Source organism: Streptomyces ortus, from assembly GCF_026341275.1.
GTDB classification, from domain to species: Bacteria; Actinomycetota; Actinomycetes; order Streptomycetales; family Streptomycetaceae; genus Streptomyces; species Streptomyces ortus.
The window spans coordinates 359,819-590,504 of record NZ_JAIFZO010000001.1 but is presented as its reverse complement, the minus strand read 5'-3'; the positions used below and the strand labels follow the sequence as shown (position 1 = coordinate 590,504).

Genomic DNA, 230,686 nt, shown 5'->3' with positions numbered 1-230,686 from the left:
CCTGCGGCGGCGGACGCGCCCTTGCTTGCGTCTGCGGATGCCTCCTCGCCGGCGGATATGGGCGCTTCGGCGAGGGCGGGCTCGGTCTTTTCGGCGGGGGCCTCTTCGTCCTCGGTGGTGGACGGCGTGGCGATCGGCGTGTCCGCTGTGTCGGCGGGCGTCCCGGCCCCCGCGGCGGACGGGTTCGGCCCGTCGGCGGACGGGTTCGGCTGCTCAGCAGGTGGGTTCGGCTGCTCAGCGGGCGTCGTCGCCTTCTGCGGGGGCGTGCTGTCCGCCGGAGGCGCTGCCTCGGGCATCTCGGGTTCCTTCGGGGTTGTCCGGTCCAGGTCCGGCAATGGGTGAGAGTTCGTGGTGCTAGACAACCCGAAGGTCCTTCCGTGCGAAACCCTGTGGTGGCTGGGCGGACCAGGCTCGGGTGGTCGGACCGCCGTAACGTAACTGGTACGGCCCACCAGCGTGTTCAGTTCAGCGGGTCGGCGGTCCGCCCGGCAAAGATTCAGTCACCGGTCGGTCAAGGCCGGCAGGGCCCGCCACCGGGGAGCCCGCCCCGAAGCGGTCCCGCAGTTCCCGCTTGAGGATCTTCCCGCTCGCGTTCCGCGGCAGTTCGTCCACGAACACCACCCGCTTCGGCGCCTTGAAGTGCGCGAGCTTCTCGCGCGCGTGGGCGATCAGTTCGTCCTCCGTGACCTCGCCGCGGGGAACGACGACCGCGGTGACCGCCTCGATCCACCGCTCGTCGGGCAACCCGACCACCGCGGCCTCGGCCACCCCGGGATGGGTGTAGAGCGCGTCCTCGACCTGCCGTGAAGCGACCAGTACACCCCCGGAGTTGATGACGTCCTTCACCCGGTCGACGACGGTGAAGTACCCCTCGGCATCCCGCACCACGAGATCACCGGAGTGGAACCAGCCGTCCCGGAAGGCCTCGGCGCTCTCCTCGGGCTTGTCCCAGTAGCCCTCGCAGAGCTGCGGCGACCGGTAGACGACCTCACCCGAGGTGCCGTCGGGCACCTCCTTGCCGTCCTCGTCGACCACCCGCGCGTCCACGAACAGCACCGGGCGCCCGCAGGAGTCCAGCCGCTTCTTCCTGTGCTCGTGCGGCCCGAGCACCATGGCCAACGGGCCGATCTCGCTCTGGCCGAAGCAGTTGTAGAAGGCCAGCTTCGGCAGCCGCGCCCGCAGCCGTTCCAGTACGGGCACCGGCATGATCGACGCCCCGTAGTACGCCTTGCGCAGTCCGCTCAAGTCGCGCGTCGCGAAGTCGGGGCGGTTCGACAGGCCGATCCACACGGTGGGCGGCGCGAAGAGGCTGTCCGCCCGGCCGGCCTCGACGAGGTCGAACAGCAGGTCCCCGTCGGGCGCGTCGAGGATCGTGTTCGAGGCGCCGACCGCGAGGTACGGCAGCAGGAACACGTGCATCTGCGCCGAGTGGTAGAGCGGCAGCGAGTGCACGGGCAGATCCCCCGCGCTCAGGTCGAGGGCGGTGATCGCGCTCAGGTACTCGTGCACCAGCGCCCGATGGGTCAGCATCGCGCCCTTGGGCAGAGCCGTCGTGCCCGAGGTGTAGAGCAGTTGCACCAGGTCCTCGGTGCGCGGCTCCGGACCGTCGTACGGGGGCGTCGCCTCCAGCCGGGCGAGCAGCGAGTCCTCGGCGTCGCGCAGCGGCAGCGTACGGACGCCGTCGGGGAGCCGGTCCGCGAGGTCCGGGTCGGCGAGGATCAGGGTGCTGCCCGACTGGCCGACGATGTACGCGAGATCGTCGCCGGTGAGGTTCTGGTTCACCGGCACATGGATCAGTCCGGCGCGGGCGCAGGCCAGGAAGCCGATGAGGTACGCATCGGAGTTGTGAGCGTAGGCGCCGACGCGGTCCCCCGGGGCGAGTCCCGAGGAGCGCAGTACCCCGGCCGCCCGGGAGACCGCCTCGTCGAGTTCGGCGTAGGTCCAGGTGCGGTCGCGGTAGGTGACCGCGAGGCGGGCCGGGGTGCGCCGGGCGCTGCGCCGCAGCACCCCGTCGACCGTGCTGCCGTGTCCAGGCATCTGTCCAGGCGTCTGTCCGGGCGTCATGGGACTTGATCCTGGTTCCGTCCAGGTCGCGGGTCAAGCCGGGCGGCACGGACTCCGGAACGGTCGGCGGGGACGGTCCCGTACGGCGCGGGACCACAGCGCCGCCGAAGCCTCGCACCGGTCGTCCCCGCCACAGCCGCACACTGGTCGGCGGCGCCGAATCACACCGGTCGAGTCCGCCCCTCCCAGTACGGCTCCCGAAGCCGTCGTTTGTACAGCTTCCCGTTGGGGTCGCGGGGCATCGCCTCGATGAAGTCGACGCTCGCGGGCCGTTTGTACCCGGCCAGTTGCTGTGCGCAGTGTTCGAGGATCCGTGCGGCCAGCGCCTCGCCGGCTTCGAAGCCGGGAGCGGGTTCGACGACCGCCTTCACCGCCTCGCCCCAGTCGTCGTGCGGGATGCCGAAGACGGCCGCGTCGGCGACGGCGGGGTGGGTGAGCAGCGCGGCCTCGATCTCGGCGGGATAGATGTTGACCCCGCCCGAGATGATCATGTCGATCTTGCGGTCGCGCAGGAAGAGATACCCGTCCTCGTCGAGGTACCCCAGGTCGCCGACGGTGAAGAAGTCCCCGATGCGGTTCTTCCTCGTCTTGGACTCGTCCTTGTGGTAGGAGAATCCGCCGGTGCTCATCTTCATGTAGACGGTGCCGAGTTCGCCGGGCGGCAGCCTGTTCCCGTCGTCGTCGAAGACGGCGAGTTCGCTGATGGGCCACGCCTTGCCGACCGTGCCGGGCTTCTTCAGCCAGTCCTCGGCGGTGGCGAAGGCCCCGCCGCCCTCGCTGGCCGCGTAGTACTCCTCGACGCTGTGGCCCCACCACTCGATCATGGCCCGTTTCACATGGTCCGGGCAGGGGGCGGCGCCGTGGATGGCGTGCCGCATGGACGACACGTCGTACGCCTCCCTGGTCTGCTGCGGCAGGGCGAGCAGGCGGTGGAACTGGGTCGGCACCATATGGGTGTGGGTGCACCGCTGGGTGTCGATGAGCCGGAGCATCTCCTCGGGAGTCCACTTGTCCATCAGCACCAGCCGGTGCCCGATGTGCAGGGACGCGCCCGCGAACTGCAGGACCGCGGTGTGGTAGAGCGGCGAGCACACCAGATGCACGTTGTCGTCGAACGGCTTGATGCCGAAGATGCCGAGGAAGCCGCCGAGGTACGTCTCCTCGGGGAGCTTGCCGGGCAGCGGCCGGCGTATGCCGCGCGGACGGCCCGTGGTGCCGGAGGTGTAGTTCATGACCCAGCCGAGCGTCCGGTCCGCGGGCACGGTCCCGGGCTGCCCGTCGAGGAGGTCGCCGTACGGCCGGAAGCCCTCGATCGAACCGGCCGCACCGGCCGTATTGGCAGTACCGGCCGCACCGACCGCGTACCGCCGGTCCGCCGGCAGTTTCGCCTCGTCGGCGGCGTGGCGCGCGGCGTCGCCGAACCGCTCGTGCGCGATGAGCACCCTGGCCCCGGAGTCGGCGACGATCCAGGCGATCTCGGGGCCGACCAGATGATGGTTGACGGGCACGAGGTAGAAGCCGGCCTGCGAGGCGGCGAGGTGGGCGGTGAGGAACTCGACGCCGTTGGGCAGGACGACGGCGAAGGAGTCGCCGCGTTCGAGGCCGGCGGCGCGCAGTCCGTGGACCAGGCGGTTGGCCTCGGCGTGCAGCCGTCCGGCGGTCCACTCCTCGCCGTCGGTCGCGACGAGCACGATGCGTTCGGGGTCGGCGGTGGCCTGGGCCCAGAAGCCGTTGGGGGGCTGGCTCACTCGTGGCTCCTTCCGGCGATGCGGTCGAGTCGGTCCACGGCCTCCTCGAAGCCGCGGGTGAGGTCGTCGACGACCTCCTGGACGGTGCGTTCACTGTTCATGCGGCCGACGATCTGTCCCACGGGTGTGCCGAGCAGCGGTCCGACCTCGTGCTTCTGGATGCGGGAGAGCGCGTCGGCGACCAGCAGTCCCTGCAGGGGCATGGGGAGCGTGCCGGGTCCGTTCGGGTCGTCCCAGGCGTCGGTCCACTCGGTACGCAACTGCCGTGCGGGTTTCCCGGTCAGCGCGCGCGAGCGGACGGTGTCGCCGGACCCGGCGGCGAGGAGCTTCCGTGTCAGGGCGCGCGAGTGCATGTCGGCCTCCGTGGTGGTCAGCCAGAGGGAGCCGAGCCACACACCCTGGGCGCCGAGTGTGAGGGCGGCGGCCATCTGCTGTCCGCTGCCGATGCCGCCGGCGGCGAGCACGGGCAGGGGTGCGACGGCTTCGACGACCTCGGGGGTGAGCACCATGGAGGCGATCTCACCGGTGTGGCCGCCGCCCTCGTACCCCTGGGCGACGACGATGTCGATGCCCGCCTCGGCGTGCTTGCGCGCGTGCCGGGCGCTGCCCGCGAGGGCGGCGACCAGCACGCCCTTCTCGTGGGCGCGCTCGATGACGTCGGCGGGCGGTGAGCCGAGCGCGTTGGCCAGCAGCTTGATCGGATAGTCGAAGGCGACGTCGAGCTGGGTGCGGGCGACCTGTTCCATCCAGCCGGTGATGCGCCAGCCGGAGGCCTCGCCCTCGTCGAGTTCGGGCACCGCGTACGTGGCCAGGGTGTCGCGGACGTACTGGCGGTGTCCCTCGGGGATCATCGCCTCGACGTCGGCCTCGGTGACGCCCTCCACCTTCTTGGCGGGCATGACGACATCGAGCCCGTACGGCATGCCGTCGACGTGTGCCTCGATCCAGTCGAGGTCCCGTTTGAGCTCGTCGGGGTCGGTGTAGCGGACCGCGCCGAGCACGCCGAAGCCACCCGCCCGGCTGATGGCAGCGGCGACGGCGGGGAACGGCGTGAAGCCGAAGAGGGCGTGCTCGACTCCCAGTTTCTTGCTCAGCTCCGTCTGCATGGGCGCAGGATGCCGCAGTCCTGTGGACGAGGGAAGACCTTTCCTGATGACCCGTCAGTTTTTTGGAGCGCGGACGAGTCGGGTCGCCACCGTTGACACCACCCACTCCTGACACAAAAGTTTCACCCGGCACAGTGCGGGCGGAAAGATACTTTCAGGCGGGGCGACGGGAGGCTCTTCAATGGCGTCGATGCCATCGGCAGGGGACGGAGCGGGCGGCGGGCCGACCCGCCGCCAGGTGGGGCGCGGCCTGACCGCGCTGGGCGGCGCACTGATCCTGGCGCCCCTGCCCGCGGCGTCGGCGGCACCCGGCACAGCCGAGGAGGACGACGGAGCCCGCCGCAAGCACCCCACCCTGCGCCACGGCTCCGCCGAACGCGCCGGGCTGCTCCCCGCCCACCTGCGCCGACTCGTCACCGACGCCGAGGCGTTCCTCGGCCCCTCCCCCACGCACCCCTGGTACGCGGGTGCCGTGCTGCTCGCGGGCCGCGGCGGTACCGTCGCCCTGCACGAACCGATCGGCAAAGCCGTGCGCTACGCGGCGTACGACGAGAAGACCGACACCGGTGTGGAGTTCCCCGCGGAGCGGCAGATCGCGATGGCCGAGGACACGGTCTTCGACCTGGCCTCGGTGTCGAAGCTGTTCACGTCGATCCTCGCCGTGCAGCAGATCGAGCGCGGCGCCCTGGAGCTGGAGGGCAGGGTCGCCTCGTACCTTCCCGACTTCGGCGGTGCGGGCAAGCAGGACATCACGATCCGCCAACTGCTCACCCACACCTCGGGGTTCCGCGCCTGGATCCCGCTCTACAGCGCACCGACGTACGAGGAGAAGCTCCGGCTCATCTGGCAGGAGGCGCCTCTCAACCCGCCGGGCACCAAGTACCTCTACTCGGACCTCAACCTGATCTCGCTGCAACTGGTCCTGGAGAAGATCACCGGTCACGCCCTGGACATCCTGCTCCGCACCGAGATCACCGCGCCGCTCGGGATGCGCCGCACCCGTTACAACCCGCCGCCCTCCTGGCAGCCGGGGATCGCCGCCACCGAGGACGCCCGCAAGCCGTGGTCCGGGCTCGACCGCGGGCTCGTATGGGGCGAGGTGCACGACGAGAACGCGTACAGCCTGGGCGGTGTCGCGGGACACGCCGGTGTCTTCTCGACCGCGTGGGACCTCGCGATCCTCGGCCGGACGCTGCTCAACGGCGGGGTGTACGGCAGGGCGCGCATCCTGGAGCCGGAGTCGGTGGACCTGATGTTCACCGACTTCAACACCGCTTTTCCCGGCGATGAGCACGGTCTCGGCTTCGAGCTCTACCAGCACTGGTACATGGGCGCGCTGGCCACTCCGCGCACCGCGGGTCACACGGGCTTCACGGGCACCTCGCTCGTCCTCGATCCGACGACCGACTCGTTCCTCGTCCTCCTCGGCAATTCAGTTCATCCCGTGCGCAGTTGGCGCTCCGGTTCGGCTCCCCGGGTCGCCGCCGCGAACCACTTGGCGCGCGCCGTCGCGGTGCGGCCCGCCCGAGGTCGTACGGCCTGGTTCGCCGGCATGGCGACCGCGGCCTCCGCGACGCTGACGCTGCCCGCGCTGGACGTGGGCGCCGGCGGGCGGCTGCGGTGCGCGCTGTGGTGGGACACCGAACCGCAGGCCGACGCGCTGTTCCTGGAGTCCTCCGCGGACGGCGGGCAGACGTGGCGGGCGGTGCCGTTCACGACCGTCCGCGACGGGGAGGCTCCCGCCGGGCATCCGGCCGGCTCGGTGACCGGCTGGTCCGGCCGGGTGTGGCACCGGGTCGCCGCCGACCTTCCCGCCACCGCGCGGCTCGTCCTGCGGTGGCGGTACACGACGGATCGGCTGTACGTGGGACGGGGCGCGTACGTGGACGCGCTGCGGGTCGGTGACGCCGGGCGTGTCCTGTTCGACGAGGCCCGGCCGGCGGACTCGGCCCGGATCGAGGCCGTGGGATGGGCGGCGTCCTCGGACTGAGCGTCCTGCTGGTGCCCCGCCCCCTACGGGGCTTCCAGGAGCGCCATCGCCGCGTTGTGGCCCGGCACCCCGCTCACGCCTCCGCCCCGCACCGCGCCCGCGCCGCACAGGAGGATGTTGGCGTGGGCCGTCTCGACACCCCAGCGGCCGGTGTCCTCCTGGGTGTGGGGGAAGGCGAGGTCGCGGTGGAAGATGTTGCCGCCGGGGAGCCGGAGGTCACGTTCCAGGTCGAGGGGGGTCTTGGCCTCGATGCACAGGCGGCCGTCCCCGTCGGTCGCCAGACAGTCGACGAGCGGCTCGACGAGGTGTGCGTCCAGCTGCGCGAGGGTCGACTTCAGCAGTTCCCGCCGTACGCCGTCGTTGTCCTGGGCGAAGAGGCGGGCGGGAGTGTGCAGTCCGAAGAGGGTGAGCGTGTGACAGCCCTGCTGGACCAGGTCGGGGCCCAGGATCGTCGGGTCGGTCAGCGAGTGGCAGTAGATCTCGGAGGGCGGCGCCTCGGGCAGCGCACCGGCCGCGGCCTGCGCGTGCGCGGTCGCCAGTTGCTCGTACCCCTCGGCGATGTGGAAGGTCCCGGCGAAGGCCTCGCGCGGGTCGACGGAGGTGTCGCGCAGCCGGGGCAGCCGCTTCAGCAGCATGTTCACCTTGAGCTGGGCGCCCTCGGCGGGGGTGGGCGGCTCGTCGCCGGTCAGCCGCGCGAGTTCCTGCGGGGAGGCGTTGACGAGCACGTGCCGGGCGGCGACGGTTCCCTCGCCGTCCGCGGTCCGGTAGGTGACCTCGGCGGCGCGTCCGTCGGTCTCCACCCGGAGCGCCTCGTGGCCGGTGGCGAGGACCGCGCCGGCGTTCCGCGCGGCGGTGGCCAGCGCGTGGGTGAGGGCGCCCATGCCGCCGACCGGGACGTCCCAGGCTCCGGTGCCGCCGCCGATCACGTGGTAGAGGAAGCAGCGGTTCTGCCGCAGGGTGGGGTCGTGTGCGTCGGCGAAGGTGCCGATGAGGGCGTCGGTGAGGACCACTCCGCGGACGAGGTCGTCGGCGAAGGTGTCCTCGATGGCGATCCCGAGCGGTTCCTCGAAGAGGATGCGCCAGGCGTCCTCGTCGTCGATACGGCGGCGCAGTTCGTCGCGGGTGGGCAGCGGTTCGGTGAGGGTGGGGAAGACCTTCTTGGCGAGGCGGCCGGTCATGCCGTAGAAGCGCTGCCAGGCCTGGTACTCACCGGCCGAGCCGGTGAGCTTGGCGAACGCCTCCCGGGTGCGTCGCTCGCCGCCGCCGACGAGCAGTCCGGCGGGCCTGCCGCCGCGTTCGGTGGGGGTGTACGAGGACACGTTGCGGCCTCGGACGCGGAAGTCGAGGCCCAGATCCCGGACGATCTTGCGGGGCAGCAGACTGACCAGATAGGAGTAGCGCGACAGCCGGGCGTCGACCCCGGCGAACGGCCGCGTCGACACGGCGGCACCGCCGGTGTTCGCCAGTCGCTCCAGCACGAGCACGGACTTCCCCGCGCGGGCCAGGTAGGCGGCGGCGACCAGCCCGTTGTGCCCTCCGCCGACAATGACGACGTCGTGTTCCCGGTATCCCTCGTGAGCACCCATCCCCCTAGGTAACACACAAAGATCCACACCGACCACCCCCACACGCACCCGGCGGCCCCCCAAGTGGACCTGTCAAGAGCAACCACACCTGCCCAGCCCCGACCCACCAAGGGGCGCGGGGAACTGCGCACCCAACCACGCCCGACCCCCACCCACCAAACCCCGCTCAGCCCTCACCCCCCAAGGGGCGCGGGGAACTGCGCACCCCCGCCCCGGCGGACCCGCACATGAAGACATCCCCGGGGCCGAGGGGCGCAGCCCCCGTTCAAAAAGACAGCTCGGGGCATCGTCACGCCCCGGAACCCCGCTCCGCAGCCCCCCTCCGATACAACTCCGCCGCCTCCCCCACCCGCCCCAACTGCTCCAGACAGTGCGCCTCGTCCTGACGACTCGCCAGCGCGTCAGGATGGTCACCCCCGAGCACCCGCTCCCGCGCCGCCGCCACCTGCCGGTACTCCGCGAGCGCGTCCCCCCACCGGCCCAGCCAGCCGAGCCCGACGGCGACCTCCCGACGGCTCACCAGGGTGTCCGGGTGGTCGGGCCCGAGAACCCGCTCCCGGATCGCGCACACGTCACGGGACTCGGCGAGCGCCTCCTCCCACCGCCCAAGGCGTCCGAGGTTGACCCCGAGGCCGTGCCGGGCCCGCAGGGTCTCGGGATGGGCGGACCCGTGCACCCGGGTCCGGTCGTCGATCAGCCCCCGGTACAGCTCCAGGGCCTGCCCGCTGTACCCGAGCCGCCCGAGGCTGATGCCGACCTCGTAGCGGGCGGCGAGCGTGTCCGGGTGGTCGGGTCCGAGCGCCTGCGCCCGCGCCCCTGCGACCTCCCGGTAGGTGGCCAGCGCCTCGGTCCACCGCCCCAACTGCCCCAGCTCGTAAGCGACTTCGTATCGCGTGACCAGGGTGTCGGGATGGTTCGCGCCGAGCACCCGGGCCCGCGCCGCCGCCACCTCGCTCGCCATCCGGTACGAGTCCTCGAGCCGCCCGAGCCTGCTGAGGTTGAAGGCGAGGTTGTGGCGGCAGCGCAGGGTGTCCGGATGGTCGGGCCCCATCGCGCGCTCCCGCGTGGCGAGCACGCCCGTGTAGATCTGGTGCGCCTCGGAGTGACGGCCCAACTGGCCCAGTACGTAAGCCATTTCCTGGCGGGCGGTCAGCGTGTCCGGGTGCTCGGGGCCGAGCACGTGCTCCCTGGTGCGGGCCACAGACGTGTACTCGCGCAGCGCCTCGGCGGGCCGACCCGTGCGGCTGAGGGTGAAGCCGACCTCGTAGCGGCTGGCGAGGGTGTCGGGGTGGTCGGGCCCCAGGGCGTGCTCGCGTTCGGCGGCGACGGCGCGGTGCACCTCGCCGGCCTCCGTCCAGCGGCTCAGCCGCCCGAGGCTCAGCCCCGCGTTGTGGCGGCCGGTCAGTGCGGTGAGCAACTCCGGTGCCGGGGTGGGCCGTTCGTCGGGCACCAGGTCCGGCGCGCCGCGGGTGTCGGTACGGGCGATCCACTCGCCGGAGAGGCCCGCGGCGGTGTCCGGCGGAGTGGTGCGCAGTCCCGCGCCGGTCCCGGTCGCCTTGTGGCCGGTACTCATGCCGCGGGTCCAGGACGGCAGCCGCGCCTCACGGGAGACGAGCCGCTCGGCCACCTCGGCGCCTCCCGCCGGTTCGGGCCGCTTCCCCGCCTCGGGCCACTCCCGTACCTCGGGCCACTTCACCGCCTCGGGCCGCACGGGCGCCGACACCACGGTCGGCACGTACGCCGGTGTGGTGCGGCCGGCGCCGATCCGGCGTCCCAGTTCGCGGGCGTCGTGCGGTCGCCGTGCGGGCTCCTTGGCGAGCAGGTCGAGGATGACGCGGTCCAGGAACTCGGGGAGTTCGGCCCGGTGGCTGCGCGGCGGCGCGGGTGCCGTGTCGCGGTGTCCGACGAGGACCGCCCACGCGTCGTCGAGGTCGAACGGCGGCGCGCCGGTGGCGAGCTCGTACAGGACGCAGCCGAAGGAGTAGAGGTCGCTGCGCTGGTCGACCTCGGTGCCGCCGATCTGCTCGGGCGACATGTAGTGCGGGGTGCCCATCGCGATGCCGGTGCCGGTGAGGCGTGAGCTGAAGCCGATGTCGTGGCCGAGGCGGGCGATGCCGAAATCGCAGATCTTCACCGTGCCGTCGTCGAGCCGCATGATGTTGGCGGGCTTCAGGTCGCGGTGCACGATGCCCTGCCGGTGGGTGTACGCGAGGGCGGCGGCGACCTGTTCGGCGACGTCCACGATGTCGGCGACCGGTAGCGGGTGCTGCCGGTTGTCCTCCAGCAGCTGGCTCAGGTTGCGGCCGCCCAGCAACTCCATCACCAGGTACAGGACGCCGTCGGACTCGCCGAAGTCGTGGACGACGGTCACCCCGCGGTGCTGGAGGGCCGCGGCCACCCTGGCCTCACGCCGGAACCGCTCCCGCAGCACACGCGTGAACGCGTTCTCCTGCTGATGGCCCAGCGGCTTGAGGCACTTGACGGCGACCTGCCTGCCCAGCGACTCGTCCCGCGCCCGCCACACCTCTCCCATGCCGCCTCGACCGATCAGGTCGAGCAATCGGTACCGGCCCTGGATGAGCCTGGTCTCCCCCATCTGCCGTGATCGCCCCCGTCGTCCGGACCCGCCCTCCCCTGGCCCGCCCAGTATGACGAGCTATGGTCCTACTTTGTACGGTGCGGGGCGCGAGCCGGGGTCGAGCCGTGACATGGCGCGGCTAACGTGTTTGGGCGGCAGCCGCCGACGCAGACGTGCGGGAACACAGCGCGGCACGGTGCCGGTGAGACGCAGCCGCCGGGTCACCGCCCGGGGCGACCGTACGGATCTTCCGTACAACTCATGGGCGCGGGGCGGCAGTGAGGCGTACGCGGTCTGCGCCACCCGGCGCCACAGCAGGGCCCGCGCCGGGACCAGCAGCGGGTGGACGGGCGGTCTGCGCAGGAAGTCCTCGGCCTCCCGTGCCTCCGGTCCCGCGGTCAGTTCCGGTCGCGTCTTCTCGAAGTACGCGGCCAGTACCCGCTGGTCGGACGGTACGTGGGCGGGGTCGAGGCCCACCAGCCGGGCGCCGGCACGGTTCTCGTCGATGTACCGGTCCGCCTGCGCCTCCGTGAGCCGGAGGCCGGAGCGGCGCAGGACGTGCAGACACGAGTCGACCTCGGCGCAGTGGACCCACAGCAGCAGCGCGGGTTCGTCGACCCCGTATCGCTCTCCTGTGCCGGGGTGGGTCGCGGTGAGCTTCTTGTGGATCCCGCGCACCCGCGCACCGGCCTTCTCGGCCGCCTCCGTCGTCCCGTACGTGGTGACGCCGACGAAGTCGACCGTACGCAGCAGCCGACCCCAGCCGTCACTCCGCACGAAGGGGGGCGACTCCGTACGAAGGGGGCGGCACATGCCGCGTCCTGCCCGTTCCGAGTGGTAGGAGCGTGCGGCGGCGTGGCGGAACATGGCCACGTTCGGCACCCTCGACGAGATGTGCCGCGGCCAGATCCAGCCCTGTTTCCCGTACGGGCCGCCGGCCAAGGAGCCGCGCGCCGACTGGGCGCACAAGGCCCTGCACACGAGCGAGTGGGACAGCCCTTAGCGTCGTACCCTCGGCATCCCCAGGCCGATCCACGAGATGATCTCCCGCTGGATCTCGTTGTTGCCGCCGCCGAAGGTGAAGATGACGGCCGAGCGGTAGCCGCGCTCCAGATCGCCGTGGAGGACCGCGCCCGCCGAGCCCTCCTTGAGGACGCCCGCGACGGCGACGACCTCCATCAGCCAGGCGTACGCGTCACGGCGGGCCTCGGACCCGTAGACCTTGACCGCGGAGGCGTCCTGCGGGGTGAGGGTGCCTTCCTGGACGGCGTTCACCATCTGCCAGTTGAGGAGTTTCATCGCGTCGAGCCTGATGTGGGTCCGGGCGAGGGTACGGCGCACCCAGGGCAGGTCGACGACCCGGCGGCCGTCGGCGAGTTTGGTCTCCATGGCCCAGCGCTGTACGTCGTGCAGGGCACGGATGGCCATGGTGCCGTGGGCGGCGAGCGTGACGCGCTCGTGGTTGAGCTGGTTGGTGATCAGCCGCCAGCCCTTGTTCTCCTCACCGACGCGGCGGGAGGCCGGGACGCGGATGTTCTCGTAGTAGCTCGCGGTGGTGTCGTGCGAGGCGAGGGTGTTGATGAGCGTGCAGGAGTAGCCGGGGTCGGAGGTCGGTACGAGGAGCATCGTGATGCCCTTGTGCGGCGGGGCGTCGGGGTCGGTGCGGACGGCCAGCCAGACCCAGTCGGCCGTGTCGCCGTTCGTCGTCCAGATCTTCTGCCCGTCGACCGTGTAGTGGCCGCTCTCCTCGTCGCCCTCCCTGACCGCCCGCGTCTTCAGGGCGGCCAGGTCCGTGCCCGCGTCGGGCTCGCTGTAGCCGATCGCGAAGTCGATCTCGCCGGAGAGGATCTTCGGCAGGAAGTACGCCTTCTGCTCGTCCGTGCCGAACCTCATGATCGTCGGACCGACCGTGTTCAGCGCCATCAGCGGCAGCGGTACGCCGGCCTGGGCGGCCTCGTCGAAGAAGATGAACTGCTCCATCGGCGTCAGACCGCGTCCGCCGTACTCCTCGGGCCAGCCCACCCCCAGCCAGCCGTCCGAGCCCAGTCGGCGGATGGTGTCGCGGTAGAAGCGCTTCTGCGCGGCCGGTTCGTCGTACCGGGCGTGCACGTCGTCCGGTACGAGGCCGGCGAAATAGGCGCGCAGTTCGGTGCGCAACCGCTGCTGCTCCGGCGTGTATTCGAGATGCACGGCGCCTCCCTGGTTCCCCGACCCGCCCTGCCGCGGGCACCCGGACCTGACGGCGCACACCGTAGAACGTGTTCCAGAAATAGGGAATGCCGACGACAGGGCCGGGCGGTTGGCCCGGCCTGGTCACCGCAGTCGGCTGAGGAATTCCGTACAGGCACGGGCGCAGTCGCGGCAGGCCCGGGCACTCTCCTCGGACCCGAAGCCGGAGTCCGAGTGGGAGCCGGACCCATCACCGGAGTCGGCGCCGACGTCGAAGGCGTGGGCGGTTTCGAGGCAGATCGTGCGGCACCACTCGACCTGGGAACGCATCGCGTCCTCGGACTGCGTGACCTGTTCCGCCAGGAGACGGCACGTCGCGTCGCACACCTCCGCGCACAGGATGCCCTTGCGCCGGATCAGCTGTTGGTCCTCGGGGCCGTCCACGTCGGCGAGGCTCGCACGCAGGGCACACGCCCTCGCGCACTCGGTGCAGGCCTGCGCACAGGCGAAACGGTCCTCAAGGAAACGAACGAGTTCCTGAAGCTCGGTAACTGACACAGGGTCCGGGTAGCCGGACACCGCCGCGCCAAACCCGGCGGGCACGCGCGTGCCCAAGTTATTGACGTGGCCACGACCACACCCTACGTTCTGACCGGCCCACCGAACCTCGTTCGAAATATCGACGCCGCAATGAACGTGCGCACCGCGCGCACCGGCAGGCACGCACGCGCCCTCCAGGAGAGCCGCACATGATCACGCCAAACAGACCCCCCGGATCCATCGGACCCGCCCCCTCGCGCCGGAACCTGCTGCGCGCGATGGCCGCCCTGCCGCTCTCGGCCCTCGCCGTGGGCGCGCTGCCCGGTTCGGCCGCGGCGGCAGCGCCGCCCGGCGGCTCCGCCACCCGCTACACCATCGTGCCGTTCCTCAACAGCGACGACGGCACCGTGAACGTCTACCAGTCGGACGACGCGACGGACTTCCGGCTCCTCAAGGCCTCCGCGTACACACCGCCGGCGAACCGGATCCGGGACGCCAGCGTCTTCAAGCACACCGACGGCTACTACTACATCACCTACACCACCCACACCTGGCAGGACACCAGCACCACCATCGGCTTCGCCCGCAGCTCGGACCGGAGCAACTGGACGTTCCTGTACGACTACCCGGTCCCCCTCACCAACCTGTCTCGCGCGTGGGCGCCGGAGTGGTTCGTCGACAGCGACGGCAGTGTGAACATCCTGGTGTCCTGTTCGACCGCCAACGACGAGTGGATCTTCACTCCGTACCGACTGCGGGCGACCAACTCGGCGCTGACAGCTTGGAGTTCACCGGTCGCGCTGTCCGGCATCGGCCCCAACCACATCGACACGTTCGTGGTGCGGACCGGTTCGACCTACCACGCCTTCACGAAGAACGAGACGTCGAAGTACATCGAGTACGCCACGGCCGGCGCGCTCACCGGGCCGTACACCATCAGCCGGACCGGGAACTGGGCGGGCTGGGGCGGCACCCGTGAGGGCGCCGCGCTGATCCAGCTCGACAACGGCGCGTGGCGCATCTTCTTCGACGGGTACGGCGACGGCAGTTACTACTACAGCGACAGCTACGACGGCTTCACCACGTGGAGCGCGCCCCGGGCGCTGCCCGCCGTCTCCGGTACCGCGCGCCACTTCACCGTACTCAAGGAGACGGTCTCCGGCGGGGTGAGCCTGCCGACGGGGGTGGCCCGTTCGCTCCGGTCGGGCAACTACACCACCCGTTACTGGCAGGACCAGTCCGCCCTGCTCAACCTGCCCGTGGTGACCGCGAGCAGCACGGCCGCGGAGAAGCAGGCCTCCACGTTCACCGTCGTGGCGGGTCTCGCCGACGGGAACGGCCACTCCTTCCGCAACGCGGCGGGCAACTACCTGCGGCACTGGGACTTCCGGGGCCGTTTCGACGCGAACGACGGCTCGTCCACGTTCGCCGGGGACGCCACCTTCATCGCCCGTACGGGCAGCTCCAGCGGCTCGGTCCGGCTGGAGTCGTACAACTACCCCGGCCGCTACCTGCGCCACTACAACTACCAGCTGCGCGTGGACCCGTCGGACGGCACCGAACTCTTCCGGCAGGACAGTTCGTTCGCGGCCACGGCCGCCTGGGCCTGACAGCGGACAGCGCACCACGGCTCTCGGCGGACGCGCGTCCGGCGGCCGGGCGGACCTCCATGGGGGAAGAGAGGTCCGTCCGGCCGCCGGATGTCAGCGCGTTCATGGCTGGTGTCCGGTCCGGCGCTTGCGGGTGGGGCCGCCATCGCCGTCCGGGGCGGAGCTTCTTGGCGAGCGGTACTCGGTGGCGCGTCGTGCGTTCGTGGTGCCGGATACAGGTCACGCTGATGAACCGGAACGTATGCGGTAAGCGCTTTCTAGTCAACGCCTCCCGCAGTCCGCATCCGGCCAACTCCGGACGAGGCTTGAGCCCTGCCGCGCCCCGCACCCGTACCGCGACCCGCCGTCCGGCGAGTGCGATCGGCCGGTGTGTAATGGGAGGCCAGCGACCGAACCTCCGGGGGTGTCCATGGCCGCCGACCGGCCCAGACTGCTGTTCGTGACCGATCTGGCCTACCCCGCCAAGGGCCGCCGGTACGGCGACGAGGACATCTTCCTGACCTCTCGGCTCCGCGAGGACTTCGACCTCGCGCTGTGCCACCCCCTCGACGCGCCCGCGCTGCTGGACTCCCCCGGTTTCGACGCCGTCGTGGTCCGCAACAGCGGCCCCGTCCTGCACCACCAGGCCGCGTACGACGCCTTCCGCGACCGGGCCACGGCCCGCCGGGTACCGGTCTGCACCCAGCTGACGGGCAAGGGCGACCAGGCCGGGAAGCAGTACCTCGTCGATCTCACCGCTCTGGGCTTTCCCGTGATCCCGACCGTCGACCGGCCCGAGGATCTCGGGCTGCTCCCGCAGGCCGCTGAGTACGTGGTGAAGCCGAAGCTCGGCGCGGACTCGATGGGCCTGGAGTTCGTCCCCCGGGAGCGGCTGCGGAACCTGGCGTTCGACGACGTCCCGGCTCTCCTCGTCCAGCCGCGTATCGACTTCCGGTACGAGGTGTCGTTCTACTACGTCGACCACACCTTCCAGTACGCCCTGTACGCGCCCCGCCCCGACCGGCGCTGGCACCTCGAACGCTACGAACCCACGCCCGCCGACCTGGACTTCGCGGCCCGCTTCATCGACTGGAACGACATCGACCACGGCATCCAGCGCGTCGATGCCTGCCGCGCCCCGGACGGCGCGCTGCTGCTGGTCGAGCTGGAGGATCTCAACCCCTATCTGTCCCTGGACCTCCTCGACGACGCGACCCGTGACTCGTTCGTGGCGAACTTCAAGGCCTCGCTCCACCGCCTGCTCGGCCGGACCTGAACTCCGCGTTGTCCGCGGTTGTCCGCCGTCGCCCGCCGTCACCCGTCGCCACCGGCCGTCGCCCGTCATCACCGGCCGCCCTGCGCCGTCCTCCGCCGTGCGCGCACGGGTGCGTGCTCGTGACCTGGGGTGACACAGGGCGGCGCGGCCCGCTGTCCGCGACGCGAGGCCTGCCCCACGGCCCTTGACACGCCCGGAACAGGTCGCTTTACTCCATCCAACGCCAGCCGAGCACCTGGCGCGAGAGGGACGCCCAGCCGGTAGACGGTCCACGCACCGTGAGCCCGGACAAAGTCGCCAGGACGGCCGCACAGCGGCGGATTCCGAGGCGGGGACGTACCCCCCGGTCCCTGGAGCTCATCATGTTCCTCCCCCTCCCCCACCGGACGAGTTCGTTCGGCGACCACGCGAGCGTGGCCGGGTACCAGGAGCCCCCCTCCGCGCGGCCGCGACACCGTACGCGCTGATCGCCTCGGCGCCCGCCGGCCTCCGGGGCGCCGTCGATCCGGGCGCGTTGCGCATCGCGCGTCCTCGTCGCGCACTCCGCGTCGCGGGCAACCCGCGCCGCCGGTAACGCCAGTCCTGCCGGCACCGCCCCGCGGCGCCGCACGTCACCTCACCGACCCTCCGCACCGCCGGCCGGGTCGTGACGCCCCGCACCACCGTCCCGTAACCGCCTCACGCACGTACTCCTGGGGGCTCATATGGCCGCAGCATCCCGCCCGAGCGGCACGTCCGCACGACCGACCCGTCGCACCGTGCTGCGGCGGGGTGCGGCCCTGGCGGGAGGGGCCGCGTCGGCGGCAGCCGCGTCGGCGTGCGCGGGTCCCGGCAGCGGTGTCGACGCGGACGGCCGGGTCAGGATCGAGGTGTGGCACGGGCAGACGGACACCGGCCGGGCCGCCATCGAGGACCTGACGGCCGAGTTCAACCGGACGCATCCGCGCATCCGGGTCGACCTCGGCGGCGGTGTCCTCTCGGACGCGATGCTGCAGAAGATCACCGCCGCCCTCGCCTCCGGTTCGTTCCCCGACATCGCCTACATCTTCGGTTCCGACCTGGCGAGCGTCGCCCGCAGCCCCTCCGTGGTGGACCTGACGGACACCTTCCACTCAGGCCCCGTCCCGTGGAAGGACTTCTACGCGCCGGCCCGTGAGGCGGTCACCCTCAACGGCCAGGTGCGGGCCGCACCCGCGCTCATCGACTCACTGGCGGTGGTGTGCAACAAGAAACTCTTCCGTGACGCCGGTCTGCCCCTGCCCCGGCCCGGCTGGAGCTGGGACGACTTCACGAGGACGGCGGCCAAACTGACCGATCGTGCCCGCGGCGTCTTCGGCACGGGCTGGCCCGGCGTGGGCGACGAGGACACCGTGTGGCGGCTGTGGCCGATGATCTGGGACCTCGGAGGTGACGTCACCAGCGAGGACGGCCGGCGGATCGGCTTCGAGGACACCGGTCTGCGGGCCCTGCGGACGGTGGAGGCCCTGGTGAAGTCGCGCAGTGTCTACGTCGATGCCAAGACCGGCAGCGAACAGATGTACCGGGTCTTCCTCTCCGGCCGTATGGGCATGGCCGTCACCGGCCCGTGGCAACTCCCCGACATCCGGCAGGCGAAGGTCGACTACCACGTCGTACCGCTGCCCAGTTACAGCGGCCGACCGATCACCATCTCCGGGCCCGACACCTGGACCGTCTTCGACAACGGGTCCGCCCGCGTCGAGGCGGCCCGCACCTTCGTGACCTGGCTGTCGCGGCCCGCGCAGGACGTGCGGTGGGACATCAACGCCGGCAGCCTGCCGATGAGCCGCGGTACGCAGGCGCTGCCCCGGTGGCGGAAGCAGGAGGCCGACACCCCGGGATTGCGGGTGTTCACCAAGACGCTGGAATCGGCGCGGGTACGGCCGGTGCATCCGGCGTATCCGCAGATCTCGCAATCCCTCGGCCAGGCGATCACCGCCGTGCTCCTCGGCCGCAGCTCCCCCGCCGAGGCCCTGCGCGACTGCGTGGACGAAGCCAACGCCGCCCTGCTCATCCCGCGTTGAGAGGACCTGTCATGCCCCGCCTGCCCACCCCTGTGACGCTCCCCGACCGGGGCGAGAAGCGCCGTCCCCGCACGTGGGCACGGCCCCTCCTCGGCAAGGGCGGCACGGACCCCGACGCACCGCCCGGCCGTCACACGCCACGCCGGCGGCTGCGGCAGGAGACGGCGACCGCGTGGGCGTTCGTCGCGCCCTCCGTCCTCGTCATCCTCGGCCTGAGTGTCGTCCCCGTGGTCTGGTCACTCCTGCTGTCCTTCCAGGCCGACGACCTCGTGACCCCGAGCCGGTGGGTCGGCCTGGACAACTACCGGGCTCTCGCCCAGGACCCCCACTTCGACCAGGCGGTGCGCAACACCATCGTGTACACGGTCCTGTACGTGCCGCTGAGCATCGGCTTCGGCCTGCTGCTCGCGCTCGCCCTGAACCGGCGCATCCGGCTCGTCGGGCTCTACCGGACGCTCATCTTCGTGCCGTTCGTCATCTCGGCCGCCGCCCAGGGCGTGCTGTTCTCCTTCATCCTCGACCCGGAGTTCGGAGCGGCCAACGCCGTCCTGGACAAGATCGGGATCTCCCCGCAGGGCTTCCTCAACGACCCGGGCCAGGCGCTCGCCGCCCTCCTCGCGATCTCCCTGTGGAGCGGCACCGGCTTCTGCGTGGTGGTCCTGCTCGCGGCGCTGCAGGACGTCCCGCCCTCCCTGATCGAAGCGGCACGCCTCGACGGGGCCGGACGGCTGCGCCTGCTGCGCCATGTCGTCCTTCCCTCGCTCGGACCCGTCATGACCTTCCTCCTGCTCTGGCAGGCCATCACCTCCCTCCAGGTCTTCGACCTCGTCTACGTCACCACGAAGGGCGGCCCGCTGGGCTCCACGACGGTGATCGTCTACTTCATCTGGGAGCAGGCGTTCAAGAACTTCACGGCGGGCTACGGCGCGGCGGCGGCGTACGCCCTGGCGCTCGCCCTGCTGGTACTCGCCGGGCTGCCGCGGCTGACGCGCGGCCTGCGCGACCGGGCCCGCGCGGACCAGCACCTCGAAGGAGCCGCACGATGACGACCGCGTCCCCCTCTCCCGCCGCGTCACCCCCACCCACCGCGTCCACCGCACCCGCCGTGTACGCCGATGCCGCCGACCCCGTTTCCGCCGGACTCGCCGCCGGGCCCGCCGGTGGACCGGACCGGCGCCGGAGACTGCTGCCGTTCAGTCCCTGGCACCTCCTGCTCGCCCCCCTCTGTCTGGTCTTCGCGGTCCCGCTGGTCTGGCTGCTGCTCAGTTCCGTCATGAGCGACGCCGAGATCAACCGGTTCCCGCCCGCGCTGTGGCCGTCGGGGATCGACCTGGCGGGCTACCGGTACGTGATCGGCAACGCGATGTTCCCCCGGTGGTTCGCCAACTCGCTGATCGTGTCCCTGAGCGCGGTGGCCTCCAACCTGGTGCTGGGCTCCCTGGGCGGTTACGCCTTCGCCCGGATGCGGTTCGCCGGTTCGCGGATCCTGCTCGCCCTCATGCTGGCCACGATGGCGATCCCGTTCCAGCTGACGATGATCCCGACCTTCCTCGTCATGAAGCGGCTGGGACTCATCGACTCGCTGGGCGCGCTGATCGTTCCCTCGCTGGTCACGCCGTTCGCGGTGTTCCTGCTGCGCCAGTTCTTCCTGTCGCTGCCCAGGGAACTGGAGGAGGCGGCCTGGCTCGACGGCTGCTCACGGCTGGGCGTGCTCTGGCGGATCGTGCTGCCGCTGTCCCGGCCGGCGCTGAGCACGGTGGCCGTCCTGACCTTCCTCACCACGTGGAACGACCTGACCTGGCCGTTGATCGCCATCAACCACGACACCCAATACACCCTGCAGTTGGGCCTGACGACCTTCCAGGGGCAGCACCACACCAGGTGGTCGGCGGTCATGGCGGGCAACATGATCACCGTGCTGCCCGTGCTGCTGGCCTTCCTGTTCGCCCAGAAGACCTTCATCCAGTCGATCACGTCGAGCGGCCTCAAGGGCTAGAGCTCCCTGCTCGGCGCCGCCCGCCACGTCCACGCGGCCGTGGCCGCCCTTACCCGTAACGGAAAGAACCTCTGATGACTCTCAGTACCCCGAAGATCGTGTTCGTCGGCGCGGGCAGTGTCGTGTTCACCCAGGGCCTGCTGGCCGACCTGCTGGCCTTCCCCGAGCTGCGGGGCGCCCACATCGCGCTGCACGACATCGACACCGAGCGCCTCGCCACCGCCGAGGGAGCGGCCCGGCAGATCGCCGACCGGCTCACCGGGACCGGCACTTCCCACCCCCGGGTGACCGCTCACCTCGATCGCCGCGCCGCTCTCCAGGACGCCGACTTCGTCATCAACATCGTGCAGGTCGGCATGGGCGAAGCGACCAGGACCGACTTCGACGTCCCGCGGCGCCACGGCCTGCGGCAGACCATCGGCGACACCCTCGGCATCGGCGGTATCTTCCGCGCGCTGCGCACCTTCCCCGTGCTGAAGTCGCTCGCCGCCGACATCGCCGAGGTCTGCCCGGACGCCTGGCTGCTCAACTACACCAACCCGATGGCCATGAACGTCCAGTACCTGACCCGGGCCACCGGCCTGACCCGCGTGGTGGGACTGTGCCACTCGGTGTACTGGACCATCCACGACCTGGGCGAACTGCTCGGCGTGCCGTACGAGGAGATCACCTACCGTGCCGCCGGCGTCAACCACCAGGCGTGGGTGCTGCGCCTGGAGCACCGGGGCACCGACCTCTACCCGCTCCTCGACAAACTCATCGAGCAGGACCCGCAGTTGCGGCGCCGGGTCCGCGTCGACATGTACCGGCGCCTCGGCTTCTACCCGACCGAGACGAGCGAGCACTCCTCCGAGTACGTCCCCTGGTACCTGCACCACGACAGCGAGATCGAAAGGCTCCGGCTCCCGGTCGGCGCCTACCTCGGCATCGTCGAGGAGAACGTCGCGGCCTACGAGGAGACCCGCCGGGCCCTCGCCGCCGGTACGCCCCTCCCCGTCGAGGGCACCATGGAGTACGCCCCGCAGATCATCCACAGCATCGTGACCGGCACTCCGCGCACGGTCTACGGCAACGTCCCCAACCACGGTCTGATCGACAACCTCCCGGCCACCGGCACCGTCGAAGTGCCTTGCCTGGTCGACGCGTTGGGGGTCCAGCCGACGCGGGTCGGCCCGCTGCCCGCCCAGTTGGCCGCGCTCAACCGCAACTACCTGAGCATGAACGAACTGGTGGTGCGCGCCGCCATGGAGGACGACCCCCGGTCCGTACGCCAGGCCGCCATGGCCGATCCCGCCACCGCGGCAGCCCTGCCGGTCGAGCGCATCTGGGACCTGTGCGACGACATGGTACGAGCCCACGCGGACCTCCTCCAGCCGTCGCTGCGCACCACCCTGGGCCACTGAGGCCGGCCCGCGACCACCCGCCGCCCACCGGTATGTAGTGCGAGGGCACCAGGACATGGAGGTGCCTGGTCCGTTCGCACCAGGGAAGGACGGCGGCGGGGAACGATGCCCGGCAGGGGCGCCGGAGGGAACTGTGGGAGACGCGCGCATCGCACGCGTCTCCCCTTCCTCATGGTGTCTGGAGTGATCGACAGATGGCGACTTTTCTTTACCGGATCGGACGGTGGGCCTTCCGGCGCAGGCGGCTCGTGGGCGGTCTGTGGCTGGGAGCCCTGGTGCTGGCCGTGGCCGCCGCAGCCCTGGCACCGGCCGGGGCGGAGGAGGACCTCGCCATGCCCGGCACCGAGTCGCAGAAGGCGTTCGACCTGCTCGACGAGCGCTTCCCGGAGAGCAACTCCCAGGGCGCCGAGGCACGATTGGTGTTCCGGGCCCCGGCCGGGCAGCGGGTGACGGCGGGGAAGAACAGGGCGGCCGTCGAGGACACCGTCGGTTCACTGGACGGCAGCGATCAGGTCGCGTCGGCCTCCGACCCCTATGCGTCCGGCGCCGTCAGCGAGGACGGCACCATCGCCTACTCAACGGTCACCTACGCCGTGGCCGCCGTCGACCTGACCGGGCCGACGAAGAGCGCCCTCGAAAGCGCCGCGGGCCGGGGCCGGGACGCGGGGCTGACCGTCGAGATCGGCGGTTCCGCCCTGGACGCGGAGGAGGAGCCGGGCGGCACGACGGAGATCATCGGCGTGGCCGTGGCCGCGGTGGTCCTCGTCCTCGCCCTCGGGTCGCTGGTCGCGGCCGGGCTGTCGCTGCTGACCGCCCTCGTGGGCGTGGCCATCGCCTTCGGCCTGGTCTCGGCGCTGGCGGTGCCGCTGGGCCTGACGTCCACCGTGGCCATCCTGGCGCTGATGCTGGGTCTCGCGGTCGGCATCGACTACGCGCTCTTCATCACCTCCCGCTTCCGCGACGAGTGGGCCCGGGGCAGCGACCCGGAGGAGGCCGCCGGGCGGGCGGTGGGCACGGCCGGATCGGCCGTCGTCTTCGCCGGCGCGACCGTCTTCATCGCCCTGGTCGGACTGGGTGTCGTCGGCATCCCCGAACTGACGAAGATGGGGCTGGGCGGCGCGGGCGCCGTGGCCCTCGCCGTGCTCGTCGCGCTGACCCTGGTCCCCGCGCTGTTCGGTTTCTTCGGCCGCCGGGTGCTGTCCCGGGCCGTCCGCCGGGCCGTCCGGCCCGGCAAGGAGCAGGCTTCCCCCCTGCCCACCGCGGAGGGCCGGGCCGGGCTCGGTGCCCGCTGGGCGCGGTTCGTGCTGCGCCGGCCGGGTGCCGTGCTGCTGACCGCCGTACTCGGTCTCGGGGTGGTCGCCCTGCCGGCGCTGAGCCTGGAACTGGGGTTGCCCGGCGACGAGTCCAAGTCGGTGGAGACCACCCAGCGCCGCGCCTACGACCTGCTGTCGGAAGGCTTCGGCCCCGGTTTCAACGGCCCGTTGACCGTGGTCGTGGACACCTCGGACGCCAAGGACGCCCGGACCGCGACGGACCTCGTCGTCAAGACCGTACGGGGAGTCGACGGGGTCGCCTCGGTCGGGGATCCGGTGCGCAGCCGGACCGGGGACACGGCCGTCCTCACCGCCGTCCCGCGGACCGCGCCGGCCAGCGGCGAGACCAAGGAGCTGGTCCAGGCGATCCGGGGCGCGGTCTCCGGTGTCGAGGCCGGCACGGGTGCCACCGTCCTGGTGACCGGTACGACCGCGTTGAACATCGACATCTCCGAAGCCATGTCCGACGCCCTTCTCCCCTATCTGACCGTGGTCATCGGCCTGGCGGTCCTCCTCCTGACGGTTGTCTTCCGCTCGCTCCTGGTGCCGGTCAAGGCCGCGCTCGGCTTCCTGCTGTCGGTGGGGGCCGCCTTCGGCGTCCTCGTCGCCGTCTTCCAGTGGGGCTGGGCGGCGGACCTGCTCGGCATCGAGCAGACCGGGCCGGTCATGTCGCTGATGCCGATCCTGATCATCGGCATAGTGTTCGGCCTCGCGATGGACTACGAGGTCTTCCTCCTCACCCGGATGCGGGAGGCCTACGTGCATGGCGCGTCCCCCGGCGAGGCGGTCGTGAGCGGCTTCCGGCACAGCGGACGGGTGGTGGCCGCGGCGGCGATCATCATGATCAGTGTGTTCGGCGGTTTCGTCGGGATGAGCAGCCCGACCATCCAGACGATGGGCGTCGGTCTGGCCGCCGCCGTGGCCTTCGACGCCTTCGTGGTCCGGATGGCGCTGGCGCCCGCGGTCCTGGCGCTGCTCGGCCACCGTGCCTGGTGGCTGCCCCGTATCCTGAACCGCGTGCTGCCGAACGTGGACATCGAGGGTGAGGCACTGAGCGGGCACGCCCCGGCCTCGGGCCCGGGCGTGGTGACCGGACCGGGCGCTGCGGCGCCGCGGTTCCCCGTCGGCCGGCGCTGAACCGGCCATGGCGGACACAGGGCACGGCGGCCCGCGATCACGCCGCACGCGGTGGCGGGAGGCGGCGGTCACGGCGACGGCGTTCGTGCTCTGTCTGCTCGGCGGCGTGATCCAGGTCGACGACACGCTGTCGGCGCCGCCCCTGGCCGCCTGCTTCATCGCCGTGGTGTCCTGTGCCGTGCTGCCGCTGCGGCACCGGGCACCCCTGGCCGCGCTGGCGACCACGACCGCGGCCGGCGCCCTCGTACCACCCCTGGGTCTCCTGCTGAGCCCGCTCATCGCGGCCCCCGCCGTGATCACCGCCTACTCCTACTCGCTCGCCGCGCGCACCGAACGGCGCGCGGCGGGCGCGGTGTCGCTCGGGGCCGCGGTGCTGCTGGTCGCGTCCGTCCCCCTGAGCGGGGACCTGTCGTGGCAGGACGCGAGCCGGATAGGAGTGATGGCGGCGTTCCCGCTGATGGCCGGTGTGCTCGGTCACTCGGTGCGCAACCGGCGGGCCTATCTGGCAGCCGTGGAGGAGCGGGCCCGGCGGGCCGAGGAGAGCCGGGACCGGGAGGCGGGCCGGCGGGTGGCGGAGGAACGGGTGCGTATCGCCCGCGAGTTGCACGACCTCGTGGCCCATCAGATCACCCTGGCCAACGCGCAGGCCACGGTCGCCGCCCACCTCTTCGACACCCGCCCGGAGCAGACCCGCAGGAGCCTCGGGGAGCTGATCGAGACCACCGGCCACGCGCTCGACGAACTGCGCGCCACCGTCGGCCTGTTGCGGCAGTCCGGGGACGCGGCGGCGCCCGCCGAACCGGCACCCGGCTTGTCCCGGCTGTCCACGCTCGTCGAGTCCTTCCACCGCGCGGGGCTCGAGGTGTCGGTGCGGCAGGAGGGCACGGCCCGGCCGCTGCCGCCGGGAGTGGACCTCACCGCCTACCGCATCGTCCAGGAGGCCCTGACCAACGTGACCAAACACTCCGGTACCCGCAGCGCCCGGGTGCGCCTCGGCTGGCACCGCGACCGCCTGACCCTCACGGTCACCGACGACGGAGGGGGCACGCGCGCGCTGCCGAACGCGTCCACGGCCACGGACCGGCCGCCGCCCGGCTTCGGCCTGATCGGGATGCGGGAGCGGGCCACCGCCGTCGGAGGCCGTCTCTCCGCGGGCGGCCGGGCGGAGGGCGGCTTCCTGGTCTCCGCCGAACTGCCCCTCCCGCCCGCCAAGGAGACCGGGGACAACGGAGACGCACGGTGACGCTCAGGGTGCTTCTCGCCGATGATCAGGCCCTGCTGCGCGGTGCCTTCCGGCTGCTGCTCGACAGCGCCGACGACATCACCGTGGTCGGCGAGGCGGGCGACGGCAGGGAGGCGGTGCGCCTCACCCGCGAACTGCGCCCGGACGTGGTGGTCATGGACATCCGCATGCCCGAGGTGGACGGTCTCACGGCCACCTCGGAGATCTGCGCGGACCCGGAGCTGCGTACCAGCCGCATCCTGATCCTCACCACGTACGAGACCGACGAGTACGTCGCCCAGGCGCTGCGCGCGGGGGCCGGCGGCTTCATCGGCAAGGGCATCGGGGCCGAGGACCTGCTGGACGCCGTACGGACGATCGCGGAGGGCGAGACTCTGCTGTCGCCCGCCGCGACCCGTTCCCTGGTGGCCCGTTTCCTGGCCACGCCGGACGACGCCCTGCCGCGGCACGCCGAACAGCTCGCCGTACTCACCCCGCGCGAACGCGAGATGGTGGCACTGGTGGCTACCGGGCTGTCCAACCAGGAGATCGCCGAGCGGATGTTCCTCAGCCCTTTCACCGTACGCGCCCACGTGCAGCGGGCCATGACGAAGCTGGAGGCCCGCGACCGGGCCCAGCTCGTCGTCATCGCCTACCGGACGGGCCTGGCCCGGACCGCTCCCGACGGTATGCCGTAGGGAGCGGCCCGGAGGGCGTTCTGCCTGACAGTGTTAGGTAAATCTCCTCCTGCCAAAGAAGTGATTGTCTCACTAGCGTCGTTCTCGGCGACGAAGAGCGCGGCCCGCGCCCCCTCCGACGAGGCGTGGGGCCCGTGACGCATTGTGCCGAATCCGAATCCGACTGCGGCCCCGGTTCGGCCGACGCTCTCGCCTCCCACCGAGGAACTTCGAAGGAGACATCCCGTGTTCGAACGCATGGCCGAATTGGCGATCCGCCGGTCTCGGCTGGTCCTGGTCGTCGCCGCCCTGGCCGTGGCCCTCATGGGCGTCGTGGGCGCGGGCGCCTTCGACAAGCTGAAGGGTGGCGGCTTCGACGACCCCGACTCCGCGTCCACGCGGGCGGCGGCCGTCATCGACGAGAAGTTCGGCGGCGAGGTCAACCTCGTCCTCCTGGTCCGCTCCCCCGGCGGCCGTATCGACACCCCCGCCTCCAAGGAGAGCGGCCGGGCCCTGACGGCCGACCTCAAGAAGGACGAACGGCTCGGCAACGTCGTCTCGTACTGGGAGACGAACAGCCCCGACCTGCGCACCAAGGACGGCCGCGAGGCCATGGTGCTCGCCCATGTGCGGGGCGACCCCACCGAGCAGCGCGAGAACGCCAAAGAAATCGTCGACACCTTCAGCGGTCCGTACAAGGACACCCTGACCGTGCAGGCCGGAGGGAGCGCCGCCGTCGGCGCCGGCCTTTCCAAGCAGGTGGTCGACGACCTCATCCTCGCCGAGGCGATCGCTATCCCGCTGACCCTGCTGCTGCTCCTGTTCGTCTTCGGCAGCGTGGTCGCGGCCCTGCTGCCGCTGGTCATCGCGATCATCGCCATCATGGGCTCGTTCGCCCAGCTCTTCCTGCTCGGCAGTGTCACCGATGTCGCCGACACCGCGACCAACCTCACCACCGCTCTGGGCCTCGGACTGGGCATCGACTACGCCCTGCTGATGGTCAGCCGCTTCCGGGAGCAGCTCACCGCCGGGGCGAGCGTGGACGACGCCGTCCGGCGCACGGTGCACACGGCGGGCCGCACGGTCGCCTTCTCCGCCGCGACGGTGGCGGCGGCCCTGGCGGCACTGCTGGTGTTCCCGCAGTACTTCCTGCGCTCGTTCGGCTTCGCCGGAGTCGGTGTCGTCGCCATCGCCGCCCTCAGCACGCTGTTCGTGATGCCGGCCCTGCTGAAGGTGCTGGGGCACCGCGTCAACAGCGAGCGGCTGCCATGGGTCGGGACGCGGCGGTCCGACACCCGCACACCTCTGTGGGGACGGCTGGCCCGTACCGTGATGCGGCGGCCCGCCCTCACCGCGCTGCCCGTCCTCGCCGTCCTGCTGTTCGCGGCGAGCCCGCTGCTGAACATCACCTTCGGCACGCCGGACGAGCGCGTGCTCCCCGAGGACGCCGAGAGCCGCCAGGTCTCGCAGGTGCTGCGGGAACACTTCGGCGGCAGTGCGGACTCGGCTCTGAACATCGCCATCGACCAGCCCGTGGACAAGGGCCCGTTGGCCTCGTACGCGGGGCAACTGGCCGCGCTCAAAGGCGTGGTGAGGGTCGAGACCAGTGCGGGAACCTACAGCCGGGGGCAGTCCGCGGCGAGCGGCCCCGCCAACGCCGCCCTCGGCCGGCCCGACGCGCAGCGGATCAGTGTGGTGAGCAGCCTGACACCGAAGTCGGACGCCGCCGAGGACCTGGTCGGGCAGATACGCTCGGTCACCCCGCCCGCCGGAGCACATCCCCTGGTCGGAGGAACGGACGCCGTACTCGTCGACGCCAAGAAGTCAGTCGCCGACGGGCTTCCCCTCGCGGTGGCCCTGGTCGTCCTCACCACGTTCCTGCTGCTCTTCCTGTTCACGGGCAGCATCGTGCAGCCGGTGCGCGCGCTGGCCCTCAACATGATCAGCCTGGCGGCCACCCTCGGCGTGATGACCTGGATCTTCCAGGACGGCAACCTCTCCTCGCCGCTCGGGTTCACCGCGCAGCCGATGGAGGTGTCGATGACCGTGCTGATGTTCTGCATCGCCTTCGGCCTTTCCATGGACTACGAGGTCTTCGTCACCAGCCGCATCAAGGAACTCCACGACCAGGGCGCGGACAACGAGTCCGCCGTGGTCGACGGTCTCGGCCACACCGGACGCATCGTCAGCGCGGCGGCCTGTCTGCTCGCGGTGAGTTTCTTCGCCTTCGGCACGTCCCAGCTCAGCTTCATGCAGATGTTCGGCCTCGGCAGCGGACTCGCCGTCCTCCTCGACGCCATCGCCGTCCGCGGTGTCCTCGTACCCGCCGCGATGCGTCTGCTCGGCCGCTCGGCCTGGTACGCGCCCGGTTTCCTGCGCGCCTTCCACGCACGGTACGGCCTCAGCGAAGGCGGTCCCGCGCCGACGTCCGCGCCCGCCGGGCCCGCGGTGGAGGCTTCGCCGGACAAGAAGAGCTCGGCCGGGGTCTGACTCCCCCGGTCCTCGGTCCCGGGCGCCGCACGGCGCCCGGGACCTGTCACGTTCTGGCCGGTGACGTGGACGGCGATCACCAGGGCGACGGCCACGTCGGGCAGATGGCCGGACATCTCCTCGGGGTTGCGCGGGAGGACCGCATGACGGCCGTGCGGGTCGCGTCAGCAACGGAGTTGTAGGGTTCTGGCCATGACTTCGACCACCGGCGGCGGAGCCCCGGACGAACTCGTGTCGGTCCATTCCGCCCTGCTCGAAACGGCGAACCAGACCCAGGCCCGCGCGGCCGTGCGAGAACTGGTGGCGATCGTCGACGACGGCGCCGCGCTGAAGCTGGCCGCCCGCTTCGCACCGGTCGCGAACCTCGCCCTGACCACGCTGCTGCGCCTGTGGCCGACAGCCGGCGACCCGGACGGCTTTGCCGCGACCCTGCTGGCGCCGGCCTTCCGCCGTGAAGGCCGCACGGAGCTGACACTGAAGCGAGTGACCTCGCTGTCGGGCCTGCGGCACCTCACCATGCTGCGCACGCTGACGGTGGACCGCTGCAAGGAGATAACCGACCTCACGGATCTCGGCCCACTCACCGAACTGCGCCACCTCGACCTGAACGGCTGCGCGGGAATCGAGGACCTGACCCCCCTCAGCGGTCTCACCCAGCTCTCCTGGCTGAGCCTGCACCGCTGCCGGCCGGTGTCCGACGTCAAGCCCCTGCTGTCCCTCGGACAACTGCGGTATCTGGATCTGAGCATCACCCGGGTCAGGTCGGTGGCCGATTTCCCGGCGGCGTTCCCGCTGCTCGAACACCTGAACCTGCGCGGCTGCCGGTCCTTCAAGTCCCCGGCGCAGCTCTCCGGTCTGACCCGCCTCACCCACCTCGACCTCGGCTGGACGGCCGTCGCGGACCTGACCGGTCTGACGAACGTGCCCGCGCTCACCTCCCTGCGCCTCGAAAGCTGCAAGCAGCTTCGTGACCTGACCGGCCTCGCCGCGGCGACCGACCTCTCCGAGCTGGTCATCGAGGACTGCCCCCGGTTCCGGTCCTTCCGCGGTCTCGGCCAGCACCCCCGGCTGACGACCCTGGCGGTCAAGGGCTGCCCGGACCTGTTCGACCTGAACGGACTCTCCACGCTGGCGCACCTGACGGATGTGCGGATCGCGAACAGCGAACGGTTCGCCTCCGTCGTGGGAGTGGCATCCCTGCCCTCCCTGGAGAAGATCACCTTCGAGGACTGCCCCGCGCTGGCGGACGTCACGCCCCTGGCCGGTCTCGGCACCGCGTTCCGGCTTCACCTGGAGGGGCTGGACCTGATCCGGGACCTCTCCCCGTTCGCCTCCCTCCCCGGCCTGCGTCAACTCGGCCTGGACAGGTGCCTGGGGCTGTTGGAACTCACCGGCCTCGACTCCCGCAGTGCCCTGGAGGAGCTGTCCGTCAGCCGTACCGACAGCATGAGCAGCCCCGGTGACATGGGTGATCTGCCGACCTTGCGTGCACTGGAGTTCAGCGATCTTCCCTCGCTCAGCGACCTCGGCCGGCTCGGCGGACTGACCGCGCTGAGCAAGGTCGGCGTGCGCGAATGCGAAGCGCTGACGGACATCGGCGGGCTGGCCGGCACCCCGGTCACCGACCTGACATTCGTACGGACCACGAGCCTCGACTCGCTCGGCGTCCTGGAGAAGTGCCCCGACCTGCGGGTCATGAGCGTGGACCGCCTCCCGCGGCTGACCGACTTTCCCGCTCTCGGCTCCCTGACCCGGCTCCACCTCTCGCACCTGGAGTGGCGGGACCTGTCGCCACTGGCCGGTCTCACGTCGCTCCAGTCCCTGCGCATGGGCTACCTGGACGAGATCACGGACATCAGCACGCTGGTCGACCTGCCCGACCTCAGCGAACTCCTCTTCGGCGGCCACCACTCCCTCACCGAGATCGAACCCCTGCTGGAGATGAAGTCGTTGCGCCGGCTCAACAAGTCGCTCCAGATGAACGGGGACATCCTGCAGGGCCGCCGCCACCCCGTCCTGGCCGAACTCGCGGCCCGCGGGCTCGCGATCGACCGGCGCTGACCGCCCGCGACCCCCGCCGCGCTCAACCCCCTTCGCGCGGCGGGGCCGTTGAGGCGCGTACCACGAGTTCGGTGGCGAGTTCGATGTGGTGGGACTCGACCTTCTCGCCGTTGGCCAGTCGCAGGGCGGTACGCAGGGCGGCACCGCCCATCTCCCGTAGCGGCTGGCGCACGGTGGTCAGGGGCGGTGAGGCCATCTGCGCGAGGCTCGTGTCGTCGAAGCCGACCACGCTCAGGTCCTCGGGGACGCGCAGGCCCCGGGTGCGGGCCGTCTCGATGACACCGACGGCTATCTCGTCGTTGCCCGCGAAGACGGCCGTCGGCGGCTCCGGCAGGTCCAGCAGCGCCCTGGCACCGAGCAGCCCGGTCTCGTAGGTGAACTCTCCGGGCCGGACGTAGGCGTCGGGCACCTGCGCTCCTTCCGCCTCCAGGGCGGCGCGGTAGCCGTGCATCCGTGCCTGGGCGCAGACGGCCATGGCCGGTCCGCCGATGTAGGCGACACGGCGGTGGCCCAGGGAGAGCAGATGCCGGGTCGCGGCCAGACCGCCGGCGAAGTTGGTCGCCCCGACGCTGTTGACCCGGCTGTCCGGCAGGTGCAGGGGGTCCAGCACGACCAACGGCAGCCCGGACCGGGCGAGTTCGTTGAGATGCGCCGTGGTGTACACGCTGGTGATCGCGATGACCGCGCGGCGCCCGGCCGAGACCAGGTCCCGGGCCCAGTGCGGGGCACGGGACGCCTTGCTGATCACCACCGAGGCACCCGATTCGGCGGCCGAGTCGATGATGCCTTCCAGGGCGTCGGCCACGTACGTGGTGAGGCCGCCCTTGAACTGCACCTCGATGGTCGGGCTCTCGACGGCCTCGGTGTGGCGGAACACGGGCGCGAGGTAGTCGTGCTGATGCAGCAGTTCCTGCACCCGGGTGCGGGTGTGCGGCGCCACGTCCCCGCGACCGTTGACCACTTTGGACACGGTCGCGACGGAGACTCCGGCCGCCAGAGCGATGTCCGCCAAGGTGGTGCGCCTGGCGTTCGGTCGCATCGGTTCCTCCCAGCTGTACGTCCACCGGTGTGGTGAGTCCCCGGCCGGGCCGGCGACGCGGGTGGAACCGGTCAACCGTACGGCAACCCGAACCGGGCCCGTCCGGGGCCGCGCGACCCCGCTCACCACCGTCGTTCGTATCATCTTCGCCGTCAAGCAGCCGATTCCGAAATGGTTTCGGGATGCTCCAAGGATCTTGCGGGGTGTTTTCGGCCGCGTCCACGCAGCTGATCGCGCCGCAACAAGGGGTCTGCACACGTCTTGACACGGCATCAGCCCGAAACCTAATTTGCGTGCACAGAGTTCAGAGAAGACTGTTACGAAAACCTTTCACCATGACTCACGAGAAGCCGATGGCTCTCAGTGCGGAGAAAACATGGCGCTCTCCCGACGTACTCTTCTCGGTCTGGCCGCCGGCGTGCCGGCCTCCGCGGCGCTGGCGGGCTGCGGCTCGTCCGGCCCCGGCGACGGAGGCAAGGCCACGTACTGGTACCTGAACGGTCAACCGCAGGAAGGTGTCAGAGCCGGCGCGGTGGACGCGTTCAACAAGGCCCACCCCAAGGAGCAGATCAAGGACACCACGTTCCAGAACGACGCCTACAAGACGAAGATCAAGACAGCCATCGGTGCCGGGAAGGCGCCCACCATCATCTGGGGCTGGGGCGGCGGGACGCTGCGCACCTACGTGAAGGCGGGCCAGGTCGAGGACCTCACGCCGTGGTTCGACGAGCATCCCGAGGTCAAGAAGCGGCTGCTGCCGTCCTCGTTCGCCGCGGCGACCGTCGACGGAAAGATCTACGCGTTGCCGGGCGAGACCGTGCAGCCGATCATCCTCTACTACAACCGCAAGGTCTTCGACCAGGTCGGGGTGAAACCGCCGAAGTCCTGGGACGACATCATGGACCTGGTGCCCAAGTTCAAGGCCAAGGGCATAGCGCCGTTCTCCCTCGGCGGCCAGTCCCGGTGGACGAACATGATGTGGCTGGAGTTCCTGTTCGACCGCATCGGCGGTCCTGAGGTCTTCCAGGCCATCACCGAGGGCGAGAAGAACGCCTGGTCCAACCCGGACGCCATCACCGCGCTGACCAAGGTGCAGGAGCTGGTCAAGGCCGGCGGATTCATCAAGGGCTTCTCCTCGATCACCGCGGACTCCAACGCCGACCAGGCGCTGCTGTACACCGGCAGGGCCGCGATGATGCTGCACGGCGCCTGGTCGTACGGCATCCAGCAGGCCCGAGGCGGGGACTTCGTCTCCGACGGCGGGCTCGGCTACATGAACTTCCCGCCCGTCGAGGGCGGCAAGGGCGATCCGGGCAACACCGTCGGCAACCCGGCCCAGTACCTCTCCCTCTCCTCCAAGGCCGACAAGGACCAGAAGAAGATCGCCAAGGACTTCTTCGCCAAAGGCGTCCTGCAGGACGAGGAGGTGAAGAAGTGGATCGACAACGGATCGGTGCCGATTCGGCTGGGCACCGAGAAGCTGCTGGCGGCGGCCAAGAACGCTGACTTCCTGCAGTTCACCTACGACGTCGCCACCAAGGCCCAGACGTTCGGTCAGTCCTGGGACCAGGCGCTCAGTCCGACGGCCGCCGAGACCCTGCTGGACAACATCGTCAAGTTGTTCCAACTGTCCGTCTCACCCAAGCAGTTCGCCGCCAACCTCAACGCGGTCACCAGCACATGAGTTCACTCACCGATCAGCGGCGGCGTCGCACACCGCGCAGCATCCTGCCGTGGCTGGCGACGCCGGCGCTGGTGATCTACGTCGGCTTCGCCGTGATCCCGCTCGTCGGCGTCTTCGCGCTGAGTTTCACCACCTGGGACGGGATAGGCGCCATCCATGTGTCGGGACTGACGAGTTGGCGTGCGGTGCTCACCGACCCCGGGCTGCCGCACGCCCTGGGCGTGACGTTCATGGTGATGGTGGTGTCCTGGCTCGTGCAGACACCCGTGTGCATTCTGCTCGGCACGTTCATGGCGGGCCGCCAGCGCTACCGTGCCCTGCTGGGCGTGGTGTACTTCGTCCCGCTGATGCTCAGCTCCGCTGCGATCGCGCTCGCGTACAAGGCCCTGCTCGATCCCAACTTCGGACTCGGTGCCGGACTGAAGATCCAGGTGCTCAGCCAGGACTGGCTGGGGCGGCCCTGGCTCGCGTTCGGGGTCGTCGTCTTCGTCGTCTCCTGGCAGTTCATCCCGTTCCACTCCCTGATCTACCAGGGCGGTGTGCAGCAGATCCCGAAGTCCCTCTACGAGGCAGCGCAGTTGGACGGCGCCGGCCGGATCAGGCAGTTCTTCAGCATCACGCTGCCGCAGCTGAAGTACACCATCATCACCTCGTCCACCCTGATGGTGGTCGGGTCACTGACCTTCTTCGACCTCATCTTCGTCCTCACCGAGGGCGGTCCCGGGGACGCCACCCGGGTCCTCGCACTGGACATGTACAAACGGGGCTTCCAGGCCAGCCTGATGGGACCGGCCAGCGCCATCGCGGTCATCCTGGTCCTGGTCGGTCTGGCGCTGGCCCTGATGCTGCGCCGGCTCGGGGGCCGGGACGCCGGCGCGAGCCAACTCGAGGGGGCCTGACGTGACCACCACGCTGACCGGGTCGCGACGACCTCAGAAGACCGTCCAGCGCGAGCGGCCACGCCACCCCCGCCGGACGGCCCGCGGCCGCAACTGGGCGGGTGGGCTGGCCGGATGGCTCTGGCTCGGCGTCGTCGTCATCCCCCTGTACTGGACCCTCATCACCAGCTTCAAGGCCCAGAACCGCTACTACGCGAGCAACCCGCTGGTGCCCACGGGCGACCCGACTCTGGACAACTACCGGCTGGTCATCGAGGCCGACTTCCTGCGCTACCTCGTGAACAGTGTCGTGGTCACCGCCGGTGCCGTGGTGCCGGCGGTCCTGTTCTCCTTCATGGCCGCGTACGCGATCGTCCGCGGTTGGCGCATGCCGGTCATGCGGGCCATGAACGGGCTCTTCCTCATGGGCCTGGCCATCCCGCTGCAGGCGACGGTGATCCCGGTCTACCTGATCATCATCAAGCTGCAGCTGTACGACAGTCTGCTGGCGCTGATCCTTCCGTCGATCGCCTTCGCCATTCCGCTGTCCGTCCTGGTGCTCTCCAACTTCATCCGCGACGTGCCCAAGGAGCTGTTCGACTCGATGCGGGTCGACGGCGCCACCGAATGGACGACGCTGTGGCGGCTGGCGGCACCGCTCACCCGGCCGGCGATCCTCACCGTGACCATCTTCAACGCTCTGACCATCTGGAACGGATTCCTGCTGCCGCTCATCCTGACGCAGAGCCCCGACCGCCGGACCCTACCGCTCGCACTGTGGACCTTCCAGGGCCAGTACGGCGTCAATGTCCCGGCCGTCGTCGCCGCCGTCGTCCTGACCACCCTGCCCGTCCTGGTGCTGTACGCGTTCGGCCGACGCCAGCTGCTGAGCGGTCTGACCGCGGGATTCAGCCGGTGAGCCGTGCCGACGTCCCGCTCGTCCACCTGTTCGCCCCGCACGCCCCGGTCAAGGCCCTGAGGGGCGTAGGAGGAAAGTGAACGCCGACGTGGTTGTAGAGAACACCCCCGGAATCCGCCTCTGGAACGATCCGACCGTTCCCGTCACCGCGAGAGTCGACGCCCTGATCGGCGCGATGACCCTCCAGGAGAAGATCGCCCAGCTGTACGGAGTATGGGTGGGCGCCTCCGACCAGGGCGGTGAAGTGGCCCCCTACCAGCACGACATGGAGGAGGCCGTCGATCTCGACGCCCTCCTGCCCACCGGCCTCGGCCAGTTGACCCGGCCCTTCGGCACGGTCCCGGTGGACCCCGCTCTGGGCGCGCTCTCACTGGCCCGCACCCAGACCCGTATCGCCGCCTCGAACCGGTTCGGCATCCCCGCGCTCGCCCATGACGAGTGTCTGGCCGGCTTCGCCGCCTGGGGGGCCACGGCCTACCCCGTTCCGCTGTCCTGGGGCGCCACCTTCGATCCGGACGTGGTGCGGCGCATGGCAGCCGCCATCGGCCGCGACATGCGTGCCGTCGGCGTCCACCAGGGTTTGGCGCCCGTGCTCGACGTGGTGCGCGACGCCCGCTGGGGCCGCGTCGAGGAGACCATCGGCGAGGACCCGTACCTCGTCGGCAGCATCGGGACGGCCTACGTACAGGGCCTCGAATCCGCCGGGATCGTCGCCACCCTCAAGCACTTCGCCGGCTACTCGGCCTCGCGCGCCGGCCGTAACCTCGCGCCCTCCTCCATGGGCCCGCGGGAGCGTGCCGACGTGCTGCTGCCTCCGTTCGAGATGGCGATCCGTGAAGGCGGCGCCCGGTCGGTGATGAACGCCTACACCGACACCGACGGCATGCCCTCCGCGGCCGACGAGGACCTGCTCACCGGCCTGCTGCGCGACACCTGGGGCTTCGACGGCACCGTCGTCGCCGACTACTTCGCCATCGCCTTCCTCACCACCCTGCACGGCGTCGCGGCCGACTGGGCCGGCGCCGCCGGCACCGCCCTGAAGGCAGGCGTCGACGTCGAACTGCCCAACGTCAAGACGTACGGCGCGCCCCTGGCCGAGGCCGTCGCCGACGGCCGCGTACCCGAGGCGCTGGTGGATCGCGCCCTGCGCCGGACCCTCACCCAGAAGGTGCTCCTCGGCCTGCTCGACCCGGACTGGACTCCGCTGCCGGCCGCGCTCGACGGCGCGGACCTGGACGACCCGGCCGCCCTGCGCGGCCGCATCGACCTGGACACTCCGGAGAACCGCGCGCTGGCCCGCACGGTCGCCGAGGAAGCGGTCGTGCTGCTCAGCAACGACGGCACCCTGCCGCTCGGAAGGCCGCGCCGTATCGCCCTGCTCGGTCCCAACGCCGACGAGCCGGTCGCCGTACTGGGCTGCTACTCCTTCCCCCAGCACATCGGCGTCCGCCACCCCGGGACCCCGCTCGGCATCGAGCTGCCCACGCTGCGCGACGCCCTGTCCGCGGAGTTCCCCGACGCCGAGATCACGGTCGTCCGCGGCACCGGGGTCGACGACGGAGACGTGTCAGGGATCCAGGAGGCCGCGCGGGCGGCCCGCGAGGCGGACGTCGCGCTGGCGGTGCTCGGCGACCGCGCCGGACTCTTCGGGCGGGGCACCAGCGGCGAGGGGTGCGACGTCGAGACACTGGCGCTGCCCGGCGCGCAGCAGCACCTGCTCGACACCCTGCTCGACCTGGAGACACCTCTGGTCACCGTGCTCCTCGCGGGACGCCCGTACGCCCTCGGCCGTGCCGTGGAGGAGTCCGCCGCGATCGTGCAGTCCTTCTTCCCGGGTGAGGAGGGCACGCGTGCGATCGCCGGGGTGCTCAGCGGCCGTACCGATCCCTCGGGACGTCTGCCGGTCGGTGTGCCGCGCGGGCCGGGCTCGCAGCCGGCCACGTACCTCGGGGCGCGGCTCGCCCACGCCAGTGAGGTGTCCAGCATCGACCCGACGCCCGCGTTCGCCTTCGGTCACGGTCTGTCCTATACGCGCTTCGACTGGACGGATCTGAGCGTGGACGTCCAGGAGGCCCCGACCGACGGCGAGTTCGCGCTCGCGTTCACCGTCCGCAACACGGGCGGGCGGTCCGGGACCGAGGTGGTCCAGCTCTATCTGCACGACCCGGTCGCCTCCGTCGTCCAGCCGGTGCAGCGCCTGATCGGCTATGCCCGGGTCGCGCTGCGGCCGGGCGAGGCACGGCGCCTGCGTGTCACGGTTCCGGCCGACCTCGCCTCCTTCACCGGACGCGACGGCCGGCGCGTCGTCGAACCGGGCGCGCTGGAACTGCGGTTGGCCGCCTCCAGCGCGGATGCGCGCCTGACGGCCGGAGTGACGCTGACCGGGGCCGAGCGCCAGGTGGATCACACGCGGCGTCTGCATGCCACCGTCGTGCAGGAGCCCGTCACCCGGGCGTGAGCGGGACTCGGCGGCGGTCGTCCGTCACGAGTCCCGGTCGTCTCGGAGCACGCCGCGCCGGGCGAGGTCGCGCATCAGCGCTCCTACGCCGTACGTCCACGGCGCGGCCTGCTCGCTGGGGACGACGGTGTTGACCAGAGCGCCCAGGCGCGGGCTGGAGATCCGCACGAGGTCGCCGTACTCGTGGGTGAAGCCCGCGCCGGGTGCGTGCCGGTCCTCGGTGGGGGCGAACAGCGTTCCGGTGAACAGCACGAACCCGTCGGGGTATTGATGGTGCGGGCCGTGCGTGGCGGCCACCAGGTCCAGTACGTCGCGGCTGATCTCCCGCATGGAACTGCTGCCGTGCAGTACGTAGCCGTCCGCGCCGTCGATCCGCAGGTCGATGTCGATCCCGCGTACGGTGTCGAGGTCGAAGTCCTCGTCGAGCAGGCGGACGAACGGGCCGATCGCGCAGGAGGCGTTGTTGTCCTTCGCCCGGGCCAGCAGCAGGGCGCTGCGCCCCTCGATGTCGCGGAGGTTGACGTCGTTGCCGAGCGTCGCGCCGCGTACCCGGCCGCGCGAGTCCACGACGAGGACGGCCTCGGGCTCGGGGTTGTTCCACACCGAGGCACCGAGCACTCCGATGTCGGCGCCGGTGCCGACCGCGGACAGGACCGGGGCCTTGGTGAACACTTCCGGGTCCGGGCCGATCCCGACCTCCAGGTACTGCGACCACAGTCCTTCGGAGACGAGCAGTTCCTTCGCCTTGTCCGCTTCGGGCGAGCCGGGACGGATGCCGTCGAGCGTGCCGCCCACCAGCTGTCCGACGCGGGCGCGGACCCGCGCGGCCTGGGTCGGATCGCCGCCCGTGCGCTCCTCGATGACGCGTTCCAGCAGACTCCGGGCGAAGGTGACGCCGGCGGCCTTGATCACCTGCAGATCGACGGGGGCGAGCAGGTGCGCGACGTCACGGCGGCCGGCCGGTGCGGCGAGCAGTTCGGCCAGGTGCCAGGTGTGTCCGCCGTCGGCCTCGCGGACGACTGCCGCCGCGTCGTCGCGTTCCATGAGGTCCGAGACGGTGGGTGCGAGGGCCGTCAGGTCGACGAGCCGCTCGCCGCGGACCGCGGCCACACAGGGTCCGCCCTGTTCCGGATCGTGGACGCGTGCCACCAGGGCGGCCCGGTCGGCGTCCTCCGGAAGGACGGAGCCGGTGGTGAGGGCCTGTGTCCTGTCCCCGGTGGGGCGAGGGCGCGCTGCTGCCGGTTCCACGATCGATGCTCTCCTGGATTCGAGGGGTGCGCCGACCGGGGTGGCCGGGGGCGGGCGCTGCACGGCGGTCAGTGGGAGTCGCGGGGTACCTCGTGTCCGCGGCTTCCGCGCAGGAAACCGAAGTCGGCGCCCTGGTCGGCCTGTTGCACGTTCTGGGTGTAGAGCCAGGCGTAGCCGCTGGTGTGCCGCTCGGCAGGTGCCCGCCAGGCCTGCCGGCGTCGCGTGAGTTCGGCGTCGTCCACGTCCAGGCGCAGGACGCGTTCCGGGACGTCGAGGACGATGGTGTCCCCGTCCTGCACCAGGGCGAGGGGTCCGCCGACGGCGGCCTCGGGCGCCACGTGCAGGACCACCGTCCCGTACCCGGTGCCGCTCATCCGGCCGTCACAGATCCGCACCATGTCCTTGACGCCGGCCTTCAGCAGCTTGGCGGGGAGCGGGACGTTGGAGACCTCGGGCATGCCGGGATAGCCCTTGGGGCCGGCGTTGCGGATGACGATGACGGTGTTCTCGTCGATGTCGAGGTCCGGGTCGTCGGCCACCTCGTGGTAGGCCTCGGGAGAGTCGAAGACACGTGCGGGACCGCGGTGGGTGAGCAGGTGCGGTGAGGCGGCGGACTGCTTGATCACGGCGCCGTCGGGGCACAGGTTGCCGCGCAGGACGGCGATACCGGTGCCGGCGGGCTGGAAGGGGGCGTCGAGGCCGGTGATGACGTCGGAGTCGATCCGTTCGGCCTTCTCCAGGTTCTCGGCGACGGTGCGTCCGGTGACCGTGATCCGTCCGCCGTGCAGCAGCCCGCCGCCGAGCAGTTCGGACATGACGGCGGGCAGGCCGCCCGCGTAGCAGAAGTCCTCCATGAGGTAGGTGCCGCTGGGCATCAGGTTGACCAGGGTCGGCACCGCGCGGACCAGGTCGTCGAAGTCCCGCAGGTCCAGCTCGACGCCGACGCGTCCGGCGAGGGCGGTGAGATGGATGACCGCGTTCGTGGAGCCGCCGATGGCCGCGTTGACCCGGATGGCGTTCTCGAACGCCTCCCGGGTCAGGATCCGCGAGGGGCGCAGCTCCTCCTCCACCATCGTCACGATGCGCTGTCCCGCCGCCTGGGCGGTCTCCATCCGCCGGGAGTCGACCGCGGGCCAGGCCGCCGAGCCCGGCAGCTGCATACCGAGCGCCTCGGCCACGCAGGCCATCGTCGAGGCGGTTCCCATCGTCATGCAGTGCCCCTCGGAGCGGGCCATGCACCCTTCCGCGAAGAAGCACTCCTCCTCGGTCATCCGGCCGGTCTTCAGGTCCTCCTCGAACTTCCAGACATGGGTGCCGGATCCCACGTCCTGGCCCCGGTACTTGCCGTTGAGCATCGGCCCGCCGGTGACCATGACGGCGGGCAGGTCGACGCTGGCGGCGCCCATGAGCATGGCGGGGGTCGTCTTGTCGCAGCCGGACAGCAGGACGACACCGTCGAGGGGATTGGCCCGGATCAGCTCCTCGACCTCCATGGCCATGAGGTTGCGGTACAGCATGGCGGTGGGGCGCATCAGGGTCTCGCCGGTGGCCATGGTGGGGAACACGAGCGGCAGGCCGCCCGCCTGCCACACGCCGCGCCTGACGGCTTCGGCGACGCGGGTCAGATGGGCGTTGCAGGGGGCGAGCTCGGAGGCGCTGGTCGCGATCCCGATGACGGGGCGCCCGTCGAACACCTCGTGCCCGAGTCCTTGGTTGCGCATCCAGGAGCGGTACACCATCCCGCTGCGGCCCTGTGCGCCGAACCATGCCTGGCTGCGGCGGCTCGTCCTCTGACCGTCGGTCATACAGGTACTCCCGTGGCTCGGTCGTCGTCCGCTTCGCGATGGGGTGTTCCGCTTCGCGATGGGGTGTTCCCGGATGCGGCCCCGCGGGCCGTACCCTGTATGACAATCATTAAATGATTCGATGAATGGCGTCCAGGGGGCGAGCGGAGATCGTGGCGCACTTTCCGACCACGCACCAGCGGGTGGTCGACGAGCTGGGACGGCGCATCGTGGGCGGCGCGTGGGAGCCCGGGGATCCGCTGCCGGTCGAGGACGCGCTCGCCGCCGAGATCGGCGTCAGCCGGGGACTGCTGCGGGAAGCGGTCAAGTCGCTGGTGGCCAAGGGGATGCTGCACGTGCGCCCGCGCACCGGCACCCGCGTTCTGCCCCCGGAGCAGTGGAACCACCTCGACCGTGACGTGCTGCGCTGGAAACAGGCCGGGGACTCCGCGGCTCTGCTGCGCGACACCGGTGAACTGCGCCGGATCGTCGAGCCCGCGGCGGCCCGGCTCGCCGCCGAGCGGGCCGGGCCCGAGGACGTACGCGTCCTGTACGACTGCCTGGCGGCCATGGAGGCCGCGGCGGCGAGACCCGGCCGCAGTGGCTACGTCGAGGCCGACATCGCCTTCCACCGGGCCCTGCTCGACGCCGGCGGCAACCGCCTGCTCGGCTCGCTGGGCCGTGCCGTCGACATCGCGCTGGAACACAGCTTCGTCGTCAGCACCCGGACCCCCGGCGCGGTGGAAGCCTCGCTGCCGGGTCACCGCGATGTCGTACGGGCCGTCGAGGCCCGCGATCCCGCCGCCGCGGCGGCAGCCGTACTGGCCATCATCGAAGCCGCCGACCAGGAGATCACCCGGTCGCCCGGGCCGCCGGGCACGTGACCTTGTTCGGCGGGTTCTGCCACGCAGTTGACCAGCGTGATTACCTCATTCCATGACGGAAAAGTTCACGGCGTCCAAGGCCGCACCCACCTCCGCCTCTCGCGTACCCGTCCCGGGGCCCGGGCCTGGTGGAATGGGCTCCGGTACGACGGTGCTCTTCGCGATCGCGGCGGGAGCGGCGGTCGGCAACCTGTACTGGGCACAGCCCCTGCTCGACACGATCGCCGGAGCGTTGCACGTAAGCCCTGGATCTGCCGGACTGCTGGTCACCCTGACGCAGATCGGCTACACGGTGGGGACGTTCCTGGTGGTGCCGCTGGGTGACCGTCTCAGCCGGCGCCGGCTCATTCCCGCGATCATGCTTGCTTCAGCCGCCGCGCTCGTGGCGGGCGCCATCGCACCGAACTTCGCTGCGCTGCTGGTCGCGCTCGCGCTGGTCGGGGTGACCACGGTGGCCGGGCAACTGCTGGTACCGCTCGCCGGTGATCTGGCACGTGACGACCAGCGCGGTCAGGTCGTCGGCACGGTCGCGTCCGGGATCCTCATCGGCATCCTTGTGTCACGAACAGTGAGCGGACTGGTCGCCGACGCGTTCGGCTGGCGCGCCATCTACTGGCTGGCAGCAGCACTCATGGTGGTTCTCGCCGCCGTACTGGCCCGGGTGCTGCCGGACATCCCGGCCCGTGCCTCAGCCGGCTATCCCGCGCTGTTGATGTCGGTGCTCACCACGGTGCGCCGCCACCGGTCCGTACAGATCACCATGGTCCTGAGCAGCCTTGCGATGATGGTCTTCACCCTGTTCTGGACCGCTTTGACCTTCCTGCTCAGCGCTCCTCCGTACGAGTACTCGGTCACCCGGATCGGGCTGGTCGGCCTTGTCGGTCTGGCCGGTGCGCTGGCCGCCCGCCGAGCCGGCCTGCTCCATGATCGCGGCTGGTCGGTGCGGGGAACCGGTGCGGGACTGCTGCTTGCCCTGGTCGCGGTCGTAGTCGGCGGCATCGGCGCCCACTCGGTCGTCGCCGTCCTGATCGCGGTGCTGGTGCTGGACATCGGGATCCAGACCGTCAACGTACTCAACCAGACCCGGCTGATGAGCGTGGAACCGCAGAGCCGCAGCCGGCTCAACACCGCTTTCGTCAGCGGCAACTTCATCGGCGGCACGATCGGGTCCGCGCTGGCCACCGTGCTGTGGCAGGGCGGCGGCTGGACGCTGGTCATGACGGGCGCCGGCGCCCTGCTCGCCGCCGCCCTGATCATCTGGGCGTTCGCCCGTGGGACCCTCGCCGTCCGCTGAGGCGCGTCGCGCCGCCGCATTCTCGCCGACCGCCATCGCACACTCGCCTCGCCCTAAGTGGGCGCCTCATCCCGACTGTCGGCGGGCCTGCCCCCGCCCGGCCTCCCGCCGAAGAGCGCGAAACGTATGACTACTTCGCCATGAGCGGTCGCCGTATGTGCCGCGCTGCCGCGGCACTGTCGGAGGCGTTCGGGGGACCTTCTGCCGCATCGTCGCTCAGAAACCGCCCCTGCCATCGGTCAGTTGAAGAGGGAGAGGTCGATGGATTCCGCGAGGGCGGCATAGCCCGCGTCATTGCCGTGAAGGTGGTCACCCATGTGCAGGTCACTGCGGATGTGGGTGGAGTCGGCGGGGTCGCGCCAGACGGCGTCGAAGTCGAGTATGCCGTCGAAGGTGTCGCTCGTGCGTATCCACGTGTTGACCTCCTCGCGCGCCTTGTCACCTTCGGCCGAGTACAGTTCCGAGCTGCCGTAGGGCGCTATGGTCGCCGCGTGGGCCTTCACACCGTGTGCGCGGGCGCGTGCCACCAGTTGGAGGTGTGCGGCGATGATGTCGTCGACACCGACGGGTGTGCCGGGGAACATCGAGAGGAGACCTGCGGTCTCCTCGGTGTGTGGGGCGAAGGAGAAGACGAGGTCGTTGCCCACGGCGATCACCACATGGCCGAGGCCGGGCGTGGCGAGGATGTCGCGGTCGAAGCGGGCAAGGGCGGCGGTGCCGATGCCGTCGTTGAGCATGCGGTTGCCGCTGATGCCCTGGTTGACCACGCAGAGTGCCTGTCCGCCGCGGGCTGCGAGACGTTCGGCGAGTCTGTCCGTCCAGCGTCGGTCGGTGCCAGGGGTGGATCCCATGCCATCGACACGGGAGTCGCCGATCACGGCGATGGCCTGGGTCGGTGCCTCGGGCTGCACTTCCACGGCCGTGATCAGGGCTTGCGCCGGCAAGGGAGCGGCGTCCGCGGGTGGTGACGTGAGGGCGGTCGCGTCGCCGGGTATGAGCCAGCCGAGCGCGTGGAAGGTTCCGTGGCAGGTTGCGGTGTCGACTCGGCCAGGCAGGTGGAGGCTGATGGTCAGCCGAGACAAGTCGGCGGTCCGCAGATCGATGGGGTCACTGAGGATCGGTGCGCCCACCGGCACGGTGGCGGCCGACCGGCCGCTGAAGGTCACCGCATGACCGCTTCCGTGTTGCAGTGTGTCGTCGGTGTCCGTGAGGGCGACACGAGCGGCGCCGATGGTCAGCGGTGCGGTTCCGTATTCGTTGCTGACTCGGATGCGGATGCGGTGTCCGCCGCCTGTGATGCGGACGATCTGCCGCAGCGTCGCGTCCTCGAACGGATCGATGCAGCTGACGGAGTTGTCCGGTGCCTGCGGGGATGCGCCCCACGTACGCACCCATGCACCTGTGTGCGGGGCCGAACCTTCGGAGTTGGCTGTGTTGTTGATGGCGTTGCCCTTCTCTTGACCGTATTGGTGGAGGGGTTGCTTGAGGGTGTTGGTACTCGACGAGTTCGATGCCAGGCGACCGCCGCGTCCGGTGTGGTGGAGGGGCCGGGGGCTTCTTCGCGATCGTGCGCCTGGAACGGGGCCCGAGGAGACGCCGTGCGTCACAGGGGGTGGTTCGAAAGTCCGGTGCGGTGCCCGTGGTGTCCGGTGCGTGAAGCCCGCTGGCTCTGCGGCGCACCGAACCACCGGTAGGCCGCCTGCCCGAACGTGTTGCGATCCGGGGCTTGTTCGCTCGCCCAGGCCACGACGCCGTCGGGCCGAACGAGCGCGGCACGCAGCCCGAGATCGTTGCGCGCGGGGCCGGCCGCGTAGTGGATCCGGTCCGCCCACCCCTTGGCCGCGGCCTGCAGCGCGCGGTCGATGCTGAAGTCGAGTACGACTCCCCGCCCTTTACGCAGCAGCTCGCCGAGGCGAGTGCCGTCCTCGAAGCGGAAGTCCGGGGCGGTGAGGCCGATGAAGGGCTGTTCGCTTCCCAGGTCGTAGCGGTGGAGAAGCCCTGATGTCTTTCGGTACGCGTGTGTTGTTCCGTCGGTGGTGCGCAGCAGATCGTGGACGAGTCGGCGCAGCGCGTGGGCGTTGGCGCCCGGCTTCATGGTCGCGACCTGGGCGCGGGACCAGTCCAGCACGGCGGCGCCAAGGGGGTGCCGCTCCGTGGTGTAGGTGTCGAGCAGGCCCTCGGGGGCGGAGCCGCGTACGGTCGCGGCGAGCTTCCAGCCGAGGTTGGCGGCGTCGCCGATGCCGAGGTTGAGGCCCTGGCCGCCCAGGGGGGAGTGGATGTGTGCCGCGTCGCCGGCGAGCAGAACCCGGCCCTTTCGATACGTGGTCGTCTGCATCGCACGGTCGGTGAAGCTGGAGGCGAGATGGACCTCGCTCAGCGTCACGTCGGTGTCGCTGATGCGGCGCAGGACCGTCTGGAGGTGTTCGCGGGTCAGCGCCTGGGAGCGGTCGAAGGAGCCGTCGTCGAAGTCCATCATGCCCAGGTGTCCTTCGAGGGGTGTACGCAGATACATGCCGTTCGACGTCAGGTTGAATCCCAGGGGCAGCTGCTCCGGGTCGGCGAAGGTGACCTTGGCGACGTAGCCGGTGAACAGCGGTTCGGTGCCGACGAATTCGAAGCCGGTGAGCTGACGTACGGTGCTCCGTCCGCCGTCGCAGCCCACCAACCAGCGCCCCTGGTACTCCTGGCCGCCTGCCGTGACGAGGACGGCGTCGGTGTCCTGGGCCACGGCCGTGACGGAAGCGTTCCGGATGATCTCGACTCCGAGAGCGGTGGCCCGCTCGGACAGGACCGTTCCGACCGCATGCAGGCTCGTCATGAGCCCTTCCATCGCGGGACTGGGCAGCCGGGGCGGAAGGGCGGCTGTGTCGATGCCGGACGCGTCGAGCATCAGGCCCGCGAAATGACTCAGCTCTCGAGGGTCGGGCGCCTCGACCGCTTCTGGACCGGCGCCCACCTTGTCCGCGTCGACTCCCGAAGCCCGTGCTATCGCCTCCAGCAGGCCGCGGCGGTAGAACGTCTCGGCCGACCCGGCGTTCAGGCCCCGCAGCCCGAGCGGAAGCGCCTTCAGGGGTGAGGTGGGATCCGGGTCCCGCTCAAGGACCAGAACCGAGCAGCCGGACAGGGCCAGCTCGCCGGCCAGGAACAGACCGACCGGCCCGCCGCCCGCGATCACGACGTCATGCATGAGATGTGTCCTTTTCGATCAGCGACCATGGGACACCCGGCCGATCGGCCGGGTCAGCGCAGACGGGTGAGGCCGTCGAGCATGACGGCAATGCCGGTGAGGAACTGCTCGCGGTCGTCGTGCTCTCTCATCTGGCCGACGATGGCGTGCATGAACGGGTAAGCCTCCGGGTCGAGCCCCTGCCATGCCGACGACGCCGCGTCGAAGAACTCTTCACGGTCCCCCTCGGGGTCGATCCCTGACGTGTCACCCTCGATGCGGGCGTTCTGGCTGACGGCTCCGAGCATGTAGTGCACGAGCATCGAGGCCGCGTCGAACCAGGAGGCCCGCGGCACCCCCAGGGCGCCCATCTGCCCGCCGATCCGCTCGAAGATCCCCACCGTCACCGGGCCGACCGGGTTCCGGACGATCTGGAGGGTCAGCCGCGTGGCGAGCCACCGATGTGCGGCGATCGCGTCGAACAGGGCAAGGGCAACAACTCGGATCTCGTCTCCCGGCGTGTCCGCGGTCCCGGCGGGCCGGGTCGCCAGCGCCGCACCGATCACGGTTTCCGTCGCCGTGTCGAGCAACTCGTCCCGGGTGCCCACGTGGTAGTAGATCGCTCCGGAGCCGGTGGACAACCGTTCGGTCAGTGCCCGAACGGTCAGCGCGGGCTCACCGCCCGCATCGAGCAGCTCGACCGCGGTGTCGATGATCCGCTCCCTGGAGAGCACCTGATTGCGCCGCTGTGATCGGCGTGCTGGCGTCGGCATACCTCGATGCTGCCACATTTGGTGCAACATTCCAAGTTGGTCCGCTGCACCAAATTGGGTGCGGCATCGCTTCGGAACAGTTCACGGGGGACGTGCCGGCAGTCGATGGGGCAGATCTTGACGAAGACTTTGGTGACCTCGGCGTTGCTCCGGTCGGTCAGCGCGTCCGGCAGCGAGAGGGGCGTCCGCCGGGGAGGGCGGTCCCTGGCCGCAGTGGCCTGACCGTCCCGGCGCTGCGGTGATAGCGGCAGGCAGCCGGGCCGCCGATCAGCTCACATATGCGGCGATGGTCCGTGCGCACTCCATCGACTCGGCCTGCTCGGTGTCCACCTCCAGGTCATAGACCACGCCCCGGTGGACAACGTCCGCCTGGGACGCCGCCATGCCGATGCCCCGATCACCTCGCGCGACCTCGCGGCCTGCGGCAACAGCACTGTCACACCGGACGCCGACCCACAGCACCCGCAGGTCGCCCAAAACCTTCTGCCATCGCTTCTGCGAGTCCGCTCCACCGAGGAAGACCTCGTCGACGATCACCCGAGCACCCGCACGGGCCATCGCGGCGACCCCTTCGATCCATGCCGCTTCCAGCATCCGGAACTCCGGGCCGACGGTCACTTGTCCGTCCGGAGCGAACTCGATCCCCGCATCCGACGCCTGCATGGACGCGGGCATCGCGTCGACCAGCGTGTCGGTCCCGAGGGCCAGCCACGGATCCGGCAGGACCGCCTGCAGACACCGGGCGATCCCGGACTTCCCCGAGCTGGAGCCACCGTTGAGAACGATCACGTCAGTCGTCACCGCGTCACAGTAGAGGCAGCGCGGCAACACTCGAAACGGTTTTCCGCGAACGCTGCCCGCCATGACCCGGTGAATTTGCCCGGTCGGAGCACTAGAGCGGCCGGGCGAGGTAGTGCTCGGCGAGTTGTCGAAACGTCGTCACCAGCTGGTTGTGGTCGTCGGCGCGGGTGGCCAGGACGACATGAGCGGGTGTGACACCTTTCAGGGCGAGGGTGGTCAGTCCGGGGCGCAGGCGGTTGAGGTATTCACCGCACGGGACGATCGCGACGGCCTGTCCGGCGGCGATGTGCTCGGTCTTGTCCTCGATGTTCTCGATGAGCGGGCCGTCGGGTGCGGAGTGTCCGCCGGGCCGGGGATCGATGCGCCAGTACGCGTTCCAGTGCGGGTCGGACACCCGGGGCAGGGGTTCGTCGGCGATGTCGTCGAGAGTGACGGAACTGCGGCCGGCCAGGCGATGGCCGACGGGAACCACGACGGCGCGGGGCTCTTCGTACAGGACTCAGTCTGTCACCGGCCTGTCGCAGGACACCGGTTACAGCCTCGCGGACTTGAAGGCGGCGCTGCCCGGTATCGCCGCTGAGGTGATGGCGCAGCCCGCAAGCTGTCCGGCGGCAGGGGGAACCTCACTCTCAAGCTCCTCCAGAGAGCGGTCACGGGCTACGAGTCGAGTCACCTGCAGGGCCTCTACCCGCCGCACGGGGGTGGCCATCAACGGCTGCTGGCCGAAAGCCGACATGTGAGTTTCATGTGAGCCAGAGGGCTCCCTGATGCGACCTGCCAAGTTTTCCCAGGTCGCAGGCTTGGCATTCCCATGTGACGTTCATGTTCGTCCAGAGCCGGTTCATGGCGGGGGCGGACAGTGAGTGGTGCGCGCGAGGGTCGCGTGCACCACCGCCGGTCTGGAGTCTCGATGATCGAAGTACGTGGCCTGTCCAAGCGCTATGGCGAGGTCCTGGCCGTGGACAATCTGACGTTCGCTGTCCGCCCCGGGGAAGTGACGGGGTTCCTGGGGCCCAACGGTGCCGGCAAGTCGACCACCCTGCGGATGATCGTGGGCCTGGACGCCGCCAGTTCCGGGACTGCGACTGTGGGTGGGCGGCCGTACGTCGCGCAGCCCACGCCGCTGAAGGAGGTCGGGGCGCTCCTGGATCCGGGCGCGGTGCTGCCCGGCCGCACCGCCTATCACCATCTGCTGGCGCTGGCGGCCGGCAATGGGATTCCGAGCAGCCGGGTGAAGGCGGTGCTTGCGGAAGTCGGCTTGGAGAACGTGCGCCGCCGACGTGCGGGGACGTTCTCCCTCGGGATGCGTCAGCGGCTGGGGATCGCGGCGGCTCTGCTGGGTGATCCTCCGGTGCTGGTCTTCGACGAGCCGCTCAACGGGCTGGACCCGGAGGGCATCGTGTGGATCCGCTCACTGATGCGGCGGATGGCGGCGGAAGGACGTGCAGTTTTGATGTCGAGCCATCTGATGAGCGAGATGGAGCTGACTGCCGACCACCTCGTCGTCATCGGCAGGGGACGGCTGATCGCCGACACCTCGATGAAGGACTTCATCGAGGCTCACTCCGAGCGTGAGGTCTTTGTCCGCAGTCCCCGGGCCGAGGAACTGCGCGGCATGCTCAGTACAGCCGTCGAGGTGCGGACTGAGAGCAGCGACGCTCTGGTGGTGACGGGCTTGGAAGCCGCCGAGATCGGCGCGCTGGCGTCGGCCAACGGAGTGGAGTTGCACGAGCTTGCTCCGCGCCAGGTGTCGCTGGAAAAGGCGTTCATGGCTCTGACCCGGGATGCGGTGGAATACCAGTCGGAGAAGGAGACGAGCCGATGACACGTACGGCCACGCAAACCCGTGTCAGGGCGACGAAAGCACGCCGGCGCCCGCTCGTGCTCCGTCCTCAGCCGCAACCGCGTCGTGCGAAGGAGGGAAGGGTGACCTTCTGGCACTGCCTGCACGCCGAGTGGATCAAGATCCGTACGATGCGGTCGACGGTGTACGTGATCCTGGGCACCCTGGCGTTCTGCCTCGGGCTCGCCGCACTGAACGGCTCGTCCGCCGGCAGCGAGTTCGCGGACCTGAGCCCCGCGGACCAGGCGTCGTTCGACCCGCTGGCCACCAGTCTGCGCGGTTACCTGCTCGCGCAGATCGCACTCGGTCTGCTCGGCGGTCTGGTCATCACTTCTGAGTACGGCGCGCGAACGATCGTCCCCACGCTGATCGGGGTTCCGCACAGGGCACGGGTGCTGGCATCCAAGGCGGTGGTGCTGGTGGGCGTGGCGCTCCCGGTCGGGATCGCGGTGTCGCTGGGCGGGTTCCTGGTCGGGCAGGCGTCGCTGTCCGGGGCGGGCGCTCCGCACCAGGCGCTCTCCGACGGCGTGGCACTGCGCGGCATCTTCGGTGGTGGCTTGTACCTGGCACTGGCCGGGCTCTTCGGACTGGCTCTGGGCACGGTGATCCGCTCCACGACGGCAACGGTGACCACACTGTTCGGGGTGATGCTGATTGTTCAGGCATTCGCCCCGGCTCTGCCCGGAGGACTGGGCGACTGGGTGTCGAAGTACTGGCCGCCGATCGCAGGCGGGCAGATCATTACCAGCTACCAGGACCCCGACTTGCTGAGTCCCTGGGCGGGGGTGGGTGTCATGGTGGGGTCCGTGACGGTTCTGATGGCAGCGGCATTCATCGTCTTCCGCAAGCGTGACGCGTAGCGGGGCGGGACAGTGAAGACAGAAGATCATCGGTCGGGGACAGGTGCCATGGCGACGACACAACGACTGCTGCTGGTCGAGGACGAACCCACGCTGTGTGAGCTGCTGTCCGCCAGCTTGCGGCTGGCCGGCTTCGAGGTGACCGCGGCCCAGACGGGCGGCCAGGCCCTGGAAGCGGTCCGCGAGAACCGACCCGACCTGATCGTCCTGGATGTGATGCTGCCCGACCTCGACGGTTTCGAGGTGGCACGTCGCCTGCGTGAGGACCGCTCCGGTCCGGGAATCGGGCAGCCGCCGATCCTCTTTCTGACCGCCCGGGACGCGGCGGAGGACCGCATCAGCGGTCTGCGGGCCGGCGGGGACGACTACGTCACCAAGCCCTTCAATCTTGAGGAACTCATCCTGCGTATCCGGGCTGTGCTGCGCCGAACCAGCGGCCGTCGGCCCGATGGGCTCCTGGTGGTGAACGACCTGGAGCTCGACCCCGACAGTCACCAGGTGACCCGCAGCGGCCGGCCGGTGCAACTGTCTGCGACCGAGTTCAGTCTGCTGCGCGTGCTGATGGAAAACGCCGGCCAGGTCCTGTCCAGGAGTCAGCTTCTGGACCAGGTCTGGCACTACGACTTCGATGGTGACGACTCCATTGTCGCGTCCTACATCAGCTACCTGCGCCGCAAGATCGACATCGCGGAACCGAAGCTGATCCACACCGTGCGGGGGACCGGTTACGTTCTGCGCAGGTCCCGCGCATGAGTACCGCCTCCACGCGCGGGCCGATCAGCCGGATGTCGCTGCGCGGGCGGGTCGTGTCCATCACACTGCTGCTGGTCGTCGCCGCCCTGCTGGCCAGCAACGCCGTACTCGTCACCCTGTTGGAGCGGCAGCTGGTGCACCAGCTGGAAGAGCGGCTGCGCGCCGCCTCCGCGACGGCGGCGCGGCTGTCGAACCTGGAAGACGTGCCCGGCGAGTCGGCACCGCAGGTGCGCGAGGCAGTGGAGCGCGACCTGACGGGCGACGTCTACGTCGTCTACCTCGATTCCGAGGGGCAACTGCGGCGTACGCTGCGTCCGGCTACACACAGCGCCCCGCCCCTTCCCGTCCTTGACACGGCGGCGGTCGCCGCCCGCGGACAGCGCCCCTTCAAGGTGGCGGCCAAGGGCGACGGCGAAGAGTGGCGTGTCATCGCTACTCCTTCGGCCCCGGGGCAGGCCGTTGAGGCGAGCAAGGGTGGCAGCGTCGTCGTGGCCGGTTCTCTGGCTCCGGTCCATACGACGATCCGGCATCTGGGTGTGTGGATGCTGGTGATCGATGCGGTGGTGCTCACCGGGTTGGGCGTTGTCGCCTGGTTCGCGGTGCGGGCCGGTCTGCGGCCGCTGCGGCGCATGGAGAAGACGGCAGCAGCCATCGCCGGCGGGGACCTGTCCAGCCGGGTGCCGCAGCCGGCCACCCTGCGCACAGAACTGGGCCGGTTGTCCGTCGCCCTCAACGGCATGCTGGACCGCATCGAAGCGGGCGACGCCGCCCGCGCGGCCACCAACGCGCGCATGCGCACCTTCATCGCGGACGCCAGCCACGAACTGCGCACCCCACTGTTCGGCATCAAGGGATTCACCGAGCTGTACCGGATGGGGGGCATGCCACAGCGCGCGGACGTCGATGCCGCCATGAGCCGTATCGAACGCGAAGCAGCCCGCCTGGTCCGACTCGTCGAGGAACTGCTGCTGCTCGCCCGGCTCGACGAGGACGCCACCGCTGATGCGCATCTGACCCTTCGCCTCACCCCCATGGACCTGCGCACCCTGGCCGCCGACGCCCTGCACGACCTGCGGGCCATGGCACCCGACCGTCCCGTCACCCTGACCGGCCCGGGCAGCGGCCCGCCCGGTGGCGCCCCGGTTCTGGGCGACGAGTCACGCCTGCGGCAGGTCACCTCCAACCTCGTCGGCAACGCCATCGCCCACACCCCGCCCGGCACGCCGGTACGCATCGGCGTGGGCACTGTGCAGGACCAGGCCATCCTCGAACTCAGCGATGAGGGACCAGGGATGACAGCCGAACAGGTCACTCACGTCTTCGACCGTTTCTACCGAGCCGACACCGCCCGCAGCCGCACACAGACCGGCGGTGCCGGACTGGGCCTGTCCATCGTCCGCTCCCTGGTGACGGCTCACCGAGGCCGTGTCGAGGTCCGCTCTCAGCCTGGGGAGGGCGCCACGTTCCGCGTCCTGCTGCCGTTGCATTCCGACAGCTCCGTCGGCAATTCCTGAGGATCGCCCGAGCCCGCCGGTCCGCTGTTGCGGACAGCGGGCGGTAACCGACAACACCGAGCACCTCACCAGAACCGATGGCGTGCTCCGTCAAGTGTGCCGCTGTCCTGTTCTGCCCGCCCTCCTGCCATTCATCGCAGGAGGACTACCGGCGGGATATGGCAGCCCGCCGAGCCCTACTTGTTTTTGAGTACGGGGGATCGTCGATACGGCCGACGACACGAATGCGGTCGCCCGGCAGGGTGAATGACGTTCCCGATATCCAGATATGGAGATTTCTTTCATGGCGACTTTCTTGCATCGGGTGGGCCGCTGGGCCTTCCGAAGGCGCGGCACAGTGGTGCTGGCCTGGGTGGCCGTACTGGCTGCTGTATTCCTCGGGGCCTCCAGCGCCTCCGAGGCATCGGAGGACTCGTCCTCCCTGCCCGGCATCGAGTCCCAGCAGGCATTCGACCTGATCAATGAGCGGTTCCCGGGCGCCGAAGCGGACGGTGCGGAGGCCCGCATCGTGTTCGTCGCGGAACACGGCCGGCAGGTCACCTCCGCCGCCGGCCGCTCGGCCATCACTGAACTCGTCCAAGCGGTGGCCGACGGGCCCCAGGTCGCCGACGCGGCCAGCCCCTTCGACACGAACGCGGTCAGCAAGGACAAGTCGACCGCGTACGCCACCATCACCTACAAGGTCGCCGGCGACGATCTCGCCGACGCCAGCAAGACAGACCTCACCAAGGCGGTCGAGCAGGCCCGGGACGCGGGCCTGACCGTCGAGGTCGGCGGCTCCGCCCTGGAGACCGAAGCCGCGCAGGGCTTGGGCGAAGTACTCGGCGTTCTCGTCGCCGCAGTGGTCTTGCTCATCACCTTCGGCTCACTCGCCGCCGCCGGACTCCCCCTGCTCACCGCCATCCTCGGCGTCAGCATCAGCCTGGCCGGAATCACCGCTTTGAGCAGTGCCTTCGGATTCTCCTCGACGGTCGGTGAACTGGCCATGATGCTCGGCCTCGCCGTCGGCATCGACTACTCCCTGTTCGTGGTCTCCCGCTACCGGGAGGAGCGGGCCAAGGGACACCAGCCGCAGGAGGCGACGGCCCTGGCCGTGGGCACGGCCGGAAGCGCGGTCGTCTTCGCCGGACTCACCGTCATCATCGCTCTGCTGGGTCTGTCCGTCATCGGCGTCCCGATGCTCAGCAAGATGGGCATCGGCTCGGCAGGCGCCGTCATGGTCGGAGTCCTGATCGCCCTGACCGCCGTGCCGGCGCTCCTGGGCTTCTGGCCCAATGCAGTGCTCTCGCGCCGTGACCGCAAGGGCGGGCGCCGCTCCCGCACCAAAATCCTCAGCCTCGTCGGCAGGACCCGGACGGCCGACACCACCACGAAGGCCCCCCGGGGTGTTCGCTGGGCGCAGTTCGTGGTGCGCCGCCCGCTGCCCGTCCTGCTCCTGTCGGTGATCGGCCTCGGGGCGCTCGCTGTGCCGTCGCTCGACCTGCGGATGGGCATGCCTGGCGATGAGGCCAAGTCGACCGCGACCACCGAGCGCCGCGCCTACGACGCGCTCGCCGAGGGCTTCGGCCTGGGCTTCAACGGCCCGCTGACCGTGGTGATCGACGTCAAGGAGGCCAAGGACCCACAGGCGGCCGTGACAGCGGTCTCCAACAAGCTCGCCGGCACCAAGGGAGTCGTCTCCGTCTCCCCGGCACGCTTCAACGAGGCCAAAGACACAGCCGTGATCGCCGCTGTCCCCTCCACCGCACCCACCAGCCGGCAGACGCAGGACCTGGTGCACACCATCCGCAGCGAGCGCAGTGCGGTGGAGTCCTCCACCGGCGCCGACTTCAAAGTCACCGGCACCACCGCCCTGAACATCGACGTGGGCCAGAAAATGCAGGACGCCCTCATTCCCTACCTCGCGGTCGTCGTCGGTCTCGCCTTCCTCCTCCTGGCCCTGGTCTTCCGGTCGATCCTGGTACCGCTCAAGGCCGCACTCGGCTTCCTGCTGTCCGTCGGCGCGGCCCTCGGCGCGATCGTCACAGTCTTCCAACAGGGCCACGGAGCCGGCCTCTTCGGCGTCGACGAAACCGGCCCGATCATGAGCACCATGCCCATCTTCCTGGTGGGCATCGTCTTCGGCCTCGCCATGGACTACCAGGTCTTCCTCGTCTCCCGGATCCGGGAGGCGCACATCCACGGAGAAGGGCCCGACCAGGCCATCGTCACCGGATTCCGGCACAGCGCCCAGGTGGTGGGAGCAGCAGCGCTGATCATGATGGCGGTGTTCGGCGGGTTCATGACGGGCGGTGAATCCCTGGTCAAGATGGTCGGCTTCGGACTGGCCAGTGCTGTCTTCTTCGACGCCTTCGTCGTCCGCATGGCCTTCGTGCCCGCGGTCTTGGCGCTCCTCGGCAAGCGTGCCTGGTGGCTGCCGCGCTGGCTGGACCGGCTGATGCCCCGCGTCGACGTCGAGGGCGAAGCACTCACCCAGCAGGTCTCCGCACCCATCGATCTGCCCGCCGACGATCCACGGGCCTCCATGACGGTCTGACGCACGCGCCGACCGGGCCGCTCCCTCAGTCCCAGAGCGGCCCGGACCGGCCTCCACCCTGCCCACTTCTTCAGCCCACGGTCACCGTACTGCTCGGAGAAACCATGGTCACCCGCCTGCGACGTCGCATCGATCGCCACCCCCGCCTGGTCGAAGCGGCCTTCCTCCTGTTGATCTATGCGGCCACCAGTAACCAGTACCGCCGGGCCGGCGACGACACCCTGTGGTGGCCGGGCTTCGCCCTCGCGGCAGTCACCTGTACGAGCCTGCCGGCGCGCCGGCGACACCCCGGCGCCGTTGTCGTCCTCACCACTATCGGCACCGCCGTCGCAGGCTCCCAGGGCAGCACCTTCGGACCCCTCCTGCTGCTCCCGGTCATCGTCGCCCTGTACGAACTGACTCTCCAGGCCTCTCAGCAAGCCCTCCGAATCTACGGTTTCCTGGTTGCTGTCATCCTCGTGCCCACCGCCCTGCGCTGGGATGCGGAGAACGAGCCCTGGGCGAACGAGACGGTGAGCCTGGCCTTCTGGATCCTGCTGCCCATCCTGCATGGATTGGCCGTACGAGCGCGCCGCACGTACATGGACACCGTCCGCACACGCGCCGAGGACGCCGAACGCACCCGCCATGAGGAAGCACAACGCCGCGTCACCGAAGAACGCATCCGCATCGCACGGGAACTGCACGACGTGGTGGCCCATCACATGGCCCTCGCCAACGCCCAGGCCGGCACAGCCGCCCACCTGTTTTCCACTCGCCCCGCGCAGACCGGCCGCATCCTCATCGAACTCACCGGCACGACCACGGCAGCGCTGCGCGAACTCGAGGCAACCGTGGGCCTGCTGCGCCAGCCCGAGACCGCCGAGGAATCGCTGAACCCCGCACCCGGACTCGACCGGCTTCCTGACCTGGTCGCCGCCTTCGCCGCCGCTGCACTGCACATCACGATCGCTGTCGAAGGCCCCGTGGAGGCCCTGTCGGCCGGGGTGGACCTGGCCGCCTTCCGGATCGTGCAGGAAGCGCTCACCAACGTTGCCAAACACGCCGCGGTGAACACCGCACATGTCCACCTCGTCTACGCCCAGGGGCAGTTGACGATCACCGTGCGCAATGACAGAAGCCCGATCACGCCCCCGCGGGTGCCCGGCGGAGGCTTCGGTCTCATCAGCATGCGAGAACGCGCTCAGTCCGCCGGGGGCAGCTTTCGGGCGGGGCGCTGCCCGGAAGGCGGCTTCTCCGTCACGGCCGAACTTCCCATCGGCGCCTGACCAGAGAGAAAGTTCCATGACGATCCGCGTACTGATTGCCGACGACCAGGCCCTGCTGCGAGCGACCTTCCGCGTACTGATCGACTCCTGTGACGATATGGAGGTCGTCGCCGAGGCCGCCGACGGGCAGCAGGCCATCACGCTGGCCGGCCTCCACCGCCCGGACGTCGTTCTGATGGACATCCGCATGCCCAGCACCGACGGACTGGCCGCGACCGCCGCCATCTGTGCCCAACCCGAGCTGCGGGACACACGCGTCCTCATCCTCACCACGTTCCAGACCGACGAGCACGTCGCCCAGGCCCTGCACCTCGGCGCGAGCGGCTTCCTCGGCAAGAGCACCACCGCCGACGCCTTCCTCGACGGCATCCGCACGGTCGCCTCCGGTGACGCCCTGCTGTCACCCGCAGCCACCCGCTCACTGATCACCCGCTTCCTCACCCTGCCTGCGCCCAGTTCCGCCGCCCCTGCCCTTGAGCGATTCAGCAGCCTCACTCCGCGAGAGCGCGAGGTGCTGGCCGTGGTCGCGGAGGGCAGATCCAACGACGAGATCGCCGACGCACTCTTCCTCAGCCCTCTGACCGTCCGCACCCACGTTCAGCGAGCCAAAACCAAGACGGGCGCCCGCGATCGCGCACAGCTCGTCGCCTTCGCCTACCAGTCCGGCCTGATGCAACCACCGCGGTGACAGACAAAGCGACCGGTGCCTTCCACAGACCCCCACGGACGCCGCCAAGTCGCCCGAGACCCCGCTATGCGCGCCCCTGTACGCCGCAACAGGGCCACCCATCCCTTGTTCGGACTGCCGCTCTCGCAGGCCCGGGCCTGCCCTGCCTCTGACCGATCAAGCCCACACAGAAGACGGGACACACGGCACCGCCCTCGGTGACTCCTACACTTCCGGTCCACGCATACCAGCTCAGAGCGGCAAGCACCCACTGCCTGCTGTCCGCCGCGCCACAGCAGATGAATTTCGTGCTGCCACAGCTGTCACTTATCCATATGCGAACGAACAGCGCATCTTGATAATCCCCGCGGAGCAGCCGGGATAGTTCCCGGGAACGAGACCGGTTCGTTCCTGCGCTCTACATATACGGTTGCCCGATTCCCCAAGGTTTTCGACGTGCCAATTCGATTATTCATGCGGGTGTTCGTGACAGTGCTGATGACGGCCGCGGTGGTGGCGGGTGGAGTGCCGGCCACCAGAGGAAATACGCTAACCACCCGACCTTGGGTCAAGGCCCCCTTCGCCTCGGGGGGAAATAACGCGTCGCCGACATCGCGCAGGAATCGGAGTCGCGGACCGCGCAGGACCCGACGTGGGGGCCCAGCCCTGTGTGTGCGTCACGCCCTCAACGCGTACAAGCGCGGCAAGGACACGGCGCAGATGCGCTCGTGGAGGTGGGCTTCGAGGAGGGCCTTTCGCCTACCCGACGTCCGGCTCGGCGAGCGGGCCCGGAGAGGGCCGAGCTGCGACGGCGGCCCGTACCACCGGTCACCTGGACCAATCGGGGTCCCCGCCGGCGTCTACTGCCTACCGAGCTCGTCGAGCATCTGCTGTTGGTGGCGGTGGCCGATCGTCTCGTAGCCGATCACGGTGACGAACGGCGCGAGCATGACCACGAGCAGACACATCGCGATGGACAGGCCGGCGGCGGCCAGGAGGACTGCCGCGAGCAGTACGGCGATGGTGAGGGCGACCAGAAGGATGTGGAAGCGGTCGGCCGTGGACAGCAGCAGGGCGTGCAGGAGGTAGATCATCAGCGTGTAGAGGCCGACCGGGAGAGCGAGGGCGAGGACGACGGCGGTGCCGGAGATCTTGGCGTGGTGTTCCATGTACAGGCCCGCGACGTGGAGCCCGGCGCCTGCTGCGGCGACGCCGATGAACAAGGGGATGTGGCCGTAACCGAAGAGGTATCCGCGCTTGCGTCGGTGTACCAGGATGTCGCCGAACGGCGTCAGGAAGTACATCCACCACATACCGAAGGTCAGGCCCACACCAGCGATGACCACGGCGATGGCGTTCCAGGTCCAGTGAGTGCCGTCCCCTCCGCCCAGGAGATCACCGGAGGAGGCGACCGTACCGACGACCCCCTCGCCGAGGACGATGATCGCGAAGAGTCCGTACCGTTCGGCGACGTGGTGCGGGTGCCAGGGCGTGCCTCCCGCGGAGCCCTGCGTCAGCACCGGCAGGACGAGTTCGAGGGCGCCTAGGATGCCGAACACAACGAAGACGACGGCGATCGGCATGTGGACGAAGGCCACGACGATCCAGCCTGCCTGGACGATCAGCGTCCAGCGGATGTTGGCCATGCCGACATCGTGGAACGAGGGGGACTGCCGGGCGGCGCGCCACCACTGGAGCACCATCGCGATCCGCATCACGACGTAGCCGATGACCATGGCGCGTAGTTCGAGGTGACTGCCCTCCTCGACGGAGTGGAACATCGCGGGCAGGCCGAGCGAGAAGATGACAACGCCGATCATCTGCAGCATCGTCAGGCCCCGGTAAAGCCAGTCGTCGGTGGCGAAGGCGGAGGCGAACCAGCTGAAGCTGATCCAGGCGACGCTGATCGCGAACATCGCCAGCACGAATGCGATGACCGCCTGGCCTGCATGCCCTTCGGCGACCATCTCGGCGAACTGAAACGCCGCTGTGCCGACGGCGACCACGAAGGTCAGGTCGAAAAGTAGCTCCAACGGCGAGGCCGTCCGTCCGTGCTCTTCCGGGTCACGGCCGGTCATGGGGACCAGCCGTCGCGACAGACCGAGCTTGCCGGACGTGCTGGTGGGTCTGGGTTCATTCATGTGCAGCAGTATTTCTGACGCTTCTCGTGCCCGCCCGACCGCACTGCCGGGGCGGCGGCGAAGTTATGTACCGGCCGGGCCCACCATGACGGAGCCCTGGAGGAATCCTGCCCGCCGACAGCCGGGGCGGAGAGGCGCATGGTTTGGTGTGGAGCTGACGATTGGGGGCTTGCCGGTGGGCACGGTCGATGCGGTGTTGCGGAGCGCGGGCGACGCTTGCGAGAGGGAGCTGCGAGGGTGGAGATGGTGCACAACCTGTCGCTGCTCTACGACGATGTTCTGGATGGTGACACGGTGCGGCGCCACCGGGCAGCGGCGTGGCAGGTTTTGGGCCCGTCGTCCGCAGCCCGGTCCACGGACGCAACGATGCTGACCGCGTTCGACGTCCTGTCAGAAGCCGACAGGACGGACGGGCAAGGAGCCGTCCGGACAGGAACCGCAGGGTGCGACTGGGCAGGTCGATAGACGACGGGTAGACAATCACGCGAAGCTCCTGGCGGACAGTGGATCTCGGTCGTGAACCCGTCTACCAGGGGCTTCACCACCTTGTCAGTCCGACCGGCTCGCTCCTGCTGCAAGTTGGAAAGGGCCGGTGCCCGCACCGAAGCCGAAATCGTCGCCCATCCCGCCCAGGGGCAGTGACAGCGACGTGACGGCGGAGCCCAGATTCAGCGCGGAGACGGCGATTGCGAAAGGTGCTGTCGTGCCTCTGGCCCAGAGCGGATACCGCACGGGGCGGACCCTGCTGGTCGTGGCTGTCACCGGAGCAGCCCCAGCCTGCCGGTGAGGCGGTCGACTTGACGCCTGGGCCCAGTGAGAGCAAGACCCAGCGGACGCCACCCTCGCTCCCGGTCTTGCAGTCGCTGGGTGTACGTGTCGTAGTCGCGCGAGGAAACGGCCACGTCGGTGACGTCAAGCACCGTGATGCCGGGATGATCCGAGGCCTCTTGGTACAGCCGGTTGAGAGCATCGTCGTCTGCGGCAAGCACCGGGAGCCCGATGGTGCTCATGCCGCGATGAGAGATGCCCGAGGCGTCCATGACGTCGGGTCCGACAATCCCCTCGACATGGCGCCCGACACTGATACCGAGCAGCCCGATGACGTTGGCCGCCACCCCGCGCTCCAGCCCTTCGTCGACGACGATCACTAGTTTGCCTGCCATGGAACCTCACTCATTGTCGCTTTCTCGACGGCAAGGCTACGCATGTTTCGGCTAGATTGGCTCGAAACCGAAACTAGTTCGGTTGGAACGTCTGGGGGGTGTTGTGGACGAAACAGATCGCACGATCGTGCGCCGGTTGCAGCAAGATGCTCGGCTCAGCAACCGGCAGCTCGCCCGCGAACTCGGCGTTGCCGACTCCACCTGCCTGGCTCGGGTGGCGGCACTTCAGGACCGGGGCGTCATCACCGGTTTCCACGCCGCGGTCGATCTCGGTGGGATCGGGAGAAGTGTGCAGGCGCATGTGTCGATCAAGATCCGGCCTCAAGCGCTTCCGACTGCGTCCGCCTTCTGCGACGCGGTCTCGGATCTCCCCGATGTGATCGCCGTGTACATGGTCACCGGCGAGGCCGACCTCCTCGCGCACGTCGCCGTTCCCACTACCGACGAACTGCGCGAGTTCGTTCTTCAACTCGCCCGGCGGCCCGAAATCGCCGACATCCGGTCCTCGATCATCTATCTCAGCCGACGCGCCGAGGTCATCGAGCCCGTCGATGGTCCATGAGAACGCGACGCTGCCACCCCGACCGTGAACAGGAACTCGCATGACCACGCCGACCTTCACGTCCTCGTTGCGGCTGGAGCCGCTGCTCCCCCGGCATCGGGCGCTCCTGCTCACCATGTTCGAAGATCAACGCGTGTGGACCTACCTCGACGGCTCCCCCGCCGACGCGGAAAAGACCACCACTCGATTCATAGACGCCGCAGAGCTGAGCCGATGCGCAACCGGGCTGGGGATCTGGACCGCGTTCCTCCGAGCCGACAGTGCGGATGGGCGGCTCCCCTCGGGCACCTTCGTCGGCATCGGCGGCGTCCGTACCCTCTCCGCCGACCTCTGGAATCTGGGGCTGAGTATCGCGCCGGCCGCCTGGGGCCGCGGCTACGCGACCGAGTTGGCGACCGCGGCGGTCAATGCCGCCCAGGTCTCGTTCCCGAACCGAACCGTCACCGCTCGAACCTTGGCCAAGAACGCCGGATCGGAACGAGCGTTGATCAGCGCAGGGCTTCGGGTTGTCTGGAGAGGCCCGAGCGCCGCACACCCGGGCGAAGAAGCACGGATACTCACGGACAGGCAACCGCGTGGGTCCGAACTCGAGTGGCTCATCCACTCTTCGTGAGAACAGCCGGGGTGAAGAGGGTGCGACTGCGTCCGCTCAGGCGGATCCGGATACGGCCCGACCACATCGTGGTCCTTGTCGACGACGTACCGATCCGTCGACGGTTCGGTACGTCTCGCCGTGGTGCGGCCGCGGGCCGGAAGCCCGCCGCTGCCGCCGCCGGCCCACCGCCCCCAAATCCTGGCGGCTCCTCCGCAAACTGCGGTGCTCGACCACCCGAATCACCAGCCTCGTCCAAGCCGTACTCACCCTTCGTTTGACCTGCTCAGGGTGAAGAGGGAAAAGGCTCACTGAACTTGACCAGGTGATGCCGGGCTGTGCACCGGACAACGTGAAAGCGGCCTGACGACGGACAACGCGGCCTCGGACCGCAACCACCTGCTACGCGATCCGCCCCTTCACCCCGCAGGGTCTACTGCAACAGTCAGACCGCCCGGTCTCGCTGAACCTTGACCGATCTCTCTGCAGTTTGGCTCCTCGCCTGTGGTCAGCCGACTGTGTTGCGGGCTGCGGACCACTGGCCGACCGCACATGGCTTCGGCTTCGGCTTCGGCTTCGGCTAGCCTGTCAGCCGGCGCCAGTTGGGGGTGCTGACGAACAGGGGATCGAGCGCATCACCCTCGTACCCGACGACGAGGCAGGCCGCGGCGACCGGTCCTCGGGAGCGTTCCACGAGACGGGCCAGGGCTGCCGTCTCGGACGGCAGTGGCCGGATCGAGGCCCAGCACTGGGGTCTCCGGCAGCAGCGGCGTCGGACCGTCAGGAGCCTGGGCGGAGACAAGGCGGCGAGATCCGCAGGCGTGGGTGCGCGGGCGCATCTACAAGCTGGTGCGCAAGTTTCCAGGGGACACTTCCCCTGGGACGACGGTCCACCACGCAGCTTTCGAGCCGCCCTGCTCAGCCGGCTGGGTCAGGTGGCTCAGTCAGCCGCCTACGGGGGAGGTCCGGCACGCGACCGAGTCAACTGGGAGTGGCAACCCTGGCACGAGGACACGTGGAGAGAGCGCGATCGTGACGAACTGGCCGCACTGCAAGCGTGCCTGGACATCCGGTCGGCTCTGTACGACACCGTCGAACCATTCCCTCTCCTCCTGCGACCCCACATCTGTGAGACCGCCCTCGGCAGCAGAGAGGCGGACAGTCGCCATCAACTCCGCCAGCAGACAGGCCACATCATCGCCCGGCAGCCCGCGCTCCACCTCGTCGGCGCCTGGGTCTGGAGAAGACGTAGGCCCGCTTGTCGACCAAGGACCTCGTAGTCATCGTTGGCGGTCCTCAGGCCACGTCGTGTGGAGCTGTGTCCTCTTGGGTGAGTCGGGAGACCAGTTCGAGCCAGCCTTTTTCCAGCCGTTGCAGCGGTAGGTTGCACTGGTCGCTCAGATGCCGGAGAAGGGCGGGCTCCAGGTAGCCCAGCAGCGCGTGGCTGAACAGTTCTGCGTCTGCTTCCGGTGCAGCCAGGCTGAGCAGGACGCTGACCCGCTCGTGGTACGAGCGGCGAGGTGCGCGCCGGTAACGCTGGTCGGGGGAGGGCTCGGCGGCTATCTGGAGCTCCATCTCCTCGGCATAGCGCCGTATGGCGGCCACCCCGAATGCGCGAAGCTGCTGGATCGCCTTGTCCCGGCCGTCCGCCTGGTCCAAGCCGTTGAGGTGGGCGGCCTGGAAGGTGTCCTCGGAGTGCTGCAGCAGGGCCTGCAGCAGACCTGTGCGGTCGCCGAACCGCCGAAAGACGGTGCCTTTCCCGACACCTGCCGCGGTGGCCACCGCTTCCATGGTGAGGTGCTTCAGCCCGTGCTCTTGCGCTATCCGTGCCGCGGCGTCGAGCAGGCGGGCGTGATTGCGTGCCGCGTCCACGCGCAGCCGCCTGCTGTCCTCGCGAAGATGCGGTGTCCGGGGCGCGGGTGGTATCCCGCTGTGATGGTTGCCTGCCATGCTCGGACAGGGGCATGCTCCCGGCGGAGGAGCAGCTTGTCGGTGCGGTGCCTCCTGTGTGACCGTCTCGATGAGGTCCAGCGCCAGGCCGGCAGTGTGCAGCGCGGCTGCGTCGGGCTTCTCGACCAGCGGCAGCAGATCGGCCAGAAGGGTGATGAAGCGTCCGCCGTTTTCGTGGATGGCCGTCATCGAGCCCTCCCATACCGCGGCTCGGATGCTGACAGCGCTGAGCGACCCGGACCCGGCGGCCGACTGCGCAAGATGCTCGGCCAGCCGATGCTCGAGGCCGGTCGGCTGCCACGCGCCGTGGCGGAAGTCCCGTATGAGGGCCTTGAGTCGTTCCTGGACGCTGTTGGGGTGTGAGTGCTGGGGAGGGTGGGGCTTATCGGGGGTGGACACTCAGAACGCTCCCAAATGGATCGTGGAGTGCGGGCGTCGAAGGCTTGGGTGTAGCCGGCCCGCCAGTGGCGGTTTCATGAGCCGGGCGGGTGCGGCCCGGCAGCACCGGGGTGACGCGCTGCGGATGGAGGGTGTCACCCCGGTGGGACCGTCTCGCTCTGAGATCAGTCGCCGGGAAGCAGGACGGTCTCGTCGCCCTCGAACCAGGCGTTGTCGATCGTCAGCCGGCTGATGCGCCATGTACTTCCGTCGCGCGTCAGGTCCGCGTCGTAGCGGTTCATCATCAGTGCGTGCCGGGTCCGGTCCGGTTTGGGGCCTTCCTGCGGCAGGTAGTGCTGAGCCATCGCATAGCAGTACACGTGGGCGGTGTCGCCGTCGACGGTGGCGCGGATGTTGCTGATCACGTGGCTGGTGTCGAGTGGGCCGACCGCCGGGATGAGGGCTCCCACGACAATGTCGCGCGGCTTGAGCGTGGGGAAGTCGAGACCGATCTTGCTCGTGGCCGGCGTCAGGTCGACCATGGCGTCCTCGGTGAGTGACGAGGCGAGCAGATCGGCGTCGCCGTGGTCGAGGCCGGCTGTGTAGCGGTGCAGTGCATCGGCGATCGCGGCGTGGTCGATCAAGAGCTGCAGCTTGTCGCCGGACATCGGGCCATCCTTGGGGGGAATGTTGTGGTTGAGGCGGAAGAGGTTGTCCGGGTCGAAGCGCCCTTTGATGCTGCGGAGCCGGTGGTAGTCGGCTTCGTCGTAGGCGGCGCTCACATCGGTGACGCCGGTGTCCTGGGCGGCCATGAAGTTCAGGTAGCGTCCGCCGGTGGACCAGGGGCGCATCCGCTGCAGAAGCTCATCGGCGTAGGCGTTCATGGCGGTGAAGGCATCGGGTACCCCGACGCCCACGATCCAGAGTGCGAACTGGGCGTCCCGGTGTCCGACGGCGTTGTCCGCGGTCTGGGCCAGGGCGCCGCCAAGGTGACGCAGTTCGACGAAGTGCACCGGGCAGTCGGCCGTCGGGCCCGCGGCGGTCAGGATCTCCTCGACGGCTTCGGCGGTCAGTGAGCGCAGCATCGCGGTACGTTCCATGAACGGCGCCGGATCCGCCGGATCGTTGTGGATCTGGGCGAAGGACGCGTAGGGCATCGGACCCAGAGTGTCCGCGAGGACAGGTGCGGCCGCCCGCAGCGACGCAACCAGCCCGGCAGCCTCGGCTTCCGGGCCGAGGTAGGAAACGCGGACATGCACGGCGAAGCGGTCAGCCAGGAAGGCGGGCACGCCGGGCAGGGCCGGCAGGCGCAGCAGGGCGATCGATGAGCTCAACTCGTTCGGGGCTTCGGCCGTGACCTGGGCATAGGCGTGCAGGACGGCTGCTGCGTCGGCACCGTCGAAGAAGAGGCCGCCCGCCCACAGCTGTTGGACCGGGAAGAGCGCGAACTCCATGGCGGTGACGACACCGAAGTTGCTCTTGCCGCCGCGCAGCGCCCAGAACAAGTCGGGTTCCGACGCGTCGTCGACATGGCGCAACTCGCCATCGGCTGTCACCACCTCCACAGAGGTGACGTGGTCGGCTGCCCATCCGTGGGCGCGGCCCATGGTGGGGCTCAAGCCCCCGCCGAGGGTGTAGCCGATGACTCCGACGAGCGGTGAGGAGCCGTTGAGCGGGGCGAGCCCGAACGGGGTCGCCGCGTCGATCACTTGCTGCCAGCGGGCTCCCGCCGTTACGCGGGCTGTGCGGGCTGAGGGGTCGATGCTCACCTGCGCCATGCGGTGAGTGGTGATGAGGACCGCGTCGTCGGCCGGGATCGTCGCCTGGTGGCCGGTGGCCATGACGGCGACCGGGAGACGCCGCTGTGCAGCGAAGCGAACGGCGACTTGCACGTCGGTGCTGTTCGCGGCTCCGACAACGACACAAGGGTGGTGGGTCACGGCGAGGTTGAAGGGCGCGCACTCATCGGCGAACCCTTCGTCTTCCGGTCCGAGTACGGGGCCGGTGATCTTCGCTGCCAAAGCGGCGCGTGTGAGTGAATCGAGCATGCGTGCATTGCATCGAGCGCTTGTCGACGTGGCGTCGATGGCGCGTCGACGAAGCGTTTCGCCCACGGGACGCAGGTGGTCTTCCGCACGTTCTCACCGCGGGTGACGCGGGCGATACGGGCGATGCGGTGATACGGGGGCTATGCGGGTGCGTCGCCTCGCGCGGCCACTGCGGGAATCAGGGCAGCGAGAGCGACACCTCTTCCGCAAGAGCGTCCGGAAGATCAGTGATCTGCTCCAGTACCGCGCGCAGGTCCCTTTCGCCGACCGCGTTCTTGCCGGTCAGGCAGTGGCGCAGCAGCCGGTGCAGCGCTTGCTGGCAGTGCTCGTGTCCCAAGCCGTTGAGGGCTTGGCGCCGCGCGAACGCCTTGACGAGCCCGAGGAAGTGGTAGTCGCCGTTCTCACCGGTCTCCACCACATGGGCGTCGACGAGGGCTTCCATGACGGCTGTGGCTTCGTTGACGGGCAGGTCGAGCACCGCCGCGGCCATGGCGGCGTCCAGTCGGCCGCAGTCGGGAACGGCGGCGAGGTGGAAGGCGTTGCGGTGGACGGCGTCCATGCGCGCCTGGGCTTCACGGAACGGTTTGTCGACGATCTTGCAGTCCTCATGCATGACGACCGGCTGGCGCAGATCATCTTCGAGCTGGGCCAGGATCTGGTCGATCGTCCACGACGGCCGGGCATCCAACCGGGCCGCCGCCACATGCACCGAGAGCGGCTGGTAGGAGCAGGCCTGCACCAGGCGACTGGCCGCTTCCTGCTCCGCGAACACCCGCCGGGTGCCGGAGATGGCGGCGAGCAAGTGCAACGCGTCCTCGGGCTGTAGGACGCCGAGACGCAGCCAGGGGATTCCGGGCAGATCGACGATGCGGCGCGCACTGGTCATGATGACGGCACAGCCCGGGGAGGCCGGTAGCAGGGGACGTACCTGCTCACCGCTGGATGCTGCGTCCAGGACGATCAACAGGCGGCGCACTGACACGGTCGTACGCCACAGCGCGGCACGTTCGTCCAGCGATGCCGGCAGCCGCGACACCCCGACCGCACGCAAGAACTGGCCGAGCACCTCCCGCGGGCCGACCGGGTTCTTGAAGCCGCCGAGGTCGACGAAGAGTTGCCCATCGGGAAACAGGTGGCGCTGGGTGTGTGCAACGTGGACGGCGAGCGTCGTCTTGCCCATCCCGCCCAAGCCTGTGATGCCGACGACCGGAGCGTGCGCAGCATCACGCAGTGTCAAGGACAGTTCCGCGATCTCCGCACGGCGCCCGGTGAACACTGCCGGGTCCGCCGGGAGCTGAGCCGGAACCGGCGTGCGCTCGAGCGGCGAGGACAGATCACGGCCCGCAGGGGCGGGCGGGTCCTCGGCCTCGCGCAGGATACGGCTGTGGAGAGATCGAAGTGCGGGCCCGGGGTCCACACCCAGCTCTTCACGCAGAAGCTGCCGTGTGCGCTGGAAGACGGCCAGCGCCTCGGCTCGGCGGCCGGCACGGAACAACGACGACATGAGCTGTTCGTGCAGCCGCTCCCGCAGTGGGTGCTCCATCACGGCTGCCCGAATTTCGGACGTCAGATCAGACTGTCCGCCGACCTCCAGCTCAAGCTCGAAAACCTCCTCCAGCGCAGCCAGTCTCAACTCCTCCAGCCGATCACGCTCAAGCTCGAAGAAGGGGCCCCGGACACCCGAGAGGGCCGGTCCCTGCCAGGTGTCGAGTGCCTGGCGCAGGAGATCGGCAGCACTCGCCGCGGCGCCGGCGCGGCGTGCCCGGTGCGCCTGCGCGGTCAGCTCTCGAAATCTCCTCAGGTCAAGGGTTCCGTCACGGACCGTGAGACGGTAGCCGGTGCCGGTCGACTCAATGACCGCCATGTCGCCGAGAATCGGGCGCAGACGGTAGACGTACGTGCGAACGGTGCCCCGAGCGCCGCGAGGCCCGTGCTCGCCCCACAGGGCCTCCAGAATCGCCTCGGTTTCCACCGGGCGCCCTTCATGCAGAAGCAGCAGCGCGAGCAGTCCACGCTGCTGCGGAGATCCGAGGTCGATCTCCTCGTCCCGCCGCCATGCACGGACAGGACCAAGAATTGCAAGACGCATCACGCGACCGCACCCTATCTCTCTCATGTCTGCCCCGTTCCGGCCCGGTCGGCGAGGCCGCCACGCGGAGCTGGAACGGCGATCCGTGGGTCCAGGTTCACCGCTGACCGGACCCACACCGATGCGCCCGGCCACACACGACGACCGGGCATTCAGCGGGGCCGGCTCCACACCCGCGGTCGTACCGGGACCCGGGGCGGGCACCACGGTCAGGTGTGACCTCGCAGGCCGTCACCCGGCGTCGGATGCGAGCGCTTCCTTCACGGCGGCGAAACCGGCGGCGTGCGGGACGATGGGCCGGTACCCCAGTTCGGTCACGGCTTTGTCGGTGCGCAGCGTGCACGGCTGTCCGACGAACCACCGGGCGGGCACCGGCACTACCTGGGCGGCGGTTTCGGCGTCCAGGTCGGGGATGGGCGCGTCGACGCCGTAGAGCGAGAAAATCGTCTCCAGGAAATCCCGCAGGACGACTGGATGCCGGTCGGTGACGAAGTACGCCTGACCCGGCCGGCCGTGCCGCCAGCCGAGTATCAAGCCCTCGACGGCATTGTCCACGTATGTCACATCGGTGGTGTGCCGGCCGCCGTCGATCCAGGCGAACTGCCCGGCCTTGGCCGCAGCGGCCAGGCCTTCGGTCAGGCTGCTGTCGGGGCCCCAGACGAACCGCGGTCGTATGGAGACGGTGGTGAAGCCCGGTGCGTCGGCGTCCAGCACGATCTGTTCGGCGATGGCCTTGCCCGCGCAGTAGGCGGCTTCGGAGCCCGGCCGCAGCGGTGCGGTCTCGTCCACGTCCAGCAGCGGTTCGCCGGCCAGGAGCGCCGCCTCGCTGCCGCAGTGGACGAAGGTGGCCACCCCCGCGGTACGGGCCGCTTGCACAACCGCTCGGGTGCCACCGACCGTCACCTGCTCGTGGCGCTCGCGGTCGGCGGTGATGTCCGTCTTGGCGGCGAGGTGGAACAGCACCTCACTGCCTGTCACCGCCTCTTGCCAGCTGGCTGCGTCCGTCAACTCGCCCTGCACCGGCTGCGCGCCGACGGCCGCGACCTTGTCGGCCGACGCTTCGCTGCGGACCAGTGCGCGGACCGCGTGGCCTTCTGCGACAAGCCGGCGGATCAGGGCCTGTCCGATGAAACCGGAGCCACCCGTGACGAACGCCTGTGACATGGGAGCCTTCTTCCTCGTGTAGGACGCTTCCCGCTCGCTGCGGGCGGGGTCATGTGGTGTGCAGCGACCAGGAGCCACCCGTTGTTCTCCGGGTTGACCCCGGCCCGGGCGAAGGACTGGTCGAGCCACGCACCGAGGCGGTTGTGCGCCGTGTAGTGCACGAGGGGGGCGCCATCGAGGTCCTGGATCCGCACTGAGGCCCGTTGGGCCAGTGGGTGGCCGGTGGGTGGCCAGTGGGTGGCCGGTGGGTGGCCGGTGGGCGCAGCCAGCACGATCTCCTCCTTGGTGATGGCAGTGACCTGAAAACGGTCGGACGGAGGGTCCGGCAGTACCGCGACGTCAACCTCGTCGGACTCGACCAGCCTCAGCGCCTCGTCCATGACGGCGAGCTCATACAGGGTGATGACCACGTCCGGATGACGCCGGCGCCAGTCGCGGAGCACCGGGGCGAGCAAAGCGACGGTAAGGCTTTGTGCGCAGCCGATCCGCAGCAACCCGCCCCCGGCTTCTCCCACCGCCCGAGCCGATCGAACAGCGGCGGTAGCCGCCTCGACCGCCCGTCGGGCGTCAGCGACCGCGACCCGTCCCGCGGCGGTGAGCCTCTCCCCCGCCGAGCCAACCCCCCGCGCACGTAGCCACACACGTGACCTTCGCTGCTGCAAGGTCGATACTGCGGATGACAACCCCGCTACCGTCCCTCCTGCAGCCGCACAGAAACCTGGCAGACCGTCAGCAAAGTCAGCATTGGGTCAGCATCAGTACCGCCACAGTCCGTTTTCGATCGCCACGGACCGCCAAGGTCCATAACTCGTCCCACACCCTTTGACCAGCAAAAATGCAGGTCGGAAGCCCGCCTGCTAAGCTCCCTAGGAGGTACTGATGAAAATGCTCATCAACGTCGCGGAGACCGTGGTGGCGGACGCGCTGCGGGGCATGGCCGCCGCGCATCCCGAGCTGACCGTGGATGTCGAGAACCGGGTCATCGTGCGGCGGGACGCCCCGGTGGACGGGAAGGTGGGGCTCGTCTCGGGCGGCGGGTCGGGGCACGAGCCGCTGCACGGCGGATTCGTGGGCCCCGGGATGCTGTCCGCAGCCTGTCCCGGCGAGGTGTTCACCAGCCCGGTGCCGGACCAGATGGTACGGGCCGCCGCCGCCGTGGACAGCGGCGCCGGAGTGCTTTTCATCGTGAAGAACTACACCGGTGACGTCCTCAACTTCGACATGGCCGCGGAGCTGGCCGAGGACGAGGGCATCCAGATCGCCAAGGTGCTCGTCGACGACGACGTGGCGGTCACCGACAGCCTCTACACGGCCGGCCGGCGCGGCACCGGCGCGACGCTGTTCGTGGAGAAGATCGCGGGCGCCGCGGCCGAGGAGGGCCGGCCGCTGGAGCGGGTCGAGGCGCTGGCCCGCCAGGTCAACGAGAACGCGCGCAGTTTCGGTGTCGCGCTCAGCGCCTGCTCCACGCCCGCCAAGGGCAGCCCCACCTTCGATCTGCCCGCGGGCGAACTGGAGCTGGGCGTCGGTATCCACGGCGAACCCGGCCGGGAGCGGCGGGCGATGATGACCTCGCGGGAGATCGCCGACTTCTCGGTGAACGCCGTCCTGGAGGACCTGAACCCGCGCAACCCCGTCCTGGTGCTGGTGAACGGCATGGGCGCCACCCCGCTGCTGGAGCTGTACGGCTTCAACGCGGAGGTGCAGCGGATCCTGGCCGACCGCGGGGTCCCGGTGGCCCGCACCCTCGTCGGCAACTACGTCACCTCGCTCGACATGGCCGGCGCCTCGGTGACCCTGTGCCAGGTCGACGAGGACCTGCTGCGGCTGTGGGACGCGCCGGTGCGCACCGCGGGTCTGCGCTGGGGCATGTGAGGGGCCGCTGGTCCGTCCCCCTCCTCGTACCTCCCGGCTCCACCCCGCAACACCTCCACCACGCAAGGAGATCCAGTGCTCGACGCCGACTTCTTCCGCCGTTGGATGACGGCGACCGCCGTGTCCGTGGAACACGAGGCGGAACGGCTCACCGCCCTCGACTCGCCGATCGGCGACGCCGATCACGGCAGCAATCTGGAGCGCGGCTTCCGGGCCGTCACGGCCGCCCTGGAGAAGGACGGGCCGGACACACCCGGTGCCGTCCTGACGCTCGCCGGACGCACCCTGATCTCGACGGTGGGCGGCGCCTCGGGCCCGTTGTACGGGACTCTGCTCCGGCGCACCGGCAAGGCGCTCGGTGAGGCCGCCGAGATCGACGAGCGGGAGTTCGCGCAGGCACTGCGTACCGGTGTGGACGCCGTCATGCAGCTCGGCGGCGCGGCGCCCGGCGACAAGACGATGATCGACGCCCTTCTGCCGGCGGTCGACGCGCTGGGACAGTCCTTCGCCGCCGCGCGGTCCGCCGCGGAGGAGGGCGCTCTGGCGACCACGCCGCTGCAGGCTCGCAAGGGCCGGGCGAGCTACCTGGGCGAACGCAGTATCGGGCACCAGGATCCGGGTGCCACCTCCTCGGCGATCTTGATCGCGGCGCTCGCGGAGACAGCCGGTGAGTGACCTCGTGAGTGACCCCGTGGACGGCGAAACGGCCGCGGGTGACGGCGCGAAGCTCGTGGGCGTCGTGCTCGTGTCGCACAGCGCCGCGGTGGCCGCGTCGGTCGCCGAGCTGGCCACCGGGCTCGCGGGCGGCGGCACGCTCGCCCCGGTCGCGGCGGCGGGCGGTGACGGGGACGGCGGCCTGGGCACCAGTTCCGAGCTGATCTCCGCCGCGGCGGCCACTGTGGACCGCGGGGCCGGTGTCGCCGTGCTGACCGATCTCGGCAGCGCGGTCCTCACGGTGAAGGCACTGCTGGCCGAGGGCGACGAACTGCCGCCGGACACCCGGCTGGTGGACGCGCCGTTCGTCGAGGGCGCGGTGGCGGCGGTCGTCACGGCGTCCGCCGGAGCGGACCTGGCGGCGGTGGAGGCCGCGGCGGCCGAGGCGTACACGTACCGGAAGGTGTGAGACCGGCACGTCGTGGAGGCAGGGGTCAGGGGTCAGGGGTCAGCTGCGGCCGACCAGTGCGCGGGCCAGCCGTTCCCCTTGGGCCTCCGCCGCGGCGGGGCTCTCGATGGGAGAGGCGCCGGAGCCCTTGAACAGGATGTAGGTGACGCCGGACGCCGCTCCGCCGCCCTTCGGGTCGGGGCGGATCCCGAGATTCCGGGCCAGGGCGTACGAGGCCTCGCCGATGATGCCCTCGGGGCCGATGTCGCCGACGACCGCGTACCGGACACGGTCGCCGTGGATGACCGCGGCGACCGTCCCGCGCCGCACGTCGTGCTCCCGGTGGTTCCAGCGGTGACTCGGCCCGGGGACGACCACGTACGGCAGTCGCTCGGCGCTCAGCTGGCGTCCGTCGGACTGCTGGAAGGCGGTGGTGTCGCAGAAGAGCGGGTCGGTGCGTTCGTTGCAGTGCCGGCCCGGCCTGCCGTCGCAGTCGACGTCCAGGTCGGCCTTCCAGAAGACGGCCTCCCGCCTGCCGCAGACCTCGATGTCCGCCGGCTCGCCGTCGTCGCTGCTGAAGCGGTCGTCCGAGACGGGGTCGCAGTCGCGCACGGCTGCCAGGAGTTCCGCTGCGGCGACATTCCCGGGACTCGGCGTCGGACGCGGTGTCGAACTCGGTGCCCTCGGTGCGTCCGCGGGGGCACCCGCACGCGGGACCCGGCCCGCGCCCGGGCCGTCGTACGCGGCACGCTCGTGCCCCGCGTCGGGCGGCGGGGCGGCGCCGGGGAGCACGCTGGGGGAGATCAGCGCGGCACCGGCCGCGGCCAGCATCAGTGACCGGACACGCACGATAAAGGACCCTCTCCTGAGCGGGCACCGACGAACACTCGGCCCAATCTGGTGGGGGTCCGCCGGTGCGGCCACTGCTGGGGGGCCGTACGGAGCACGTCCCGCGACGCCGGGGACGTACCGGGTGATGTGTCGTCGGGGGCCGGGTGGCCGGATTCGTCGACGACTCCGGCCACCCGGCCGCCCTCGCCGGCGCGGGAACAGCGACGACAGCGTTCCGCACCGTCGGCATGAACTTCCCTGCGACATGGGCGAGTTCAGCCGTTCAGAGGATCAGCATACGTAACGTTCGGCCGAAATCGCGAACGGCGGCCCTCTTGTTGCGGCCCCGCCCCGGGCGTCATATTGGTCCGGACCAATTGCGTTGCGGAAAGGTCGAGGGAGGCAGGGCTGTGCGACGCGTACTCCTGCGAGCCGCCGTGGTCTGGGGCGCGCTGCTCACGACGGTGTCCTGCGGTTCGACGGGCCAGGGCCCGGATGAGGACGACCGGGCTCCCGGCGCTCCGGCCGGGGTCACCGCGGCGGCGGGCAGCGCGACCAGCGTGCACGTCATGTGGAACAGGAGCTCGGGAAGACCAGAGGTCACCCGCTACGAGGTCTACCGCGGCACCACCAAGGTGAAGGAGGTGCCCGGTTCCGAGTACATGGTCGACATCACCCGCCTCAGACCGTCCACCCGTTACGCCTTCTCCGTGCGGGCGCGGGACGCCGACGGCAGGCTGGGGCCGCCGAGCGAACGGGTCCGGGCCATCACGCCCGCCGCGACCGCCGCCGACGAGCGGGCCCCGAGCCGCCCGGAACACCCCGGCGGGAAGGCAGTCGGGAGCCGGGCCGCGCAACTGTCCTGGACCCGGTCCACGGACGACCTGGGTGTGGCCTCGTACGACGTCTATCAGGGCGACACGAAGATCCACAGTGTGGGCGGCGCCCAGACGGCGACCGTCGTCACCGGGCTGCGGCCGGGAACGCGCTACTCCTTCACGGTCCGGGCGCGCGACGCGGCGGACAACGTCTCGCCCGCGAGCGAGGCCGTCCGGATCAGCACCCCGGCGGGCCCCGACGACGCGAAGGACGCGAAAGACGCGAAGAGCGGGACGGGCATGGCGCCCTCCGCGTTCCGCGCCGGCACGCATCGCAAGGACGGCGCGTACTACGTCGACCTGTCATGGACCGAGCCGAAGGTGGACGGAGTGATCACGGAGTACCAGATCCAGCTCGACCGCAAGCCGGTCACCTCGCTCGTCTGGGGCGCGACACCTCCGCCCGGCAGGGCGACGTACAGCTTCTACGTGGGCCGAGAGGCCGGACTCACCCAGCGGGTACGGCTCCGGGCGAAGCTGCCGGACGGCACGTGGGGAGCCTTCTCGGCCGAGCGGACGGTGACGACCGGGCGACCATGAGAGCCGTGCGGGCGGCTCGGGCTGCTCGGGCTGCTCGGGCTGCGCAGACTGCGCGGGCGAGCGCCGGGGGGAATGTTCACCTGTACGGTCCTGGCCCGCATGCGGAAACGGTGGCGGTCGCATTGGCTCGGTGCTGAGGCGGCACGGGCGTTCCCGACCCTCGGCGGCTCATGGGATGTACCGCCACCGTGTCGCTGGAGGGCAGTCCTATGCGTATCTCTCAGACACTCGTCCGCTCCGGGCAGGCCGTGGCGGTCGCCGCGCTGCCCCTCGTCCTCGCCACGGGCCTGCCCGGCGTGGCCGCCGCTGCCGCCACGGGGATCGACGTGACCACCAGCGGCGGGACGGTTCAGGTGACCACCACCGCGTGCGTCACCAGGTCCAACGGATCGATGGGGAACGCCTCACTGCTCTCCAGCGGTCAGGCGAACTTCGCGCAGGGACGCCAGGTGACCCTGTCCGGGACCAGCGGCAGTCAGTCCGCCGCCTGGTCGAGTGTCACCTCCGGCACCTACACCGTGGTCGTGGTCTGCGCCGACGGGTCGACGGCGGGCACGCAGGCCGTCACCGTCTCACCGGCCTCGACACCCACGATCTCGGCGACGAGGACGGCGGCGGCGACGCCGTCACCGTCGCGCGGGGTGATGGGCGGTATGGGCAGCACCAGCCAGGACTACGGCACCGTCACCTACGCGGCGGGCGGGGTCCTGGTGGCCGCCGGTGTCGGGGCGACCGTCTGGGTCCTGCGCCGGCGCTCCAAGCCGAACCACAGGTGACCGAGCGGCAGATGACCGAACGGCAGGCGACCTGCGGTGACGGGACATCGGGTACCCGGCCCACCTTCGACCGGACCATCTGCGGCCAGACCATCTGTGGTCGCGCCATCTGTGGTCGGGCCATCTGTGGTCGGGCCGGTCAGGGTGTGGGGCCCTCGGCCGCGATGCGTTCGAACTCCTCCAGCGCGTGTGTGAGCCAACCCGTCCAGAAGGTCTCCAGATCGATCCCGGCACGCAGGACGAGGTGCTGGAGCCGGTCCGCGGGAGCGTCCTTGCCGGGTGGGAAGTCACGCTCCTGGATCTCCTCGTACTCCGCCAACTGCCGCCTGTGCAGGTCGAGATGGCGGCGCAGATCCTCCCCGATGCCCGCGGTGCCGACCACCGCCGCCGCGCGCAGCCGCAGCAGCAGTGTGTCGCGCAGGGGCTTGGGGTCCTGGGATGCGGCCGTCCAGCGGGCCAGTTCGGCGCGGCCCGCCGGCAGGACCTCGTACCGCTTCTTCTGCCCACGGGCCGGCTGCTGGGGGGCGAGTGCCCTGATGGAGCCCTCGGCCTCCAGCTTTCCCAGCTCGCGATAGATCTGCTGATGCGTAGCCGACCAGAAGTAGCCGATCGACCGGTCGAAGCGGCGGGTCAGCTCCAGCCCCGACGACGGCTTCTCAAGCAGGGCGGTGAGGATCGCGTGCGGGAGTGACATGGGGTTCATCCTAGGGACGGGTCCGCGCCGGGCCCGGGGGCCTACAGCGCCGCCGCCAGCTCGGTGCCCTGCTTGATGGCCCGCTTGGCGTCCAGTTCGGCCGCCACGTCGGCGCCGCCGATCAGGTGCACGCTGCGGCCGGCGGCGCGCAGTGACTCGTACAGGTCACGGCGGGGTTCCTGGCCCGTGCAGAGCACGATGGTGTCGACCGGCAGGACGGAGCTCTCGCCGTCGACCGTGACATGCAGGCCGGCGTCGTCGATGCGGTCGTAACTGACGCCGGGGACCATGGTGACTCCGCGGTGCTTGAGCTCGGCGCGGTGGATCCAGCCGGTGGTCTTGCCGAGCCCGGCGCCGACCTTGGACGTCTTGCGCTGCAGGAGGTGGACGCTGCGCGGCGGGGCCGGCCGCTCGGGGGCGCCGAGGCCGCCCGGTGCCCGGTAGTCCATGTCGACACCCCAGTGCCGGAAGTACGTCGCCGGGTCCTCGCTCGCCTTGTCGCCGCTGTCGGTCAGGTACTCGGCGACGTCGAAGCCGATGCCGCCCGCGCCCAGGATCGCGACGCGGTCGCCGACGGGGGCGCCGTCGCGTAGCACGTCGAGGTAGCCGACGACGCTCGGGTGGTCCACGCCGGGAATGTCGGGGGTACGCGGTCCGACACCCGTGGCGACGACGACCTCCTCGTACCCGGCGAGGTCGCCGTCACCGACCGGAGTGTTCAACCGGACGTCCACGCCGTGCAGTTCGAGCTGGGTGCGGAAGTAGCGGATCGTCTCGTCGAACTCCTGCTTGCCGGGGACCTTGCGGGCCACGTTCAGCTGGCCGCCGATCTCGGCCGCGGCGTCGTAGAGGGTGACGTCGTGGCCGCGCTCGGCGGCGCTCACCGCGCAGGCGAGGCCGGCCGGGCCCGCACCCACGACGGCGACGCGCTTGCGGGTACGGGTCGGGGTGAGGACCAGTTCCGTCTCGTGGCAGGCCCTCGGGTTCACCAGACAGGAGGTGATCCTGCCGCTGAAGGTGTGGTCGAGGCAGGCCTGGTTGCAGCCGATGCAGGTGTTGATGGCTTCGGGCCGGCCGGCCTTCGCCTTGCTGACGAAGTCGGGGTCGGCGAGCATCGGGCGGGCCATCGACACCATGTCCGCGTGGCCGTCCGCGAGCAACTGCTCGGCCAGTTCCGGGGTGTTGATGCGGTTCGTCGTCACGAGCGGGATCGACACGGCGCCCATGACCTTCTTGGTGACCCAGGTGTACGCGCCGCGCGGCACCGAGGTCGCGATGGTGGGGATGCGGGCCTCGTGCCAGCCGATGCCGGTGTTGATGATGGTCGCGCCGGCTGCCTCCACCGCCTTGGCGAGGGTGATCACCTCGTCGAGGGAGGAGCCGCCCGGGACCAGGTCCAGCATCGACAGGCGGTAGATGACGATGAAGTCCTCGCCGACGGCTTCGCGCACGCGGCGGACGATGTCGAGGGGGAACCGCGTGCGGTTCTCGTAGCTGCCGCCCCAGCGGTCGTCGCGCTGGTTGGTCCGGGCGGCGATGAACTCGTTGATGAGGTAGCCCTCGGAGCCCATGATCTCCACGCCGTCGTAGCCGGCGGCCTTGGCGAGGCGGGCGGCCCTGGCGTAGTCGTCGATGGTCTGCTCGACCTCGTCGTCCGTCAGTGCGTGGGGGGTGTGGGGGCTGATGGGGGCCTGGAGTGCGCTGGGCGCGACGAGGTCGGGGTGGTAGGCGTACCGGCCGAAGTGGAGGATCTGCATCGCGATCCTGCCGCCTTCGCGGTGGACGGCGGCGGTGATCGCGGTGTGCTGTTCGGCTTCCGCCTCGGTGGTGAGTTTGGCGCCGCCTTCGTAGGGGCGGCCGGCGTCGTTCGGGGCGATGCCGCCGGTGACGATGAGGCCTACGCCGCCGCGGGCTCTGGCCGCGTAGAACGCGGCCATTCGCTCGAAGCCGTGGTCGGCCTCTTCCAGGCCTATGTGCATGGAGCCCATGAGTACGCGGTTGGGCAGAGTGGTGAAGCCCAGGTTCAGCGGGTTCAGCAGGTGTGGGTAGTGGGTCATTGGCCCCTCCGTGCGTGGCGTCGTCTTCATGGTTGTAGACGACGCGAAGGCGTTTATGCAACTAGTTGCAAAAGGGTGGGGGTCCAGTGTGACGAGAACCTCGCGGGTCCCTCCGGGGGGGGAGCGGCGGCGGTTCGCGGGGGACGATTGCGCCGTTCCCCGCGCCCCTCAGGGGGTGGGGGCTGGACGGTGATACACCGTGCGGGCCCGCCGCCGCCGAGGCCGCCGGCCTTTAAGGGGCGCGGGGAACTGCGCGGCGTCAGCCCTGGCCTACCCGCACCCGAAATCCCACCTCCCACCCGACCCCCCGGTCTTTCAGGGGCGCGGGGAACTGCGCGGCGTCAGCCTCGGCCTACCCGCACCTGCAATCCCGGTTCACATCCGGCCCCCGGCCCTTGAGGGGCGCGGGGAACTGCGCAACATCAGCCCTGGTCGAGTCGCGCCGGACTACCGCCTCGTGCCCGCACTCCGTAGGGGACCGTTCCCGCGTCGGCCGATCACCACGTTCGCGTGGAGCTCCTCCGACGTCTCCACCCGCGCCCCCAACCCCACCGCGGCGAAGATCTCAACCGCAAGCCCCACCTGCCGCTCGCTCGTCTCGACGAGCAGGCTCCCCCCGGGCGCCAGCCACCCCGGCGCCTCCGCGACCACGCGCCGCAGGACGTCGAGCCCGTCCCCTCCCCCGTCGAGCGCGACCAGCGGTTCGTGGTCGCGGGCCTCCGGCGGCAGGAGCCCCACCTCCCCGCTGGGCACGTACGGCACATTGGCGGCCAGGACCCCGACCCGCCCCCGCAACCCCCGCGGCAACGGCCCGAAGAGGTCACCCTCGTAAACCCGGCCGCGCTCACCGACGTTGCGCCGCGCACACTCCACGGCGACGGGATCGATGTCGGCGGCGTGCAGTTCGGCGCCGGGAAGCGACGCCACGAGCGCCGCCCCCACCGCGCCCGAGCCGCAGCACAGGTCCACGACGACCGGCACCTCCGAGGCAAGGGCGCGGGCAAGAGCGACGGCCTGCGCGACCAGGAACTCCGTGCGGCGGCGCGGCACGAAGACACCCGGTTCCACCGCGATCCGCAGACCGCTGAACTCGGCCCACCCCAGGACATGTTCGAGCGGCAGGCCGGCGGCGCGGCGGTCCACCATGGCGGCGAGTTCGGCGGGCGTACGGGCGGTATCGAGGATGAGCCGCGCCTCGTCCTCCGCGAAGACACACCCCGCGGAGCGAAGCGCGGTGACGACATGGACGTAAGAAGGTGGCATGGAAGCCGAGGAGCCTTTCGGGAAGCCGAAGGGCGCTCTCCGAGGCCGACAGGGCCTAGGTCACCTGATGCCGACGAGGCCACGAGGCGGGAGCACCCGAGCTGACACAGCGTTGATGGGGCTCACCTCCCTGGTCCGGCACGCACTGAGGGCAGTCCTCAGCCGGACGGCAACATTACACGCCGGCCCGCCGATTGCCCCACGCACCTCATGGTTGTAGCGTGCAACCATCTGGGAAGGGGCAGACCCGTGACCGCAGCCGACGTGACCGCAGCCGACGTCGCCATCGAGACGATCCACCACGAGATGACGGCCTTCGCCCGCCGCGCCCGGGCCTCGGCCGGCCGCCTGCATCCGGAGCTGTCCCTGGTCTCGTACACACTGCTCGGTCATCTGGAGGAGAGCGGCGGCTGCCGCGCCACCGATCTCGCCGCGCACTACGCGCTCGACAAGTCCACGGTCAGCCGGCAGGTGGCGGCCCTCGAAGCCGCCGGGCTCATCGAGCGGCGCGCCGATCCGCGGGACCAGCGTGTCCAGGCGCTCCACCTCACAGCGGCCGGGACGGAGATCCTCGCCCAGGTGACCGCGAGCCGCCGAGTGGCCTTCCGCGAGCGGCTGGCGGGCTGGCCCGAGGAGGATCTGCGACGGTTCGCGGGCTACCTGCTGCGCTACAACGCGGCGGTTCCAGGCCCGCAGGCCCCGGGAAACCGGGGCACAGTTCCGGACCCGGGAATCTAGTCCCCCGCCCTCCCCGCCCCTCAGCCGGCCGTCGCCACCCGCCCGTCCGCCAGCCGCTCGGGGCGTTCCGGTACCCGCGCCGCCAGGAATCTCGTCCTGCGCCGCAACCGGAAGCCCAGCGACTCGTAGAGCCGGACGGCGGTGGCGTTGTCCGCGGCCGTGTGCAGGAACGGGGTCTCGCCCCGGGCCCGTATCCCGTGCGCGACCGCCAGCGTCAGCCGGGTCGCCAGGCCCTCGCCGCGGACGGCGACGTCGGTGCAGACCGCGCTGATCTCCGTCCAGCCGGGCGGGTGCAGCCGCTCCCCCGCCATGGCGACCAGGGCCCCGCCCCTGCGTATCCCGAGGTAAGTACCGAGTTCGACCGTGCGCGGCAGGAACGGGCCCGGTCTGGTCCGCTCCACGAGGTCCAGCATCTCCGGTACGTCGGCGGGGCCCAGCCGTACGGCCTCCGGGTCCGGAGCGGCGGCCAGCCCGTCGTCGACGAACTGCACACCCTGCCCGCGGAACGTGATCTCCCAGCCCGCCGGGATCTCACCGCTGAAGCCGGGCAGCGCGATCTCCTTGCCAGGTCCGGCGAGCGCGGCGGCATCGGCCCAGTCGTCGGCGTCGGGGTCGTCGGGCAGCGCCAGCCAGGGCGACACGTCGGCCGGGTAGCGCAGCACCCGGCCACGGCGTTCGGCGAAGTGGGCGTGCGGACCGGTCAGCGAGGCCCGCGCGGGATTGTCCAGGACATGGGGCGCGGCGCTCATTCCGCGACCTCGCTCACGATGTCACCCTCGCTCGCGACCTGGGCCTCGACCTCGTCGACCTCGATCACGACCTTGCCGCGGGCATGGCCCTCCTCGACGGTACGCAGCGCCTCGGCGGCCTCTTCGAGGGGGAAGGTCCGCGTCACCAGCGGGTCGAGCCTGCCGTCGACGACGAGCCGTACCACCTCGTCGAGCACCGCGGCGGTACGGGCCCGTACGACGGGTGAGCCGCCGAGGCTTGCCACGATGTCCTTGCCGCCCGCGGTGATCAGCTTGGCGCGGTCCGTCACCAGTTCGGCCGCGGCCTCCAGGACCTCGCCGCCGACCAGGTCGTACGCCGCGTCCACGCCCTCGGGCGCCAGAGCCCGGACGCCCTCGGCGAAGTCCGGGCCGGACGGCACGTGCGCGGCGCCCAGCGACTCGACCAGGTCCTTCTTGCCCGCGCTCGCCACCCCGATGACGTTCAGTCCGTCGGCGCGGGCGATCTGCACGGCCGCGACGCCCACACCGCCGCCCGCGCCCGTGACCAGCAGGGTCGCGCCCGTCGGCAGGCCCAGCTGGCGTACTCCGTCGTACGCGGTGGCCGCCGCGACGGGCAGCGCTGCCGCGTCGGTGAAGGAGACACCGGCGGGCTTGTGCGCGGTCACGGCCACGGGGAACAGCGCGTACTGGGCGTAGCCGCCGGCCACGGGGTTGCCGAAGACCTCGTCGCCGACCGCGAAGCCCGTGACTCCCTCGCCGACCTCCTCGACGACACCGGCGGCCTCGTTGCCGAAGACGGCGGGCAGCTCGCGCCGCTGCTGGCCGGGCCGCTGGTAGCCGGTGCGCTGCTTCCAGTCGACGGGGTTGACGCCCGCCGCCCGGACGGCGACCAGCAACTGGCCGGGCCCGGGGACGGGCCGGTCCTGCTCGACGAGGGCCTCGGTCTCCGGACCGCCGTACTGGGTGAAGACGTACGCCTTGGGCATCTGCTCCGTCACTCTCCTTCACGCCGATGAGGGCACTGGCACGCCGATGAGGGCACTGTCCCGGCTGCCGCCCGGCCGGTGGCCGATCGATCAGGGGCCGGGCTCTATCGGCAAGGAAGATCGCGGGTGCGGCTATTCCCGCGGGGCCCGGACCCGGCGAGTGTTCATACGGCGGCAATGATCCCCGGTGGGGTGTCGTCGGCGGGCCCGGTACCGTGGAAGGCGTACGCAACGATCAAGGGTCGCCGTCCGGCCGGCCTGGAGGCACCACTCGCATGAACGAGACCCGATGAACGTCACCCGGGGCTTCGCCGGGCGAGCGCGCGTCCGCAACGACGGACTGCCGCCCGGCCAGTACGACGCCCGCGACGACTGGCCCGTCCTGTCCGCCGAGGTCACGCCGGAGCTGGCGACCTCGCAGTGGACGTTCACCGTCGGCGGGCTGGTCGCCGAGGAACGCACCTGGTCCTGGGACGAGGCGCACGCGCTGCCGCCGTCCTCCTACGAGGGCGACATCCACTGCGTGACGAGCTGGTCGAAGTTCGGGGTGCGGTTCGCAGGCGTGTCGCTCGACGCGTTCCTCGATCTCGCCCGCCCGGCCGCCGAGGCCACCCACGCGGTCGCCTACTCGCACACGGGCTACACCACGAACCTGCCGCTCGCCGATCTGACCGGCGGACGGGCCTGGATCGTCTGGGAGTACGGGGACGAGCCGCTGCCCGCCGAGCACGGTGGCCCGGCTCGGCTGATCGTGCCGCACCTGTACTTCTGGAAGAGCGCCAAGTGGATCGCGGGTATCCGCCTCCTCGACCACGACGAGCCGGGTTTCTGGGAGCAGAACGGCTACCACCACCGCGGCGATCCCTGGGAAGAGCAGCGCTACTCCGGTGACTGAGACGACCACCATGTACTCGCCGACGTCCGTGCCCTCGCCGACGTCCGTGCCCTCGCCGACGTCCGCGCCCGCGACACGGTTCGCGGTGCCCGGCCGGATCGCCGTGAGCAACGGCACCGCGGCCACCTGGCAGCGTGCCACCCTCACCGAGATCCGCCGGGAGACACCGCACGCGGCGACCTTCCGGTTCGCCGTGCCCGGGTGGGCGGGGCATCTGCCCGGCCAGCATCTGATGCTCCGGCTGCGCGCGGAGGACGGTTACGTCGCCCAGCGGCACTACTCGATCGCCTCGCCCCCCGACGACGAGGGACACGTCGAGCTCACCCTCGACCACGTCGACGGCGGAGAGGTGTCCGGCTGGTTCCACACGGTCGCCGAGCCCGGCGACGAGGTCGAGCTGCGCGGACCGCTCAGCGGGTTCTTCGCCTGGCCCGGCGACCGGCCCGCCCTGTTGATCGGCGCGGGCTCCGGTGTCGTACCGCTGATGTCGATGGTCCGCCACCACCGTGCGCGGAACCTGGCGGTGCCTCTGCGGCTGCTCGTGTCGGCCCGCGGTCCCGACGAGCTGATCTACGCGTCGGAGTACGGCGCCGAGACCACCGCGGTGTACACGCGCAGTGCCCCGGCGGGGGTGCCCGTGGGCCGGGTGGCGGCCGCACATGTCGCGCGGCTCCTGGCCGACCCGCCCGAGGGTGGCTGGGAAGCCTATGTGTGCGGCTCGAACGGGTTCGCCGAACATGCCTCCCGGCTGCTGGTGGACGCGGGCCAGCCGGTGGACCGTATCCGGATCGAACGCTTCGGCTGACCGTTCGCGGCCGGTGGTCAGCCGGACCAGGTCCACTCGGCGACCTCGGGCAGGTCGGTGCCGTGTTCGCGGATCCAGGCCTCGTGGCGGGTGTGCACGTCGGCCATCCGCTGGCGTACGGCGGCGGCTCGCACGGCGAGGCCCGGGACGCGGTCGATGACGTCCATGACCAGCCGGTACCGGTCGAGGTCGTTGCGGACCACCATGTCGAAGGGGGTCGTGGTGGTGCCCGACTCCCGGTAGCCGCGCACATGGAGGTTGGTGTGGCCGGTGCGCCGGTAGGCCAGCCGGTGGATCAGCCAGGGATAGCCGTGGTAGGCGAAGATCACCGGCTTGTCCGCGGTGAAGAGGGCGTCGTACTCGGAGTCGGCCATCCCGTGCGGGTGCTCGCCCTGCGGCATCAGCCGGGCGATGTCGACGACGTTGACGACCCGGACCGCCAGATCGGGCAGGTGGGTGCGCAGCAGCGCGGCGGCGGCGAGGACTTCCTGGGTGGGTACGTCTCCGGCGCAGGCCAGCACCACGTCCGGTTCGCGCTTCCCGTCCTCCGTGCCGGCCCACTCCCAGATGCCCGCGCCCCGGGCGCAGTGGGCGCGGGCCTGTTCCATGGAGAGCCAGTCGAAGCAGGGCTGCTTCCCGGCGACGATCACGTTCACATGGTCGCGGCTGCGCAGGGCGTGGTCCGCCACGGACAGCAGGGTGTTGGCGTCCGGCGGCAGATACACCCGGACGACCTCAGGGCTCTTGTTGAGGACGTGGTCGACGAAACCCGGGTCCTGGTGGGAGAAGCCGTTGTGGTCCTGACGCCACACGTGCGAGGTCAGCAGGTAGTTGAGTGAGGCGAGCGGCGCCCGCCACGGTAGTTTCCGCGAGGTCTTGAGCCACTTGATGTGCTGGTTGACCATGGAGTCGACGATGTGCACGAACGCCTCGTACGACGAGAACAGACCGTGCCGTCCGGTGAGGAGATAGCCCTCCAGCCAGCCCTGGCAGAGGTGTTCGGACAGCACCTCCACCACGCGGCCGTCGCGGGCGAGGTGTTCGTCGGTGTCGAGGGTCTCCGCCTGCCAGGCCTTGCCCGTCGCCTCGTACAGCGCGCCCAGGCGGTTCGACTCGGTCTCGTCGGGGCCCACGACCCGGAAGTTCCGCCGCTCGGCCGTGTCGGCCATGACGCGGGCGAGCATGCCGCCGAGGACCCGGGTGGGCTCGTGGGTGCTCGCGCCGGGCTTGTCCACGGGGACGGCGAAGTCGTCCAGGTCCGGCATGGGCAGCGAGGTCAGCAGCAGACCGCCGTTGGTGTGCGGGTTCGCGCCGAGACGGCGGGAGCCCTCGGGCACCCCGTCGAGGACGAGGGGGGTGGGCCGCCCGTCGGCGTCGAAGAGTTCATCCGGGCGGTACGAGCGCAGCCAGGCCTCCAGCTGCCGCAGGTGCTCGGGGTTCTCGCGGACACCGGCGAGCGGGACCTGGTGGGAGCGCCAGGTCCCCTCGACCGGCTGCCCGTCGACCTCGGCCGGGCCGGTCCAGCCCTTCGGGGTCCGCAGCACGATCATGGGCCAGCGGGGACGCCCGCTCTCCGCACCCTGCCCCGTACGGTCTCCGCCGTCGCCTGCCCGGTCCGGCCTTCCGCCGCGGGCCTCCCGCTGGATCGCGGCGATGCGGTCCAGCGCCTGGTCCATCGCCTCCGCGAGGTCCCGGTGGACACGGGCGGGGTCGTCGCCGGACACATGGATGGGGTCGTGTCCGTAGCCGCGCAGGAGCTCGTCGAGTTCGGCGCGCGGCAGCCGGGCGAGCACGGTGGGGTTGGCGATCTTGTAGCCGTTGAGGTGCAGGACGGGCAGGACGGCGCCGTCGTGCACCGGGTCGAGGAACTTGTTGGAGTGCCAGGAACCGGCGAGGGGGCCCGTCTCGGCCTCGCCGTCGCCGATCACGCAGGCGACCAGGAGATCCGGGTTGTCGAAGGCCGCGCCGTACGCGTGGGCGAGCGAGTAGCCCAGCTCGCCTCCCTCGTGGAGGGAGCCCGGGGTCTCGGGGGCGACATGGCTGGGGACCCCGCCGGGGAAGGAGAACTGCCGGAAGAGGCGTTCCATGCCGGAGGCGTCCCGGGTGATGTCCGGGTACGTCTGGGTGTAGCTGCCCTCCAGCCAGGAGTTCGCGAGGACCGCGGGGCCGCCGTGGCCGGGGCCCCACACGCAGATCGTGTCGAGGTCGCGCTCGGCGATGACCCGGTTGAGATGGCTGTGCACCAGGTTGAGGCCGGGCGAGGTGCCCCAGTGTCCGAGCAGCCGCGGCTTGATGTGCTCGGGCTTCAGCGGCTCGGTCAGCAGGGGGTTGCCGAGCAGATAGATCTGACCGACGGCCAGGTAGTTCGCGGCACGCCAGTGCGCGTCGAGCGCCGCCATACGGTCCTTGGCCATGGGGAGGGGCTCCTGTTCCGAGGTGTACGGGAGGTGCGAGGTTCACGGACATTGCGAGGTGTGCGGGAGGTGCGACGGTTTCGAGGGGGTGGGACGCGAGTTCCACACGGGGCGCCGATCAGTCGTGGAAAGGCGGGTTGTTCGGCCAATCGTGTTCCGGGCGAGTGGCCGAACCGTGCTCCGGGAGGGTCCGTTCGGCCCGCACGGGGCACACGCACGAGGGAGGGGCACACGGTGTACGGCGGTGGCTCGGGCGGCGCGGCAACGCATGCGGGTGCTGAGGAGGCGGGACATGCGGACACGGGAACAGCGGGCGAGCGAGAAACGGGCGCGGGTGATCGCGCGGCGGTGGCGGCACAACCCGCTGTGCCGTCGCGCGGACGTGGTGGAGGCCTGGACCGCGCTCATCGTCTCCGTCGTGCTGTGGGCGGGTACGCCACTGGCCGGGCTGGCGGCGGGCTGGTGGGCGTACGACGAGGCCCGGTCCACGGCGGCGGAGCAGCGGGCCGAACGCCATCGGGTCCTCGCGGAGATCGTGGAGGGGTCGCACGCCTCCGCGCCCAGCGGCGAGGGAGTCCGGCGGCCGGTACAGCGGGTGAGCGTCCGCTGGGCCGAGCCGGGCGAGCGGACGCGTACGGGCGAAACCAGGGTGGCCGCCGGAGCCGGGGCCGGCGACCGCGCGTACATCTGGGTGGACCGTCGGGACCGGATCGTCCCCGCCCCGACGAGCGACATCGTGGTCCGGCAGCACGCGCTGGCGGTGGGCGCCTGTGCCACGGGGGTGGCGGTGGCCGGTGTGCTCGCCCTGCACGCGCTGATACGCCGACGCGCCGCATGCCGCCGCCTGGCCGAGTGGGAACGGGAGTGGGCCCGCACGGGACCCGAGTGGACGCGACACCACACCTGACGGAGGCGGGACGGCGGGGGTGGTCTGGTGGCCTTCGGACACCACCCTTACCGTGTGGATCATCCGCACCCTCTTTCACGGCAAAGGCGGTCCTCCATGGCCTTGTTCGACCTTCCCCTCGATCAACTGCGCGAGTACCGCAGCGCGTCCGTGGAGCCCGAGGACTTCGACGCCTTCTGGGGAAAGACGCTGGAGGAGGCGCGCGAGCACGACCTGGACGCCCGCTTCGAGCCGGTCGAGACGCATCTGCGGAACGTCACGGTGTACGACGTGACGTTCGCCGGGTTCGGCGGTCACCCGGTGCGGGGCTGGCTGATCCTTCCGGCCGGGGCGGACGCTCCGCTGCCCGCGGTCGTGGAGTTCGTCGGGTACGGCGGCGGACGCGGTCTCTCGCACACCCATCTGCTGTGGGCCTCGGCCGGGTTCGCGCACTTCGTGATGGACACGCGGGGCCAGGGCGGTGCGTGGGGCGGGGGCGGTGACACCCCCGACCCGGTGGGCAGTGTGCCCGCGTATCCCGGGTTCATGACGCGGGGTATCGACGCTCCCGAGAACTACTACTACCGGCGGGTGTTCACGGACGGGGTGCGGGCGGTGGAGGCGGCGCGTTCGCATCCGCTGGTCGACGCGTCGCGGACCGCGGTCGTCGGTACGAGTCAGGGTGGGGGTATCTCGATCGCGGTGGGCGGGCTGGTGCCGGATCTTGTGGCGGTCGCGCCGGATGTGCCGTTCCTGTGCGACTACCCGCGTGCGACGAGGCTGACGGATCGGGATCCGTACCGGGAGATCGGGAACTACCTCAAGACGCATCGGGGGCGGACCGAGGCGGTGCTGCGCACGCTGTCGTACTTCGACGGGGTGCACTTCGCCGAGCGGGGGCGGGCGCCGGCGCTGTTCTCGGCGGCGCTGGAGGATCAGACGTGTCCGCCGTCGACGGTGTTCGCGGCGTTCAACGCGTGGGGGTGTGCGGACAAGGGGATCGAGGTGTACGACTTCAACGACCACGAGGGTGGGGGGCCTTACCAGGAGGCGGCGAAGTTGGCGTGGTTGCCGGCGTACCTCTGAGCGGGTGCGTTGCGCCGTTCCCCGCGTCCCCCCTGCCGGGTGGGGGTGGGGGTTTGCTTGTGAGTGCTGGTCCGTCGGGGGGCTGTGCGCCGTTCCCCGCGTCCCTATCAGGGAGCCGGTGTGAGGGATTGCTTACGGGTGCGGGGCCGTCCGGGGATCCGTGCGCCGTTCCCCGCGCCCCTATCAGGGAGCCGGTGTGAGGGATTGCTTACGGGTGCGGGTCCGTCCGGGGATCCGTGCGCCGTTCCCCGCGCCCCTATCAGGGAGTCGGCGCAAGGGAATGCTTACGGGTGCGGGTCCGTCCGGGGATCCGTGCGCCGTTCCCCGCGCCCCTTTTAGGAATCGGCGCGGGGGTGTGCTTGTGAGTGCGGGCTTGTCGGGGGGGTGTGGTCAGGCGGCGATCTTCGGCCAGTTGGTGGTCGTCGCGTTGGCCGTGGCGGCGGGCCCCGTGGCGGGCGTGCCCGCGGTCAGTGCGGCGGCGTGGCAGGACGCCCAGAGTCCCGACGGCGACGGACAACTGCGCCGCTCGGGCGGTCGCCGTGGTGTACGGGATCCTCGTCGGCCGGGGCTCGTACGGGGCGCGCCGCCGTCTGTCCCCCGGGGCCGCCGAGTGGGTCCGGAGTCGTCGGCGGCCCGTGGAAGACGGTGGTCGTCGATGCCCTCCGCAGCGCGCTTCGTGGCGGAGCCCGAGGGGCTGGAATCGGCCGATCCGGCGGAACGCACTTCCAGCATGGTTTAGACCAATGCTAGAGATGGTCGCGTACGAGGAACCGCGCCCTCCGGCCCCAGGACCAGGGCTCCGGGGCGCGGGCCCACCGCCCGCACGGCTACGTCTTGTCACAAGGGGAGCGCGGACATGGCCCGCAGCACCACGCACGATGACCCTCAGCCGCTGTACTCGCGGATCGCCTCGGAGTTGCTCGGGGCGTTGCGCGACGGATCCGTTCCGCCCGGCGAACGGCTGCCGGGCGAGCGGCAGTTGGCAGCGCAGTTCGGAGCCAGCCGGGAGACGGTCCGGCAGGCGCTGGACATCCTTCGCCGGGACGGCCTGGTCTCCACCGACCGGCGCGGCACCCACGCCAAGCTGCCCGGCCTGCCGGTCGGACCTCTTCCGTCGCTCGGCTTTCCGCTCGGCGCCGACACGACCCCGTCCCGCGCCGTCGACCGCGCCACCGTGACCTGGGAGACTCCCCCGCCGGAGCACGCGGCGGCGCTGGGCCTCGCTCCATGGGCGCCGACACTGGTGCACCGCTACGAGTCCGCCGCGCCGGACGGGCACGGGCGGCGGACCGCAGTGACCTCGTTCTCGGCAGTCGCGCTCGCCGAGGTCGAGGAACTCGCCCGCTACCGCGACCGCGCCGACGGCAGGTCGTCGGCGCAGCTGCGGCGCGTGTACGACTGGATGCGCCGGGCGGGGCTGACCCTGCACCACCGCGACTCCATCACCGGGCCCGGCAACGCGGCCTCGGTGCGGGTGACGCGGCGGGTGCACGACCAGTACGCCCGCCCCCTGGAGATCACCGATCTGGTGGTGAACGCGCAACAGGACGCACTGGTCTACGAGTTCACGCTCCCGGCCGTCGCCGAGCCGCACGCCCCGTAGCAGCCGGACGAAAGGCGCTCGGGGGCCCGGCCGGCGGGTGCGCCGGTCAGCGCGTACGGCGGTCAGTGGGAACCGGGGGCGCCGACCGTCTCGCGGTGCTCGTCCTCCTGTCCGGCCGGGGCCCGCGGCGGCAGCTTGGCGCCCTCGATGTCCACGTCGGGCGTGACCCGGTCGAGCCAGCCGGGCAGTCCCCACGCGCGGCGGCCGATGAGGGCCATGGCGGCCGGGACGAGGGTCATCCGGACCACGAACGCGTCGACGAGGACGCCGAAGGACAGCGCGAACCCTATGGACTTGATGATCGGGTCGTGGTTGAAGACGAAGCCGCCGAAGACCGCGACCATGATCAGCGCGGCGGCGCTGACCACCCGGCCGCTGCGCGCCACTCCGTGGACGATGGCCTCGGACGCGCTGCCCGTGCGCTCGTAGTGCTCGCGCATCCGGCTGACCAGGAAGACCTCGTAATCCATGGCCAGCCCGAAGAGGACGCCGATGAGCAGGACGGGAAGGAAGCTGGTGACCGGTCCGGCGGACGGGATGTCAAGGACGCCGTTCAGATGACCGTTCTGGAAGACCCACACGGTGGCGCCGAGGGACGCGGCGACCGAGAGCAGGAAGCCGACGGCGGCCTTGACCGGGACCAGCAGGGACCGGAAGGCGATGGTCAGCAGGATCAGCGCGAGGATCACGATGATGGCGATGAACAGCGGCAGGGCGTCGGACAGTTTGCCCGCGACGTCGATGGCCGCGGCGGTGGCGCCGGCGATGTAGAGGGTGCCGCCCGCCTTGTCGACCGCGGGCGCGTTGTCCCGCAGCCGGTGCACCAGGTCGGTGGTGGCCTGGGCGTCCGGACCGGTCTTCGGTACGACCGCGACGATCGCGAGGCTGGAGTCCTGGTTGGTCACCGGCTTGGCGGCGGCGGCGACTCCGGGGTCACCGGCCAGGCTCGTACGCAGCCGGGTCAGTGTCCCGGTGCGCTCGGCGGCCGGGATCCCGCTGGTGTCGACCACGGCGGTCACGGTGGCGTTGAAGCCGACGCCGAAGCCCTCGCTGAGCAGGTCGTAGCTCTTGTGCTGGGTGCTCTCGACGGGCTGGGACGCGTATCCGGGCAGGCCGAGACGCAGGTCGCGGGCGGGCAGGGCGAGCGCGAGGAGGCCGACCACGCCTACCAGGAGAACGATCACGGGCTTGCCGGTGACCAGCCGGGCCCAGCCCAGGGCCCAGGTGCCGGGGGCGCGCTCGGAGCGGCGGGGGCGCGGGCGCAGCCGCTTGCCGAGCATTCCCAGCACGGCGGGCACCAGGCTGATGGCGATGAGCACGGCGAGCAGGACGGTCACGGCGGCGGCCAGGCCCATGATCGTGAGGAACGGGATGCCGGTGACCGCCAGCGCGGAGAGCGCGATGATGACGGTCGCTCCGGCGAAGACGACCGCGCCGCCCGCGGTGGCCACGGCCCGTGCGATGGAGTCCTCGACGTCCATGTCGGGGTCGGCGAGCTGCTCACGGTGGCGGGAGAGGATGAACAGGGCGTAGTCGATGCCCACCGCCAGGCCGATCATGAGGGCGAGCACGGTTGCGGTGCTGGTCATCTCCACGAAGCGGGAGACGAACTGGACGCCCAGCACGCCGATCGCGACTCCGACGACGGCGGTCACCAGTGGGAGTCCGGCCGCGATCAGTGAGCCGAGCGCCAGCGCCAGGACGGCGAAGGCGATGACGACGCCCACGATCTCCGCCGGGCCGCCGACCTCGGTCTGCGGCTGCATCGCGGAGCCGCCGAACTCGACTTCGAGACCGGCGTCCCGGGCCTGGTCCATCGCGTCCGCCAAGGCGTCCTTGGACGTCTGGGGGACGCTGTCGGCGGGCTGGCGGAACATCACGTCGGAGTAGCCGATGCGCCCGTCCCGCGAGAGCGTCCCGGTCCGGGCCGGATCGGAGACGTTCACGACGCCTGGCACCTCGGAGGCCTTCTTCAGGCTCCCGGTGAGGGCCGCCTCGGCCTCGGACCCCCTGAGCGTGTCCCCTTCGGGGGCGGCGAACACGACCCGGGCCACCCCGCCGGCTGCGGCCGGGAACTTCTCCTTCAGCAGGTCCTGGGCCTTCTGGGACTCGATCCCCGGCACCGAGAACTCGGTGCTCACCTTGCCGTGCAGGGTGATCCCGAGGCCTCCGACCACGGCGAGCATCAGCAGCCAGACGGCCAGGACCCTGCCCCGGCGGCGCACCGCCCATCGTCCCCAGGTGTACAGGCGTGACGCCATACCCGTCTTCCTCCCTCTCCCTGCGGACCCCGAGCGGACCGCGGCATCTCTACACCCTAATGCATTTTTACAGCCTGCTGTAAATTAACAACGGGTGGTAAAGTGGCGCCATGATGAGCGACGGGCTACGGGAACGCAGCAAGGCGCGACGCCGGGAGGCGATCGTCCGCGCGGCCTACGAGCTGTTCGCCGACCGCGGGTTCGAGGCGACGACGATCGCCGACATCGCGACGGCGGCGGAGGTCTCACCTCGTACGGTGACCCTGTATTTCCCGTCCAAACTGGAACTAGCGATGTCGGAGTTCGACTCCGTCACCGACCGGGTCAGGACCGCCGTGCACGACCGGGAACCGGGCCTGACGATCCTGGACGCGCTGGAGCACTGGCTGCGCGAGGAGACCGCCGGTCCCCGAGACCTGGCCGATCTCACCGACCGCGTACTGGAATCGAACCCGCAGCTGCGCGCGGTCGCCGAGGCGCGGCTGACGGAGGTCATCAAGTTCGGCGCGAAGATCCTCGCCGAGGAACAGGGCAGCTCCCCCGACGACTTCGGACCGCGCATGGCGTCGGCCGCCGCCGCTGCGGTGATCAGCGAAGTGTGCTACCGACCCCAGGAGGCCGACATCGACACCGCGATCGCCTTCCTGCGCGCCGGACTCGCGACCCTGCCGCCCGGCCCGGCCGCCTGAGGAGCGCATCCGCGACCGCCGCCGCACGACGCACACCCGTCAGCGGATGGTCCGGGGCGCGAGGACCCCGAGGACGGTGTCGTCGACGAACCCCGACACATGTCAGGGAAGCGCCCCCTCCCGCACATCACCCTTGTCGAGGCGCAGGCCGGGGATCCTGTCCCAGCCGGTGACGCGCATGAGCCGCTGGATGTGCGGGGCGACGCCGTGCAGGACCAGGGTGCCGCCGGAGGTGTGCAGGGACAGCGCCGAGAAGACCAGCAGGCGCAGCGCGCCGACGTCGATGAACGCCAGCTCCCGCAGGTCGAGTCGGATGCTCGTGCCGCCGGGCTGACGGGCCCGGGCGCGCGTCGTCTCGGCCTGCAGCGCGCGGGCCAGGGCCGTGACGTTCGTGTCGTCCACCTCCCCGGCCAGCGCCAGGCCCGGCGGGGCGAAGGTGCGGGTGATGGAGAGGAGTTCGTCGCGCCACGCCAGGTCGGCGGCGACCCGGCCGTGGTGCAGGCCGTCGAGAGGGGCCAGTTCGACGTCGTCGAAGACCCTGCGGTCGTATTGGCAGATCCCGAGCACCGGCAGGGACGTGAAGACGGGCTCCAGGAGGAGTTCGCTGTCGTGCAGCGTCTTGAGTCCCTTGCCCGCCTGACCGCGCATGATCTCCACGCTGACGCGCAGCCCGAGGTAACCGTCCCCGACCGCGCGGCGCGTCTCGCGCCGGATCACCTCGTCGAGGTCCCACAGACCCTCGGGCGTCCCGAGATGCGGGTCCACCGTCAGGCGGCCGGCGGCGAGTTCCTCCTCGACGGCGCAGCCGCGGGACTCCAGGAAGGTGAGCGCGAGCTCGGCCGGCAGATCGGCCGGGCCCAGCACCAGCCCCCGGTGCCCACTGGCGATCCCGTCGAGGAGGAACGCGGCGACGACCGTCTCGCGCTCCTCGTCCGCGTCGTAGCCGAGCAGCAGATGGTCCCCGGCGCGCATCTCTCCGACCGCTCTGAGCGCGGGCACAACTTCCATCTCCCGCACCTCCCAGATCTCCCGCTCGGTGTGCCGGAACGCTTCCACGCTACGCCCGTCAACACCTCTGCGAGAGGATGAGTACCCGATTTCCGTCACCCCGCCGGGACTCGGACACGGGCGTCGCGGAGCGTTAGGGTGACCGCCATCGGCCGGGTGAGGAGGAGCGATGGGCGCCTCGGTACGCAGCAGCAGGAGCGGCAACCTTCCCGCCGAGCCCAACACCTTCGTCGGCCGCGCGGCCGAACTCGCCCGAATAGGTGCGCTGTTGGAGTCCACGCGCCTCCTGACCCTCACCGGCCCCGGGGGTGTCGGAAAGTCCCGGCTCGCCCTGCGGGCCGCACACACCGCACAGACCTCGTTCCCCGGCGGGGTATGGCTGGTGGAACTCTCCGACCTGCAGAACGCGGACCTCCTCACGAACGCGGTGGCGGAGGCGACCCGGCTGACCGAGCAGACACTCCGTCCGCTGCTGACGGCGATCTGCGAGCACCTCGACGACGGGCCCCTGCTGCTCGTCCTGGACACCTGTGAGCACGTACTGGCCGAGTGCGGCCGTGTCGTCCAGGAACTCCTCGCCCGCGTACCGGAGTTACGCGTCCTGGCCACCAGCCGTCAGCCGCTGGGCGTGCCCGGTGAGCATCTGCTGTCGCTGGCCCCGCTGCCGCTCGGCGAGCACGCCGACGCGGTCGCGCTGTTCACGGCCCGCGCCGCGGCCGCCGTGCCGTCGTTCGCGCTGACCGACACCAACCGGATCGACGTCGCGGCGGTCTGTGCCCGGCTCGACGGGATTCCGCTCGCCCTCGAACTGGCGGCGGTGCGTCTGCGCGGTTTCCCTCTCGACCGGCTGCTGGAGGGCCTGGACTCCCGCTTCGACCTGCTCGTCTCCCCCGCCCGGCCGCGGCTCGCCCGGCACCAGACGCTGCGTACGGCGATCGGCTGGAGCCATGAGCTGTGCACCCCGCTGGAGCGGCTGCTGTGGGCCCGGCTGTCCGTGTTCGCGGGCGGCTGGGACGTGGAGGCCGCCGAGTTCGTGTGTCACGGCGGCCCGCTGGACGCGGAGGAGATCCTCGCCCTGCTCGCGTCACTCACCGAGAAGTCGATCGTCACCCGCGAGAACGACAGCGTGGCCGGTCGCTACCGCATGCTCGACACGATCCGCACCTTCGGCGCCGACTGGCTGGAGGGCCTCGGTGAGCAGGACGCCGTACGCGCCCGTCATCTCGACTACTTCCGCTGGATCGCCCGCCAGGGGGAGGCCGAGTGGCTGGGCCCCGGCCAGCGCATGTGGGCCGAACGGCTGAGTGTGGAGCACGCCAATCTGCGGGTCGCGCTGGAGGAGAGCCTGGCGGCGCCGGAGCCCGAGCCGGCGCTCGAACTCACCGGCACGCTCTGGTACTTCTGGTTCGCCTGCGGCTTCGCCGACGAGGGACGCGGCTATCTGGAGCGGGCGCTGCGCCGGGCGCCGGAGCACACTCCCGGGTACACCCTGGCGACCTGGGCGCACCGGCTGGTCACCGTCGTACCGGACGACGTGGACGCGGCCGAATCCGTGAGCGCGGCGTACGTGTGGCTGGCACAGGAGTGTCAACTGCCTGTCTCCGCGCTGCCGTTGACGGGGGCGAGCCTCGCGGTGCGCGGCGAGTCCGCGCGGTCCGCGCTGCTGTACGGCAGCAACACCCAGGGGCCCGGGGGCGGGGGCGGCGCGGAGTTCTTCCAGTTGCTCACGCTGGCCGTGCAGGCGTATCTGCTGGCCGGGCAGGGCGCGTTCGAGCGGTGCGCGGTGGTCGCGGAGCGGCTGCGCGTCGACTGCGCGACGCGGGGCGAGCTGTGGATGCGGGCCTGGGGCGACTTCTTCGTCGCCCTCTCCGGGATCGGGCTCGGGCGTCCAGACGTGGCGCTGCGTTCCGCCCGTGAGGCACTGGCGGCGAAATGGCGCGTCCACGACCGGTTGGGCGCGGCGGCGGTCGCCGACCTCCTGATCGCGGCGGAGGCCGCCGCGGGCGAGCCCGAGCGCGCGGCCCGTCTCCTGGGCGTGGGCACCCGGCTCTGGTACACGGCCGGACTCCCTCAGCTCGGCGACATCGAGACGACCGTTTTCCGCCGGGAGTACGCCCGGCATCTGCGGGCCGCCCTCGGTGACACGGGCTTCACCGAAGCCGTGCGCGAGGGCCGTGGGCTGGGCCCGGAGGCGGCGATCGCGCTCGCGCTGAACGGTGTGGCGGACGAGGTGGATCTCTGACGTCCCGCCGTCCGGTCCGCCGGCTCGGCCGGACAACGGATTGCGGAAACGGCGCACGGGCCTAGGGTCGAAAGCATGTCCATCGGCGGGGCACCGCGGAGCGAGCGGGCGCCGGGCCACTCCTTCGGCAGAGCACGCGGGTCAGCACGCAACGACACGGAAAGAGAGGCACCTCCATGGGAACCTTCACCACCAGCGACGGCACCGGAATCTTCTACAAGGACTGGGGCACCGGTCAGCCGGTCGTCTTCAGCCACGGCTGGCCGCTCAACGCCGACGCCTGGGACGGCCAGGCCCGCCTGGTCGCCGACCACGGCTACCGTGCCGTCGCCCACGACCGCCGTGGCCACGGCCGCTCCGACCAGCCGTGGCAGGGCAACCACATGGACCGGTACGCGGACGACCTGGCCGAACTCATCGAGGGCCTCGGCCTCGACAACGTGATCCTGGTCGGTCACTCGACCGGCGGCGGCGAGGTCACCCGTTACATCGGCCGCCACGGCACCCGCCGGGTCGCCAAGGTCGTCCTGCTGGGCGCCGTACCACCGCTGATGCTGAAGACGGCGGACAATCCCGAGGGCACTCCCCGTGAGGTGTTCGACGGCATCCGCGCCGGCGTGGAGAGTGACCGCTCGCAGTTCTACTGGGACCTCAGCGAGTCGTTCTACGGCTTCAACCGCCCCGGGGCCGCCGTGTCGGAGGGGATGCGCCGCTCCTTCTGGCTGTGGAGCATGCAGGTCGGTCTGAAGGCCGCGTACGACTGCGTCGAGCAGTTCTCCGAGCAGGACTTCACCGAGGACCTGCGCCGCATCGACGTCCCCACGCTGGTCGCGCACGGCGAGGACGACCAGATCGTGGCCATCGGGGCCGCCGCCCTCAAGACGGCCCGGATCGTCAAGGACGCCACGCTCAGGACGTATCCGGGCGCTCCGCACGGTCTGGTCGGCGAGTACGAGAAGTCCTTCAACGCCGACCTGCTGGCCTTCATCAAGAACTGACTCCGGCGCGACGGGGCGACGGCGCGAGAAGTGGCTCCGGCGCGCCGTCCGGCTTGGACGTGAAAGCCCGCTTCGACGGGGGCCGGGTCCGTGCTTCCGCCCCCGGCGGGGGCCGGGCTCAGAGCCAGCCGTTGCGCCGGAACCCCCGGTGGATGCCGAGGCAGAGGGCAGCGATGACACCGAGGGCCAGCGGATAGCCGTACGTCCAGTGCAGTTCCGGCATGTGGTCGAAGTTCATGCCGTAGATCCCGCAGACCATGGTCGGTACGGCGACGATGGCGGCCCAGGCCGTGATCTTGCGCATGTCCTCGTTCTGGGCGACCGTCACCTGGGCCACATGGGCCTGGAGGATCGAGTCGAGCAGCCCGTCGAAGGCGTTGATCTGCTCGCCGGCACGGGCCAGGTGGTCCGCCACGTCACGGAAGTACGGCTGTATCTCGGACCACTCTGCTGAGATCGCGGATCATGGGCACTGACTGGGCTCCTTCGGTGACCGGGTCAGTGTGCCACCGGTCGGCGACCGGGTCGGGCGGCCCCCCGCGGAGCCGCCCGGCCCGAGGTCCCGTCGCTATGCCTGTGCCTGGCCGATGTTGACCATCCAGGGAATGCCGAACCGGTCCGTACACATCCCGAAGACGTCGCCCCACATCTGTTTCTCCAGCGGGACGGAGACCGTGCCTCCGGCGGACAGCTTCTCCCAGTAGCCGCGCAGCTCGCCCTCGTCGTCTCCGCTGAGGCTCACCGAGAAGTTGCCGCCCGGTGTGTACTCCATGCCCGGTGGGGTGTCGGCTCCCATCAGGGTGAAGCCGCTCGGGGTCTCCAGCATGGCGTGCATGATCTGGTCGGACTCCGGGATGCCCGGCGAACCGGCCTCCCCGAAGGTGTTCAGCGCCAGCGTGCCGCCGAAGACCTCCTGGTAGAACTCCATCGCCGGCCGGGCGTCGCCGTCGAAGCTGATGTAGGGGTTGAGGCGTGAAGCCATGAAAACCTCCCAGATCGGACAGAACGAGCAGATGTCCGCAGACTAGCGCGACCCACTGACAACGGCCCTGACCAGGCGATCGGCCGCTCCCGACCGCCTCGGCCCTCCCGACCGCCTCGGCCGCCTCGCCCCAGCCCCGGCGTCAGCCCTTGGTCAGCTCCTTGAGCGCGGTGTTGAGTTCGAGGACGTTCACCCGGGGCTCGCCCATGAAGCCGAGCGTGCGGCCCTCCGTGTGCTGGTCCACGAGTTTCCGCACCCGGTCCACGGACAGGCCGTTCCGCTGGGCGACCCGGTGCACCTGGAGCTCGGCGTACGCCGGGGAGATGTCCGGGTCGAGGCCCGATCCGGAGGATGTCACCGCGTCGGCGGGGACCTGGGACGGCCTGACCTTGTAGTCGGCCGTCGAGTTGTCCTTGACGACGGCGGCCTTCGCTTCCTTCACCCACTTGATCAGCTCGGCGTTGTCGCCGGAGCGGTTGGTGGCACCCGACAGGATCAGCTTGTACCGGGTGTTGACCGAGTTCTCGCCCAGGCCGTTCGCGGGCCGGGGCTGGAAGTAGTCCAGGCCGTAGCCCTGCTGGCCGATCAGCGAGGAGCCGACGGCCTTGCCGCCCGAGGCGATCTCCGACCCGTTCGCCTTCGTGGGGAAGAGCGCCTGGGCGACGCCCGTCACAGCCAGGGGGTAGAGCACCCCGCAGACCACGGTGAGGACCAGGAGAGCCCGCAGTCCCGCGCCCAGCAGCCGGGCGGTGTTGGTGACCGAGTTGTTCATGACGATCAGCACTCTTTCGAGAAAGTTCGAGGAAGGCCCGGGAGCTACAGCCCGGGGACGAGGGAGAGGAGAAGATCGATGATCTTGATGCCGATGAAGGGCGCGATCAGTCCGCCCAGCCCGTAGATGCCGAGGTTGCGCCGCAGCAGCCGGTCGGCGCTGACCGGCCGGTACCGCACCCCGCGCAGAGCGAGCGGCACCAGGGCGATGATGACCAGCGCGTTGAAGATCACCGCGGCGAGGATCGCGGAGTCCGGCGAGGACAGGCGCATGATGTTGAGCTTGTCCAGGCCCGGGTAGACCGCCGCGAACAGCGCCGGGATGATCGCGAAGTACTTGGCGACGTCGTTGGCGATGGAGAACGTCGTCAGCGCGCCCCGGGTGATGAGGAGCTGCTTGCCGATCTCGACGATCTCGATGAGCTTGGTCGGGTTGGAGTCGAGGTCGACCATGTTCCCGGCCTCCTTGGCGGCCGAGGTGCCCGTGTTCATGGCCACCCCCACGTCCGCCTGGGCCAGCGCCGGCGCGTCGTTCGTACCGTCGCCCGTCATCGCGACGAGCTTGCCGCCCGCCTGCTCACGCCTGATGAGCGCCATCTTGTCCTCGGGGGTGGCCTCCGCCAGGAAGTCGTCCACGCCCGCCTCCTCGGCGATGGCCCTGGCCGTCAGCGGGTTGTCGCCGGTGATCATGACGGTCCTGATGCCCATCCGGCGCAGTTCGTCGAACCGCTCGCGCATCCCGTCCTTGACGACGTCCTTGAGGTGGATGACGCCCAGCACACGGGCGCCCGCTGTGTCGTCGACGGCCACGAGCAGCGGGGTGCCGCCCGCCTCGGAGATCCGGTCGGTCTGCCCCGCCACGTCCTCGGTGACCGTGCCGCCCCGCTCCTTCACCCAGGCCACGACCGAGCCGGCCGCTCCTTTACGGACCCTGCGTCCGTCGATGTCGACCCCGGACATCCGGGTCTGGGCGGTGAAGGTGATCCACTCGGCGTCCGCCAGCTCGCCCTCAAGGCGCTCGCGCAGCCCGTACCGCTCCTTCGCCAGGATGACGACGGAACGGCCCTCGGGGGTCTCGTCGGCCAGCGAGGAGAGCTGGGCGGCGTCGGCCAGCTCGGCCTCGGTGGTGCCGGCGACAGGCACGAACCCGGCGGCCTGCCGGTTGCCGAGCGTGATGGTGCCCGTCTTGTCGAGCAGCAGCGTGGACACGTCACCCGCGGCCTCGACCGCCCGGCCGGACATGGCCAGCACGTTGCGCTGCACCAGCCGGTCCATGCCGGCGATGCCGATCGCGGAGAGCAGCGCGCCGATCGTGGTCGGGATCAGGCAGACGAGCAGGGCCACCAGCACGACCATCGTGAGGTGCGTGCCCGCGTAGTCCGCGAACGGCGGCAGCGTGGCCACCGCGAGGAGGAAGACGATCGTCAGCGAGGCGAGCAGGATGTTCAGCGCGATCTCGTTGGGCGTCTTCTGCCGGGCGGCGCCCTCGACCAGGTTGATCATGCGGTCGATGAAGGTCTCGCCGGGCTTCGTGGTGATCTTGACGACGATGCGGTCGGACAGCACCTTCGTGCCGCCGGTGACGGCCGAGCGATCGCCGCCGGACTCGCGGATGACCGGGGCCGACTCCCCCGTGATCGCCGACTCGTCCACGGAGGCCACGCCCTCGACGACGTCACCGTCGCCGGGGATGATGTCGCCGGCCTCGCAGACGACCCGGTCGCCGATGCGCAGTTCGGTGCCCGCCACCGGTTCCTCGGAGGCGCCGTCCCTGGACAGCCGGCGCGCGACCGTGTCGGTCTTGGCCTTGCGCAGGGTGTCCGCCTGCGCCTTGCCGCGGCCCTCCGCCACCGCCTCCGCCAGGTTGGCGAAGACGACCGTCAGCCAGAGCCAGGCGCTGATCGTCCAGCCGAACCAGTCGCCCGGGTCCTTGACCGAGAAGAGCGTCGTCAGGACCGAGCCGACCAGCACCACGAACATCACGGGGGACTTGACCATCACCCGCGGGTGGAGCTTGCGGAAGGCGTCCGGCAGCGACCTGACCAGCTGTTTCGGGTCGAAGAGACCCACCCCGACCCGGCCTTCGCCGACGCCGCGTCCGGCCGGTGCGCCGGTGCCGGGGCCGGTACCGGATTCGCTGCCGGGGTCGCTGTCGCTGTGGGTGCCGTTGTCGCTGTCGCTGTGTATGTGTGTCGTCATGATGCCAGCCCCTCCGCCAGCGGACCCAGCGCGAGCGCGGGGAAGTACGTGAGACCGGTGATGACGAGGATCGCGCCCACCAGCAGTCCGGTGAACAGCGGCTTGTCCGTGCGCAGGGTGCCCGCCGTCTCGGGTACGGGCTTCTGTCCGGCGAGCGAACCGGCCAGGGCGAGGACGAACACCATGGGCAGGAACCGGCCGAGCAGCATCGCCACACCCAGGGTGGTGTTGAACCACTGGGTGTCCGCGTTCAGGCCCGCGAAGGCCGAGCCGTTGTTGTTGGCGGCGGACGTGTAGGCGTACAGGATCTCGGAGAAGCCGTGTGCCCCGGTGTTGGTCATCGAGTGGCCGGGCGTCGGCAGGGCCATGGCCGCGGCGGTGAGGACGAGGACCAGGGCCGGGGTGATCAGGATGTACAGGGCCGCGAACTTGATCTCGCGGGTGCCGATCTTCTTGCCGAGGTACTCGGGCGTGCGGCCGACCATCAGACCGGCGATGAACACCGCGATGACCGCCATGATCAGCATGCCGTAGAGGCCGGAGCCGGTGCCGCCGGGCGCGATCTCGCCGAGTTGCATGCCCAGCATGGTGATGCCGCCGCCGAGACCCGTGAACGAGGAGTGGAAGGAGTCCACCGCCCCGGTCGAGGTCAGGGTCGTGGACACCGCGAAGATCGACGAGGCGCCGACGCCGAAGCGGGTCTCCTTGCCCTCCAGCGCGCCGCCCGCGAGGTCGAAGGCGGGACCGTGGTGGGCGAACTCGGTCCACATCATCAGCGCGACGAAGCCGACCCAGATGGTGGCCATGGTGGCGAGGATCGCGTACCCCTGCCTGAGACTGCCGACCATGCGGCCGAAGGTGCGGGTCAGCGAGAACGGGATCACCAGGAGCAGGAAGATCTCGAAGAGGTTCGAGAAGGGCGTGGGGTTCTCGAAGGGGTGGGCGCTGTTGGCGTTGAAGTAGCCGCCGCCGTTGGTGCCGAGTTCCTTGATGGCCTCCTGGGAGGCGACCGCGCCGCCGTTCCACTGCTGCGAGCCGCCCGAGAACTGGCCGACCTCGTGGATGCCGGAGAAGTTCTGGATCACTCCGCAGGCGACCAGGACGATCGCGGCGACCACGGCCAGCGGTATCAGGATGCGGACGACCCCGCGGACGAGGTCCGCCCAGAAGTTGCCGAGGTCGCCGTCGCGGGAGCGCGCGAAGCCTCGTACGAGGGCGACGGCGACCGCGATGCCGACGGCCGCGGAGACGAAGTTCTGGACGGCCAGACCGGCGGTCTGCACGACGTGGCCCATGGCCTGCTCGCCGTAGTACGACTGCCAGTTGGTGTTCGTGACGAAGGAGACGGCGGTGTTGAACGCCTGGTCCGGATCGATCGAGGAGAAGCCGAGCGAACCGGGCAGCACCCCCTGCAGCCGCTGCAGGAGGTACAGGAAGAGCACCCCGGCGGCGGAGAAGGCGAGGACTCCGCGCAGGTACGCGGGCCAGCGCATTCCGGTGTCCGGGTCGGCGCCGATGCCCTTGTAGATCCACTTCTCGACGCGCAGATGCCGGTCGGAGGAGTAGACCCGGGCCATGTGGTCGCCGAGGGGGCGGTGGACGAGTGCCAGCGCCGCTATGAGTGCCAGCAGCTGAAGGACGCCGGCGAGTACGGGGCTCATGTCGTGCTCAGAACCTCTCGGGGAACACAAGGGCGAGGACGAGATAGCCCAGCAGGGCGACGGCCACGATCAGGCCGACTACGTTTTCGACGTCTTGGGCGGTCACAGCTTCGTCACCCCCTTGGCGACGAGGGCCACCAGCGCGAAGAGCGCGATCGTGGTGACGACGAAGGCCACATCGGCCATCGTGAGCTCCTGGATGAGGTGCGGGTGCGACCGCCGGCACCCCGACGCACCGCGTGAGGCCCCGGCAGACCGCCTTGACCTCTTGAGCAAACATCCGATCGAACCGCTCGCGGCGTACGTTGACGGCTCCCTGACGCCGTTGCGCACGCTCTTGACGGATCCCATACGCCGCCACGACGCACCGCGGTGGGACCGGGCGCCCGGAACGGGTCCGGAGTACGCCCGGAGTGGTTAAACCGCTGGTCCGGGCCTTGTGGCCAGCACCATCCGGCAGCGCGGGCTGCCGTCGTCCCGGCGGCCGAACTCGGGCAGGGGGCGCAGCTCGACCGTGAAGCCCGCGCGGACCAGTTCCCGCCGCACGTCGGCGAGCCGGAACGCGCGGTAGTACATGACGAACGGCGGACGCCACACCGCGTTGCGCACCTTCATCACCGCGTCGAAGCCGAGCATGGCCCAGTAGCCGGGCGAGCCGGGGCGGGCCGGTGCCGTGACCGGGAAGGCGAACCGGCCGCCGGGCCTGAGCACCGAGTGGACCTGTCGGAACAGCCCCGGCAGTTCGCGGGGCAGGAAGTGGCCGAACGCCCCGAAGCTCACCACCAGGTCGAAGACCGGGCGGAACGGCAGGGCGAGGGCGTCGCCGCGCACCCAGGTGGCGGGCGGCCCGCCGGGCCCCTCACGCCGTCGGGCCTCGGCGAGCATGCCCGCGCTGATGTCGATGCCGGTGACGCTGTCCCGGCACACCGTGCCCAGCACCTCCATGCCCGCGCCGGTGCCGCAGCACAGGTCGAGCCCGCTCCCGAACGGGCCCAGACCCGTCAGGGCCCGCGCGACGGACCGCAGGAACGAGTCCGGCGTACGGAACGGGGTGTGGTCGAACTTCGGCGCGAGGAGGTCGTAGCCGTGCTCGACGGACGACAGCGCCTGCACGGCGAGTTCGCGGAACGTGGGGCCCTGGGGGGTGAACATCGTCGATCAGCTTAGGGCTTGGCGCGGGCTGCCCGCGGGTTTACGGGGCGTTTCCCAGCGGGTTCGCGAGAGCTCCCCGCCGGCGCTCCGGCCGGGCTCAGGCCAAGGCGCGGCCTTTCGGACACTCCCGGTCACTGTCACCCTCGACGTAGTGGATGTTCCGCCCAGGGAAAGGCTGTACCCGCCCCATGAGCTCCTTCCGCCCCGCCCCCGCATGGCTGGCCGACGCGGTCTTCTACCAGATCTACCCGCAGTCGTTCGCGGACTCGAACGGCGACGGGATCGGTGACTTCGACGGCATCCGCGAGCGGCTCGACCATCTGGCCTGGCTCGGGGTGAACACCGTCTGGCTGAACCCCTGCTTCGCCTCGCCGTTCGGGGACGCCGGGTACGACGTGTCCGACTACCTGAACGTGGCCCCGCGCTACGGCTCGAACGATGACCTCGCCAAGCTCGTCGACCGGGCTCGCGGTCACGGAATCCGCGTACTCCTCGATCTGGTCGCGGGCCACACCTCCGACCGGCACCCGTGGTTCACGGCGTCGGCGGACGATCCCGACGACCACCGCTACATCTGGGCGGCGGAAGGCGGTCCGGACGGCTTCGTGCCCTCGCCCGGCAGCCGTCCGGGGTCGTACCTGCCGAACTTCTTCGCCTTCCAGCCCGCCCTCAACTTCGGTTACGCGCGCATGAATCCGGCCGAGCCATGGCGTCAGCCGGTGGACGCGGAGGGCCCGCGCGCCAACCGGGAGGCGCTGCGCACGATCATGGACCACTGGCTGGACCTCGGCCTGTCGGGCTTCCGCGTCGACATGGCCGCCTCGCTCGTCAAGGACGACCCGGGCAAGAGGGAGACGAGCGCCGTCTGGACGGAGCTGCGCCACTGGCTGGACCGTACGCACCCGGACGCGGTGATCCTCTCGGAGTGGGGCGAGCCGGAGGTGTCCGTCCCGGCGGGGTTCCACACGGACTTCTTCCTGCAGTTCGGCGGTCCCACGGACGGTCTCGCGCTGCGTTCGCTGTGGAGCAACGGCTCCGGGACCGTCAACCTCGACTGGGATCCGCTCGACTGCTTCTTCGACCCGAGCGGCAAGGGTTCGCCACGGCCCTTCGTGGAGGCCTGGCGGCAGGCGTCGACGGCCCTCGGCGACAGCGGCTTCATCTCGCTGCCGACCGCCAACCACGACTTCTCGCGCCTCAACTGCGGGCCGCGCTCGGCCGAACAGCTCCCGGTCGCCTTCGTCTTCCAGCTCACCTGGCCCACCCTGCCGGCCATCTACTACGGCGACGAGATCGGGATGCGGTACATCGCGGACCTCCCCGACACGGAGGGCAGTGTGCTGGGGCCCGCCTACAACCGCGCCGGTTCCCGTACGCCGATGCAGTGGGACGACGGCCCGAACGCCGGTTTCTCGACGTCCGCGCACCCCTACCTCCCCGTCGACCCCGATCCCGGCCGCCCCACCGTCGCCGCGCAGCGCGCCGACGACACGTCCCTCCTGCATCTCGTACGCCGTCTCATCGCCCTGCGGACCGCCACCCCCGAACTCGGTCCGGACGGCTCGGTGGAGGTCGTGCACGCCGGCTACCCCTTCGTGCACGTACGCGGCGGGCGGTATCTCGTGGTCCTCAACCCCCGTCAGGAGCAGACGAGTTGCCCGCTCGGAGACTGGCGTCCCGGCCGGGCCCTCGAAGCGTCCGGTGTCGTCACCGACGGTGGCACGGTCACCGCTGAGGCGTTCGGATACGGGATCTTCGAGCTGGACCGGTAGCGGCGCGCCGACCGGCCACGCCCGGGCCGACGTCACACCCGTACGGGGAGTTCCTGGACGCTGTTGCCCACGAAGCTGGCGCCGCGGGAGAGGTCCGTCTCCGGTACGGCGAGGTCGAGGCCGGGAAAGCGCGTGAACAGGCGCTCCAGGGCGATGGCGGACTCCATCCGGGCCAGTGGGGCGCCCAGGCAGTAGTGGGCGCCGTGGCCGAGGGACAGATGCCGGACGGCGCCGGGCCCGGCGGGCCTGGTGACGTCGAAGAGGTCGGCGTCGGGTCCGTGTGCGGCCCGGTCACGGCCCGCGGCCGAGTAGCCGGCGAGGACGGGGGTGCCGCCGGGTATGACGGTGCCGTCGACGGTCAGGTCTTCGACCGGGTAGCGGAAGGGGAAGTAGCTGACCGGCGCGTCCCAGCGCAGGGTCTCCTCGACCGCGTCGGCCCAGCTCGCCTCGCCGCGTACGACCCGTTCCAACTGGTCGCGGTGGCCGCACAGGGCGCGTACGGCGTTGGTGATCAGGTTCAGTGTGGTCTCGTGCCCGGCGATGATCATCAGGACCAGGGTGCCGAGGAGTTCCTCGTGGGTGAGCCGGTCGCCGCCCTCGTCGCGGGCGGCGATCAGCGCGCTGGTGAGGTCGTCGCCCGGCCGCTCGGTCCTGGCCTCGACGACCGCGCCGAGGACGGCCATCAGTTCCCGGTTGGCGGCCAGCGCCTGCTCGGGGCCTGTGTCGGTGGCGACGACCTGGTTCGAGAGGTAGTGCAGCCGGTCGCGGAACTCGGCGTCGACGCCAAGGAGTTCACCGATGACGCCCATCGGCAGCGGCATCGCGAAGTGCGCGCGCAGATCGGCGACTCCCCCGCCGTCCCGGGCCGCGCGCGCCAGGTCGTCGAGCAGTGTTGCCGTCAACTCTTCGACGCGCGGGCGCAGTTCCTCGACCCGCCGGACGGTGAACGCCTTGCTGACCAGCGACCGCAGCCGACGATGGTCGTCGCCGTCCGCGGTCGTCATCCCGCGTACCGTCGCGAAGGTCGCGAGGGGCCAGCCGGGGGCGATGCGTCCCTCCCGCAACGCGGTGAAGTGGTCTGCGTTCTTGGCGACTTGAGGGTGCGCGAGGAACTGCTTCAGTGCCTCGTGCCCCAGCACCGCCATGCCGTCCACCCCGCCGGGCAGGACGACCGGCGCCACGGCGCCGTGTGCGAGAAGGCGCGCGTTGTCGGCGTGCGGACAGCCGCCGGCCGGGTCGAGCCGGTGCGGCGCGCCGGCCGGGCGGGACATGTCGGCCGGTCCTGACGTGCGGTTCGGCGATTCGGCTGCCGTGCTGTCCAACGCGATCTCCTGACTGCGGTCGACGGCGGTCGGTGGCCGTCACAGGAAGGGGGTGCCCGGGTCGACGCCCGAGAGTACGCGGCCGTAGATCTCCAGGTTGGTGGCGGGGTTGACGAAGGAGTGCAGAGTCAGGGCGTTGACGTCCCGGGCGATGCGCTGCAGCGGCACGGACCGCTGGAGGGAGGAGGCGCCGGCGGCCGAGGCGAGCAGCTCGACGGCCTCCTTGCAGAGCCGCGTGAGATAACCGCACTCGGCACGGATCCTGGCCTTCTCCCGCGGCGTGTACGAGTCGCCGTCGTGGGCCTTGGTCTCGATCTCACCGGTCAGCCGGGCGGCCACGAGTTCGGCGGCGGAGATCCGCATCTGCGCCTCGGCGAACTGGAGATGGGTGACGGTGGCCTCGTGCTGCCGCTGGTGAAGGGTGTACGTGATGCCGCGCCGGTGGACCCGCTGGTCGAACTCCGTCAGCGCCGCCCGGCCCAGACCCAGCGCCGCCGACGCCGTCCAGGCGCAGAAAAGCGCCAGCACGGGCATGCGGTAGAAGGGGTCGTCCGCGTTGGTCTTCGACGGGGTCCGTCCGGCCAGCATCGGCCCCAGGGGAAGCACCCGGTGCGCGGGGACGGGAATGTCGTGGGCCACGACGGTGTTGCTACCGGTACCGGCGAGACCTGTGGTGTCCCAGTCGTCCAGGATCTCCAGCTCGGACATCGGCACCGCGACCCACAGCACCTCCGGCGGCCCTTCCACGGGCCGCCCGTCGGCGGGGACGACCGCGGCCGTCAGCAGATGCCAGTGCGCGTGGTGACAGCCGGTCGCGAAGCCCGAGGCGCCGTCGACCCGATAGCCCCCGTCGTACGGCACCGCCGTGGCGCCGGGGACGAGCGTGCCGCCGATCCTGACATCGGGACCGGCAGGTCCGGTGAAGAAGTCGTCCTGTGCCTCGTCGGGAAAGAGTGCCGCGATGTACGAGACCCCCGCCTGACCGAGTGTCACCCATGCCGTGGAGGCGCATTCGAGGGCGATCTCGGCGAAGGCGTCGACCTGGGTGTGCAGCGGGGTCTGGTAACCGCCGTAGCGCGCGGGGACGTTCATCCGGTACACGCCGGTGCCGCTCAGCGCGGCGACGACTTCGTCCGGAACCCGCCGGTCGTGCTCGGCCCGCAGCGCGTTCTGCCTGATCAGCGGCCGTAGTTCCCGTATCCGTTCGACGATCCCGGCATCGACCATGCCGACCACCGTGGCGCGCGGCACCACCTGTGTCAACGCCCCGGGATCCGGCCGCTCCGGCACCGACGGACGAGATGGTGCTACAGTGCCATCAGCACTTGTGTACGCCTGCTTCAAGGCGCCGGTGCAGATTTCCTCTCCTCCCGCTGGTCCGCCCGTCGATTTCCGACCGGCGCGCAGCGTCTTCTTCGCACCACCTTCTTCGCGGCATGTCTCGCCGTACCGCTCTCCGTACCGCGTTCGTCAGCGATTCGCGGTTCGCGGTTCGCGGTTCGAGAAGTGACGCGTTCCGCCGTGCAGGGCGTGAAGTCACCCCCCTGCCGCGGCCCCCTCCCCCACCGCACGACCGATCCGAGAACTTCCCTCCGTCCGCGAAAGGACACCCACCATGACCACCACACTCGAACGCCCGCCCACTCCCGTCACGGACCAGGAGCAGGCCACCGGCGTACTCGACCTCACCTCCAACGGGCAGGGCCACCTGCGCGCCGAGAACCTGCTCCCCGGAGCAGCCGACCTCCAGGTCTCCGCCTCCCTGATCCGCCGGTACGGCCTGCGCAAGGGCGACCGCGTCGAAGGACTGCGCGGCCGGCAGCGCGCCCTCACCGAGATCCGGCGGATCAACGGCCGTCCCGCCGACGAGGCGCGCGGCCGTCCGCACTTCCGTGACCTGACCCCGCTGCACCCGCGCGAGCGGCTGCGGCTCGAACACCCCGCGGGCGGTCTGACCACCCGCCTCGTCGACCTGGTCGCGCCCATCGGCAAGGGCCAGCGCGGCCTGATCGTCGCCCCGCCCAGGACCGGCAAGACCGTGCTGCTCCAGCAGCTGGCCGCGGCCGTGGCCGGCAACCACCCCGAAGCCCATCTGATGGTGGTGCTCCTGGACGAGCGTCCCGAGGAAGTGACCGACATGCGCCGGTCCGTCCGCGGCGAGGTGTTCGCCTCCACCTTCGACCAGAGCCCCAAGCAGCACATCGCGCTGGCCGAGCTGGCCGTCGAGCGGGCCAAGCGGCTCGTCGAGGCGGGCCAGGACGTCGTCATCCTGCTCGACTCGCTCACCCGGCTGTGCCGGGCCCACAACAACGCCGCCGCCGCGGGTGGCCGCACCCTCAGCGGCGGTGTCGACGCGGCCTCGCTCCAGGGGCCCAAGCGGCTCTTCGGCGCCGCGCGGCTCGCCGAGGAGGGCGGCTCGCTCACCATCATCGCCACGGCCCTCGTGGAGACCGGCTCCCGCGCCGACGACTACTACTTCGAGGAGCTCAAGAGCACCGGCAACATGGAGCTCCGGCTGGACCGCACCCTCGCGTCCCGCCGTGTCTTCCCCGCCGTCGACATCACCCCGTCCGGCACCCGCCGCGAGGAACTCCTCGTCCCAGCAGGCGAATTGACGGCCGTACGAGGTCTGCGGCGCGCCCTGCACTCCCGCGGTGACGGCCAGGCCGGCCTGGAGACCCTGTTGGAGCGGATGCGGCAGAGCCCGGACAACGCGACCTTCCTCAGGCAGGTCCAGCAGACGGTGCCGGGCAGTCAGTAAAGGGCCGGCCAGCGGCGAGTACCTGTGCCGCACGCCGGCGTCCACTGCGGCATCCGGGTGTTCGACAGCCCCGTTCGGCCGAGGCGGTTCGCCTCGCGACCTGCGCGTTCCTACGTTTGCGGTATGACCATCGGACTCCCCGCCCGCACGGCCGTCTCCTGCTCCGCCCTCTGCGTCCTCGGAGCGCTGGCCTTCGTGCCGGCACCGGTCGCGGCGGCGGCCCTCGGCGGGGCGCACCCGACCGTCGCCGGGCCCCGTGCCGTTTCGGGCGGCGCGCACACCGGGCCCGCGCGGAGCACCGCCCATCCCCCTCCCGCGGCGCCTCTCGCCTCGTCCTCGCCGCCCGCGCCGTCCTCGTCGTCCCCGCCGCTTCCGACCCTGGACCGTCCCGGGACGCAGGTCCGGCCCCGGGCTGGAGCGCCCGGCGTGCCGCGGGAGCTGTCCGCCCGGTCCTGGCTGGTGGCCGACGCCGACACCGGCGACGTCCTCGCGGCACACAACGCGCACCTCGCGCTGCCGCCCGCGTCCACGTTGAAGACGCTCTTCGCGGTGACCGTGCTCCCGGTGCTGCCCTCGGCGGTCCGGCACACCGTCACCGAGGCGGATCTGGCCGGCATCGGCCCCGGCAGCAGCCTGGTCGGGGTCCGCGCGGGACGTACCTACCGGGCGTCCGACCTGTGGCGGGGCGTCTTCCTCAACTCCGGCAACGACGCCGTCCACGTACTCGCCGCGATGAACGGCGGCTGGCGCGCGACGGCCGCCCAGATGCAGGCCAAGGCCCGATCCCTGGGGGCCCGCGACACCCGGGTCGCCTCGCCCGACGGCTACGACATGCCCGGGCAGGTGTCGTCCGCGTACGACCTGGCCGTCTTCGGACGCGCGGGCCTGCGCAACACGGACTTCGTCCGCTACTGCGCCACCGTTCGCGCGAAGTTCCCCGGCGACGGCTGGGCGTACGAGATCCAGAACACCAACCGGCTGCTCTCCGGTGCCGACGGGGTCGCGCCCTATCCGGGGCTCATCGGCATCAAGAACGGGTCCACCTCCCAGGCGGGCAGCACGCTCGTTGCCGCCGCGCGCCGGGGCGGGCACACCCTCGTCGTCACCGTGATGGCCCCTCAGGAGGGCGGCCGGTTCGCCGTGTACGAGGAGGCCCGCTCCCTGCTCGACTGGGGTTTCGGCGCCACCGGCCGGGTCGATCCGGTGGGCTCGCTGCTGCCTCGTCCCGTGTCACATGCCACGGCGGGTCCGGCGGCCGGGGCACGGCCCGGTCCCGGTCCGACGGCAGGTCCGGCTGCCGGGCCGGGGACGCCCGCCGGTTCGGCCGCCGGCGGCTCCGACCGTTTCGGCGGCTCCGGCGGCTCCGGCGGCGGACTGGCCACGGCGGGGACGCTCGCGGGCGCGGCCCTTCTCGGCGCGGGTGCCGTGGCACTGGCCCTGCGCCTGCACGGCCGGCGCTCCACCGCCCGGCGCTGACCGACGGGCGGCCCGAGCCCGGGCGGCTGTCCGGGTGACCCGGCGGGTGGCTGTGCGGGTAGCTGTGCGGGTGACCGCTCAGAAGACCGACAGGCCGGTGATGGTGGTGAAGCGGTCCAGGGCGGTGACTCCCGCCACCGAGTTGCCGTGTCCGTCCAGGCCGGGGCTCCACACACAGAGCGTGCAGCGGCCGGGGACGACGGCGATGACACCGCCGCCGACTCCGCTCTTGCCTGGCAGGCCCACGCGGTAGGCGAACTCGCCCGCCGCGTCGTACGTGCCGCAGGTGAGCATGACCGCGTTGACCTCCTTGGCCTGGCTCATCGTCAGCAGGCGGGTGCCGTCGGCGCGGATGCCGTGACGGGCGAGGAAGCCGGTGGCCAGGGCCAGGTCGGCGCAGGACGCCTCGATGGAGCACTGCCGGAAGTACTCGTCGAGCAGCACCGGCACCGGGTTGCCGATGTTCCCGTAGGACGCCATGAAGTGGCCCAGCGCGGCGTTGCGGTCGCCGTGGGCGGACTCGGAGGCGGCCACGTCCTCGTTGATGGCGAGATTCTCGTTGCCGCTCTCCGCGCGCAGGAAGTCGAGGAGGGTGCCCGCCGCCTCGCCGGTCTGGGTGTGGAGGCGGTCGGTGACGACGAGCGCGCCCGCGTTGATGAAGGGATTGCGGGGGATGCCGTTCTCGTACTCCAGCTGGACGAGCGAGTTGAACGGGTTGCCGGAGGGCTCGCGGCCGACGTGTTCCCAGAGCTCGTCGGCCTCGTGGGCCAGGTCCAGGGCGAGGGTGAAGACCTTGGTGAGGGACTGGGTCGAGAAGGGCCGGCGCCAGTCCCCGACGCCGTACACCGTGCCGTCCAGCTCGGCCACGGCCATACCGAACCGCCGGGGGTCGCAGGCCGCGAGTGCCGGAATGTAGTCGGCGGGGTGGCCGCGCTCCGGCATCTTGTCGATCTCGGCGGCGATACGGTCCAGGACGGGCTGAAAGGTCGGCGGCGAACTCATGATCACATTCTGCCGCCCCGGCGGGGCGGGGGCGCGAGTCGTGACCGAGTCCGGACCGGTCGGGGCCGGCCGCCGGTTCACAGCGGGTCCGGGTCGTTCCCGGCCGCCCCTGCGGCGTGCCCCGCCAGCACCTCCGGTCGCAGCACCGCCGCCAGGCGGTCCGGCGGGAGCAGGCCCTTTTCCAGGACCAGTTCCGCCACGCCCCGGCCCGTCGCGAGAGCTTCCCGCGCGATGTCCGTCGCGGCCGAGTAGCCGATGTGGGGGTTGAGCGCGGTCACCAGTCCGATCGAGTTCTCGACCGTCGCCCGCAGCGCCTCGGTGTTCGCGGTGATCCCGACGACACACCGCTCCGCGAGCGTCAGACAGGCCGCACGCAGATGCGTGATGCTCTCGGACAAGGAGTGCAGGATGATCGGCTCGAACGCGTTCAGCTGGAGCTGCCCGGCCTCCGCCGCCATCGTGATGGTGACGTCGTTGCCGATCACCTCGAAGGCGACCTGGTTGACCACCTCCGGAATCACCGGGTTCACCTTGCCGGGCATGATGCTCGAACCGGCCTGCACGGGCGGCAGGTTGATCTCGTTCAGCCCGGCCCGCGGTCCCGACGACAGCAATCGCAGGTCGTTGCAGACCTTGGAGAGCTTCACCGCGATCCGCTTCAGCACCCCGGACATCTGGACGAACGCCCCGCAGTCCTGGGTCGCCTCGACCAGGTTCGCCGCGGTCACCAGCGGCAGCCCGGTGATGTCCGCGAGGTGCCTGCGGGCCGCCTCCGCGTATCCGGGGGGCGCGTTGAGCCCGGTCCCGATCGCCGTCGCGCCCAGATTGATCTCGTGGACCAGCTCGACGGCCTCCGCGAGCCGGCTGCGGTCCTCGTCCAGCATCACCGCGTACGCCGAGAACTCCTGCCCGAGCGTCATCGGCACGGCGTCCTGCAGCTGCGTACGCCCCATCTTCAGCACGTCGCGGAACTCGACCGCCTTGCCCGCGAAGGCGTCCTCCAGGACGGACATCGCGTCCAGGAGTCCCCGCACCGCGAACACCGTGGCGACCTTGACGGCCGTCGGGTAGACGTCGTTGGTCGACTGCCCGAGGTTGACGTGCTCGTTCGGGTGCAGGAACACGTACTCGCCCTTGGCGTGACCGAGCAGTTCGAGCGCGCGGTTGGCGACCACCTCGTTGGCGTTCATGTTCGTCGAGGTGCCGGCCCCGCCCTGGATGACGTCGACGACGAACTGGTCGTGCAGTTTCCCCCGCCGTATCTCCCGGCAGGCCTCGACGATCGCGCCCGCCTTCACGGGCTCCAGCAGGCCGAGTTCCTCGTTGGCGAGGGCGGCGGCCTCCTTGACCGCGGCGAGCGCCTCGATCAGGTGCGGGTACGCGGAGATCGGCATGCCCGTGATGGGGAAGTTCTCCCTGGCTCGCAGGGAGTGGACCCCCCAGTACGCCTCGGCGGGTACGTCACGGTCGCCGAGCAGGTCGTGCTCACTGCGGACGTTCATGTCGGTGCGGTTCTTCTTTCGGCGGATCGTCCCGACAGTGCGCCGGGAGTTCTGTCGGGAGTTGGTGGTGGGGCCGGGCGGGCCGTCCGGGTGGGCCGGTCAGGCGGGCCGGCCCGACAGTGGCGTCGGCGGCGGCTCCGTCAGCGGGTCGAGTGTGCGGGTCGGGCGGATGTGGCCCACCACCGCGCCGCCTCCGAGGAGCGGCGCGCCGGCGAACTCGGTGAGCGCCGCCGGGTCGACGCCGGCCCGGGCGAGGGCCGCCGCGGTGACCGGTACGCGTGCGCGGTCGGCGCCGTCGGCGATCTTCACGGCGACGGCGCGGCCGTCCGGCAGCGCCGCGACCTGCACCCCTTCGAAACCGTCCTTGGTGAGCAGCCCCGGTACGGCGCGCATCAGCGCGGCGACGTCCCGGCCGGAGCCGGACGCCATCTCGGCGTGCTCGCGCATCGCGTCGGCCACCCGCGCCTCGGGCGTGCCGGGCGGCGCGGTCGTGATCCGGGCGGCGGCGCGGGCGAGGCCGTGCAGCGAGACGGCGAACAGCGGGGCACCGCAGCCGTCGACGGTGACCTGGGCGACGGACTGCCCGGTCAGGTCCTCGACGATCTCCTCGATCGCCTGCTGGAGGGGGTGCGCGGGGTCGAGGTAGTCGTCGAGCGACCAGCCGTTGAGCCGTGCCGTGTAGAGCATCGCGGCATGCTTGCCCGAGCAGTTCTGGGCGAGCCTCGACGGCAGCCGACCCGCGCGGATCCAGTCCTCCCGGACGACCGGGTCGAAGGGCAGGTCGGGGACGTTGCGCAGATCGTCCTCCGTCAGCCCCGCGAGCTCCAGGATCCGCCGCGTACCCGCGAGGTGGCGTTCCTCGCCGGAGTGGCTGGCCGCGGTCAGCGAGAGCAGCTCGCCGTCGAGCGGCAGCCCGGCCCGCACCATCGCCACGGCCTGGACGGGTTTGAGCGCGGAGCGCGGGTAGAAGGCCGCCTCGATGTCGCCGATCTGCAGGTCCACGCTCCCGTCGGCGGCCAGCACGACCACCGAGCCGTAGTGGATGCCTTCGATGACACCGCCGCGTACGAGATGGGCCACGGGCGCGTGCAGCGGTTCCCGGACGGAGGGCGCCGCGCCGAGCGAACTCCCGCAGCCGGCGAGTATCTCGGTGCTCATGCGTCCACCCGGCCGTTGCGCAGCGCGGTGACCCGGGCACGTACTCCGTACCAGCCCGCCACCAGCGCGGCCACGATCAGCGGGAGGCACAGGACCGTCGTACGGCCCGCTCCCCCGTCCGCGTACATCAGGACCAGGACGGAGGCGAGGAAGAGGAGGGTGACTAGTTCGGTCCAGGGCGAGCCCGGGAGCCGGTAGTCCGGGCGGTCAACCTCGCCCTCCTGCGACTTCCGCCAGAACTGCAGATGACAGATCATGATCATGCCCCAGGTGGCGAGGATGCCGAGCGCGGCGAAGTTGAGGACGATCTCGAAGGCGTCGGCCGGCACGACGAAGTTGAGCCCGACACCGAGCACGCAGATACCGCTGGTCAGGAGGATTCCGCCGTACGGGACCTGGCTGCGGCTCATCACGGAGGTGAATTTGGGCGCCGAGCCGGCCATCGACATGGAGCGCAGGATGCGGCCGGTCGAGTACAGGCCGGAGTTGAGGCTGGACATGGCGGCGGTCATCACGACCAGGTTCATCACGCCGCCCGCGGCCGGGATGCCGATGTTGGACAGCACGGTCACGAACGGGCTCTCCCCGGCGGTGTACTTGTTCCAGGGCAGCAGCATGGACAGCAGGAGCACCGAGCCCACGTAGAAGAGGCCGACGCGCCACATGATCGAGTTGATCGCCTTCGGCAGGATCTTCTCGGGGTTCTCCGTCTCGCCCGCCGCGACGCCGACCAGCTCGACGGAGGCGTACGCGAAGACGACACCCTGGATGATCAGCAGCATCGGCAGCAGACCGCTCGGGAAGAGACCGCCGTTGTCGCTGATGAGGGAGGGGCCGGGGGTGGCTCCGTCGACGGGATGCTGGGTGACCAGGACGAAGATCCCGATCAGCATGAAGGTGACGAGCGCGCCGACCTTGACGATGGCGAACCAGAACTCCAGCTCGCCGAAGATCTTCACGGAGATGAGGTTCACGGTGAGCACGACCGCGAGCGCGATCAGGGCGATCACCCACTGCGGGATGTCGGAGAACATGCCCCAGTAGTGGGTGTAGGTGGCGACCGCGGTGATGTCGGCGACTCCGGTGGTCGCCCAGTTCAGGAAGTACATCCAGCCCGCGGTGTAGGCGCCCTTCTCGCCGAGGAACTCCCGGGCGTAGGACACGAAGGCGCCGGAGGAGGGCCGGTACAGGACGAGTTCGCCGAGGGCGCGGACGACGAGGAAGGCGAAGATCCCGCAGACGGCGTACGCGATGAAGAGGGACGGGCCCGCGTCGGCGAGCCGGCCGCCCGCGCCGAGGAAGAGGCCGGTGCCGATGGCCCCGCCGATGGCGATCATGTTGACGTGCCGGGACTTCAGGGACTTGCTGTACCCCGCGTCACCTGCGTCGACATGACCGCTCGCCCTCCTCTTCGTCTGCGTCGGCCGCGTCTGTTCTTCGTGCTCTTCGAGGGACTGCTCGCTCACGCGTGTGTTCCGCCTTCTGTGGGGGTGCCCGCGGGGTCGGTGCGCTCGGGGCGCACGATCGCGGTGAGGGTCGTCCCGACGCGGTCGAGGTGGTGCGCCATGGCGTCGGTCGCGTCGGCCGCGCTGCCGTCGACGAGGGCCTCGACGATGGCGCGGTGTTCACGGTTGGACTGTTCGCGACGGCCGCCGAGTTCGGTGAGGAACGCCGACTGACGGGCCAGCGCGTCCCGGATCTCCTCGATCACGCGGCGGAAGACCGGGTTCTGGGCGGCCTGGGCCACGGCGAGGTGGAAGAGCGTGTCCATGGCGACCCACGCGGTGGTGTCCCGCTCGCGCTCCATCCGGTCGAGCAGGTGGGCCAGGTGGTCGAGGTCCTCGGGGGTCCGGCGGACCGCCGCGTATCCGGCCACCGGGATCTCGACGTGCCGGCGGACCTCCATCAGGTCGCTGGCCGTGTAGTCGCCGAAGGTGGGGTCCTCGACGGGGCCCGCCGACACGACGAACGTGCCCTTGCCGGTCCGTGACACGGTGAGCCCCATGGTCTGCAGGGCGCGCAGGGCCTCCCGCAGCACGGGCCTGCTGACCTCCAGCCGCCGGCACAGCTCCGCCTCGGAGGGCAGCTTGTCCCCCACGGCGTACTCACCGCCTTCGATGGCACCGCGAAGATGCCCGAGCACGGCTTCCATGGCGCTGATACGCCTCGGCACGGAGCCGCCAGCTGTCTGGCTGTCTGACAGGTTCACGGGGGTGATCCTGCGGGGCGCGGAAGGCGACTGTCAAGGTCGCCGGTTCGGAGCCGGGTCCGGACGGCGGGCGAGGTACGGCCTCGGGGATCCGTCAGACAGACCCTAGTGCTGGATTCCTCAAAGAAGGTACACATAGCGGCGTCGTAGAGAGCGGGTTGGTGGTGCCGCTCTGCCCCAAACCCAGGGACGTGCACGGGAGTTGAGTTGGTCGGTTGCGAGGGTCGTGGCCTGGGCGATGTCGTCGGGGTTGGCGAACGACCGGCCGGCGAGGGCGGCCTTGCGGAAGATGCGCCACCAGCCTTCCTGGAGGTTGAGCCAGCACGCGCCGACGGGGATGAAAGAGTGGTGGATGCGGGGATGTTCCTCGAGCCAGGTCCGGGTGGACAGGCTGTTGTGGCTGGACAAGTTGTCGGTGACGATCCAGATCTCCCCGGTCGGGTTGGCGTCCTCGACCTGTTGCAGAAACCGCTGGTAGAAGACGCTGTTACGGGAGGAAGCGGTCATGGTGATCTGCTGGCCGTCCCGGACGCGTAAAGCCCCGTAGACCCAGGTTTTCTCGGGCCCACGGCTGTAATCGAGCTCGGCTTTGATCCGGCGTCCGTCGGGTGACCAGGCGGGTGCGGGCGGGAAGGTCCGGGGGATCACTGGCCCCAGCTCGTCGGCGCAGATCACCGTCGCGTCGTCGGGCGGTGGGTGTAGAGGCCGATGATCCTTGTCCTTTTGGGACGAAGTCCGGGTCCTTCGACCGCATCCAGGACCGGGTGCGGCGCCAGCGCACGCCCTCGGCGAGCAGGATACGGCGCACCTGTGAGCGGCCTACCTCGATCCTCTCGGCCCGCGCGGCCGCGGCCAGAGAATCCAGTGTCCACTCGGCCGGCCCGGACTCGTCGAAGGCCCACAGTTCTCCGACGGGTTCCCACCGCAGTCGCCCCGGCGGCACGGTCTTGACCAGGGAGATGATCCGGGATCGTTCCTGCTCGGTGATGCGTCGTCTGCGGCCCTGCCCGCCCAGATCATCGAGTCCCTGCAGGCCCGATCGGTTGAAGCGGTGCAGCCAGCAGCGGACCGTTTTCTGGCTGCAGTCCAGCTCCACGGCGATCGCCGGCACCCGCAGCCCCGACCAGCTCAGCTCGATCATCCGGGCCCGCATCACCGCATCCCGCGGAGCCTTCCGTGCCCGTGACAGGCGCCGGACGACGGCCCGTTCGTCCTCGTCACGCTCCGGTCGTGCCCATAAAACCATCGCCCAGCACCCGCCCCCGAGCACCCTCAACTACCCCGCCACCAGGACATATACCCAGTGAAAGAGGAATCCAGCACTAGTAGTACTTCGTTAGGTTCTTGTCCTGGTTCTGCCGGTTTTGAGGGGGCGATGGCAGGTGGTGCATGTGCCGGTCCAGCACCTCAGCAGGTCTTGGAGTGCGTCGAGGGTCTGGTAGAGGCTCGGGCTGGTGCCTCGGCTTTTGGGTCGAGCCTGCGAAGGGTGAGGAAAGCCTGGGCAGCGGTGACGAGGGTGACGTGGTGGTGCCAGCCGCGCCAGGTGCGGCCCTCGAAGTGGTCCAGGCCCAACCCGTGCTTGAGCTCGCGGTAGTCGTGCTCGATCCGCCAGCGCATCTTCGCCCACCGCACCAGGTCAGCTGCCGGAGTGGCGGCAGGCAGGTTCGATATCCAGTAGTCCGTCGGGGCGTCCTGGCCGTGCGGCCATTCGACCAGAAGGGTCTGGGTGGGCAGGACACCGTCCCACCGGTTGCGGCCGCCGCCCGCTTCCTGAGCGGCCGCCAGGGACTGCTTGCCCGCGGGCCGCACCGTCAGCACCGTGAACCGCGAGGTCATCGCGCCCTTGGTGCCCTGCCGCCAGGTCACCTCGGTGAACTGTTCGGCACCCACCTCCGCCGCGAGGGCGCGGACGGCTCGCGGCGGAGTGCGATAGCGGGCAAGAGGAGGCGGCCCGAGCCCGCCGTAAGCGGGCCGGTGCGGCTCGGCATCCTCCGGGTGAGCGACTTTGCCTTGTGTGCGCGACACAGGATGGTCTCCCTGTTCCCGGAGACTGATCCGTAGCATGGACGCCGTAGCCGGCGCCAGCGACCACGACGGGCGCCTTCAGTTGCCACTGGGCGAGTGTGTCCAGGAGGCCGGAGCGCCAGACGCCACTTCTCCTGGTGCACCACCTCGGGGCACGCCCGCTCTGCGGCACCGGTCCGGCCTGTCCGTCCACTCCCGCGGCAGATACAGCTGCTATTCCAATGGGCACGAGGCGGTGTCGGTGGCCGCATGGACACTGACCGCGACCTGGCAGTTCGCCCGTTTACCGACCGCTCCGCAATACTGGCGGGCCACCCCGACCGACGCCTTGCCGCACCGGGGAACGACACGTCGTCGACCACCTTACTTCACCTCAGGCTTCACCACCTGGACCAGACGCTCGGCAATCCGCCGTCGCACCGGCGTCCATTCCCACGGGGACTGGCTGACGAACTGCTGCAGCGCCTGCATGTTGCCGTCCGCAGCCGCTCGGCCATCGGCTGGATCGACTTGCGCCGGCTGTCCAGCATCAGCCCCTGCAGATAGCACTCGCCCCACCGCTGCTGATCCTTGCGCGGCACTGAAGCGAACGCGTTCTCCACGAAGAGCGCCAACCCAGCCCGCAATCGGTTCACTTCATGCGTATCCACACACACCCAACATGCTCTTGATCAGCGAAAACGCATAGAGCTAAACGGCACTACCAGTGCCGGATTCCTCTTCACCGCAGGTGAGTGTCCTGGTGGCGGGGTAGCTGGAGGTGCTCGGGGCGGGTGCTGGGCGATGGTTTTAAGGGCACGACCGAGCGTGACGAGGACGAACGGCCGTCGTCCGCGCCTGTCACGGGCACGGAAGGCTCCGCGGGATGCGGTGATGCGGGCCCGAATGATTTGCCGGAGCTGGTCGTGGGCGCTGCGGGTGCCGCGATCGCCGTGGAGCTGGACTGCAGCCAGAAAACGGTCCGCTGCTGGCTGCACCGCTTCAACCGATCGGCCTGCAGGGACTCGATGATCTGGCGGGCAGGGCCGCAGACGACGCATCACCGAGCAGGAACGATCCCGATCATCTCCTGGTCAAGACCGTGCCGCCGGGCGACTGCGGTGGGAACCCGTCGCAGAACTGTGGGCCTTCGACGAGTCCGGGCCGGCCGAGTGGACACTGGATTCTCTGGCCGCGGCCGCGCGGGCCGAGAGGATCGAGGTAGGCCGCCTACAGGTGCGCCGTATCCTGTTTCGCCGAGGGCGTGCGCTGGCGCCGCACCCGGTCCTGGACGCGGTCGAAGGACCCGGACTTCGTCCCAAAAGGACAAGGATCATCGGCCTCTACACCCACCCGCCCGACGACGCGACGGTGATCTGCGCCGACGAGCTGGGGCCAGTGATCCCCCGGACCTTCCCGCCCGCACCCGCCTGGTCACCCGACGGACGCCGGATCAAAGCCGAGCTCGATTACAGCCGTGGGCCCGAGAAAACCTGGGTCTACGGGGCTTTACGCGTCCGGGACGGCCAGCAGATCACCATGACCGCTTCCTCCCGTAACAGCGTCTTCTACCAGCGGTTTCTGCAACAGGTCGAGGACGCCAACCCGACCGGGGAGATCTGGATCGTCACCGACAACTTGTCCAGCCACAACAGCCTGTCCACCCGGACCTGGCTCGAGGAACATCCCCGCATCCACCACTCTTTCATCCCCGTCGGCGCGTGCTGGCTCAACCTCCAGGAAGGCTGGTGGCGCATCTTCCGCAAGGCCGCCCTCGCCGGCCGGTCGTTCGCCAACCCCGACGACATCGCCCAGGCCACGACCCTCGCAACCGACCAACTCAACTCCCGTGCACGTCCCTGGGTTTGGGGCAGAGCGGCACCACCAACCCGCTCTCTACGACGCCGCTATGTGTACCTTCTTTGAGGAATCCAGCACTAGGCCCAGATCGACCCGGCCACCGCGACCCCCACGAAAGCCGCCCCGAGCCCCGCGGTCACGCTCGCGACCACGTTGGCGGCGGCGTGGAGACGAGCGCCGCTCTCGGCCAGCCGCAGCGTCTCGTACGAGAACGTCGAGTACGTGGTGAGCGCCCCGCACAGGCCCGTACCGAGGAGGAGCTGGAGGTGCGAGGAGACCGCTCCAGCCGTGGCCGCGCCGGTGAGGGTGCCCAGGACCAGGCAGCCGACGACGTTCGCGGTGAAGGTGCCCCAGGGGAAGGCCGAGTCGTGCCGGGACTGCACCGCGCGGTCGGTGAGGTAACGCAGGGGCGCGCCGACCATGCCGCCGACGATCACCAGCAGCCAGCTCATGAGGTCCCCCGTCCCGCGTTCCACCGGGCCCACACCAGGCGCGTCGAGGCCACGGCCGTCCAGACCGCCGCGAGGGCCGCGACGAACGTGGCCGCGAGGTAGGCGAGGGCGGTCCGGGGGTGGCCCTCGGCCATCAGCCGCTGGATGTCGACGGCATAGGTCGAGAAGGTGGTGAAACCGCCCAGCACCCCGGTGCCGAAGAAGGGGCGGACCAGCCGGTGAGGCACCCACACCTCGGTGATCAGAACCATGAGGACGCCCATCGCGAAGCATCCGGCGGCATTGACCCAGAACGTGGTCCACGGGAAGCCGCCGGGCTGCGCGGGCCAGAGCAGCGCCGCCCCGTAGCGCGCCGACGCGCCGGCCGCGCCGCCCATCGCGACCACCGCCACGGCCGGCCCCTGCCCACGCCAGACGGACGCGCGCCGGGCGGGCGCACCGGGTGACGCCGTTTCGTCCAGCGTCTTCGGCCGGGGGCTGGTCATGGGCGGTGTCTCCTGATCTCGGACCAGAGGTCAGGCTAACCGCCGGCACCGGTCAGGCGGCGCCCGGCGCCTTCTCGGCGATGGCGTCGAAGCGGGCCGCCATCGCCGCCTGGAGCGCCTGGGCGGCCGACAGGGGCCGGACCATGACGGTGAGGTCGTCGATACGGCCGTCCTCGCCGAAGTGCAGGATGTCGCAGCCCTGCAGGGCCCGGTCCCCCACTCGCGCCTCGAAGACGAGGACGAGGTCACGGCCGCCGGGGTCCGCGATCTCCCGGACGTAGTGGAAGTCCTCGAACACCTCGATGACGGCGCCCAGGATCGCGGAGGTGATCGCCTTTCCGGCGTACGGCTTGAAGACCACCGGGCTGGTGAACACGACGTCCTCGGAGAGCAGGTCGACGACGGCCGCGTGGTCGCCGTCCTCGACCGCCTTGCGGAAGGGGTGCGTCATCCTCCACCTCTCAACTTTCTCTTGTCTCACCTGATACCGCTATCGACACCGACACCGATACTCAATATATTGAATAAGTGTGTTGGACAGTACTCCGCGGTCGTGTCGGTCCGCAACGGGTCCACGGGGTACGCGGGCGGCCCGGCAAGGTGGGAAGGAACCACCGAACCGGAGGTGCTGCCGTGTACTACCCGCTGACCGTCCGTGACTTCCTGGACCGCGCGGCCCATGTCTACCCGGACCGCGTCGGCGTCGGCTCGGACGGGGAGGTGCTGACCGCGTCCAACCACAACCTCGACGACGAGGGGTACTTGGTGATCTCCGACCGCAAGGCCGAGGAGTTGACGGCCCACTGCCGTACGCGGCTCGCCGGTTTCACGACACCCGAACGGATCGACTTCGTGGCGGCGCTGCCGCGCACGGCCACCGGGAAGCTGCAGAAGTTCAAGCTGCGGGAGCCGTTCCGGCGGGAGTGACGACAGCCCCACGGGGTGGCGACGGATGTCCGTCGCCACCCCACCCGCCTGTGGTGGCGAGTCATGTGCGGGCGGTCAGCGGTGGCTGAACCACGCCATCGCGGGCAGCGCCCTGTCGTCGTAGCCGAACAGGGCCTGGTTCTCCCAGCCGTTGCCGGACGAGGGGTCCGTCGGGTCCCAGCCGTTGCCGGTCACCGCGGTCCAGGTGGACTCCCAGTAGAAGACGCCGAGCCCGCGGCCGTTCGGGACGGCCTCCACGATGCTCGCGACATCCTTCATCCACCGGGTCTGGCCCGCCGGCGAGGCGGCGTAGCCGGGGACGAGTTCGCTCGCGAGGTCGATGATGTTCTCGGTCGCGTCCTCGCTGTCCAGCCGGAAGGGGTAGGCCGTCTCGGCGAGGTACACGGGCTTGCCGTAGCGGGACGCCGCGTCGTCCAGGGTCGTCTGGAAGTCGGCGAGCGTGCCGTGCCAGTAGCCGTAGTAGGACAGGCCGACGATGTCGAACTTCACGCCGTTGGACACCGCGTTGTCGAACCACCAGCGGGTGCCGGCCAGATCGCCGCCCTCGGCGAGGTGGATCGCCACGGTCGTACCGGAGCTGACCGCCTTGACCGCGTCGTAGCCCGAGTTGAGCAGTCCGGCGAGCTGCGGCCAGTTCGAGGTGGAGCCCTCGTTCCACAGCATGCCGCCGTTGATCTCGTTGCCGACCTGCACCATGTCGGCCGTGGTGCCCTGGGCCTTCAGGGCGTTCAGCACGTCGTACGTGTGGTGGTAGACGTCCGTCCTCAGCTGGCTGTACGAGTGTCCGGACCAGGCGGCCGGCTTGGCCTGGGCGCCCGGGTCGGCCCAGGTGTCCGAGTAGTGGAAGTCGACGAGGAGCTTCATGCCCTGTGCCTTGACGCGCTTGGCGACGGCGAGGACGTGCGTCTTGTCGTTGTAGCCGTCGGCGGGGTTCACCCAGACCTTGAGGCGGGCGTAGTTCTGCCCGGCGGACCTGAGGATGGCGAGGGCGTCACCGGGTGCGCCTGAACTGTTCTTGTAGACGCCGCCCTTGGCCTCGCTCTTGGCGAGTGACGACACGTCAGAACCCTTGACGGACAGGGCTGATGACCCGGACGCGAAGGTCAGGTCGTCCACGTTGATCCAGTTGCCCGCCCTGGCGTCGGAGGTGACGCTGATCGTGCACCGGTTGTTCGTCACCGCTACGGAGGTGACGATCCGGAGCCAGCCGCTGGACGACACGGGGATGTCGGTGCGCTGCTCCGCGCTGCCGCAGTTCTTGAGCGCGAGATAGGCGGAGTTCTGGCCGCCGCCCGAGCGCACCCACGCGGTGAGCTTGTAGGTGCCGTTGGTGAGGCCGGAGAGGTACTGGTAGGTCTCCACCTTGTAGGCGGCGGCCGAGTAGTGCGAGAGGCGGTAGCTGCCGCTGTGGCCGCCCGCCTCGGTGAAGGAGGCGGCGGTCTGGCCCGTGGCCGAGTGGGCCGTCCAGCCGGTCGGGGTGGCGGTGCCGGTGCTGTTCGCCTCGAAGCCGGGGTTGGTGAGGGGCGTGGCGGCGTTCGCGCTCTGCGCGGGGAGCAGGGTCAGGGCGAGGGTGGCTGCCAGGGGGAGGAGCAGGGTCTTGAGGGTGCGGCTGGTGCGTCTGGGATGGAACATCGTCGTCGTTGTCCCTTCGACGTGATGCGGACATGAACCCCGCGCGGCCGTGCGCAGACGGGAGCGAGCTGTTTCGCTGCTGCCCTACCCGTTCCCGCGGACATGCATAAGGCTGCCCCCTCGCCCCTGTTTCGCGAGTTCCCCGCCCCCAGGGGGTTTCAGGGGCGCGGGAACTGCGCAGCAGGGGGCGAGGGGCGCAGCCCATGCAGTGACGGGAAGGGTAGGGGCGGCGGGGGCGAAATCCGTGGGGTGGGTCAGTCGTCGAGGCGTACGACCCGCACCGCCCCCGCCGGCACCGCGAGCCTCCCCGCGACCCGCTCACCGGTCAGCAACTCAGCACCGTGCGCGTCGAGCGACACCTTGACCTCCGCCCCCGAGTGGTTCACCACGAAGAGGAACACCCCCGACTCCCCCACCCGCCGCACCACTTCGACATCGCGCGGCAGATCCGCCCGCGGAGCGATCCGCGCGTCGTCCGCCGCCCACCCGATCAGCGCGTCGAGCCCGTCGGCCCCGAGCCGCGTGGACACGTACCACGCGGACCCCGCGCCGAGCCGGTGCCGGGTGACCGCGGGATGCCCGGCGGCGAGCCCGTCGGCGTACGTCCACACGGTCTCGGCGCCGCGCGGCACGATGAACTCGCTCCACACGTCACCGGCGAGTTCGGAGCCGTCGGGACCGGTGAGGCGGACCACGTCGCCCGCGAGGAGCGGCGAGAACTCCTCGACGGTCAGGCCGAGCACGTCCCGCAGCGGGCCGGGGTACGCGCCGTCGTGCACGGCGTCGTGTTCGTCGACGATGCCGGAGAAGTAGGAGACGACGAGCGTGCCGCCGCCCTCGACATACCGCCGGAGGTTCTGTCCGGCGGCCTCGGTCATCAGGTAGAGCGCCGGGACCACGGCCAGGGGGTAGGCCGACAGGTCGGCCTCCGGGTGGGCGAAGTCGACGGTGAGGTGCCGGTCGTAGAGGGCCTCGTAGAAGGCGTCGGCGCGCTCGCGCGGGTCGTGGTCCTCACTCGGCCGCCAGGCGAGGTTCTGCGCCCACCAGGAGTGCCAGTCCCACAGGACGGCCGCCTCAGCGACCGTGCGGGTACCGCGCACAGCGCTCAACGCGTCGACGGCCGCGCCGAGTTCGACGACCTCGCGCCAGACACGTGAGTCGGTGCCCGCGTGCGGCAGCATCGACGAGTGGAACTTCTCCGCGCCGCGCCGTGACTGCCGCCACTGGAAGAACATCGCGCCTTCGGAGCCCCGGGCCACATGGGCGAGCGAGTTGCGCGCCATCTGGCCCGGCGCCTTGGCGGGGTTGCGGGTCTGCCAGTTGACGCCGGACGTCGAGTGTTCGAGCAGCAGCCAGGGGGCGCCGCCCGCCACGGAACGGGTCAGGTCGGCGGCCATCGCCAGGTTCACGTGCGTACGGCGGCCGTCGGTGATCAGGTAGTGGTCGTTGCTGACCAGGTCGACCTCGCGGCCCCAGGCCCAGTAGTCGACGGAGTCGCACTGGCTGAGGGCGGTCATGAAGTTCGTGGTGACGGGGATGCCGGGCGCCAGGCGGTGCAGGATGTCCCGCTCGGCCACGAAGTTCTCGCGCATGGTGGCGTCGGCGAACCGCTTGTAGTCGAGCGCCTGGCCCGGGTTGCCGACGGTCGGGGCCCGCCGGGGCGGGTTGATCTGGTCGAGGTCCGCGTACCGCTGGCCCCAGAAGGCCGTGCCCCAGGCCTCGTTGACCGCGTCGATCGCAGCGACCGCACCGTCCGGGCCGGCCGTGCCGTACGCCTCGGTGAGCCAGCGGCGGAAGTGCGCCGCGCAGTTCTCGCAGTAGCACGCCGAGACCGGCACCCCGTACTCGTTGTGGACGTGCCACAGGGCGAGCGCGGGATGTGCGGCGTACCGCTGCGCCAGCCGCTCGGTGATGTTCGCGGCGGCGGCGCGGTAGTGCGGGTTGCTGTGGCAGATGGCGCCGCGCGAGCCGAACTCGTACCGGGTGCCGTCGGCGGCCACCGGCAGCGCCTCGGGGTGTGCCCGGTAGAACCAGGCGGGCGGCGCGACCGTCGGCGTACCGAGGTCGACGCGTATCCCGTTCTCGTGCAGCAGGTCCAGCACCCGGTCGAGCCAGCCGAAGTCGTAGGTGCCCGGCGAGGGTTCGAGCAGCGCCCAGGAGAAGATCCCGACGCTGACCATCGTGACGCCGGCCTCGCGCATCAGCCGGACGTCCTCGGGCCAGACGGACTCCGGCCACTGCTCGGGGTTGTAGTCCCCACCGAAGGCGAGCCGTGCGAGGCCCTTGGGGGTGGTCTCCGGCTTGGACTCCGGTATGGACTCCGGCATGGATTGTCTCCCGGTAAATCGATCTCTTGGGAACGTGCACACACTGGTCCAGTGGCGCGAGGCCAAGATAACCGCAGAGCAACAACCATTGACAAGTGTCCGGGATGTTTCTCTACTGTGAACGCTCACAGAAGCATGGCAGGCCTCCGCAGCAGGCGGAGACCACGGTCAGGGAGATACATCCATGCCACACACGAAGCTGCGCCGCCTCGTGACCATCTCGGTCGCCGTCACCCTCGGTGCCACCGCGCTCGCCGCCTGCGGGTCCTCCGACGACGACAGCGAGGGGGACTCGGGGCCGGTCTCGCTGACGTACTGGTCCTGGACGCCGGGCATGGACAAGGTCGTCGACCTGTGGAACGACGGCCAGGGCAAGAAGGACCAGATCAAGGTCACGGTCAAGAAGCAGGCGTCCGGCGACGCACTGGTCACCAAGATCCTCACCGCGCACAAGGCCAAGAAGGCCCCGGACCTGGTCCAGGCCGAGTACCAGGCCCTGCCCACACTGGTCAGCAATGACGCGCTCGCCGACATAGCCGATGACGTGGACGGCGTGCAGGACAAGTTCGCCGAGGGCGTCTGGCAGCAGACCACGCTGGGCTCGGACGCGGTGTACGCGATCCCGCAGGACTCCGGGCCGATGATGTTCTACTACCGCCAGGACCTCTTCAAGAAGTACGGCCTCGAAGTCCCCACGACGTGGGAGGAGTTCGCCGAGACCGCCCGCGCGCTGAAGAAGAAGGCGCCCGGGACGGACCTGACCACGTTCTCCGCCAACGACTCCGGGCTGTTCGCCGGTCTCGCACAGCAGGCCGGCGCCAAGTGGTGGACCACCGAGGGCGACAAGTGGAAGGTCGGCATCGACGACGCGGCCTCGCGGAAGGTCGCCGACTTCTGGGGCGGTCTCGTCAAGGAGGGCGCGATCGACAACCAGCCGATGTACACCCCCGCCTGGAACAAGGCCCTGAACACCGGCAAGCAGATCGCCTGGGTGAGCGCGGTCTGGGCGCCCGGCACCCTGACCACCGCCGCGCCCGACACCAAGGGCAAGTGGGCGATGGCCCCGCTGCCGCAGTGGTCCGCCTCCGACGACGTCACCGGCAGCTGGGGCGGTTCGTCCACGGCCGTCACCACGGACTCCGGCCACAGGTCGGCCGCCGCGAAGTTCGCCACCTGGCTGAACACGGACCCCGAGGCGCTGACCGCGCTGGCCAAGGAGGGCGGCATCTACCCGGCCGCCACCACCGCGCAGACCAGTGACGCCTTCGCCGAGCCGCCGGCGTACTTCTCGAACCAGCCGGACTTCTACACGCGGGCAGCCGACATCGCGAAGACCACCGCCCCCTCTGCCTGGGGCCCGAACGTGAACGTCGCGTACACCACGTTCAACGACGCCTTCGGCAAGGCCGCCAAGAACAAGTCGGACTTCGGCGCGGCCCTGGCGCAGATGCAGGACGACACCGTCGCCGACCTCGAGAAGCAGGGCTTCGAGGTCGCGGAGTGACGAGCGCACGCCGGAACCGGAAGGCGTACGGGGTCAAGGGTGCCCCTTATGCCTTCCTCCTGCCCGCCACGATCCTGTTCGCCCTGTTCTTCGCGCTGCCCATAGGGTACGCGATCTGGCTCAGCCTGCACAAGGTGCAGGTCAAGGGCCTGGGCCTCGGTTCCGGAGCCCGGAAGGAGGTGTGGGCCGGCCTGGAGAACTACGCCGACGCCCTCACCGACTCCGAACTGCTCGCCGGAGCGCTGCGCGTGCTCGGGTACGGCGCCGTCGTCGTCCCGGTGATGCTGGGACTCGCGCTGCTCTTCGCGCTGATGCTCGACGCCGACCGGGTCCGTCTCGCCCCCGTCACCCGGCTCGCGATCTTCCTGCCGTACGCCATCCCCGGTGTCGTCGCAGCGATGCTCTGGGGCTTCCTCTATCTGCCGGACGTCAGCCCCTTCTACTTCGTCCTCGACCGGCTGGGCCTGCCGCAGCCGGACCTGCTGGACGGCGGACCGCTGTACCTCGCGCTGTCCAACATCGCGGTGTGGGGCGGCACCGGCTTCAACATGATCGTCATCTACACCTCGCTGCGGGCCATCCCGGCCGAGGTCCACGAGGCGGCGAAGCTGGACGGCGCCACCCCGCTGCAGACCGCGCTCAGGATCAAGATCCCGATGGTGGTGCCGTCGCTGGTGCTCACCTTCTTCTTCTCGATCATCGCGACGCTCCAGGTGTTCAGCGAGCCGACCACACTCAGGCCCCTCACCAACTCCGTCTCCACCACCTGGAGTCCGCTGATGAAGGTGTACCAGGACGCCTTCCGCAAGGGCGACATCCACTCCGCCGCGGCGACCGCGGTGATCATCGCGCTCGTCACGCTGGTCCTGTCCTTCGGCTTCCTGCGGGCCGCGAACTCCCGTACCAGGCAGGAGGCAGCACGATGAGTTCTCTCGCCGTCCGCAAGGCGGCGCCGGCCGCGGGCACGACGCCCGGCACCGCCCAGGGGCCGCCGCCGCGCCGCCGCCGCATCGCCCTCGTTCCGACGGTGACCCTGCTGATCGGCGCGCTCTACTGCCTGCTGCCGGTGGCCTGGGTGGTGATCGCGGCGACCAAGTCGGGCAGCGAACTGTTCTCGACGTTCACGTTCCTGCCGGGCACGGGCTTCACCCAGAACGTCTCCGACCTCAACGCCTACCGCGACGGCGTGTACTGGAAGTGGATGGCCAACTCCGCCCTCTACGCGGGGCTCGGCGCCTTCCTGTCGACGGCCGTCTCGGCGTTCAGCGGCTACGCCCTCGCCATCTACCGCTTCCGCGGGCGCGAGACCGTCTTCAACATCCTCCTCGCCGGCGTCCTGATGCCGCCCGTGATCCTCGCGATCCCGCAGTACCTCCTGATGGCCGAGGCCGACCTCACGGATTCGTACGCCTCCGTGCTGCTGCCGCTGGTCCTGTCCCCGTACGGCGTGTACCTCGCGCGGATCTACTCCGCGGCGGCCGTGCCCGCCGACATCGTCGAGGCGGGACGGATGGACGGCGCGAGCGAGCTGCGGATCTTCACCAGGATCGCGCTGCCGATGATGGTGCCCGGCCTGGTGACGGTCTTCCTGTTCCAGTTCGTGGCCGTGTGGAACAACTTCCTGCTGCCGTACATCATGCTCAGCGACGACGAGAAGTTCCCGATCACCCTCGGTCTGTTCACGCTCCTCGAACAGGGCTCCAACACTCCGGCCCTCTACACGCTGGTGATCACCGGCGCACTGCTCGCGGTGATCCCGCTCGTCGCGCTCTTCCTGGTCGTCCAGCGGTTCTGGAGTCTCGATCTGCTGTCGGGAGCCGTAAAGTCGTGACCATGAGCCAATCGGGGGGCCGGCGCCGACCGCCGACGATCCACGACGTCGCGCGCGAGGCCGGGGTCTCCAGGGGGACGGTGTCCCGTGTCCTGAACGGCGGGCACTATGTGAGCCCCGCCGCACAGGAAGCGGTCAACGCCGCCATCCGCAAAACGGGTTACGTCGTGAACCGGCACGCCCGCTCGCTGATCACCGGACGCTCGGACTCGATCGGCTTCCTGCTCACCGAACCGCAGGAGAGGTTCTTCGAGGACCCCAACTTCAACGTCCTGCTGCGCGGTTGTACGCAGGCACTGGCGGCCCACGACATCCCGTTGCTGCTGATGCTGGCGGGCACCGAGGACGAACGGCGCCGCATCACGCGGTACATCACGGCGGGCCATGTCGACGGCGTGCTGCTGGTGTCCAGCCACTCCGGTGACCCGGTGGCCGAGCAGCTGCGCGACGCCGGTGTCCCGCTCGTCATGTGCGGCAAGCCCATCGGCGTCGGCTCCAAGATCAGTTACGTGGCCGCGGACGACCGGGACGGCGCCCGGGACATGGTGCGCCATCTGGTGTCGCTCGGCCGGCGCCGGGTGGGCATGGTGACCGGTCCCCTCGACACCCCCGGCGGTGTCGAGCGCCTGGCGGGCTACCGCGAGGTGCTCACCGAGTCGGGCATCGACCTGGACGAACGCCTCGTCACGTCCGGCGACTACAGCCGGGCCGGCGGCGAGGCCGGTGCGGAGCTCCTTTTGGAGCGGGCGCCGGACATGGACGCCGTCTTCGTGGCCTCCGACCTGATGGCGCAGGGCGTGCTGAGCGCGCTGCACCGGGCGGGCCGGAGCGTCCCCGGCGATGTCGCCGTGGGCGGCTTCGACGACTCCTCGGCGGCGGTCGCGGCGAGCCCCCAACTCACCACGATCCGCCAGCCGTACGACCGGATCAGTTCCGAGATGGTGCGGGTGCTGCTCGCCCAGATCGGCGGCGAGGATCCGGCGGCGGTGATCCTGCCGACGGAGCTGGTCAAACGCCGGTCGACCTGAGGCGAGGGATCACCGACCGTCGGCGGACAGCAGGGTCCGTACGCCCTCGGCGGTCAGCAGCACGCTGTCCGGTGAGCCGGCGTCGATGGTCAGGGAGGGGTTCCTCTCGGGCCAGTACGCCGCGAGCGTGCCGAGCGGGACGAGGCGGTAGTGACGGACGCCCGGCAGGGAGTGGACCATACGGGCTTCCGAGGTGAAGACGAGCACGGTCCGCCCCGTCACGGGCAGGGTCAGCCGTATCGGGTCCCCGGCGTCGTCGTCGGAGCCGTACGACGGCATCAGTACGTCGGTTCCGGCGAGTGCCGCCCGGGCGCGACGGTCCCCCGCGTCGTGGGCCAGGACGCTCAGGGCCCGGAGGATCACGTCGGCGGTGTCGTCGTCGGTCGCGTCGATCATGGTCATGGTGCCGCGTTCCGTCCTCCCCGCGCGGCCTCCGGAGGCCTGATTGCCCGGAGATGGTCCGTCCGCGCGGAATGCACCTCTTCTACCCACTCATCCCGGCCCCATGCGACACACAAACAGATGCCCTGTACACTGAGTGACTGCGAAGGGGAGTAGTCCTGCGAACCGGTCGTCGACACACTGGAGCCCTCGGGTTCCCGGTGGCCGGGCCCGTGTGAAAACGGGTGGACGAGACCTTCGGCCAGGCATTTGTGTGCCCGCGATCCCGCGGCACACCCGACATGCCGGGCCGATCGGTTCTCCCGTCGCCCCGACCGAGGGCGCTTCGCGAAGATCCGGGGGCCCGGTCCCTACAGAAAGCCACCGGAATGCATCTCGACCCTCTGGCGATCCTCACCGCCTTCGGGCTGATCTTCCTCGCCGAGCTGCCGGACAAGACGATGTTCGCGTCGCTGGCCATGGGCACGCGCATGCGGCCCCTCTACGTGTGGTTCGGCACGTCCACCGCCTTCATCGTCCACGTGGCCATCGCGGTGGGCGCCGGAAGCCTCATCGGCCTGCTGCCCGACTGGACCGTCAAGTCGGTCTCGGCCGCACTCTTCGCGTTCGGCGCCTTCATGCTGCTGCGCGGTGGCGACGACGAGGACGAGGAGGATGCCGGCGGCCGTACCGTCACCGGCTTCTGGCCCGTCTACACGACCGCCTTCATGGCCGTCTTCATCAGCGAGTGGGGCGATCTGACACAGATCACGACCGCGAACCTCGCCGCCACGAACGGCATCGCGTCCGTGGCCGTCGGTTCGGCGGCGGCGCTCATGTCGGTCTCCGCGCTGGCGCTGCTGGCCGGGCGCTTCATCGCCAAGCGCGTCCCCCTCAAGACCGTGCAGCGCGTCGGCGGGATCTGCATGCTCGGTCTGGCCGTCTGGTCGGTGGTGGAGATCTTCGCGGGCTGACGGGGCACCGGCCGCCCCGCCCGTGACCGGTCAGGATCGGAGAAGCGGCCCGGCACCACCCGGTCGTAGCGTGGTGGCACCGACGGACGAACGACCGCCGGTGCCGTCACCACTCACGATCACGACTCGTGATTGCGAATGCGAATGCGATCACGAACTGCGATCACGAACTGCGATCACGACTGCGGAGGAGCCCGTCATGCCCGAAGGCCTCAAGACCCTCACCTACCCCGTCAAGGACCTCGCCCGCGCCAAGGCCCTCTTCGGCGCGCTCCTCGGAGTCGAGCCGTACGTGGACGAGGCGTACTACGTGGGTTTCCGGGCGCCGGGGCGGCCCGAGGTCGGGCTCGACCCGCACGGCCACGCCAAGGGGCTGACCGGGCCCGTCCCCTACTGGTACGTCGATGACATCACGGCGGGTCTGGCCGCTCTCGTCGGCGCCGGCGCCGAGGTGGTGCAGGACGTCCAGGACGTCGGCGGCGGCATGCTGATCGCCTCGGTGAAGGACGTCGACGGCAACGCCATCGGCCTGGTCCAGGAGGCATCCTGACCCTGGGCCGGTCAACCGTAGGCAACCGCACCAGTTGCATACGCAACAAGTGGTCTCTCCTCTGTTACCGTGCCGCCATGGCGGCAGAGACGGCCGCTTCCCGACTGGCGGACCGGTGGCGGGACATCCTGTCGGTGCACGCGCGCACCATGTGCGAGATCGACCGTGAACTCCATCCGCACGGACTGGGCGCCAGTGACTTCGAGGTGCTCGACATCCTCGTGTCGTCGAGCACCTAGGCTCCCCGCCCGCGGGCGGGGACGGGCCCGCTCCCCGCCGAGCAGTGCCGCGTGCAGACCATCGCCGACCGGATCCATCTGAGCCGGAGCGCCCTCTCCCGGCTGCTCGGCCGCCTGGAGAAGGAGGGCCTGGTGCAGCGGAGCGTCTGCCAGGAGGACCGGCGCGGTGTCCGCGTGGCCCTCACCCGCAAGGGCCACGACCTGCACACCCGGGTACGCCCCCTGCAGCGGACCGCCCTGGCGCGCATGATGGCCGACGCCTGACGATCCCTCCACCGGGCGCGCCGCATCCCGTACCGTCGCACCTGGCGCCGTACGCCAGGACGGCGACAGGTCTGTGTCGGGGGGATCACGGTGGTCGCAGACGAAGGATTACGGGTCGGGGTACGCAGCTACGAGACGCGGTCCCTGGACGAGTCACATGTCGTCATCGCGCAGCACTACTACGACCTTCGCCTGGACGTACGGGGCCGGTCCGAGGACTTCGTGACCCGGCTCGGTGTGGCCGACCTCGGCGCGCTGACCGTCGGCGACGTCAGTTTCGGTACCGAGGTGACGATCGGCTTCGCACAGCCGCGCGTCTACCACGTGACCGTGCCGCTCACCGGGCGCTTCCGCTGCCGGCAGGGGCACGGGGCGCCGTCCTGCACCGTTCCGGAGCGCGCGGTGTTCCTCCAGCCGGAACGCGGGATCGAGGTGGACGACTGGTCGGCGGACTGCCGTGCCCTCACCGTGAAGATCGACATGGCCGCCCTGCACGAACGGCTGGGGGCGCTGCTCGGCGGGCCCGTACGGCGTCCGCCGTCCTTCGAGACCTACATCGACGTCGGCCAGGGGGCCGGGCGGAGCTGGGCGGACCTCGCGCTGTGGTGTCTGCGGGAGAAGAACCCCTCGAACGGACTGCTGGGCCGGCCCCTGATCCGCTCGCGTATCGAACAGACCCTGCTGGAGGGTCTGCTGCTCGCGTGCGGCCACTCCTACCGCGGCGCACTGGAGGCGCCCGTGCCGGCTGCGCGGCCCGCGACGGTCAGGCGGGTGATGGAGGCGATCGAGGAACGGCCGGACGAGCACTACGACGCGGCGCGGCTGGCCTCCCTGTCCCAGATCGGGGTACGGGCCCTGCAGGAGGCCTTTCGCAAACATGTGGGCATGTCCCCCACCGCCTACGTCACCGAGGTCCGGCTGCGGCGGGCGCACGAGCAGCTGCTCGCGGCCGACCCCGCGACGATCACGGTCACGGAGGTGGCGTACAGGTGGGGCTTCGCGCATCTCGGGCGCTTCGCGCAGCGCTACCGGAGGCGGTTCGGGACGTCGCCCGGGCAGACACTGCGGTCCGGCTGACGGGCGTCACCTCGCATAGCGGACAAGCGCCGCGCTTTGCGGAGCGATTCCGGGGCGGTGACGTCCTACCGTTGATCACGGCGCCCGTGCGTCAGGGATGAGCGGTGTCGGCGCCGTTCATCCCGCACGGCCTGGGACCAGGGGCGCGGGAGCGGGAGCAGACCCGTGCCCCAGGGCCCGGCCGCTCCCCCTCCGACAGGTGGCCGGGCCCGATCCCCCGGCCGTGCCGCACCGCTCAGGCGCGGGGCGCGAGCAGGGTGCGTACGCCCTGTGAGTCGAGGGTCAGTCCGTGCGGCGTGCTGGCGTCGATGCTCAGCGAGAGGTCACTGGCGGGCCACTGCGCGGCGAGCGTCCCGAGGGGAACGAGGCGGTAGCGCGACACCGACGGCAGCAGCTCGGCCATCGTCACCTCCGAGGTGAACACCGGGACCAGCGGGTCGGAGCCCGGCTGTTCGAGGACGGGCAGGGCCACCACCGTGGGGTCGGCCACCGTCGCGTCCTCGGCGTCGTCGGGCACCGGGACCAGCACGTCACTACCGGCCAGCGTGTCCAGCGCCGCGTCGTCCCCGGCGTTCTCGGCCAGGACGCTCAGCGCGCGCTGGGCCTCCACCGTGGCGCTGTCGTTCGAGGAAATCTCCATGGCACATCCAGACGTAGTGGCGAAAACAGGCCGCCCGTGTCGTCTCCGACTCGGGCGCGGCTGGTCGCGTACCCGTCCTGCGGGGTGCCATGCCCGCTCCACACACCCGTCACCCAACGGTCACGGGATGAGCGCCCGGGGTCCTTGGGGAACAGGTGAAGGGATCGTGCGGCGCGCGGGTCGCGGGGTGAGAACGGACCAGTAGTGGTGACCGGCGCCCACGCGCCGCCGAAGGCGCGCGTCTAGCGTGGGCGCATGCCGATGCAACCCTGGTTCCCCGGCGCCAAGCTGGGCATCTTCATTCATTACGGCGTCTACGCCGTCGGTGGCGCCGCCGAGTCCTGGTCCTTCTACACGGGCGAGATGACGTACGAGCAGTACATGAAACAGCTCGACGGGTTCACCGCCTCGCGCTACGACCCCGACGCCTGGGCCGAGTTGTTCGCCCGCGTCGGCGCCCGGTACGCGGTCCTCACCACCCGGCACCACGACGGCGTCGCCCTCTGGGACACCGGCCACCGCAATCTCGACGTGGTCCGGGACACCCCGGCGGGCCGCGACCTGGTCACCGGGTTCGTGGCGGCGCTGCGCGCCCGGGATCTCAAGGTCGGCCTCTACTACTCGCACTCCGACTGGAACCACCCGGACTACGCGAGCGAGCGGCACCCGGGGCCGTACATCGTGCCGCTGAACGCGTACTCGCAGGCCGAGCCCGGCCAGGAGGACCCGGCGGCCTGGGCACGGTATCTCGCGTACCGCGACGGGCAGGTCCGTGAACTCGTCGAACGCTTCCGGCCCGACATCCTCTGGTTCGACGGCGAGTGGGAGCGCACCGAGGAGCAGTGGCGGATGGACGAGCTCGCCGAGCAGATCCTCGCGGGCAACCCGGACACCATCCTGAACGGCCGGATGCTCCGCCACGGCGACTACGCCACGCCGGAACAGGGCGCCCCGCTGCGGGCCCCGGACGGCCCGTGGGAACTGTGCCTCACGATCAACGACTCCTGGAGCCACCGGCCGCAGGACCGCGCCTTCAAGTCGGTGCGCCAGCTGGTGCGGTACTTCACCGAGACCATCGGCATGGGCGGCAACCTGCTGCTGGCGGCGGGGCCACGCGAGGACGGCACGATCCCCGAGGAACAGATCGCCCGCATGGAGGGTCTCGGCGCCTGGATCGGGCGGCACTCGGACGCTGTGTACGGCACGGTCGCCGGGCTGCCGCCCGGGCACCACTACGGCCCCAGCACCCTGTCCGCCGACCGTCGCACGCTCTATCTGGTCTGCTTCGACGCCCCGCGCGACTCCGTGGCGGTACGGGGGCTGCGGAACCGGGTCCGGCGGGTCACGGTCCTCGGCACGGGCGCGGAACTGGGCCACCACGTCACGGGCGGGCTCGACACCGTACCGGGGGTGACCTGGATCGACGCGCCCGAGGCGGCCGATCTGGACGAACAGGCGACGGTCCTGGCCGTGGAACTGGAGGGGGAACTGGACCTGTACACGGGGGCGGGCCGCCTCTGACGTCGTCGGCCGCGCGTACCGACTTCGCGCCGACTTGCCCTGTCCGGCCCGTCAGGAGTCCGGGTACGGCGAACCCCGCGCCCCTCGAAAGGGACGCGGGGCCGTGTCGGTGGGCGACTCCGCCGCGCGGGCGCGACCGGTCACGCGCCGAGCTGCGCGCTTACGCCAGCGTGGCGAGCGCCGCGTTCAGCGTCGCGGACGGGCGCATGACGGCCGCGGCCTTGGCGGGGTCGGGCTGGTAGTAGCCGCCGATCTCGGCCGGCGAACCCTGCACCGCGTTGAGCTCGGAGACGATCGTCTCCTCCTGCGAGGTGAGCGTCTCGGCGAGCGGAGCGATCACCTTGGCGAGCTCGGCGTCGTCGGTCTGCCCCGCCAGCTCCTGCGCCCAGTACAGGGCGAGGTAGAAGTGGCTGCCGCGGTTGTCGATGCCACCGAGGCGACGGCTCGGCGACTTGTCGTTCTCCAGGAACGTGGCCGTCGCGCGGTCGAGCGTGTCGGCGAGGACCTGGGCGCGCGCGTTGTCGGTGGTCTGCGCGAGGTGCTCGAAGCTGGAGGCCAGCGCGAGGAACTCGCCCAGGCTGTCCCAGCGCAGGTAGTTCTCCTTGACCAGCTGCTGCACGTGCTTGGGCGCGGAGCCGCCGGCACCCGTCTCGAAGAGGCCGCCGCCGTTCATCAGCGGGACGATCGAGAGCATCTTGGCGCTGGTGCCCAGCTCCAGGATCGGGAACAGGTCGGTCAGGTAGTCGCGCAGGACGTTGCCGGTGACCGAGACCGTGTTCTCGCCGCGGCGGATGCGCTCCACGGAGAGCTTGGTGGCCTCGACGGGCGACAGGACACGGATGTCCAGGCCCTCGGTGTCGTGCTCCGGCAGGTAGGCGTTGACCTTCTCGATGAGCTTCGCGTCGTGGGCGCGGGTCTCGTCCAGCCAGAACACGGTCGGGTCGCCGGTGGCGCGGGCGCGGGTGACGGCCAGCTTGACCCAGTCCCTGATCGGGGCATCCTTGGTCTGGCAGGCGCGGAAGATGTCGCCCGCGGAGACCGCCTGCTGCAGGAGGACGTTCCCGGCCTGGTCGACGACGCGGACCGTGCCGGTGGTCGCGATCTCGAAGGTCTTGTCGTGGCTGCCGTACTCCTCGGCCTTCTGTGCCATCAGACCGACGTTCGGGACGGTGCCCATCGTCGCGGGGTCGAAGGCGCCGTTGGCGCGGCAGTCGTCGAGGACGACCTGGTAGACCCCGGCGTAGCTGGAGTCCGGCAGGACCGCGAGGGTGTCGGCCTCTTGGCCGTCCGGGCCCCACATGTGGCCGGAGGTGCGGATCATGGCCGGCATGGAGGCGTCGACGATGACGTCGGAGGGGACGTGCAGGTTGCTGATGCCCTTGTCGGAGTCGACCATGGCCAGCTCGGGGCCCTCGGCGAGCTCGGCGTCGAAGGACGCCTTGATCTCCGCGCCCTCGGGCAGGGACTCGAGGCCCTTGTAGATGCCGCCGAGGCCGTCGTTCGGGGTCAGACCGGCGGTCGCGAGCGCCTCGCCGTACCGCGCGAACGTCTTCGGGAAGAAGGCGCGCACCACGTGGCCGAAGATGATCGGGTCGGAGACCTTCATCATGGTGGCCTTGAGGTGCACGGAGAACAGCACGCCCTCGGCCTTGGCCTTGGCGATCTGCGCGGTGAGGAACTCGCGCAGCGCGGCGACGTGCAGGACGGAGGCGTCGACGACTTCGCCCGCGAGGACGGGTACGGACTCACGCAGGACGGTGGTGGAGCCGTCGTCGCCGGTCAGCTCGATGCGCAGGGAGCCGGCCTCGGAGAGCACCACGGACTTCTCGGTGGACCGGAAGTCGTCGACGCCCATGGTCGCGACGTTGGTCTTCGAGTCGGCGGTCCAGGCGCCCATGCGGTGCGGGTGGGCCTTGGCGTAGTTCTTGACCGACGCGGGGGCGCGGCGGTCGGAGTTGCCCTCGCGCAGCACCGGGTTCACGGCGCTGCCCTTGACCTTGTCGTAGCGGGCGCGGATGTCGCGCTCCTCGTCGGTCTTCGGGTCGTCCGGGTAGGCCGGCAGCGCGTAGCCCTGCGACTGCAGCTCGGCGATCGCGGCCTTCAGCTGCGGGATCGAGGCCGAGATGTTCGGCAGCTTGATGATGTTGGCGCCGGGCGTCTTGGCCAGCTCACCCAGCTCGGCGAGGGCGTCGGGGATGCGCTGTCCCTCGTCCAGGAACTCGGGGAAGAGGGCGATGATCCGCCCGGCCAGCGAGATGTCACGGGTTTCCACAGTGACACCGGCCTGCGACGCGTACGCCTGGACCACCGGCAAGAACGAATACGTCGCGAGGGCCGGGGCCTCGTCAGTGTGCGTGTAGATGATGGTCGAGTCAGTCACCGGGTGCTCCGCTCCACGTCTGCAAAGTCTGCAACATTGCTCGACATCAAGATATCTCGTGACGGGACGGGACCGGACAGGAGGCTGCACAACGACGCCACGGTCCGGCCGGGAGGCGGCTTCGGCTCATCCTCAGATGGTGGAGTCGAACCACGTGGGCCCGACACCGTGCCGCGCGAGATCGGGATGCGATGCCGGTCACGCAGCGTCACCGCGACGGCGCTCGTGGTCCCGTACAGTCGGAACGTTGCGACGCCCCGGAAAGAAGACCCCCTTGAGCAACGACGCGCCGAGCGGCGTCCTGAGCAATGCCCTCGCCGTGCCGCAGGCGTTCACCGCCGAGGACACCACCCTGGAGTTCACCGAACTGCGGGGGCGTACGGGGTTCGCGAAGAGCACCTTGCACCGGGTGCTCCGCGACCTCGTGGCGGCCCGGCTCCTGGACCGTGTCCAGGAGCGTTCCCGCCTGTCGGGACTCGTCTTCGAACTGGGGATGCGCGCGTCCGTCGAGCGCGGACTGCTCGTTCCTACGGCACGCGGAGGCGGCGGCCGAGTGCTACGGCGTCGACGTCCGCACGATCCTCGTCGAGGTCGGCAGGCGTGGGCTGATCGGCGGCCAGGAGGACATGATCGTCGACGTGGCGCTGGGACTCGCGCAGGCGAGCTGACATCCCGCATGGAGCAGGGCCGGGAGGGCGAGGCCTCCCGGCCCTGCTCCATGTACCCGCGTACACCGCTTCGCTGCCGGTCCTGGTCGAGACGCACCGCACTCGGGCCGCCGTCGGTCCTCGGCCGTCCGTCGAGGAACCCGCGACCGAACCCTTGTCGGCACGCACCTGCGGGCGCTGTGGGACAACCGGCGCGCCTTCTACCGGCCGGGCGAGGAGGCGGCCCTGACCCGGTACGTCATCGACGCGCTGACCGTCCTCGACCGGGTCCAGGAAGGCCACGAGGCGGTGCGCGGCTACGCCATGGAACCCCGCCTGCCGAAGATCACCGCACGCACGCCCGCGGTCTGCGCCCCCGACGGCAGGCTCTCCCGGCCGTCCCGGCGATGGGAGGTGCGGCGATGGGAGGTGCGGGGTCGAAGCCCCCACGAGACGTTCCGGACCGCGTCTCAGGCCGTCGGACCTGTCTCGAACCACGTCGGCCCGTCCTGCGTGGACTGCTTGATCCTCAGCATGGCGTGCTCGTCCAGCGGCGGCAGGGCGTCCAGCGCGAACCAGCCGACCTCAAGTGACTCGTCGTCGTTGACACGGGCCTCACCGCCCACGGCCCGGCACCGCAGGGTGATGTCCATGAACTGGCAGATGTCGCCGTTGGGGTACGTGATCGGCTCCAGCGCCTGGACGAGAACGACCCGCTCGACGACGCACCGTACGCCCGTCTCCTCGTGGACCTCGCGGACGGCACAGGCCGCGGGCTGCTCCCCCGGCTCCGCCATCCCGCCGATGACCGCCCACCTGCCCGTGTCGACCCGGCGCCCGAGCAGGATCCTCCCCTCGTCGTCGAAGACGATGGCGGTGACTCCGGGCAGCCAGAGCAGTTGCCGGCCGGCGTCGGCCCGGATCGTACGGATGAAGTCAGGGGTAGCCATACGCCGACTTTAACGGGCCGTTCCGCGCGGCCCGCCGCGTCGTGCACGGGCCGTCGAGGTCACCGCCCAGCCGAGGCCGCCCGCCGCGATCAGGACCAGCACCATCTCGGGCGCGATGCCGAAGCGGGTGGCGGGGGTCTCGGAGGAGCGCAGCGGCACCTTCTGGACGAGGGAGTCCGCCACGAACATGCCCGTCCGCTGAGTGATCCGCCCGTCCGGCATGATCATGGCGCTGACACCGCTGGTCACCGGCACGGTGACGGTCCGGCTGTGCTCGACGGCCCGGATACGGGACATGGCGAGCTGCTGGTACGTCATCTCGCTGCGATCGAACGTGGCGTTGTTGCTCGGTACGGAGATGAGCTGGGCGCCGTGGGTGACGGTGTCGCGCACGGCCCAGTCGAAGGCGGCCTCGTAGCAGGTCGCGAGGCCGACCTGGGTGCCCGCCATGGTGAAGACGCCCGGCTTGTCGCCCCGGCTGAAGTCCTGGCGGACCATCGACGTCCAGTTCTCGTTGATGGCGCCGAGGAGTGAGCGCATCGGCAGGTACTCGCCGAACGGCTGGACCTGCCGCTTGTCGTAGGTGGCGCCGGGGCCCTTCACCGGGTCCCACAGGATCTGCTCGTTGTAGAGCTTGCCGTCCTTCTCCACGACGCCGCCGACCGAGATGGGCGCGCCGATCGCCCGGGCCGCCTTGTCGATCACGGCATAGGCGTCGGCGTTGCGGAACGGGTCGATGTCGGAGGAGTTCTCCGGCCACAGCACGAAGTCGGGCTGGGCAGCCTTGCCCGCCCTGACCTGTGCGGCGAGGCGCTCGGTCTCGCGGGCGTGGTGGTCGAGGACCGCGCGGCGCTGGGAGTTGAAGTCGAGTCCCGCGCGCGGGACGTTGCCCTGGATCACGGCGACGGTCGCGGTGCCGTCCTCAGCGCTGTCGCTGACGAGGGGCCGTGCGGCGCAGGCGCCCGCCACGGGGAGGACGAGTGCGAGCAGGGCCACCGCGGCGGCCCCCCGGCGTACGACACGGGTGCGGCGCGCTTCGAGGCCCAGGCGAACGGTCTCGTACAGGCCGAAGCCGCACAGGACGACCGCGAAACCGAGCACGGGGGTGCCCCCCACGGCGGCGAGCGGCAGGAAGACCCCGTCGGCCTGGCCGAAGGCGATCTTGCCCCAGGGGAAGCCGCCGAACGGCACGCGCGCGCGTGCCGCCTCACCGGCGATCCACAGGGCGGCGGCCCACAGCGGCCGGCCGGGCAGCTTGGAGACAGCCGCGATGCCGGCGCCGACGAGCGCGACGTACACCGCCTCGATGACGACGAGTGCCAGCCACGGCCCGGGGCCGACCTCGACGCCGGTCCAGACGAGCAGCGGCAGCAGGAAGCCGAGACCGAAGAGGTAGCCGAGGCCGAGGGCCGCCTTCCAGGTGCGGCCGTGCAGGCACCAGGCGAGGATCGCGAAGGCCGGCAGGGCCAGCCACCACAGGGTGCGCGGCGGGAAACTGACGTACAGCAGCACCCCGGAGAGTGCCGCGGCGGCGGCCGGAAGCAGCCGTCGGGCCAGGCGCACCATGCGCGAAACGGGCCGGTCCTGCGGTTCGAGCTGTTCCGGCTCGTCTACGGGGGTCGCTGTGGCGGTCACCCGGGGAGTCTACGGCGCGTGACCACGGCGCCGACAGCGCGGTCCCGGCTCCCGGCCGTGCGCGCGCCGGGCACCGAGCGGGTACTGACCGGGCGTTTACCCCTCACTTGCCGCATCGTTTCTGCGCAACTCGTCCACAAACCGGCGCATCACCCGTTACGGTGTGCCGGAGCCATCGACGCACAGGCCGTTTCCGGCCGGGCGGTCGAGGCCCGTCACAGGTCGGGGGGCGTCGGGGTGGGGTCCACGGGGATGACTTCGGCGACCGGTCCGGCGTCGGCACACGACAGACGCAGCGCGTCGGACGCGACGGGTGTCCTCGTCCTCGCGGCGTGCGCCGCCTGGTCCCTGATCACCGCCGCGGTCCATGGCGGCCGTCCCGAGGGGGTCCTGCTCGCGGTGCTCGCCGTGGCCGCCGGCTACGCGGTGGGGCGGATCTGCGGCGAACTGCTGCCGGTCGCCGTGCCCGGCGCGGGCGCGTTCGCCGGACTCGGCCTCGCCGTGGCTGCCCCGCACATGAATCCGGGCAGTCAGGTGACCTCGCCGCTCGGCCAGACGGGCGCGACGGCCGCGCTGCTCACCCTCTCCGCGGGGGCCGCGTGCTGTGCGGCCTGGGCGGCCCGTCCGCCGGGACTGCGGCTCGCCTTGCGGCTGCTCGCCGCCGGTATCGCGGTCACGGCGGCGGTGCTGGGGTCGACGTCGGGTCTCGTGGCCTGTCTGGGAGTGCTGCTCTGCTCGCTCGCCGCCGACCGTATGCGCCGTCGCGCCGTGGGGCTCGGCGGTCTCGCGCTCGCCGTGGCCCTGGTGACCGGCGCGACCTGGGCGACGGCCGAGAACGCGCTGCCGGACGGCCTGGCCTCGTCCCTGGAGGGGCAGCTCACCCCGCACCGGGTGCTGCTGTGGCACGACGCGCTCGACATGGCGGCCCGGGAACCGGGTCTCGGCGTCGGCCCCGGGCGCTTCGCGGAGCTGAGCCCGACCGCCACGCAGTCGCTGCCGCCCGACGGCAAACCGCACTCCGCACCGTTCCAGCAGGCCGCCGAGCAGGGGATCCTCGGCGTGGTCCTGCTCGCCGCGGTGTTCGGCTGGGTGCTGTACGCCCTGTGGAGGTCGCCACGCCCCACACCGCTGGTACTCACCGCGGGCGCCGCCCTGACGGCGCTGGCCGCGATCGCCTCGGTCGGCAACGCCCTGAGCTTCACGACGGTCACGGCGGGCGCGGGCCTGCTCGCGGGCCTGGCCACAGCGCGTCCCACGCCCCCCGCGCCGACCGTCCCGACCCCCACGGGGTAGCGGGCGGCCCCGGACGGGAGAGTGGTTCCGCAGGGGGCGGTCCTACAGGGGAGGACAGCGCTTACGGACCGGACACTGCTCACCGACCACCGACCACCGGACAGTGACAGCGCTTACGGCGTCAGCGGGTGCGGCCCGTGGCGGCGATCCTCAGCCGGTCGCGGATCACCCGCACGGCCGCCTCCGCGTTGTCCACGGTGATGGTGAACGTGTGTCCGTCGCCCAGCAGGAGCACCAGCCCCTCCCCCCGCCGGACGACCACGGCGGTGCCCTGGTCGGGCCGCCAGCGGTACCCCCAGCCGCCCCACTGCCGCGGAGTGACCCGGGGCGCGAAGTCGGCCCCCGTGATGTGCGACAGCGGGATCCGGCGGCGCGGCACACCCATGTGGCCGCAGCGCACTTCCAGGCACTCCTTGTCGACCTTCACGGCCACATGCACGAACGCCAGCGTCCCGAAGAGGACGAGCAGCCCCGCCGCGATGCAGCCGACCACGGACATGGCCAGGGCGGCGATGCCCGACGTCCATGTCGAGTCGACGGCCAGCTGGATGCCCAGCGCCAGGCAGGCGGCGCCGATGGTCGCGAGCAGCCACTGCATACGGTTGGACGCGCGGCCGTGCCAGACCTCGGTATGCGGGGCGTCGGCAGCGCCCTGTTCGCCGTGGGGGTGGTCCGTCATGCCAATGAGCGTACTCACGTTCCGCAGCGAGGGCACCTGATCGCGGACCGTGACCGTGGCGCGTGGAGGCGGGGCCTCCGCCGGACGAGCGCCGTCGCACACTCGGGCCGCCCCGGGGCCGGAGAGCGGGTCGGCGGGCGGATCAGCGGGCGGGGCTGACCGCCTGGAGCAGTCGCGCCTCGGCGTAGGTCAGCGCGGCGGCGGGCAGTACGCCCTCCCGGCCGCCGAGCAGCACCGTGAGCGTGCCCCGGCCGGGCGCCTGCGGGGCGGCGGTCGCCCCGGTCCGGCGCAGTGCCTGGGCGGCCACGGCGCCGGCCGAGCCGTGCAGGACGAGCGGGGCCGTGCCGGGCCGCTGGACGGCCGCGCGGATGCGGTCGGCGACCAGTTCGTAATGGGTGCAGCCCAGGACGACGGTCGTCACGTCGTCGGGGGTGCGCGCCGCCGCTGCGGCGATCGCTGCGTCGACGGCCGTCTGGTCGGCGTGCTCGACGGCGTCCGCGAGGCCGGGGCAGGGCACTTCGGTGACGCTCGCTCCGTCGGCGAACTCGCGGATGAGTCCCCGCTGGTAGGGGCTGCCGGTGGTGGCGGGCGTGGCCCAGATCGCGAAGGGTCCGCCGCCCGCCGCGGCCGGCTTGATCGCGGGGACCGTGCCGATGACGGGAATCCCCGGCTCCAGGCGGGCCCGCAGGGCGGGCAGGGCGTGCACGGACGCGGTGTTGCAGGCGACGATCAGGGCGTCGGGCCGGTGCGCGGCGGCGGCCTCCGCGACGGCGAGGGCGCGCGCGGTCACGTCCTCGGGCGTACGGGGTCCCCACGGCATGCTGCCGGGGTCCGAGGAGAGAACGAGCTCCGCGTCGGGGCGCAGTCGACGTACCGCGGCGGCCGCCGCGAGCAGTCCGATTCCGGAGTCCATGAGCGCGATCTTCACCCGGTCACCATAGTCGATACGCCTCAACGGGCCGCGTTGGTGGGGCAGACTGCGGCGGGTGAGCGCCCTTGTGTGGACCGCTGTCGGATCGCTGGCCGCCTGGCTGTGGCTGCTGCTCGGCCAGGGCTTCTTCTGGCGTACGGACCTGCGGTTGCCGCCGCGCGGGGAGCCGGAGAGCTGGCCGTCCGTGTGTGTCGTGGTGCCGGCCCGCGACGAGGCCGCCGTGCTGTCCGAGAGTCTGCCCTCGCTCCTCGCGCAGGAGTATCCGGGGCGGGCCGAGGTCTTCCTCGTCGACGACGGCAGTTCGGACGGGACCGGGGAGCTGGCCCGTGAGCTGGGGCGGCGCCACGGCGGGCTGCCGCTGACCGTCGGTTCGCCCGGGGAGCCGCCCGCGGGCTGGACCGGCAAGCTCTGGGCGGTGCGGCACGGCATCGGCCTGGCACGCGCGCGGGGGCCCGAGTTCCTGCTGCTCACGGACGCGGACATCGCCCACGCGCCGGACAGTCTGCGGGAGTTGGTGGCCTCGGCCGTCGCGGGGGACTTCGATCTCGTCTCCCAGATGGCCCGGCTGCGCGTGGAGAGCGTCTGGGAGCGGCTCGTGGTGCCCGCGTTCGTGTACTTCTTCGCGCAGCTGTATCCGTTCCGGTGGATCGCCCGGCAGGGCTCGCGGACCGCCGCGGCGGCGGGCGGCTGCGTCCTGCTGCGGGCCACGGCCGCCGAGCGGGCCCGGATCCCGGACTCCATCGGGCAGGCCGTCATCGACGACGTGGCGATGGCGAGGGCTGTGAAGGGCTCCGGAGGGCACATCTGGCTGGGGCTCGCCGAGCGGGTGGACAGCGTGCGCCCCTATCCGCGGCTGGACGACCTGTGGCGGATGGTCTCGCGCAGCGCGTACGCCCAGCTGCGGCACAACCCGCTGCTGCTCGCCGGCACCGTGGCAGGTCTCGCGGTGGTGTATCTGGTGCCGCCGGTGGCCCTTGTCGTGGGTCTCGTGGCGGGCGCCCACCTCGCGGCGGCGGCCGGCGGACTGGCGTGGCTGCTGATGACGGTGACGTATCTGCCGATGCTGCGGTACTACCGTCAACCTCTCGCGCTCGCCCCGCTGCTGCCGTTCACGGCCCTGATGTACCTCTTCATGACGGTGGATTCCGCGGTGCAGCACTACAGGGGGCGCGGCGCGGCCTGGAAGGGCCGCACCTACGCACGTCCCGACGCGGCGCCCGGCCCCTGAGCGGGCGCCGCGCGTCGGCTCACTTCCTGCCCGGGGTCCAGTTCATGCCCCAACCGTAGGCGTAGTCCACGGTGCGCTGGGGGCTCACGCCCCGGTCGGGGACGAGGAAGCGTGCCTCGCGCTGGACCACGAGGTCGCTGCCGGTGTTCGTGATGAGGGCGAGGGCGCAGACCGTTGAGGGCACGGTGCACTCCCCGAGGGAGAAGTCGACGGGGGCGCCGTGCAGCGGCTGAAGGGTCACCGAGGCGTCCAGGTCGGCGAAGGAACGCGCCCCTTCGTAGATGGTCACGAAGATGAGGATGCGGCGGAAGTCGCGGATGTGGTCGAGGTTGACGCTGATGTTCTCGCCGCTGGACGACGCTCCGGTCCGGTCGTCGCCGTCGAGGTGGATGAACGGGGGCTGGTGCAGCGCTCCGAACGCGTTGCCCAGGGCCTGGACGACGCCCTTGCTTCCGTCGGACAGTTCGTAGAGGGCGCACAGGTCGAGGTCGAGGTCCGCGTGCATGGCGATCGCCCGGCCCAGCTTGGCCTGCCAGCCCGAGAACTGCTTGCGCACCGTCCAGTTGAGGTTCACGCGCATCACGCCCGAGGTGCCGCCCTGCTTGGTCAGCGAGACGGACGGGGCGTCCTTGGTGAGCGTGACCTTGGTCAGGCGCACGGGGGCCGCGGGTCGGGCGGGAGGCGCCGGAGGGGCGGGCGGCGGCGTCATCGGCCGGGGGGCGGTGACCGGCGGGGCCACCGGAGCCGGCGGCGGGGCGGCGGTGACCGGCGGGGCGACGGCGGCGGGCGGCGCCGGCTGCTGCGGCTCGTCGACGGTGATCCCGAAGTCCGTTGCCAGTCCCATGAGTCCGCTGTCGTAGCCCTGTCCGACGGCACGGAACTTCCAGGCGCCCTGCCGGCGGTAGAACTCGCCGAGCACGAAGGCGGTCTCGACGCTCGCGCCCTCGCTGTCGAAACGGGCGACCTCCGTGCCCTGCTGTGCGTCGAGCACCCGGATGTAAAGGCCGGGGACCTGCCCGAACGTGCCGCCGTCCGAGGAGGCGGCGAGGACCACCGTCTCGATGCCGGGCTCCACGCGCGCGAGGTCGACGAACAGTGTGTCGTTCACCTGGCCGCCGGCGTTGCGCTTGCCCTCGTGGCGCACCGCGCCGGAGGAGTGTGCCGGCTGGTTGTAGAACACGAAGTCCTGGTCGGAGCGGACCTTCCCGGACGCCAGCAGCAACGCGGAGGCGTCCGCGTCGGGCACTCCGGGACCCGTCCGCCAGCCCAGCTCGACGCGCAGCCCCGTCGTCGGCACCGCGACGTTCGATCCTTTAGGCATTGACATGTCCGCCCCCATCGGGTGTCTCCGCGACGACCGCGACTCGGTACGTTCGCCCGTTCTGCGCCAACCTAATCCCCCGGGCCGCGAACGCCCATGACCGGGCCCGGAAGATCAGCGGCCGACTCGTGGGTAACCCCTCCGGAACACGGCCTTTACACGATCCGTGCACTCTCCGCTGCCCTTTTTCGCCAAGTTCGCTCGCATTGAGGGTCCCGCACCACTGCCGACACCGAAAACAACCCTCTTATCGGTCTCCCCAACCAGCACATCGTGGGCTTAACTTATGTCCCATGACCTCCCCCCGCTCCACCTATGGCGGCGGTTACTACTCCGCCTCCTTCCCGGACACCCCGATCTACGACTCCCTCGTGGCCGAGCGCGGCACCCCGCAGATCGCCCCGATCCGGGTTCCCGCGGCGTACGACACGGGCGGCAACCTGCCCGCGCTTCCGTCGGCACTGCCCGCTCTGCCCGCCGCACCCTCCCCGCAGGCTCCCCAGTACGGCTACCCCCAGGCCCAGCAACCGGCTCCGCTGCAGCAGGCCGCGGCCCCGTACATCCCGCAGCAGAGCGGCGCGCCGCGCGGCTACCCGGGCCCCCAGGCACAGCAGCCGCAGCGCCCCATGAACGGCGGCGGCACGGGCTACGAGGCGATGCGTCCGGCGTCACCGCGTCCCGCCCCCGCGGCCCCGCGCCCCGCTCCGGCCCCGTACCAGGACCCGTACAACCAGCAGCAGTACCGGGGCTACTGAGGGTGATGCGGCGGAGGTTGTCCGAGCCCTCCGGCAGGATGACCTCATGTCGAAGCCGGTACTGCACTCGATCCACGTCCACCCGCTGAAGGCGGGCGCGGGATACGACCCGCACGAGGTCGTCGCGGAGCCATGGGGTCCGGCGGGCGACCGGCGTGGGGTGCTGACCGACGGCAAGGACCGGATCATCACCCAACGCGCGCACCCGCGGATGGCGTTGGTCCGCGCCGGCTCCCTGGACGGCGGCGCGATCCTGGTGTCCGCGCCCGGCCATGAGCCGCTGACGGTGCCCGTGCCCGTGCCCCGACCGGGCGGCACCACGACGGTGGAGATCTGGAACGACAGGGTGGAGGGGGTCCTCGCCGGGGTCACGGCGGACGCCTGGTTCAGCGACTTCCCCGGCCTGCCGGTGCGCCTGGCGCATCTCGACGACCCGGCCACCCGCAGACCCGTCGACCCGCGGTTCGAGCGGCCGGGCGAGACGGTCGGCTTCGCGGACGGCTATCCCCTCTCGTCACCACCCTCGCCTCGCTCGACGCCCTGAACGCGCTGATCGCGCGGGGCGACCGGCCCGCGGAGGGACCGCTCCCCATGAACCGCTTCCGGCCGAACATCGTGGTCGGGGGCCACCGCCGCCTGGGCCGAGGACGGCTGGTCCCGGATCGCCGTCGACGAAGTCGTCCTGCGCGTCGCCAAGATGTGCGGGCGCTGTGTCGTGACCACCATCGACCGGACGACGGCCGCGCGCGGCAGGGAGCCGCTGCGCACCCTCGCACGTCACCGCCGTTTCGGCGTCAAGCTGGTCTTCGGGCAGAATCTCGTACCGGAGTCCCCCGGCTCGGTGCGCGTGGGCGACCCGGTGCGCATCCTCGAACAGGACTTCGGCCAGAACTCCGTCCGGGGAACACCCGCACCGGGCACAGCCGTTGAGTCCGTGTGAGAAGTTCATGAGAGGCCCGGCAGGAGAGGTGATCCCGCTCTCTTCTGCCCGGCCCCGCGTGTGAACGGCTCCGGTGGGGGTTACCACGGACGCGGAAAGGGGGTGCGGAACGGTGCGGGCGATCCCGGGACTCTGGCGCTGGCGGCACAACCCGCTTCGGCGTACGACGGATCTCTTCGAGGCGTGGCTGGCGCTGGGGACACTTCTGCTGATCCTCGTCGCCGCGCCCCTGGTCGGTGTACTGGTCGGCGGACTCGCCGGGGACGCCCTGCAGCGGTCCGTGCGGGAGCAGCGGGCGAACCACCACCCGGTGGTCGCGACCGTGCTCAGGAGATCGGACCGCACTCCGCTGGACCCCGACCCCGAGACGGCCTCCGGACGTGACTCGCACAGCCGGGTGCTGGCCCGCTGGACGGCACCGGACGGCACCGAGCGCCGGGGCACGGCCATGGCGGACCTCAAGGCCCCCGAGCGCGGCGACCACTTCACGGTGTGGACGGACGGACAGGGCCGAATAGTGGGCCGGCCGCTGGACACCGCGACCGCCGCGACGCACGCCGTCCTCGCCGGCTTCGGCACGGCCGCCGCCTGCGCGGGCCTCGTGGAGGGCACCCGGCGGGTGCTGCTCTGGCACATGGTGCGGCGCAGGTACGACCGCTGGGACCAGGCGTGGTCACGGGCCGGGCCGGACTGGGGCAGGACGGGCACGGGCAGCTGACGGCCTCCGTGCTCCGGTCAACCGCGCGGCCCCGCGCACGCTACGGTGGACCGGCCGAGGTGTTCGGCACCGTCATGAGAGGCTGTTTCCCGTTCCCCGCGGGCCGAGTTGACGGCCGGGCTCCGGGAACACGGTTTCTCAGGACCCGCGTACGACAAGGTGGGGGCACAGCAGCGCCATGGCACAGGGCACGGTCCAGGTGACGCACACCGGTACGTCGCGGTGGCGGCGCCGCACAGGTGAGTACGCATCGCTCGCCGCCGCCCTGGAGGCCGCGGCCGAAGGTGACGTGCTCACCATCGCTGCCGGGACCTACCGGGAGAACCTCGTCATAGAGCGGGCGGTGACGCTGCGCGGTCCCGAGGGATCGGCCGGTTCCGTGCGCATCGCGCCCGTCGACGGAGTGCCGCTGACCGTACGTGCCTCCGCGGTGGTCCAGGACCTGCTCGTGGAGGGCCAGGACTCGGCCGCGCCCGCGCTCCTCGTCGAGGAGGGCACCCCGGAGCTCCTGGACATCCGGATCGTCACGCGGTCCGCGGCCGGCGTCGAGGTGCGCGGCGGCGCGCGCCCGACGGTGCGGCGCTGCACGGTGGACAATCCGGCGGGCGTCGGCATCTCCGTGCTCGACGGCGGGGGCGGGGTCTTCGAGGAGTGCGAGGTCGTGGCCGCCGGCCAGTCCGGTGTCTCGGTGCGCGGCGGTGCCCATCCGCGGCTGGAGCGCTGCCGGGTGCACCACACGGCGGGCGCGGGCCTGTCGGTGACCGGCGAGCAGTCCGCCCTCGAAGCGGTGGGCTGCGAGGTCTACGAGGTCAGGGGCAGCGGCGTACAGATCTCCGCGCGGGCCACGGCGCACCTCACGGACTGCGATGTGCACCGCACGACGTCGGACGGGGTCACGCTCGACACGGACGCGGTGCTGACGCTCGCCGACTGCCGTATCCACGACATCCCGGAGAACGCGGTCGATCTGCGCTCCCGCTCGGTCCTCACCATGACGCGCTCCACGGTGCGCCAGTTCGGGCGCAACGGCCTGTCGGTCTGGGATCCCGGCACGCGCGTGGACGCCAACCAGTGCGAGATCCACGACAGCACGGGCGACTACCCCGCGGTGTGGGTCAGCGACGGCGCCACGGTCGTCCTCGAATCGTGCCGGGTGCACGACGTGCCGGACGCCCTGTTCGTACTCGACCGCGGCTCGCGCGCGGACGTCGTCGACAGTGACATCACCCAGGTCCGCAACACGGCCGTGTCGGTGAGCGACGGCGCCACCGCGCAGCTCGACGACTGCCGGATCCGGGACGCGGCGACGGGCGCCTGGTTCCGCGACCACGGCAGCGGCGGGACGCTCTCCGCCTGCACGATCGACGGCACGCAGACGGGCGTGATCGTCACCAAGGGCGCCGATCCCACCATCGAGCGGTGCACGGTCACCTCGCCCGCCGAGGCCGGTTTCTATGTGTCCGCCGGCGGCCGTGGCAGCTTCCACGGCTGCCGGGTGACGGGCAGCGGCGGTTACGGCTTCCATGTGATCGACGGTTGCCGCGCCACGCTGAAGAAGTGCCGTACGGAGCGGTGCGCGCGCGGTGGTTACGAGTTCGCCGACGCCGGGGGCGACCAGGCAGCCGGCACCGGGCCGCTGGTGGAGGACTGCACGAGCGACGAGAGCGCCCACGCGCGGACCCCGGCTCCGGAACCCGTCGTACAGACCGCGGGACAGTCCTCCGGTCTGCTGGGCACCATCCCGGGCCAGCGCGTCACCGAGCAGGAGCCGCTGGTGGCCGCCTCGGAGCCCGAGCGGCCCGCGCGCTCCTCGGAGGCCGTGCTCGGCGAACTGGACCTGCTGGTGGGCCTCGACAGCGTCAAGCGCGAGGTGCGGGCGCTCACCGACATGATCGAGGTGGGCCGCCGACGCCAGCAGGCGGGCCTCAAGGCGGCCTCGGCCCGGCGCCATCTCGTCTTCACCGGCTCCCCCGGCACCGGCAAGACGACGGTCGCGCGGCTGTACGGCGAGATCCTCGCCTCCCTCGGTGTCCTGGAGAAGGGACACCTCGTCGAGGTGTCCCGGGTCGACCTGGTCGGCGAGCACATCGGTTCCACGGCGATCCGTACGCAGGAGGCGTTCGACAAGGCGCGCGGCGGCGTCCTGTTCATCGACGAGGCGTACGCGCTCTCGCCCGAGGACTCGGGGCGCGACTTCGGCCGCGAGGCGATCGACACGCTGGTGAAGCTCATGGAGGACCACCGGGAGGCGGTGGTCGTCATCGTGGCGGGCTACACGGCCGAGATGGAGCGCTTCCTGTCGGTCAACCCCGGTGTGGCGTCCCGTTTCTCACGGACCATCACCTTCAACGACTACGGCTCCGAGGAGCTGCTGCGGATCGTGGAGCAGCAGGCGGACGAGCACGAGTACCGGTTGGCGCCGGGCGCGGCGGAGGCCCTGGTCGAGTACTTCACGGCGATCCCGAAGGGCCCGGCGTTCGGCAACGGGCGTACCGCGCGGCAGACCTTCGAGGCGATGGTGGAGCGGCACGCGGGACGGGTCGCCCAGCTCGCCGAGACGAGCACGGACGACCTCACCCTGCTGTACGCGGAGGACCTGCCGGAACTCCCCTGAGCGGCGCCTAGTCGGGGTCCGTGCCCGGTCGTGGGGCCGGGACGTCCGGCCTCAGGCGTGCCAGGAGTTTCTCGCGCTCCTCGGCGAAGACGGGGTCCGCCTGGTAGTCCGAGTGGCCGAGGATCGGCGCGGGCAGCGGGTGCTTCTCCGACCGGCAGTACGCGAGCGGGTCCTCCAGGGCCTCACGGTCGACCTGGGGGCCGCAGTCGCCTGGCAGCCGCATGGGGCCGCCGATGGGGTCGGTGGCCCGGTACAGGTTGCGCCAGCAGTCGACGTCCCGGTGCAGGCCGCTGAGCGCCGCGGGTCCGAAGTGTGCCGGGAACCAGCGCCCGTAGAGCCGCTCCAGCGGTGAACCGTAGGTCAGCAGCGCGACCCGCTTGCGTACCGCCGGTTCGAGCTGCCAGGCCGCGGCGGCCGCGAGGACACTGCCCTGGGAGTGGCCGGAGAGGACGAGACGGCCGCCGGTGGCCCGGATCCAGCCGGCGATGCGCCAGGTCAGGTCGGGTACGGCGCGCTCGGCGTAGCAAGGGGGCGCGAACGGGTGCGCCGCGCGCGGCCAGAACGTACCGACGTCCCACAGGATGCCTATGGTGCGGCGGGCCGTCGGGTCCTTGTAGGCGCGGCGGCCCCAGGTGACGAACAGTATGAAGCCGACACCGATCAGCCAGGAGCCGAGGGCCTGCGCGGTCTCGGCCGCTCCCCGTACGACGGGGTAGGCGTCGTGGGCCGCCTCGCCCGGGGCGTCCTTGGTGGCGAGGGCGCCCGCGACGGCGAGGCCGCCCAGGACCAGCGTCACCACGGAGGTGATGCCGATGATCCTGGGGGCCCGGTCGGTGAGCGAGGCCATGGCACGGATGCTCGCGATGCGGCGGGTGGTGGCCTCGTCCTTGGGCTCGTCCTCGTACGCCAGATCCACCGCCGCCGTCTCGGTGCGGCGCAGCACCACCGTGCGCCGGGCCAGCCAGCCGACGAGGACGAACAGGACGAGCAGCAGGGGCGGGATGACGGACGCCTGCCAGGTCAGCAGGACGGGGGGTCCCGCGATCGTGTGGCCGGTGCCGTCCAGCCAGTCGGCGACGCGCTGGGAGACCCCGCCGGACATCACCCCGCCCAGCGCGCAGGCCAGCATCGCGACGGCGGGCCCCGCCAGACCCCGCATCGCGGTACGGGGATCCGGCTGGGCGCGGTAGAGGACGTGGGCGACCACCCCGAGGACGATCACGAGCAGGCACTCGACGAGCGCGAGGGTGCCGAAGGCGGTGCCGCCGCCGACCAGCCGGTGGTCCGACCGCCACTCGGGGCGCGACCAGCCCGCGTAGCCGAAGGTGAGCACGAGCAGGGCGAGGGAGCCGAGGGGCAGCCGCCGCACCAGGGCCGCGTCGAGCTGCCGGTCGAGCCGGCGCTCGCTGCGCCCCCGGCTGCAGACGACCCACAGCACGAGGACCGCTCCCAGCGCGAACGCCCCGTTCAGGAGCCACCCGAGCACGTCCAGGACGACCGGCCCGCCGGCCTCGCGGTCGTGGCGGGCCGCGGCGGCGCCGACCGCCGCGGCGATCGTCAGCAGTCCCGCGGCGGTGTGGGCGACCCGGAGCCGGGCGACCAGCCGGCGTCCGTACCAGAAGCCGGGACGGCCGAGCCCTGCCCTGCTGCCCTCCTCCGGCTCGTCCTCGCGCGGCCTCGGCCGCTGGGACTCGTACGCGCTCCAGGTGCGGTGCGCGAGGTACCAGAGGAGCCCCGTGAGTGCGGTGGGCACCAGTGCGGCGAGGGCGAGGCGGCGGCCCGGCTGGCTCCACCAGCCGTCGTCGGAGACCGCCGGGGAAAGGAAGCCGAGCCAGGAGTGCTCCCTGGCGCAGTCGGGTGTTCCCGCGCACTGCCAGGCGGCCAGGTCGAGGGCGACCTCGCAGGCCGCGGCGACCAGGAGCACCGTGAGGGTCAGCCCGGCCAGGCGCACCAGCAGTCCGTAGAGGCGGACCGCCGGCTTGCGGTTGTCGCTCACCGTGGGCCGCATCCAGTGGGCGAGGTTGACCACCATGAACGGCAGGAGCAGCAGCCACAGCGCCCTGGAGCCGTTGCCCGAGGTGAGGTTGCACCAGACGTACGCCTCGGGAATCGGTTTGCCCTGGTGCTCCGCGGGCCGCCGCGCCGCGTTCGTCTCGGCGTCGACGTCGTCGGCGCGGCGGAAGACCGCGGCCGTGTCGTCGCCGGTGATCCGGACCGTGCGCGGATCGTTCAGCATTTCCTGCGGCGTCGTGCCGCCGACGCCGTGGACCAGGAGTTCGAGCGCGGTGTCGGCCGCCTGGCGCGGACCTGAACCGTTCGCCTCGTTCGTCGGGACGTGCCCCTGTAGACGCTCCACTGTTGTGTGTCCCCCGTGATGCCCGTACGACATGTGTCATGTCCAGGAAACCAGGATCGCCTCTGCTGACGCTGCGCGCACCACTCGTCACGGAATCTCCCCGATCCGTGTGACAGGGCCGGACCCGGGGTGGCAGCGTGACGTGTGCGGGTCGCCACAGGCAGTGGCGCGACCTGCGGCACCCCGTGCGAGGATGGGGCGTCCCGCGGTCCACAGGTGGGGGGAACGTCCTTGTCGGTGTTCGACGCAGGGGCTGCACAGGCGTATGCCGAGCGCATCGAGGCGAAGGGAACCGGAGCGGACGTGAGCGAGAATCAGAACCTGCTCGCGGAGCAGCGGCGCGCTCTGATCCTGGACGAGGTCCGGCGGCGCGGCGGCGTCCGCGTGAACGAACTGACCAGGAAACTCGGCGTGTCCGACATGACGGTCCGTCGCGACCTGGACGCGCTCGCCCGCCAGGGCGTGGTCGAGAAGGTGCACGGCGGCGCCGTCCCGGTGGTCGAGGCGAGTACGCACGAGCCGGGTTTCGAGGCCAAGTCGGGTCTGGAGCTGACGGCCAAGGAGGACATCGCGCGGGCCGCCGCGTCGCTGGTGTCACCGGGCACGGCGATCGCGCTGTCCGGCGGCACGACGACGTACGCGCTCGCCCATCAGCTGCTCGACGTGCCGGACCTGACGGTGGTGACCAACTCGGTGCGGGTGGCCGACGTCTTCCACTCGGCGCAGCGCACGTCGGGGCAGCGGCAGGGGGCGGCGACGGTCGTGCTGACGGGCGGCGTGCGCACCCCCTCGGACTCGCTGGTGGGTCCCGTCGCGGACCAGGCGATCGAGGCGCTCCACTTCGATGTGCTCTTCCTCGGAGTGCACGGCATATCGGTGGAGGCGGGGCTGTCCACACCGAATCTGGCGGAGGCCGAGACGAACCGGCGCCTCGTGCAGTCCGCGCGGCGTGTCGTCGTGGTCGCGGACCACACCAAGTGGGGCACGGTGGGCTTGAGTTCGTTCGCCGCGCTGGAACAGATCGACACCCTGGTGACGGACGACGGGCTGCCCGCCGAGGCGCGCACGGAGATCTCCGAGCACCTGCGGCGCCTGGTGGTGGCGGGCGAACCGGAGGCGGAGGACGAGGACGCGCCGGACGCCTGAGTCTCCGCCCCGGCGTGGACGCGCCCCGCACGGGCCCGCGTCCACGCCGGGGCCCGCGCCGCCCTGTGGACGGACCTCTCACGCGGGCCAGACCCCCGTGGCCAGCAGCGCGTCGATCGTGGCCTCGTAGGGTGCGATGTCCAGGCCCTGACCGGCCAGCCAGTCGTCGGAGTAGTACTTGTCCAGATAGCGGTCCCCCGGGTCGCACAGCAGGGTGACCACGCTCCCGGTCCGTCCCGCCGCCGCCATCTCCGCCACGATCCTCAGTGAGCTCCACAGGCCCGTGCCGGTCGAGCCGCCCGCCTTGCGCCCGATGGCCCGTTCCAGCGCCCGCACGGCCGCTACGCTCGCCGCGTCCGGCACCTTCATCATCCGGTCGACGGCGCCGGGCACGAAGCTCGGTTCCATCCGCGGCCGGCCGATGCCCTCGATCCGCGAACCGCAGTCGGTGGTGACCTCAGCGTCACCCGTGGTCCAGCCCTCGAAGAAACAGGAGTTCTCCGGGTCGGCCACACAGATACGGGTGTTGAACTGCATGTAGTGCACATAGCGGGCGATGGTCGCGGAGGTGCCGCCGGTCCCCGCGGTGGCCACGATCCACGCGGGCTCGGGGTACCGCTCCAACTCCAGCTGGCGGTAGATCGACTCGGCGATGTTGTTGTTGCCGCGCCAGTCGGTGGCCCGCTCCGCGTAAGTGAACTGGTCCATGAAATGACCGCCGGTCTGCGCCGCGAGGGCCGCCGACTCCGCGTACATGGTCCGGGGGTCGTCGACGAAGTGGCACCGGCCGCCGTGGAACTCGATCAGCCGGCACTTCTCCGGGCTCGTGGTGCGCGGCATGACGGCGATGAACGGCACCCCGATCAGCTTGGCGAAGTACGCCTCGGAGACGGCCGTCGAACCGCTCGACGCCTCGATGACGGGCCGGCCGTGCCGGATCCAGCCGTTGCACAGTCCGTACAGGAACAGCGAGCGGGCCAGCCGGTGCTTGAGACTGCCGGTGGGGTGGGTGGACTCGTCCTTGAGATACAGGTCGATGCCCCAGCGCTCCGGCAGCGGGAAGCGCAGGAGATGGGTGTCGGCCGATCTGTTCGCGTCGGCCTGGACCTTCCGCACGGCTTCTTTGAGCCAGTGCCGGTACTCCGCGTCGCTGTGGTCGACATCGAGCGTGGCCGTCGGCTCGTGGGGGCGGGCCTGCTGCGGGGTGGTCACGGCGGGGCTCCTTCGGGTGGGTACCGACGTCGGGTCGCGCGGTCGGACGCCTCGATCATAGGCACCTTCGCGCACGCCCCTCACCTGCATAAACACTCCTTTGAGGACCTCAAAGGGACTCCTGGTGCGGTCGGTCGCGGAGGGGTTGGGGGGCGCATTCGCGCGAGTGCGCCACAGGGCATGTGCCACGCCGCGATGCGCACTGGTGCTCGACGCCGTGCGCGGGCAGACTGCACGCACAGGACGCCGGTCCCGGCGGGACGCACAATGGAACGGGACCCGCGCCGTACGCATGACGGGGCCTGCCCCGTACGCACCGTGGGGCACGACCCGTGTGCACGACCGCAGGCACGACGAGACACGACGAGGCACGACCGAAGCGCACCAGGGGGTGGGGCACATGGCGGAGCCGGAGTTCACAGCCACAGGCGTGCGGATCGGGAAGCGGCTGCGTTCGCTCACCCGGGCCGGGCAGGTCCGGATCAGCGACGGCAGGCTGGAGTTGCTCACCAGCTACGGCAGTGAGATCGACAGCGCGCCGGTGCAGGCGGTCCGTGCGTCCAAGCCGTGGTTCGCCCAGGCGGACCGGGCGCTGGCGGACGTCAACGGCACCCGCTATCTGCTCACCCTCGGCGACCACGATCCGGCGCCGGGAGAGCCGGGGCCGCCGGCGGCCCACAGGTTCATCGAGGCCGTGCGCAACGCGGCGGGACGCGTGCGCTGAGCCCCGCGGCCGGGCGCCGTCCGTCCGGCCGCCGAGATCACCGCGAGTTGCGGGAGCGCGCCTCCTGAGCCACTCTGTTGTCACGTCACTCTGGGTTTACCGGCGATAACGCTGCGAACCAGCCCGCCGGCCACTGACAGCAGGCGGTCGGCGCGCGCAGGCAGCCCGCTGGATCCGCACTCGTCTTCTTCCGGACCTCAATTCGGGGAGTCGCAGCCGTGATCAGCCAGCCAAGCAAACATTGCACGGTCGAGCTCAACGCTCTGCCGTCGCGGATCGGCCAGGTCCGCAGAATCGTATCTGCGCAGTTGCGCTACTGGCGTCTGGATCCCTTGATAGACCGGGCCGCGCTCGGTGTCACCGAGCTGCTGACCAATGTCCATCTGCATGCCCGGCCCGACAAGCTGTGCACCGTCGAGATCGAGCTGCTGCTCGACCGGCTCACCGTGTCGGTGCACGACCGCGACCCACGCCTTCCCGAGGTACGGGACGCCACCTCCCTCGCGACCTGCGGGCGCGGCCTGTCGATGGTCGCCGCGGTGAGTGAGAGCTGGGGTGTGCGGCCGGACGGCGAGTCGGGGAAGGTCGTGTGGTTCACCCTCACGGCTCCCTCCCCGGCGGCGGCGGTGCCTGTACGTCCGCCGTACTCCGCTGTCGCGGCGGCGGGTGGAGTCGGGTTCGCGGGGGTGGAGGTCGAGCGGGCCGGGGGCGGGCTGGCGGCGGCTCCTGGGGGACACGCTCCCGCCCGGTCGGCCGTCGCAGGCTGACCGGGCGGTGACAGGTCGCTCCGCTGGGGGGTGGGGGGTGGGGTTTGGGTTTCACCCCCCGCCGCCCCTACCCGGTCCCGTCACGTGCTCAGGGGCTCCGCCCCCGAACCCCCGGTCCTCGAACGCCGGACGGGCTGAAGTCTTGCCGGACGGGCGGATACCTTCAGCCCGTCCGGCGTTTGACCCCCAGCGAGGGCCGCTCACACCGCGTCCCCCTTCCCCGTGCGTCCGAACTGCTCGTCCAGGACGGAGAGTCGGCGCCAGTACTCGTCCTCGTCGATCTCACCGGCGGCGAAGCGCCTGCCCAGCAGCGCGATCGGCGAGTCGCCGGACGGACGGGGCCGGTCGGGGCCGTGCCAGGGGCCGCGACGGCCGCGCCACACCGTGCGGCGCAGGGCGGTCACGCCGCCGGCCACGACGGCCGCCCAGAGCAACGGGAGGAACAGGATCCACGGGCCTGGCCTGGCCCGCCGTCCCAGTTCGCCAGGGTCTGCATCTGAGGTCATCTCCTCGGGAGTTCCACTGAGGGGCGTTGCGGTGCTGCTTCGAGGTTCGCGCCGAGAGGGGGTCCGGGTCGTCGTACGGCCGGCGGCAGTGCGCGTACCTCCGTGGGAGCAGGAGCACGGCTGATTCCGGTCCCTCTCGCCCAATGCTGTACCTACTAGTATGTACAGTGACTGTGTGAGCACTCCGGAGCGTCTGATCGAAGCCACCCGTGAACTCCTGTGGGAGCGCGGATATGTGGGCACGAGCCCGAAAGCGATCCTGCAGCGGGCCGGGGCCGGCCAGGGCAGCATGTACCACCACTTCACCGGCAAGCCCGAGTTGGCCCTGGCCGCCGTCCGGCGCACCGCACAGGAGATGCGCGCCACCGCCGAAGCGGTGCTCGGCGGGCCCGGTTCCCCGTGCGAACGGATCGAGTCGTATCTGCGGCGCGAGCGGGACGTCCTGCGCGGCTGTCCGGTCGGGCGGCTGACCATGGATCCGGAGGTCGTCGCGAGCGACGCACTGCGCGCGCCCGTGGACGAGACGCTGGACTGGTTGCGCGAGCGGCTGGCCGGAATCGTCGAGGAGGGCCAGGAGCTGGGCGAGTTCGGCTCGGCGCTGGACGGCGAGGAGATCGCCGCGACGATCGTGGCCACGGTCCAGGGAGGCTACGTGCTGGCCCGCGCGTCCGGGTCGGCCGCCGCCTTCGACACGGGGATCCGCGGGCTGCTGTCGCTCCTCACGCCCCGCGCTCCCGGCCACGACTCCCCCACCCGCCCGAGGACTTGATCAGCTGACCAGCCGGGAGGCATCGATGCACGCCATGCAGTACGAGATCACCCTGCCCGCGGACTACGACACGGGTGTCGTCCGGGACCGGGTGGCCCGCGCCGGGCATCTGCTCGACGACTGGGACGGGCTCGGGCTCAAGGCCTATCTGCTGCGGGAACGCGGAGTGGACGGCTCGCCGGTCAACCAGTACGCGCCGTTCTATCTGTGGGACACCCCCGAGGGCATGAACTCCTTCCTCTGGGGGCCCGGCTTCCAGGGGCTCGTGAACGACTTCGGGCGCCCCGTCGTGCAGCACTGGGCGGGCCTGGCGTACGAGGACGGGGGCGCCGCCGATGCCACGCCGACGGTGGCGGTACGCAGGCGGGTGAGCGTGCCCGAGGGGGTGCCGCTCGCCGAAGTGGCGCGCGAGGCCGCCCTGGAGACGGGGCGTCTGGCCGCACTGGACGGCGTCGTGGGCGCCGCCACCGCCATCGACCCGCGTCACTGGGAGGTCGTGCACTTCTCCCTCTGGGCCCACGACCTGCCCAAGACCGACGGAGAGACATACCGCGTGCTGCATCTGTCGGCCCCGGGACGTGATCGGCTACGACGGGGACGGCACTGGTGAGCGGGTCACGGGCGGGGCAGACCCGCACCCTGGAGGTGGCCAGGCCCACGGCGGCGGTCGGCGGGTGGCGGTCGGCAGTTGGTGGTCGTGGGCGGCGCGTCCGTACGGCTCCGGCCTGTGGCTCAGGTGTGTGTCAGGGCCGTGATCGGGTCGTCCAGTACCGGCTGCCACGCCAACTCGGCCGCACCCACCAGGCTGTTGTGGTCCAGCGTGCAGGCCAGGATGGGGACGCCACCGCTCCGCCCCCACAGGCTCCGGTCGGCCACGACGGCCCGCAGCCTCTCCGGGTCGGCGTCGAGGAGTGTGCGGTGCAGGCCGCCGAGGATGATGCGATCCGGGTTGAGAATGTTGACCAGGCCCGCGAGGCCCTGGCCCAGCCGGTCGATCAGCGTCTCGACGGCGGTGCGTACACCCGGGTCGGCGCGGTGGTCGCGGATCAGTTCGTTGGCCTGCTGGAGCAGTGAGACCTCGGGGCCGGGGTCGCGGCCGGCCGCCGTCAGGAACGCCAGGGGGTCCGCCTCGACGTCCAGGCAGCCCCGGCTGCCGCAGTGGCAGGCGCGGCCCTCCGGGCTGACCGTGAGGTGGCCGACTTCGAGCGCGAGGCCCGAACTGCCGGTGTGCAGACGCCCGTCGAGCACCAGCGCGCCGCCCACTCCGCGGTGTCCGGTCGCCACGCACAGCAGGTCGCGGGCACCGCGGCCCGCGCCGTGCCGGTGCTCGGCGAGCGCGGCGAGGTTGACGTCGTTGGCCGCGAACGCCGGGCCGGTGATCCCGGCCGCACGGACGCACTCCGCGAAGATCTCCCGCACGGGCGCCCCGGCCGGCCAGGCCAGGTGCAGCGGGTTGAGGGCGGTGCCCTCGGGTTCGGCGACGGCCGACGGGACGGCCACCCCGGCGCCGACACAGCGGCGGCCCGTTTCCCGCAGCAGTTCGGCGCCCGCCTCCACGACCGAGCGGAGCACCTTCGCCGGGTCGGCGTCCACGGTCTCGCAGCCCGGCGCGGTCGCCACGAGCCGGCCGCCGAGGCCGACCAGTGCGGCGCGGAAGCCGTCGGCGTGCACCTGGGCGGCCAGTGCCACGGGGCCGTCCTCGGCGAGTTCGAGACGGTGCGAGGGGCGGCCCTGCGAACCGGCCGCGGCGCCCGGGCGGGCGTCGACGCGGATCAGGCCGAGCGCCTCCAGCTCGGCGGCGACCGCGCCCGCCGTCGCACGGGTGACACCCAGCTCGGCGGTGAGCACGGCCCGGGTCGGCGCGCGTCCCGTGTGCACGAGTTCCAGCGCGGGTCCGAGCGCACCCCGCCCTCGGTCCAGCCGTGTCCTGGTGTTTCCTTCTCCCGCCGCTCCGGGGGCCGCATCGCCGCTCATGAGGCCGAGTCTCCCATGATCCGGTGGCCCGGTGACCGGTCAGTAGCCGCTCACGCGCTCCGGAGGCCGCTCACCCGCAGGGTGATGTTCAACCGGCCGGTGAGTCCCAACTCGGGCGGCGCCGTACCCGCGTGGACGCGCGGCACCCCGTGGTGGGCGAGCCGGGCCGGCCCGCCGAACACGAACAGGTCGCCGCTGCGCAGTTCCACGTCCGTGTAGGGGCGGCCTCTCGACTCCGTGGTGCCGAACCGGAAGACACAGGTGTCACCGAGGCTCAGTGACACCACGGGGGCGTCGGACTTCTCGTCGCTGTCGCGGTGCATCCCCATACGGGCGTCGGTGTCGTAGAAATTGATCAGCGCGATGTCGTAGTCGTACGGGGGTGGCGGGCCGCCGGCCACCTCCATATTGGCGTGCTCCCCGAGGGCGTCCCGCACCGCCCGGCGCCCCAGCTCCCCCAGCCAGGCGGGGAACTTCTTCACCGGCGCCCCGTCTCCGTCAACGACCGTTGACGCGTACCCGTACGGATACCAGTGCCATCCCAGGCAGACCTGCCGGGAGGTCATGGTGCCGCCGCCCGGGGTACGGACCGTGCGCAGTCCGGCGGGCGGCCTGGCCCAGTCGCGGCAGGCCTCCAGGAGTTCCTTCTGGCGCCCGGCCGGCAGCCAGTCCGGCACGTGCACGGCGCCCGGCGCGATCTCCGTCCGGCTCCTGGGAAACAGTTCGGCGTCCATGGCTCCCATCCTCGCTCAGGGTCCGCGCGGGGTCCGCGCACTCTCCCCTCGTACCCTCGGGTGGCCGCCGGGCGTCCCTGAGCTGCGCCTCAGATAGCCTGGACCCGATGACCGACCGTATGACGACCCCCTCGGCCGAGCTGATGCTGGCGCGCTTCCCCGAGGACTCCCGTGACCAGCTCCGCGCGTGGGACGCCTCCGACGAGTACCTGCTGAGGCATCTCGCGGACAGCGGCCAGGCGCTCGACGGCACGGTCGTCGTGGTCGGTGACCGCTGGGGTGCCCTCACCACCGCCCTGCGGGCGCACGCGCCGGCGCAGATCACCGACTCGTTCCTCACCCGCGAGGCGACCCGCGCCAATCTGGCCCGCAACGGCGCCGACGACGCGTCCGTACGCCTTCTCACCACGCAGGACGCGGTGCCCGAGCGCGTCGACGTGCTGCTGGTGCGCGTCCCCAAGAGCCTCGCGCTGCTGGAGGACCAGCTGCTGCGGCTGGCGCCCTCGGTGCACGAGGGCACGGTCGTCGTCGGCACCGGCATGGTCAAGGAGATCCACACCTCGACGCTCAAGCTGTTCGAGCGGATCCTCGGGCCGACCCGGACGTCGCTGGCCGAGAAGAAGGCCCGGCTGATCTTCTGCACACCGAACCCCGGGATCGTGCCCTCGGCGAACCCCTGGCCGCTCCGCTACACGCTGCCCGACGGCATCGGCCCGGTCTCCGGCCGTACGGTCGTCAACGAGGCGGGCGTCTTCTGCGCCGAGCGTCTGGACATCGGCACCAGGTTCTTCCTGCAGCATCTGTCGTACGGGGGCGGGGCCGGGCGTGTCGTGGACCTGGGCTGCGGGAACGGCGTCGTCGGCACCGCGGTGGCACTGGCGCGGCCGGAGGCCGAGGTGCTGTTCGTGGACGAGTCGTACCAGGCGGTGGCCTCCGCGGAGGCGACGTACCGGGTGAACACCGAGGACACGGCCGAGCACGGCAAGGCGGAGTTCCGCGTCGACGACGGCCTCAACGGCGTCCCGGAGGACAGTGTCGACCTCGTCCTGACCAATCCGCCCTTCCACTCGCACCAGGCGACCACCGACGCCACGGCGTGGCGGATGTTCGTCGGGGCACGCCGCGCGCTGCGGCCGGGTGGGGAGCTGTGGGTGGTCGGCAATCGCCATCTGGGCTATCACGTGAAGCTGCGGCGTCTCTTCGGCAACAGTGAACTGGTCGCGAGTGACGCGAAGTTCGTGGTGCTGAAGGCCGTCAAGCAGGGCCCGCGGTAGGACCGGTCCCGCCGCGCAGGGCGCGCGGTGATCCGCCGAGTTCGCGTCGGCAGGCCTTGTTGAAGGCCTGGAGGTCGGGGATGCCGACCGACGCGGCGACCGCCGGGATGGACAGGGTCGAGGCCCGCAGCAGGTGCCGCGCGCGGTCGAGCCTGCGGCGGCGGATGTACGCGACCACGGTGGTGCCGGTCGTGGCGCGGAAGAGCCGGGTCAGGTGGTTGTGCGAGACGCCCGCGGCGCGGGCCACCGCGGGCACGGTGAGCGGGGCGGCGAGGTGGCCCTCGACGTACGCCATCGCGGCGGTGACGGCCGGATGCGGGCCGGGCCGTTCGGCGGCCGGAGCCAGCTGGGCGACGCGCCACAGAGCGGTCCAGATCTCGGCCCTGGTGCGCTCGGGTTCACTCGGCGCGGAGACCACCGCCTGGAGCAACAGCCCGGTCAGCACAGGCAGTTCGGCTCCGGTGTCCTGCAGCACGGGCACGGTCCGCGGCGTCCCGGCGGCGGGTATGCGCAGGTGCGCGTACAGGTGTTCCGAGCGGCCCCGGTAGCGGTAGCGGACCGTCGCGCCCGGCGGGACGAGGCCGACCCGGCCGGGCCGGATGACGTGCGGTGCGCCGTCGACGGTCAGCTCGGCCTCGTACTGGTACAGGTGCAGCTGCCACAGCTCGGGCAGCCGGAAGACGTCCGTGCGGCTCGCGACCCCGTGCACGCCGACGCCCGCGTTGACCACGACGGGCGGCTCACCGAGGTGGAGGCTCGTCTCCCGCATGGTGAAAAACTACCAGCGGTGGTCCTGGAGCACCGGGTCACCGGCGTCTCCATCCGGCGGTAGGGGGCTGTCGCGCCTTGACCCTGCCGTCGCCCGGCGCGACCCGCGCCTCCGCACGGACGCACGGACGCCCCCGGGGAAGTCCGTCAGGCACGGGCCTCGTCGCCGGGTCGGCCGGGTCGTCCGTGGGCGCGTGCCTGGCCGTGGAAGCGGTAGCGGCGCTCGGGACGCCCCGCCGCGCCGTAGCGCAGGGTCACCTCGGCGCTGCCGCGGGAGTGGAAGTGCTCCAGATAACGGCGGGCGCTGACGCGGGAGATACCGGCCAAGGTCGCGCACTCGGCGGCGGACAGGGTGTCCTGGGCGGTGCGCAGAGTGCGTTCGACCAGCGCGGCCGTCTCCACGCTCAGCCCCTTGGGCAGGGTGGCCGGCCCCGAGGCGGGCACCGCCGCCCCGGTCAGCACCCGGTCGACGTCGGCCTGCCCCTCCACGACGGTGGCGAGCCCCCGGCCGCGCCGGACCGCGTACCGTTCGAGCCTGGCCCGCAGGTCCGCGAACTCGAACGGCTTGAGCAGGTAGTCGACCACCCCGTGCCGGACGGCACCGCGGACGGTGTCGGTCTCCCGTGCCGCGCTGATGACCATGACGTCGCAGTCGTGTCCCGCGGTACGCAGCCGGGGAATCACGTCGAGCCCGAAGACGTCCGGCAGGTACAGGTCGAGCAGGACGAGGTCGGGGTGCAACTCGTCGACCGCGCGGGCGGCCTGTTCGCCGGTGCTGGCCACCCCCACGACCCGGAACTGCTCGACGCGGTCGACGAAGGCGCGGTGGACCCGGGCCACCATGAAGTCGTCGTCGACCACGAGTACGTCGATCGAGTCGGACCCGTCGGCGCGTCCGGCCGTCGCGGTCGTGTCTGCCCCGCCGGGCGCCCCGTTCATCGTGTCGCTCCTTCCGCCACCGCGTCGGTGAGGTGGCTGACGGTCATGCGTGCGGTGAACATCGCCCCGTCGGGGGTGTTGGTCACCGAGATCTCCCCGCCATGACGCTCGCACACCAGCCGGGTGAGCGCCAGGCCGATCCCGCGCTCGCCCTCCTGGGCCGCCTTGGTGGTGAAGCCGTGCGAGAACACCTCCCGGGCGAGCTCGGGAGCGACGCCGGGGCCCGAGTCGCGGACCACGATCTCCACGCTGGAGGCATCCTGCCGCAGTTCGACCTCGACCCACGCCTCGTGGCCCACGGGGGCTTCACGCCCGAGGGGCCCCTCGCGGCTGCCGAGCGCCTCACGGCCCGGCACCTCACGTCCGTGCGGGTCATGACCGTGCGGGTCATCGCCCTGCATCTCACGGCCGTGCGGGTCACAGCCCGTCGCCGCCGCCGCGGCGTCCACGGCGTTGTCGACCAGGTTGCCGACCACCGTCGCCACGTCGGCGGCGTCCTCCGGGGTGAGCCGGTCGAGTGCGGTCGCGTCCGAGATGCGCAGGCTGACCTTGCGTTCGGCGGCCAGGGAGGATTTCGCCAGCAGCAGGGCGGCGACCGCGGTGTCGCGGACGCGGCGGCTGAGGGTGACGTCCAGCGACTGGCGGCGTCGGCTCAACGCCCGGATGTAGCGCACGACTTCGTCCTGCTCACCGATCTGGATCAGCCCCGAGATGGTGTGCAGCTGGTTGGCGAACTCATGGGCCTGCGCGCGCAGCAGCTCCGAGGAGCTGCGGAAGGATCCGATCTCCCGTTCCAGCTCGGCCAGTTCGGTGCGGTCCCGCAGCGTGGTGACCGACCCTAGCGGGCGGCCGTCCTTGGCGACGGTCATCCGGTTCATGACCAGCACCCGGCCGTGCAGGACGACGACCTCGTCGCGTTCGCCGCCCTCGCCCTTCCGGTCCCCCGCCAGGACGTCCCGCAGCCGTCCCTCGATGCCGAGGTCGGCGAGGCTGCGGCCCACGCAGTCCGCGGGCAGGTCGAGCAGGCGGCGCCCCATGTCGTTGGCCAGGGTGAGCCGGTGCTGCGGGTCCAGGGCGATCACGCCCTCGGCGATCCCGTACAGCATCGCCTCCCGGTGTTCGGCCAGACCGGCGATCTCGCGTGGTTCCAGGCCGAGGGTCTGCCGTTTTACGTGCCGGGCGAGCAGCCAGGAGCCGATCAGGCCGAGTCCGCTGGCGATGCCCAGATAGGCGAGGAGGTAGGAGGACGCCCCGCTCAGCCGCTGCCACACCGTGGGGTCCGCCTCGCCGATCATCACCGTACCCAGCGGCTCTCCGAGGTTCTCCTGCGTCGCGCCGAGCACCGGTACCTGGGCCACGAGTTCGCGGCTGCCGCGCAGTGTCAGCGAGCCGGACCAGCCGCGGCCGTCGGCGACGCCCGCGCCGAGGGAGAGCCGGCCGCCGATCGCGGTGGGGTCGGTGGAGCTGACGATCCGGCCGTCGGCGTCGGCGACCGTCACCGAGGTGACCCCGGACTGGGTCTGCGTGGAGTTCACCAGCGGGGCGAGGGCCTGCTGCGGCGCCGGGCGCAGCAGCAGGCTGCGGGTCAGCGGGGTGGCGGCCAGTTGCTCGGCGAGGGCCATGACCCGGCGGCCCTCGACGCGGTTGAAGGTCGTCGCCGACTGTCTGAGGGAGACCGCGGCGACGGCCACCAGCACCACCACGACGATGGCGAGCTGCAGCACCAGCATCTCTCCCGCGAGGGTCTGGCGACGGAAGGCGGCGACCACGACGGACTCAATCTCTCGTGCTGACACGGCCGGGCTGACACGGCGGTGAACGGCTCGGCTGCCGGGTCGCACCATCATGGCCCCCGCCCGCGGCCAGGAAAAGGGAGGGAGCGGAGCTGACACAAAGACCACAACCTCCGTTGATTCCGCAAGAGAGACAGCCTCCCGGCGGGCGGGCAGTATGTGGCCCACGTCACCACACCCTCCCCCCATCCAGGGCGTCCCCGTATCCCCCGGCTCCAGTACGGGGACGCCCCTCCCCCCGCATCTCATGTACAGGTGGTGGAACGCGTGCGCCTGAGCCCTCCCCTCGCCCTGTTCGGGGCCGCCGTGCTCGTGCTCGTGGGACCTCCGCTGCTCACGGCCGGCAGTGGCGCCGAGACCGGCACCCAGATCCCGGGCCTGCGCTTCATGGTCCCGAACACGCCCGGCGGCGGCTACGACATCACGGCCCGTACGGCGGCGAAGAACGCCGAGGACGCCGAACTCACCCACAACATCGAGGTGTTCAATCTGCCGGGCGCCGGCGGCACCGTCGGGCTGAGCCGGCTGGTGAGCGAGCACGGCAACGGCAAGCTCGCCATGTCGATGGGGTTGGGCGTGGTGGGCGCGGTGCGTTCCAACGACGCGCCCAAGACCCTCGCCGACACCACCCCGATCGCCCGGCTCACCGAGGAGCAGGACGTCGTCGTGGTCTCCAAGGACTCCCCGTACAAGTCGGTCGACCAGCTCGTGGCGGCCTGGAAGGACAAGCCCGGCAAGCTGCCGGTGGGCGGCGGTTCGTCGCCCGGCGGGCCCGACCATCTCGCGCCGATGCTGATGGCGAAGGCCGCGGGCATCGCCCCGAAGGACGTCAACTACATCCCCTTCGACGGCGGTGGCGAACTGCTCGCGTCGATCCTCGGGAACAAGGTCGCCTTCGGGGTGTCCGGCGTCGGCGAGTACCTCGACCAGATCAAGGCGGGCGAGCTGCGGGTGCTCGCGGTCACCGGACCCGAGCGGGTCGACGAGCTGGACGCGCCCACCCTGAAGGAGTCCGGCTACGACGTGGACTTCACCAACTGGCGCGGCATCGTGGCCCCACCGGGTCTGTCCGACGCCGAACGCGACAAGCTCGTACGCCTCGTGCGGGAGCTGCACGACTCCCCCGAGTGGCAGAAGTCCCTGAAGACGAACGGGTGGGACGACGCCTTCCTGACCGGAGCGAAGTTCGGCGACTTCCTGGACGCCCAGGACAAACGCGTGGTGTCGGTGCTGAAGGAGCTGGGACTGTGACGACTCAGACCACCGGCGTCCCCGGGACGCCGCCCACTCCCGACGCCTCTCCGAAGCCCGCGGGCGCGCGCCGCACCTGGCTGCGGGAGCACTCCGAACTCGGCGTCTGCGTCCTGCTGCTGGCACTCGGCGTGCTCGTCCTGACCGACGCGCTGACCATGGACGTCGACATCACCCAGCGCGGGCCCGTCGGACCGAAGACCGTCCCGATCGTGGTCGGCGTCGGACTGCTCGTGATCGCCGCGCTGCTCGCCGTCGACGTCCTGCGCGGCGGGCACGGCGAGGCGGAGGGCGGCGAGGACGTCGACCTGTCCGAACCGGCCGACTGGCGTACGGTGCTGCTGCTCGCCGGGGTGTTCCTCGGCTCGGCCGTCCTGATCGAACCGCTCGGCTTCCCCGTCGCGGGCGCTCTCCTCTTCTGGGGCGCCGCCTTCGCGCTGGGCAGCCGCCGGCTCGACAAGGACCCTCTCGTCGCGGCTGTCCTCTCCCTGTTCACGTACGCCGTCTTCAACAATCTGCTCGGGGTACCGCTGCCGGGTGGTCCGCTGATGGGAGTGCTCTGACATGGACGCCCTCAACTCCCTGATGGACGGTTTCGGTACGGCCCTCACGCCGGTCAACCTGCTGTGGGCGGCCCTCGGTGTGCTGCTGGGCACCGCGATCGGCGTGCTGCCCGGCATCGGGCCCGCGATGGCCGTCGCCCTGCTGCTGCCGGTGACGTACGGACTCGAACCGGTCGGCGCGTTCATCATGTTCGCGGGGATCTACTACGGGGCGATGTTCGGCGGTTCGACGACCTCGATCCTGCTGAACACGCCCGGTGAGAGCGCCGCCGTGGTCGCGGCCATGGAGGGCAACCCGATGGCCAAGGCGGGGCGGGGCGCGCAGGCGCTCGCCGCCGCCGCCATCGGCCACTTCGCGGGCGGTCTGATCGGTACCGTCCTGCTGGTCGCGCTCGCCCCGACGGTCGCCGACCTGGCGGTGGACATCGGCGCGCCGGACTACTTCGCCATCATGGTGCTGGCGTTCATCGCCGTGACGTCGGTGCTGGGCTCGTCCCGGATCAGGGGACTGGCGTCCCTCCTCATCGGCCTGACCCTCGGCCTCGTCGGCCTGGACCAGATGACCGGGCAGCAGCGGCTGACCTTCGGCTCGCTGCAACTCGCCGACGGCATCGACGTGGTGATCGTGGCGGTCGGCCTGTTCGCGATCGGCGAGGCCCTGTGGGTGGCGGCGCATCTGCGGCGCAGCACCGGCAAGCCGATTCCGGTGGGCCGGCCCTGGCTGGGACGCGACGACGTACGGCGGACCTGGCGGTCATGGCTGCGCGGTCCGCTGATCGGTTTCCCCTTCGGCGCGATCCCGGCGGGCGGCGCGGAGATCCCCACGTTCCTGTCGTACGCCACGGAGAAGCGGCTGTCGAAGCACCCGGACGACTGGGGCAAGGGCGCGATCGAGGGGGTGGCGGGGCCGGAGTCCGCGGCGTCGGCGTCCGCGGCGGGCACGCTGGTGTCCATGCTGACGCTCGGCCTGCCGACGACGGCGGTCGCGGCCGTCATGCTGGCGGCGTTCCAGCAGTACGGCATCCAGCCGGGTCCGCTCCTCTTCGAGCGCGAGCCCGATCTGGTGTGGGGGCTGATCGCCTCCCTCTTCGTCGGCATGGTGCTGCTGCTCGCCCTCAACCTTCCGCTGGCCCCGGTCTGGGCGAAGCTGCTGCGCATCCCGCGCCCGTATCTGTACGCGGGCATCCTGTTCTTCGCGGCGGTCGGCGCGTACGCGGTCGGCGGCGAGGTCATCGACCTGGTGATCCTGCTGATCATCGGCCTGATCGGCTTCGGCATGCGGCGGTACGGTCTGCCGGTGCTGCCGGCCGTCATCGGCGTCATCCTCGGCCCGAACGCCGAACAACAGCTGAGGCGCGCCCTGCAGATCAGCGACGGCAGCGTGTCCGGTCTGGTCAACACGCCCTTCTCGGTGACCGTGTACGCGGTGACGGCTCTGATCCTGCTCTGGCCTCTGCTGCGCAAGCTCGTGACCCGCGCCCGCACGAAGCCTCAACCGGCCGCGAAGTAGTTGCCACTTCTATCACTATTGTCGCTTTTAGTATGTTTCACGCCTTCTGTCGCGGTGACCCGGACAGCACACCGGATTCAGAAGGAGGGTGCTGAAGCATGATCACCCAGGAACAGATCCCGGCAGTACTGGAACATCCCGTGTACGACGCCGAGGGCAGCAAGATCGGGGACGCGAACCACGTCTTCTTCGACGACGCGACCGGCCGACCGGAATGGGTCAGCATCAAGACCGGCTTCTTCGGCACCAACGAGTCGTTCGTGCCGATCCGGGAGGCGGTCATCGTCGAGGAGCACCTTGAGGTGCCCTACGCGAAGGGCATGGTCAAGGACGCGCCCAACGTGGACGTCGACAGCGGCGGCCACCTGTCCGAGTCGGAGGAGGTCCGGCTGTACGAGTACTACGGCATCGCCTGGGACGACGCCTGGCAGCAGGCGAACCAGCCGGGCGGAGAGGGCTGGGCCCACTCCGGCACCGCCGGTACGGCCGGGGCCGCCGGCGCCATGGGCACGGACACGGGTATGGGTACGGGCACGGGCATGACCACGCCCGAGGACGAGGCGATGACCCGGTCCGAGGAGCACATGCACGTCGGCGCCGAACGGTACGAGACGGGGCGGGCCCGACTGCGCAAGTACGTGGTGACGGAGGAGGTCCAGCAGACGGTGCCCCTGCGGCACGAGGAGGTACGCGTCGTGCGCGAGCCGATCACGGACGCGAACGTCGGCGACGCCCTGTCGGGCGCGGAGATCTCCGAGGCCGAGCACGAGGTCACGCTGCACGCCGAACGCCCGGTCGTGGAGACCGAGACGGTTCCGGTCGAGCGGGTGCGGCTGAGCACCGAGGAGGTCACCGAGGAGGAGACCGTCACGGGTCAGGTCCGCAAGGAGCGGATCGCCGCCGACGTCGAGGACGACGAGGAGGGCCGCCCGCGCCGTTAGGGCGCGGCGCCGCGCCGAGTGCCCTCACCCTCACGGCAGCTGTCCGGCCGTGGGTCGGCGGTTCCGGTCCAGGCGGCGGGTTCGGGCCCTGCACGGGTCCGGCCCGCCGCTGCGCCGGTGGCGGGCCCCGCGCCGGGAGACCTGTCGTCGCTGGCAGAGTGGGTGTCCACCGCCCGCGAACGCACAGGGAAGTTGAAGTCATGACCGACAAGCTCACCGTCAGTGTCCTGGGTACCGGAATCATGGGCGCCGCGATGGCCCGTAACCTCGCGCGTGCCGGACACACCGTCCGGGCCTGGAACCGCAGCCGGGACAAGGCCGAACCGCTCGCCGCCGACGGCGCGCACGTCGCCGGGACGCCCGCCGAGGCCGTGGAGGGCGCCGACGTCGTGCTGACCATGCTGTACGACGGACCCTCCGCGCTGGACGTGATGCGTCAGGCCTCGCCCGTCCTGCGCTCGGGCACCGCATGGGTGCAGTCCACGACCGCGGGCATCGACGGGGTGGCCGAGTTGGCCGGGTTCGCCCGGGAGACGGGCCTCGTCTTCTACGACGCGCCCGTGCTCGGCACCCGGCAGCCCGCCGAGGCCGGGCAGTTGCTCGTCCTGGCCGCCGGTCCGAGCGAGGGCCGGGACACCGTGACGCCGGTCTTCGACGCGGTCGGCGCCCGCACCGTGTGGACCGGCGAGGACGGGGCGGCGGGCAGCGCCACCCGTCTCAAGCTCGTCGCCAACAGTTGGGTCATCGCCGCCACCAGCGCTACCGGCGAGACCCTCGCCCTGGCCAAGGCGCTGGGCGTGGATCCGCAGAGCTTCTTCGACGCCATCGCCGGCGGCCCGCTCGACATGGGATATCTGCACGCCAAGAGCGCCCTCATCCTGGAGGACCGGTTGTCGCCCGCCGCCTTCGCCGTGTCGACCGCGGCCAAGGACGCCCGTCTCATCGTGGAGGCCGGCGAGCAGCACGGGGTCCGTCTGGACGTCGCGGCGGCGAGCGCCGAACGCTTCGCCCGGGCCGCCGCGCAGGGGCACGCCGACGAGGACATGGCCGCCGCCTACTTCGCGAGCTTCGACGAGGGCTCCGAGGACGGCTCCGACGAGAACTCCGCGGGGCCGACCGCCCGTTAGGGCACCGCTTGCGGCGGCCGACAGCCGCTCACAGGCGGTCCGCCTCAGCCCGGCACCGGAGGGGCGGGCGGCGGTCGGTCCCGTGGCCCGCCTGCCAACATCCGCGCCAGCACCGCGCGTTGCAGCGGCAGTACCTCACCGTGCAGGGCGCGACCCTTCTCCGTGAGGGACACACGCACGCCCCGCCGGTCCTCGGGACACATGCAGCGCTTCACGAGACCGTCCTTCTCCAGACGGCCGATCAGGCGGGACAGTGCGCTCTGGCTCAGATGGACCCGTTCGGCGATCTCCTGGACGCGGTAGGCGGTCCCGCCGCCGACGGGGGCGTCCGCGGCCAGCACGTCGAGGACCTCGAAGTCGCTGGCGCCGAGGCCGTGTGGATGCAGCGCGCGGTCGAGTTCGCACGACGTGCGCGCGTGCACGGCGAGGATGTCGCGCCACCGCTCCACGAGCCCCTGCTCGGCCTGCTCCCCAGCCGCCATGGCCGCACTGTAGCAACGGCGAACTTCCTTGCCCCGCCGGGCGCCCGGCTGTGACACTCCCCGTATGGAACACATCAGGGGGCGACGGACCCAGTCCGAGCGGGACGCGATCACGGTGGAGATCGGCTACGCCCTGGCCAGCGCCGCGTTCGCGGCGGCCGTGCTGTTCGGGGTCCTGGCCGGTCCCGCGCTCCTCTTCGACCTGCCGACGACGCTCGAAAAGGTCCTCCGCGTCACCGGGACGGCGCTCGCCGCGGCCCTTTTCCTCCTACGGGTGATCTCGGTGCTGGTCCGTTTCCGGGCGGGGGGTCAGCCCAGCCAGCCCGGCCGTACCAGGCCCGACTCGTAGGCCAGCACGACCAGTTGGGCGCGGTCGCGAGCGCCCAGCTTGACCATGGTGCGGCTGACGTGGGTCTTGGCCGTCAAGGGGCTCACCACGAGGCGCCGCGCGATCTCGTCGTTCGACAAGCCGATGCCGACCAGCGCCATCACCTCTCGTTCCCGCTCGGTGAGTCCGGCGAGCGCGTCGCCCTCGGCCGGCTCCTTCGAGCGGGCCGCGAACTCGGCGATGAGCCGCCGTGTCACCCCCGGCGAGAGGAGCGCGTCACCCTCGACGACCGCCCTGACGGCCCGTAGGAGCTCCTCCGGTTCGGTGTCCTTGACCAGGAAGCCGGACGCCCCGGAACGGATCGCCTCGAAGACGTACTCGTCGAGTTCGAAGGTTGTGAGCATGACGACCTTGACGTCCGCCAGGTCCGCGGAGTCGGTGATGTGACGCGTCGCGGCGAGGCCGTCGAGCACCGGCATACGGATGTCCATCAGGACGACGTCGGGCCGCAGTTGGCGTACTCCCCGCAGGGCCTCGGCCCCGTCCGCGGCCTCACCGGCCACCTCGATGTCCGGCTGAGCGTCCAGGAGCGCCCTGAATCCCGCGCGGACCAACGACTGGTCGTCGGCGAGCAGTACGCGGATCACCGGTCCTCCTCGGGGATGCGGGACTTCTTCAAGGGCAGCACGGCGAACACGCGGAACCCGCCGCCCTCCCGGGGTCCGGCCTCGATGGTGCCACCCAGGGCCGCCGCGCGCTCCCGCATTCCGGCCAGTCCGTTGCCGCTGCCGCCCGCTTCCACGCCGGTCGCCGGGCCGTCGTCGTCGATACGGAGCCGCAGGGCGCCGCCCGCCCGGTCGACCCGCACGCGCGCGTGCCGCGACCCGGAATGCCGTACGACGTTGGTCAACGCCTCCTGGACGATGCGGAAGGCCGCGAGATCGGCGCCCGGCGAGAGCTTCCCGTGCCCGTCCCGGTTCTCGACGGCGACGGTCAGACCGGCGCCCGCCGCCTGTTCCACCAGTTCGGGTAGCCGGTCGAGGCCGGGCGCCGGAGCACGAGGCGCGTCCCCGGGCGTGCGGAGCGTGTCGAGCACCTGGCGCACCTCCCCCAGCGCCTCCTTGCTGGCGGCCTTGATGGTGGTGAGCGCGGTACGTGCCTGCTGCGGGTCGGAGTCGAGCAGCGCGAGGCCGACCCCGGCCTGGACGTTGATGACCGAGATGCTGTGCGCCAGGACGTCGTGCAGCTCACGGGCGATGCGCAGCCGTTCCTCGTCGGCGCGCCTGCTGACCGCGTGGCGGCGTTCCGCCCGGTCGCGGTCCCACTGCTCGCGGCGGACCCGGGCCAGTTCGCAGAGCGCGAGGATCGCCACGATCCAGGCCGCGACGACGAGCTCCTCACCCCAGGAGGAGGCCGGGTCGCCCTTCGGCGGCAGCCATCGGTAGAGCCAGTGCCCCACCAGGAGACGCACCGTCCACAGCGTGCCGAGGACGGCCCAGGCCAGCCGTCGGTGCCCGGCGAGGACCGCGCTGAAGCAGGCGAGCGCGACCGTGAGGAAGACCGGTCCGTACGGATATCCCGCGCTGAAGTAGACAAGGGCCGAGGCCGCGGTGCCGCACAGCACCGCCGCCGGGTACCGCCGCCGCCACAGAAGCAGGACGGACCCGGTGAGGAGCAGGGCCCGCGCGAGGGCGTCGAGTTGCTCGCGCGCGGGCTGCGCCTCGGCGGCGAACGAGCTGCCAGCCATGACGAACACGGTGAGGAGCAGCGTCGAACGCCACGGCCACCGGGGGTTGCCGCCGCCCTCTTCCTCCTCCCCGCGGTGGTTCCACCACGGGGGCCCGTGCCACCGGCTCCCCGGCGGACCGCCCCTGGCCCAGGGAGGTCCGCCGCACCGGCGTGTGCGCCGCTCTTCCATGCCCGCCACGCTAGACGTCAGGGCCCACCGGGGGCGTCCGCCGAGCGTGGCGATCACCCGTACTCCCCACGGAGTACGCACGCGGCCCGCCACCGCCGACAGCCGGCAGCCGGTGACCGCGGTTCGCGGAGAGCCGTCAGCCGTGAGCCGTGAGCCGTGAAGCGTGAGCCGTCAGCTGTGAGCCGTCAGCGGTCGATCCTGCTCAGGGCGCGCTCCGCCACCGGGTGCGAGCGGACCATGTCGCCCAGCGAGGTGGCGCCCCGGGTGATCCCCGCGAACGCCTTCCACGCGGGCCGGAACCCGGTGAGCGCGGCATGGAACACTCCGGGCCTGCGCTCGAAGATCGTGAGCATGCGCCTGCCGACGCTCATCTCCACACCGAGGCCCGCCTTGATCGCGAAGGCGTAGTTCAGCGCCTGCCGTCGCGTGTCCACGGCGTCGTGGGCCTCGGCGATCCGCACCGCCCACTCCCCAGCGAGCCGCCCGGAGCGCAGCGCGAAGGAGATGCCCTCGCGGGTCCACGGCTCCAGCAGCCCGGCCGCGTCCCCGCACACCAGCACCCGGCCCCGCGACAGCGGCGAGTCGTCGGCGCGGCAGCGGGTCAGGTGCCCGGACGAGATGCTGGGCTCGAAGCCCGCCAGGCCGAGCCGGGCGATGAAGTCCTCCAGATACCGCTTGGTCGCGGCGCCTTCGCCGCGCGCCGAGATCACCCCGACGGTGAGCGTGTCGCCCTTGGGGAACACCCAGCCGTAACTGCCCGGCAGCGGGCCCCAGTCGATGAGGACCCGGCCCTTCCAGTCCTCCGCGACGGTCTCCGGCACCGGGATCTCCGCCTCCAGGCCGAGGTCGACCTGGTCGAGCTTGACCCCGACATGGGCTCCTATGCGGCTGGCGCTGCCGTCCGCGCCGACCACCGCCCGCGCCAGCAGCGTCTCGCCGTCCTGGAGGACGACGGCGACCGAGCGGCGGTCGGGGACCGCCGAGCCGTGCTGTTCCACCCGCGTGACCGTGGCCCCCGTCCGCAGTTCGGCGCCCGCCTTCTGCGCGTGCTCGACCAGCTGCTGATCGAACTCCGGCCTGTTGATGAGCCCGAAGAGCATCTGCTTGGAGCGGCGCGTCCGGGCGAACCTGCCCTCGAGCGAGAACGTCACCGCGTGGACCCGGTCCCGGAACGGCAGCTCGAAACCGGGCGGCAGCGCGTCCCGGGTGGGTCCGATGATGCCGCCGCCGCATGTCTTGTAGCGGGGCAACTCCGCTTTCTCCAGCAACAGGACGCGGCGCCCCGCGACCGCCGCCGCATAGGCGGCCGAGGCGCCCGCCGGTCCCGCCCCGACCACGACGACGTCCCACACCTGCTGCCCGTCGTCCTGTCCGTCGTCCGAAGAGTTCTCGCTGCTCACGATGGTCTGCTGCTCCGATCCCGCCGCCTGCCGCACCTGCTCCACGCATCCTACGGCGGCGTCCGGCGAAGACCGCTGTGGGAGGATCGGCAGCGTATGCAGCGCGCACACCCGTTCGCGCGCACTCGCAGCCGTACCCACCCGTACAACGTCGCACCCACACGGAGCGTGCCCATGTCGTCGAATCCGGTCGCCGAGACCGTCGTCTCCCTGATGCCCAGGGCGAAGACGGAGCTGACCGAGCTGGTGGCCTTCAAATCGGTGGCGGACTTCGACCAGTTCCCGCGCAGCGAGAGCGAGGGCGCCGCGAACTGGGTGGCCGACGCGCTGCGCGCCGAGGGTTTCCAGGACGTCGCCCTGCTCGACACCCCTGACGGCACACAGTCGGTGTACGGCTTCCTGCCGGGCCCCGAGGGCTCCAAGACCGTTCTGCTGTACGCGCACTACGACGTGCAGCCGCCCCTCGACGAGGCCGGCTGGCGGACGCCGCCCTTCGAGCTGACCGAGCGGGACGGCCGCTGGTACGGGCGCGGGGCCGCCGACTGCAAGGGCGGCCTGATCATGCACCTGCTGGCGCTGCGCGCGCTCAAGGCGAACGGCGGCGTCCCGGTCGGCGTCAAGGTCATCGCCGAGGGCTCGGAGGAGCAGGGCACGGGTGGTCTTGAGCGGTACGCGGAGGAACACCCCGAGCTGCTGACGGCCGACGCGATCGTCATCGGCGACTCCGGGAACTTCCGGGTCGGGGTGCCGACGGTCACCACCGCGCTGCGCGGTATGACGCTCGTCCGCGTCCAGGTCGACACCCTCGAAGGCAATCTGCACTCCGGCCAGTTCGGCGGCGCGGCGCCCGACGCGCTGAGCGCGCTGATCCGCGCACTCGACTCGCTGCGCGCCGAGGACGGCTCGACGACGGTCGACGGGCTCGCGGGCACGTCGTCGTGGGAGGGCCTGCAGTACGACGAGGCGCAGTTCCGCAAGGACGCCAAGGTGCTCGACGGGGTGGAACTGATCGGCTCCGGGACGGTCGCCGACCGCATCTGGGCGCGGCCCGCCGTGACCGTACTCGGCATCGACGCCCCGCCGGTCGTCGGCGCCACCCCGTCCGTGCAGGCCGGCGCCCGCGCGCTGGTCAGCCTGCGCGTGCCGGCGGGCGTGGACGCCGCCGAGGCCACCAAGCTGCTCCAGGCCCATCTGGAGGCGCACACGCCGTGGGGAGCGCGGGTGAGCACCGAGCAGATCGGGCAGGGGCAGCCGTTCCGCGCCGACACCACGAGCCCCGCGTACGCGGCGATGGCCGAGGCGATGGGTGTCGCCTACGACGGGGCGGAGATGCAGTACGCGGGGCAGGGCGGTTCCATCCCGCTGTGCAACACGCTCGCGTCGCTGTACCCGCGGGCGGAGATCCTGCTCATCGGGCTCAGCGAGCCGGAGGCGCAGATCCACGCCGTGAACGAGAGCGTGTCGCCCGACGAGCTGGAGCGGCTCGCCGTCGCGGAGGCGCTGTTCCTCCGGAACTACGCGGCGTCGTGAACAGGGGTACGCCTGCGGGATCGGGCGTGCCCCCGGGTTTCTGGGGGCTGCGCTCCCAGGCCCCCGTCGGTCTGAACGGCCTCGTCCTCGAACGCCGGACGGGCTGAACAGCGAAAGCGAACGCCGGACGGGCTGAACAGCAAAGGGAATTCCGGGAGGGCTACCCCTGCGGTACGCCTGCCTCCAGGTACAGCGCCGTGCCCCGTTCCCTCGCCCGCAGGGCCCACCGCAGGCGCTCGTAGCGGATGGGCGGCAGGAGTGTGGCGGCCTCCTTTTCGGTGACGAAGCGCCAGTCGCGCAGTTCGGGGCCCGGCAGAACCAGTTGCCGGGCCTCGCCGCCGCCCAGCCTGCCGCCGTCGTAGAGGAGACGCAGGCCGCCGTAGCCGGGCGGCACCGGGGGTTCCCAGTCGACGACCAGCAGGCGGGGGACGTCGGTGAGCCGTATGCCGGTCTCCTCGGCGACCTCGCGGATGCCCGCGCGCGCGGGTGCCTCGCCGGATTCGACGACGCCGCCGGGGAACTCCCAGCCGGCCTTGTACGTCGGGTCGACGAGCAGTACCCGGTCCAGCTCGTCGAAGAGGAGCACCCCCGCCGCGACGGTCTCCGAGGTGGGTTCGGGGGTCTGCACGATGTCGCAGACCGGCGCGGATCCGCTGGTCACGGCTTCGGCGACGCGCACAGCGGTTTCGTACGGGGTGAGGGTGCCGTTGTCGACGGGGTGGGCGTCCGCGGTGAGCCAGCCGGCCAGGGCGGCGCGGTAGGGCTCGATCTGGTCGTACGACCACTGGCGCACGCGGATCTCCCCGTCGGGGAGGTCGGGCGGGACCTCCCGGCCGGCTATTCGTTCGCGCAGGATCGTTTCCGCCGGGGCGAGAACCACATGGCGAACCGCGATCCTGCGGGACGCGAGTCCGCCGAAGATCTCGTCGCGGTACTCCTGGCGCAGCAGTGTCATGGGGACGACGAGCACGCCCCCCAGTTCGGAGAGCATCGCGGCGGCCGTGTCGACCACGAGCCGCCGCCAGATCGGCAGATCCTGGAAGTCGCCGACCTCGGCGAGGCGCTTGGCGGGCAGCAGTTGTGCCAGCCCGGTGCCGATCAGCTCGGGGTCGAAGAGTGTGCTGTTCGGGATCAGGTCGATCAGCTCCCGTGCGGTGGTGGTCTTCCCCGCACCGAACGCACCATTGATCCAGACGACAATCACTAGCACTCCAGGGTGGGATGGCCGCTTACCAGCGGCAGAGCCGGATTCGCCGGTTCGTCTGGGAGAGGCAGGGGAAATGAGGGTGTCCACAGCCCGGCTCCCACCACCTCCTTCTCCCATATGCCCTGAAGATACGCCCCGATCCGCTCCTCCATCGAGACCGTCACCTCGCTGTACGTACCCCCCGCACCGGGCAGCTCATGCCGACCGGTGACCGCCCGGACGGTGGCGATGGTGGCCTTGCCGGTCCTGCGGTCGGTGCGGTGGCGCTGTATCCGGCCCCCGACCACGCGACCTCGCCGGACGGCGCGTGGTTCGCGGTGCTCAGCGACGCCCCGGACATGTGTCGGCTCATTGATTTTTGCGAACCGGAAATCCATGACATGCGGAGTTACCGTCAAGTATGCGATCCGGAAGCCGCCGCGGTGGAATTACCGGCAGGTAAAAAAGCTTCGCCAGTGCGGAGATTCCGGGCGTTTCACCATGCGGTTATTGACGATAAAAGGTGACAAAGCGGTCCGCTTTGGGCGTCGCAAATGGGCACGAAACGCCTTAGTTGCTTAATTCAACCAGATGGTTGACAGTCCCCAGTTCATCTTGAGAAGGTGAAGTGGATATACATTGAAGTAGCTATACATTGCTGTCAAATTGCTTGATTTAATAGCCCCTTTCGGGGCGTGAGCGTTGACCGGGGTGCGGGAATGTCTGGATCGCATAGTGACCATCGTGACCTGATGGCCGGACAGCTTGGCGTATGGCACGCGCAGCAATTGAATCCGGATAACCCGATCTACAACATGGGTGAATACATAGAGATTCACGGAGCGGTGGACACGGAGTTATTCGAGGCGGCCCTGCGGAGGGTCGTCCTGGAAGTGGACTGTTTCGGTCTGCGCTTCGAGGGGGCCGCGGACGAGGTTCCGCGGCAGCGTTTCGACCGGCGGGACGACTGGCCGTTCCACGTGATCGACGTGAGCCGTGAGGAAGATCCACGGGCCGGCGCCGAGAGCTGGATGCGGGCGGACATGCGGCGCCCGGTCGATCTCCGGGACGGTGAACTCTTCACCGAGGCCGTGATCAAGGTGGAGGAAGACCTCTTCCTCTGGTACCAGCGAATTCACCACATCGTCGCAGACGGACTCGCGGGATCCCGGATAGCCTCCCGAGTCGCCGCGGTCTACACGGCACTGCTGGCCGGTGAAGAGCCCACGGACAGTGCGCCGCCATCGAGTTCCGTACTGATGGACGCCGACGCCGACTACCGGGCGTCAGCGGAATTCGAAGCGGACCGGCAGTACTGGTCGGAACGTCTGGCCGATCGTCCTCGGCCGGTCAGTCTCAGCGGCCGGGAACCCTCCACCGTCCCCCATGAGCTGACACGGCACACGATCCGCATCTCCCCCGACGCCGCCACGGAACTCCGAAGCTCCGCGCGTCGCCTGGGAACAAGCCTGTCGGGCCTGGCCGTCGCCGCGAGCGCCGCCCACCTGCATCGCGCGACAGGGCAGGAGGACATCATCCTCGGGGTCCCCGTCATGGGCAGAAAGACCGCACTGCGGGACATCCCGGGAATGACGGCCAACATCGTTCCGCTGCGCCTCGCGGTGCAGCCGAAGGCCACCGTGAAGGAACTCGTGAAGCAGGTGACTCGCGGAGTGCGAGACGCTCTGCGGCATCAGCGGTACCGCTACGAGGACATTCTCAGGGACCTGAAACTCGTAGGGCGCAGCGGACTGTATCCCCTGCTGGTCAATATCGTTTCTTTCGACTACGACGTGCAATTCGGTGGTGCCTCCAGCAGTGCACACGGGCTCGGTGGCATAAATTTCAACGACCTGTCGGTTTCGGTGTACGACAGGTCGTCCGACGGCAGGATGTCCGTGGTCGTGGAGGCCAATCCGGATCTCTACAGCCGGAAAGCGGTGCAGGAGCACGCCGCCCAGTTCCTCGGCGTGCTGAACTGGATGGCGAGTTCCGCCGCGGATGAACGCGTACACCGGATCACTTTGATGAGCCGCTCCGAGCAGCGACGGGTCCTGGAGGAGTGGAACGACACCGCCCGGGAGGTGACGGCGGCGACGCTGCCGGAGCTGTTCCAGGACCGGGCCGCCCGCACCCCCGACGCGACCGCGGTGGTCTTCGAGGGTGCCGAGGTGACCTATGCGGACCTCAACGCGCGGGCCAACCGCCTCGCCCGGCTCCTGATCGACCGGGGCGTGGGACCCGAGTCGCCGGTCGCGGTGATGATGCACCGTTCCGTCGACCTGGTGGTCGCCCTCCTGGCGGTGGTCAAGGCCGGCGGCGCGTACGTACCCGTCGACCCGGACTACCCCGCCGTCCGCGTCACTCACGTCCTCGCCGACGCACGGCCCCGTCTGGTGCTCACCAGCACGGACCTGGTTTCCCGGCTCACCGGCGGAGAGGTGCCGTGCCTGGCCGTCGACGACCCCCGCAGCATGACCGCGCTCCAAGGCTTCGACGACACCGACCCCACCGACACCGAACGCCGTGCCGCCCTGCTGCCCGCTCACCCCGCCTACGTCATCTACACCTCAGGCTCCACCGGACAGCCGAAGGGTGTGGCCGTACCACACGCGGGCATCGTCAACTGGCTGACATGGCTGCAGGGCACCTACCACTTGACCGCCTCGGACCGGGTGCTGCAGAAGACCCCCTTCGGGTTCGACGTGTCAGTACGGGAGTTCTTCTGGCCGCTGCTGCAGGGCGCGACGATGGTCGTCGCCAAGCCCTCGGGCCACCGCGACCCCGGATACCTGGCAGAGTTGATCCAACGCGAACATGTCACGATCGCGCACTTCGTTCCGTCCCTGCTGCAGGTCTTCCTCCGTGAACCGGCCGCCGTCGCCTGTACCGGCCTGCGAGCCGTGTTCTGCAGCGGCGAAGCACTTGCCGGAGACGTCGTCAGGCACTTCCGGAACGTTCTGGATATTCCGCTGCACAACCTCTACGGCCCCACCGAGGCCTCGGTCGAGGTCACCGCATGGACGTGTGACAGCGACACCGGCGACAGCGGCGTCCCCATCGGCCGTCCGATCTGGAACACCCAGGTGTACGTGCTGGACCCGGCCCTGCGTCCGGTGCCGGTGGGTGTCGCGGGTGAGCTGTACCTGGCCGGTGCGGGCCTGGCCCGCGGGTATCTGGGCCGGCCGGGACTGACATCGGAGCGGTTCGTCGCCAACCCCTACAGCGGCTCGGGTGAACGGATGTACCGCACCGGCGACCTGGCCCGTTGGAACACCGATGGCGAGTTGGAGTATCTGGGGCGGACCGATGACCAGGTGAAGGTACGGGGTTTCCGGATCGAGCTGGGTGAGGTGGAGGCCGGGCTGCTCGCCCATCCCTCAGTGGCTCAGGCGGTCGTGGTCGTACGCGAGGACCGTCCTGGCGACAAGCGCCTGGTCGGCTACGTCGTTCCGGCGAGCGGCCCGGAGGGGCTGGACAACGCTGTCATGCGTCGGCATCTCCAGAGGGTGTTGCCGGAGTACATGGTGCCGTCGGTGCTGGTGGTTCTGGACGCGCTGCCGTTGACGGTGAACGGCAAGCTGAATCGCGGGGCTCTGCCCGCGCCGGAGTTCCAGCCGTCCGGTGGTGGCCGGGGTCCGGCCACGGTGCAGGAGGAACTCCTGTGCTCGGTGTTCGCCGAAGTCCTCGGCCTGTCCACCGTAGGCGTGGACGACAACTTCTTCGAACTGGGCGGCCACTCACTGCTGGCGACTCGGTTGGTGAGTCGTGTCCGGTCGGTTTTTGGCGCGGAGGTGGCGATCCGGACGGTGTTCGAGGGACCGACCGTGGCCGCTCTGGCGGATCGGTTGGCGTCTTCGGATGCGCGGCGGCTGCCGTTGGTCCGCGCGGAACGGGCGGAACGGGTGCCGGTCTCGTTCGCGCAGCAACGACTGTGGTTCCTGGCGGAGTTGGAGGGCCCGTCGTCGACGTACAACATTCCGGTGGCCCTGCGGATGACCGGGGCGTTGGATGTCGGTGCTCTACAGGCCGCGCTGGGTGACGTGGTGGGCCGGCACGAGGTGCTGCGGACGGTGTTCGCGACGGTGGACGGACAGCCCTACCAGCGGATCCTTCCGGTCGACGAGGTGTCGGTGTCCCTCGCGGTCGAGCGGGTGACCGATATCGGGGCGGTGGTCGACCGGGCAGCGGGTCACTGCTTCGACCTCGCGACCGAGATCCCCTTGCGGGCCTCGCTGTTCCAGACAGGTACCGACGAACACGTCCTGGTCGTCGTCGTGCACCACATCGCCGGTGACGGATGGTCGATGGCGCCGCTGGCACGTGATCTGTCAGCCGCCTACACGGCACGGTCCGCCGGTCGGACGCCGCACTGGGCAACGTTGTCGGTGCAGTACGCCGACTACAGCCGGTGGCAGCGCCAACTGCTCGGTGAGGAAGCCGACTCGGCCAGTGTGCTGTCCCGACAACTCGGTTACTGGCGTGAGGCACTGGCCGACCTGCCCCTGGAACTGACGTTGCCGTTCGACCGGCCACGGCCAACGGTCTCCACCCACCAGGGCGGAAGCGTCGAACTGACCATCGACGCCCGGATCCACGGTGCCCTGAAGGAACTGGCCAGAGCACAGGGCGTGACCGTGTTCATGGTGGTGCAGGCGGCGCTGGCCGTCCTGCTGCACCGCCTCGGGGCCGGAGACGACATCCCCGTCGGCACCCCGGTCGCCGGCCGCACCGACGAGGCGCTGGACGACCTGGTCGGGTTCTTCGTCAACACCCTCGTCCTGCGCTCGGACCTGTCCGGCGACCCGACCTTCCTGCAACTGCTGGCCAGGACGAGGGAAACGGACCTCGGCGCCTACACGCATCAGGATGTGCCCTTCGAGCGGCTGGTGGAGGACCTGGCCCCGGTCCGGTCGATGAGCCGCCACCCGCTGTTCCAGATCATGCTCACCCTGCAGAACACCGCCGCGGTCCGCCTCGACCTGCTCGGCCTGAACACCGAGGTACTGCTCGCGGGCGTCGTCCCGGCCAAGTTCGACCTGGACTTCCAACTCGCCGAGCAGATCACCGACGACGGCATCCCAGCGGGCCTGACCGGACTGGTCATCTATGCCACCGACCTGTTCGATCCCGCGAGCGTCGAGGCGATCGTGCGGCGCTTCCTCCTGGTCCTGGAGACCGTGACAACGGATCCGTCGGTGCCGGTCAGCCGTATCGATGTGCTGGACACCGCGGAGCGGGAACGGATCCTCTCCGGGTGGAACGCCCTGCACGGAGTGGGGAGCGCCGCCGCCCACGAAGTTCCGCGGACCACGCTGGCCGAACTGTTCGAGGCTCAGGTCGCACGTACCCCTGACGCGACCGCGGTGGTTTTCGACGACGCCGAGGTGGCCTACGCGGAGCTGAACACGCGCGCGAACCGGCTGGCCCGCCTCCTCGTGGAGAGGGGTGCCGGGCCGGAAGAACGTGTGGCGGTGCTGATGGACCGCTCCCCCGACCTCGTCGTCGCACTCCTCGCCGTGGTCAAGACCGGAGCCGCGTACGTCCCGATCGACCCTGCCTACCCCGCCGAACGCATCACCTACATGCTCGACGACGCCCAGGTCAGAGCGCTGGTCACACACCAGGCAGTGACAGGCGCGGTGGGTGCGGACAGCAACACGGGAACCAATGCGGACACCTACACGGACACCGATGCGGACGACGGTGTGACGCGCATCGTGACGGATTCCCCGGACACCACCGCGGCCCTGTCCGCCATGGCCGGGGGGAACCTCACGCAGCACGAACGAGCGGCGGCGCTCCTGCCCGCCCACCCCGCCTACGTGATCTACACCTCCGGCTCCACAGGACGCCCCAAGGGTGTCGAGGTGAGCCACGCGGCGGTCTCCCACTACCTCGACTGGGCAGTCGGCGCATACCCCGGGCTGAGCGGCCGGACCGTGCTGCACTCGTCGGTCGCGTTCGACCTGACCGTCACACCCTTGTACGGGACGCTGATCTCGGGCGGCGCCCTGCACATCGCGGACATCCAGGACGGGCTTGCCACCGAACTGGCGCCCACTTTCCTCAAAGTGACGCCCAGTCACCTGATCCTGCTGTCCGAGGAGCCCGCCGGATCCTTCATCCGGGGAGACCTCGTCGTCGGCGGCGAGAACCTCACGGGTGAGCAGCTCACACGGTGGCGGTCCGCGCACGGGGACGTGCTGATCACGAACGAGTACGGGCCCACTGAGGCGGCCGTCGGATGTGTCACCTTCACCATCCGTCCCGAGGACCCGGATGCACCGGGTGCCGTCCCCATCGGCCACCCCGTCCCCAGCACGAGCGTCTTCGTGCTGGACGTCGCCTTGCGGCCGGTACCGCCGGGGGTGGCGGGCGAACTGTACCTGGCAGGTGCCCAACTGGCGCGGGGGTATCTGGGCCGGCCGGGGTTGACGGCGGAACGGTTCGTGGCGAATCCGTTCAGTGGGTCAGGTGAGCGGATGTATCGCACCGGGGACCTGGCGCGGTGGAACGCCGAGGGACAACTGGAGTATCTGGGCCGTGCTGATGACCAGGTGAAGGTACGGGGTTTCCGGATCGAGTTGGGTGAGGTGGAGGCCGGGCTACTCGCCCATCGGTCCGTGGGTCAGGCGGCGGTGGTGGTGCGTGAGGACCGCCCCGGTGACAAGCGCCTGGTCGGCTACCTCGCCTCGGCGGGCGGCCCAGGGGGCGTCGACATCGCTGTCCTGCGTACGCATCTGCAGAGCGTGTTGCCGGAGTACATGGTGCCGTCGGTGCTGGTGGTTCTGGACGCGCTGCCGTTGACGGTGAACGGCAAAGTGGATCGTAGGGCTCTGCCCGCCCCGGACCACCAGGCGGGCGACCGCGGGCGGGGGCCGGCCACGGTGCAGGAAGAGATCCTGTGCTCGGTGTTCGCCGAAGTCCTCGGCCTGTCCACCGTAGGCGTGGACGACAACTTCTTCGAACTGGGCGGCCACTCACTGCTGGCGACTCGGTTGGTGAGTCGTGTCCGGTCGGTTTTCGACGCGGAGGTGGCGATCCGGACGGTGTTCGAGGGACCGACCGTGGCCGCTCTGGCGGATCGGTTGGCGTCTTCGGATGTACGGCGGCTGCCGTTGGTCCGCGCGGAGCGGGCGGAACGGGTGCCGGTCTCCTTCGCGCAGCAACGACTGTGGTTCCTGGCGGAGTTGGAGGGCCCGTCGTCGACGTACAACATTCCGGTGGCCCTGCGGCTGACGGGTGACCTGGACGTCGAGGCGTTGCGGATGGCGCTGGGTGACGTGGTGGGCCGGCACGAGGTGCTGCGGACCGTGTTGGCGACGGTGGACGGACAGCCCTACCAGCGGATCCTTCCGGTCGACGAGGTGTCGGTGTCCCTGGCGGTCGAGCGGGTGACCGAAATCGGGGCGGCGGTCGACCGGGCGGCGGGTCACTGCTTCGACCTCGCGACCGAGACCCCCTTGCGGGCCTCGCTGTTCCAGACAGGTACCGACGAACACGTCCTGGTCGTCGTCGTGCACCACATCGCCGGTGACGGATGGTCGATGGGGCCGCTGGCGCGTGATGTGTCGGTTGCCTATGGGGCTCGTGTTGCTGGCGGGGTGCCTGGGTGGGTGCCGTTGGGGGTGCAGTACGCGGATTACGCGGTGTGGCAGCGCGAGCTGCTGGGAGGTGAGGATGATCCGGACAGTGTGCTGAACCGGCAGTTGGGTTTCTGGCGCAAGGCATTGGACGGGATACCGCAGGAGTTGGTGTTGCCGTTCGACCGGCCGCGGCCGGCGGTGGCTTCGCACCGTGGCGGCCGGGTGGATGTGCGGGTGCCCGCTGAACTGCATGCCCGGGTGGCGGAACTGGCCCGCGCCGAAGGCGTGACGGTCTTCATGGTGTTGCAGGCGGCGCTGGCGGTGTTGCTGTGCCGGGTGGGGGCGGGACAGGACATTCCGGTGGGCACTCCGGTCGCGGGCCGCACGGACGAGGCGCTGGACGAGTTGGTGGGATTCTTCGTCAACACGCTGGTGATGCGCACGGATCTCTCCGGTGATCCCTCGTTCGCCGCGCTGCTGGAGCAGGTCCGGGAGAACGGTCTGGCCGCGTTCGCACATCAGGATGTGCCCTTCGAGCGATTGGTCGAGGACCTCGCCCCGGTCCGGTCGATGGCCCGCCATCCCCTGTTCCAGGTCATGCTCGCCCTGCAGAACACCGCAGAGGCCGCCCTCGATCTCCCCGGCATCGACACCGAACACCTGCCCACCGGCGAACCGGCAGCCAAATTCGACCTGTCCTTCGCTCTGACCGAGACCTTCCACACCGACGCTCCCCCTGGCAGCCGTGCGGGCCGTGATGCCCGTCCGGCCGGTCTGACCGGCGGTATCGACTACGCCCTCGACCTGTTCGACCGCACAACCGTGGAGACCCTGGCGGAGCGGTTCGTCCGCGTCCTGGACACCGTCACCGCCCACCCCCACCAGCAGGTCAGCGGCGTGGACGTACTGTCAGCAGAGGAACGACACCAAGTCGTCGCAAGATGGAACGACACCACCCGCAAGGTGACGGCGGCGACGCTGCCGGAGCTGTTCCAGGCCCAGGTCACCCGCACCCCCGACGCGACCGCGCTGGTCTTCGAGGACGTGGAACTGAGTTATGCGGAACTCAATTCGCGTGCCAACCGGCTTGCCCGGCTGCTGGTCGATCGCGGAGTGAGCCCCGAGTCGCTGGTCGCGGTGATGATGCCCCGTTCGGCCGACCTCGTCGTCGCCTTCCTCGCGGTGACCAAGGCAGGCGGCGCCTATCTGCCCGTCGACCCGGACTACCCCGCCGACCGCGTCACCTACATGCTCACCGACGCCCAGCCACTCCTGGTGCTCACCACCACGGACCTCACCCCCCGCCTCACCGTCAGCCATCCGCCCTACGTGGCTGTCGACGACCCTCGTACCCTCACCGCGCTCGACGAGCTCGCCGCGAGAGACCTCACCGACGCCGAGCGCCGTACGCCCCTGTTGCCGGCGCATCCCGCGTATGTCATCTACACCTCCGGTTCGACGGGACGGCCGAAGGGGGTGGCCGTCACGCATCAGGGACTGCCGAGCCTGACCGGCCCGCAGGCGGCGGAGTTCGCGGTCACGACAGGGAGCCGGGTGCTGCAGTTCGCCTCGGCCAGCTTCGACGCGGCGGTATGGGAAACGGTGACGGCCTTGTGCAACGGCGCCTGCCTGGTGGCGGCCCCGTCCCACGACCTGCTCCCCGGCCAGGCACTCGTCCGCCTCGTCACCGAACGATCCGTCACCCACGCCCTTCTGCCTCCCGCGGTACTGGCTCTCATGGAGCCGGACAGCCTGCCGTCGCTCACCACCCTCATCGCCGGTGGCGAGGCCCTGAGTCAGAACGTGGCCGCGCTCTGGGCCGACGGCCGTCGTCTGGTCAACGCCTACGGACCGACCGAATCCACCGTCTGCGCCACCACCACCCGACCTCTGTCCACCGCCGACGACGTCACCCCGTCCATCGGCACGCCCATCCCCAACACCCGGGTGTACGTGCTGGACTCGGCCTTGCGCCCGGTGCCGGTAGGTGTCGCCGGCGAGCTGTACCTGGCCGGCACAGGCCTGGCCCGCGGATATCTGGGCCGCCCAGGACTGACATCGGAGCGGTTCGTCGCCAACCCCTACGGCGGCTCAGGCAAACGGATGTACCGCACCGGCGACCTCGCCCGCTGGAACGCCGACGGAGAGTTGGAGTATCTCGGGCGAACCGACGACCAGGTGAAGATTCGGGGTTTCCGGATCGAACTGGGTGAGGTGGAGGCCGCGTTGAGCGCGCACCCGTCCGTGGGTCAGGCGGCGGTTGTCGTACGCGAGGACCGTCCCGGGGACAAGCGCCTGGTCGGCTACCTCGTACCCGCCATCGGTCACACCGGCGCAGTCGACACCGCTGCCCTGCGCACCCATCTCGGCACGAGGCTGCCGGAATACATGGTGCCGTCCACGCTGGTGACCCTGGACGCGCTGCCGCTGACCGCGAGCGGCAAGCTGGATCGGAAGGCGTTGCCCGCCCCGGACCACCAGGCGGGCGACCGCGGCCGGGGGCCGGCCACGGTGCAGGAGGAAATCCTGTGCTCGGTGTTCGCCGAAGTCCTCGGCCTGCCCACCGTCGGCGTGGACGACAACTTCTTCGAACTGGGCGGCCACTCACTGCTCGCGGTGCGGGTGGTCGAGCTGCTCCGTGCCCGGGGGATGTCGGTCGACGTGCGGTCGTTGTTCACGGCGCCCACGGCTGCCGGCCTGGCCGCGTCGGAAGGGCGGGCCGAGGTCGCGGTGCCGGAGAACCGGATCCCGGAGAACGCCGCGACCCTTTCCCCCGACATGCTCCCCATGGTGGATCTGACCAGCGCCGAGATCGACCGGATCGTGGCCCGGGTGCCCGGCGGAGCGGGCAACGTGGCGGATGTGTACCCGCTGGCACCGCTCCAGGAAGGAATCCTCTTCCACCACCTGATGGGTGACTCCGGTGACGGCGCCGACGTGTACGTACTGCCGGTGCTGTTGGGGTTCGACTCCCGGCAGCGGCTCGACGGGTTCGTGAGCGCACTGCAGAAAGTCGTCGACCGGCATGACATCCTGCGGACCGCCGTCCTGTGGGAAGGACTGCGCGAACCCGTCCAGGTGGTGGTGCGTCGGGCCGCGATTCCGGTGGAAGACGTCAACCTGCCCGAGGGCCCTGACGACGAGGCGACCGGCCGGATGCTGGCCGCGTGTCCTGGATCGATGGACATCGGCCAGGCACCGCTGATCCGCGTGTACACGGCGACCGACCCGGTGAACGGTCAGCGGCTCGCACTCGTCCAGGCCCATCACCTGATCTCGGACCACACCACGCTGGACGTACTGCTGCAAGAGGTGCGCGCATTCACCACGGGCCGCGAGGACACTCTGCCCGCGCCCCTGCCGTTCCGGAACTTCGTTGCCCAGGCCCGCCTACGGGTGGCGCAGGAGGAACACCAGAAATACTTCTCCACCCTGCTGGGAGACGTGACCGAGCCGACCGCTCCGTTCGGCCTGCTCGACGTCCGCGGCGACGGCACCGGGGTGACGGAGTCCCGGCGCGTGATGGACGCGGACCTCGCACGGCGACTGCGGGGCCAGTCCCGCCGGCTGGGCGTGAGTCCGGCCACGGTCCTGCATGTGGTGTGGGCGCGGGTTCTGGCAGCCACCTCGGGCCGGGACGACGTCGTGTTCGGGACGGTCCTGTTCGGCCGTATGGCCGCGGGAAGCGGCGCGGACCGCGTTCTTGGCCTGTTCATCAACTCCCTGCCGGTACGGGTACGGACGCACGGCGCGCCGGTGGGGGACACGGTCCGGTCGGTGCAGAACCAGCTGGCCGACCTGCTCGTCCACGAACACGCCCCTCTGAAGCTCGCCCGCCAGGCCAGCGGCATCAAGGCGGACACCCCGCTGTTCACCTCCCTGTTCAACTACCGGCACTCCAGGAGCAGCGAGCCACGCACGGACAACGGCCTCGACGGCGTCGAGTTGCTGTACGACCAGGAGCGGACCAACTACCCGGTCGCCCTGAGCGTCGACGACACGGGTGACGGCTTCGCCTTCACGGTGCAGGTCGCCGAACCTGTCTCGGGCCCATCGCTGTGCGCCATGGTCCACACCGCCGCCGAGAGCGTCGTCACAGCCCTGGAGACAGCACCGCACCACCGGATGAGCGCGGTGGACGTCCTCAATCCGGCGGAGCGGAAGCGGATTCTGGTCGAGTGGAACGACACCGCCCGGGAGGTGGCGGCGGCGACGCTGCCGGAGCTGTTCCAGGCCCAGGCCACCCGCACCCCCGACGCGACCGCGCTGGTCTTCGAGGACGTGGAACTGAGTTATGCGGAACTCAATTCGCGTGCCAACCGGCTTGCCCGGCTGCTGGTCGATCGTGGAGTGGGTCCCGAGTCGCTGGTCGCGGTGATGATGCCCCGTTCGGCCGACCTCGTCGTCGCCTTCCTCGCGGTGACCAAGGCAGGCGGCGCCTATCTGCCCGTCGACCCGGACTACCCCGCCGACCGCGTCACCTACATGCTCACCGACGCCCAGCCACTCCTGGCGCTCACCACCACGGGCCTCACCCCCCGCCTCACCGACGAAGAGGTGCCCCACCTGGCCGTCGACGACCCCCGTGCCACTGCCGCACTCAAGAGGCTCGACACCTCCGACCTCACGGACACCGAACGTCGTATCCCTCTGCTGCCCGCCCACCCCGCGTATGTCATCTACACCTCCGGTTCGACGGGACGGCCCAAGGGGGTGGCCGTCACGCATCAGGGACTGCCGAGCCTGACCAGCCTGCAGGCGGCGGAGTTCGCGGTCACGGCAGGGAGCCGGGTGCTGCAGTTCGCCTCGGCCAGCTTCGACGCGGCCGTGTGGGAGACGGTGATGGCCCTGTGCAACGGCGCCTGCCTGGTGGCGGCCCCGTCCCACGACCTGCTCCCCGGCCAGGCACTCGTCCGCCTCGTCGCCGAACGATCCGTCACCCATGCCACCTTGCCCCCCGCGGTGCTGGCTCTCATGGAGCCGGACAGCCTGCCGTCGCTCACCACCCTCATCACGGCCGGTGAAGCCCTGAGCCAGAACCTGGCCGCGCTCTGGGGCGGCGGCCGTCGTCTGGTCAACGCCTACGGACCGACCGAATCCACCGTCTGCGCCACCACCACCGGACCTCTGTCCACCGACGACGACGTCACCCCGTCCATCGGCACGCCCATCCTCAACACCCAGGTGTACGTGCTGGACTCGGCCTTGCGCCCGGTGCCGGTAAGTGTCGCGGGCGAGCTGTACCTGGCCGGCGCAGGCCTGGCGCGGGGGTATCTGGGCCGGCCGGGACTGACGGCGGAACGGTTCGTGGCGAATCCGTTCAGTGGCTCGGGTGAGCGGATGTACCGCACCGGTGACCTGGCCCGCTGGAACGCCGACGGAGAGTTGGAGTATCTCGGGCGGACCGACGACCAGGTGAAGGTACGGGGTTTTCGGATCGAGTTGGGTGAGGTGGAGGCCGGGCTGCTCGCCCATCCGTCCGTGGGTCAGGCGGCGGTGGTGGTGCGTGAGGACCGCCCCGGTGACAAGCGCCTGGTCGGCTACCTCACCTCGGCGAGCGGCCCAGGAGGTGTCGACAGCGCTGTCCTGCGTACGCATCTGCAGAGCGTGTTGCCGGAGTACATGGTGCCGTCCGCGCTGGTGGTTCTGGATGCGCTGCCGTTGACGGTGAATGGCAAAGTGGATCGTAGGGCGCTCCCCGCCCCGGACCACCAGGCGGGCGACCGCGGCCGGGGGCCTGCCACGGTGCAGGAAGAAATCCTGTGCTCGGTGTTCGCCGAAGTCCTCGGCCTGCCCACCGTAGGCGTGGACGACAACTTCTTCGAACTGGGCGGCCACTCCCTGCTCGCGGTGCAGCTGACCAACAGGATCCGGACGGCCCTCGGCGTGGAAGTCACGATGCGGGCGCTGTTCGAGGCTCCGACCGTGGCCGGACTCGCGCGGTGTCTGACGGATTCGGGCGCGGCACGTCCCGCACTGGTCGCGAGGGCACGCCCCAGGAGGCTACCGGTCTCGTTCGCGCAGCAACGACTGTGGTTCCTGGCGGAGTTGGAGGGTCCCTCGGCGACGTACAACATTCCGGTGGCCCTGCGGCTGACCGGGGCGTTGGATGTCGGTGCTCTACAGGCCGCGCTGGGTGACGTGGTGGGCCGGCACGAGGTACTGCGGACCGTCTTCACATCCGATGAGGGCAGGCCGTATCAGCAGATCCTTCCGCCGCCTGCCTCTTTTGATCTGCCGGTGATCGAGGTGGAGCAGGAGGGGTTGGCGGGGACGGTTGCCGAGCTGGCAGGCCGTGCCTTCGACCTGGCGGCTGAGCCTCCCCTGCGGGCGTGGCTTCTGCGGACCGGACCGACTGAAAGCGCACTGGTGATGGTGGTGCACCACATCGCCGGTGACGGGTGGTCGATGGGGCCGCTGGCGCGTGATGTGTCGGTTGCCTATGGGGCTCGTGTTGCTGATGGGGTGCCTGGGTGGGTGCCGTTGGGGGTGCAGTACGCGGATTACGCGGTGTGGCAGCGCGAGCTGCTGGGAGGTGAGGATGATCCGGACAGTGTGCTGAACCGGCAGTTGGGTTTCTGGCGCAAGGCATTGGACGGGATACCGCAGGAGTTGGTGTTGCCGTTCGACCGGCCGCGGCCGGCGGTGGCTTCGCACCGTGGCGGCCGGGTGGATGTCCGGGTGCCCCCTGAGCTGCATGCCCGGGTGGCCGAACTGGCCCGCGCCGAAGGCGTGACGGTCTTCATGGTGCTGCAGGCGGCGCTGGCGGTGTTGCTGTGCCGGGTGGGGGCGGGACAGGACATTCCGGTGGGCACTCCGGTCGCGGGCCGCACGGACGAGGCGCTGGACGAGTTGGTGGGATTCTTCGTCAACACGCTGGTGATGCGCACGGATCTCTCCGGTGATCCCTCGTTCGCCGCGCTGCTGGAGCAGGTCCGGGAGAACGGTCTGGCCGCGTTCGCACATCAGGATGTGCCCTTCGAGCGATTGGTCGAGGACCTCGCCCCGGTCCGGTCGATGGCCCGCCATCCCCTGTTCCAGGTCATGCTCGCCCTGCAGAACACCGCAGAGGCCGCCCTCGATCTCCCCGGCATCGACACCGAACACCTGCCCACCGGCGAACCGGCAGCCAAATTCGACCTGTTCCTCAGCCTGAGCGAAACCTTCCACGCCCACACCGAGACGGACTTGGACACTCCCTCCGGCAGCCGTACGGGCCGTGGTACCCGTCCGGCCGGTCTTACCGGCGGTATCGACTACGCCCTCGACCTGTTCGACCACACAACCGTGGAGACCCTGGCGGAGCGGTTCGTCCGCGTCCTGGACACCGTCACCACCCACCCCCACCAGCAGGTCAGCGGCGTGGACGTACTGTCAGCAGAGGAACGACACCAAGTCGTCGCAGGATGGAACGACACCACCCGCAAGGTGACGGCGGCGACGCTGCCGGAGCTGTTCCAGGCCCAGGCCACCCGCACCCCCGACGCGACCGCCGTGGTCTTCGCCGGTACCGAGGTGACGTACGCCGAGCTCGACGAACGTGCGAACCGGCTCGCCCGGTTGCTGATCCGCCGCGGTATCGGCCCCGAGCGCATCGTCGGGCTGGCCGTGCCCCGCTCGGTGGACCTGATCGTCGGTCTGCTGGCGGTGCTGAAATCGGGCGCCGGTTATCTGCCGATCGATCCGGAGTATCCGGCCGGGCGGATCGCGTTCATGCTGGCCGACGCCGTCCCCTCGCTGACGCTGACCACCGCGGAGGTCGCCGGGCGTACGACCGCCGGGCCCACACTGCTGCTGGACGACCCCGGGACAGTCGCCGAACTCGTCGCGTTGCCGACCGAGGCCCCTGGCGACGGGGAACGGACCGGTCCGCTGCTGCCGGAGCACCCCGCGTACCTGATCTACACCTCCGGCTCCACCGGGCGTCCCAAGGGTGTGGTGATGTCCTGCGGCGCGCTGCTCAACCTGCTGGCCTGGCACGCTTCCGCCATCCCCGCGGAGCCCGGTTCGCGGGTCGCCCAGTTCACCGCGGTCAGCTTCGACGTCTCGGCCCAGGAGATCCTCTCGGCTCTCCTGGACGGCAGGACCCTGGTGGTGCCGGACGAGGAGACCCGGCGTGACCCGGAGGAGTTCGCGACATGGCTGAGGGAGCAGCGGACCACTGAGCTGTACGCCCCCACCATGATGCTGGACGCCCTCGGTGAGGCCGTGGCCGAGCGGGGCACGGATCTGCCTCGGCTACGTCATGTCTCCCAGGCCGGCGAGGCCCTCGTGCTCAGCGACCGGGTCCGTGACCTGGTAGGAGCGGCCGGGACGGTGCTGCACAACCACTACGGTCCGTCCGAGACCCACGTGGTCACCGCCCATACACTCCCGACGGACCGGGCGGCCTGGCCCGGGGGTGCCGCGCCGATCGGCCGCCCGGTGTGGAACACCCGGGTCTACGTGCTGGACCCGGCCCTGCGGCCGGTGCCGGTGGGTGTCGCGGGTGAGCTGTACGTCGCCGGCGCGCAACTGGCCCGCGGCTACCACGCCCGGCCGGGGCTGACTGCGGAGCGGTTCGTGGCGAATCCGTTCAGTCCGGGTGGGCGGATGTACCGCACCGGGGATCTGGCCCGCTGGAACACCGACGGGGAGTTGGAGTATCTGGGCCGTGCGGATGACCAGGTGAAGGTTCGGGGCTTCCGGATCGAGTTGGGGGAGGTGGAGGCCGGGCTGCTCGCCCATCCGTCCGTGGCCCAAGCGGCGGTGGTGGTGCGTGAGGACCGTCCCGGGGACAAGCGCCTGGTCGGCTACCTCATACCCGCCGCCGGTCACACCGGCGCAGTCGACACCGCTGCCCTGCGCACCCATCTCGGCGCGCGGCTGCCGGAATACATGGTGCCGTCCACACTGGTGACCCTGGACGCGCTGCCGCTGACCGCGAACGGGAAACTTGATCGGCGGGCACTTCCGGCGTCGGACCCGACCGCGTCCGCGCCGAGCCCGGAACCCTCCTCCATCCAGGAGGAAGTTCTGTGCGGAATCTTCGCCGAAGAACTGAACGTGCCGCACATCGGCGTCACGGACAATTTCTTCGAACGCGGCGGACATTCGCTCCTGGCGGTCAAGTTGGTACGTCGGATCCGTACCGTCATGGGTGTCGAGGTGTCCCTCCAGATGCTGATGGAAACGCCTACCGTCGCAGGGCTCGCGCATCGGCTCAGTTTCCCCCTGACGACGGAATCCCTCCGCACGCTGCTTCCCATCAGAACGCACGGGGACCAGCCGCCTCTCTTCTGCGTCCACCCACGATCCGGATTGAGCTGGTGCTTCGCGCCTCTGGCCGGATCCGTACCCCCTGACATCCCCCTGTACGGCGTGCAGGCGCGGGATGTCGACGGTGCGGGAGAGTTGCCGGGATCCATCCGGGAAATGGCGGCAGAGTACGTCGCGGAGTTGCGTACCGTGCAACCGTCCGGTCCGTACCGTCTGCTCGGGTGGTCGATGGGAGGCCGCGTGGCGCAGGAGATGGCGGTCCAACTGCACGAGGACGGCCAGCAGGTGGCACTCGTCATCATGGGTGGCTATGCACCCGCCCCACTCGACACATTCGACTTGGACGAGGCGGGCCGGGAATCCGTGGAGCTCATCCGTCGAGTAATGCGGGAACGCGATGACAACAGCCGCGACGGTCATGAGGGTGCGCCGGACATTCTCGACGAGGCGCCGTCTCTCCGTGATCTCGCCGGGCTTCCCGACTACTTCCGCAGCGAGATCTCAGAAGAAGAGGCCGAAGTACGGGCGAGGATCATCGCGAACAACACCCGCGTCTACGTGAACCACTACCCTCGCAGGTTCCACGGCGACGTCCTCTTCATCTCGTCGCACGAACTGGAGGACGGTTGGGGCCGTGCCATGTGGCAGCCCTATACGTCCGGGCACATAAGCGAGTCGAGGCTGCCTTGTTCTCATGACGAAATGGCCGACCCTCCCATGCTCTCCCTGCTGTGGAACCACGTTGCCGAATGGCTGGCCACCGCAGCGGACGGAGAGTCTTCCCGATGAGTAACTCCTCCCTTCGAGCGACAGACAGGACTGGATGATGACGAACCCTTTTGAGGATCAGGACGCCAACTACCTCGTTCTGAGGAACGAGGAGGGCCAGTTCTCCCTCTGGCCCACATTCGTCGACGTGCCGGACGGATGGGAGTCGGTCTTCGGAGAGGCAGCGCGTCAGGAATGCCTCGACTTCATCGAGAGGACATGGACCGACATGCGCCCCAAGAGTTTGCTGGACGCCACGAACGGCGGTTGAGCGGCCTCAGGTTCTCTTGGTCTCAGGTTCTCTTGGTCTCAGGTTCTATTGGTCTCAGGTTCTATTGGTCTCGCAACACCGGGTGAGCGAGAGGCATACGCCGCGCGTTCGAGGGTTCGAAGACGCACGAGAGCCCGGCCCTCAGCGGGCCGGGCTCCAGGTCGCGACAGTGCGGTACGGGCGAGAAGGGCCCAGTCAGCCTGGTCAGCCCTCCTGCGCCGGGGAGTTGCCGTCCGTCGCGAGGCTGCCGTCGCTGATCGTCTGGTCGACCGTGCTGAAGGTGTCCTGGAGGTCGAGCGTGCTGAGGCTGTTGAGGGCGTCACCGTCCAGGGAGTGGGAGGGGGTGACGGCCGCCACCACGAAGCCGGTGGCGAGGGAGGCGATGGCGAGCATGCTGCGCTTCTTCATGCCCCACTCAACTGCCGACCCGCCCAGGGGTCACGGTCGCACTGGCCGAAACCCACGGTCGGCTCTCCACCGAGTCCGCTGTCATCCGATGTCGTGCGCAGCGCGTCGGGCGCAAGTACCCGGGGAGCGCCGACCGCACAGGCGAAGGATCGCGTTGGCTCAATTCAACACAACCGCACGTCCCGCCCGGCTCGCACACTCCAAGACGCGAGGTCAAGGGTTTTGACGGAATATCGAACCACCTGGACGGACCACGACCGCCCCTCTTCCACCACAGTGCAACAGGTCCTACCGTAATCGCGCATGGATGACGCGGACATGCGGACATCCAACCGTTCGCGAGTACGGAGGAACGTAACGATGCGTCACCTTCCCACCCGCACAACTCGCCGAAGAGTGGTCGGAGCACTCACCGCGGGGCTGCTCGGCGCCTTGGGCCTGACCGGCACCTGGGAGCTGGCCGGTCCGGTCCCGGCCGCCGGCGCCGCGACACCGGCCACGTCGGTACCAGCCACGTCGGTGTCGGCCGGGCGGGCCCCGACCGACGGGCTCGCCCTCACCCCGCCCATGGGCTTCAACAACTGGAACTCGACGCACTGCCGTGCGGAGTTCGACGAGGCGATGGTCAAGGGGATCGCGGACATCTTCGTCGACAAGGGCCTCAAGGACGCCGGGTACGAGTACGTCAACCTCGACGACTGCTGGGCACTGCCCGCCCGTGACGCCGACGGCAAACTCGTACCGGACCCGGCCCGCTTCCCCGGCGGGATCAAGGCGGTCGCGGACTACGTGCACGCCAAGGGACTCAAGCTGGGCATCTACACCAGCGCGGGCACGAAGACCTGCAACGACGCCGGATTTCCCGGGGCGCTCGGCCACGAGTACAGCGACGCCCAGCAGTTCGCGGACTGGGGTGTCGACTACCTCAAGTACGACAACTGCAACAACCAGGGCGTGGACGCCAGACAGCGCTACACGACGATGCGGGACGCCCTGAAGGCCGCCTCGCAGGCGACCGGCCGCCCCATCGTCTACAGCATCTGCGAGTGGGGCGAGAACAAGCCCTGGGAGTGGGCGGCCGACGTCGGCCAGCTGTGGCGTACGACCGGGGACATCAGCGACAACTGGGGTTCGATGCTCTCGATCATGAAGCAGAACCTGCCGCTCGCGCGGTACGCCGGGCCCGGCCGGTGGAACGACCCCGACATGCTGGAGGTCGGCAACGGCGGGATGACGGACACCGAGTACCGCACGCACTTCTCGATGTGGTCGATCATGGCCGCGCCGCTGCTCATCGGCTCGGATCTGCGGTCCGCGTCCGAGAAGACCTTCACCGTCATCGGCAACAAGGAGGTCATCGCCGTCGACCAGGACCCGCTAGGCAAGCAGGGCGAGGTGCTCTCCTCCGAGGGCGGCCGGTGGGTCGTCGCCAAGGAGATGAAGGACGGCAGCCGCGCGGTCGCCCTCTTCAACGAGAGCGGCAGTCCGCAGCGGATCGCCACCAGCGCGCAGGCCGTCGGGCTGCCCGACGCCGACGCCTACACACTGCGCGACCTGTGGCAGCACAAGAGCTACAACACGGCGGGCACGATCTCGGCGACCGTCCCCGCGCACGGCACGGTCCTCGTCCGCGTCTCGGCCGACGGGCGGTGGGCCGGGAACCCGCCCGCCGTCGAACTCGGCGTGGAGGGCAGCACGTTGACCGAGGCGGGCAAGGCGACCGCCCTGGCGACGTCGGTCACAGACCTGGGCCGCACGCCCGCGAAGCGCGTCTCCGTCTCCGTGACCGGGCCCTCGGGGTGGAAGGTCAAGGCCGACTCGCCGACCACGGCGGGCTCGCTGCCGACGGGCAGGGCGTTGCGCACGAAGTGGACGGTGACCGCGCCCGCCGGCACGCCACCGGGGGCGTACGACGTGACGCTGAAGGCCGTGTACCGCTCGCCCGGCGGGGTGCGGGCCGAGAGCGTGCTGCCGCTGACGGCGACCGTCGCGGTGGCGCCGCCCTCCGGCACGTCGAACCTCGGCGCTCTGCCCTGGCTGTCGACGACCAACGGCTGGGGGCCCGTCGAGCGCGACACCAGCAACGGTGAGAGCGCGGCGGGGGACGGCGGGCCGCTCACGATCAACGGGGCCGTGTACGCCACCGGGCTCGGCGTCCATGCGGAGAGCAACGTCGAGTACTACACCGGCGGGGCCTGCGAGAGCGTCGGCGCGCAGGTCGGTGTCGACGACGAGGAGGGCGCCGACGGGTCCGTCGCCTTCGAGATCTGGGCCGACGGTACGAAGGTCGCGTCGACCGGGGTGCTCACGAACGCGGACGCGGCGCGGGCGCTGGTCGCCGACGTGAGCGGGGCGCGGGTGGTGCGTCTGGTAGTCACGGACGGCGGCGACGGGATCACGTCGGACCACGGCGACTGGGCGGCGGCGCAACTGACCTGCTGACCCACCGCCGCACTACGGCCGCACTACGACTGAGTGCGCGGCTCTGCGGTCTCCCGAGCCCCACCGGCCGCGGGCCGCGCCTCAACGGGAAGCCATCCCGGGGCGTGGCCCGAGGGGGCGCGGTGGTCACCCGGGTGCGCCCCGCCGTGGCTGAGCACGCGCAGTTCCCCGCGCCCCTTGACCCTGCCGACCACGAGCCACGCCACGAAAGGAAGCCACCCCACGGCACGGCCCCACAGGCGCGCAAACCGTCAAGCACGACCCCGTTGCCGCCGAGCGCGCAGTTCCCCGCGCCCCCAAACCCCACCGACCGCAAGCCACGCCACGAAAGGAAGCCACCCCACGGCACGGCAGGAAGGCACCCCGGGCTCGGGCCCCACGGGTGCGGCAGTCCGCCAGTGTCGGGCGGCCGTCGTTGAGCGCGTGGGTCCCCGCACCCCTCTGACGTGCGGGGAACCCGCGCCCTCAGCGCCGTCGGGCCCCTCGCGCCAAGAGCGGCGGGCGGCTCAGCCGACCGCCGCCGTCGTGGTCGGGTGGCGGCTCAGGGCGGCCGAGGCCGCGCCCACGAGGCCCGCGTCCGTTCCCATCTGCGCGGGTGTCACCGTGAGCCGCTGCACGAACGACAGCGTCGCGTAGTCGCGCAGAGCGGCCCGCAGCGGTGCGAACAGCACCTCGCCCGCCTTGCCCACTCCCCCGCCGATCACCGCTATGTCGATCTCCACCAGGGTCGCCGTGGCCGCGATGCCCGCCGCAAGGGCCTGCGCGGCCCGTTCGAAGGAGGCCGTCGCGACCGGGTCGCCCGCGCGGGCGGCGGCGGCCACGGCGGCAGCGGAGGCGTCGCCCTCCGGACCCGGCCGCCAGCCGCCCTCGACGGCGCGGCGCGCGATGTTCGGCCCACTGGCGATGCGCTCCACGCACCCCCGCGACCCGCACGGGCACGGGTCGCCGTCCAGATCCACACTGATGTGACCGATGTGGCCGGCGTTTCCCGTGGGACCCGGATGCAGCTTCCCCCCGAGGACCAGGCCACCGCCGACCCCCGTGGACACGACCATGCACAGCGCGTTGTCATGACCACGAGCTGCCCCCTGCCAGTGCTCGGCCGCCGTGATCGCCACCCCGTCGCCGATCAGCTCGACGGGCAGCCCGCCCGTCACGGCCCGCACCCGCTCGACGAGGGGGTAGTCGCGCCACCCGGGAACGTTCACCGGACTCACCGTGCCCGCCGAGGCGTCCACAGGACCGGCACTGCCGATACCGACCGCCGTGACCCCGCTCCACAGCGGCGAGGCGGTCAGCTCGCCCAGCACGGCCTCGACGGCCCGTATGACGATGTCGCCGTGCTCCTGCGCGGGCGTCGGCCGCTGGGCGCGCAGCAGGATCTGGCCGTGGCCGTCCACCAGCGCTCCGGCGATCTTGGTGCCGCCGATGTCGAGCGCGGCCACGAGGTCGGTGTGCATCAGTGTCAGTTCTCCCGATCGGATCCCGATGGACCATGAGGAAAGGGCAGGCCGGTCGCGCGGTGGGGAGAGCGGGCCGGAGAAAACGATGGACAGTCTCTCTCGCATCTGACAACGTTGTCCAGGCTCTATGCTCGACGCCACATCCCGATCCGGGTGCCCAGCGAGCCCGTCACGACCGACGCGGCCCCACAGGACTACAGGACAGGACAGCGCATCGTGGCCGAGACCACCCGCCGAACCGAGAGCCGCTACGGCAACCGCCCGACGATGAAGGACGTCGCCGCGCGTGCCGGGGTCGGCCTGAAGACGGTATCGCGCGTAGTCAACGGTGAGCCCGGGGTCACCCCCGACACCGAGCGCCGGGTGCAGGAGGCCATCGACGCGCTGGGCTTCCGGCGCAACGACAGCGCGCGCGTGCTCCGCAAGGGCCGCACCGCGAGCATCGGCCTGGTCCTGGAGGACCTGGCGGACCCGTTCTACGGCCCGCTGAGCCGGGCGGTGGAAGAGGTGGCCCGCGCCCACGGTGCCCTGCTCATCAACGGCTCCAGCGCCGAGGACCCGGACCGCGAACAGGAACTGGTCCTCGCGCTCTGCGCGCGCCGCGTGGACGGTCTCGTCGTCATCCCGGCCGGAGACGACCACCGCTATCTGGAGCCCGAGATAAAGGCGGGCGTCGCCACCGTGTTCGTGGACCGTCCCGCCGGGCAGATCGACGCGGACGTCGTCCTGTCCGACAGCTTCGGCGGCGCGCGCGACGGCGTCGCCCACCTCATCGCGCACGGCCACCGCCGGATCGGGTTCATCGGGGACATGCCCCGCATCCACACCGCGGCCGAGCGGCTGCGCGGCTACCGCGCCGCGATGGAGGACGCCGGCATTCCGGTGGAGCCCGACTGGATGTCCCTCGGCGTCACCGGCCCGGAGCGGGTCCGCCTGGCGGCCGAGACGATGCTCTCGGGCTCCTCCCCCGTGACCGCGGTCTTCGCGGGCAACAACCGCGTGACGGTCACGGTCGTACGGGTCATCGCCGAGCGCGCCCGCCCGGTCGCCCTGGTCGGCTTCGACGACATCGAGCTCGCCGACCTCCTGCAGCCCGGGGTCACCGTCGTCGCCCAGGACGCCGCCCAGCTCGGCCGTACCGCCGCCGACCGCCTCTTCCGCCAGCTCGACGGCTCGCTCGTACTGCCCGAGCGCATCGAACTCCCGACCCGGCTGATCACCCGCGGCTCGGGTGAACTCCCGCCCGCCGCCTGACACATGGGCGAGCCGCCGCACCACCTTGCCGACCGCACGCTCGAAGCCCTCGGTCTGGCCGTGGCGCCGCGCGAGGACCCCCTGGTCTATCCCGGCGCCTGGCCCGCGGAGTCGGGGCTGCTCGACGGGGACCGGCTGCTGCCCCTGACCCGCCGCACGTTCCCGGGCCGGGTACCCGTCCTCGCGGTCGGCTCGAACGCCTCTCCCGCCCAGCTCCGGCACAAGATGCGCCAGTACGAGCTGTCGTCCCCGATCCCCCTGGTGAAGGCGCGGGTCACCGGGCTGGAGATCGGTGTGTCGGCGCACGTCAGCGCCCTGGGATATGTCTCCGCCGCGCCCTTTCGCGCCCCCGGCCACACCCGGGAGCTGTTCCTCACCTGGCTGGACCCGGCCCAGCTGGCCGCGATCGACGCGAGCGAGGGGGTGACGAGGCCGTCGGGGGCGTACGACCGCGTGGTGCTGCCCTCGACCGGCTTCCGCGTCGAGCCGGAGCCGGAGCCGGACCCCGGTGATCCAAGCGATCCATATGATTCGGGCGATTCAGGCGGCTCGGACGGTTCGGGCGGCTCGGGTGGTTCGCTCGACGGTGTTCATCTCTACGTGAACCGTCACGGTGTCCTCCAGGACGGCACCGGGACTCCGCGCGTGCACCCCGGCGAGCGGCGGCTGCTCGCTCAACTGCTCGCCGAGTCAGCGGGGTTGCGGAAGCTGTTCGGGTCCACACCCGAGGAGTTCTGCTCCCGGGCGCGCGGCGACCTGCGGCTGTGTGCCGAGGGGACCCGGCTCTTCGCCCGGGAGGGGCGCACGACGGCTTCCGGCCTGGAGAAGTACGTACGCGGTCAGCAGACGGGCAGTCCTGGCACCGGCGAGTCGTTGTCACCGCCCTGGAGGTAGACGTCGCTGACGTAGACGCCGGTGTTGCCGCTGTCGTCGTCGGTCTTGGCCCACCAGGTGTTCGTCCACCTCCCGGAGGTCTCGCGGCGCCCCAGGTTCTGCTGGCAGTAGAAGTAGTTGGTGCCGGCGTTGAGGGTGCCCGCCCGCGCTCCGGCCGCGGTGTAGGAGGTCGCGGTCTTCCAGACCTGGCAGTTGTACTTGCCGCCGCCGATGGCATCGCAGGCCGCCGCGGGACTCGCACTCTCCCCGCCGCCCGAACTCCCGCCCGTGGTAGCGCCTTTGGTGGCTCCGGGCGAGGCAGCGGGAGTCTTGTCCGTCGCTTCGGCGTCCTCGGCGCGGTCGGTGTCCTCGGTCGCGTCCGCTGTGCCGCCCGGGGACGGCGGCTCCTTCTTGTCGTCCCGTTTCGTGGACTTCTTGTCGTCCGTCAGGTCGACCGAGCCGCGGGTGGCGCCCGGGGAGACGGCGTCGTCCGCGTTCCGGGAGGCCCCGGTCCGGGCGGCCGACCCCGAGTCGTCGGAGTCCGTGAGGTGGGCGATGATGACCCCGGTCGAGGCCAGCGCGACCGCTACGGCCGCGCCGACGAGCAGGACGCGGCCCCTGCGGCGGCGGGGCGCGGTGGTCGCGGCCGGGGCGGACGTGACCGGGGCGGCCGGAGTGGCCGGAGCGGCTGTCTGCGGTATCGGCTGGGGCGGCCCGAAACCCGGTGGGATCACCGGCACGCTCCGCTCGGTCGCGTCCCGTGCCGGAGGCGCGGGCGCCCTCAGTCCGCGTGTCGCCGAGTCCTGGCCGGTCGCACCCTGACCGACCGGGTCCTGGCCGGTCGAGTCCTGATCGGTCGCCGTCGCCACCGCTTCCAGGAGTTCGCTCGCGCGGTCGGCCTCCGGGCGGGACTCGGGCTGCTTGTGCATCAGCTGTCGCAGGACGGGACCGAGTGGCCCGGCCTGGCGCGGCTCGGGCAGCGGGTCGACGACGATCGCCGTGAGCGTGGACCACGTGGACGTGCGACGGAAGGGCGAGGACCCCTCGACGGCCGCGTAGAGCGTGGCACCGAGCGCCCAGATGTCGGAGGCGGGGCCCGGCTCGTACCCCTGGGCGCGTTCGGGTGCCAGGTAGTCCAGGGAGCCGACCAGTTCACCGCTGCGCGTGAGATGCGTGCTGGAGCCGTCGCCGGGGTCGTCCATCGTGGCGATGCCGAAGTCCGTCAGGACGACCCGTCCCGAGCGGTCGAGCAGGATGTTGCCCGGCTTCACGTCGCGGTGCAGGACTCCCGCCCGGTGGGCCGCGGCGAGCGCGTCCATGACCTTCGCGCCGATCCCCGCGGCCTCGCGCGCGCCGATCGTGCCGCGCTCGCGCAGGACGTCGTCCAGGGACGGCCCGTCCACCAGCTCCATGACGATCAGCGGGCGGCCGTCGATCTCCGCCACGTCGTGCACGGCGATCACTCCGGGGTGGCGCACCCGGGCCGCGGCGCGGGCCTCGCGCTGCATCCGCAGGCCCAGGCCGGCGAGTTCGGGTGCGTCCGCGTCCGTGTAGGTGCGCAGTTCCTTGACCGCCACCTCGCGGCCGAGCACCTCGTCGCGGGCCCGCCAGACCACGCCCATACCGCCGCGTCCCAGTTGCGCCACGACACGGTAGCGGCCGGCCAGCAGCCGTCCGGCGCCGTCCGGCTGTTCGTTCTCCCCGGGCCGGGTCCGCTCCCCCGGCTGCTGGTTCTCCCCCGCAGACACCGCTGCCCCGTTCCTGCCTGTGACACGTCAATGAAGTGGCGCCCAGCGTACGGGGTTCGGGCGGGGTGGAGCGCCGTGGGCAGCGGCTGTGACAGGGCCGCTACTTGGCCGAGACAGTCAGGTCGGCCCGCCTCGGCACGGCGAAGCCCTCCAGGTCCGCGCGGGTGAGGCCGGTCGCCCGCGCGACCTCCCCGACGTCGAGGGCCCCGCAGTCCAGGCCGCGCAGCAGATAGCCGCTGAGGGCCTTGGCGGTGGCGGGCTCGTCCATCACATCGCCGTCGGCGCGGTTGGCGTACGCGACGAGGCGGGCCGCGGCCTGCTCGAACCCCTCGCGGTAGAAGGCGAACACGGCCGCGTACCGCGTCGGGAGGTGCCCGGGGTGCATGTCCCAGCCCTGGTAGTAGGCGCGGGCGAGTGCGCGGCGGGTGAGCCCGAAGTGCAGGCGCCAGGCGTCGTGGACCTTCGCCGTCGGGCCGACCGGCAGCACGTTGGTGGAGCCGTCCGAGACCCGTACGCCGGTGCCCGCCGCGGCGACCTGCATGATCGCCTTGGCGTGGTCGGCAGCCGGGTGGTCGCTCGCCTGGTACGCGGCGGAGACCCCGAGACAGGCGCTGTAGTCGAAGGTCCCGTAGTGCAGGCCGGTCGCGCGGCCCCCGGCGGCCTGGATCATCCGGGCGACGGTGGCCGTGCCGTCGGCGGCCAGGACGGCCTGGCTCGTCTCGATCTGGATCTCGAACCCGATCCGCCCCCGTTCAAGGCCGTGGGTCTTCTCGAACTCCTCCAGGAGCCGCGCCATCGCGGTGACCTGCTCCGCGTACGTGACCTTCGGCAGGGTCAGCACCAGCCCGTCGGGGAGTCCGCCGTTCTCCATGAGTCCGGTGAGGAAGATGTCGAGCGTGCGGATGCCACGGTCGCGGACGGGCGCCTCCATGCACTTCATCCGGATGCCCATGTACGGGGCGGCCGTGCCGTCCCGGTAGGCCTCCGCGATCAGCCGGGCGGCCCGGGCGGCGGTCTCGTCCTCCTCGGCGTCGGGACGCGGTCCGTATCCGTCCTCGAAGTCGACGCGCAGGTCTTCGACCGGCTCGCGTTCCAGCTTGGCGCGTACGCGGGCGTACACGGGCTCCGCGAGGTCGTCGGAGAGGCCGAGGACGGCGGCGAAGGACTCGGCGTCGGGCGCGTGCTGTTCGAGGGCGGCGAGGGCCTGGTCGCCCCACGAGCGGAGGGTGTCCGCGGCGAAGGCGTCGCCCGGGACGTACACGGTGTGGACGGGCTGGCGGGTGCCGGGGTCTCCGGGGTAGCGGCGCTCCAACTCGGCGTCGACCGGGGCGAGGGAGGCGCTGATCTCCTCGCTGACGGCACCGGCGAGGCTGGTCGCCACCTTCTCCTGCTGACCCTGACCCATTCCACACCCTCCTGTTTTCCGCTCAGCGGAATCAACAATCCGTAGAGCGAAGTTATCCGCGACCCTACGGCTGGTCAACACCCTCATTGCACCCCCTTGTCCCGGGGGCCATCCCGGTGTCTCGACATGTTCACGCCCAACTTCGAGACTGCAAGGCGCACGACTCGCCCGGCATCCGTCGCAGAAACGGTCCGCACCACAGACCGGCACTGGCCACAGAAGGAGCATCCCGTGCCCCGTCACAGCCGAGTCACGCGCCGCCTGGGACTCAAGACCGCGCTCACCGCCGCGGTCGCCCTGCCCCTTTCCAGTACGGCGCTCTCCAGGTCGTCCGCCTCGGCGGACGACCGCCGTGGACAGCTGGAGGTCATGTCCTTCAACCTGCGGTACGCGAGCACCGCCGAACCTCACAGCTGGGCCGTCCGCCGCCCCGTCACCCGTGAACTGCTGCGCCGGGAACGGCCGCACGTCATCGGTACCCAGGAAGGCCTCTATCAGCAGGTGCGCGACATCGCCACGGATCTCGGCGGGCACTACGAGTGGCTCGGCACGGGCCGCGCGGGCGGCAGCCGGGACGAGTTCATGACGGTCTTCTACGACACCCGCAGACTCGCCCCGGTGGAGTACGACCACTTCTGGCTGTCGGACACGCCCGCCGTGATCGGCTCGAACACCTGGGGCGGCGGTTCCATCCGCATGGTGACCTGGGTCCGCTTCCGCGACCTGCGGGACGGGCAGCGGGAGTTCTGCTTCCTCAACACCCATCTGGACAACGCCAGTCAGCACGCACGCGCGCGTGCCGCGGCCCTGATCGCCGAGCGGATCGCGGGGCTCGACCGCTCGGTGCCCCTGGTGGTGACCGGCGACTTCAACGTCGCCGCCCACCAGAACCCGGTCTACGACACGATGCTGGGCGCCGGCCTCGTCGACACCTGGGAGACGGCGGCCGAGCGGAGCGAGCTGTACGCCACGTTCCACGGCTACCGGCCGCTGACCCCGGACGGTGACCGCATCGACTGGATCCTCGCCTCCCCCGGGGTGGGCGCGCGCCGGGCGTCCATCAACACCTTCTCCTTGGACGGGCAGTTTCCGAGCGACCACCTGCCCGTACAGGCGTCCCTGATCCTGGGCCGGTAGAGGCCCGGAACGCCGTGCGGCCCCCCTCGACCGTGCCGGTCGAGGGGGGCCGCACGCGCGGAGAGCGCTCAGCCCTTGCGGGTCTTGATCTCCTCGGTGAGCTGCGGGACGATCTCGAAGAGGTCGCCGACGACGCCGTAGTCGACGAGGTCGAAGATCGGGGCCTCGGCGTCCTTGTTGACCGCCACGATCGTCTTCGACGTCTGCATACCGGCGCGGTGCTGGATGGCGCCGGAGATGCCGTTGGCGATGTACAGCTGCGGGGACACGGACTTGCCGGTCTGGCCGACCTGGTTGGTGTGCGGGTACCAGCCGGCGTCCACCGCGGCGCGCGAGGCCCCGACGGCCGCGCCGAGGGAGTCGGCCAGCGCCTCGATGATCGCGAAGTTCTCGCTGCCGTTGACACCACGGCCGCCGGAGACCACGATCGCGGCCTCGGTGAGCTCCGGACGCCCGGTCGACTCGCGCGGGGTGCGGCCGGTCACCTTGGTGCCGGTGGCCTGCGCCGAGAAGGTCACGGACAGCGCCTCGACCGTGCCGGCGGCCGGGGCGGCCTCGACGGGGGCCGAGTTGGGCTTGACGGTGATGACCGGGGTGCCCTTCGAGACGCGGGTCTTGGTGGAGTACGAGGCGGCGAACACCGACTGGGTGGCCACCGGGCCCTCGTCGCCGGCCTCGACGTCGACGGCGTCGGTGATGACACCCGAGCCGATGCGCAGCGCGAGGCGGGCGGCGATCTCCTTGGCCTCGGCGGACGAGGGGACCAGCACGGCGGCCGGGGAGACGGCCTCGACGGCGGCCTGCAGCGCGTCCACCTTGGGGACGACGAGGTAGTCGGCGTACTCGGCGGCCTCGTCGGTGAGCACCTTCGCGGCGCCGTGCTCGGCGAGCGTGGCGGCGGTGTTCGCGGCGCCGGCGCCGAGCGCGACGGCGACCGGGTCACCGATGCGGCGGGCCAGCGTCAGCAGTTCCAGGGTGGGCTTGCGGACGGCGCCGTCCACGTGGTCGACGTAGACGAGAACTTCAGCCATGGGACTTCTTCTCTCCTGCTTGCGAAAGATGAGGGGCGGGCGGCGACTGCGGGGCGCAGATGCTGTGTCGGCCCGGGGGCGGCCCCGGACCGCCAGCCGTCAGATGAACTTCTGGCCCACGAGGAACTCGGCGAGCTGCTTGCCGCCCTCGCCCTCGTCCTTGACGATCGTGCCCGCGGTGCGCGCCGGGCGCTCGGTGGCGGAGTCGACGGCGGTCCAGGAGCCGCCGAGGCCGACCTCGTCCGCCTCGATCTCCAGGTCTTCGAGGTCCCAGGACTGAACGGGCTTCTTCTTGGCGGCCATGATGCCCTTGAAGGACGGGTAACGCGCCTCGCCGGACTGGTCGGTGACCGAGACGACGGCGGGCAGGGAGGCCTCGAGCTGCTCGGAGGCGCTGTCGCCGTCCCGGCGGCCCTTGACGACGCCGTCCGCGACGGAGACCTCGGACAGCAGCGTGACCTGCGGGACGCCCAGGCGCTCGGCGACCAGCGCCGGGAGCACGCCCATGGTGCCGTCGGTGGAGGCCATGCCGGAGATGACCAGGTCGTAGCCGGCCTTCTCGATCGCCTTGGCCAGCACCAGCGAGGTGCCGATCGCGTCGGTGCCGTGCAGGTCGTCGTCCTCGACGTGGATGGCCTTGTCCGCGCCCATGGACAGCGCCTTGCGCAGCGCGTCCTTGGCGTCCTCGGGGCCCACGGTCAGGACGGTGATCTCGGCGTCGTCCGCTTCGTCGGCGATCTGCAGGGCCTGCTCGACCGCGTACTCGTCGAGCTCCGACAGCAGGCCGTCCACGTCGTCACGGTCGACGGTCAGGTCCTCGGCGAAGTGCCGGTCGCCAGTGGCGTCGGGCACGTACTTCACGGTGACAACGATCCTCAAGCTCACGCCGGCTCTCCTACTGCATCGTCTTTTCTGGGCTGCCTGCCTACGGGCAGCATAGGCGCCTGAAGCGGCCGTTCCCGGTGGGGGCGACCCGCGCTCCGAACGAAATATTACTCGCCAGTACGCGCTTCTACCGTCCCGTAGCTGGTTCCCTCTAAGCAAGCGCTTTGAACTGTGACCTTCGCAACGCAGCGTAATCGGAACTCGACGTGTTCGCAGACGGCGGCGGACGGAGCGGGCCGGGCGGCCAGGCACAACCGTCCCGACCGCGCTATTCCCGCAGAGCGTTGAACCGCCCCTGGTGGTACAGCAGAGGGCGGCCCGCACCGGCCGCCTCTCCGAGCTCCACCTCGGCCAGTACGACGCGGTGGTCCCCGGCGGGGACGCGGGCGACCACCCTGCAGACGAGCCAGGCGAGGACGTCATCGAGCACGGGGACCCCCTCGGGGCCCTCCCGCCAGGCGGTGGGCCCGCCGAAGCGGTCGGCGCCGCTGCGGGCGAAGGTGGCGGCCAGTTCCCGCTGGTGCTCGCCGAGGACGTGGATGCCCACGTGGTCCGTCCGGGAGACGGCCGGCCAGCTGGAGGCGCCGGTCCCGATGCCGAAGGAGATCAGCGGGGGCTCGGCGGACACGGAGGCGAGCGAGGTGGCGGTGAAGCCGACGGGGCCCTCGTCGCCGCGTGCGGTGATCACGGCGACCCCGGCGGCGTGCTGCCGGAAGACGGAGCGGAGCAGGTCCGGGGAGGCGGGTCGGGAGGTACGGAGATCGGGCGTGGCCGTCATGGAGTCGTCCTTCTGCGCGAAGCCGGCGGCGGGGGTCCTCGGCTGCTCAGCAGCCCGGACAGCGCCCGCAAGGAAGGAGTTCCGTGCACATACGGTCAGACTGACGATAGGTGGCTGATGCAGTCAAGTGCGTCCCGGCATGTGGGAGATGCGTCACCGAGGGCCTCCTGCCTCACGATCAGGTGGTGCCGACCGCCTCACCGAGCGCGGCGATCACATCCGCCTTGCGCGGCTGTCCGGTGGCGCGGCGCACGATGCGGCCCTCGGCGTCGAGGACGAGCACGGTCGGCGTCTTGAGGATCTCCAGTTCACGGACGAGTCCGAGGCGGCTTTCGGCGTCGATCTCGACGTGCCGCACACCCGGGACCACTTCGGACACCTCCCCGAGCACCCTGCGGGTCGCCCTGCAGGGGGCGCAGAAGGCACTGGAGAACTGCACGAGGGTGGCCCGCTCGCCGAGGTCCTCACCCAACTCGGCCGCGCCCAGCCGTTTCCCGCCATCCCGCCCGCGCACTCTGACTCTCCCGCTCCGCCGTCGGTTCAGCACTCCGTAGGCGCTCGCGAGGGCGAGCACCACCACACACACCGCAAGTCCGGTCATCCCCGGGTTCAGCGTTCACGAGACCGCAAAGATTCCCCGGGCCGCGGAGAGTTCTGCCTGCGGAATACTTGATTCATGAACATCGACGCACGTGGGCCGCGCTTCGGCGCGGCCGTGACGGCCGTGGTCCTGGCGGCCGTACTGATCACCGGCAGCGCCTGGCTCCTGGCCTGGCAGACGCTGGCGTTCGCGCTCGGCGCGGCGGGCGGCGTGGGCCGCTCCCCGTACGGTCTGCTGTTCCGCCGGGTCGTCCGTCCGCGGATCGCGCCGCCCACGGAGTTCGAGGCGCCCGAGCCGCCGCGGTTCGCCCAGGCGGTCGGGTTGGCGTTCGCGGTGATCGGTCTCGTCGGCTACTCGGCGGGCCCCGAGTGGCTGGGACTCGCCGCGACCGGGGCGGCGCTCGCGGCGGCGTTTCTCAACGCGGTGTTCGGGTACTGCCTCGGGTGCGAGATGTACCTGCTCGTACGGCGAGTGGCGGTTCGCACGGAGTAAAGGCAGCGTAAAACGCCGAGGTGGATCAAGGGGTGACGTGACGAGGATCTCGCCAATCTCGGGCACGAGGACTGGTCACTCGTCCGTTCTTCGGGCACGATCTGCGCAACGCCGTAAACCTACGGCAGCGTAAGTTTCCCGCCGGGAGCACCCCTTCCCAGGCAGAACAGAGAGAAGGGTCCACTCCGTTCATGGCTGAGCTTGTCTACCGTCCCGCCATCGGTCTCGCCCAGACGTTGTTCAAGGCCTGGGACCTGAAGATCGACCTCAAGGGGACGGAGAACATCCCGCGCACGGGCGGAGCGGTGCTGGTGAGCAACCACATCAGCTATCTCGACTTCATCTTCGACGGCCTCGCCGCCCTGCCGCAGAAGCGCCTCGTCCGCTTCATGGCCAAGGAGTCGGTGTTCCGGCACCGGGTCTCCGGGCCGCTGATGCGCAACATGAAGCACATCCCCGTGGACCGCAAGCAGGGAGAGACGGCGTACGCCCACGCGCTGGCCTCGCTGCGCTCCGGTGAGATCGTCGGCGTCTTCCCCGAGGCCACGATCTCCCAGTCCTTCACGCTGAAGAGCTTCAAGTCCGGTGCCGCGCGCATGGCCCAGGAGGCGGGCGTCCCGCTGATCCCGATGGCCGTGTGGGGTACGCAGCGGCTGTGGACCAAGGGCCACCCGCGCAACTTCAAGCGCAGTCACACCCCCATCACCATCCGCGTCGGCGAGGCGATCGAGGCCTCCCGCGACAAGTACGCGGGCGCGATCACCCGGCAGGTGCGAGAGCGCGTACAGGAACTCCTGGAAGCCGCGCAGCGCGCCTATCCCGTACGTCCCAAGGGCCCGGACGACACCTGGTGGATGCCGGCCCACCTCGGCGGCACGGCCCCGACCCCCGAAGAAGTGAAGGCCTCCGAGGCCCGCTGAGCGCACAGCGCTCCGCCCGAGGTACGGCCCGGTCACGGGCCGTACCTCGGGCGTTGCCCGGGAGTCCTCGGGGGGGGAGCGCCAGGCCGGCGCTAGGCCGCCATTTCTTCCTTGAGTGCCGCCAGGAAACCGTCGACGTCGTCCTCGGTCGTGTCGAAGGCGCACATCCAGCGGACGTCTCCCGCGGCCTCGTCCCAGAAGTAGAAGCGGTAGCGCTTCTGCAGGCGTTCGCTCACGTCGTGGGGCAGGCGGGCGAAGACCGCGTTGGCCTGTACCGGGTACAGGATCTCGACGCCGTGCACCGCGCGTACGCCCTCGGCCAGGCGCTGGGCCATCTCGTTGGCGTGGCGGGCGTTGCGCAGCCACAGGTCCTTGGCGAGCAGGGCCTCCAACTGCACCGACACGAAGCGCGCCTTGGAGGCGAGCTGCATCGACAGCTTGCGCAGATGCTTCATGTGGCTGACGGCGTCGCGGTTCAGGACGACGACGGCCTCGCCGAACAGCGCGCCGTTCTTCGTGCCGCCGAAGGACAGGACGTCCACGCCGACCGCGTTGGTGAACGCCCGCATCGGTACGTCCAAGGAGGCGGCGGCGTTGGCTATCCGGGCGCCGTCGAGGTGCACCTTCATGCCGTGTCCGTGGGCGTGCTCACAGATGGCGCGGACCTCGTCGGGCGTGTAGACCGTGCCCAGTTCGGTGTTCTGGGTGATCGACACGACCTGTGGCATGGCCCGGTGCTCGTCGTCCCAGCCGTAGGCCTGCCGGTCGATCAGCTCGGGCGTGAGCTTGCCGTCGGGCGTGGCCACCGTGAGCAGTTTGAGCCCGCCCATGCGCTCGGGAGCGCCGCCCTCGTCGACGTTGATGTGCGCGCTCTCCGCGCAGATCACCGCGCCCCAGCGGTCTGTGAGCGCTTGCAGTGCCACGACGTTGGCGCCCGTGCCGTTGAAGACGGGGTACGCCTCGGCGCCCGCCCCGAAGTGTCCGCGGATCACCTGCTGGAGGTGGCCGGTGTAGTCGTCCTCGCCGTACGCGATCTGGTGGCCGCCGTTGGCGAGGGCCAGCGCTGCGAGGACCTCGGGGTGGGCCCCCGCGTAGTTGTCGCTGGCGAAGCCGCGCACCTGCGGGTCGTGGCGCCGCCGGGCATCCGTCTTCGGCGGGTTCACGGCCTCCCGGCCGGGGTTCACGGCTTCTCGGTCAGCCACAGACGCTTTCCGTTCACTTCTCGGGCGGGCTGCTCCCAGACACCGGCGATGGACTCGGCGAGATCCTCGACGTCCGTGAAGCCCGCGAACTTCGCGTTCGGCCGCTCCGCGCGCATCGCGTCGTGCACCAGCGCCTTCACCACCAGGATGGCGGCGGCGGACGTCGGCCCATCGGCGCCCTCGGACTTCCCGGCCTTGCGGAAATAGTCGGCCATGGCCAGCGTCCACGCCTCGGCGGCGGCCTTGGCGGCGGCGTACGCGGCGTTGCCCGCGGTGGGCTTGCCCGCGCCCGCGGCGCTGATCAGGACGTACCGGCCGCGGTCGCTGCGCTGCAGTGCCTCGTGGAAGGCGAGGGAGGTGTGCTGCACGGTACGGATGAGCAGCAGCTCCAGCAGGTCCCAGTCGTCGAGACTGGTCTTGGTGAAGGTCTCGCTGCCGCGCCAGCCGCCGACGAGGTGGACCAGTCCGTCGACCCGCCCGAACTCCTTCTCCGTGCGCGCGGCCCAGTCCCTGGCCGAGTCCCGGTCGAGGAGGTCGACCGTGTCGCCGACGACGGTGGCGCCGCCGTGCGCGTAACGGGCCGCGTCCACGGCCTCGGCCAGCCGCTCCGGGTCGTTGTCGGCCCCCACGACCACGGCACCGGCCTCGGCGAGCCGCAGCAGGGTCGCCCGGCCCACCGGACCACCCGCGCCGGCCACCGCGATCACCGCGCCGCTCAGTGCCCCACCGCTGCCGTTCCCCATGGTCTTCGCCTCCTGAGCAGTGTTCCGGACGCGGTCGCTCACGCGGCCACCCGCTCGGCACTCGCCGCGGTGATGCCCTTCGTCTGCGCGATCACGTTCTTCAGCTTCTTGGAGAGTGCCTCATAGAACATGCTCAGGGGAAACTCGTCCGGAAGCACGTCGTCCACCAGTTTCCGCGGCGGCAGCGTCAGATCGAGGGCGTCGGGACCCTTCGCCCAGCGGGAACCGGGGTGCGGGGCGAGGTACTGGGAGACCAGGTCGTACGCGGCGAACCAGTGGACGAGTTTCGGACGGTCGATGCCGTCGCGGTACAGCTTCTCGATCTCGGCGCACAGGTCGTTGGTGACCTGCGGGGCGCGCTGCCAGTCGATGAAGAGCTTGTTGTCGGTCCAGCGGACGACGTCGTGCTTGTGCAGGTAGGCGAAGAGCAGCTGGCCGCCGAGGCCGTCGTAGTTGCGGACGCGGTCGCCGGTCACCGGGAAGCGGAACATCCGGTCGAACAGCACCGCGTACTGCACGTCGCGGCCCTGCGGGAAGCCGTCGGCCTCCAGCCGCACGGCCTCGCGGAACGCGGTGAGGTCGCAGCGCAGCTCCTCCAGGCCGTACATCCAGAACGGCTGGCGCTGCTTGATCATGAAGGGGTCGAAGGGCAGGTCGCCGTGGCTGTGGGTGCGGTCGTGGACCATGTCCCACAGGACGAAGGCCTGCTCGCAGCGCTTCTGGTCGCCGACCATCTCGCTGATGTCGTCGGGCAGTTCGAGGCCGAGCGTGCCGACGGCCGCCTCGGTGACCTTGCGGAAGCGGGCGGCCTCGCGGTCGCAGAAGATACCGCCCCAGCTGAACCGCTCCGGGGCCTCGCGCACGGCGATGGTCTCGGGGAAGAGGACGGCCGAGTTGGTGTCGTACCCGGCGGTGAAGTCCTCGAAGGTGATGCCGCAGAACAGCGGGTTGTCGTAGCGGGTGCGCTCCAGCTCGGCCAGCCAGTCGGGCCAAACCATGCGCAGGACGACGGCCTCGAAGTTGCGGTCCGGATTGCCGTTCTGCGTGTACATGGGGAAGAGGACGAGGTGTTCGAGGCCGTCCTCGCGGTGTGCCGCGGGCTGGAAGGCCAGCAGCGAGTCGAGGAAGTCGGGCACCTTGAAGCCGCCGTCGGCCCAGCGGCGCAGGTCCTTGACGAGCGCCGCGTGGTACTCCGCGTCGTGCGGGACGAGCGGCGACAGCTCCTGGACGGTGTCCATGACGCGGCGCACGGCCAGGTCGGCGTCCGCCGGATCGGGAGCGCCCTCGGCGTCGAAGTCGATCGACCCGTCCTTGGACTGCCATGGCCGGATCCGCTCCACGGCATCCTTGAGCACGGGCCAGGCCGGGTGGCTCACCACCCTGCTCCGGGGAGGAATCTGCTCCTCCGCACCCACCGGCACAAGAATTTCCGTCATGACTCACCTTCCACGGGAGAACCTCGCGTATGGACACCGTATGCGTGGGGGACTCCCCGGGACAAGTGGAGCCTCGGGAGATTATCCTGCCCTCCCGCAACTTCACCGCTGTTTTTCCTGCGGGACACCATGAGTGCGCATACTTCCGTCGTCGCCGGGGTAGCTGCCGAGGTTCGTGCGGTCCGCCGCCGGACCGGGGCAGCCGGGCTCGGTCAACCCGTTGAGGACTCGCCCACGCGGGGGTGAGCCGCGAGGGGGCGGCGGGGCCCGTTCTCCCGGCACGCAGGCGTCATTCCCGGCCACCGGAGCGGGTACAACACGCATCGTGGCCATTAGGCTGCGGCCTTGCCGCGTGGGCACGGGACCGCCCCGCGCGGCAGCCGAGCCGCCGTCGACGGAAGCGGAGTCAACCCTTGAACTTCCTCACCATCGGTCATCGCGGGATCATGGGTGTCGAACCGGAGAACACCCTTCGTTCCTTCACCGCCGCACAGCAGGCGGGTCTCGACCTGATCGAGCTGGATCTGCATCTGAGCAAGGACGGCGCGCTCGTCGTCATGCACGACGCCGACGTGGACCGTACGACCGACGGTTCGGGGCCGATCGCCGAGAAAACCCTCGCGGAGCTGCGGGTGCTGGACGCGGGACGCGGTGAGCGCGTGCCGGTGTTCGAGGAGGTCCTGGACGCCGTCACGGCCCCGCTCCAGGCGGAGATCAAGGACGTGGCCGCGGCACGGGCGCTCGCCGAGGTGATGAACCGGCGCGACCTGGTCGGCCGGGTCGAGGTGCTGTCCTTCCACGACGAGGCGATCGCCGAGATCGCGCGACTGGTGCCGGGCGTCCGTACGGCGCTGGTCGCCAGCCGCTACGGCGTGGACGTCGTCGAGCGGGCGACCGCGGTCGGCGCCACGACCCTGGTGCTGAACATCCGGCGGCTGACCCTGGAGACCGTCGAGCGTGCGCGCAAGGCGGATCTGCGGATCATCGGCTGGGTGGTGAACACCCAGGACCATCTGCGGCTGGTCCGCGCCCTGGAGCTGGACGGCGCGACCACGGACTACCCGGAGATCAAACGCACCGGCCGTTTCACGGCATAACCGACGCCGACCGGGCGAGGCGCGGCGTAACGATCATGCGAGCGGCTTCGTCAGCAGCTCGAACTGCAGGTCGTCCCGCTGCGGCAGGCCGAACCGCTCGTCGCCGTACGGGAAGGGAGTCATCTCTCCCGTACGGCGGTAGCCGCGTCGCTCGTACCAGGCGATGAGGTCCTCGCGTACGGAGATCACGGTCATGTGCATCTCCTCGGCATCCCAGGTCTCGCGGGCCAGCCGCTCCGCCTCGGCGATGATCACCTTGCCGAGCCCCGCCCCCTGGAGTGCGGGGCTGACCGCGAACATGCCGAAGTAGGCGTGCGTACCGCGGTGTTCGATCTGGCAGCAAGCGACCACCCTGCCGTCGCGCTCGACGATCAGCAGTCCGCTGTCGGGCGACTTGATGACGGCGAGGACGCCCTCCGGGTCCGTCCGCTGCCCTTCCAGGATGTCCGCCTCGGTGGTCCAGCCGGTCCGGCTGGAGTCCCCCCGGTAGGCCGACTCGATCAGTGCGACCAGGGCGTCCACGTCGGTGTCGACGGCGTAGCGAAAGGTCGGTCCGTCGGGAGCGGTGGGCATGGAGCGATTCTCCGATCTCGGGCGCGGCTCGGCACGGACGAGAGTAACGCTCCGGTCCACTCCCCTTACGCTCGGGACGCATGATGCATGTACTGAGCAGCCGGACCTTGCTCCGCCCCGCCGACCCCGAGCGTTCCCGTGCCTTCTACGGCGGGAAGCTGGGGCTGCCCGTCTACCGCGAGTTCGGTACGGGCCCCGAGCGCGGCACCGTCTACTTCCTGGGCGGCGGCTTCCTGGAGATCTCGGGCCGTTCCACGGAACCGCCCTCCCCCGCCGTCGGGCTGTGGCTCCAGGTCGCCGACGTACGGGCGGCGTACGGGGAACTCGTGGCCGCCGGTGTCGAGGTGGACCGGCCACCGGTGAAGGAGCCGTGGGGACTGGTCGAGATGTGGCTCACGGACCCGGACGGCACACGGATCGCGGTGGTGGAGGTGCCGTCGGACCATCCGCTGCGGTACCGGCCGTGAGGGGCAGGAGAGGGGGAGCCGACGGGTTCGCCGGGCTGAGCCCGCCGACGAACGGTGGCGCCGGACCACCGTCCGTCGGCCGGGCAGTTGCCCGTGAACCGGGCGGGCGGTGTGGCCGGGGCGTCAGTGCCGACAGAGACAGAACGGGTGGCCCGCCGGGTCCGCGTACACGCGAAAGCCTCGGCGGCCCCCCTCGTCGTCCAGGTCCAGCGGAGTGGCGCCGAGGGCCAGCACCTGGGCCTCGGCCTCGTCGAGGTCCGGCACGTCGAAGTCGAGGTGCAGCTGCTGGGAGCCGCCGTCGGCGCTCGGCCAGTTCGGCGGGCGGTGTTCCGGAACCCGCTGGAAGGCGATGCGATGGCCGCCGGGCACGTGCAGGTCGTACCAGTCGTCACTGTCCCGCTTGACCTCTCCGCCCAGGACGCCCGCGTAGAACTCCGCCAGCGCGGGCGGATCCGGGCAGTCGAGTGCTACGAGGCTGTACGTGGCGATGGCCATGGTGATCCCTTCACTTCGGCGTTCACAGGTTCCTCAGCGCGGGCAGCAGCTTCTTCTCCGCCCAGTCCAGGAAGGGGAACTGGTGGTCTCCTCCGATCTGGACGAGGGCGACCTCGGTGAAGCCCGCCTCGGCGTAGGGGCGGACGGCCTCGACGAAGGCCTCGACGTCGTCGCCGCACGGGACGCTCTCGGCGACGTCCTCGGGCCGGACGAACTGGGTGGCCGAGTCGAAGGCCGCCGGGCCCGGCAGTTCGGAGTTGACCGGCCAGCCGCCCAGCGACCAGCGGAACTGCTCGTGCGCCCGCGCCACGGCGGCGTCCTTGTCGGTGTCGAAGCAGACGGGCAACTGGCCCACCCTGGGCTTGCCGCTGCCGCCGTGCCGGTCGAAGGACTCGATCAGTTCGGCCTTCGGCTCGGTCGCGATCACCAGGTCGGCCAGCCGGCCCGCGAGGGCGCAGGAGCGCTCGCCGGAGACGGCGACGCCGATCGGCGTCGGTTCGTCCGGCAGATCGAAGAGCTTGGCGTTCTCCACGTCGAAGTGCGTGCCGTGGTGGTTCACGTTCTTGCCCTCGAACAGCGCGCGGATGATCTCGATGGCTTCTTCCAGCATCTCGAGGCGCACGTGCGCGGCGGGCCAACCACCGCCCACCACGTGCTCGTTGAGGTTCTCGCCGGAGCCGAGCCCCAGGCGGAAGCGGCCCTCGGCGAGCAGCTGCGTGGTGGCGGCCTTCTGCGCGACGACCGCCGGGTGGTAGCGGGTCGTCGGACAGGTCACGTACGTCATGAGGGGGATCGTGGACGTGGCCTGCGCGGCGGCCCCGAGGACGCTCCACGCGTACGGCGCGTGTCCCTGCTCGGTCAGCCAGGGGAAGTAGTGGTCGGACGTGACCGAGAAGTCGAAGCCCGCCCGTTCGGCGGCCACCACGTGCTGTACGAGCTCACGGGGGCCGGCCTGTTCGGTCATCATTGTGTATCCGATTTGCACCATACATCCCGAGTAGCCGGTCGGGGGGACCCGAAACGTTCTCCCTGCAGCCGCACCCGAGTGCCCTCACCCCGGCCGTCCAGTCGTCGAAGGGCGGGCGAGTCGCGGTCGGGTCAGTGGCTGCCGAGGCCACCGCTACCGAAGCCGCCACTGCTGTTACGGCTCCACCTGCGCCGCTTCTGGTCCCTGGCCCGCCGAGTGGACATGTTGCCCGCGGAACGAAGTTCGTGCGGGGTGAGGACACTGCCGTCGTGCGGCATCTCGTCCGGTTCGCGCATCTCCGAGATCTCGTGCACCGCGCCCGTCTCCGGCAGCCGGGGCTGGTCCTCGGGGCGCGGTGGTCCCGGCTCGCGGCTGCGCACCCGCATGCCCCACCACACCGCGACGACCAGCATGGCCGTGAGCAGAAGTCCCACCACGAGGGGCCCCACGACGAAGGGCGCGGAACCGGCCACGACCTCGTGCGGGATGACTGCGTCCCTGCCGAAGCTCTCCATGAAGGCCCGAGTACCCGTCCAGAACGACCCAAACAGGGCGGGACCGGTGCGCGGTCGGCGGTGTGCCGGGGACCGCGGGGGGTACGGGGAAGGGATGCGAATGGGTGTACTCGACGTCGGCTCGAACACGGTGCGACTGGTGATCGCGGAAACGGATGGAGCTGTTCCGCTTCCCGTGCACACCGCCAAGCGTCAGCTGCGCCTGTCGGCCCACGTGGAGCGTGGCGGCCATCTGCCGGCGGAACAGGTGGACCGGCTGGTGGAAGCGGTGCGGGACACCCGCGCGGAGGGCCGCCGGTGGGGGGTGAACCGGCCGTTCGCGTTCGCCACCGCGATCGTGCGGGACGCCCCGAACCGCGACGAGGTCCTTGACCGGATCGCCACGGAGGCGGGGGTGCAGCTGCATGTGCTGCCCGGCGAGGTGGAGGCCGAGCTGACCTTCCTGGCCGCCCGGCGCTGGATGGGCTGGCGCGCCGGACCGCTGGCGTTGCTGGACATCGGGGGCGGTTCGTTCGAGGTGGCCTTCGGGCGGAGCCGGCTGCCCGACTTCGCCATCGCGCTGCCGCTCGGCGCCAACCTCCTCACCAGGGAGTTCTTCCGCGGCCAGGATCCGCCGTCGCCGCACCGGATCCGGCTGCTGCGTCGCCACGTACGCCATCAGCTGCGCGATGTCGCCGCCCGCATCCGGTGGGAGGCACCGCGGACCGCGGTCGTCACCTCGCGGACGTTCCAGCAGTTGGGGCGGCTGTGCGGGGCCGCTCCCGGCCGCTCCGGGCCCTTCACCACGCGGACCATGACCCGCTCCGACCTGGGCAGGGCCGTGGAGCGGCTGGCGGCACTGCCGGCCGCCGAGCGCGCCCTGCTGCCCGGGATCTCCCTCGCGCGTGCCGGGCAGTCCCTGGCCGGAGCGCTCGTCGCGCACACCACGATGAAGCTGATGGGCATCGACGAGGTGACCATCTGCCCGTGGGCGCTGCGCGAAGGGGTGCTGCTGCGCTGCATCGAGGACGGCAGCTCCGAGTGGTGGGACGCCTATGGCCTGGAGGCCCGGGAGGAGGGGGTGCCGACCGCGGTGCCGCTGATGCTCCGGCCCCTGCGCGGGGACGGGGCGACGACCGCGGCGGACCCCTCGTCACCGGTTCGGCGCCCGGGCTGAGACGCCGGTTCAGCGTCCGGCCGGGGCGTTGCGGGTGCGTCTGGCGACTGGGCGTCAGCGGCGGATGCGGGTCGTTCGTGCACTGTGCGGGCCGTGAGGGCTGGTCGCGCCGTTCCCCGCGCCCCCTTCGGGCGCCTTCGGCAGCCCGGCCCTCGTGGATACGTCCGACCACCGGGCGTCAGCGAGGAATGCGTGCTCCTGGTGCACCGTGCGGGCCGTGAGGGCTGGCCGCGCCGTTCCCCGCGCCCCCTTCGGGCGCCTTCGGCAGCCCGGCCCTCGTGGATACGCCCGACCACCGGGCGTCAGCGAAGAATGCGTCCTCCTGGTGCACCGTGCCGGCCGTAAGGGCTGGTCGCGCCGTTCCCCGCGCCCCTTACGGGCGCCTCGGCGGCCGGGGTGGTCGTGTCGTTCAGGTGTGGGGGGTGTTCCGGTGGCCCTCCAGTTGGGTGAGGAGGGTCGCCAGCAGGGTTGCGAGGGTGTTCTGGTCGGGGGTGGTGAGGCCGGAGAGGACCGTCGTCTCGTACGAGAGCTGCGCGGGGAGGATGCCGTCGACGAGGGCGCGCCCGGTGTCCGTGAGGCGGACATGCGCGACGCGGCGGTCGCGGGTGTCGCCGCGCCGCTCGACCAGACCGCGCTCGGTCAGCTGCTTGAGCCGCTTGGTGACGGCGGCCCCGGAGGAGAAGGTCTCCCGGGCCAGCTCGCCCGGTGTCAGTTCGAGGCCCGTGCGGCGCAGTGCGCCGAGGAGGTCGAACTCGGGGCGGGTCAGCCCGGCGTGCCGCAGCGGCGCGTCCTCGGCCTGCTGGAGGAGCGCGGCACAGCGGTTGATCCGGCCGATGACCTCCATGGGCCCGGTGTCGAGCTCGGGATGGACCGTTCGCCACTGCCGGACCACCGCGGCGACCGTGTCGCCCGCCACCGGCCGCCTTGCCCCGGCGCCTCCGCCGTCCTCCTGCGGTCCTCCGCCCCCGGCGGCGTCGGCGCCGACCGCCCTCCGACCGTTCGCTGCCGTCATGCCTCTGCGTCCTCCAGAACGTGCGGTCCCTGCCGTCGTACCGTCGCCGCGAGCGTACGGTGTCCGGCCTGCTCGGCCAGCATCACCCGCTCCTGCGGCAGGGCGCGCAGCCACCATTCGCCGGCCGCGGCGTCGGCCGTGGCGCGCAGTTCGACGAGCGCGGCGGCCAGCCGACGCCGGGCTGCCTCCAGTGCGCCCGGGCCGGGCCGATCGGCTGCGATCAGCCGTGCCGCGTGGTCACGGGCGCGTTCCACGGCGGCGAGCGCGTCCTCGATCCGGTCCCCGGCACGCCGGTTGGTGACGGCGACCGCAGCCACGAAACCGACGACCGCGCCGACCACCGTGTCCACGACCCGGTCCGCCATCAGCGCGGCGGGCTCCTGGAAGCCGGTGAACTCGGTGATCAGCAGCGCCATCGGCGTCACGCAGATACTGCCGAGCCAGTAGTTGCGGCTGATCAGCGCCTCCGCGCCGAAGTTGAAGGCGAGGCAGCACAGGACCAGGGCGGCGGGGCCGAGGTGGGCGAGCGGGGCGACAGCCGCGAAGAGGAGGACGCCGACGAGGTTACCGACGACGCGCTGGACGCCCCGGCTCCAGGTCAGCATGAGGTTCGCCTGGTAGAGCGAGGCCGCGGTGACCAGGGCCCAGTACGGGCGGCCGACGCCGAGCGCCAGGGACACGTAACCGGCGAGGGCGCAACCGAGCGCGGTGCGCAGGGCCAGCGGGAGGAGGGGGGCCAGCCTGCCGGTCCACCACCTCGTCCCGTTCCTCGGATTCTTCCCGCTCTTCCCGCTCTTTCCGCTCTTTCCTGGAGTCGGTCGTCCCGCCTCCGCCAGTTCGACCTCCACGCCGAGCAGTTCGTCCGCGTCCCACCCGGACGCCACCCGGGGTACGGGGTTCGTGCCGCGCAGGTCGCGCGCCCAGGCGCGCAGTCGGGCGGGGTCCGTGTCGGCGGGGGCCGCGAGCGCGACCTCGGCCCGCACGACGAGCCCTTCGAGGGCGCGGCGGGGCTCCGGCCGCGCGCCGGCGGCAAGCAGCGACTGCCAGGCGGCGTGCACGGCGGCGGCAGCCTCGGCGCGGGCCCGCTCGTGGCCCGCGCCGCGGCTGCCGGAGGCGGACACCGGCCCGTCCGCGTCCACGTAGAGGTCCACGTACGCGGCAGCCGCGTTCAGGGCGCGGGCCGTGGCCCGGCGCTCGGGGCCGTGCGGGCGTACCAGGCCCGGTGCCATGCCGATGAGCCAGGCCCAGGCGCCTGCCCCGGCGGCGAGGGCGAGATGGCCGGGGACCTGGCCGAGCGTCTGGGGCGCGAAGAGGGAGGCGGAGCTGATGAAGGTGAAGATCACCGGTCCGGGCGGGCCGATCCGTGTCAGGTCGCTCACTGCCTTGTGCGCGGCGGCGAGCAGCGCGCCGACCGCGACCAGGACCACAGCGGATGACGTGAGCGACGCCGTGACCAGGGCGATCGCGACCGAGGCAAGCATCCCGAGGACGACCCACGCGAGGGCACGGCCGCGGGCCGCGTACGGGAGGTTGTGGGCGTAGAGCGCGCAGAGGGAGCCGGCCATGGAGTACAGGGCGAGGTCCAGCCGGCCGAGCGCCAGCAGTGTCAGGTTCGGCACGCCGACCGCGACGACCACGCTCAACGCGGGCTTGAACCAGATGTCGGAGGGGCGGTTGAGGCGCAGGACGCCCGCGAGGGGCAGTCGGCGGACGGGGGCGGCACGGTGGCGGGCACGGACACTGCTCATCCCAGAAGGTTAGCAGGTATTTTACTAGTAAACGATAGACCGTCGTCCGTGCCGTCACCGACGACGCACCCCCCGCACGCTCCCCCTGTACGCCCCTGCGCTCGCTTGCGCCCGCTTGTGGGCGCTCCGGCCTGGGCATCACTTCGACCGGATTGTCCGACACCGTCGAGCGGGGAGGTGCCCGGTGCACGGACCGGGAGCGGGATCGTCCGGCTGGCTGCTCGTCGCGCTGTGCACGGCGACCGGGGCGTACTGCCTGCTCAGGATGCGCAGCCGGGTCGAGGAGCAGCGCCTCGCCGCCGGCGGCGAGGCGCTGATGGGATTCGGCATGGCCGCGATGGCGGTGCCCGCGGCGGTACTGGCGCCGCCGCGCTGGGCCTGGGCCGTCTACGCGGCCGTGTTCGGGGCCGCCGCCTTGCGCGCCCTGTGGGCGGCCCGCGGCAGCGCCCACCATCTGCACCATCTGGTGGGCGCCCTCGCCATGGTGTACATGGCCGCGATGGCGGCGACCGGGACCCACGCGGGGATACCCGTCCTGACGGGCGGCCTCCTCCTGTACTTCACGGCGTACGTGCTGTGGACGGGGACCCGGCTGGTACCCGTCGCGGCCGGCGGTCCGGCGGGAGCTCTCGGCGCGCCCGGCTGGGGCGACCGGCTGGAGCTGGCGCGGGCGTGCCGGCTCTCCATGGGCATAGGGATGCTGGCGATGCTCCTCACCCTCTGAGGGGATTCGCGACTGTACGGAATCGTGGTCTGCGTCACTTGCCGCGAACAGTCGTATCCGGCGGCACCGCCGCGCTCATAGGCTGCCTCCATGATGGTCCCCGCAGCACTGTTGCTGCTCGGCGCCCTGGCCGCCGTTCTCGCTCCGCGGCTGCTCGCGCGGGCGACCTGGCAGGACCGTGAACCGGTGGTCGCCCTGTGGGCGTGGCAGTGCGTGGTGGTGGCCGTGCTGCTCTGCTGCCTGCTGTCGATGGCGCTCAGCGCGTCCGCCGCCTGGCAGGCGGTGCGCGGCCGGCTCTTCGCCCCCGCTCCGCACTCCGTGGTGGAGGCCTACGCGCTCGCCGGTGGCCCCTGGGCCGCGACGACGGCGGTGACGCTGGCAATCGGCGGTGCGTGGAGCGCGGCCATGCTGGCCCGCGAGATCGGCCGGGCCGCGGCCCGACGCCGCCGCCGGCGCGCCGAACTCCTGGTACGCGCACCGCTGTTGCCCGGTGAGGAGCCGGGCGGTGAGCGGCTGGTCGTCCTGGAGGGGGAGCGTCCCGACGCCTGGTGGCTGCCCGGTGCCGCGCCCCAACTGGTCATCACCACCGCCGCGTTGCGCCGCCTCAAGGGACAGCAGCTGGACGCCGTGCTCGCCCATGAGCAGGGCCACGCGCGCGCCCGGCACAACTGGCTGCTGCACTCCTCGGCGGCGCTGGCGGGCGGCTTTCCGCAGGTCCCGGTGTTCGCGGCGTTCCGCGACGAGATGCACCGCCTGGTGGAACTCGCCGCCGACGACATGGCCTCGCGCCGGTTCGGCCGGCTGACGACGGCCCTCGCCCTGGTGGAACTCAACGAGGACCGCAGGGTGTTCGGCCCCTGCCCCACCCCGCAGGCCCACGTTCCGCAGCGGGTCCACCGGCTGCTCACTCCCCCGGACCGGCTCCCGCCCACTCACCGGCTGAGGCTCACCGCGGCGGCGGCGCTGGTGCCGGTGATCCCGCTCCTGGTGGCCTTCGGGCCGGGGCTGCGGGCGCTCGGGTAAGGGGAGGCGGCACACGCGGGAAAGCCCCGGGTTCGCCTCGGGCCCCACCTGTCGGCGAGGATCGGCGTATGCACTCTCCCGTCGACTCGCCGCCCCACGCGACCGGCCCCGGGATCGCCCTGCGCGTTGCCATGGCTCTCGCTCCGCCCACCGTGCTGCTGCTCGTCCTGGTCGCGGCCTCCTGGGAGCCGCTCATGGCCCTGGACGGCGACATCGCCCGTACCACCCACCGCTGGGCGGTCGACGACCCGGACCTGACGCAGGCGTTCCGCATCCTCACCGACTGGGTGTGGGATCCCTGGACGATGCGGGCCCTGATCGCCGTCACCGTGCTCTGGCTGGTGCTGCACCACGGCGCGTGGTGGCTCGCCCTGTGGCTGACGGCCACCTGTGTCCTCGCCGCGCTCCTCTCGCAGGGGATCAAGGCGGCCGTGGACCGCGAGCGCCCCGTCTGGTCCGACCCGGTGGACTCCGCCCACTTCGCGGCCTTCCCGTCCGGGCACGCCATGACGGCCATGGTGGCGTGCGGCCTGCTGCTGTGGGTCCTGCGCCTGTACGGCGCCGGGCGCGTCCTGTGGCGGGTCGCGCTGGCCGTGGCGGTGGTGTCCGTCGCCGGGGTGGGGTTCACCCGGATCTGGCTGGGCGTGCACTGGTCGACGGACGTGCTCGGCGGCTGGCTCCTGGGCGCGTTGACGGTGGCGCTCGCGATGGTCTCGTACGCCCGGCGCTTCCCTCCCGCGCGAAGCACATGATGTACTCCACTGACGTGATCAATAGTTGATCCAACCCGTTCTTTGGCGCGATGGAGTTGCTTGTCATGTCGACCGAACCACAGCGGTTCTCGCAGATCGTTACCGACAAGGCGCACCCCGCGCGGGTCTATGACTGGCTGCTGGGCGGCAAGGACAACTACCCGGTCGACGAGGCGGTGGGCGAGAAACTGCCGCCCGAGGCGAAGGACGCGGCCCGGCAGAACCGGCAGTTCATGCACCGGGCCGCCGCCTGGCTGGCCGCCCAGGGCGTCGACCAGTTCCTGGACATCGGTACGGGCATCCCCACCGAGCCCAATCTCCATCAGATCGTGCAGGAGATCGTGCCGACGGCGAAGGTCGTGTACACCGACAACGACCCGATCGTGCTGCGGCACGCCGAGGCGCTGCTGGTCAGCCGTCCCGGCGGAGTCACCGACTACATCGAGGCCGATGTGCGGCAGCCGGAGGCGATCGTCGAACACGCCCGGCGCGTCCTGGACTTCAGCCGTCCCATCGCGCTGTCGCTGATCGCGCTCATGCACTTCATCCCCGACGAGCAGGACGCCCACTCCATCGTCCGCGACCTGGTCGCCACCCTGCCGCCGGGCAGCTATCTGGTGCTGTCGCACGCGGCCTCCGACCTGTATCCGGAACTGGCGGCCCAGGTCACCGCCGAGTACGCCAAGGGCGGCATCCAGCTCGGATTCCGCACCCGGGCGGAGGTGGAGCGGTTCTTCGACGGCCTCGAACTGATGCCGCCGGGCCTGGTGACGGCCACGGAGTGGGACGCCTCGGGGAAGGTGCGGGAGGCCGACGGCAGCGGCATCTACACGGGTGTGGCCCGCGTTTCGTGACCACGGGGTTCTCGGCCCGGCCCCTCACCAGGGGCCGGGCGCGGCGGCAACTCCCCTAAGTGATCCGGTAATTGGCACCGGCCGTCACGTCTGACGCAGGAGCCCCAGGGGCAGGCCATACGGGAATGAGCCGCCGGGTCCCGGCAGTTGTGCCTGCGCGCCGGGACCGTACGTCACCGAAGGGACCTCCATGCCCCCTTTCCGTATGCCCTCCCCGCGCCGTGCGGCGCCGGCCCTGGCCCTGACGCTTCTCGCGTCGGGGTCGGCGGTCTCCGCGACCACGGCCGCCACCGCGGAGACCACCGCGGCCACCGCCCCCTCCTCCTCGGCCGGCCGCGCCTGGTTCACTTCCTGGGCCCAGTCCCAGCAGGAACTCGCCCCGACTCCGCTGCGTGACCAGTCCGTTCGCATGATCACCCATCTCGGGCAGGGCGGCGGGGCACTGCGGGTCCGGATCCAGAACACCTTCGGCACGACGCCGCTCACCGTGGACGCCGCCACCGTCGGCCACAGCGCCGGAGACGGCGCGGCCGTCGAGGGCGATGTCCTCCCCGTCACCTTCGACGGCCGGCGCGAGGTCGTCGTACCGGCCGGCGGCGAGGTGTGGAGCGACGCGGCGGCGCTCAAGACTCGTGCGCAGGACGACGTCGCGGTCTCCCTGTCGGTGTCCGGCACGGTCGCGCCGGGACGGCACACCGGCGCGTTCCGCTCCAACTACCTGACCGCGCCCGGCTCCGGTGACCACACGGCCGAGGCGAGCGGTGACGCGTACACGCAGACGGTGGGCTCCACCTACCTGGTCAGCGCCGTCGACGTGCACAGCCCTAAGCTCAGGGGCACGATCGTCGCGTACGGGAGCTCGGTGGTCGACGGGACCGGCAGCACCGACTGCGGGCCGGGCTGCACGCCCGAGGGGACCGACCACCGGTGGACGGACGACCTCGCCCGCCGCATCACCGCCGAACTCCCCCGCACCCGGCAGCTCGCGATCGCCAACGCGGGCATCGGCGGCACGACCAGTTCGGCCGACTGCCCCCGCAATCCCGCCGGGATACGGGGTCTCGACGCGGCGTCCCGGCTGGACCGCGATGTGCTCGCCCTGCACGGGGTGACCGGGGTCCTCTACTACTACGGCACGAACGACCTGGCCAACGGCTGCGACGCCGAGCTGATCCTGCGCAGCTACGACGCGGTGTTCGAGCGGCTGCGGGCCGCCGGGATCAAGGTCTACGTCACGCCGATCACCCCCCGTCCCGGCTACACCGACCGGAACAACCTCGACCGCCACACGGTGGGCACCCACGTCAAGAAGGGGAACACCTGCGACGGGACCTGCGACGGCGTGATGGACTTCGACCAGGTACTGAAGGACCCGCTGAAGCCCAACAGCATCAATCCGGCGTACGACACCGGCGACGGCATCCACGCCAACATCGCCGGCCAGCGGGCGCTCGCCGACTACGTCTCCCTGCCGATGCTGCTCTCCTCGACGGCGCACCGCTGACGCCGCCGCCCGGCGCCCCCGTCGGGTGCCGGATCATGAGTGGGGTCAGAATCAGAGGGTGACCGTGCCATCCGAGACCCCACCGCCGGCGCTGCAGACCCTGTGCGGCACCGCCCCCCGCAGCCCCTTGCGCGCCTTCCTGCGCACGGAGACCGGCAGCGCCGCCTTCCTGCTGACCGGCGCACTGGCCGCCCTCGTCTGGGCCAACACCGGCGCCGGCTCGTACGCGTCCCTGTGGGAGACCGAGTTGTCGGTCCGTGTCGGCTCGGGCGGCGTCTCCCTGGAGCTGCGCGAGTGGCTGAACAGCGGGCTGATGACGCTGTTCTTCTTCGTCGTCGGCCTGGAGGCGCGCCGCGAGTTCGACATGGGCGAACTGCGCGAGCGGCGGCGGATCACCCTGCCGCTGCTCGCCGGGCTCAGCGGCATGCTCGTACCCGTCGCGATCTATCTGGCGGTCAACGCGGGCGAGGACTCCGCGCACGGCTGGGGCGCCGCCATGTCCACGGACACGGCCTTCGCGCTGGGCATGCTCGCCGTCTTCGGGAACCGGCTGCCCGGCGGTCTGCGGGTCTTCATCCTCACCGTCGCCGTCGTCGACGACTTCCTGGCGCTGGCCGTCATCGCCTTCGCGTACAGCGGGGCCATCGCCGTGCCCGCGCTGCTGACCGCGCTCGGCCTCTTCGCCGTCGTACTGCTGGTGCGCCGCACCCTCGGCATGCGCGTCCCCTCCCTGTACGCCGTCCTGGGCGTGGCCATCTGGGTGGCGCTGCTGAAGTCGGGGGTGGACCCGGTGGTGACCGGCCTCGCGATGGGACTGCTGACGTACGCCCGCCCGGCGGAGCGCGGTGACCTGGAGCAGGCCAGCAGACAGTTCCGGCGCTTCCGTGAGCAGCCGACCCCCGAACTCGAACGCACCGTGAGGCGCCAGATCGCCTCGACGCTCTCCCCCAACGACCGGCTCCAGCGCACGCTGCACCCCTGGACGAGCTATGTGATCGTGCCGCTGTTCGCCCTCGCCAACGCCGGGATCACCCTCAGCGCCGACCAGCTGACCGGCGCGTTCACCTCACCGGTCACCCTCGGCATCCTCCTCGGCTACGTGCTCGGCAAGCCGGTCGGCATCATCGGCGCGACCTGGCTCACCACCCGGGCCAGCAAGGGGCGCCTGCGTCCGCCGGTCGGCTGGGGCGCCATCTCCGCGGGCGGCACCCTGGCCGGGGTGGGCTTCACCGTGTCCCTGCTGATCGCCACGCTCGCCTTCGACGGCGACCGGCTGGAGCAGGCGAAGATCGGCGTCCTCGGCGCCGTACTCTGCTCGTTCCTG

At 70.8% G+C, this 230,686-nt stretch carries 183 protein-coding genes and 10 pseudogenes (2 of these 193 cut by a window edge); 97 read left to right on the top strand and 96 right to left on the bottom strand.

The features are described 5' to 3' along the window. From K3769_RS02370 to K3769_RS02355, 4 genes are all read right to left on the bottom strand, one after another. Positions 1 to 296 carry the beginning of an alkaline phosphatase family protein gene (locus K3769_RS02370; protein WP_267024721.1) on the bottom strand. 1,699 nt of this gene lie to the left of the window's left edge, so 296 of the gene's 1,995 nt are visible here — the first part of the coding sequence; its start codon is at positions 294 to 296; its stop codon lies off the left edge, out of view. A gap of 169 nt (positions 297 to 465) precedes the next feature. Further along, positions 466 to 2,064 (bottom strand): acyl-CoA synthetase, encoded by a 1,599-nt coding sequence (locus K3769_RS02365; RefSeq protein ID WP_267024720.1) that lies wholly within the window; start codon positions 2,062 to 2,064, stop codon positions 466 to 468. Between the two features lie 161 nt (positions 2,065 to 2,225). After that, positions 2,226 to 3,812 (bottom strand): acyl-CoA synthetase, encoded by a 1,587-nt coding sequence (locus tag K3769_RS02360; RefSeq protein WP_267024719.1) that lies wholly within the window; start codon positions 3,810 to 3,812, stop codon positions 2,226 to 2,228. After that, a complete protein-coding gene (locus K3769_RS02355) occupies positions 3,809 to 4,918 on the bottom strand; it encodes an NAD(P)H-dependent flavin oxidoreductase (protein WP_267024718.1) in 1,110 nt (369 codons plus the stop codon). Before K3769_RS02355 ends, K3769_RS02360 begins: the two co-directional genes overlap by 4 nt. A gap of 190 nt (positions 4,919 to 5,108) precedes the next feature. On the opposite strand from K3769_RS02355, the gene K3769_RS02350 reads away from it, so the two are divergent. Further along, complete coding sequence (locus tag K3769_RS02350; protein ID WP_267024717.1) at positions 5,109 to 6,908, top strand: serine hydrolase domain-containing protein; 1,800 nt, start codon at positions 5,109 to 5,111, stop codon at positions 6,906 to 6,908. Between the two features lie 23 nt (positions 6,909 to 6,931). On the opposite strand, the gene K3769_RS02345 is transcribed toward K3769_RS02350, so the two are convergent. The 3 genes from K3769_RS02345 to K3769_RS02335 form a co-directional block, all read right to left on the bottom strand. Continuing rightward, positions 6,932 to 8,494, bottom strand: a complete 1,563-nt coding sequence (locus tag K3769_RS02345) for a phytoene desaturase family protein (protein WP_267024716.1) — start codon at positions 8,492 to 8,494, stop codon at positions 6,932 to 6,934. Between the two features lie 289 nt (positions 8,495 to 8,783). Further along, complete coding sequence (locus tag K3769_RS02340; RefSeq protein WP_267024715.1) at positions 8,784 to 11,090, bottom strand: serine/threonine-protein kinase; 2,307 nt, start codon at positions 11,088 to 11,090, stop codon at positions 8,784 to 8,786. Positions 11,091 to 11,150: 60 nt separating this feature from the next. Further along, positions 11,151 to 11,885, bottom strand: coding sequence for an oxygenase MpaB family protein (locus K3769_RS02335; RefSeq protein WP_267024823.1), 735 nt, complete (start codon positions 11,883 to 11,885; stop codon positions 11,151 to 11,153). A 52-nt stretch (positions 11,886 to 11,937) separates the two neighbouring features. Between K3769_RS02335 and K3769_RS02330 the strand changes: the two genes are divergently transcribed. Continuing rightward, positions 11,938 to 12,075 (top strand): hypothetical protein, encoded by a 138-nt coding sequence (locus K3769_RS02330; RefSeq protein WP_267024714.1) that lies wholly within the window; start codon positions 11,938 to 11,940, stop codon positions 12,073 to 12,075. Here K3769_RS02330 and K3769_RS02325 read toward each other — a convergent pair. Beyond that, positions 12,072 to 13,262 carry an acyl-CoA dehydrogenase family protein gene (locus tag K3769_RS02325; RefSeq protein ID WP_267024713.1) on the bottom strand — a complete coding sequence of 397 codons (1,191 nt, stop codon included), beginning with the start codon at positions 13,260 to 13,262 and terminating at the stop codon, positions 12,072 to 12,074. The genes K3769_RS02330 and K3769_RS02325 overlap by 4 nt on opposite strands. A gap of 123 nt (positions 13,263 to 13,385) precedes the next feature. Further along, positions 13,386 to 13,799 carry a four-helix bundle copper-binding protein gene (locus K3769_RS02320; protein ID WP_267024712.1) on the bottom strand — a complete coding sequence of 138 codons (414 nt, stop codon included), beginning with the start codon at positions 13,797 to 13,799 and terminating at the stop codon, positions 13,386 to 13,388. A 191-nt stretch (positions 13,800 to 13,990) separates the two neighbouring features. Here K3769_RS02320 and K3769_RS02315 point away from each other — a divergent pair, with 191 nt between their 5' ends. From K3769_RS02315 to K3769_RS02265, 11 genes are all read left to right on the top strand, one after another. Continuing rightward, positions 13,991 to 15,391, top strand: a complete 1,401-nt coding sequence (locus K3769_RS02315) for an AbfB domain-containing protein (protein WP_267024711.1) — start codon at positions 13,991 to 13,993, stop codon at positions 15,389 to 15,391. A 409-nt stretch (positions 15,392 to 15,800) separates the two neighbouring features. Next, on the top strand, positions 15,801 to 16,646 hold the full coding sequence (locus K3769_RS02310; RefSeq protein ID WP_267024822.1) for a hypothetical protein: 846 nt from the start codon (positions 15,801 to 15,803) through the stop codon (positions 16,644 to 16,646). 704 nt (positions 16,647 to 17,350) lie between these two features. Further along, a complete protein-coding gene (locus tag K3769_RS02305; RefSeq protein WP_267024710.1) occupies positions 17,351 to 18,688 on the top strand; it encodes an ABC transporter substrate-binding protein in 1,338 nt (445 codons plus the stop codon). Positions 18,689 to 18,699: 11 nt separating this feature from the next. Then, positions 18,700 to 19,734 carry a carbohydrate ABC transporter permease gene (locus K3769_RS02300; RefSeq protein ID WP_267024709.1) on the top strand — a complete coding sequence of 345 codons (1,035 nt, stop codon included), beginning with the start codon at positions 18,700 to 18,702 and terminating at the stop codon, positions 19,732 to 19,734. Next, the gene (locus K3769_RS02295; protein WP_267024708.1) at positions 19,731 to 20,684 is read left to right on the top strand and encodes a carbohydrate ABC transporter permease; all 954 of its coding nucleotides are present in this window, start codon (positions 19,731 to 19,733) and stop codon (positions 20,682 to 20,684) included. The genes K3769_RS02300 and K3769_RS02295 overlap by 4 nt, the downstream gene beginning before the upstream one ends. Positions 20,685 to 20,758: 74 nt before the next feature. Next, positions 20,759 to 22,087, top strand: a complete 1,329-nt coding sequence (locus K3769_RS02290) for an alpha-glucosidase/alpha-galactosidase (RefSeq protein ID WP_267024707.1) — start codon at positions 20,759 to 20,761, stop codon at positions 22,085 to 22,087. A gap of 194 nt (positions 22,088 to 22,281) precedes the next feature. After that, positions 22,282 to 24,537, top strand: coding sequence for an MMPL family transporter (locus K3769_RS02285; RefSeq protein ID WP_267024706.1), 2,256 nt, complete (start codon positions 22,282 to 22,284; stop codon positions 24,535 to 24,537). Positions 24,538 to 24,544: 7 nt separating this feature from the next. Then, on the top strand, positions 24,545 to 25,780 hold the full coding sequence (locus K3769_RS02280; protein ID WP_267024705.1) for a sensor histidine kinase: 1,236 nt from the start codon (positions 24,545 to 24,547) through the stop codon (positions 25,778 to 25,780). Further along, the gene (locus K3769_RS02275) at positions 25,777 to 26,457 is read left to right on the top strand and encodes a response regulator transcription factor (protein ID WP_267024704.1); all 681 of its coding nucleotides are present in this window, start codon (positions 25,777 to 25,779) and stop codon (positions 26,455 to 26,457) included. Before K3769_RS02280 ends, K3769_RS02275 begins: the two co-directional genes overlap by 4 nt. 225 nt (positions 26,458 to 26,682) lie before the next feature. Then, the gene (locus tag K3769_RS02270; RefSeq protein ID WP_267024703.1) at positions 26,683 to 28,926 is read left to right on the top strand and encodes an MMPL family transporter; all 2,244 of its coding nucleotides are present in this window, start codon (positions 26,683 to 26,685) and stop codon (positions 28,924 to 28,926) included. Between the two features lie 192 nt (positions 28,927 to 29,118). Further along, positions 29,119 to 30,987: a leucine-rich repeat domain-containing protein gene (locus K3769_RS02265; RefSeq protein WP_267024702.1), complete on the top strand. Its 1,869-nt coding sequence runs from the start codon at positions 29,119 to 29,121 to the stop codon at positions 30,985 to 30,987. A gap of 22 nt (positions 30,988 to 31,009) precedes the next feature. Here the strand turns inward: K3769_RS02265 and K3769_RS02260 are convergent, their stop codons facing one another. Continuing rightward, entirely contained in the window at positions 31,010 to 32,026 is a 1,017-nt protein-coding gene (locus K3769_RS02260) for a LacI family DNA-binding transcriptional regulator (protein ID WP_267024701.1), read from the bottom strand. A gap of 376 nt (positions 32,027 to 32,402) precedes the next feature. Here K3769_RS02260 and K3769_RS02255 point away from each other — a divergent pair, with 376 nt between their 5' ends. The 4 genes from K3769_RS02255 to K3769_RS02240 all read left to right on the top strand — a co-directional run bounded on the left by K3769_RS02255 (position 32,403) and on the right by K3769_RS02240 (position 37,965). Beyond that, complete coding sequence (locus tag K3769_RS02255) at positions 32,403 to 33,710, top strand: extracellular solute-binding protein (RefSeq protein ID WP_267024700.1); 1,308 nt, start codon at positions 32,403 to 32,405, stop codon at positions 33,708 to 33,710. Beyond that, a complete protein-coding gene (locus K3769_RS02250) occupies positions 33,707 to 34,609 on the top strand; it encodes a carbohydrate ABC transporter permease (protein WP_267024699.1) in 903 nt (300 codons plus the stop codon). The genes K3769_RS02255 and K3769_RS02250 overlap by 4 nt, the downstream gene beginning before the upstream one ends. Position 34,610: 1 nt before the next feature. Then, positions 34,611 to 35,507, top strand: a complete 897-nt coding sequence (locus K3769_RS02245; RefSeq protein WP_267024698.1) for a carbohydrate ABC transporter permease — start codon at positions 34,611 to 34,613, stop codon at positions 35,505 to 35,507. Positions 35,508 to 35,583: 76 nt separating this feature from the next. Further along, entirely contained in the window at positions 35,584 to 37,965 is a 2,382-nt protein-coding gene (locus tag K3769_RS02240) for a beta-xylosidase/alpha-l-arabinosidase (protein ID WP_267024697.1), read from the top strand. A 24-nt stretch (positions 37,966 to 37,989) separates the two neighbouring features. Here the strand turns inward: K3769_RS02240 and K3769_RS02235 are convergent, their stop codons facing one another. Further along, the gene (locus K3769_RS02235; protein ID WP_267024696.1) at positions 37,990 to 39,213 is read right to left on the bottom strand and encodes a fumarylacetoacetate hydrolase family protein; all 1,224 of its coding nucleotides are present in this window, start codon (positions 39,211 to 39,213) and stop codon (positions 37,990 to 37,992) included. Positions 39,214 to 39,281: 68 nt separating this feature from the next. Continuing rightward, the gene (locus K3769_RS02230) at positions 39,282 to 41,018 is read right to left on the bottom strand and encodes an IlvD/Edd family dehydratase (RefSeq protein WP_267024695.1); all 1,737 of its coding nucleotides are present in this window, start codon (positions 41,016 to 41,018) and stop codon (positions 39,282 to 39,284) included. Positions 41,019 to 41,143: 125 nt separating this feature from the next. On the opposite strand from K3769_RS02230, the gene K3769_RS02225 reads away from it, so the two are divergent. Continuing rightward, positions 41,144 to 41,881 carry a FadR/GntR family transcriptional regulator gene (locus tag K3769_RS02225; RefSeq protein ID WP_267024694.1) on the top strand — a complete coding sequence of 246 codons (738 nt, stop codon included), beginning with the start codon at positions 41,144 to 41,146 and terminating at the stop codon, positions 41,879 to 41,881. 52 nt (positions 41,882 to 41,933) lie between these two features. After that, complete coding sequence (locus K3769_RS02220; RefSeq protein WP_267024693.1) at positions 41,934 to 43,175, top strand: MFS transporter; 1,242 nt, start codon at positions 41,934 to 41,936, stop codon at positions 43,173 to 43,175. A gap of 239 nt (positions 43,176 to 43,414) precedes the next feature. On the opposite strand, the gene K3769_RS40850 is transcribed toward K3769_RS02220, so the two are convergent. The 5 genes from K3769_RS40850 to K3769_RS02195 form a co-directional block, all read right to left on the bottom strand. Then, complete coding sequence (locus K3769_RS40850) at positions 43,415 to 44,566, bottom strand: SGNH/GDSL hydrolase family protein (protein WP_267024692.1); 1,152 nt, start codon at positions 44,564 to 44,566, stop codon at positions 43,415 to 43,417. 212 nt (positions 44,567 to 44,778) lie between these two features. Continuing rightward, a complete protein-coding gene (locus K3769_RS02210) occupies positions 44,779 to 46,362 on the bottom strand; it encodes an FAD-dependent oxidoreductase (protein ID WP_267024691.1) in 1,584 nt (527 codons plus the stop codon). Between the two features lie 53 nt (positions 46,363 to 46,415). Continuing rightward, positions 46,416 to 47,114 (bottom strand): TetR/AcrR family transcriptional regulator, encoded by a 699-nt coding sequence (locus K3769_RS02205; protein WP_267024690.1) that lies wholly within the window; start codon positions 47,112 to 47,114, stop codon positions 46,416 to 46,418. A gap of 267 nt (positions 47,115 to 47,381) precedes the next feature. Continuing rightward, positions 47,382 to 47,915 (bottom strand): chloramphenicol phosphotransferase CPT, encoded by a 534-nt coding sequence (gene cpt / locus K3769_RS02200; RefSeq protein ID WP_267024689.1) that lies wholly within the window; start codon positions 47,913 to 47,915, stop codon positions 47,382 to 47,384. A gap of 91 nt (positions 47,916 to 48,006) precedes the next feature. Then, entirely contained in the window at positions 48,007 to 48,411 is a 405-nt protein-coding gene (locus K3769_RS02195) for a LysR substrate-binding domain-containing protein (RefSeq protein WP_372514855.1), read from the bottom strand. A gap of 414 nt (positions 48,412 to 48,825) precedes the next feature. On the opposite strand from K3769_RS02195, the gene K3769_RS02190 reads away from it, so the two are divergent. The 7 genes from K3769_RS02190 to K3769_RS02160 all read left to right on the top strand — a co-directional run bounded on the left by K3769_RS02190 (position 48,826) and on the right by K3769_RS02160 (position 57,377). Further along, the gene (locus K3769_RS02190; protein WP_267024688.1) at positions 48,826 to 49,740 is read left to right on the top strand and encodes an ABC transporter ATP-binding protein; all 915 of its coding nucleotides are present in this window, start codon (positions 48,826 to 48,828) and stop codon (positions 49,738 to 49,740) included. A gap of 101 nt (positions 49,741 to 49,841) precedes the next feature. Continuing rightward, a complete protein-coding gene (locus tag K3769_RS02185) occupies positions 49,842 to 50,618 on the top strand; it encodes an ABC-2 transporter permease (protein WP_267024687.1) in 777 nt (258 codons plus the stop codon). Between the two features lie 48 nt (positions 50,619 to 50,666). After that, complete coding sequence (locus tag K3769_RS02180; protein ID WP_267024686.1) at positions 50,667 to 51,371, top strand: response regulator transcription factor; 705 nt, start codon at positions 50,667 to 50,669, stop codon at positions 51,369 to 51,371. Further along, positions 51,368 to 52,885: a sensor histidine kinase gene (locus K3769_RS02175; protein ID WP_267024685.1), complete on the top strand. Its 1,518-nt coding sequence runs from the start codon at positions 51,368 to 51,370 to the stop codon at positions 52,883 to 52,885. Before K3769_RS02180 ends, K3769_RS02175 begins: the two co-directional genes overlap by 4 nt. Before the next feature lie 283 nt (positions 52,886 to 53,168). Continuing rightward, a complete protein-coding gene (locus tag K3769_RS02170; protein WP_267024684.1) occupies positions 53,169 to 55,421 on the top strand; it encodes an MMPL family transporter in 2,253 nt (750 codons plus the stop codon). A gap of 104 nt (positions 55,422 to 55,525) precedes the next feature. Further along, positions 55,526 to 56,689, top strand: a complete 1,164-nt coding sequence (locus K3769_RS02165; protein ID WP_267024683.1) for a sensor histidine kinase — start codon at positions 55,526 to 55,528, stop codon at positions 56,687 to 56,689. 16 nt (positions 56,690 to 56,705) lie between these two features. After that, positions 56,706 to 57,377, top strand: a complete 672-nt coding sequence (locus K3769_RS02160) for a response regulator transcription factor (RefSeq protein ID WP_267024682.1) — start codon at positions 56,706 to 56,708, stop codon at positions 57,375 to 57,377. A gap of 839 nt (positions 57,378 to 58,216) precedes the next feature. Here the strand turns inward: K3769_RS02160 and K3769_RS02155 are convergent. Beyond that, positions 58,217 to 59,497, bottom strand: a complete 1,281-nt coding sequence (locus K3769_RS02155; protein ID WP_267024681.1) for a low temperature requirement protein A — start codon at positions 59,495 to 59,497, stop codon at positions 58,217 to 58,219. 138 nt (positions 59,498 to 59,635) lie between these two features. On the opposite strand from K3769_RS02155, the gene K3769_RS02150 reads away from it, so the two are divergent. Further along, positions 59,636 to 59,962, top strand: coding sequence for a polyprenyl synthetase family protein (locus tag K3769_RS02150; protein ID WP_267024680.1), 327 nt, complete (start codon positions 59,636 to 59,638; stop codon positions 59,960 to 59,962). Between the two features lie 293 nt (positions 59,963 to 60,255). Here the strand turns inward: K3769_RS02150 and K3769_RS02145 are convergent, their stop codons facing one another. Continuing rightward, positions 60,256 to 60,660: a DUF2000 domain-containing protein gene (locus K3769_RS02145; protein WP_267024679.1), complete on the bottom strand. Its 405-nt coding sequence runs from the start codon at positions 60,658 to 60,660 to the stop codon at positions 60,256 to 60,258. Between the two features lie 103 nt (positions 60,661 to 60,763). On the opposite strand from K3769_RS02145, the gene K3769_RS02140 reads away from it, so the two are divergent. The 3 genes and pseudogenes from K3769_RS02140 to K3769_RS02130 all read left to right on the top strand — a co-directional run. Then, entirely contained in the window at positions 60,764 to 61,222 is a 459-nt protein-coding gene (locus tag K3769_RS02140; RefSeq protein WP_267024678.1) for an Lrp/AsnC family transcriptional regulator, read from the top strand. Between the two features lie 40 nt (positions 61,223 to 61,262). Next, a complete protein-coding gene (locus K3769_RS02135; RefSeq protein ID WP_267024677.1) occupies positions 61,263 to 61,835 on the top strand; it encodes a GNAT family N-acetyltransferase in 573 nt (190 codons plus the stop codon). A 175-nt stretch (positions 61,836 to 62,010) separates the two neighbouring features. Further along, positions 62,011 to 62,109 (top strand): annotated as a pseudogene (locus K3769_RS02130) (IS5/IS1182 family transposase); the annotation flags it as partial. Between the two features lie 1,001 nt (positions 62,110 to 63,110). On the opposite strand, the gene K3769_RS40845 reads toward K3769_RS02130, so the two are convergent. From K3769_RS40845 to K3769_RS02105, 5 genes are all read right to left on the bottom strand, one after another. After that, the gene (locus K3769_RS40845) at positions 63,111 to 64,163 is read right to left on the bottom strand and encodes a TetR/AcrR family transcriptional regulator (RefSeq protein WP_267024676.1); all 1,053 of its coding nucleotides are present in this window, start codon (positions 64,161 to 64,163) and stop codon (positions 63,111 to 63,113) included. Positions 64,164 to 64,327: 164 nt separating this feature from the next. Then, complete coding sequence (locus K3769_RS02120; RefSeq protein WP_267024675.1) at positions 64,328 to 66,190, bottom strand: FAD-binding protein; 1,863 nt, start codon at positions 66,188 to 66,190, stop codon at positions 64,328 to 64,330. Between the two features lie 178 nt (positions 66,191 to 66,368). Further along, a complete protein-coding gene (locus tag K3769_RS02115) occupies positions 66,369 to 68,279 on the bottom strand; it encodes an AfsR/SARP family transcriptional regulator (protein ID WP_267024821.1) in 1,911 nt (636 codons plus the stop codon). A gap of 231 nt (positions 68,280 to 68,510) precedes the next feature. Beyond that, on the bottom strand, positions 68,511 to 69,443 hold the full coding sequence (locus K3769_RS02110) for an NAD-dependent epimerase/dehydratase family protein (RefSeq protein ID WP_267024674.1): 933 nt from the start codon (positions 69,441 to 69,443) through the stop codon (positions 68,511 to 68,513). Next, on the bottom strand, positions 69,392 to 69,958 hold the full coding sequence (locus K3769_RS02105; RefSeq protein WP_267024673.1) for a LysR family transcriptional regulator substrate-binding protein: 567 nt from the start codon (positions 69,956 to 69,958) through the stop codon (positions 69,392 to 69,394). Before K3769_RS02105 ends, K3769_RS02110 begins: the two co-directional genes overlap by 52 nt. Positions 69,959 to 70,322: 364 nt before the next feature. Between K3769_RS02105 and dhaK the strand changes: the two genes are divergently transcribed. The 3 genes from dhaK to K3769_RS02090 all read left to right on the top strand — a co-directional run bounded on the left by dhaK (position 70,323) and on the right by K3769_RS02090 (position 72,438). Then, positions 70,323 to 71,315: a dihydroxyacetone kinase subunit DhaK gene (gene dhaK, locus K3769_RS02100; RefSeq protein ID WP_267024672.1), complete on the top strand. Its 993-nt coding sequence runs from the start codon at positions 70,323 to 70,325 to the stop codon at positions 71,313 to 71,315. A 75-nt stretch (positions 71,316 to 71,390) separates the two neighbouring features. After that, a complete protein-coding gene (gene dhaL / locus K3769_RS02095) occupies positions 71,391 to 71,990 on the top strand; it encodes a dihydroxyacetone kinase subunit DhaL (RefSeq protein ID WP_267024671.1) in 600 nt (199 codons plus the stop codon). Further along, complete coding sequence (locus K3769_RS02090) at positions 71,983 to 72,438, top strand: PTS sugar transporter subunit IIA domain-containing protein (RefSeq protein ID WP_267024670.1); 456 nt, start codon at positions 71,983 to 71,985, stop codon at positions 72,436 to 72,438. Before dhaL ends, K3769_RS02090 begins: the two co-directional genes overlap by 8 nt. A gap of 39 nt (positions 72,439 to 72,477) precedes the next feature. Here K3769_RS02090 and K3769_RS02085 read toward each other — a convergent pair whose 3' ends face one another. Next, a complete protein-coding gene (locus tag K3769_RS02085) occupies positions 72,478 to 73,266 on the bottom strand; it encodes a glycoside hydrolase family 75 protein (RefSeq protein ID WP_267024669.1) in 789 nt (262 codons plus the stop codon). Positions 73,267 to 73,658: 392 nt separating this feature from the next. On the opposite strand from K3769_RS02085, the gene K3769_RS02080 reads away from it, so the two are divergent. After that, the gene (locus tag K3769_RS02080) at positions 73,659 to 74,666 is read left to right on the top strand and encodes a fibronectin type III domain-containing protein (protein WP_267024668.1); all 1,008 of its coding nucleotides are present in this window, start codon (positions 73,659 to 73,661) and stop codon (positions 74,664 to 74,666) included. Positions 74,667 to 74,875: 209 nt separating this feature from the next. Further along, complete coding sequence (locus K3769_RS02075; protein ID WP_267024667.1) at positions 74,876 to 75,442, top strand: hypothetical protein; 567 nt, start codon at positions 74,876 to 74,878, stop codon at positions 75,440 to 75,442. Between the two features lie 139 nt (positions 75,443 to 75,581). Here K3769_RS02075 and K3769_RS02070 read toward each other — a convergent pair whose 3' ends face one another. From K3769_RS02070 to K3769_RS02060, 3 genes are all read right to left on the bottom strand, one after another. Then, complete coding sequence (locus K3769_RS02070) at positions 75,582 to 76,136, bottom strand: PadR family transcriptional regulator (protein WP_267024666.1); 555 nt, start codon at positions 76,134 to 76,136, stop codon at positions 75,582 to 75,584. A 41-nt stretch (positions 76,137 to 76,177) separates the two neighbouring features. Beyond that, positions 76,178 to 78,193 (bottom strand): NADPH-dependent 2,4-dienoyl-CoA reductase, encoded by a 2,016-nt coding sequence (locus K3769_RS02065; RefSeq protein ID WP_267024665.1) that lies wholly within the window; start codon positions 78,191 to 78,193, stop codon positions 76,178 to 76,180. A 447-nt stretch (positions 78,194 to 78,640) separates the two neighbouring features. Further along, complete coding sequence (locus K3769_RS02060; RefSeq protein WP_267024664.1) at positions 78,641 to 79,456, bottom strand: putative protein N(5)-glutamine methyltransferase; 816 nt, start codon at positions 79,454 to 79,456, stop codon at positions 78,641 to 78,643. Between the two features lie 264 nt (positions 79,457 to 79,720). On the opposite strand from K3769_RS02060, the gene K3769_RS02055 reads away from it, so the two are divergent. Further along, on the top strand, positions 79,721 to 80,194 hold the full coding sequence (locus K3769_RS02055; protein WP_267024820.1) for a MarR family winged helix-turn-helix transcriptional regulator: 474 nt from the start codon (positions 79,721 to 79,723) through the stop codon (positions 80,192 to 80,194). Positions 80,195 to 80,214: 20 nt separating this feature from the next. Here K3769_RS02055 and K3769_RS02050 read toward each other — a convergent pair whose 3' ends face one another. Together K3769_RS02050 and K3769_RS02045 are read right to left on the bottom strand one after the other, a co-directional pair. Continuing rightward, positions 80,215 to 80,943: a GNAT family N-acetyltransferase gene (locus tag K3769_RS02050; RefSeq protein WP_267024663.1), complete on the bottom strand. Its 729-nt coding sequence runs from the start codon at positions 80,941 to 80,943 to the stop codon at positions 80,215 to 80,217. After that, complete coding sequence (locus K3769_RS02045) at positions 80,940 to 81,911, bottom strand: NADP-dependent oxidoreductase (protein WP_267024819.1); 972 nt, start codon at positions 81,909 to 81,911, stop codon at positions 80,940 to 80,942. Before K3769_RS02045 ends, K3769_RS02050 begins: the two co-directional genes overlap by 4 nt. 289 nt (positions 81,912 to 82,200) lie before the next feature. On the opposite strand from K3769_RS02045, the gene K3769_RS02040 reads away from it, so the two are divergent. Then, a complete protein-coding gene (locus K3769_RS02040) occupies positions 82,201 to 82,806 on the top strand; it encodes a sulfite oxidase-like oxidoreductase (RefSeq protein ID WP_267024662.1) in 606 nt (201 codons plus the stop codon). A 10-nt stretch (positions 82,807 to 82,816) separates the two neighbouring features. Further along, entirely contained in the window at positions 82,817 to 83,611 is a 795-nt protein-coding gene (locus K3769_RS02035; protein ID WP_267024818.1) for a ferredoxin reductase, read from the top strand. Between the two features lie 17 nt (positions 83,612 to 83,628). Here K3769_RS02035 and K3769_RS02030 read toward each other — a convergent pair. Next, a pseudogene (locus tag K3769_RS02030) lies at positions 83,629 to 86,031 on the bottom strand (phosphoketolase family protein); the annotation flags it as partial. A 286-nt stretch (positions 86,032 to 86,317) separates the two neighbouring features. Between K3769_RS02030 and K3769_RS02025 the strand changes: the two are divergent. Together K3769_RS02025 and K3769_RS02020 are read left to right on the top strand one after the other, a co-directional pair. Then, complete coding sequence (locus K3769_RS02025; protein WP_267024661.1) at positions 86,318 to 86,932, top strand: Rv1733c family protein; 615 nt, start codon at positions 86,318 to 86,320, stop codon at positions 86,930 to 86,932. 96 nt (positions 86,933 to 87,028) lie between these two features. Further along, positions 87,029 to 87,997 carry an acetylxylan esterase gene (locus tag K3769_RS02020; RefSeq protein WP_267024660.1) on the top strand — a complete coding sequence of 323 codons (969 nt, stop codon included), beginning with the start codon at positions 87,029 to 87,031 and terminating at the stop codon, positions 87,995 to 87,997. Between the two features lie 390 nt (positions 87,998 to 88,387). Here K3769_RS02020 and K3769_RS02015 read toward each other — a convergent pair whose 3' ends face one another. Then, positions 88,388 to 88,729 carry a hypothetical protein gene (locus tag K3769_RS02015; protein ID WP_267024659.1) on the bottom strand — a complete coding sequence of 114 codons (342 nt, stop codon included), beginning with the start codon at positions 88,727 to 88,729 and terminating at the stop codon, positions 88,388 to 88,390. A gap of 124 nt (positions 88,730 to 88,853) precedes the next feature. Between K3769_RS02015 and K3769_RS02010 the strand changes: the two genes are divergently transcribed. Beyond that, positions 88,854 to 89,600: a GntR family transcriptional regulator gene (locus K3769_RS02010; protein ID WP_267024658.1), complete on the top strand. Its 747-nt coding sequence runs from the start codon at positions 88,854 to 88,856 to the stop codon at positions 89,598 to 89,600. A gap of 62 nt (positions 89,601 to 89,662) precedes the next feature. Here K3769_RS02010 and K3769_RS02005 read toward each other — a convergent pair whose 3' ends face one another. After that, positions 89,663 to 91,861: an MMPL family transporter gene (locus K3769_RS02005; RefSeq protein ID WP_267024657.1), complete on the bottom strand. Its 2,199-nt coding sequence runs from the start codon at positions 91,859 to 91,861 to the stop codon at positions 89,663 to 89,665. 110 nt (positions 91,862 to 91,971) lie between these two features. Here K3769_RS02005 and K3769_RS02000 point away from each other — a divergent pair, with 110 nt between their 5' ends. Continuing rightward, the gene (locus tag K3769_RS02000) at positions 91,972 to 92,550 is read left to right on the top strand and encodes a TetR/AcrR family transcriptional regulator (protein WP_267024656.1); all 579 of its coding nucleotides are present in this window, start codon (positions 91,972 to 91,974) and stop codon (positions 92,548 to 92,550) included. 102 nt (positions 92,551 to 92,652) lie between these two features. On the opposite strand, the gene K3769_RS01995 is transcribed toward K3769_RS02000, so the two are convergent. Continuing rightward, the gene (locus K3769_RS01995; RefSeq protein WP_267024655.1) at positions 92,653 to 93,606 is read right to left on the bottom strand and encodes an MEDS domain-containing protein; all 954 of its coding nucleotides are present in this window, start codon (positions 93,604 to 93,606) and stop codon (positions 92,653 to 92,655) included. Positions 93,607 to 93,727: 121 nt separating this feature from the next. Here K3769_RS01995 and K3769_RS01990 point away from each other — a divergent pair, with 121 nt between their 5' ends. Next, positions 93,728 to 95,800 carry an ATP-binding protein gene (locus K3769_RS01990; RefSeq protein ID WP_267024654.1) on the top strand — a complete coding sequence of 691 codons (2,073 nt, stop codon included), beginning with the start codon at positions 93,728 to 93,730 and terminating at the stop codon, positions 95,798 to 95,800. A gap of 176 nt (positions 95,801 to 95,976) precedes the next feature. Then, positions 95,977 to 96,798 carry an alpha/beta fold hydrolase gene (locus tag K3769_RS01985; RefSeq protein ID WP_267024653.1) on the top strand — a complete coding sequence of 274 codons (822 nt, stop codon included), beginning with the start codon at positions 95,977 to 95,979 and terminating at the stop codon, positions 96,796 to 96,798. Between the two features lie 118 nt (positions 96,799 to 96,916). On the opposite strand, the pseudogene K3769_RS01980 reads toward K3769_RS01985, so the two are convergent. The 8 genes and pseudogenes from K3769_RS01980 to K3769_RS01945 all read right to left on the bottom strand — a co-directional run. Then, positions 96,917 to 97,237, bottom strand: a pseudogene (locus K3769_RS01980) (CorA family divalent cation transporter); the annotation flags it as partial. A gap of 129 nt (positions 97,238 to 97,366) precedes the next feature. Continuing rightward, on the bottom strand, positions 97,367 to 97,780 hold the full coding sequence (locus K3769_RS01975) for a VOC family protein (protein ID WP_267024652.1): 414 nt from the start codon (positions 97,778 to 97,780) through the stop codon (positions 97,367 to 97,369). A gap of 142 nt (positions 97,781 to 97,922) precedes the next feature. Then, positions 97,923 to 98,552, bottom strand: coding sequence for a potassium-transporting ATPase subunit C (locus K3769_RS01970; RefSeq protein WP_267024651.1), 630 nt, complete (start codon positions 98,550 to 98,552; stop codon positions 97,923 to 97,925). Between the two features lie 44 nt (positions 98,553 to 98,596). Then, positions 98,597 to 100,750: a potassium-transporting ATPase subunit KdpB gene (kdpB, locus tag K3769_RS01965; RefSeq protein ID WP_267024650.1), complete on the bottom strand. Its 2,154-nt coding sequence runs from the start codon at positions 100,748 to 100,750 to the stop codon at positions 98,597 to 98,599. Then, positions 100,747 to 102,411 carry a potassium-transporting ATPase subunit KdpA gene (kdpA, locus tag K3769_RS01960; RefSeq protein ID WP_267024649.1) on the bottom strand — a complete coding sequence of 555 codons (1,665 nt, stop codon included), beginning with the start codon at positions 102,409 to 102,411 and terminating at the stop codon, positions 100,747 to 100,749. Before kdpA ends, kdpB begins: the two co-directional genes overlap by 4 nt. A gap of 7 nt (positions 102,412 to 102,418) precedes the next feature. Beyond that, positions 102,419 to 102,517 carry a K(+)-transporting ATPase subunit F gene (kdpF, locus tag K3769_RS01955; RefSeq protein WP_267024648.1) on the bottom strand — a complete coding sequence of 33 codons (99 nt, stop codon included), beginning with the start codon at positions 102,515 to 102,517 and terminating at the stop codon, positions 102,419 to 102,421. Then, positions 102,514 to 102,687: a hypothetical protein gene (locus tag K3769_RS01950; protein ID WP_267024647.1), complete on the bottom strand. Its 174-nt coding sequence runs from the start codon at positions 102,685 to 102,687 to the stop codon at positions 102,514 to 102,516. Before K3769_RS01950 ends, kdpF begins: the two co-directional genes overlap by 4 nt. 141 nt (positions 102,688 to 102,828) lie before the next feature. Further along, complete coding sequence (locus K3769_RS01945; RefSeq protein ID WP_267024646.1) at positions 102,829 to 103,563, bottom strand: class I SAM-dependent methyltransferase; 735 nt, start codon at positions 103,561 to 103,563, stop codon at positions 102,829 to 102,831. Between the two features lie 188 nt (positions 103,564 to 103,751). Here K3769_RS01945 and K3769_RS01940 point away from each other — a divergent pair, with 188 nt between their 5' ends. Further along, a complete protein-coding gene (locus tag K3769_RS01940; RefSeq protein ID WP_267024645.1) occupies positions 103,752 to 105,335 on the top strand; it encodes an alpha-amylase family glycosyl hydrolase in 1,584 nt (527 codons plus the stop codon). A gap of 32 nt (positions 105,336 to 105,367) precedes the next feature. Here the strand turns inward: K3769_RS01940 and K3769_RS01935 are convergent, their stop codons facing one another. Then, positions 105,368 to 106,606, bottom strand: coding sequence for a cytochrome P450 family protein (locus tag K3769_RS01935; protein WP_267024817.1), 1,239 nt, complete (start codon positions 106,604 to 106,606; stop codon positions 105,368 to 105,370). A gap of 90 nt (positions 106,607 to 106,696) precedes the next feature. Then, complete coding sequence (locus K3769_RS01930; protein ID WP_308216249.1) at positions 106,697 to 107,947, bottom strand: flavin-dependent monooxygenase; 1,251 nt, start codon at positions 107,945 to 107,947, stop codon at positions 106,697 to 106,699. A 325-nt stretch (positions 107,948 to 108,272) separates the two neighbouring features. Between K3769_RS01930 and rho the strand changes: the two genes are divergently transcribed. Both rho and K3769_RS01920 read left to right on the top strand, forming a co-directional pair. Then, positions 108,273 to 109,418 (top strand): transcription termination factor Rho, encoded by a 1,146-nt coding sequence (gene rho, locus K3769_RS01925; RefSeq protein WP_267024644.1) that lies wholly within the window; start codon positions 108,273 to 108,275, stop codon positions 109,416 to 109,418. 123 nt (positions 109,419 to 109,541) lie between these two features. After that, the gene (locus tag K3769_RS01920; protein WP_267024643.1) at positions 109,542 to 110,894 is read left to right on the top strand and encodes a D-alanyl-D-alanine carboxypeptidase family protein; all 1,353 of its coding nucleotides are present in this window, start codon (positions 109,542 to 109,544) and stop codon (positions 110,892 to 110,894) included. A 78-nt stretch (positions 110,895 to 110,972) separates the two neighbouring features. Here K3769_RS01920 and K3769_RS01915 read toward each other — a convergent pair whose 3' ends face one another. The 9 genes and pseudogenes from K3769_RS01915 to K3769_RS41050 form a co-directional block, all read right to left on the bottom strand. Further along, positions 110,973 to 111,896: a glutaminase gene (locus K3769_RS01915; protein ID WP_267024642.1), complete on the bottom strand. Its 924-nt coding sequence runs from the start codon at positions 111,894 to 111,896 to the stop codon at positions 110,973 to 110,975. Between the two features lie 77 nt (positions 111,897 to 111,973). Continuing rightward, positions 111,974 to 113,398, bottom strand: a complete 1,425-nt coding sequence (gene aspA / locus K3769_RS01910) for an aspartate ammonia-lyase (protein WP_267024641.1) — start codon at positions 113,396 to 113,398, stop codon at positions 111,974 to 111,976. Between the two features lie 99 nt (positions 113,399 to 113,497). Continuing rightward, complete coding sequence (locus tag K3769_RS01905) at positions 113,498 to 114,556, bottom strand: asparaginase (protein WP_267024640.1); 1,059 nt, start codon at positions 114,554 to 114,556, stop codon at positions 113,498 to 113,500. Next, on the bottom strand, positions 114,553 to 116,022 hold the full coding sequence (locus K3769_RS01900; RefSeq protein ID WP_267024639.1) for an amino acid permease: 1,470 nt from the start codon (positions 116,020 to 116,022) through the stop codon (positions 114,553 to 114,555). The genes K3769_RS01905 and K3769_RS01900 overlap by 4 nt, the downstream gene beginning before the upstream one ends. After that, positions 116,019 to 116,708, bottom strand: coding sequence for a FadR/GntR family transcriptional regulator (locus tag K3769_RS01895; protein ID WP_267024815.1), 690 nt, complete (start codon positions 116,706 to 116,708; stop codon positions 116,019 to 116,021). Before K3769_RS01895 ends, K3769_RS01900 begins: the two co-directional genes overlap by 4 nt. A 177-nt stretch (positions 116,709 to 116,885) precedes the next feature. Continuing rightward, positions 116,886 to 117,413, bottom strand: a complete 528-nt coding sequence (locus tag K3769_RS01890; protein WP_267024638.1) for a transposase — start codon at positions 117,411 to 117,413, stop codon at positions 116,886 to 116,888. Positions 117,414 to 117,618: 205 nt separating this feature from the next. Next, positions 117,619 to 117,906 (bottom strand): annotated as a pseudogene (locus tag K3769_RS01885) (helix-turn-helix domain-containing protein); the annotation flags it as partial. 266 nt (positions 117,907 to 118,172) lie between these two features. Then, complete coding sequence (locus tag K3769_RS41055; RefSeq protein ID WP_372514846.1) at positions 118,173 to 118,790, bottom strand: transposase; 618 nt, start codon at positions 118,788 to 118,790, stop codon at positions 118,173 to 118,175. A 213-nt stretch (positions 118,791 to 119,003) separates the two neighbouring features. Next, positions 119,004 to 119,320 (bottom strand): annotated as a pseudogene (locus K3769_RS41050) (transposase). A gap of 508 nt (positions 119,321 to 119,828) precedes the next feature. On the opposite strand from K3769_RS41050, the gene K3769_RS01875 reads away from it, so the two are divergent. Then, positions 119,829 to 120,695 (top strand): IS630 family transposase, encoded by an 867-nt coding sequence (locus K3769_RS01875; RefSeq protein ID WP_308216259.1) that lies wholly within the window; start codon positions 119,829 to 119,831, stop codon positions 120,693 to 120,695. Between the two features lie 11 nt (positions 120,696 to 120,706). Here K3769_RS01875 and crcB (K3769_RS01870) read toward each other — a convergent pair whose 3' ends face one another. From crcB (K3769_RS01870) to K3769_RS01860, 3 genes are read right to left on the bottom strand one after another with little or no spacing between them, the layout of a single operon-like run. Then, positions 120,707 to 121,081 carry a fluoride efflux transporter CrcB gene (gene crcB, locus K3769_RS01870; RefSeq protein ID WP_267024637.1) on the bottom strand — a complete coding sequence of 125 codons (375 nt, stop codon included), beginning with the start codon at positions 121,079 to 121,081 and terminating at the stop codon, positions 120,707 to 120,709. Continuing rightward, complete coding sequence (gene crcB / locus K3769_RS01865) at positions 121,078 to 121,566, bottom strand: fluoride efflux transporter CrcB (RefSeq protein WP_267024636.1); 489 nt, start codon at positions 121,564 to 121,566, stop codon at positions 121,078 to 121,080. Before crcB (K3769_RS01865) ends, crcB (K3769_RS01870) begins: the two co-directional genes overlap by 4 nt. Before the next feature lie 52 nt (positions 121,567 to 121,618). After that, a complete protein-coding gene (locus K3769_RS01860; RefSeq protein WP_267024635.1) occupies positions 121,619 to 122,017 on the bottom strand; it encodes a nuclear transport factor 2 family protein in 399 nt (132 codons plus the stop codon). 182 nt (positions 122,018 to 122,199) lie between these two features. Here K3769_RS01860 and K3769_RS40840 point away from each other — a divergent pair, with 182 nt between their 5' ends. After that, the gene (locus K3769_RS40840) at positions 122,200 to 122,493 is read left to right on the top strand and encodes an AMP-binding enzyme (protein WP_267024634.1); all 294 of its coding nucleotides are present in this window, start codon (positions 122,200 to 122,202) and stop codon (positions 122,491 to 122,493) included. Positions 122,494 to 122,568: 75 nt separating this feature from the next. Here K3769_RS40840 and K3769_RS01850 read toward each other — a convergent pair whose 3' ends face one another. Both K3769_RS01850 and K3769_RS01845 read right to left on the bottom strand, forming a co-directional pair. Continuing rightward, positions 122,569 to 124,146, bottom strand: a complete 1,578-nt coding sequence (locus K3769_RS01850) for a glycoside hydrolase family 53 protein (RefSeq protein ID WP_267024633.1) — start codon at positions 124,144 to 124,146, stop codon at positions 122,569 to 122,571. Between the two features lie 254 nt (positions 124,147 to 124,400). Continuing rightward, complete coding sequence (locus K3769_RS01845; RefSeq protein ID WP_267024632.1) at positions 124,401 to 126,473, bottom strand: beta-galactosidase; 2,073 nt, start codon at positions 126,471 to 126,473, stop codon at positions 124,401 to 124,403. Positions 126,474 to 126,657: 184 nt separating this feature from the next. On the opposite strand from K3769_RS01845, the gene K3769_RS01840 reads away from it, so the two are divergent. Genes K3769_RS01840 through K3769_RS01825 form a run of 4 tightly spaced genes read left to right on the top strand, consistent with a single transcriptional unit; the run spans position 126,658 to position 130,836 of the window. Beyond that, entirely contained in the window at positions 126,658 to 127,977 is a 1,320-nt protein-coding gene (locus tag K3769_RS01840) for a type 2 periplasmic-binding domain-containing protein (protein WP_267024631.1), read from the top strand. Next, complete coding sequence (locus tag K3769_RS01835) at positions 127,974 to 128,903, top strand: carbohydrate ABC transporter permease (RefSeq protein ID WP_267024630.1); 930 nt, start codon at positions 127,974 to 127,976, stop codon at positions 128,901 to 128,903. The genes K3769_RS01840 and K3769_RS01835 overlap by 4 nt, the downstream gene beginning before the upstream one ends. Further along, the gene (locus K3769_RS01830; RefSeq protein ID WP_267024629.1) at positions 128,900 to 129,808 is read left to right on the top strand and encodes a carbohydrate ABC transporter permease; all 909 of its coding nucleotides are present in this window, start codon (positions 128,900 to 128,902) and stop codon (positions 129,806 to 129,808) included. The genes K3769_RS01835 and K3769_RS01830 overlap by 4 nt, the downstream gene beginning before the upstream one ends. Further along, the gene (locus K3769_RS01825) at positions 129,805 to 130,836 is read left to right on the top strand and encodes a LacI family DNA-binding transcriptional regulator (protein ID WP_267024628.1); all 1,032 of its coding nucleotides are present in this window, start codon (positions 129,805 to 129,807) and stop codon (positions 130,834 to 130,836) included. The genes K3769_RS01830 and K3769_RS01825 overlap by 4 nt, the downstream gene beginning before the upstream one ends. Positions 130,837 to 130,845: 9 nt before the next feature. Here K3769_RS01825 and K3769_RS01820 read toward each other — a convergent pair whose 3' ends face one another. Continuing rightward, complete coding sequence (locus K3769_RS01820) at positions 130,846 to 131,238, bottom strand: SseB family protein (RefSeq protein ID WP_267024627.1); 393 nt, start codon at positions 131,236 to 131,238, stop codon at positions 130,846 to 130,848. A gap of 368 nt (positions 131,239 to 131,606) precedes the next feature. Between K3769_RS01820 and K3769_RS01815 the strand changes: the two genes are divergently transcribed. The 4 genes and pseudogenes from K3769_RS01815 to K3769_RS01800 all read left to right on the top strand — a co-directional run bounded on the left by K3769_RS01815 (position 131,607) and on the right by K3769_RS01800 (position 134,321). Continuing rightward, positions 131,607 to 132,191: a TMEM165/GDT1 family protein gene (locus K3769_RS01815; protein WP_267024626.1), complete on the top strand. Its 585-nt coding sequence runs from the start codon at positions 131,607 to 131,609 to the stop codon at positions 132,189 to 132,191. Positions 132,192 to 132,390: 199 nt separating this feature from the next. After that, positions 132,391 to 132,741 (top strand): VOC family protein, encoded by a 351-nt coding sequence (locus K3769_RS01810; RefSeq protein ID WP_267024625.1) that lies wholly within the window; start codon positions 132,391 to 132,393, stop codon positions 132,739 to 132,741. 77 nt (positions 132,742 to 132,818) lie between these two features. After that, positions 132,819 to 133,244, top strand: a pseudogene (locus K3769_RS01805) (MarR family transcriptional regulator). Positions 133,245 to 133,334: 90 nt separating this feature from the next. Beyond that, positions 133,335 to 134,321 (top strand): AraC family transcriptional regulator, encoded by a 987-nt coding sequence (locus K3769_RS01800; RefSeq protein ID WP_267024624.1) that lies wholly within the window; start codon positions 133,335 to 133,337, stop codon positions 134,319 to 134,321. A gap of 235 nt (positions 134,322 to 134,556) precedes the next feature. Here K3769_RS01800 and K3769_RS01795 read toward each other — a convergent pair whose 3' ends face one another. After that, positions 134,557 to 134,961 (bottom strand): SseB family protein, encoded by a 405-nt coding sequence (locus K3769_RS01795; protein WP_267024623.1) that lies wholly within the window; start codon positions 134,959 to 134,961, stop codon positions 134,557 to 134,559. A 255-nt stretch (positions 134,962 to 135,216) separates the two neighbouring features. Between K3769_RS01795 and K3769_RS01790 the strand changes: the two genes are divergently transcribed. Next, positions 135,217 to 136,482, top strand: a complete 1,266-nt coding sequence (locus K3769_RS01790) for an alpha-L-fucosidase (protein ID WP_267024622.1) — start codon at positions 135,217 to 135,219, stop codon at positions 136,480 to 136,482. 160 nt (positions 136,483 to 136,642) lie between these two features. Here K3769_RS01790 and K3769_RS01785 read toward each other — a convergent pair whose 3' ends face one another. Then, positions 136,643 to 138,862, bottom strand: a complete 2,220-nt coding sequence (locus tag K3769_RS01785) for an NADP-dependent isocitrate dehydrogenase (protein ID WP_267024621.1) — start codon at positions 138,860 to 138,862, stop codon at positions 136,643 to 136,645. Here K3769_RS01785 and K3769_RS40835 point away from each other — a divergent pair. Both K3769_RS40835 and K3769_RS01775 read left to right on the top strand, forming a co-directional pair. Beyond that, positions 138,843 to 139,250 (top strand): annotated as a pseudogene (locus K3769_RS40835) (hypothetical protein); the annotation flags it as partial. The gene K3769_RS01785 and the pseudogene K3769_RS40835 overlap by 20 nt on opposite strands. 133 nt (positions 139,251 to 139,383) lie before the next feature. After that, a pseudogene (locus K3769_RS01775) lies at positions 139,384 to 139,530 on the top strand (4-hydroxy-2-oxovalerate aldolase); the annotation flags it as partial. Between the two features lie 449 nt (positions 139,531 to 139,979). Here K3769_RS01775 and K3769_RS01770 read toward each other — a convergent pair. Then, positions 139,980 to 140,459, bottom strand: a complete 480-nt coding sequence (locus K3769_RS01770; RefSeq protein ID WP_267024620.1) for an NUDIX hydrolase — start codon at positions 140,457 to 140,459, stop codon at positions 139,980 to 139,982. Positions 140,460 to 140,468: 9 nt separating this feature from the next. Next, complete coding sequence (lnt, locus tag K3769_RS01765; RefSeq protein WP_267024619.1) at positions 140,469 to 142,094, bottom strand: apolipoprotein N-acyltransferase; 1,626 nt, start codon at positions 142,092 to 142,094, stop codon at positions 140,469 to 140,471. A gap of 252 nt (positions 142,095 to 142,346) precedes the next feature. Between lnt and K3769_RS01760 the strand changes: the two genes are divergently transcribed. After that, positions 142,347 to 143,387 carry an O-antigen ligase family protein gene (locus K3769_RS01760; protein WP_267024618.1) on the top strand — a complete coding sequence of 347 codons (1,041 nt, stop codon included), beginning with the start codon at positions 142,347 to 142,349 and terminating at the stop codon, positions 143,385 to 143,387. A 121-nt stretch (positions 143,388 to 143,508) separates the two neighbouring features. On the opposite strand, the gene K3769_RS01755 is transcribed toward K3769_RS01760, so the two are convergent. Together K3769_RS01755 and K3769_RS01750 are read right to left on the bottom strand one after the other, a co-directional pair. Next, the gene (locus K3769_RS01755; RefSeq protein WP_267024617.1) at positions 143,509 to 144,066 is read right to left on the bottom strand and encodes a hypothetical protein; all 558 of its coding nucleotides are present in this window, start codon (positions 144,064 to 144,066) and stop codon (positions 143,509 to 143,511) included. 142 nt (positions 144,067 to 144,208) lie between these two features. Further along, positions 144,209 to 144,994 carry a glutamate racemase gene (locus K3769_RS01750; protein WP_267024616.1) on the bottom strand — a complete coding sequence of 262 codons (786 nt, stop codon included), beginning with the start codon at positions 144,992 to 144,994 and terminating at the stop codon, positions 144,209 to 144,211. A gap of 58 nt (positions 144,995 to 145,052) precedes the next feature. Here K3769_RS01750 and K3769_RS01745 point away from each other — a divergent pair, with 58 nt between their 5' ends. After that, positions 145,053 to 146,225, top strand: coding sequence for a glycosyltransferase (locus tag K3769_RS01745; protein ID WP_267024615.1), 1,173 nt, complete (start codon positions 145,053 to 145,055; stop codon positions 146,223 to 146,225). Positions 146,226 to 146,244: 19 nt separating this feature from the next. Here K3769_RS01745 and K3769_RS01740 read toward each other — a convergent pair whose 3' ends face one another. Further along, a complete protein-coding gene (locus K3769_RS01740) occupies positions 146,245 to 147,546 on the bottom strand; it encodes a TerD family protein (RefSeq protein WP_267024614.1) in 1,302 nt (433 codons plus the stop codon). 293 nt (positions 147,547 to 147,839) lie between these two features. Between K3769_RS01740 and K3769_RS01735 the strand changes: the two genes are divergently transcribed. From K3769_RS01735 to K3769_RS01720, 4 genes and pseudogenes are all read left to right on the top strand, one after another. Next, complete coding sequence (locus K3769_RS01735) at positions 147,840 to 148,301, top strand: DUF6643 family protein (protein WP_267024613.1); 462 nt, start codon at positions 147,840 to 147,842, stop codon at positions 148,299 to 148,301. A 46-nt stretch (positions 148,302 to 148,347) separates the two neighbouring features. After that, positions 148,348 to 149,241, top strand: a pseudogene (locus K3769_RS01730) (MOSC domain-containing protein). Between the two features lie 112 nt (positions 149,242 to 149,353). Then, positions 149,354 to 149,959, top strand: coding sequence for an Rv1733c family protein (locus tag K3769_RS01725; RefSeq protein ID WP_267024612.1), 606 nt, complete (start codon positions 149,354 to 149,356; stop codon positions 149,957 to 149,959). A gap of 178 nt (positions 149,960 to 150,137) precedes the next feature. Further along, on the top strand, positions 150,138 to 152,573 hold the full coding sequence (locus tag K3769_RS01720; protein WP_267024611.1) for a right-handed parallel beta-helix repeat-containing protein: 2,436 nt from the start codon (positions 150,138 to 150,140) through the stop codon (positions 152,571 to 152,573). A gap of 7 nt (positions 152,574 to 152,580) precedes the next feature. Here K3769_RS01720 and K3769_RS01715 read toward each other — a convergent pair whose 3' ends face one another. Continuing rightward, a complete protein-coding gene (locus K3769_RS01715; RefSeq protein ID WP_372514845.1) occupies positions 152,581 to 154,962 on the bottom strand; it encodes a hypothetical protein in 2,382 nt (793 codons plus the stop codon). A 270-nt stretch (positions 154,963 to 155,232) separates the two neighbouring features. Between K3769_RS01715 and K3769_RS01710 the strand changes: the two genes are divergently transcribed. Further along, on the top strand, positions 155,233 to 156,075 hold the full coding sequence (locus K3769_RS01710) for a DeoR/GlpR family DNA-binding transcription regulator (protein WP_267024609.1): 843 nt from the start codon (positions 155,233 to 155,235) through the stop codon (positions 156,073 to 156,075). A 78-nt stretch (positions 156,076 to 156,153) separates the two neighbouring features. On the opposite strand, the gene cds1 is transcribed toward K3769_RS01710, so the two are convergent. Next, entirely contained in the window at positions 156,154 to 157,287 is a 1,134-nt protein-coding gene (gene cds1, locus K3769_RS01705) for an L-cysteine desulfhydrase Cds1 (protein ID WP_308216248.1), read from the bottom strand. 400 nt (positions 157,288 to 157,687) lie between these two features. Here cds1 and K3769_RS01700 point away from each other — a divergent pair, with 400 nt between their 5' ends. Further along, positions 157,688 to 158,011, top strand: coding sequence for a hypothetical protein (locus K3769_RS01700; RefSeq protein ID WP_267024608.1), 324 nt, complete (start codon positions 157,688 to 157,690; stop codon positions 158,009 to 158,011). 218 nt (positions 158,012 to 158,229) lie between these two features. Next, positions 158,230 to 158,778 carry an ATP-binding protein gene (locus K3769_RS01695; protein ID WP_267024607.1) on the top strand — a complete coding sequence of 183 codons (549 nt, stop codon included), beginning with the start codon at positions 158,230 to 158,232 and terminating at the stop codon, positions 158,776 to 158,778. 200 nt (positions 158,779 to 158,978) lie between these two features. On the opposite strand, the pseudogene K3769_RS01690 reads toward K3769_RS01695, so the two are convergent. After that, a pseudogene (locus K3769_RS01690) lies at positions 158,979 to 159,274 on the bottom strand (SHOCT domain-containing protein). A gap of 170 nt (positions 159,275 to 159,444) precedes the next feature. Between K3769_RS01690 and K3769_RS01685 the strand changes: the two are divergent. Then, positions 159,445 to 160,053: a TetR/AcrR family transcriptional regulator gene (locus K3769_RS01685; RefSeq protein ID WP_267024606.1), complete on the top strand. Its 609-nt coding sequence runs from the start codon at positions 159,445 to 159,447 to the stop codon at positions 160,051 to 160,053. A gap of 25 nt (positions 160,054 to 160,078) precedes the next feature. Continuing rightward, positions 160,079 to 160,663, top strand: coding sequence for a DUF4865 family protein (locus K3769_RS01680; protein WP_267024605.1), 585 nt, complete (start codon positions 160,079 to 160,081; stop codon positions 160,661 to 160,663). 122 nt (positions 160,664 to 160,785) lie between these two features. Here the strand turns inward: K3769_RS01680 and K3769_RS01675 are convergent, their stop codons facing one another. Then, positions 160,786 to 162,027, bottom strand: coding sequence for an ROK family protein (locus K3769_RS01675; RefSeq protein WP_267024604.1), 1,242 nt, complete (start codon positions 162,025 to 162,027; stop codon positions 160,786 to 160,788). A 50-nt stretch (positions 162,028 to 162,077) separates the two neighbouring features. After that, complete coding sequence (locus K3769_RS01670) at positions 162,078 to 162,761, bottom strand: alpha-ketoglutarate-dependent dioxygenase AlkB (protein WP_267024603.1); 684 nt, start codon at positions 162,759 to 162,761, stop codon at positions 162,078 to 162,080. Between the two features lie 107 nt (positions 162,762 to 162,868). Between K3769_RS01670 and K3769_RS01665 the strand changes: the two genes are divergently transcribed. Continuing rightward, on the top strand, positions 162,869 to 164,035 hold the full coding sequence (locus K3769_RS01665) for a methyltransferase (protein WP_372514844.1): 1,167 nt from the start codon (positions 162,869 to 162,871) through the stop codon (positions 164,033 to 164,035). Here the strand turns inward: K3769_RS01665 and K3769_RS01660 are convergent. The 3 genes from K3769_RS01660 to K3769_RS01650 form a co-directional block, all read right to left on the bottom strand. Further along, positions 164,016 to 164,804 carry an AraC family transcriptional regulator gene (locus K3769_RS01660; protein WP_267024602.1) on the bottom strand — a complete coding sequence of 263 codons (789 nt, stop codon included), beginning with the start codon at positions 164,802 to 164,804 and terminating at the stop codon, positions 164,016 to 164,018. The two genes, K3769_RS01665 and K3769_RS01660, sit on opposite strands and share 20 nt — an antisense overlap. 146 nt (positions 164,805 to 164,950) lie before the next feature. Then, a complete protein-coding gene (locus K3769_RS01655; RefSeq protein WP_267024601.1) occupies positions 164,951 to 165,742 on the bottom strand; it encodes a response regulator in 792 nt (263 codons plus the stop codon). After that, complete coding sequence (locus K3769_RS01650) at positions 165,739 to 167,511, bottom strand: sensor histidine kinase (protein ID WP_267024811.1); 1,773 nt, start codon at positions 167,509 to 167,511, stop codon at positions 165,739 to 165,741. Before K3769_RS01650 ends, K3769_RS01655 begins: the two co-directional genes overlap by 4 nt. A 291-nt stretch (positions 167,512 to 167,802) precedes the next feature. Between K3769_RS01650 and K3769_RS01645 the strand changes: the two genes are divergently transcribed. The 5 genes from K3769_RS01645 (at position 167,803) to K3769_RS01625 (ending at position 172,927) form a co-directional block, all read left to right on the top strand. Next, on the top strand, positions 167,803 to 168,786 hold the full coding sequence (locus K3769_RS01645) for a Bug family tripartite tricarboxylate transporter substrate binding protein (RefSeq protein WP_267024810.1): 984 nt from the start codon (positions 167,803 to 167,805) through the stop codon (positions 168,784 to 168,786). Further along, entirely contained in the window at positions 168,783 to 169,349 is a 567-nt protein-coding gene (locus K3769_RS01640; protein WP_372514843.1) for a tripartite tricarboxylate transporter TctB family protein, read from the top strand. The genes K3769_RS01645 and K3769_RS01640 overlap by 4 nt, the downstream gene beginning before the upstream one ends. 1 nt (position 169,350) lies before the next feature. Next, the gene (locus tag K3769_RS01635; RefSeq protein ID WP_267024600.1) at positions 169,351 to 170,859 is read left to right on the top strand and encodes a tripartite tricarboxylate transporter permease; all 1,509 of its coding nucleotides are present in this window, start codon (positions 169,351 to 169,353) and stop codon (positions 170,857 to 170,859) included. Positions 170,860 to 170,957: 98 nt separating this feature from the next. Next, positions 170,958 to 171,800, top strand: coding sequence for a PRC and DUF2382 domain-containing protein (locus tag K3769_RS01630; RefSeq protein ID WP_267024599.1), 843 nt, complete (start codon positions 170,958 to 170,960; stop codon positions 171,798 to 171,800). Positions 171,801 to 172,000: 200 nt separating this feature from the next. Continuing rightward, positions 172,001 to 172,927: an NAD(P)-dependent oxidoreductase gene (locus tag K3769_RS01625; RefSeq protein WP_267024598.1), complete on the top strand. Its 927-nt coding sequence runs from the start codon at positions 172,001 to 172,003 to the stop codon at positions 172,925 to 172,927. Positions 172,928 to 172,971: 44 nt separating this feature from the next. Here the strand turns inward: K3769_RS01625 and K3769_RS01620 are convergent, their stop codons facing one another. Continuing rightward, positions 172,972 to 173,409 carry a MarR family winged helix-turn-helix transcriptional regulator gene (locus K3769_RS01620; protein WP_267024597.1) on the bottom strand — a complete coding sequence of 146 codons (438 nt, stop codon included), beginning with the start codon at positions 173,407 to 173,409 and terminating at the stop codon, positions 172,972 to 172,974. A gap of 64 nt (positions 173,410 to 173,473) precedes the next feature. On the opposite strand from K3769_RS01620, the gene K3769_RS01615 reads away from it, so the two are divergent. Then, on the top strand, positions 173,474 to 173,758 hold the full coding sequence (locus K3769_RS01615) for a DUF6332 family protein (RefSeq protein WP_267024596.1): 285 nt from the start codon (positions 173,474 to 173,476) through the stop codon (positions 173,756 to 173,758). Here K3769_RS01615 and K3769_RS01610 read toward each other — a convergent pair. The 3 genes from K3769_RS01610 to K3769_RS01600 all read right to left on the bottom strand — a co-directional run bounded on the left by K3769_RS01610 (position 173,719) and on the right by K3769_RS01600 (position 177,055). Continuing rightward, positions 173,719 to 174,384 (bottom strand): response regulator, encoded by a 666-nt coding sequence (locus K3769_RS01610; RefSeq protein WP_267024595.1) that lies wholly within the window; start codon positions 174,382 to 174,384, stop codon positions 173,719 to 173,721. The genes K3769_RS01615 and K3769_RS01610 overlap by 40 nt on opposite strands. Beyond that, positions 174,381 to 175,664: a sensor histidine kinase gene (locus K3769_RS01605; protein WP_267024808.1), complete on the bottom strand. Its 1,284-nt coding sequence runs from the start codon at positions 175,662 to 175,664 to the stop codon at positions 174,381 to 174,383. The genes K3769_RS01610 and K3769_RS01605 overlap by 4 nt, the downstream gene beginning before the upstream one ends. 176 nt (positions 175,665 to 175,840) lie before the next feature. Beyond that, the gene (locus tag K3769_RS01600) at positions 175,841 to 177,055 is read right to left on the bottom strand and encodes a geranylgeranyl reductase family protein (protein WP_267024807.1); all 1,215 of its coding nucleotides are present in this window, start codon (positions 177,053 to 177,055) and stop codon (positions 175,841 to 175,843) included. A 174-nt stretch (positions 177,056 to 177,229) separates the two neighbouring features. Here K3769_RS01600 and K3769_RS01595 point away from each other — a divergent pair, with 174 nt between their 5' ends. Further along, positions 177,230 to 178,585, top strand: coding sequence for a dipeptidase (locus K3769_RS01595; protein WP_267024594.1), 1,356 nt, complete (start codon positions 177,230 to 177,232; stop codon positions 178,583 to 178,585). A gap of 160 nt (positions 178,586 to 178,745) precedes the next feature. On the opposite strand, the gene K3769_RS01590 is transcribed toward K3769_RS01595, so the two are convergent. Continuing rightward, complete coding sequence (locus K3769_RS01590; protein ID WP_267024593.1) at positions 178,746 to 179,789, bottom strand: NUDIX hydrolase; 1,044 nt, start codon at positions 179,787 to 179,789, stop codon at positions 178,746 to 178,748. A gap of 200 nt (positions 179,790 to 179,989) precedes the next feature. On the opposite strand from K3769_RS01590, the gene K3769_RS01585 reads away from it, so the two are divergent. The 3 genes from K3769_RS01585 (at position 179,990) to K3769_RS01575 (ending at position 197,657) form a co-directional block, all read left to right on the top strand. Then, positions 179,990 to 180,298: a hypothetical protein gene (locus tag K3769_RS01585; RefSeq protein WP_267024592.1), complete on the top strand. Its 309-nt coding sequence runs from the start codon at positions 179,990 to 179,992 to the stop codon at positions 180,296 to 180,298. Positions 180,299 to 180,523: 225 nt separating this feature from the next. After that, complete coding sequence (locus K3769_RS01580) at positions 180,524 to 197,407, top strand: non-ribosomal peptide synthetase (protein ID WP_267024591.1); 16,884 nt, start codon at positions 180,524 to 180,526, stop codon at positions 197,405 to 197,407. A 37-nt stretch (positions 197,408 to 197,444) separates the two neighbouring features. Then, positions 197,445 to 197,657: an MbtH family protein gene (locus K3769_RS01575; RefSeq protein ID WP_282566003.1), complete on the top strand. Its 213-nt coding sequence runs from the start codon at positions 197,445 to 197,447 to the stop codon at positions 197,655 to 197,657. A 204-nt stretch (positions 197,658 to 197,861) separates the two neighbouring features. Here the strand turns inward: K3769_RS01575 and K3769_RS01570 are convergent, their stop codons facing one another. After that, complete coding sequence (locus K3769_RS01570; protein ID WP_267024589.1) at positions 197,862 to 198,065, bottom strand: hypothetical protein; 204 nt, start codon at positions 198,063 to 198,065, stop codon at positions 197,862 to 197,864. A 360-nt stretch (positions 198,066 to 198,425) separates the two neighbouring features. On the opposite strand from K3769_RS01570, the gene K3769_RS01565 reads away from it, so the two are divergent. Beyond that, positions 198,426 to 200,507, top strand: a complete 2,082-nt coding sequence (locus tag K3769_RS01565; protein WP_267024588.1) for an NPCBM/NEW2 domain-containing protein — start codon at positions 198,426 to 198,428, stop codon at positions 200,505 to 200,507. Between the two features lie 506 nt (positions 200,508 to 201,013). Here K3769_RS01565 and K3769_RS01560 read toward each other — a convergent pair. Next, positions 201,014 to 201,967: an ROK family protein gene (locus K3769_RS01560; RefSeq protein WP_267024587.1), complete on the bottom strand. Its 954-nt coding sequence runs from the start codon at positions 201,965 to 201,967 to the stop codon at positions 201,014 to 201,016. A gap of 219 nt (positions 201,968 to 202,186) precedes the next feature. Between K3769_RS01560 and K3769_RS01555 the strand changes: the two genes are divergently transcribed. Continuing rightward, a complete protein-coding gene (locus tag K3769_RS01555) occupies positions 202,187 to 203,224 on the top strand; it encodes a LacI family DNA-binding transcriptional regulator (protein ID WP_267024806.1) in 1,038 nt (345 codons plus the stop codon). Between the two features lie 3 nt (positions 203,225 to 203,227). After that, positions 203,228 to 204,118 carry a hypothetical protein gene (locus K3769_RS01550; protein ID WP_267024586.1) on the top strand — a complete coding sequence of 297 codons (891 nt, stop codon included), beginning with the start codon at positions 203,228 to 203,230 and terminating at the stop codon, positions 204,116 to 204,118. On the opposite strand, the gene K3769_RS01545 is transcribed toward K3769_RS01550, so the two are convergent. Together K3769_RS01545 and K3769_RS01540 are read right to left on the bottom strand one after the other, a co-directional pair. Then, the gene (locus K3769_RS01545) at positions 204,064 to 205,845 is read right to left on the bottom strand and encodes a serine/threonine-protein kinase (protein ID WP_372514842.1); all 1,782 of its coding nucleotides are present in this window, start codon (positions 205,843 to 205,845) and stop codon (positions 204,064 to 204,066) included. The two genes, K3769_RS01550 and K3769_RS01545, sit on opposite strands and share 55 nt — an antisense overlap. Before the next feature lie 100 nt (positions 205,846 to 205,945). After that, the gene (locus K3769_RS01540) at positions 205,946 to 207,250 is read right to left on the bottom strand and encodes a DUF6986 family protein (RefSeq protein WP_267024585.1); all 1,305 of its coding nucleotides are present in this window, start codon (positions 207,248 to 207,250) and stop codon (positions 205,946 to 205,948) included. Between the two features lie 231 nt (positions 207,251 to 207,481). Here K3769_RS01540 and K3769_RS01535 point away from each other — a divergent pair, with 231 nt between their 5' ends. Then, positions 207,482 to 208,387: an endonuclease/exonuclease/phosphatase family protein gene (locus K3769_RS01535; protein ID WP_267024584.1), complete on the top strand. Its 906-nt coding sequence runs from the start codon at positions 207,482 to 207,484 to the stop codon at positions 208,385 to 208,387. A gap of 68 nt (positions 208,388 to 208,455) precedes the next feature. On the opposite strand, the gene K3769_RS01530 is transcribed toward K3769_RS01535, so the two are convergent. From K3769_RS01530 to K3769_RS01515, 4 genes are all read right to left on the bottom strand, one after another. Beyond that, positions 208,456 to 209,418: an electron transfer flavoprotein subunit alpha/FixB family protein gene (locus K3769_RS01530; protein WP_267024583.1), complete on the bottom strand. Its 963-nt coding sequence runs from the start codon at positions 209,416 to 209,418 to the stop codon at positions 208,456 to 208,458. A gap of 99 nt (positions 209,419 to 209,517) precedes the next feature. Next, entirely contained in the window at positions 209,518 to 210,303 is a 786-nt protein-coding gene (locus tag K3769_RS01525; RefSeq protein ID WP_267024582.1) for an electron transfer flavoprotein subunit beta/FixA family protein, read from the bottom strand. 268 nt (positions 210,304 to 210,571) lie between these two features. Further along, positions 210,572 to 211,081 carry a flavin reductase family protein gene (locus K3769_RS01520; RefSeq protein ID WP_267024581.1) on the bottom strand — a complete coding sequence of 170 codons (510 nt, stop codon included), beginning with the start codon at positions 211,079 to 211,081 and terminating at the stop codon, positions 210,572 to 210,574. Between the two features lie 178 nt (positions 211,082 to 211,259). After that, positions 211,260 to 211,682, bottom strand: a complete 423-nt coding sequence (locus tag K3769_RS01515) for a TlpA family protein disulfide reductase (RefSeq protein ID WP_267024580.1) — start codon at positions 211,680 to 211,682, stop codon at positions 211,260 to 211,262. A gap of 75 nt (positions 211,683 to 211,757) precedes the next feature. Here K3769_RS01515 and K3769_RS01510 point away from each other — a divergent pair, with 75 nt between their 5' ends. Both K3769_RS01510 and K3769_RS01505 read left to right on the top strand, forming a co-directional pair. Beyond that, positions 211,758 to 212,174 carry a DUF4395 domain-containing protein gene (locus tag K3769_RS01510; protein ID WP_267024579.1) on the top strand — a complete coding sequence of 139 codons (417 nt, stop codon included), beginning with the start codon at positions 211,758 to 211,760 and terminating at the stop codon, positions 212,172 to 212,174. Between the two features lie 191 nt (positions 212,175 to 212,365). Next, on the top strand, positions 212,366 to 213,094 hold the full coding sequence (locus tag K3769_RS01505; RefSeq protein ID WP_267024578.1) for a lysophospholipid acyltransferase family protein: 729 nt from the start codon (positions 212,366 to 212,368) through the stop codon (positions 213,092 to 213,094). Positions 213,095 to 213,186: 92 nt separating this feature from the next. Here the strand turns inward: K3769_RS01505 and K3769_RS01500 are convergent, their stop codons facing one another. From K3769_RS01500 to K3769_RS01490, 3 genes are read right to left on the bottom strand one after another with little or no spacing between them, the layout of a single operon-like run. Further along, positions 213,187 to 214,257, bottom strand: coding sequence for a threonine aldolase family protein (locus tag K3769_RS01500; RefSeq protein WP_267024804.1), 1,071 nt, complete (start codon positions 214,255 to 214,257; stop codon positions 213,187 to 213,189). Positions 214,258 to 214,274: 17 nt separating this feature from the next. After that, on the bottom strand, positions 214,275 to 215,039 hold the full coding sequence (locus tag K3769_RS01495; protein ID WP_267024803.1) for an SDR family NAD(P)-dependent oxidoreductase: 765 nt from the start codon (positions 215,037 to 215,039) through the stop codon (positions 214,275 to 214,277). 38 nt (positions 215,040 to 215,077) lie between these two features. Next, positions 215,078 to 216,475: a DUF6421 family protein gene (locus tag K3769_RS01490; RefSeq protein WP_267024577.1), complete on the bottom strand. Its 1,398-nt coding sequence runs from the start codon at positions 216,473 to 216,475 to the stop codon at positions 215,078 to 215,080. 413 nt (positions 216,476 to 216,888) lie between these two features. Between K3769_RS01490 and K3769_RS01485 the strand changes: the two genes are divergently transcribed. Further along, positions 216,889 to 217,572: a glycerophosphodiester phosphodiesterase gene (locus K3769_RS01485; RefSeq protein ID WP_267024576.1), complete on the top strand. Its 684-nt coding sequence runs from the start codon at positions 216,889 to 216,891 to the stop codon at positions 217,570 to 217,572. 33 nt (positions 217,573 to 217,605) lie between these two features. On the opposite strand, the gene K3769_RS01480 is transcribed toward K3769_RS01485, so the two are convergent. After that, on the bottom strand, positions 217,606 to 218,145 hold the full coding sequence (locus K3769_RS01480; RefSeq protein ID WP_267024575.1) for a GNAT family N-acetyltransferase: 540 nt from the start codon (positions 218,143 to 218,145) through the stop codon (positions 217,606 to 217,608). 80 nt (positions 218,146 to 218,225) lie between these two features. Here K3769_RS01480 and K3769_RS01475 point away from each other — a divergent pair, with 80 nt between their 5' ends. Beyond that, positions 218,226 to 218,612, top strand: a complete 387-nt coding sequence (locus tag K3769_RS01475; protein ID WP_267024574.1) for a VOC family protein — start codon at positions 218,226 to 218,228, stop codon at positions 218,610 to 218,612. Between the two features lie 123 nt (positions 218,613 to 218,735). Here the strand turns inward: K3769_RS01475 and K3769_RS01470 are convergent, their stop codons facing one another. The 3 genes from K3769_RS01470 to K3769_RS01460 all read right to left on the bottom strand — a co-directional run bounded on the left by K3769_RS01470 (position 218,736) and on the right by K3769_RS01460 (position 220,589). Next, complete coding sequence (locus K3769_RS01470; RefSeq protein ID WP_267024573.1) at positions 218,736 to 219,107, bottom strand: VOC family protein; 372 nt, start codon at positions 219,105 to 219,107, stop codon at positions 218,736 to 218,738. A gap of 22 nt (positions 219,108 to 219,129) precedes the next feature. Further along, positions 219,130 to 220,095, bottom strand: a complete 966-nt coding sequence (locus K3769_RS01465) for an LLM class F420-dependent oxidoreductase (RefSeq protein ID WP_267024572.1) — start codon at positions 220,093 to 220,095, stop codon at positions 219,130 to 219,132. A gap of 110 nt (positions 220,096 to 220,205) precedes the next feature. Beyond that, positions 220,206 to 220,589: a DUF6479 family protein gene (locus K3769_RS01460; RefSeq protein WP_267024571.1), complete on the bottom strand. Its 384-nt coding sequence runs from the start codon at positions 220,587 to 220,589 to the stop codon at positions 220,206 to 220,208. A 94-nt stretch (positions 220,590 to 220,683) separates the two neighbouring features. Here K3769_RS01460 and K3769_RS01455 point away from each other — a divergent pair, with 94 nt between their 5' ends. Further along, the gene (locus K3769_RS01455) at positions 220,684 to 221,745 is read left to right on the top strand and encodes a Ppx/GppA family phosphatase (RefSeq protein ID WP_267024570.1); all 1,062 of its coding nucleotides are present in this window, start codon (positions 220,684 to 220,686) and stop codon (positions 221,743 to 221,745) included. Between the two features lie 409 nt (positions 221,746 to 222,154). Here the strand turns inward: K3769_RS01455 and K3769_RS01450 are convergent, their stop codons facing one another. Further along, positions 222,155 to 222,757: a MarR family winged helix-turn-helix transcriptional regulator gene (locus tag K3769_RS01450; protein ID WP_267024569.1), complete on the bottom strand. Its 603-nt coding sequence runs from the start codon at positions 222,755 to 222,757 to the stop codon at positions 222,155 to 222,157. Further along, positions 222,754 to 224,505 (bottom strand): FUSC family protein, encoded by a 1,752-nt coding sequence (locus K3769_RS01445; protein ID WP_267024568.1) that lies wholly within the window; start codon positions 224,503 to 224,505, stop codon positions 222,754 to 222,756. Before K3769_RS01445 ends, K3769_RS01450 begins: the two co-directional genes overlap by 4 nt. Before the next feature lie 184 nt (positions 224,506 to 224,689). Between K3769_RS01445 and K3769_RS01440 the strand changes: the two genes are divergently transcribed. From K3769_RS01440 to nhaA, 6 genes are all read left to right on the top strand, one after another. Further along, complete coding sequence (locus tag K3769_RS01440; protein WP_267024567.1) at positions 224,690 to 225,229, top strand: DUF5134 domain-containing protein; 540 nt, start codon at positions 224,690 to 224,692, stop codon at positions 225,227 to 225,229. A 90-nt stretch (positions 225,230 to 225,319) separates the two neighbouring features. After that, entirely contained in the window at positions 225,320 to 226,252 is a 933-nt protein-coding gene (locus K3769_RS01435) for a M56 family metallopeptidase (RefSeq protein ID WP_267024566.1), read from the top strand. A 68-nt stretch (positions 226,253 to 226,320) separates the two neighbouring features. Beyond that, on the top strand, positions 226,321 to 227,004 hold the full coding sequence (locus K3769_RS01430; RefSeq protein ID WP_267024565.1) for a phosphatase PAP2 family protein: 684 nt from the start codon (positions 226,321 to 226,323) through the stop codon (positions 227,002 to 227,004). 65 nt (positions 227,005 to 227,069) lie between these two features. Then, complete coding sequence (locus K3769_RS01425) at positions 227,070 to 227,858, top strand: SAM-dependent methyltransferase (protein WP_267024564.1); 789 nt, start codon at positions 227,070 to 227,072, stop codon at positions 227,856 to 227,858. A gap of 190 nt (positions 227,859 to 228,048) precedes the next feature. Further along, entirely contained in the window at positions 228,049 to 229,362 is a 1,314-nt protein-coding gene (locus tag K3769_RS01420; protein WP_267024563.1) for an SGNH/GDSL hydrolase family protein, read from the top strand. Between the two features lie 64 nt (positions 229,363 to 229,426). Beyond that, positions 229,427 to 230,686: the 5' portion of a Na+/H+ antiporter NhaA gene (gene nhaA, locus K3769_RS01415; RefSeq protein ID WP_267024802.1), read on the top strand. The gene runs 639 nt beyond the window's last position; 1,260 of the gene's 1,899 nt are visible here — the first part of the coding sequence; its start codon is at positions 229,427 to 229,429; its stop codon lies beyond the right edge, outside the window.

Bases quoted from the DNA above. Each gene is read 5' to 3' on its own strand.
- K3769_RS02365 (WP_267024720.1), bottom strand. From the start codon at position 2,064: ATGACGCCCGGACAGACGCCTGGACAGATGCCTGGACACGGCAGCACG.
- K3769_RS02355 (WP_267024718.1), bottom strand. From the start codon at position 4,918: ATGCAGACGGAGCTGAGCAAGAAACTGGGAGTCGAGCACGCCCTCTTC.
- K3769_RS02350 (WP_267024717.1), top strand. From the start codon at position 5,109: ATGCCATCGGCAGGGGACGGAGCGGGCGGCGGGCCGACCCGCCGCCAG.
- K3769_RS02345 (WP_267024716.1), bottom strand. From the start codon at position 8,494: ATGGGTGCTCACGAGGGATACCGGGAACACGACGTCGTCATTGTCGGC.
- K3769_RS02340 (WP_267024715.1), bottom strand. From the start codon at position 11,090: ATGGGGGAGACCAGGCTCATCCAGGGCCGGTACCGATTGCTCGACCTG.
- K3769_RS02335 (WP_267024823.1), bottom strand. From the start codon at position 11,885: ATGTGCCGCCCCCTTCGTACGGAGTCGCCCCCCTTCGTGCGGAGTGAC.
- K3769_RS02330 (WP_267024714.1), top strand. From the start codon at position 11,938: ATGGCCACGTTCGGCACCCTCGACGAGATGTGCCGCGGCCAGATCCAG.
- K3769_RS02315 (WP_267024711.1), top strand. From the start codon at position 13,991: ATGATCACGCCAAACAGACCCCCCGGATCCATCGGACCCGCCCCCTCG.
- K3769_RS02310 (WP_267024822.1), top strand. From the start codon at position 15,801: ATGGCCGCCGACCGGCCCAGACTGCTGTTCGTGACCGATCTGGCCTAC.
- K3769_RS02305 (WP_267024710.1), top strand. From the start codon at position 17,351: ATGGCCGCAGCATCCCGCCCGAGCGGCACGTCCGCACGACCGACCCGT.
- K3769_RS02300 (WP_267024709.1), top strand. From the start codon at position 18,700: ATGCCCCGCCTGCCCACCCCTGTGACGCTCCCCGACCGGGGCGAGAAG.
- K3769_RS02295 (WP_267024708.1), top strand. From the start codon at position 19,731: ATGACGACCGCGTCCCCCTCTCCCGCCGCGTCACCCCCACCCACCGCG.
- K3769_RS02290 (WP_267024707.1), top strand. From the start codon at position 20,759: ATGACTCTCAGTACCCCGAAGATCGTGTTCGTCGGCGCGGGCAGTGTC.
- K3769_RS02285 (WP_267024706.1), top strand. From the start codon at position 22,282: ATGGCGACTTTTCTTTACCGGATCGGACGGTGGGCCTTCCGGCGCAGG.
- K3769_RS02280 (WP_267024705.1), top strand. From the start codon at position 24,545: ATGGCGGACACAGGGCACGGCGGCCCGCGATCACGCCGCACGCGGTGG.
- K3769_RS02265 (WP_267024702.1), top strand. From the start codon at position 29,119: ATGACTTCGACCACCGGCGGCGGAGCCCCGGACGAACTCGTGTCGGTC.
- K3769_RS02260 (WP_267024701.1), bottom strand. From the start codon at position 32,026: ATGCGACCGAACGCCAGGCGCACCACCTTGGCGGACATCGCTCTGGCG.
- K3769_RS02255 (WP_267024700.1), top strand. From the start codon at position 32,403: ATGGCGCTCTCCCGACGTACTCTTCTCGGTCTGGCCGCCGGCGTGCCG.
- K3769_RS02250 (WP_267024699.1), top strand. From the start codon at position 33,707: ATGAGTTCACTCACCGATCAGCGGCGGCGTCGCACACCGCGCAGCATC.
- K3769_RS02230 (WP_267024695.1), bottom strand. From the start codon at position 41,018: ATGACCGACGGTCAGAGGACGAGCCGCCGCAGCCAGGCATGGTTCGGC.
- K3769_RS02225 (WP_267024694.1), top strand. From the start codon at position 41,144: ATGGCGTCCAGGGGGCGAGCGGAGATCGTGGCGCACTTTCCGACCACG.
- K3769_RS02220 (WP_267024693.1), top strand. From the start codon at position 41,934: ATGACGGAAAAGTTCACGGCGTCCAAGGCCGCACCCACCTCCGCCTCT.
- K3769_RS02210 (WP_267024691.1), bottom strand. From the start codon at position 46,362: ATGCATGACGTCGTGATCGCGGGCGGCGGGCCGGTCGGTCTGTTCCTG.
- K3769_RS02205 (WP_267024690.1), bottom strand. From the start codon at position 47,114: ATGCCGACGCCAGCACGCCGATCACAGCGGCGCAATCAGGTGCTCTCC.
- K3769_RS02190 (WP_267024688.1), top strand. From the start codon at position 48,826: ATGATCGAAGTACGTGGCCTGTCCAAGCGCTATGGCGAGGTCCTGGCC.
- K3769_RS02180 (WP_267024686.1), top strand. From the start codon at position 50,667: ATGGCGACGACACAACGACTGCTGCTGGTCGAGGACGAACCCACGCTG.
- K3769_RS02175 (WP_267024685.1), top strand. From the start codon at position 51,368: ATGAGTACCGCCTCCACGCGCGGGCCGATCAGCCGGATGTCGCTGCGC.
- K3769_RS02170 (WP_267024684.1), top strand. From the start codon at position 53,169: ATGGCGACTTTCTTGCATCGGGTGGGCCGCTGGGCCTTCCGAAGGCGC.
- K3769_RS02165 (WP_267024683.1), top strand. From the start codon at position 55,526: ATGGTCACCCGCCTGCGACGTCGCATCGATCGCCACCCCCGCCTGGTC.
- K3769_RS02160 (WP_267024682.1), top strand. From the start codon at position 56,706: ATGACGATCCGCGTACTGATTGCCGACGACCAGGCCCTGCTGCGAGCG.
- K3769_RS02155 (WP_267024681.1), bottom strand. From the start codon at position 59,497: ATGAATGAACCCAGACCCACCAGCACGTCCGGCAAGCTCGGTCTGTCG.
- K3769_RS02150 (WP_267024680.1), top strand. From the start codon at position 59,636: ATGGTTTGGTGTGGAGCTGACGATTGGGGGCTTGCCGGTGGGCACGGT.
- K3769_RS02145 (WP_267024679.1), bottom strand. From the start codon at position 60,660: ATGGCAGGCAAACTAGTGATCGTCGTCGACGAAGGGCTGGAGCGCGGG.
- K3769_RS02135 (WP_267024677.1), top strand. From the start codon at position 61,263: ATGACCACGCCGACCTTCACGTCCTCGTTGCGGCTGGAGCCGCTGCTC.
- K3769_RS02120 (WP_267024675.1), bottom strand. From the start codon at position 66,190: ATGCTCGATTCACTCACACGCGCCGCTTTGGCAGCGAAGATCACCGGC.
- K3769_RS02115 (WP_267024821.1), bottom strand. From the start codon at position 68,279: ATGCGTCTTGCAATTCTTGGTCCTGTCCGTGCATGGCGGCGGGACGAG.
- K3769_RS02110 (WP_267024674.1), bottom strand. From the start codon at position 69,443: ATGTCACAGGCGTTCGTCACGGGTGGCTCCGGTTTCATCGGACAGGCC.
- dhaK (WP_267024672.1), top strand. From the start codon at position 70,323: ATGAAAATGCTCATCAACGTCGCGGAGACCGTGGTGGCGGACGCGCTG.
- K3769_RS02075 (WP_267024667.1), top strand. From the start codon at position 74,876: ATGCGTATCTCTCAGACACTCGTCCGCTCCGGGCAGGCCGTGGCGGTC.
- K3769_RS02070 (WP_267024666.1), bottom strand. From the start codon at position 76,136: ATGTCACTCCCGCACGCGATCCTCACCGCCCTGCTTGAGAAGCCGTCG.
- K3769_RS02065 (WP_267024665.1), bottom strand. From the start codon at position 78,193: ATGACCCACTACCCACACCTGCTGAACCCGCTGAACCTGGGCTTCACC.
- K3769_RS02060 (WP_267024664.1), bottom strand. From the start codon at position 79,456: ATGCCACCTTCTTACGTCCATGTCGTCACCGCGCTTCGCTCCGCGGGG.
- K3769_RS02050 (WP_267024663.1), bottom strand. From the start codon at position 80,943: ATGAGCGCCGCGCCCCATGTCCTGGACAATCCCGCGCGGGCCTCGCTG.
- K3769_RS02045 (WP_267024819.1), bottom strand. From the start codon at position 81,911: ATGCCCAAGGCGTACGTCTTCACCCAGTACGGCGGTCCGGAGACCGAG.
- K3769_RS02040 (WP_267024662.1), top strand. From the start codon at position 82,201: ATGAACGTCACCCGGGGCTTCGCCGGGCGAGCGCGCGTCCGCAACGAC.
- K3769_RS02035 (WP_267024818.1), top strand. From the start codon at position 82,817: ATGTACTCGCCGACGTCCGTGCCCTCGCCGACGTCCGTGCCCTCGCCG.
- K3769_RS02025 (WP_267024661.1), top strand. From the start codon at position 86,318: ATGCGGACACGGGAACAGCGGGCGAGCGAGAAACGGGCGCGGGTGATC.
- K3769_RS02020 (WP_267024660.1), top strand. From the start codon at position 87,029: ATGGCCTTGTTCGACCTTCCCCTCGATCAACTGCGCGAGTACCGCAGC.
- K3769_RS02015 (WP_267024659.1), bottom strand. From the start codon at position 88,729: ATGCTGGAAGTGCGTTCCGCCGGATCGGCCGATTCCAGCCCCTCGGGC.
- K3769_RS02010 (WP_267024658.1), top strand. From the start codon at position 88,854: ATGGCCCGCAGCACCACGCACGATGACCCTCAGCCGCTGTACTCGCGG.
- K3769_RS02005 (WP_267024657.1), bottom strand. From the start codon at position 91,861: ATGGCGTCACGCCTGTACACCTGGGGACGATGGGCGGTGCGCCGCCGG.
- K3769_RS02000 (WP_267024656.1), top strand. From the start codon at position 91,972: ATGATGAGCGACGGGCTACGGGAACGCAGCAAGGCGCGACGCCGGGAG.
- K3769_RS01990 (WP_267024654.1), top strand. From the start codon at position 93,728: ATGGGCGCCTCGGTACGCAGCAGCAGGAGCGGCAACCTTCCCGCCGAG.
- K3769_RS01985 (WP_267024653.1), top strand. From the start codon at position 95,977: ATGGGAACCTTCACCACCAGCGACGGCACCGGAATCTTCTACAAGGAC.
- K3769_RS01975 (WP_267024652.1), bottom strand. From the start codon at position 97,780: ATGGCTTCACGCCTCAACCCCTACATCAGCTTCGACGGCGACGCCCGG.
- K3769_RS01970 (WP_267024651.1), bottom strand. From the start codon at position 98,552: ATGAACAACTCGGTCACCAACACCGCCCGGCTGCTGGGCGCGGGACTG.
- kdpB (WP_267024650.1), bottom strand. From the start codon at position 100,750: ATGACGACACACATACACAGCGACAGCGACAACGGCACCCACAGCGAC.
- kdpA (WP_267024649.1), bottom strand. From the start codon at position 102,411: ATGAGCCCCGTACTCGCCGGCGTCCTTCAGCTGCTGGCACTCATAGCG.
- K3769_RS01945 (WP_267024646.1), bottom strand. From the start codon at position 103,563: ATGTTCACCCCCCAGGGCCCCACGTTCCGCGAACTCGCCGTGCAGGCG.
- K3769_RS01940 (WP_267024645.1), top strand. From the start codon at position 103,752: ATGAGCTCCTTCCGCCCCGCCCCCGCATGGCTGGCCGACGCGGTCTTC.
- K3769_RS01935 (WP_267024817.1), bottom strand. From the start codon at position 106,606: ATGTCCCGCCCGGCCGGCGCGCCGCACCGGCTCGACCCGGCCGGCGGC.
- rho (WP_267024644.1), top strand. From the start codon at position 108,273: ATGACCACCACACTCGAACGCCCGCCCACTCCCGTCACGGACCAGGAG.
- K3769_RS01920 (WP_267024643.1), top strand. From the start codon at position 109,542: ATGACCATCGGACTCCCCGCCCGCACGGCCGTCTCCTGCTCCGCCCTC.
- K3769_RS01915 (WP_267024642.1), bottom strand. From the start codon at position 111,896: ATGAGTTCGCCGCCGACCTTTCAGCCCGTCCTGGACCGTATCGCCGCC.
- aspA (WP_267024641.1), bottom strand. From the start codon at position 113,398: ATGAACGTCCGCAGTGAGCACGACCTGCTCGGCGACCGTGACGTACCC.
- K3769_RS01905 (WP_267024640.1), bottom strand. From the start codon at position 114,556: ATGAGCACCGAGATACTCGCCGGCTGCGGGAGTTCGCTCGGCGCGGCG.
- K3769_RS01895 (WP_267024815.1), bottom strand. From the start codon at position 116,708: ATGGAAGCCGTGCTCGGGCATCTTCGCGGTGCCATCGAAGGCGGTGAG.
- crcB (WP_267024637.1), bottom strand. From the start codon at position 121,081: ATGAGCTGGCTGCTGGTGATCGTCGGCGGCATGGTCGGCGCGCCCCTG.
- crcB (WP_267024636.1), bottom strand. From the start codon at position 121,566: ATGACCAGCCCCCGGCCGAAGACGCTGGACGAAACGGCGTCACCCGGT.
- K3769_RS01860 (WP_267024635.1), bottom strand. From the start codon at position 122,017: ATGACGCACCCCTTCCGCAAGGCGGTCGAGGACGGCGACCACGCGGCC.
- K3769_RS01850 (WP_267024633.1), bottom strand. From the start codon at position 124,146: ATGTTCCATCCCAGACGCACCAGCCGCACCCTCAAGACCCTGCTCCTC.
- K3769_RS01845 (WP_267024632.1), bottom strand. From the start codon at position 126,473: ATGCCGGAGTCCATACCGGAGTCCAAGCCGGAGACCACCCCCAAGGGC.
- K3769_RS01840 (WP_267024631.1), top strand. From the start codon at position 126,658: ATGCCACACACGAAGCTGCGCCGCCTCGTGACCATCTCGGTCGCCGTC.
- K3769_RS01830 (WP_267024629.1), top strand. From the start codon at position 128,900: ATGAGTTCTCTCGCCGTCCGCAAGGCGGCGCCGGCCGCGGGCACGACG.
- K3769_RS01820 (WP_267024627.1), bottom strand. From the start codon at position 131,238: ATGACCATGATCGACGCGACCGACGACGACACCGCCGACGTGATCCTC.
- K3769_RS01815 (WP_267024626.1), top strand. From the start codon at position 131,607: ATGCATCTCGACCCTCTGGCGATCCTCACCGCCTTCGGGCTGATCTTC.
- K3769_RS01810 (WP_267024625.1), top strand. From the start codon at position 132,391: ATGCCCGAAGGCCTCAAGACCCTCACCTACCCCGTCAAGGACCTCGCC.
- K3769_RS01795 (WP_267024623.1), bottom strand. From the start codon at position 134,961: ATGGAGATTTCCTCGAACGACAGCGCCACGGTGGAGGCCCAGCGCGCG.
- K3769_RS01790 (WP_267024622.1), top strand. From the start codon at position 135,217: ATGCCGATGCAACCCTGGTTCCCCGGCGCCAAGCTGGGCATCTTCATT.
- K3769_RS01770 (WP_267024620.1), bottom strand. From the start codon at position 140,459: ATGGCTACCCCTGACTTCATCCGTACGATCCGGGCCGACGCCGGCCGG.
- K3769_RS01760 (WP_267024618.1), top strand. From the start codon at position 142,347: ATGACTTCGGCGACCGGTCCGGCGTCGGCACACGACAGACGCAGCGCG.
- K3769_RS01755 (WP_267024617.1), bottom strand. From the start codon at position 144,066: ATGACGGACCACCCCCACGGCGAACAGGGCGCTGCCGACGCCCCGCAT.
- K3769_RS01740 (WP_267024614.1), bottom strand. From the start codon at position 147,546: ATGCCTAAAGGATCGAACGTCGCGGTGCCGACGACGGGGCTGCGCGTC.
- K3769_RS01735 (WP_267024613.1), top strand. From the start codon at position 147,840: ATGACCTCCCCCCGCTCCACCTATGGCGGCGGTTACTACTCCGCCTCC.
- K3769_RS01720 (WP_267024611.1), top strand. From the start codon at position 150,138: ATGGCACAGGGCACGGTCCAGGTGACGCACACCGGTACGTCGCGGTGG.
- K3769_RS01715 (WP_372514845.1), bottom strand. From the start codon at position 154,962: ATGTCGTACGGGCATCACGGGGGACACACAACAGTGGAGCGTCTACAG.
- K3769_RS01700 (WP_267024608.1), top strand. From the start codon at position 157,688: ATGGCGGAGCCGGAGTTCACAGCCACAGGCGTGCGGATCGGGAAGCGG.
- K3769_RS01685 (WP_267024606.1), top strand. From the start codon at position 159,445: ATGTACAGTGACTGTGTGAGCACTCCGGAGCGTCTGATCGAAGCCACC.
- K3769_RS01680 (WP_267024605.1), top strand. From the start codon at position 160,079: ATGCACGCCATGCAGTACGAGATCACCCTGCCCGCGGACTACGACACG.
- K3769_RS01675 (WP_267024604.1), bottom strand. From the start codon at position 162,027: ATGAGCGGCGATGCGGCCCCCGGAGCGGCGGGAGAAGGAAACACCAGG.
- K3769_RS01670 (WP_267024603.1), bottom strand. From the start codon at position 162,761: ATGGACGCCGAACTGTTTCCCAGGAGCCGGACGGAGATCGCGCCGGGC.
- K3769_RS01665 (WP_372514844.1), top strand. From the start codon at position 162,869: ATGACCGACCGTATGACGACCCCCTCGGCCGAGCTGATGCTGGCGCGC.
- K3769_RS01660 (WP_267024602.1), bottom strand. From the start codon at position 164,804: ATGCGGGAGACGAGCCTCCACCTCGGTGAGCCGCCCGTCGTGGTCAAC.
- K3769_RS01655 (WP_267024601.1), bottom strand. From the start codon at position 165,742: ATGAACGGGGCGCCCGGCGGGGCAGACACGACCGCGACGGCCGGACGC.
- K3769_RS01635 (WP_267024600.1), top strand. From the start codon at position 169,351: ATGGACGCCCTCAACTCCCTGATGGACGGTTTCGGTACGGCCCTCACG.
- K3769_RS01630 (WP_267024599.1), top strand. From the start codon at position 170,958: ATGATCACCCAGGAACAGATCCCGGCAGTACTGGAACATCCCGTGTAC.
- K3769_RS01625 (WP_267024598.1), top strand. From the start codon at position 172,001: ATGACCGACAAGCTCACCGTCAGTGTCCTGGGTACCGGAATCATGGGC.
- K3769_RS01620 (WP_267024597.1), bottom strand. From the start codon at position 173,409: ATGGCGGCTGGGGAGCAGGCCGAGCAGGGGCTCGTGGAGCGGTGGCGC.
- K3769_RS01615 (WP_267024596.1), top strand. From the start codon at position 173,474: ATGGAACACATCAGGGGGCGACGGACCCAGTCCGAGCGGGACGCGATC.
- K3769_RS01595 (WP_267024594.1), top strand. From the start codon at position 177,230: ATGTCGTCGAATCCGGTCGCCGAGACCGTCGTCTCCCTGATGCCCAGG.
- K3769_RS01585 (WP_267024592.1), top strand. From the start codon at position 179,990: ATGCCGACCGGTGACCGCCCGGACGGTGGCGATGGTGGCCTTGCCGGT.
- K3769_RS01580 (WP_267024591.1), top strand. From the start codon at position 180,524: ATGGCCGGACAGCTTGGCGTATGGCACGCGCAGCAATTGAATCCGGAT.
- K3769_RS01575 (WP_282566003.1), top strand. From the start codon at position 197,445: ATGACGAACCCTTTTGAGGATCAGGACGCCAACTACCTCGTTCTGAGG.
- K3769_RS01570 (WP_267024589.1), bottom strand. From the start codon at position 198,065: ATGAAGAAGCGCAGCATGCTCGCCATCGCCTCCCTCGCCACCGGCTTC.
- K3769_RS01565 (WP_267024588.1), top strand. From the start codon at position 198,426: ATGCGTCACCTTCCCACCCGCACAACTCGCCGAAGAGTGGTCGGAGCA.
- K3769_RS01560 (WP_267024587.1), bottom strand. From the start codon at position 201,967: ATGCACACCGACCTCGTGGCCGCGCTCGACATCGGCGGCACCAAGATC.
- K3769_RS01550 (WP_267024586.1), top strand. From the start codon at position 203,228: ATGGGCGAGCCGCCGCACCACCTTGCCGACCGCACGCTCGAAGCCCTC.
- K3769_RS01540 (WP_267024585.1), bottom strand. From the start codon at position 207,250: ATGGGTCAGGGTCAGCAGGAGAAGGTGGCGACCAGCCTCGCCGGTGCC.
- K3769_RS01530 (WP_267024583.1), bottom strand. From the start codon at position 209,418: ATGGCTGAAGTTCTCGTCTACGTCGACCACGTGGACGGCGCCGTCCGC.
- K3769_RS01520 (WP_267024581.1), bottom strand. From the start codon at position 211,081: ATGACGGCCACGCCCGATCTCCGTACCTCCCGACCCGCCTCCCCGGAC.
- K3769_RS01515 (WP_267024580.1), bottom strand. From the start codon at position 211,682: ATGACCGGACTTGCGGTGTGTGTGGTGGTGCTCGCCCTCGCGAGCGCC.
- K3769_RS01510 (WP_267024579.1), top strand. From the start codon at position 211,758: ATGAACATCGACGCACGTGGGCCGCGCTTCGGCGCGGCCGTGACGGCC.
- K3769_RS01505 (WP_267024578.1), top strand. From the start codon at position 212,366: ATGGCTGAGCTTGTCTACCGTCCCGCCATCGGTCTCGCCCAGACGTTG.
- K3769_RS01495 (WP_267024803.1), bottom strand. From the start codon at position 215,039: ATGGGGAACGGCAGCGGTGGGGCACTGAGCGGCGCGGTGATCGCGGTG.
- K3769_RS01490 (WP_267024577.1), bottom strand. From the start codon at position 216,475: ATGACGGAAATTCTTGTGCCGGTGGGTGCGGAGGAGCAGATTCCTCCC.
- K3769_RS01480 (WP_267024575.1), bottom strand. From the start codon at position 218,145: ATGCCCACCGCTCCCGACGGACCGACCTTTCGCTACGCCGTCGACACC.
- K3769_RS01475 (WP_267024574.1), top strand. From the start codon at position 218,226: ATGATGCATGTACTGAGCAGCCGGACCTTGCTCCGCCCCGCCGACCCC.
- K3769_RS01470 (WP_267024573.1), bottom strand. From the start codon at position 219,107: ATGGCCATCGCCACGTACAGCCTCGTAGCACTCGACTGCCCGGATCCG.
- K3769_RS01465 (WP_267024572.1), bottom strand. From the start codon at position 220,095: ATGGTGCAAATCGGATACACAATGATGACCGAACAGGCCGGCCCCCGT.
- K3769_RS01460 (WP_267024571.1), bottom strand. From the start codon at position 220,589: ATGGAGAGCTTCGGCAGGGACGCAGTCATCCCGCACGAGGTCGTGGCC.
- K3769_RS01455 (WP_267024570.1), top strand. From the start codon at position 220,684: ATGCGAATGGGTGTACTCGACGTCGGCTCGAACACGGTGCGACTGGTG.
- K3769_RS01450 (WP_267024569.1), bottom strand. From the start codon at position 222,757: ATGACGGCAGCGAACGGTCGGAGGGCGGTCGGCGCCGACGCCGCCGGG.
- K3769_RS01445 (WP_267024568.1), bottom strand. From the start codon at position 224,505: ATGAGCAGTGTCCGTGCCCGCCACCGTGCCGCCCCCGTCCGCCGACTG.
- K3769_RS01435 (WP_267024566.1), top strand. From the start codon at position 225,320: ATGATGGTCCCCGCAGCACTGTTGCTGCTCGGCGCCCTGGCCGCCGTT.
- K3769_RS01430 (WP_267024565.1), top strand. From the start codon at position 226,321: ATGCACTCTCCCGTCGACTCGCCGCCCCACGCGACCGGCCCCGGGATC.
- K3769_RS01425 (WP_267024564.1), top strand. From the start codon at position 227,070: ATGTCGACCGAACCACAGCGGTTCTCGCAGATCGTTACCGACAAGGCG.
- K3769_RS01420 (WP_267024563.1), top strand. From the start codon at position 228,049: ATGCCCCCTTTCCGTATGCCCTCCCCGCGCCGTGCGGCGCCGGCCCTG.